The 230,686-nt window shown below is 62.0% G+C and carries 190 protein-coding genes, 6 tRNA genes and 3 rRNA genes (1 of these 199 only partly in view); 110 read left to right on the top strand and 89 right to left on the bottom strand.

Annotated elements, in window-relative coordinates; translation table 11 throughout:
• Window positions 1-102 precede the first annotated feature (102 nt).
• Together OVA24_RS21145 and OVA24_RS21140 are read left to right on the top strand one after the other, a co-directional pair.
• Complete coding sequence (locus OVA24_RS21145) at window positions 103-1,482, top strand: glycosyl hydrolase (protein ID WP_267672200.1); 1,380 nt, start codon at window positions 103-105, stop codon at window positions 1,480-1,482.
• 101 nt (window positions 1,483-1,583) lie between these two features.
• Window positions 1,584-1,658 (top strand) — tRNA-Arg (locus OVA24_RS21140).
• 410 nt (window positions 1,659-2,068) lie between these two features.
• Here the strand turns inward: OVA24_RS21140 and OVA24_RS21135 are convergent.
• The 4 genes from OVA24_RS21135 to OVA24_RS21120 all read right to left on the bottom strand — a co-directional run bounded on the left by OVA24_RS21135 (window position 2,069) and on the right by OVA24_RS21120 (window position 7,153).
• On the bottom strand, window positions 2,069-4,609 hold the full coding sequence (locus tag OVA24_RS21135; RefSeq protein WP_267672198.1) for a phosphocholine-specific phospholipase C: 2,541 nt from the start codon (window positions 4,607-4,609) through the stop codon (window positions 2,069-2,071).
• Window positions 4,610-5,019: 410 nt separating this feature from the next.
• Window positions 5,020-5,172 carry a hypothetical protein gene (locus tag OVA24_RS21130; protein WP_267672196.1) on the bottom strand — a complete coding sequence of 51 codons (153 nt, stop codon included), beginning with the start codon at window positions 5,170-5,172 and terminating at the stop codon, window positions 5,020-5,022.
• A 395-nt stretch (window positions 5,173-5,567) separates the two neighbouring features.
• Window positions 5,568-6,002, bottom strand: a complete 435-nt coding sequence (locus OVA24_RS21125) for a VOC family protein (RefSeq protein WP_267672194.1) — start codon at window positions 6,000-6,002, stop codon at window positions 5,568-5,570.
• A gap of 8 nt (window positions 6,003-6,010) precedes the next feature.
• The gene (locus OVA24_RS21120; protein WP_267672193.1) at window positions 6,011-7,153 is read right to left on the bottom strand and encodes an FG-GAP and VCBS repeat-containing protein; all 1,143 of its coding nucleotides are present in this window, start codon (window positions 7,151-7,153) and stop codon (window positions 6,011-6,013) included.
• A 169-nt stretch (window positions 7,154-7,322) separates the two neighbouring features.
• Here OVA24_RS21120 and OVA24_RS21115 point away from each other — a divergent pair, with 169 nt between their 5' ends.
• The 4 genes from OVA24_RS21115 (at window position 7,323) to OVA24_RS21100 (ending at window position 10,281) form a co-directional block, all read left to right on the top strand.
• Complete coding sequence (locus OVA24_RS21115) at window positions 7,323-8,474, top strand: redoxin family protein (RefSeq protein WP_267672191.1); 1,152 nt, start codon at window positions 7,323-7,325, stop codon at window positions 8,472-8,474.
• The gene (locus tag OVA24_RS21110; protein ID WP_267672189.1) at window positions 8,471-8,857 is read left to right on the top strand and encodes a hypothetical protein; all 387 of its coding nucleotides are present in this window, start codon (window positions 8,471-8,473) and stop codon (window positions 8,855-8,857) included. Before OVA24_RS21115 ends, OVA24_RS21110 begins: the two co-directional genes overlap by 4 nt.
• A 104-nt stretch (window positions 8,858-8,961) precedes the next feature.
• Window positions 8,962-9,267 (top strand): acylphosphatase, encoded by a 306-nt coding sequence (locus tag OVA24_RS21105; RefSeq protein ID WP_267672187.1) that lies wholly within the window; start codon window positions 8,962-8,964, stop codon window positions 9,265-9,267.
• 354 nt (window positions 9,268-9,621) lie between these two features.
• Window positions 9,622-10,281: a hypothetical protein gene (locus OVA24_RS21100; protein WP_267672185.1), complete on the top strand. Its 660-nt coding sequence runs from the start codon at window positions 9,622-9,624 to the stop codon at window positions 10,279-10,281.
• A 45-nt stretch (window positions 10,282-10,326) separates the two neighbouring features.
• Here the strand turns inward: OVA24_RS21100 and OVA24_RS21095 are convergent, their stop codons facing one another.
• The 3 genes from OVA24_RS21095 to OVA24_RS21085 all read right to left on the bottom strand — a co-directional run bounded on the left by OVA24_RS21095 (window position 10,327) and on the right by OVA24_RS21085 (window position 17,161).
• Entirely contained in the window at window positions 10,327-11,487 is a 1,161-nt protein-coding gene (locus OVA24_RS21095) for an alpha/beta hydrolase family protein (protein ID WP_267672183.1), read from the bottom strand.
• Between the two features lie 158 nt (window positions 11,488-11,645).
• On the bottom strand, window positions 11,646-14,696 hold the full coding sequence (locus OVA24_RS21090) for a beta-galactosidase trimerization domain-containing protein (RefSeq protein ID WP_267672181.1): 3,051 nt from the start codon (window positions 14,694-14,696) through the stop codon (window positions 11,646-11,648).
• Between the two features lie 38 nt (window positions 14,697-14,734).
• Window positions 14,735-17,161, bottom strand: a complete 2,427-nt coding sequence (locus OVA24_RS21085) for a M14 family metallopeptidase (protein WP_267672179.1) — start codon at window positions 17,159-17,161, stop codon at window positions 14,735-14,737.
• A 154-nt stretch (window positions 17,162-17,315) separates the two neighbouring features.
• Between OVA24_RS21085 and OVA24_RS21080 the strand changes: the two genes are divergently transcribed.
• On the top strand, window positions 17,316-18,464 hold the full coding sequence (locus tag OVA24_RS21080) for an AraC family transcriptional regulator (protein WP_267672177.1): 1,149 nt from the start codon (window positions 17,316-17,318) through the stop codon (window positions 18,462-18,464).
• Between the two features lie 84 nt (window positions 18,465-18,548).
• On the opposite strand, the gene OVA24_RS21075 is transcribed toward OVA24_RS21080, so the two are convergent.
• Window positions 18,549-18,893: a hypothetical protein gene (locus OVA24_RS21075; protein ID WP_267672175.1), complete on the bottom strand. Its 345-nt coding sequence runs from the start codon at window positions 18,891-18,893 to the stop codon at window positions 18,549-18,551.
• Between the two features lie 130 nt (window positions 18,894-19,023).
• A complete protein-coding gene (locus OVA24_RS21070) occupies window positions 19,024-19,650 on the bottom strand; it encodes a peroxiredoxin (RefSeq protein ID WP_267672174.1) in 627 nt (208 codons plus the stop codon).
• A gap of 218 nt (window positions 19,651-19,868) precedes the next feature.
• Here OVA24_RS21070 and OVA24_RS21065 point away from each other — a divergent pair, with 218 nt between their 5' ends.
• The gene (locus OVA24_RS21065; RefSeq protein ID WP_267672172.1) at window positions 19,869-20,990 is read left to right on the top strand and encodes a TFIIB-type zinc ribbon-containing protein; all 1,122 of its coding nucleotides are present in this window, start codon (window positions 19,869-19,871) and stop codon (window positions 20,988-20,990) included.
• Window positions 20,991-21,002: 12 nt separating this feature from the next.
• On the opposite strand, the gene OVA24_RS21060 is transcribed toward OVA24_RS21065, so the two are convergent.
• Window positions 21,003-22,844 carry a phosphoenolpyruvate carboxykinase (GTP) gene (locus tag OVA24_RS21060; protein ID WP_267672170.1) on the bottom strand — a complete coding sequence of 614 codons (1,842 nt, stop codon included), beginning with the start codon at window positions 22,842-22,844 and terminating at the stop codon, window positions 21,003-21,005.
• A 485-nt stretch (window positions 22,845-23,329) separates the two neighbouring features.
• Between OVA24_RS21060 and OVA24_RS21055 the strand changes: the two genes are divergently transcribed.
• Both OVA24_RS21055 and mazG read left to right on the top strand, forming a co-directional pair.
• Complete coding sequence (locus OVA24_RS21055; RefSeq protein WP_267672168.1) at window positions 23,330-24,181, top strand: rhomboid family intramembrane serine protease; 852 nt, start codon at window positions 23,330-23,332, stop codon at window positions 24,179-24,181.
• A 6-nt stretch (window positions 24,182-24,187) separates the two neighbouring features.
• Complete coding sequence (gene mazG / locus OVA24_RS21050) at window positions 24,188-24,991, top strand: nucleoside triphosphate pyrophosphohydrolase (protein ID WP_267672166.1); 804 nt, start codon at window positions 24,188-24,190, stop codon at window positions 24,989-24,991.
• Between the two features lie 12 nt (window positions 24,992-25,003).
• Here the strand turns inward: mazG and OVA24_RS21045 are convergent, their stop codons facing one another.
• The 3 genes from OVA24_RS21045 to grpE are packed head-to-tail and all read right to left on the bottom strand — an operon-like array spanning window position 25,004 to window position 27,469.
• A complete protein-coding gene (locus OVA24_RS21045) occupies window positions 25,004-25,720 on the bottom strand; it encodes a 16S rRNA (uracil(1498)-N(3))-methyltransferase (RefSeq protein ID WP_267672164.1) in 717 nt (238 codons plus the stop codon).
• A 4-nt stretch (window positions 25,721-25,724) separates the two neighbouring features.
• Window positions 25,725-26,888, bottom strand: coding sequence for a molecular chaperone DnaJ (gene dnaJ, locus OVA24_RS21040; protein WP_267672163.1), 1,164 nt, complete (start codon window positions 26,886-26,888; stop codon window positions 25,725-25,727).
• A 5-nt stretch (window positions 26,889-26,893) separates the two neighbouring features.
• Window positions 26,894-27,469, bottom strand: coding sequence for a nucleotide exchange factor GrpE (gene grpE / locus OVA24_RS21035; RefSeq protein ID WP_267672162.1), 576 nt, complete (start codon window positions 27,467-27,469; stop codon window positions 26,894-26,896).
• A 192-nt stretch (window positions 27,470-27,661) separates the two neighbouring features.
• Between grpE and OVA24_RS21030 the strand changes: the two genes are divergently transcribed.
• The 14 genes from OVA24_RS21030 to OVA24_RS20965 all read left to right on the top strand — a co-directional run bounded on the left by OVA24_RS21030 (window position 27,662) and on the right by OVA24_RS20965 (window position 49,109).
• A complete protein-coding gene (locus tag OVA24_RS21030; RefSeq protein WP_267672160.1) occupies window positions 27,662-28,144 on the top strand; it encodes a PTS sugar transporter subunit IIA in 483 nt (160 codons plus the stop codon).
• A 47-nt stretch (window positions 28,145-28,191) separates the two neighbouring features.
• Window positions 28,192-29,940: an arginine--tRNA ligase gene (gene argS, locus OVA24_RS21025; protein WP_267672159.1), complete on the top strand. Its 1,749-nt coding sequence runs from the start codon at window positions 28,192-28,194 to the stop codon at window positions 29,938-29,940.
• A gap of 323 nt (window positions 29,941-30,263) precedes the next feature.
• Entirely contained in the window at window positions 30,264-30,842 is a 579-nt protein-coding gene (locus tag OVA24_RS21020) for a sigma-70 family RNA polymerase sigma factor (RefSeq protein WP_267672158.1), read from the top strand.
• A 4-nt stretch (window positions 30,843-30,846) separates the two neighbouring features.
• A complete protein-coding gene (locus OVA24_RS21015; protein ID WP_267672156.1) occupies window positions 30,847-32,631 on the top strand; it encodes a FecR domain-containing protein in 1,785 nt (594 codons plus the stop codon).
• Between the two features lie 208 nt (window positions 32,632-32,839).
• Window positions 32,840-36,031, top strand: a complete 3,192-nt coding sequence (locus OVA24_RS21010) for an efflux RND transporter permease subunit (protein ID WP_267672154.1) — start codon at window positions 32,840-32,842, stop codon at window positions 36,029-36,031.
• Window positions 36,012-37,097 carry an efflux RND transporter periplasmic adaptor subunit gene (locus tag OVA24_RS21005; RefSeq protein ID WP_267672153.1) on the top strand — a complete coding sequence of 362 codons (1,086 nt, stop codon included), beginning with the start codon at window positions 36,012-36,014 and terminating at the stop codon, window positions 37,095-37,097. The genes OVA24_RS21010 and OVA24_RS21005 overlap by 20 nt, the downstream gene beginning before the upstream one ends.
• Window positions 37,098-37,226: 129 nt before the next feature.
• Complete coding sequence (locus OVA24_RS21000) at window positions 37,227-38,375, top strand: Gfo/Idh/MocA family protein (RefSeq protein WP_267672152.1); 1,149 nt, start codon at window positions 37,227-37,229, stop codon at window positions 38,373-38,375.
• A gap of 20 nt (window positions 38,376-38,395) precedes the next feature.
• A complete protein-coding gene (locus tag OVA24_RS20995; RefSeq protein ID WP_267672151.1) occupies window positions 38,396-41,149 on the top strand; it encodes a c-type cytochrome in 2,754 nt (917 codons plus the stop codon).
• Window positions 41,146-42,351: a Gfo/Idh/MocA family protein gene (locus OVA24_RS20990; RefSeq protein ID WP_267672149.1), complete on the top strand. Its 1,206-nt coding sequence runs from the start codon at window positions 41,146-41,148 to the stop codon at window positions 42,349-42,351. Before OVA24_RS20995 ends, OVA24_RS20990 begins: the two co-directional genes overlap by 4 nt.
• Before the next feature lie 44 nt (window positions 42,352-42,395).
• Window positions 42,396-43,163 (top strand): hypothetical protein, encoded by a 768-nt coding sequence (locus OVA24_RS20985; protein ID WP_267672147.1) that lies wholly within the window; start codon window positions 42,396-42,398, stop codon window positions 43,161-43,163.
• Between the two features lie 45 nt (window positions 43,164-43,208).
• Entirely contained in the window at window positions 43,209-43,961 is a 753-nt protein-coding gene (locus tag OVA24_RS20980) for a hypothetical protein (RefSeq protein WP_267672146.1), read from the top strand.
• A 58-nt stretch (window positions 43,962-44,019) separates the two neighbouring features.
• The gene (locus tag OVA24_RS20975) at window positions 44,020-47,433 is read left to right on the top strand and encodes a PilW family protein (protein ID WP_267672144.1); all 3,414 of its coding nucleotides are present in this window, start codon (window positions 44,020-44,022) and stop codon (window positions 47,431-47,433) included.
• Between the two features lie 12 nt (window positions 47,434-47,445).
• A complete protein-coding gene (locus tag OVA24_RS20970) occupies window positions 47,446-48,156 on the top strand; it encodes a hypothetical protein (RefSeq protein ID WP_267672142.1) in 711 nt (236 codons plus the stop codon).
• Window positions 48,153-49,109: a PulJ/GspJ family protein gene (locus tag OVA24_RS20965; protein WP_267672140.1), complete on the top strand. Its 957-nt coding sequence runs from the start codon at window positions 48,153-48,155 to the stop codon at window positions 49,107-49,109. Before OVA24_RS20970 ends, OVA24_RS20965 begins: the two co-directional genes overlap by 4 nt.
• Window positions 49,110-49,173: 64 nt before the next feature.
• Here the strand turns inward: OVA24_RS20965 and OVA24_RS20960 are convergent.
• Window positions 49,174-49,250 (bottom strand) — tRNA-Arg (locus OVA24_RS20960).
• A gap of 154 nt (window positions 49,251-49,404) precedes the next feature.
• On the opposite strand from OVA24_RS20960, the gene OVA24_RS20955 reads away from it, so the two are divergent.
• A complete protein-coding gene (locus OVA24_RS20955; protein WP_267672138.1) occupies window positions 49,405-50,055 on the top strand; it encodes a DUF4230 domain-containing protein in 651 nt (216 codons plus the stop codon).
• Between the two features lie 13 nt (window positions 50,056-50,068).
• Here the strand turns inward: OVA24_RS20955 and OVA24_RS20950 are convergent, their stop codons facing one another.
• Window positions 50,069-50,323 carry a hypothetical protein gene (locus tag OVA24_RS20950; protein ID WP_267672136.1) on the bottom strand — a complete coding sequence of 85 codons (255 nt, stop codon included), beginning with the start codon at window positions 50,321-50,323 and terminating at the stop codon, window positions 50,069-50,071.
• Window positions 50,324-50,410: 87 nt separating this feature from the next.
• Here OVA24_RS20950 and OVA24_RS20945 point away from each other — a divergent pair, with 87 nt between their 5' ends.
• Both OVA24_RS20945 and OVA24_RS20940 read left to right on the top strand, forming a co-directional pair.
• Window positions 50,411-51,388 (top strand): CPBP family intramembrane glutamic endopeptidase, encoded by a 978-nt coding sequence (locus OVA24_RS20945; protein ID WP_267672135.1) that lies wholly within the window; start codon window positions 50,411-50,413, stop codon window positions 51,386-51,388.
• Window positions 51,375-52,127, top strand: coding sequence for a ComF family protein (locus OVA24_RS20940; RefSeq protein ID WP_267672134.1), 753 nt, complete (start codon window positions 51,375-51,377; stop codon window positions 52,125-52,127). Before OVA24_RS20945 ends, OVA24_RS20940 begins: the two co-directional genes overlap by 14 nt.
• A 12-nt stretch (window positions 52,128-52,139) precedes the next feature.
• Here OVA24_RS20940 and OVA24_RS20935 read toward each other — a convergent pair whose 3' ends face one another.
• Both OVA24_RS20935 and OVA24_RS20930 read right to left on the bottom strand, forming a co-directional pair.
• Window positions 52,140-52,736 carry a 3-keto-disaccharide hydrolase gene (locus tag OVA24_RS20935; protein ID WP_267672133.1) on the bottom strand — a complete coding sequence of 199 codons (597 nt, stop codon included), beginning with the start codon at window positions 52,734-52,736 and terminating at the stop codon, window positions 52,140-52,142.
• A complete protein-coding gene (locus tag OVA24_RS20930) occupies window positions 52,733-53,725 on the bottom strand; it encodes a CPBP family intramembrane glutamic endopeptidase (RefSeq protein ID WP_267672132.1) in 993 nt (330 codons plus the stop codon). The genes OVA24_RS20935 and OVA24_RS20930 overlap by 4 nt, the downstream gene beginning before the upstream one ends.
• A gap of 102 nt (window positions 53,726-53,827) precedes the next feature.
• Between OVA24_RS20930 and OVA24_RS20925 the strand changes: the two genes are divergently transcribed.
• Window positions 53,828-55,624, top strand: coding sequence for an ABC transporter ATP-binding protein (locus tag OVA24_RS20925; RefSeq protein ID WP_267672131.1), 1,797 nt, complete (start codon window positions 53,828-53,830; stop codon window positions 55,622-55,624).
• Window position 55,625: 1 nt separating this feature from the next.
• On the opposite strand, the gene OVA24_RS20920 is transcribed toward OVA24_RS20925, so the two are convergent.
• Together OVA24_RS20920 and OVA24_RS20915 are read right to left on the bottom strand one after the other, a co-directional pair.
• On the bottom strand, window positions 55,626-56,030 hold the full coding sequence (locus OVA24_RS20920) for a hypothetical protein (protein ID WP_267672130.1): 405 nt from the start codon (window positions 56,028-56,030) through the stop codon (window positions 55,626-55,628).
• Window positions 56,031-56,092: 62 nt separating this feature from the next.
• Window positions 56,093-57,829, bottom strand: a complete 1,737-nt coding sequence (locus OVA24_RS20915) for an ABC transporter ATP-binding protein (RefSeq protein WP_267672129.1) — start codon at window positions 57,827-57,829, stop codon at window positions 56,093-56,095.
• 153 nt (window positions 57,830-57,982) lie between these two features.
• On the opposite strand from OVA24_RS20915, the gene OVA24_RS20910 reads away from it, so the two are divergent.
• The 3 genes from OVA24_RS20910 (at window position 57,983) to OVA24_RS20900 (ending at window position 59,928) form a co-directional block, all read left to right on the top strand.
• On the top strand, window positions 57,983-58,813 hold the full coding sequence (locus OVA24_RS20910; RefSeq protein ID WP_267672128.1) for a hypothetical protein: 831 nt from the start codon (window positions 57,983-57,985) through the stop codon (window positions 58,811-58,813).
• A gap of 47 nt (window positions 58,814-58,860) precedes the next feature.
• The gene (locus tag OVA24_RS20905) at window positions 58,861-59,670 is read left to right on the top strand and encodes a hypothetical protein (protein ID WP_267672127.1); all 810 of its coding nucleotides are present in this window, start codon (window positions 58,861-58,863) and stop codon (window positions 59,668-59,670) included.
• A 69-nt stretch (window positions 59,671-59,739) separates the two neighbouring features.
• The gene (locus OVA24_RS20900) at window positions 59,740-59,928 is read left to right on the top strand and encodes a hypothetical protein (RefSeq protein ID WP_267672126.1); all 189 of its coding nucleotides are present in this window, start codon (window positions 59,740-59,742) and stop codon (window positions 59,926-59,928) included.
• A 17-nt stretch (window positions 59,929-59,945) separates the two neighbouring features.
• On the opposite strand, the gene OVA24_RS20895 is transcribed toward OVA24_RS20900, so the two are convergent.
• On the bottom strand, window positions 59,946-60,389 hold the full coding sequence (locus OVA24_RS20895) for a 23S rRNA (pseudouridine(1915)-N(3))-methyltransferase RlmH (RefSeq protein WP_267672125.1): 444 nt from the start codon (window positions 60,387-60,389) through the stop codon (window positions 59,946-59,948).
• 53 nt (window positions 60,390-60,442) lie between these two features.
• Between OVA24_RS20895 and OVA24_RS20890 the strand changes: the two genes are divergently transcribed.
• Window positions 60,443-60,754 carry an EF-hand domain-containing protein gene (locus tag OVA24_RS20890; protein WP_267672124.1) on the top strand — a complete coding sequence of 104 codons (312 nt, stop codon included), beginning with the start codon at window positions 60,443-60,445 and terminating at the stop codon, window positions 60,752-60,754.
• 72 nt (window positions 60,755-60,826) lie between these two features.
• Here the strand turns inward: OVA24_RS20890 and OVA24_RS20885 are convergent, their stop codons facing one another.
• The 8 genes from OVA24_RS20885 to OVA24_RS20850 form a co-directional block, all read right to left on the bottom strand.
• Complete coding sequence (locus OVA24_RS20885; RefSeq protein WP_267672123.1) at window positions 60,827-61,705, bottom strand: hypothetical protein; 879 nt, start codon at window positions 61,703-61,705, stop codon at window positions 60,827-60,829.
• A 16-nt stretch (window positions 61,706-61,721) separates the two neighbouring features.
• Window positions 61,722-63,680 carry an acetate--CoA ligase gene (gene acs, locus OVA24_RS20880; RefSeq protein ID WP_267672122.1) on the bottom strand — a complete coding sequence of 653 codons (1,959 nt, stop codon included), beginning with the start codon at window positions 63,678-63,680 and terminating at the stop codon, window positions 61,722-61,724.
• 140 nt (window positions 63,681-63,820) lie between these two features.
• Window positions 63,821-64,531 (bottom strand): pseudouridine synthase, encoded by a 711-nt coding sequence (locus tag OVA24_RS20875; RefSeq protein ID WP_267672121.1) that lies wholly within the window; start codon window positions 64,529-64,531, stop codon window positions 63,821-63,823.
• Between the two features lie 82 nt (window positions 64,532-64,613).
• Window positions 64,614-64,769, bottom strand: coding sequence for a small basic protein (locus OVA24_RS20870; RefSeq protein WP_267672119.1), 156 nt, complete (start codon window positions 64,767-64,769; stop codon window positions 64,614-64,616).
• Between the two features lie 100 nt (window positions 64,770-64,869).
• On the bottom strand, window positions 64,870-66,435 hold the full coding sequence (locus OVA24_RS20865; protein WP_267672118.1) for a glycerol-3-phosphate dehydrogenase/oxidase: 1,566 nt from the start codon (window positions 66,433-66,435) through the stop codon (window positions 64,870-64,872).
• Window positions 66,432-67,928 carry a glycerol kinase GlpK gene (glpK, locus tag OVA24_RS20860; RefSeq protein ID WP_267672117.1) on the bottom strand — a complete coding sequence of 499 codons (1,497 nt, stop codon included), beginning with the start codon at window positions 67,926-67,928 and terminating at the stop codon, window positions 66,432-66,434. The genes OVA24_RS20865 and glpK overlap by 4 nt, the downstream gene beginning before the upstream one ends.
• Window positions 67,929-67,969: 41 nt before the next feature.
• A complete protein-coding gene (locus OVA24_RS20855; protein ID WP_267672116.1) occupies window positions 67,970-68,722 on the bottom strand; it encodes an MIP/aquaporin family protein in 753 nt (250 codons plus the stop codon).
• 43 nt (window positions 68,723-68,765) lie between these two features.
• Window positions 68,766-69,500 carry a TorF family putative porin gene (locus OVA24_RS20850; protein ID WP_267672114.1) on the bottom strand — a complete coding sequence of 245 codons (735 nt, stop codon included), beginning with the start codon at window positions 69,498-69,500 and terminating at the stop codon, window positions 68,766-68,768.
• Between the two features lie 274 nt (window positions 69,501-69,774).
• On the opposite strand from OVA24_RS20850, the gene OVA24_RS20845 reads away from it, so the two are divergent.
• The gene (locus tag OVA24_RS20845; protein WP_267672112.1) at window positions 69,775-70,575 is read left to right on the top strand and encodes a DeoR/GlpR family DNA-binding transcription regulator; all 801 of its coding nucleotides are present in this window, start codon (window positions 69,775-69,777) and stop codon (window positions 70,573-70,575) included.
• 25 nt (window positions 70,576-70,600) lie between these two features.
• Here the strand turns inward: OVA24_RS20845 and OVA24_RS20840 are convergent, their stop codons facing one another.
• The 3 genes from OVA24_RS20840 to rnr all read right to left on the bottom strand — a co-directional run bounded on the left by OVA24_RS20840 (window position 70,601) and on the right by rnr (window position 75,108).
• On the bottom strand, window positions 70,601-71,029 hold the full coding sequence (locus OVA24_RS20840; RefSeq protein WP_267672111.1) for a ketosteroid isomerase-related protein: 429 nt from the start codon (window positions 71,027-71,029) through the stop codon (window positions 70,601-70,603).
• Window positions 71,026-72,447 (bottom strand): hypothetical protein, encoded by a 1,422-nt coding sequence (locus tag OVA24_RS20835; RefSeq protein WP_267672109.1) that lies wholly within the window; start codon window positions 72,445-72,447, stop codon window positions 71,026-71,028. The genes OVA24_RS20840 and OVA24_RS20835 overlap by 4 nt, the downstream gene beginning before the upstream one ends.
• Before the next feature lie 249 nt (window positions 72,448-72,696).
• Window positions 72,697-75,108 (bottom strand): ribonuclease R, encoded by a 2,412-nt coding sequence (rnr, locus tag OVA24_RS20830; protein WP_267672108.1) that lies wholly within the window; start codon window positions 75,106-75,108, stop codon window positions 72,697-72,699.
• A 174-nt stretch (window positions 75,109-75,282) separates the two neighbouring features.
• On the opposite strand from rnr, the gene OVA24_RS20825 reads away from it, so the two are divergent.
• The 3 genes from OVA24_RS20825 to OVA24_RS20815 all read left to right on the top strand — a co-directional run bounded on the left by OVA24_RS20825 (window position 75,283) and on the right by OVA24_RS20815 (window position 77,975).
• Window positions 75,283-75,864 carry a prepilin-type N-terminal cleavage/methylation domain-containing protein gene (locus OVA24_RS20825; protein ID WP_267672107.1) on the top strand — a complete coding sequence of 194 codons (582 nt, stop codon included), beginning with the start codon at window positions 75,283-75,285 and terminating at the stop codon, window positions 75,862-75,864.
• 127 nt (window positions 75,865-75,991) lie between these two features.
• Complete coding sequence (locus OVA24_RS20820) at window positions 75,992-76,930, top strand: ThuA domain-containing protein (RefSeq protein WP_267672106.1); 939 nt, start codon at window positions 75,992-75,994, stop codon at window positions 76,928-76,930.
• 91 nt (window positions 76,931-77,021) lie between these two features.
• The gene (locus OVA24_RS20815) at window positions 77,022-77,975 is read left to right on the top strand and encodes an ABC transporter permease (protein WP_267672105.1); all 954 of its coding nucleotides are present in this window, start codon (window positions 77,022-77,024) and stop codon (window positions 77,973-77,975) included.
• A 15-nt stretch (window positions 77,976-77,990) separates the two neighbouring features.
• Here OVA24_RS20815 and OVA24_RS20810 read toward each other — a convergent pair whose 3' ends face one another.
• From OVA24_RS20810 to purN, 3 genes are all read right to left on the bottom strand, one after another.
• The gene (locus tag OVA24_RS20810) at window positions 77,991-78,425 is read right to left on the bottom strand and encodes a Minf_1886 family protein (protein ID WP_267672104.1); all 435 of its coding nucleotides are present in this window, start codon (window positions 78,423-78,425) and stop codon (window positions 77,991-77,993) included.
• Window positions 78,426-78,624: 199 nt separating this feature from the next.
• Window positions 78,625-80,337, bottom strand: coding sequence for a transglycosylase domain-containing protein (locus OVA24_RS20805; RefSeq protein WP_267672103.1), 1,713 nt, complete (start codon window positions 80,335-80,337; stop codon window positions 78,625-78,627).
• A gap of 16 nt (window positions 80,338-80,353) precedes the next feature.
• Window positions 80,354-80,932, bottom strand: a complete 579-nt coding sequence (gene purN / locus OVA24_RS20800) for a phosphoribosylglycinamide formyltransferase (protein WP_267672102.1) — start codon at window positions 80,930-80,932, stop codon at window positions 80,354-80,356.
• A 97-nt stretch (window positions 80,933-81,029) separates the two neighbouring features.
• On the opposite strand from purN, the gene OVA24_RS20795 reads away from it, so the two are divergent.
• Window positions 81,030-82,130 (top strand): aminopeptidase, encoded by a 1,101-nt coding sequence (locus OVA24_RS20795; protein ID WP_267672101.1) that lies wholly within the window; start codon window positions 81,030-81,032, stop codon window positions 82,128-82,130.
• Between the two features lie 44 nt (window positions 82,131-82,174).
• On the opposite strand, the gene OVA24_RS20790 is transcribed toward OVA24_RS20795, so the two are convergent.
• From OVA24_RS20790 to fusA, 4 genes are all read right to left on the bottom strand, one after another.
• Window positions 82,175-84,016, bottom strand: a complete 1,842-nt coding sequence (locus OVA24_RS20790) for a POT family MFS transporter (protein ID WP_267672100.1) — start codon at window positions 84,014-84,016, stop codon at window positions 82,175-82,177.
• Window positions 84,017-84,108: 92 nt separating this feature from the next.
• The gene (locus OVA24_RS20785; RefSeq protein WP_267672099.1) at window positions 84,109-85,605 is read right to left on the bottom strand and encodes a hypothetical protein; all 1,497 of its coding nucleotides are present in this window, start codon (window positions 85,603-85,605) and stop codon (window positions 84,109-84,111) included.
• 92 nt (window positions 85,606-85,697) lie between these two features.
• Window positions 85,698-86,699 (bottom strand): beta-ketoacyl-ACP synthase III, encoded by a 1,002-nt coding sequence (locus OVA24_RS20780; protein ID WP_324287880.1) that lies wholly within the window; start codon window positions 86,697-86,699, stop codon window positions 85,698-85,700.
• A gap of 149 nt (window positions 86,700-86,848) precedes the next feature.
• Entirely contained in the window at window positions 86,849-88,939 is a 2,091-nt protein-coding gene (fusA, locus tag OVA24_RS20775; RefSeq protein ID WP_267672097.1) for an elongation factor G, read from the bottom strand.
• Between the two features lie 169 nt (window positions 88,940-89,108).
• On the opposite strand from fusA, the gene OVA24_RS20770 reads away from it, so the two are divergent.
• The 8 genes from OVA24_RS20770 to OVA24_RS20735 all read left to right on the top strand — a co-directional run bounded on the left by OVA24_RS20770 (window position 89,109) and on the right by OVA24_RS20735 (window position 96,640).
• On the top strand, window positions 89,109-89,996 hold the full coding sequence (locus OVA24_RS20770) for a hypothetical protein (protein ID WP_267672096.1): 888 nt from the start codon (window positions 89,109-89,111) through the stop codon (window positions 89,994-89,996).
• Between the two features lie 84 nt (window positions 89,997-90,080).
• On the top strand, window positions 90,081-91,337 hold the full coding sequence (gene pabB, locus OVA24_RS20765; protein WP_267672094.1) for an aminodeoxychorismate synthase component I: 1,257 nt from the start codon (window positions 90,081-90,083) through the stop codon (window positions 91,335-91,337).
• Between the two features lie 26 nt (window positions 91,338-91,363).
• Window positions 91,364-91,435 (top strand) — tRNA-Arg (locus OVA24_RS20760).
• Window positions 91,436-91,529: 94 nt separating this feature from the next.
• Entirely contained in the window at window positions 91,530-91,652 is a 123-nt protein-coding gene (locus OVA24_RS20755) for a hypothetical protein (protein ID WP_267672093.1), read from the top strand.
• Window positions 91,633-93,663 (top strand): acyltransferase family protein, encoded by a 2,031-nt coding sequence (locus tag OVA24_RS20750; RefSeq protein ID WP_267672091.1) that lies wholly within the window; start codon window positions 91,633-91,635, stop codon window positions 93,661-93,663. The genes OVA24_RS20755 and OVA24_RS20750 overlap by 20 nt, the downstream gene beginning before the upstream one ends.
• Before the next feature lie 112 nt (window positions 93,664-93,775).
• Window positions 93,776-94,555, top strand: a complete 780-nt coding sequence (locus OVA24_RS20745; RefSeq protein WP_267672090.1) for a class I SAM-dependent methyltransferase — start codon at window positions 93,776-93,778, stop codon at window positions 94,553-94,555.
• Window positions 94,552-95,868, top strand: a complete 1,317-nt coding sequence (locus OVA24_RS20740) for a glycosyltransferase (RefSeq protein WP_267672089.1) — start codon at window positions 94,552-94,554, stop codon at window positions 95,866-95,868. The genes OVA24_RS20745 and OVA24_RS20740 overlap by 4 nt, the downstream gene beginning before the upstream one ends.
• 25 nt (window positions 95,869-95,893) lie before the next feature.
• On the top strand, window positions 95,894-96,640 hold the full coding sequence (locus OVA24_RS20735; protein ID WP_267672087.1) for an FkbM family methyltransferase: 747 nt from the start codon (window positions 95,894-95,896) through the stop codon (window positions 96,638-96,640).
• A 92-nt stretch (window positions 96,641-96,732) separates the two neighbouring features.
• On the opposite strand, the gene OVA24_RS20730 is transcribed toward OVA24_RS20735, so the two are convergent.
• Both OVA24_RS20730 and OVA24_RS20725 read right to left on the bottom strand, forming a co-directional pair.
• Window positions 96,733-97,089: a hypothetical protein gene (locus tag OVA24_RS20730; protein ID WP_267672085.1), complete on the bottom strand. Its 357-nt coding sequence runs from the start codon at window positions 97,087-97,089 to the stop codon at window positions 96,733-96,735.
• Window positions 97,065-97,595: a hypothetical protein gene (locus tag OVA24_RS20725; RefSeq protein WP_267672083.1), complete on the bottom strand. Its 531-nt coding sequence runs from the start codon at window positions 97,593-97,595 to the stop codon at window positions 97,065-97,067. Before OVA24_RS20725 ends, OVA24_RS20730 begins: the two co-directional genes overlap by 25 nt.
• A 208-nt stretch (window positions 97,596-97,803) precedes the next feature.
• On the opposite strand from OVA24_RS20725, the gene OVA24_RS20720 reads away from it, so the two are divergent.
• Both OVA24_RS20720 and OVA24_RS20715 read left to right on the top strand, forming a co-directional pair.
• A complete protein-coding gene (locus OVA24_RS20720; RefSeq protein WP_267672082.1) occupies window positions 97,804-99,000 on the top strand; it encodes a M14 family zinc carboxypeptidase in 1,197 nt (398 codons plus the stop codon).
• A 130-nt stretch (window positions 99,001-99,130) separates the two neighbouring features.
• Window positions 99,131-100,504 carry a sensor histidine kinase gene (locus OVA24_RS20715; RefSeq protein WP_267672081.1) on the top strand — a complete coding sequence of 458 codons (1,374 nt, stop codon included), beginning with the start codon at window positions 99,131-99,133 and terminating at the stop codon, window positions 100,502-100,504.
• 39 nt (window positions 100,505-100,543) lie between these two features.
• On the opposite strand, the gene OVA24_RS20710 is transcribed toward OVA24_RS20715, so the two are convergent.
• A complete protein-coding gene (locus tag OVA24_RS20710) occupies window positions 100,544-100,738 on the bottom strand; it encodes a hypothetical protein (RefSeq protein WP_267672080.1) in 195 nt (64 codons plus the stop codon).
• Window positions 100,735-101,679 carry an NAD-dependent epimerase/dehydratase family protein gene (locus OVA24_RS20705; protein ID WP_267672079.1) on the bottom strand — a complete coding sequence of 315 codons (945 nt, stop codon included), beginning with the start codon at window positions 101,677-101,679 and terminating at the stop codon, window positions 100,735-100,737. Before OVA24_RS20705 ends, OVA24_RS20710 begins: the two co-directional genes overlap by 4 nt.
• 231 nt (window positions 101,680-101,910) lie before the next feature.
• Between OVA24_RS20705 and OVA24_RS20700 the strand changes: the two genes are divergently transcribed.
• The 5 genes from OVA24_RS20700 to OVA24_RS20680 all read left to right on the top strand — a co-directional run bounded on the left by OVA24_RS20700 (window position 101,911) and on the right by OVA24_RS20680 (window position 108,025).
• Entirely contained in the window at window positions 101,911-102,510 is a 600-nt protein-coding gene (locus OVA24_RS20700; protein ID WP_267672078.1) for a TVP38/TMEM64 family protein, read from the top strand.
• Between the two features lie 702 nt (window positions 102,511-103,212).
• Window positions 103,213-104,787 carry a hypothetical protein gene (locus tag OVA24_RS20695; protein WP_267672077.1) on the top strand — a complete coding sequence of 525 codons (1,575 nt, stop codon included), beginning with the start codon at window positions 103,213-103,215 and terminating at the stop codon, window positions 104,785-104,787.
• 74 nt (window positions 104,788-104,861) lie between these two features.
• A complete protein-coding gene (locus OVA24_RS20690) occupies window positions 104,862-105,713 on the top strand; it encodes a hypothetical protein (RefSeq protein ID WP_267672076.1) in 852 nt (283 codons plus the stop codon).
• A gap of 69 nt (window positions 105,714-105,782) precedes the next feature.
• A complete protein-coding gene (locus OVA24_RS20685; RefSeq protein ID WP_267672075.1) occupies window positions 105,783-106,463 on the top strand; it encodes a polysaccharide biosynthesis/export family protein in 681 nt (226 codons plus the stop codon).
• A 59-nt stretch (window positions 106,464-106,522) separates the two neighbouring features.
• On the top strand, window positions 106,523-108,025 hold the full coding sequence (locus tag OVA24_RS20680) for a lipopolysaccharide biosynthesis protein (protein WP_324287879.1): 1,503 nt from the start codon (window positions 106,523-106,525) through the stop codon (window positions 108,023-108,025).
• An 86-nt stretch (window positions 108,026-108,111) separates the two neighbouring features.
• On the opposite strand, the gene OVA24_RS20675 is transcribed toward OVA24_RS20680, so the two are convergent.
• Complete coding sequence (locus OVA24_RS20675) at window positions 108,112-109,269, bottom strand: endonuclease/exonuclease/phosphatase family protein (RefSeq protein ID WP_267672071.1); 1,158 nt, start codon at window positions 109,267-109,269, stop codon at window positions 108,112-108,114.
• A gap of 325 nt (window positions 109,270-109,594) precedes the next feature.
• The gene (locus tag OVA24_RS20670) at window positions 109,595-110,923 is read right to left on the bottom strand and encodes a nucleotide sugar dehydrogenase (protein WP_267672070.1); all 1,329 of its coding nucleotides are present in this window, start codon (window positions 110,921-110,923) and stop codon (window positions 109,595-109,597) included.
• Between the two features lie 249 nt (window positions 110,924-111,172).
• Between OVA24_RS20670 and OVA24_RS20665 the strand changes: the two genes are divergently transcribed.
• Window positions 111,173-112,303, top strand: coding sequence for a glycosyltransferase family 2 protein (locus OVA24_RS20665; RefSeq protein ID WP_267672069.1), 1,131 nt, complete (start codon window positions 111,173-111,175; stop codon window positions 112,301-112,303).
• Between the two features lie 91 nt (window positions 112,304-112,394).
• Window positions 112,395-113,429, top strand: coding sequence for a hypothetical protein (locus OVA24_RS20660; RefSeq protein WP_267672068.1), 1,035 nt, complete (start codon window positions 112,395-112,397; stop codon window positions 113,427-113,429).
• Here the strand turns inward: OVA24_RS20660 and OVA24_RS20655 are convergent.
• Window positions 113,369-113,635: a hypothetical protein gene (locus OVA24_RS20655; RefSeq protein WP_267672067.1), complete on the bottom strand. Its 267-nt coding sequence runs from the start codon at window positions 113,633-113,635 to the stop codon at window positions 113,369-113,371. The two genes, OVA24_RS20660 and OVA24_RS20655, sit on opposite strands and share 61 nt — an antisense overlap.
• 183 nt (window positions 113,636-113,818) lie before the next feature.
• On the opposite strand from OVA24_RS20655, the gene OVA24_RS20650 reads away from it, so the two are divergent.
• Window positions 113,819-114,952 carry a glycosyltransferase family 2 protein gene (locus OVA24_RS20650; protein ID WP_267672066.1) on the top strand — a complete coding sequence of 378 codons (1,134 nt, stop codon included), beginning with the start codon at window positions 113,819-113,821 and terminating at the stop codon, window positions 114,950-114,952.
• Here OVA24_RS20650 and OVA24_RS20645 read toward each other — a convergent pair.
• Window positions 114,949-115,617 carry a class I SAM-dependent methyltransferase gene (locus OVA24_RS20645; RefSeq protein ID WP_267672064.1) on the bottom strand — a complete coding sequence of 223 codons (669 nt, stop codon included), beginning with the start codon at window positions 115,615-115,617 and terminating at the stop codon, window positions 114,949-114,951. The two genes, OVA24_RS20650 and OVA24_RS20645, sit on opposite strands and share 4 nt — an antisense overlap.
• Before the next feature lie 281 nt (window positions 115,618-115,898).
• Between OVA24_RS20645 and OVA24_RS20640 the strand changes: the two genes are divergently transcribed.
• A complete protein-coding gene (locus tag OVA24_RS20640) occupies window positions 115,899-117,269 on the top strand; it encodes an ArnT family glycosyltransferase (protein ID WP_267672063.1) in 1,371 nt (456 codons plus the stop codon).
• 3 nt (window positions 117,270-117,272) lie between these two features.
• A complete protein-coding gene (locus OVA24_RS20635; RefSeq protein ID WP_267672061.1) occupies window positions 117,273-118,496 on the top strand; it encodes a glycosyltransferase in 1,224 nt (407 codons plus the stop codon).
• A 143-nt stretch (window positions 118,497-118,639) separates the two neighbouring features.
• Here the strand turns inward: OVA24_RS20635 and OVA24_RS20630 are convergent, their stop codons facing one another.
• The 4 genes from OVA24_RS20630 to OVA24_RS20615 form a co-directional block, all read right to left on the bottom strand.
• Window positions 118,640-120,124 (bottom strand): exopolysaccharide biosynthesis polyprenyl glycosylphosphotransferase, encoded by a 1,485-nt coding sequence (locus tag OVA24_RS20630; RefSeq protein ID WP_267672060.1) that lies wholly within the window; start codon window positions 120,122-120,124, stop codon window positions 118,640-118,642.
• Between the two features lie 17 nt (window positions 120,125-120,141).
• Window positions 120,142-120,276 carry a hypothetical protein gene (locus tag OVA24_RS20625; RefSeq protein WP_267672059.1) on the bottom strand — a complete coding sequence of 45 codons (135 nt, stop codon included), beginning with the start codon at window positions 120,274-120,276 and terminating at the stop codon, window positions 120,142-120,144.
• Window positions 120,277-120,511: 235 nt separating this feature from the next.
• Window positions 120,512-122,779 (bottom strand): polysaccharide biosynthesis tyrosine autokinase, encoded by a 2,268-nt coding sequence (locus OVA24_RS20620; protein WP_267672058.1) that lies wholly within the window; start codon window positions 122,777-122,779, stop codon window positions 120,512-120,514.
• A 14-nt stretch (window positions 122,780-122,793) separates the two neighbouring features.
• Entirely contained in the window at window positions 122,794-123,114 is a 321-nt protein-coding gene (locus OVA24_RS20615; protein ID WP_267672057.1) for a hypothetical protein, read from the bottom strand.
• A 155-nt stretch (window positions 123,115-123,269) separates the two neighbouring features.
• Here OVA24_RS20615 and OVA24_RS20610 point away from each other — a divergent pair, with 155 nt between their 5' ends.
• A complete protein-coding gene (locus tag OVA24_RS20610; protein WP_267672056.1) occupies window positions 123,270-124,457 on the top strand; it encodes a glycosyltransferase in 1,188 nt (395 codons plus the stop codon).
• A gap of 34 nt (window positions 124,458-124,491) precedes the next feature.
• On the opposite strand, the gene OVA24_RS20605 is transcribed toward OVA24_RS20610, so the two are convergent.
• Window positions 124,492-125,934 carry an O-antigen ligase family protein gene (locus OVA24_RS20605; protein WP_267672055.1) on the bottom strand — a complete coding sequence of 481 codons (1,443 nt, stop codon included), beginning with the start codon at window positions 125,932-125,934 and terminating at the stop codon, window positions 124,492-124,494.
• A gap of 52 nt (window positions 125,935-125,986) precedes the next feature.
• The gene (locus OVA24_RS20600; RefSeq protein WP_267672054.1) at window positions 125,987-127,177 is read right to left on the bottom strand and encodes a glycosyltransferase; all 1,191 of its coding nucleotides are present in this window, start codon (window positions 127,175-127,177) and stop codon (window positions 125,987-125,989) included.
• 367 nt (window positions 127,178-127,544) lie between these two features.
• Between OVA24_RS20600 and OVA24_RS20595 the strand changes: the two genes are divergently transcribed.
• Window positions 127,545-128,540 (top strand): glycosyltransferase family 2 protein, encoded by a 996-nt coding sequence (locus tag OVA24_RS20595; protein WP_267672053.1) that lies wholly within the window; start codon window positions 127,545-127,547, stop codon window positions 128,538-128,540.
• Between the two features lie 47 nt (window positions 128,541-128,587).
• On the opposite strand, the gene OVA24_RS20590 is transcribed toward OVA24_RS20595, so the two are convergent.
• The gene (locus tag OVA24_RS20590) at window positions 128,588-129,172 is read right to left on the bottom strand and encodes a serine acetyltransferase (RefSeq protein ID WP_267672052.1); all 585 of its coding nucleotides are present in this window, start codon (window positions 129,170-129,172) and stop codon (window positions 128,588-128,590) included.
• Between the two features lie 253 nt (window positions 129,173-129,425).
• On the opposite strand from OVA24_RS20590, the gene OVA24_RS20585 reads away from it, so the two are divergent.
• From OVA24_RS20585 to OVA24_RS20570, 4 genes are all read left to right on the top strand, one after another.
• The gene (locus OVA24_RS20585) at window positions 129,426-129,635 is read left to right on the top strand and encodes a hypothetical protein (RefSeq protein ID WP_267672051.1); all 210 of its coding nucleotides are present in this window, start codon (window positions 129,426-129,428) and stop codon (window positions 129,633-129,635) included.
• A 227-nt stretch (window positions 129,636-129,862) separates the two neighbouring features.
• Window positions 129,863-130,762: an alpha/beta hydrolase gene (locus OVA24_RS20580; RefSeq protein ID WP_267672050.1), complete on the top strand. Its 900-nt coding sequence runs from the start codon at window positions 129,863-129,865 to the stop codon at window positions 130,760-130,762.
• Between the two features lie 22 nt (window positions 130,763-130,784).
• On the top strand, window positions 130,785-131,540 hold the full coding sequence (locus OVA24_RS20575) for an NHL repeat-containing protein (RefSeq protein ID WP_267672049.1): 756 nt from the start codon (window positions 130,785-130,787) through the stop codon (window positions 131,538-131,540).
• Between the two features lie 14 nt (window positions 131,541-131,554).
• Complete coding sequence (locus tag OVA24_RS20570; RefSeq protein WP_267672048.1) at window positions 131,555-132,463, top strand: aldo/keto reductase; 909 nt, start codon at window positions 131,555-131,557, stop codon at window positions 132,461-132,463.
• Window positions 132,464-132,469: 6 nt separating this feature from the next.
• Here the strand turns inward: OVA24_RS20570 and OVA24_RS20565 are convergent, their stop codons facing one another.
• Window positions 132,470-133,351, bottom strand: coding sequence for a LysR family transcriptional regulator (locus OVA24_RS20565; protein WP_267672047.1), 882 nt, complete (start codon window positions 133,349-133,351; stop codon window positions 132,470-132,472).
• Window positions 133,352-133,483: 132 nt separating this feature from the next.
• Here OVA24_RS20565 and OVA24_RS20560 point away from each other — a divergent pair, with 132 nt between their 5' ends.
• From OVA24_RS20560 to OVA24_RS20545, 4 genes are all read left to right on the top strand, one after another.
• On the top strand, window positions 133,484-134,656 hold the full coding sequence (locus OVA24_RS20560; RefSeq protein ID WP_267672046.1) for an efflux RND transporter periplasmic adaptor subunit: 1,173 nt from the start codon (window positions 133,484-133,486) through the stop codon (window positions 134,654-134,656).
• Window positions 134,657-134,668: 12 nt separating this feature from the next.
• Window positions 134,669-137,830: an efflux RND transporter permease subunit gene (locus OVA24_RS20555; RefSeq protein ID WP_267672045.1), complete on the top strand. Its 3,162-nt coding sequence runs from the start codon at window positions 134,669-134,671 to the stop codon at window positions 137,828-137,830.
• A 65-nt stretch (window positions 137,831-137,895) separates the two neighbouring features.
• The gene (locus OVA24_RS20550; RefSeq protein WP_267672044.1) at window positions 137,896-138,612 is read left to right on the top strand and encodes a PEP-CTERM sorting domain-containing protein; all 717 of its coding nucleotides are present in this window, start codon (window positions 137,896-137,898) and stop codon (window positions 138,610-138,612) included.
• Window positions 138,613-138,729: 117 nt separating this feature from the next.
• Window positions 138,730-139,257, top strand: a complete 528-nt coding sequence (locus OVA24_RS20545) for a SprT family zinc-dependent metalloprotease (RefSeq protein ID WP_267672043.1) — start codon at window positions 138,730-138,732, stop codon at window positions 139,255-139,257.
• Window positions 139,258-139,273: 16 nt separating this feature from the next.
• Here OVA24_RS20545 and OVA24_RS20540 read toward each other — a convergent pair whose 3' ends face one another.
• A complete protein-coding gene (locus OVA24_RS20540) occupies window positions 139,274-140,341 on the bottom strand; it encodes a YrbL family protein (protein ID WP_267672042.1) in 1,068 nt (355 codons plus the stop codon).
• Window positions 140,342-140,499: 158 nt separating this feature from the next.
• On the opposite strand from OVA24_RS20540, the gene OVA24_RS20535 reads away from it, so the two are divergent.
• Both OVA24_RS20535 and OVA24_RS20530 read left to right on the top strand, forming a co-directional pair.
• Window positions 140,500-140,694, top strand: a complete 195-nt coding sequence (locus tag OVA24_RS20535; protein ID WP_267672041.1) for a hypothetical protein — start codon at window positions 140,500-140,502, stop codon at window positions 140,692-140,694.
• Between the two features lie 26 nt (window positions 140,695-140,720).
• The gene (locus OVA24_RS20530; RefSeq protein ID WP_267672040.1) at window positions 140,721-141,860 is read left to right on the top strand and encodes a DUF2868 domain-containing protein; all 1,140 of its coding nucleotides are present in this window, start codon (window positions 140,721-140,723) and stop codon (window positions 141,858-141,860) included.
• Here OVA24_RS20530 and OVA24_RS20525 read toward each other — a convergent pair.
• Together OVA24_RS20525 and OVA24_RS20520 are read right to left on the bottom strand one after the other, a co-directional pair.
• Complete coding sequence (locus OVA24_RS20525) at window positions 141,851-142,903, bottom strand: PIN/TRAM domain-containing protein (protein WP_267672039.1); 1,053 nt, start codon at window positions 142,901-142,903, stop codon at window positions 141,851-141,853. The genes OVA24_RS20530 and OVA24_RS20525 overlap by 10 nt on opposite strands.
• Window positions 142,904-142,958: 55 nt before the next feature.
• On the bottom strand, window positions 142,959-143,168 hold the full coding sequence (locus tag OVA24_RS20520; protein ID WP_267672038.1) for an RNA-binding protein: 210 nt from the start codon (window positions 143,166-143,168) through the stop codon (window positions 142,959-142,961).
• Between the two features lie 92 nt (window positions 143,169-143,260).
• Between OVA24_RS20520 and OVA24_RS20515 the strand changes: the two genes are divergently transcribed.
• A complete protein-coding gene (locus OVA24_RS20515; protein ID WP_267672037.1) occupies window positions 143,261-144,319 on the top strand; it encodes a tRNA dihydrouridine synthase in 1,059 nt (352 codons plus the stop codon).
• Here the strand turns inward: OVA24_RS20515 and OVA24_RS20510 are convergent.
• Complete coding sequence (locus OVA24_RS20510) at window positions 144,294-144,980, bottom strand: hypothetical protein (protein ID WP_267672036.1); 687 nt, start codon at window positions 144,978-144,980, stop codon at window positions 144,294-144,296. The two genes, OVA24_RS20515 and OVA24_RS20510, sit on opposite strands and share 26 nt — an antisense overlap.
• A 78-nt stretch (window positions 144,981-145,058) precedes the next feature.
• Window positions 145,059-146,474, bottom strand: coding sequence for a sulfatase family protein (locus OVA24_RS20505; RefSeq protein WP_267672035.1), 1,416 nt, complete (start codon window positions 146,472-146,474; stop codon window positions 145,059-145,061).
• Between the two features lie 154 nt (window positions 146,475-146,628).
• On the opposite strand from OVA24_RS20505, the gene OVA24_RS20500 reads away from it, so the two are divergent.
• On the top strand, window positions 146,629-148,047 hold the full coding sequence (locus OVA24_RS20500) for a sulfatase family protein (protein ID WP_267672034.1): 1,419 nt from the start codon (window positions 146,629-146,631) through the stop codon (window positions 148,045-148,047).
• Here OVA24_RS20500 and OVA24_RS20495 read toward each other — a convergent pair whose 3' ends face one another.
• Together OVA24_RS20495 and OVA24_RS20490 are read right to left on the bottom strand one after the other, a co-directional pair.
• Window positions 148,048-149,124, bottom strand: coding sequence for an aldo/keto reductase (locus OVA24_RS20495; protein ID WP_267672033.1), 1,077 nt, complete (start codon window positions 149,122-149,124; stop codon window positions 148,048-148,050).
• 70 nt (window positions 149,125-149,194) lie between these two features.
• Window positions 149,195-152,203, bottom strand: a complete 3,009-nt coding sequence (locus tag OVA24_RS20490) for a discoidin domain-containing protein (RefSeq protein WP_267672032.1) — start codon at window positions 152,201-152,203, stop codon at window positions 149,195-149,197.
• 150 nt (window positions 152,204-152,353) lie between these two features.
• Here OVA24_RS20490 and OVA24_RS20485 point away from each other — a divergent pair, with 150 nt between their 5' ends.
• Entirely contained in the window at window positions 152,354-152,797 is a 444-nt protein-coding gene (locus tag OVA24_RS20485; protein ID WP_267672031.1) for a VOC family protein, read from the top strand.
• 8 nt (window positions 152,798-152,805) lie between these two features.
• Here OVA24_RS20485 and OVA24_RS20480 read toward each other — a convergent pair whose 3' ends face one another.
• Window positions 152,806-153,717 carry an MJ1477/TM1410 family putative glycoside hydrolase gene (locus OVA24_RS20480; RefSeq protein ID WP_267672030.1) on the bottom strand — a complete coding sequence of 304 codons (912 nt, stop codon included), beginning with the start codon at window positions 153,715-153,717 and terminating at the stop codon, window positions 152,806-152,808.
• Window positions 153,714-154,457 carry a hypothetical protein gene (locus tag OVA24_RS20475; RefSeq protein WP_267672029.1) on the bottom strand — a complete coding sequence of 248 codons (744 nt, stop codon included), beginning with the start codon at window positions 154,455-154,457 and terminating at the stop codon, window positions 153,714-153,716. The genes OVA24_RS20480 and OVA24_RS20475 overlap by 4 nt, the downstream gene beginning before the upstream one ends.
• Before the next feature lie 42 nt (window positions 154,458-154,499).
• Here OVA24_RS20475 and OVA24_RS20470 point away from each other — a divergent pair, with 42 nt between their 5' ends.
• The 14 genes from OVA24_RS20470 to OVA24_RS20405 all read left to right on the top strand — a co-directional run bounded on the left by OVA24_RS20470 (window position 154,500) and on the right by OVA24_RS20405 (window position 170,761).
• Window positions 154,500-155,078, top strand: coding sequence for a hypothetical protein (locus OVA24_RS20470; RefSeq protein WP_267672027.1), 579 nt, complete (start codon window positions 154,500-154,502; stop codon window positions 155,076-155,078).
• A 59-nt stretch (window positions 155,079-155,137) separates the two neighbouring features.
• Window positions 155,138-156,745: a hypothetical protein gene (locus OVA24_RS20465; protein WP_267672025.1), complete on the top strand. Its 1,608-nt coding sequence runs from the start codon at window positions 155,138-155,140 to the stop codon at window positions 156,743-156,745.
• A gap of 105 nt (window positions 156,746-156,850) precedes the next feature.
• A complete protein-coding gene (locus tag OVA24_RS20460; RefSeq protein ID WP_267672024.1) occupies window positions 156,851-158,017 on the top strand; it encodes a benzoate/H(+) symporter BenE family transporter in 1,167 nt (388 codons plus the stop codon).
• 826 nt (window positions 158,018-158,843) lie between these two features.
• Window positions 158,844-160,383 (top strand): 16S ribosomal RNA (locus tag OVA24_RS20455).
• A 228-nt stretch (window positions 160,384-160,611) separates the two neighbouring features.
• Window positions 160,612-160,687: transfer RNA gene (locus tag OVA24_RS20450), tRNA-Ala, on the top strand.
• A 60-nt stretch (window positions 160,688-160,747) separates the two neighbouring features.
• Window positions 160,748-160,824: transfer RNA gene (locus OVA24_RS20445), tRNA-Ile, on the top strand.
• 289 nt (window positions 160,825-161,113) lie between these two features.
• A 23S ribosomal RNA gene (locus tag OVA24_RS20440) occupies window positions 161,114-163,947 on the top strand.
• A 191-nt stretch (window positions 163,948-164,138) separates the two neighbouring features.
• Window positions 164,139-164,254 (top strand): 5S ribosomal RNA (gene rrf / locus OVA24_RS20435).
• The 16S, 23S and 5S rRNA genes sit together here with 2 tRNA genes alongside, the layout of an rRNA operon.
• A gap of 138 nt (window positions 164,255-164,392) precedes the next feature.
• On the top strand, window positions 164,393-164,659 hold the full coding sequence (locus OVA24_RS20430) for a hypothetical protein (RefSeq protein WP_267672023.1): 267 nt from the start codon (window positions 164,393-164,395) through the stop codon (window positions 164,657-164,659).
• A gap of 208 nt (window positions 164,660-164,867) precedes the next feature.
• Window positions 164,868-165,944, top strand: a complete 1,077-nt coding sequence (locus OVA24_RS20425) for a glycoside hydrolase family protein (protein WP_267672022.1) — start codon at window positions 164,868-164,870, stop codon at window positions 165,942-165,944.
• Window positions 165,945-166,016: 72 nt separating this feature from the next.
• A complete protein-coding gene (locus tag OVA24_RS20420) occupies window positions 166,017-166,478 on the top strand; it encodes an iron-sulfur cluster assembly scaffold protein (protein WP_267672020.1) in 462 nt (153 codons plus the stop codon).
• A gap of 48 nt (window positions 166,479-166,526) precedes the next feature.
• Entirely contained in the window at window positions 166,527-168,257 is a 1,731-nt protein-coding gene (locus OVA24_RS20415) for an ATP-binding cassette domain-containing protein (protein ID WP_267672019.1), read from the top strand.
• A gap of 73 nt (window positions 168,258-168,330) precedes the next feature.
• Window positions 168,331-168,735 (top strand): hypothetical protein, encoded by a 405-nt coding sequence (locus OVA24_RS20410; protein WP_267672018.1) that lies wholly within the window; start codon window positions 168,331-168,333, stop codon window positions 168,733-168,735.
• Window positions 168,736-168,754: 19 nt separating this feature from the next.
• Entirely contained in the window at window positions 168,755-170,761 is a 2,007-nt protein-coding gene (locus tag OVA24_RS20405) for a hypothetical protein (RefSeq protein WP_267672017.1), read from the top strand.
• A 24-nt stretch (window positions 170,762-170,785) separates the two neighbouring features.
• Here OVA24_RS20405 and OVA24_RS20400 read toward each other — a convergent pair whose 3' ends face one another.
• From OVA24_RS20400 to nth, 3 genes are all read right to left on the bottom strand, one after another.
• Complete coding sequence (locus tag OVA24_RS20400) at window positions 170,786-171,592, bottom strand: sterol desaturase family protein (RefSeq protein ID WP_267672016.1); 807 nt, start codon at window positions 171,590-171,592, stop codon at window positions 170,786-170,788.
• Window positions 171,593-172,062: 470 nt separating this feature from the next.
• Window positions 172,063-173,022: an SMP-30/gluconolactonase/LRE family protein gene (locus OVA24_RS20395; RefSeq protein ID WP_267672015.1), complete on the bottom strand. Its 960-nt coding sequence runs from the start codon at window positions 173,020-173,022 to the stop codon at window positions 172,063-172,065.
• A gap of 41 nt (window positions 173,023-173,063) precedes the next feature.
• Complete coding sequence (gene nth, locus OVA24_RS20390) at window positions 173,064-173,690, bottom strand: endonuclease III (protein ID WP_267672014.1); 627 nt, start codon at window positions 173,688-173,690, stop codon at window positions 173,064-173,066.
• Window positions 173,691-173,963: 273 nt separating this feature from the next.
• On the opposite strand from nth, the gene OVA24_RS20385 reads away from it, so the two are divergent.
• The gene (locus OVA24_RS20385; RefSeq protein WP_267672013.1) at window positions 173,964-174,602 is read left to right on the top strand and encodes a hypothetical protein; all 639 of its coding nucleotides are present in this window, start codon (window positions 173,964-173,966) and stop codon (window positions 174,600-174,602) included.
• A gap of 2 nt (window positions 174,603-174,604) precedes the next feature.
• Here the strand turns inward: OVA24_RS20385 and OVA24_RS20380 are convergent, their stop codons facing one another.
• Entirely contained in the window at window positions 174,605-176,719 is a 2,115-nt protein-coding gene (locus OVA24_RS20380) for a hypothetical protein (RefSeq protein ID WP_267672012.1), read from the bottom strand.
• 115 nt (window positions 176,720-176,834) lie between these two features.
• Here OVA24_RS20380 and prfB point away from each other — a divergent pair.
• Window positions 176,835-177,975, top strand: a protein-coding gene (prfB, locus tag OVA24_RS20375) for a peptide chain release factor 2 (protein WP_267672011.1) whose coding sequence is annotated in 2 segments (ribosomal slippage) — window positions 176,835-176,912 and window positions 176,914-177,975 — 1,140 coding nt in all. Because the reading frame shifts where the segments join, the coding sequence is not laid out codon by codon here.
• 73 nt (window positions 177,976-178,048) lie between these two features.
• Entirely contained in the window at window positions 178,049-178,600 is a 552-nt protein-coding gene (locus OVA24_RS20370) for a Uma2 family endonuclease (RefSeq protein ID WP_345783451.1), read from the top strand.
• Window positions 178,601-178,612: 12 nt separating this feature from the next.
• On the opposite strand, the gene OVA24_RS20365 is transcribed toward OVA24_RS20370, so the two are convergent.
• Complete coding sequence (locus OVA24_RS20365) at window positions 178,613-179,449, bottom strand: alpha/beta hydrolase (RefSeq protein ID WP_267672008.1); 837 nt, start codon at window positions 179,447-179,449, stop codon at window positions 178,613-178,615.
• A gap of 129 nt (window positions 179,450-179,578) precedes the next feature.
• On the opposite strand from OVA24_RS20365, the gene proB reads away from it, so the two are divergent.
• From proB to OVA24_RS20350, 3 genes are read left to right on the top strand one after another with little or no spacing between them, the layout of a single operon-like run.
• The gene (gene proB / locus OVA24_RS20360; RefSeq protein WP_267672007.1) at window positions 179,579-180,352 is read left to right on the top strand and encodes a glutamate 5-kinase; all 774 of its coding nucleotides are present in this window, start codon (window positions 179,579-179,581) and stop codon (window positions 180,350-180,352) included.
• Between the two features lie 7 nt (window positions 180,353-180,359).
• A complete protein-coding gene (locus OVA24_RS20355; protein ID WP_267672005.1) occupies window positions 180,360-181,619 on the top strand; it encodes a glutamate-5-semialdehyde dehydrogenase in 1,260 nt (419 codons plus the stop codon).
• 52 nt (window positions 181,620-181,671) lie between these two features.
• On the top strand, window positions 181,672-182,556 hold the full coding sequence (locus tag OVA24_RS20350) for a hypothetical protein (RefSeq protein ID WP_267672003.1): 885 nt from the start codon (window positions 181,672-181,674) through the stop codon (window positions 182,554-182,556).
• Window positions 182,557-182,563: 7 nt separating this feature from the next.
• Here OVA24_RS20350 and OVA24_RS20345 read toward each other — a convergent pair whose 3' ends face one another.
• Both OVA24_RS20345 and OVA24_RS20340 read right to left on the bottom strand, forming a co-directional pair.
• The gene (locus OVA24_RS20345) at window positions 182,564-185,926 is read right to left on the bottom strand and encodes a tetratricopeptide repeat protein (protein ID WP_267672002.1); all 3,363 of its coding nucleotides are present in this window, start codon (window positions 185,924-185,926) and stop codon (window positions 182,564-182,566) included.
• Window positions 185,927-185,977: 51 nt separating this feature from the next.
• The gene (locus OVA24_RS20340; protein WP_267672001.1) at window positions 185,978-187,354 is read right to left on the bottom strand and encodes a DUF3142 domain-containing protein; all 1,377 of its coding nucleotides are present in this window, start codon (window positions 187,352-187,354) and stop codon (window positions 185,978-185,980) included.
• Window positions 187,355-187,451: 97 nt separating this feature from the next.
• Between OVA24_RS20340 and OVA24_RS20335 the strand changes: the two genes are divergently transcribed.
• Both OVA24_RS20335 and OVA24_RS20330 read left to right on the top strand, forming a co-directional pair.
• Window positions 187,452-189,185 carry a potassium channel family protein gene (locus OVA24_RS20335; protein WP_267672000.1) on the top strand — a complete coding sequence of 578 codons (1,734 nt, stop codon included), beginning with the start codon at window positions 187,452-187,454 and terminating at the stop codon, window positions 189,183-189,185.
• 69 nt (window positions 189,186-189,254) lie between these two features.
• Complete coding sequence (locus OVA24_RS20330; RefSeq protein WP_267671999.1) at window positions 189,255-189,914, top strand: hypothetical protein; 660 nt, start codon at window positions 189,255-189,257, stop codon at window positions 189,912-189,914.
• Here the strand turns inward: OVA24_RS20330 and OVA24_RS20325 are convergent, their stop codons facing one another.
• Window positions 189,915-190,943, bottom strand: a complete 1,029-nt coding sequence (locus OVA24_RS20325; protein ID WP_267671998.1) for an L-threonylcarbamoyladenylate synthase — start codon at window positions 190,941-190,943, stop codon at window positions 189,915-189,917.
• Between the two features lie 78 nt (window positions 190,944-191,021).
• Here OVA24_RS20325 and OVA24_RS20320 point away from each other — a divergent pair, with 78 nt between their 5' ends.
• From OVA24_RS20320 to OVA24_RS20305, 4 genes are all read left to right on the top strand, one after another.
• Window positions 191,022-191,573 carry a shikimate kinase gene (locus OVA24_RS20320; RefSeq protein ID WP_267671996.1) on the top strand — a complete coding sequence of 184 codons (552 nt, stop codon included), beginning with the start codon at window positions 191,022-191,024 and terminating at the stop codon, window positions 191,571-191,573.
• Window positions 191,570-192,031 (top strand): SRPBCC family protein, encoded by a 462-nt coding sequence (locus OVA24_RS20315; RefSeq protein WP_267671995.1) that lies wholly within the window; start codon window positions 191,570-191,572, stop codon window positions 192,029-192,031. The genes OVA24_RS20320 and OVA24_RS20315 overlap by 4 nt, the downstream gene beginning before the upstream one ends.
• A gap of 83 nt (window positions 192,032-192,114) precedes the next feature.
• Window positions 192,115-192,603 carry an SMI1/KNR4 family protein gene (locus OVA24_RS20310; RefSeq protein ID WP_267671993.1) on the top strand — a complete coding sequence of 163 codons (489 nt, stop codon included), beginning with the start codon at window positions 192,115-192,117 and terminating at the stop codon, window positions 192,601-192,603.
• Between the two features lie 179 nt (window positions 192,604-192,782).
• Window positions 192,783-193,310 (top strand): GNAT family N-acetyltransferase, encoded by a 528-nt coding sequence (locus tag OVA24_RS20305; protein ID WP_267671992.1) that lies wholly within the window; start codon window positions 192,783-192,785, stop codon window positions 193,308-193,310.
• 133 nt (window positions 193,311-193,443) lie between these two features.
• Here OVA24_RS20305 and OVA24_RS20300 read toward each other — a convergent pair whose 3' ends face one another.
• Complete coding sequence (locus OVA24_RS20300; protein WP_267671991.1) at window positions 193,444-195,624, bottom strand: PQQ-dependent sugar dehydrogenase; 2,181 nt, start codon at window positions 195,622-195,624, stop codon at window positions 193,444-193,446.
• Between the two features lie 50 nt (window positions 195,625-195,674).
• Entirely contained in the window at window positions 195,675-197,036 is a 1,362-nt protein-coding gene (locus OVA24_RS20295) for an MBL fold metallo-hydrolase (protein WP_267671990.1), read from the bottom strand.
• Between the two features lie 138 nt (window positions 197,037-197,174).
• Here OVA24_RS20295 and OVA24_RS20290 point away from each other — a divergent pair, with 138 nt between their 5' ends.
• Together OVA24_RS20290 and OVA24_RS20285 are read left to right on the top strand one after the other, a co-directional pair.
• Window positions 197,175-198,071: an AraC family transcriptional regulator gene (locus OVA24_RS20290; RefSeq protein WP_267671989.1), complete on the top strand. Its 897-nt coding sequence runs from the start codon at window positions 197,175-197,177 to the stop codon at window positions 198,069-198,071.
• A 126-nt stretch (window positions 198,072-198,197) separates the two neighbouring features.
• Entirely contained in the window at window positions 198,198-199,796 is a 1,599-nt protein-coding gene (locus OVA24_RS20285; protein ID WP_267671988.1) for an alpha-L-arabinofuranosidase family protein, read from the top strand.
• A gap of 1 nt (window position 199,797) precedes the next feature.
• Here the strand turns inward: OVA24_RS20285 and OVA24_RS20280 are convergent, their stop codons facing one another.
• From OVA24_RS20280 to OVA24_RS20260, 5 genes are all read right to left on the bottom strand, one after another.
• Entirely contained in the window at window positions 199,798-203,613 is a 3,816-nt protein-coding gene (locus OVA24_RS20280; RefSeq protein WP_267671987.1) for an FtsK/SpoIIIE domain-containing protein, read from the bottom strand.
• Window positions 203,597-203,809: a hypothetical protein gene (locus OVA24_RS20275; RefSeq protein WP_267671986.1), complete on the bottom strand. Its 213-nt coding sequence runs from the start codon at window positions 203,807-203,809 to the stop codon at window positions 203,597-203,599. The genes OVA24_RS20280 and OVA24_RS20275 overlap by 17 nt, the downstream gene beginning before the upstream one ends.
• Window positions 203,806-204,324, bottom strand: coding sequence for a hypothetical protein (locus OVA24_RS20270; protein WP_267671985.1), 519 nt, complete (start codon window positions 204,322-204,324; stop codon window positions 203,806-203,808). Before OVA24_RS20270 ends, OVA24_RS20275 begins: the two co-directional genes overlap by 4 nt.
• Window positions 204,325-204,332: 8 nt before the next feature.
• Window positions 204,333-204,605 (bottom strand): WXG100 family type VII secretion target, encoded by a 273-nt coding sequence (locus tag OVA24_RS20265; protein WP_267671984.1) that lies wholly within the window; start codon window positions 204,603-204,605, stop codon window positions 204,333-204,335.
• Between the two features lie 135 nt (window positions 204,606-204,740).
• Window positions 204,741-206,126 carry a Gfo/Idh/MocA family oxidoreductase gene (locus tag OVA24_RS20260; protein ID WP_267671983.1) on the bottom strand — a complete coding sequence of 462 codons (1,386 nt, stop codon included), beginning with the start codon at window positions 206,124-206,126 and terminating at the stop codon, window positions 204,741-204,743.
• Window positions 206,127-206,300: 174 nt separating this feature from the next.
• On the opposite strand from OVA24_RS20260, the gene OVA24_RS20255 reads away from it, so the two are divergent.
• The 5 genes from OVA24_RS20255 (at window position 206,301) to OVA24_RS20235 (ending at window position 210,070) form a co-directional block, all read left to right on the top strand.
• Window positions 206,301-206,375, top strand: a tRNA-Met gene (locus OVA24_RS20255).
• 87 nt (window positions 206,376-206,462) lie between these two features.
• Entirely contained in the window at window positions 206,463-206,735 is a 273-nt protein-coding gene (locus OVA24_RS20250; RefSeq protein ID WP_267671981.1) for a hypothetical protein, read from the top strand.
• Entirely contained in the window at window positions 206,728-207,468 is a 741-nt protein-coding gene (locus tag OVA24_RS20245; protein WP_267671980.1) for a hypothetical protein, read from the top strand. Before OVA24_RS20250 ends, OVA24_RS20245 begins: the two co-directional genes overlap by 8 nt.
• 143 nt (window positions 207,469-207,611) lie before the next feature.
• Window positions 207,612-209,369 carry a TrkH family potassium uptake protein gene (locus OVA24_RS20240; protein ID WP_267671979.1) on the top strand — a complete coding sequence of 586 codons (1,758 nt, stop codon included), beginning with the start codon at window positions 207,612-207,614 and terminating at the stop codon, window positions 209,367-209,369.
• Between the two features lie 8 nt (window positions 209,370-209,377).
• Entirely contained in the window at window positions 209,378-210,070 is a 693-nt protein-coding gene (locus OVA24_RS20235) for a potassium channel family protein (protein ID WP_267671978.1), read from the top strand.
• 10 nt (window positions 210,071-210,080) lie between these two features.
• Here OVA24_RS20235 and OVA24_RS20230 read toward each other — a convergent pair whose 3' ends face one another.
• The 6 genes from OVA24_RS20230 to kdpF form a co-directional block, all read right to left on the bottom strand.
• Window positions 210,081-210,764 carry a response regulator gene (locus OVA24_RS20230; RefSeq protein WP_267671977.1) on the bottom strand — a complete coding sequence of 228 codons (684 nt, stop codon included), beginning with the start codon at window positions 210,762-210,764 and terminating at the stop codon, window positions 210,081-210,083.
• Window positions 210,761-213,403: a DUF4118 domain-containing protein gene (locus OVA24_RS20225; RefSeq protein ID WP_267671976.1), complete on the bottom strand. Its 2,643-nt coding sequence runs from the start codon at window positions 213,401-213,403 to the stop codon at window positions 210,761-210,763. The genes OVA24_RS20230 and OVA24_RS20225 overlap by 4 nt, the downstream gene beginning before the upstream one ends.
• A gap of 87 nt (window positions 213,404-213,490) precedes the next feature.
• Window positions 213,491-214,081: a K(+)-transporting ATPase subunit C gene (gene kdpC / locus OVA24_RS20220; protein ID WP_267671975.1), complete on the bottom strand. Its 591-nt coding sequence runs from the start codon at window positions 214,079-214,081 to the stop codon at window positions 213,491-213,493.
• Window positions 214,082-214,093: 12 nt separating this feature from the next.
• Window positions 214,094-216,115, bottom strand: a complete 2,022-nt coding sequence (kdpB, locus tag OVA24_RS20215) for a potassium-transporting ATPase subunit KdpB (RefSeq protein WP_267671974.1) — start codon at window positions 216,113-216,115, stop codon at window positions 214,094-214,096.
• 18 nt (window positions 216,116-216,133) lie between these two features.
• Complete coding sequence (gene kdpA / locus OVA24_RS20210; RefSeq protein WP_267671973.1) at window positions 216,134-217,945, bottom strand: potassium-transporting ATPase subunit KdpA; 1,812 nt, start codon at window positions 217,943-217,945, stop codon at window positions 216,134-216,136.
• A 10-nt stretch (window positions 217,946-217,955) separates the two neighbouring features.
• Window positions 217,956-218,039, bottom strand: a complete 84-nt coding sequence (gene kdpF / locus OVA24_RS21385; protein WP_345783450.1) for a K(+)-transporting ATPase subunit F — start codon at window positions 218,037-218,039, stop codon at window positions 217,956-217,958.
• 534 nt (window positions 218,040-218,573) lie between these two features.
• Between kdpF and OVA24_RS20205 the strand changes: the two genes are divergently transcribed.
• Both OVA24_RS20205 and OVA24_RS20200 read left to right on the top strand, forming a co-directional pair.
• A complete protein-coding gene (locus tag OVA24_RS20205; RefSeq protein ID WP_267671972.1) occupies window positions 218,574-219,800 on the top strand; it encodes a PepSY-associated TM helix domain-containing protein in 1,227 nt (408 codons plus the stop codon).
• Window positions 219,763-221,898: a TonB-dependent siderophore receptor gene (locus OVA24_RS20200; RefSeq protein ID WP_267671971.1), complete on the top strand. Its 2,136-nt coding sequence runs from the start codon at window positions 219,763-219,765 to the stop codon at window positions 221,896-221,898. The genes OVA24_RS20205 and OVA24_RS20200 overlap by 38 nt, the downstream gene beginning before the upstream one ends.
• Window positions 221,899-222,040: 142 nt before the next feature.
• On the opposite strand, the gene OVA24_RS20195 is transcribed toward OVA24_RS20200, so the two are convergent.
• Complete coding sequence (locus OVA24_RS20195; RefSeq protein ID WP_267671969.1) at window positions 222,041-223,312, bottom strand: aspartate aminotransferase family protein; 1,272 nt, start codon at window positions 223,310-223,312, stop codon at window positions 222,041-222,043.
• Between the two features lie 210 nt (window positions 223,313-223,522).
• Here OVA24_RS20195 and OVA24_RS20190 point away from each other — a divergent pair, with 210 nt between their 5' ends.
• Complete coding sequence (locus OVA24_RS20190) at window positions 223,523-224,074, top strand: TIGR00645 family protein (protein WP_267671968.1); 552 nt, start codon at window positions 223,523-223,525, stop codon at window positions 224,072-224,074.
• A gap of 2 nt (window positions 224,075-224,076) precedes the next feature.
• On the opposite strand, the gene OVA24_RS20185 is transcribed toward OVA24_RS20190, so the two are convergent.
• Together OVA24_RS20185 and OVA24_RS20180 are read right to left on the bottom strand one after the other, a co-directional pair.
• Window positions 224,077-225,336 carry an MFS transporter gene (locus OVA24_RS20185; RefSeq protein ID WP_267671967.1) on the bottom strand — a complete coding sequence of 420 codons (1,260 nt, stop codon included), beginning with the start codon at window positions 225,334-225,336 and terminating at the stop codon, window positions 224,077-224,079.
• Window positions 225,337-225,389: 53 nt separating this feature from the next.
• Window positions 225,390-226,322 (bottom strand): hypothetical protein, encoded by a 933-nt coding sequence (locus OVA24_RS20180; RefSeq protein WP_267671965.1) that lies wholly within the window; start codon window positions 226,320-226,322, stop codon window positions 225,390-225,392.
• A 137-nt stretch (window positions 226,323-226,459) separates the two neighbouring features.
• On the opposite strand from OVA24_RS20180, the gene OVA24_RS20175 reads away from it, so the two are divergent.
• Window positions 226,460-227,347, top strand: a complete 888-nt coding sequence (locus OVA24_RS20175) for a S1 family peptidase (RefSeq protein ID WP_267671963.1) — start codon at window positions 226,460-226,462, stop codon at window positions 227,345-227,347.
• On the opposite strand, the gene OVA24_RS20170 is transcribed toward OVA24_RS20175, so the two are convergent.
• Window positions 227,298-228,764, bottom strand: coding sequence for an FAD-binding oxidoreductase (locus OVA24_RS20170; protein ID WP_267671962.1), 1,467 nt, complete (start codon window positions 228,762-228,764; stop codon window positions 227,298-227,300). The genes OVA24_RS20175 and OVA24_RS20170 overlap by 50 nt on opposite strands.
• A 43-nt stretch (window positions 228,765-228,807) precedes the next feature.
• Window positions 228,808-229,860 carry an NAD(P)-dependent alcohol dehydrogenase gene (locus OVA24_RS20165; protein ID WP_267671961.1) on the bottom strand — a complete coding sequence of 351 codons (1,053 nt, stop codon included), beginning with the start codon at window positions 229,858-229,860 and terminating at the stop codon, window positions 228,808-228,810.
• A 173-nt stretch (window positions 229,861-230,033) separates the two neighbouring features.
• Here OVA24_RS20165 and OVA24_RS20160 point away from each other — a divergent pair, with 173 nt between their 5' ends.
• Window positions 230,034-230,686, top strand: partial view of a MotA/TolQ/ExbB proton channel family protein gene (locus OVA24_RS20160; RefSeq protein WP_267671960.1) — the 5' portion only. 634 nt of this gene lie beyond the right edge of the window; only the first 653 of its 1,287 coding nucleotides appear in the window; its start codon is at window positions 230,034-230,036; its stop codon lies off the right edge, out of view.

The following is a 230,686-nucleotide window of genomic DNA, read 5'->3' as shown; positions in this document are numbered from 1 at the left end:
ACGCAGATGGACACAGATAAAGCGAACAGCCTGCCTCCCTTTTCTCATCCGTGTTCATCCGCGTCCATCCGTGGTTGATCCAAATCTTCTATCCACAGACCCATGCTCAACATCGACCAAAATCTCACCGCCGCCGACCTGCAACCGGCGATCGACAAGCTCTGGCAGTATTCCGATGCGAAGATCCGCCGGATCGACGCCGAATATGATACAGCCAAAGGTTCGCCCGTATTCACCGCCGCCGGGAAATACACCACGCGCGGCTGGACGGAATGGACGCAGGGGTTCGTCTTCGGCTCCGCGTTGCTCCAGTTCGACGCGACGGGTGACGAATGGCATCTCGACTACGCGCGGAAAAACACCGTCGAGCTGATGGCCCCGCACGTCAGCCACTTCGGCGTGCATGACCATGGATTCAACAACGTCTCCACCTACGGCAACCTGCTGCGCCTCATCAAGGAAGGCCGCATCCCGCAGGACAAGTGGGAGCGGGAGTTCAACATCCTGGCGCTGAAGCTTTCCGGCGCGTCCCAGGCCCGCCGCTTCACCCCGACCTCCGACGGCGGCGGATACCTCTACTCCTTCAACGGCCCGCACTCCCTGTTCGTGGACACCATCCGTTCCTGCCGCGCGCTCGCCTGCTCATGGCTGCTCGGCCACAAGGCCATGGACGAGGGTGACAAGGAAACCGACCTGCTGGAGCGCCTCATCTTCCACTGCAAGGCCACCGCGAAATACTCCGTCTTCTACGGTGAGGGCCGGGACGTCTATGATGTGTGGGGCCGCGCCGCGCACGAGGCCGTCTTCAACACCAACGATGGCAACTTCCGCTGCCCGAACTCCCAGCAGGGCTACACCGGTTTCACCACCTGGACCCGCGGCCTCGCCTGGGCCATGGTCGGCTTCGCGGAACAGCTCGAGTTCCTCGCCCTCGTTCCGGATGACGCGCTGGCACCTTTCGGCGGCCGCACTGCCGTGGTCGCCATCTTCGAGAAGGCCGCCCGCGCAACCTGCGATTTCTTCATCGCGAACACCCCCGTCGATGGCGTGCCCTACTGGGACACCGGCGCTCCCGGGCTCGTCCACCTCGGCGACTACCTCGACCGCGTTTCCCAGCCGGACAACGACCACGAGCCGATCGACTCCTCCGCCGCCGCCATCGGCGCACAAGGTCTGCTCCGCCTCGGCCGCTGGCTCGGCACCGGATCGGAGGACGGCGCGAAGTATTGGCAGGCCGGACTCACCACCGCCCGCTCCCTGTTCGCGGACCCGTACCTTTCCTCGGACGAAAGCCATCACGGCCTGCTGCTCCACAGCGTCTACCACCGCCCGAACGGCTGGGACTATATCCCGGAAGGGAAGAAAGTCCCCTTCGGTGAGTCCTCACAGTGGGGCGACTACCACGCGCGGGAACTGGCGCTGTGCATCAGCCGCTGGGCGAAGGACGGCGACTACCACTTCTACGACGGCTGCGTGAAGTGACGCCCCTGTGATCTGCAGGAGAAGGGAGGCGGGAAATTTCGCCACCCTTCTCCTTGCCAAGAGGGGAGCGGGCCGCTAAATCTCCCCGCCTCCGCGAGAAAGGTCCCGTAGTCCAATGGATAGGACGATGGTCTCCGAAGCCGTAGGTGGTGGTTCGATTCCACCCGGGACCACCACTCGAACACACCGGCCTGAGTGCCTGGTGAAGCTGATTTCCATTCCGGCGTGAGATCGGAGAATTGATGACGGAATCCAGCGCTGCCGGCCCTTTCCTGTCCTGCTGCCCCATTTCCAATCCAGAGCTGATCGGGCAAAAAAAACGGTCCGGATGATCATCCCCGAGGAAAAACCCAATAACCTCGAAGCATCTCAGCCGGACCGTCTTGTCTTGCGACGAGGGAAACATGGCAGAACCAGGGCCGCTTGGCGATTGGAAAGTAGCGGAAGGATTCCAATGAGCCCGCACTCTTCTTCTTCTTCGGGGTGTTGACGAGGATCACCGTGCGGACTCCACCGTCGTAGCGGGTGATGCGGTGGAGTTCATCCGCGGCGAAGGAACGCCTGACCGGCCCCACCGGGGCCGGGGTCAGTTCCGGCGGGTGGAAGGTTCTGTTCCTGGCTCTTCCTGAAGGACGGTCTTCGTCGCGCCGCGGCCGATCAACGGATCGGTGGTGCCGGCCTTGCCCGTCTCCACCCGCCCCGCCCAGCGCCGTGAGAATGGCCCGTGGCCCGCGATGTGGAGCGTGAAATCATACCACCCGGAGCTGTCGGCGAGATCCAGCGGAAGGGTGGCGTGCCCACCCGCAGGGATGGCGAGGGCGACGGCGGGCCTTCCATAGGAAACGTCCTCCACGGAGCAGGCGAGATCCCCGGAGGACTGCCGGTTCGCCACCGCCAGCCGGATGGCGGGACCCTGCGGCACGTAGTCCGGCAGCACCAGTATGGGCGGGTCACCGGCGGTCCCGCGGAATTCGCGGTAAAAGCCGTTCGGCCCATAGACCCGCAGATGATACACCCCGTTTTCGAACGAAGCCACCGGCCACGAGTATCGCACCTCCCGCCCCGCCTCGACGGCGAACGACCACCGCCGTGCCGCTTCATGGATCACGGCGTCTTCCTCCACCCCCGGATCCCGGTCGGTCCGGGAGGAAAGGAAGTTTCCCGGTGCATACACCTGGAATGGCGCACCCGCCGAGCGTTCTCCGGTTCGGAAAATGATGCTGAAGGTGGTGCCGTCCTTTGAGAGCCAGCCGTCGGCATGCAGCTCGTATGGCAATGCGAGTGATGTCCGGGTGCCGGGTTCCTGGCGGGGTAGGAGAGGGGAACCGGCGGGATCCTGCCGGATCTCCGAGATTTCCTCCGGAGTGAGGCTCCTGAACCCCGCCGGGGCATCCTTGAACCGCGCATTGTGGATGGCTCCGACAAAGGTGTCGCGTTCCAGCGGGAGCGGGTTTTTCGCCGGCCCGGCACCCGCTGGTTGGAAGGTGGAGGTGAGATCTCCGCAGATCGTCCTGCGCCACGCGCTGATGTTCGTTTCAACGATGGGCTGCGGGGTCCTGCCCTTCAGGAGCACTTCCAGAAACCGAAGGACCGAAGTGTGGTCGAAGACCTGCGAACAGACATTCCCGCCCCGGCTCCACGGTGAGGCGATGACCATCGGCACGCGGTAACCGAGGCCGATGGGATGGCCCAGTTCATCGAACTCCCCGGTGGTGTCCAGGTCTCCGGAGACAGCGCCGCTCCCCGCATCCGCCGGGTGGGGAGGGACGAAGGGGGGGACGTGGTCGTAGTAACCGTCGTTCTCGTCGTAGGTCAGGATGAGGATGGTTTTCCGCCACACTTCCGGATCGCGGGTGAGGATGTCCAGCACCTCGGAGACATACCACGCCCCGTACCACGGTGCGCTCGGGTGGTCGGAGAAATTCGCCGGCGCCACGAGCCATGAAACGGCAGGGAGCTTCCCTTGGTCCACATCCTGGCGGAACTGGTGGAGCACATCCCCGGCGGGAACCTCCATCCGCCTCTCCATGCCGTCGTCCTGGTAGACCAGTGTTTCCAGCCGGCGGTGGTCCGGATCCCCCGTGTTGGTGGAGAAGGCCTTCCGGTGGAGGCTGCGTTCCCATTCGGGCAGCTTGAGGAAATTTTCCGGCGAGCAACGCCCGATCTCCGTTTCGAGAGCGGTGAGGGCCTCCTTCGCTGAATAGAGGTCCATGTTTTCCTCTGGAATCTGGTCTCCTGCCTCCAGCCTGCGGATCGTCATTTCGAGCGCGGCCCGCCGGTCCTGCAGGTGGGAGAGGTGGGCGGGGTGGAACTCCACATGGTACTGGGTGAAGTATTCCATCGGGTTGTCGCCGAAGTTCTCCAGCCATGCGCTTTCCCCGGGGCCCAGACCAGTGGGCATCGTGATCTCGTTCTGGTAGATCTTCCATGAAACACCGTTTGCCTCCAGCCGCTCGGGGAAGGTCGGCCAGTCCGCCGGGGAATCCAGATCGACCTGCTGGTTGCGCAGGACGACGGGTGCCGACGGATCGCGCGGGTCACGGTTCGTCCCGGTCCAGAGGAAAAGGCGGTTGGGCGTCGTGCAGGTCTGCGCGGAGCAGAAGTGTTGGTCGCAGATGGTGAACGCGTCCGCAAAGGCATGGTAGAAGGGAATGTCACGGCGTTCATAGTGGCCGAGTGTGAGTGGCATCTCCGCGTAGTCCTTGGTCCCGGAGTGCATCACCTTCAGCCACTGGTCATGCCTGCCCTTGTTGCCTGCGGCGATTTCGGAGCCGCGGTCATGGGGCAGGTCGCCCATCCATGTCGCCTTCGTCCCGTGGATGTTCAGTCCGAAGGGGGCGAACGTCCTGCCTGCCGCATCCGTTTGCAGCCATACCGGGTTTCCGCCGGGCGTGGTGATCGCCCGCGGATCATCGAATCCCCGGACGCCGGACAGCGTTCCGAAGGCATGATCGAACGAGCGGTTCTCCTGCATCAGGATCACGACATGCTCCGCATCCATGAAAGTGGAACCGTCCTTCGGCCCGATCTCGAGTGCCCTGAGCAGCGAAGGGGGGATGGCGGCGATGGTACCGAGGCTGCCGGAGAGCAATGCCGCCCTTTGGATGAAGTCGCGCCGTGATTGCATGATGGGTTCAAGGGAAAATGGCGCAAATGATAAGCTCCAGAACGCCGGGATGTTTCAATCTACGGAGAAATGGCCTCATCGTCTTCGCTGTCCGGGATGGACGGCTTCCGGGGGGAGCGTCGCGGGATTTCCGCACGTGCAGCGGCCATCGGAACGTGAATCCGGGTTTATCTGAGGAATTCCCTGTTTTTTTGGTGCTAATGTTAGGGTTTGGACGGATTCTGCCACCACTTTGCCACCCGTCGTCCTCCTGCGCTCGCTTCTTTTCTGGCCGTTCATCATCGTCCTCTTTCACGTTGTGGCATTGGCGGGGTGCCTGATGGCCGCGCATTGAGGAGGTCTCCCCACGAAAACGGGCCGCCGGATGGGCGGCCCGCGTGCACCGGGTCAGTGGATTGCCCGGACGTATTTCAGCGGCGGAGGATCATGTCGTTCTCGATCTTCGCCTCATTGTCGCTGCGGCGGCGTGGATTGCTCTCCTGCGGCGGGGAAGATGACTTGCGGGACGGATGTTCGCTTTCCTGATGCGATTTCTTGGTTTTCGGGTCGTGTTTCTGTTTCATGGTTCCAATGGGTTGGATTGGTGGAACCAGATCCGCAGATCATGTGCCGGGGCAGGAGGCGTTGACGCTCAGTTCGCTGCGGATGGACGCTTCCCGCGGGAGGGGGCGAAATCGCACTCCACCTATGCAAGGTGCGCTGTGAGGGACCCCGCCAAATCCAATCGGCAGATGACACCGCGGGGGGAATCACCTGCCGATTTCTTTTTGGGGGGAGTTGGTTTCTCGGGGGGAGATTTTGTCTTTGTTCCGGTCGGGGGGCGTCCGTCGCGCTGACGTGAAGACACTGTCACAAATCCGGCCAACAGCCTATTACGCGATCATGGAGGAAAGGAGGGAGGAAGGAGAAGGAAAGTGGCCGTGACGCCCCGCCACGGCGCATCCATTTCAACAGGCCGTCAGGGCTCCAGCGTCATGAATCCATCCTCGCCCAGCGGGGACAGGGGATTCCACGCGACCTCCCAGTAGTGGCCGTCCGGGTCCGTGAAGTAGCCGCTGTGCCCGCCCCAGAAGGCATCCTGCGCGGGCTTCACAATGATGGCCCCGGCTCGCTGCGCCTCAGCCAGCACCGCTGCCACCTCTTCCTTCGCGTGGACGTTGTGGGCCAGCGTGATGCCCCTGAATCCTCCACCGCATGGCTTCGTCTCCGGGGAAATGTCGTGGGCCAGCTCGGCGAGCGGAAACACGGAGAACTTCGTCCCCAGCGTGTCGAAGAAGGCGATGGGATCGCCGTCCTTGTAGTTCGTCGGCAGGCCGAGGCCGTCGCGGTAAAAGCGGACGGCGCGGGGCAGATCCGCCACGCCGAGGGTGATGAGGGTGACCCGTGGTTCCATGGCCGTTGTTATTCGTTCCAGTAAATGATGAGGTTCTTCGTCGCCCGTCCGGAGGCGATGAGGTCCGGCTTGCCGTCACCGTTCAGGTCCGCCGCCTTGATGTCCTCGCAGGCCATGGTGTTGTCATCGACCAGCGAGTGCAGCTTCCACTCCGTGCCATCCGCGTTCGGAGCGTAGAGTCTGATGCCGACCTTCTTCGTGTCCTTCGACGGTTCGCGCCAGCCCGCCACCACCTGGTCATGGCCGAGTCCCAGGAAATCCGCCGCCGCCAGTGCGTGGCCCTGGGCCAGCGTGTCATCCAGTACGACGCGTTTCTCCGACCACAGCTTCCCTTCCGCGTTCTCCGGGTTGATGACCACCTCGTTGCCGTGCATCGGCTCGATGGTGGCGATGAAGCGCTTCCCTCCCGGCAGCCTGCCCGTGCGAACCTCGCCGGAGCCTTTTTCGGTCATGCGGGTGGCGTTCCATTTCCCGTCCCTTTGCTGGAGCAGGTGGGTTCCCTCCTTGCAGGCGACCAGCAGGCTCTCTCCCTCCTCGTTGCCGGGCCACTTCACGGGATCGAAGTTGTGGGCCATGTGGAAGCCTTCGTGCAGGAGAAAGGTCGCCCAATCCTTGGTCGGATCCTTTTCCGGACGGTAACCCAGGAATTTGATGCCCGGGCCTTCGCCCTTCACGTTGTCGCAGCCGTGGAGCGGCAACACGGCGAGGAAGTTAACGCCCGGCTTCTCCAGCACCCAGTGCATGCGGTGGGTCGTCGGCTCCCGGTGCAGCGCCTTTTCCTTCCAAGGCTTCGTCCGGTCCTCACTGGGGAAGAGGGCGAAGACCGCGCCGCTGTCCTTCGTATCGTTCGGTGCCCACTCCGCGCCCACCGCCACCTCCGCCTTGCCGTCGCCGTCGATGTCCTTCGCACAGACGCAGACGTGATCCTTCGGCGTCAGCTTTCCGCTCAGCGTGTGCTTCTCCCAGGTCGGGTTCTTGTACCAAACGGTCTGGGCTGCATCCACCAGCAGGATGTCATCCTTGCCGTCGCCATCCACATCCGCCACCGCTAGGCCGTAGCCAATGGTGACCTTGTCATCGATCGGCTGGGCGCGGAATCCCGCGTGGGCGAGCGGGGCGAGGGAAAGGAGGATGAACGGGATGGGTTTCATGGATATGGGAACTGGAAACCAAGGCTACGCGATCAACCCCGGAAGCAATACAAAAAAGACAGTTGCCGGCCATCACCCTCCGCTCCCGGAACAGAGCCGGGATGGATGGCCCCCGGCGAATGGGAGATTCCTTGCAGGATTTCCCTTCCGCCGCTTGTATCCGGGTCTGATGAAAATCCAAACCGTACTGGGAATCGTGGCCGCCGCGCTCATCGCGCCCGCCTTCGGACAGGAAATCCCGAAAGTCCTCGAGATCGGCTCGCCCGCTCCTGAGTTCTCCCTCAAAGGGACCGATGGCAAGACGCGCACCCTGGCGGACTACAAGGACGCGAAGGCCCTCTGCGTTGTTTTCACCTGTAATCACTGTCCTGATGCCGTGGGCGCGGCCACCCGGATGGAGCAGATCTACCAGGACTACAAGGGCAAGGGCGTGGCCATGGTGGCGGTGAACGCCAACAACCCGGGCAGCCTCACTCCGGACGAGCTGGGCTACTCCCCCTACAATGACTCCTTCGAGGAAATGACTCCGTTCGCCATGGAGAACGGCTGGACCTTCCCCTACCTCTACGACGGAGAAAATCAGAAGTTCGCCACCGCCTGCGGCGCGCAGGCCACTCCGCACGTGTTCCTGTTCGATGGTGGGCGGAAGCTCGTCTTCACCGGCCGCATGGATGACATGAAGCGGAAGTCCGGCCCCACGGAAAAGAGCTACCTGCGTGACGCGCTGGACGCCACCCTCGCCGGCAAGGAAGTGGGCGAGAAAACCCCGCGCCCGTTCGGCTGCTCCACGAAATGGCTGTTCAAGGCCAGCAACGTCGAGAAGGACGAAGCGAACTGGAAGGCCAAGCCGGTCACCGTTGAGGACCTGAGCGTGGACCTGGCGAAGAAGCTCCGCGCCAACGGCACGGACAAGATCCGCCTCATCAACTTCTGGTCCACCACCTGCGGCCCGTGCGTCGCGGAGTTTCCGGAACTGGTGGAAACCTACCGCCGCTTCCAGAACCGCCCGTTCGAGTTCATCTCCATCAGCATCGACCCTGCTGAGAAAAAGGCCGTTGTCGGCAAGTTTCTCACCTCCCGCCACGCCGCGCTTTCGGACAAGACCGCCCCTTCCGTGAAAGAGGAAGGCCGCACCACCAACAACTACATCTGGACCGCAGAAAACACCGATCCGCTGGCGGACGCCATCGACAAGGACTGGACCGGCGCGCTGCCGCACACCGTGCTGCTCGGCAAGGATGGCAAGATCCTGTGGAAGCACACCGACAAGCTCGACATCGTTGAGGTGCGCCGCCAGATCATCAAGGCCCTGGCCGAGTGAGATCCCGGCCGCTCGAAATCAAGGAGTATCCCCATGAGGGCTACTTCCTGGACGAAGCCGCGCAGGCCCTGCTGGACGGGCGTGCGCGGTGGAAGCGCCGCCAGTACATCGGCTGTGCGGTGGGTGTTGGCATCGGCACCACCATCGTGATCATCGCCGGATGGATGGGCCGGCCCACATGGGCGAATCCGGGCTGGGCGGTCTTCATCGCCAGCAGCATCTATGCGCTGGTGCTGGGCATCATGCACCCGAAGCGCGCCTGCCTCCACTGCGGCACTGAATTTGAAAAGCGCTGGGAAAAGGGCGAGGGCGAGATGGAGGATCTGTTTTTGGTCTGCGAATCCTGCAAAAAGTACGTCTTCGCCCACGAGGTGAGGTCGTGAGGGAACGGAGCGCGGACTTCAGTCCGCTTGGTTTCGCTGGCTGGATTCTTTGGGGCGGACTGAAGTCCGCGCTCCGCAAGTCTCCGGAATTAAATCCTTCACCCGTGCCGCCGGATCGTGGGAAATGGGCCGTGATGATGGCAAAGCGGGTGATTTTCAGCGGTAGGGTCCAAGGCGTCGGTTTCCGCTACACGGCGAAGGATCTGGCGCGTGGTTTTGACGTCTGTGGCTGGGTGAAAAACCTTCCGGACGGCACGGTGGAGCTCCAGGTCATGGGGGAGCGGGGCGAGGTGGAGGACTTCATCCGGGAAATCGCGGAGGAATCGAACGTGGCGCACCACATCAAGTCCCTGATGGCGGAGGAGATCCCCCCGCTGGAGGGCGTCCGGGGCTTCTCCATCATCGCGTGATGGTGACATTTCTCCGGAAATCCTTGAGCCGCCGGAGGCTTGGTTTAGGATGCGGGTGGGACTGCTCCTGATGCCAGAATCCTCAAGGCATTCCCTCTCACACGTTTGAATGAACTCTTCCCAGCCCAGTTCGCAATCGACTTCCGGACCGACCGGCCCAGTGCCATTGATTTCGGAAGCCCAGCATCCGCTCAGCGAGCAGCTTGCTCTGCCCTTAACCGCCAGCGAGCAGGCGGAATCCTGGACGCAGCTCAACGCACTCCATCCCGGGAATCGCTTCAGGCTGATGTTTGGAATGCAGCTTTTGCCTCAGAATCCTCCCGGCGCGACGTCCCGCTGATTTCGCTGGGGCGGATGGGCATCACCCTGGATGCCGACGGCATGCTCGGGTCGAAGGAACTCCGCCAGCTCAGGAGCGGCGCGGAGGCCTACCCCTTCGCGGATGACGAAGCCCGTGTCGTCTACAAGCTGTTCAACCTCCGCGCCAATGGCTCGCTCGGAAAGCGGGTCACGCTCGAACAGATGGAGGATGAGCGCCATGAGATCGTCCTCCATGACGCCACGCTGCGGGACACCCTGGAAAAACTCATCGTCCTCAATGATGCGGGCGGGCACCCTACGGAGATCGTCGGCCTGTCGGACGACGGGAATTTCCTCATCGCGAAACAGCCGCTGGCCATGCCCTACGCCGACTTCCTGAAGGACCGGCGCGCGGCGACGGACGCCATCCGGGCGATCATCCCGCCATTCACCCGCCTCAACCGGGAGATCGCGGTCTTCTGGCTGCAGGAGCAGGCCTGGATCATCTGTGACCTGCACAATGGCAACATCATGAGGAACCGGGAGAATGTCCCCACCATCATCGACGCGCTGGTCGGTCCGCTCCCATCCGAGGTTTTCGCGAAATTGGTCTGGGCACGGGAGGTCAATGAGGACGCGCGGGCGCTCCGGCTGGGCCTGCCTCCGGTGAAGCGGTTGAAATTCGGCGAGGGCGTGGATGATGATTCGCTCTGAAATCCTCCTGAAAACGCCGGATCTGCTGGCGCACGGTGGCGTGTGTCATTTGAGCCATTGGTCGAACCAGTCGGACGCTTGCTTCTGCATGGCGGGATCGAATTTGTGGTGGCCGTCATGGAAGGCCGACCTGAAGCGGTCGCTGGCTCCGGCTTTCGTATGGATCTCCCGCAGGATGGCGTCCGCCTTCTCCATTTCCTCCAGCGTGAAAAGCTGGTCCTGCCTGTTGTTGAGGACCATCAATGGGGCGGGTACCCGGAGGCCGAAGATCTCGGAAAATTCCAGGTAGTTGGAGAGCAGCGGGGTATAGGCCATCCAGGTATGCGTGTAGGCCTTCCGGGAAAGGAAATCGTCCCAAGTGGACATGAAGCCGACGCAAACCGCACAGTTGATGCGATCATCCAGTCCCGTGAGATAAACCGTCCTCAGCCCGCCACCCGAGAGCCCGCCGCAGCCGATTCTGCCGGCGTCGACATCCTCCCGTGCCGAAAGGATGTCCAAGGCGCTCCGGTCTTCCGCCAGTGTGACGCCCGGCCAGGTCGTTCCCGCGCAGAAAAGGGATTTCGACATGACATTCTCATGGTCGGAGGCCCACGCATTGTAGTTGTCGATGCCATTGATATCCTGCGGATCGGGCTCTTGCCTGCCGGCGACGTTCAGGTTCCCCCACGGGATGCCTTCCACATCCCCGTAGTGGACACGCCGGCTCCCGAATGCGAAGGCATCATGCACCAGGACGACGTAGCCCTTCCGGGCCGCCTCGTTGGCCCACGCGGTCCCACCGTAGTATTTTTCCTGATGCGCGGCGAGGAGGGGATGGATGTCCGCGGCGGTGCGGGTGATCTTCCCCGCGCCGAAGTACTTGTTCCCACCATGGTCGTGGAGGGCAAGGATGGCCGGGAGGCGTCCCCGGGTGCCTGCGGGCTTGAGAAGGACAGCGCTTGTCCGCCGCCCGTAGGGCAGTTGCCAGCTCAGTTCCTCCACGGTCAGTCCGTCGTAGGCGTAGGCACGGTCCACCCGCGCCTGCGGAACGCCGCCCTGGTCCGGCGGAGCGAGCAATTCCCAGGCCTTATGCCGTGCATGCACCCGCCACTCCGCGGGATCCGTCCAACGGGCATTCCGGAATGACAGGGTGGGAGGAGAAGGCCGGAGGTTGGACGCCCAGGAACCATAGTGGCCGATGATGCTTTTGCTTTCACCAGGCATGGCGGAGGGGTGTGCCTGCTCCCCATGGAGCGGAAGGAATGGGGCCACCCCGGGCAGTCCCGCCAGGATGCCCGCGGAGCGTTTCAGGAACTCACGCCTGCCGCACCCTTGGGGCGTTTCCGGATCGGGATGAGTCTCTGTGGAATCGTCCGGTTGGTTCATAATCCTTCGAACGAAATCACGATGGCCTCATCCCGTTTCCACCGCAGGGGGAATTCCCTGCCATCGCCAAGCATCTCACCGGTGCGTTCATCCCGGACCTGTTCCTTGGTCTGGTTGAACTGCAGCCGGACCGGGATGGTGTCTGACTTCAGGCCGACGGAGTTGCCGCCGCCGAGTGAAGTCCCGCGGATCTCGGGATTGGAGCAGACATAGAGGATCGTCCGTGGGTTTCCATCCGTGGACTGCTTCCAGTAGGTGATCTCATATCCATGGACCGGGGCCTGGTCACTGGAGATGCGGACCCACGGTTGCACCCCGGCGGCCATGACGTGTTTCATGAAAACCTCACGTTTTTCCGCCCTTTCCGGCCCCGCCTCGCGGTGGGCGTTGTACCACTGGGGGGAAAGGTTCATCATGACAGCCTTTCCCTTTCCTGCTGAAGCGACGTGACCGACAGGCATCTCCCTCACCGCCTTGTGGAACCCGCTCGCGTCTTTCACCGAAGTGTTTTTGTTGGTCAGGAAGCTTTCGTAATCCTTCCACGAGAAGTTCGTATCCTGGTCCACTTCAGCCCAATATTTTCCGCCGAAGATATCCTTCGCTGACAGGGACGGTGAATGGCTCACTCCGAACATGGAGTCCAGAACTCCGCCTTCCTTGCGCCCCTTGCCGTGCTGGTCCCACAGTCCGGGAAGATAGTCGGCGATGACGGTGCCGCCTTTCTCGCAGAACGTCCTGATCGCCCGCGCCTCCGAATCCGAAAGGCAGAGGACCCCAGGAAGGATGAGGACCTTGTAATCCTGTGGCACCCCCTTCTGGATGACGTCCGCGTAGTTGATGAAATCGTACTGGAGGCCGGAATCCCGGAGCATGTTTTCCCAGGCCTTCCGGACGTGGGCGGCGCTGCTCAGGCGCTCGTCCGAGTTCCGCTGCCGCCAGGTCTTTCCGTGCGACTCCGCATCGAGGATCCAGCCCAGCTGGATGGAGGCGTGGCTGTAGTAGATCGCCACCCCATCGTGCTTCCACTCCGCGCCAGCCATCAGCGGGCCGATTTTCCGCTCCGCCTCCAGATAGGAGGGAGCCACCTCCGCATGCCAGGGCTCCGGAGTCTTCCCATCGAACCATTTCTCCACCCAGCCGATGTGTCCGCGGTTCCCATGGGCGAGGTAATACCAAGCCTGCCAGATGGTGTCGGCAGTGTCGCGGTGGAAGTGGGTCGTCACCGTGGGCAGCGAGTTCCGCGGGTTGAAGGACCGGATGATCGCTTGGGACGAGCCGATGTTGTAGCTCTCGATGAACTGCATCTTCCGCATCAGCTTGGCATAGTCATAGCCGCCGAAGGCATTCGGGGCCTGCCCGCCGACAAGGCCGCAGGGCGTCGCCGGGTCCAGTTCGTTCGAGTATTCGACCAGCCTGCCGAGAAGGTTCGCCCAGTAGGAGTCGTTGAAACTCCACTGGTCCATCAGCGGGCTGGCGTCGAAATCGGCGATGGTCCATTCCGGCAGCTTGGTGCGGATGTCATCATAGCTCAGCCATTTCCCGCGCTCCGGCGCCTTGGGGCCGTAGATGCCGCGCAGCCATTGGGTGTAGGCGGTGGGGTCGTCGGTGATCTGCCACATCGCCGGACGCACGAAGTGTCCCCAGGACGGCTCGTCATCCAGCGCGTAGGCGGCGCGGTGGGGCGAGTCGCGGACCGCTCCAATATGGCGCTTCATGATGTCCCGCAGCCCGGCTTCCGCCGCGGCGTTCAGGGGCACGTTCCGGACTCCCGTACCCTGCAACTGTTCCAGATGCGGCTTCACCTTGTCCCCGTCCCACAGGTGCAGCACCCCCTTTCCCGCCGTGTGGTCCAGGTAAAAGCGGAGGCCGTGTTTGTCGATCCAGTCGAGTCTTCCCTTCCTGGTGGCTTCCTGGAGCAGGTGGCCTTGGTCCATCAGGGTTCCATTGTAGCCATGGGTGCGGCTCCACTCACCGGAGGCATCATCATAGCCGATGTGCCATTGGTAGGTCCACGGCATGTAGGTCCATGATGGCCACGCTTTGAGAGCCCATTCCTTGTCCTGCTTCACCCGCCGGAAGTCTTCCGAATTCCGGACGTAGGCTTCATAGTGGTCTTCTGCGGAAGCGCGCGCCACCAGCGGCATCGAGCAGCAGAGCACGGCTGGCAGGACCTTCATGGTGGTCCTGCGGGCTGTCCGTTTTCGTTTCAGGGCGAATGCCGCGAGGGCGGCTACGGCAAGGACTCCGGTGGCTGGCTCCGGCACTGCGGTGACGCTGAAGTTGTCGAAGGAGCCTGATCCGAGCTGCCCCGTATTGAAGAGCTGGATGTAGGAGATGGCAGGTGTGGGTGTGGCGAACGAGGTCCAGTCTCCGACGCTCAGGGAGGTGAGGGTGGAACCGTTGACGTCATCCACCAGCCAGCGGTACTGCCAGTTTCCGGCATTGGTGGTATCAAGCTCGATCGTCAGCCGCCAGACGCCCTGGTCCAGTGCCAGGGTGGGAATGTGATCCGCCGCCAGGATGTAGGTGGCGCTGGTTTCCCAACGGCGGAGAATGTACTTCGGGTTGGTGGTGTTGCTGGCGTTGGGTGTGCCGTCCGGACTCCTTGCGATCGGTGAAATGGATCTGTGGCCGGAGCTGAAAGGCGCGGCAGTGTCCGGCGTGGCCCCCACGTGGCTGTTCAGGGAGATGCCGACGTAAGCCAGGTGGCTCGCGGGAGTCGTTGCACGGGGCGTTGCCCTCGTATCCACGGAGATGGAGTAGATGTTGCCGTTCTGGGGCGAGAACGCGACAAACGCCGATCCCGCCGAGTCCGTGGTGGCGATGCTCCCGTCCGCCTTGAAGCGGGTGGAGGAAATCCACCTGGCGCCGGAGGTGCCACCCATCCCGGTGGCGGAGGCATCGAGGGAGGTGCCGCCCAGGTTGGCGGTGGAAGATCCGGAGAAGCTATGTTCGTAGATCACACTTGCGGCTTCCACGACCGGTATCGTGAGAATGACAGGGAGGAGCCAGATCCATTTCAGGGAGGGGTTTGGATGCGGTGACATGGGTAGTGTTCGGGTTGCTGGGGTTTGGGAATGGAGATTCAGGGGATGGTAGTCACCCGTACCCGGGCGAAGCGGGCTGGTTTGTCCGCAGGCAGTTGGACGGAGACCCGTTCCCAGGTGCTGTCGATGCTCGTGACATCTTCCGGCCCGGTGGCGGGCCTCCAGCCTTCCTCACCTGACGAGCTGAGGTTCTCGGAAACCTCGGGCGTGTAGCTCACTCCCGGGTCCGACGTGGACTTGCGCCGCAGGTATTCGAGACGGAGGCCAGGGTTGCCGGAGTCGCGCGTGATGCCCACGGATGGGATCCCGGAAACGGCGGCGCCACTCCCCGCCGGAGCTACCGGTCCGGAGGCAGGCAGATTGAATGCATACTCGATGATGTTGGTGATCCCGTCGTGGTCCGGATCCGCCAGCCAACCTCCGACCGCAGGGTTTTCCGCGTCCGCGCCGAAGGCCAGTTCCCGCCAGAGCTGACCGCCGGTGACCTCCACCGGTGGAAGGTGGGCGACGAGCGCGCGGGCGATGTCCCTGCCCAGATTACGCGCCCGGGCGACGGTGAGTTCCACACCCCGGACCTCAGCGTAAGGGATCTCCAGCGTGCTGATGAGCCGTGCATCCGGGAAGGCGGTCTCCGCCCATCCCCTCGACCTGTCACTGTAGTTGCCGCTGTTGTTGGACCCGCCGTAGGCGAGGAAATCGTCGGCCTGCAGCGGAATCTCGCCGGTGCGGGTGTTCATCAGGACGGAGATGAAGGCATGCAGATTCCCGGCGTGCCGCGTGTCCGACGACTCGTAGAAATGCAGCCGCTTGTCCCAGGTGCCATGGACGACCGGGCAGTGCAGGTCCAGGAAAGTGACCACTCTCCTGCCGTGCTCCGTCCCGAACCGTTTGATCCCCGAAACCTCCGGATAGATCGGGGTGGGGCCGTAGTCACGGTTGTGGTCATGGGGGATGCGGTCCTTTCCCTGATCCCCTTCCTCCACCCCGTCCTTGTCCACGAAGGGCACCGCGAGAAGGGTTCTTTTCCGCAACTGTTTCCCGATGTCATCGTCCGCCAGTCCGGCATCGAGGATCCCCTCCATCACGTAGCTCGCGCACGTCTCGCAGCAGTGGTGGCGGCCGGTCAGGAAGATGATTTCCGACGATGCCGCTGAAAGCGGACGTCCCACTCTCACCAGCTCCACGCTGCGGTCCTTCCGGCTGCGGCAGAGTTCGGACACGTCGACATGAGGGTTTCCCGCATGTGCCGATAGCCATGTTTCGAGGTGACTCTGCAGGTAGTGGGCGCTGAACGAGTAACGGACTTCCTTCCCTGCCTCGACCGGAGGGACTTCGAATGTCCAGTGGTCCACCCCACCGATGTTCTGTTGCACCACGCTGGCCCCGCCAAGGTGGGACCAGGTGGCCCCGCCGTCATGGCTGACCGCCGCCCCGCGCGGGCCGAGCTGGTCACGGTCGCTGAAGACCGCGGTGAAGCCGGTGGTGTCCCGGGTACGAAAGCTCCAGTAGAACCAGTCGCGGTCCTCCGGGCGGAGTTCCCGGTCGAGGAACGCTTTCCGCGGGCTGGCGTGTGATTGCTGGGTGAGGGCCGTCACCCGGATGTTCCCCCCGGGAAAATCGCGGTCGATCACCACGGGTTCCGGATGGGTGATGCCTCCTCCCGTGTCGTCCTGCTTCGGCGTCGCGGAAACCAGGAAGTTGTCGAACGCGCCGGAACTGAACGGCCCCACCTTGCACAGGAGGATGCGATTGATGGGGTATGCCGTGAGGGATCCGACCGACGGCCACGTCGCGCCATCGGCGTGGCTCCGGGACAATACCGTGGAGGTCGCCACATCTTCCACCAGCCAGCGGTATTTCCAGTTGCCGGGGGTGGAGGTGTCCAACTGGATGGAGAGCCTCCAGGTTCCGGCGTTGGTCCCCACGGATGCCAGATGGTTTTGGGTGAGGGAGGTGCCGGTGGTGTGGGGCGTGTCCCGGTGCCAGCGGCGGAGGATGTTGAATGGTCCGGCCGCGCTGGAAGCGTTCGGCGTGTTGTCCGGACTCCGGGTGATGGGGGCGATGACGCGTTGGCTGCCGACCGCGAGGCTGTTGCTCGGGGCGGTTTCGCCGTTGTAGAGTGCGACCCCCACGTAGGAAAGGGAGGTGGTCGGATTGGTGGCGACCGCCGCTGCGGTTGTCTCAACGGAGATGGTGTAAAGATAGCCATCAACGGGACGGAACGGTACATTCGCCGATGAGTCCCCTCCACCGAGCGTGAAGCTGCCATCCGCCCTGAACACGGCGGAACCGGTCCATTCGGCTCCGCTGGTGCCTCCCAGTTGTTCTGATGACGTTTCGACGGCCGTTCCGGCAAGGTTCCTGGTGGAGGAACCGCCGAAGTCGTGCCGGTAGATCACGGTTTCCGCATGCAGGGGGGCGGCCCCTGTGAGCAGGGCCATCGATAGGATCCGGAGGGCTTTCATCGCATCTTCATGGTCGATCAACGGATGGGCCGATGATCTCACTTATCGGACGGTGACATAAATGTTGCCGGAGATGCCCAGCCTTAGGCGCAAATAATTTGCCGATCAGCGCAATTTCCTTTCCCCCAACCGTTGGAAAATCATTCTGGCAATAATGAGCCAAATCGCCCGGGTCGTCCGCATTGGGCTGCTCCTCCACCAGGAGACGGGCTATGGTCGGTCGATCCTGAGGGGGATCATCAACTACGGGAAATACCAGCCATCCTGGGAACTGATTGATGGTGGTCCTCCGTCAGCGGCCGGATTGGAGGATCTGCTCCAGGCGCAGGTCGACGCGGTGATCGCTGAAGTCCGGGACCCGGCTCTCATGGAACTCTGCCGCCTGAAGGTGAAGGTCCTTGTCACCGTGGCCAGTGGCACCCGTCCACTGGCCGGTTCCCATTGGGGTGGCGTATCCACGGACAACAACGGAGTGGGGAGGATGGCGTTCTCGTTCTATCACGCCAGGGGGTTCCGTCATCTGGCGTTTCTGGGCAGCCCCGGGCGGCCGTATTCGGATCTCCGGTTGCAGGGCTTCCGGGATGCCGCCACCGCCCACGGACTGCGTGTGACGCTGCCACCCCATGCGCCGGACGGAACGCTGCCAAGAGAGGAATTGGTGAGATGGCTCAGTTTGCTTCCTCCCCGAACCGCGCTCCTGGCGGCGAACGATGCCACCGGCGTGATGGCGTTGCGGGAGATCCGTGCCATCGGGCGGGCGGTTCCCGAGGATCTGGTGGTGCTCGGTGTCGATAACAACGAGCTTGCGTGCGAGCTCACCCATCCCGCGCTTTCCAGCATCGATATCAATACCCAGGAGATGGGCCTCCAGGCCTCCGGTTTGTTGAAGCTCATCCTCCAGGAACCGTTGCCGGAGAACCGGCGGAGATTGCTGATCCATCCGAAGGCGGTGGTTGAGCGCCGTTCCACCGACTCCCTGGCCGTGGAGGATCCACGGTTGCGCCGCGCGCTTCTCATCATCCGTGAGCGTGCCTGCGAATGGCTCACGGTGGCCGAGCTTCTCCAAGAGGTTCATATGTCGCGGCGCGCGTTGGAAACAGGCTTCAAGAGCGCGTTCGGGCTGACACTGCAACAGCAGATCGACCGGGTGCGGGTGGCAAGGGCGTGCGCCCTGCTGGTGGAGACCCGGCAGGCGACACCGGACATTGCGGCGGCGTGTGGCTGGCCTTCGGCCTCGCAGATGTGCAAGACGTTCAGACGCCATACCGGTAAAACACCGACCGAGTTCCGCCGGAAGGCCTGACTCCGGTAGGGCGGGCGAGGGCATGAAAAAAGCGCCTCGCGGCGGACCGGGAGACGCTTTTGGGAAATTGAGGGCGGGAAGGGATTACTTCGCTTCGATCTTGCCGAGGTAGGCCTGCGGGTTCTCCTTGAGTTTGCCGGCGCAGTTGTTGCAGCAGACGCCCACGGTCAGGTTGGAGGTCACTTCCTCATCGGCGGCCTTGCCACTCAGCGGGCATTTCCCTTTCTCCGCGGTCGCCACCACCTTCAGATAGTCGGCGGGAGCCTTGTCGAACTTGCCCTTGCAGTTGTTGCAGCAGAACGAAATGGGCACATCCACGTCCTTCTTGGCGTCTTTGCCTGAGACGGGGCACTTGCTGTTGACCGCACCGGCTTGGGCGGTGACGAGGGAGAACAGGCCGAGGAGCGTGGCGAGGAGGATCGTTTTCATGGGTTGTCAGTAGGCAGACCCTCTATGAAGCGGGTTTTGTTCCAGATTGGAATCCAAATTTTGCCCTTGGCTGAAGAAAAAAAGCCGCCTCTCCGGTCAGGGGAGGCGGCTGTGGGAGTGGGAAGCGGACTTATTTCGAGAGGTAGTCGCTCACGCCCTGGTGGTCGGCGGTCATCGCGTCGTCACCTTTCTGCCAGTCCATCGGGCAGACTTCGCCGTGCTGCTCGAAGTGCTGGAGCGCGTCCACGATGCGGAGGCACTCGCGGATCGAGCGGCCCAGCGGCATGTCGTTGACGATCTGGTGGCGGACGATGCCCTTCTTGTCGATGAGGAACAGGCCGCGGTAGGCGACCAGCTCACCTTCGACGACCAGCTTGCCGTCCTCGTCGGTGGAGTAGTCACCGGCCAGCACGTCATAGTCTTCGGAGATGGTCTTGTTGATGTCCGCGACGAGGGGGTATTTCACGCCCTCGATGCCGCCCTTGCTCTTCGGGGTCTGGAGCCAGGCCCAGTGGGAGAACTCGGAGTCCGTGGAGCAGCCGACGACGGCCACCTCGCGCTTCTCGAACTCATGGAGCTCTTCCTGGAAGCGGTGCAGTTCCGTCGGGCAGACGAAAGTGAAGTCCTTCGGGTAGAAGAAAAAGACGACGTATTTCTTGCCGATGAACTGCTCGAGGGAGAAGTCCTCGATGATGGTTTCGCCTTTGACGGCCTTGGCGCGGAAAGAGGGGGCTGGTTTGCCAACGAGAACTGCCATGATGTGTTTGTGATGAGGTTCGGTCGGCGCGGGAGGTAGGAAAGAATCCCCCCCGCCGCAACCCTAAACCGACCCGCCGCGCCGCCGGTGGACCATTCGGGAAAATGCCTGATGCGGAGGGAAAGAACCTCTTGGATTGCCATTGGGATCCACTATGCTGCGCGGACCACGGCGGGATGGGTGTCCCGCCTTCGAAACCACGGCAGCGATCTATGGAGATGGACCATCTGGGATTCACCTGCCCGCGGTGCGGGGTGGATTTGGTGGTGCCTGCGAGCGCCGCCGGGGTTGAGGGCCCCTGCCCGCGCTGCGGGGGCGTCATCCGCGCGCCCCGCTTCACCCCGAAGCCGGAGGAGATCCCGGTGAGGCTGGAGGTGGTGGAGGAACCCATGGCGCGGGCGAAGCCGCTGGCAGGCTTCCAGCCCGTCGCGCAGCAGACATTCGTCGAGTCCACCGCGATGCGTTCCGACCGGAAATCCAGCCTGCGGCGGACGCTGCTGACGGCGGTGATCGTCGTGGGGTTGGTCTCCATCGTCGCCGGGTTCCTGGTGGCGCAGGACGGAAAAGCGGACTCCCGCGTGCCGAAGCAGGCCACGGTGAAAGCGCAGGCCGCTCCACCAAAGCAGGATGACCCGTCCGGGGAACGGGAGCCTTCTCCGGCACGGGATCTCCAGGTGGCTCCGGAAGGGATGGATGTGCATGAATTCGTGGCCCGGTCCGCAGAAGTTCTCGGCGCGTTTTTGGTCGCCCGCAACCTGGAGGAACGGCAGCCGTTGATGGAATGCAGGACACCCCCGGAGGAACTTGGAAAAAGCGTTCTGGCAGGCCCGCTGGAGAGCACCGGGAATTTCGAGAGCCTGGAAGTGAAGTTCGACAAGGTCATCGGCACGAATGAAGTGCTGTTCAAGTGCGGGTTCCGCAGTGTGGAAGGGAGGCCGGACTCCTCACTCGTCCTGGTGCGTGCCCGTGGCAGCCAGGAGCCGAAGGTGGTCGCGGACCCATTTCTGGACACTTACGGCGGGCGCTTCGGGGCGTTCGCCGCCACCCCTGGCGGAGATGTGGTGAAGTTCCGTGTCGTGGCGACCATTTTCGAGTTCTGCTCGGATGAAACGATCCCCGCGCACGATCTGAAGTACACGATGAAGATCGCCGTCGCCCCCGGATCACCGGATCTGGCGAAGGCGTATTTCGGAAAATCATCTCCCCTGCGTGAGAAGCTGGAGAGGCTGGGAGTGAGATACGGACAGGGCGTGGGAGCCACCGTCAGCCTGCGCTGGAACATGGAGGGGACACCGCACATCGAAGTGATCGATGTGGACTCCCTCGACTGGAGCGAGTGAAACAGGGTCCGTTCAGGAAAGCCGTGCCGCCAGCAGTTCCCGCTGGAACACCAGTTCCTTCGGCAGGTGGTCGTAGAGGTCGATGAACTGCTCCGCCTGGCTGATCAGTTCCGCCTTCCACTCCGCCCGGTCGAAGCACATCACCTTCTCGAAGTCCTCCAGGGTGAAGCCATCCAGGCCATCCACGTTGAAATCCTCGAACGCCGGGGTCCAGCCGATCTGCGTCTCATGCCCGGCGGCGGCGCCCTGGCAGCGGTTGATGATCCACTCCAGCACCCGCATGTTCTCGCCGAAGCCCGGCCAGAGGAAGCTCCCCTCCGCGGATTTGCGGAACCAGTTCACATGGAAGAAGCGCGGCAGGTGTGTCAGGTAACGCCGCATTTCCAGCCAGTGGCCGAAGTATTCGCCCATGTTGTAGCCGGCGAAAGGCAGCATCGCCATCGGGTCGCGGCGGACCTTGCCGATGGTGCCTGCGGCGGCGGCGGTCATTTCCGAGCCCATGGTCGCTCCCAGATACACGCCGTGGGACCAGTTGTAGGCCTGGAAAACCAGCGGCATGGTGGTCGCCCGGCGGCCGCCGAAGATGATGCCGTCGATGGGCACGCCCTCCGGGTTCTGCCATTCCGGGTCGATCGTCGGGCACTGGACCGCAGGTGCGGTGAAGCGTGAGTTCGCATGGGCGGCGGGGCGGCCGCTGTCCGGCGTCCAGTCATTGCCCTGCCAGTCGATGAGGTGGGCGGGTTTTTCTTTCGTCATCCCTTCCCACCAGACGTCCCCATCATCGGTCAGGGCCACGTTGGTGAAGATCACGTTCTCCTTGATCGACTCCATCGCGATGGGGTTCGTGTCATGGGAGGTGCCGGGTGCCACGCCAAAGAAGCCGGTCTCCGGGTTGATGGCATGGAGCTTGCCGTCCTGGTGCGGCCACAGCCAGGCGATGTCATCGCCGATGAGCGATGTCTTCCACCCCTCGTCCTGATATTTCTTCGGCGGCACGATCATCGCCAGGTTCGTCTTGCCGCAGGCGGAGGGGAAGGCGGCGGAGACATAGGTCTTCGTCCCGTCCGGTGCCTGGATGCCGACGATGAGCATGTGCTCCGCCATCCAGCGGTGCTCACGCGCGATGTTCGAGGCGATGCGCAGCGCCAGGCACTTTTTGCCCAGCAGCGCGTTCCCGCCGTAGCCGGACCCGTAGGACATGATCTCCCGCGTCTCCACGAAGTGGACGATGTATTTGTCCTCGTTGCACGGCCATGGGACATCCGCCTGGCCGGGTTCCAGCGGTGCGCCGACAGAATGCAGGCAGGGGATGAAGAATTTGTGGCCGTCCCGTTTCTTCGGCGCGGCTCCGGACCATTCGTCCTCCAGGCGCTTCAGCACGTCGGAGCCTGTCTTGCACATGATATGCATGTTCACCACGGCGTAGGCGCTGTCCGTCACCTGGACCCCCACCTTCGCCAGCGGGGAGTCGATCGGCCCCATGCAGAACGGGATGATGTACATCGTGCGGCCCCTCATACAGCCGTCGAATTTCCGCTGCAGCGTCTCCCGCATCTCCATCGGGTCCGCCCAGTTGTTGGTCGGACCCGCCTCCTCCGGGCGGCGGGTGCAGATGAACGTGCGGTCCTCCACCCGCGCGACGTCGGATGGGGAGGAACGGGCGAGGAAGCTGTTGGGCCGCTTCTCCGGATTCAGCCGGGTGAAGGTTCCGCCCGTCACCAGCAGCTCCGTCAGCCGGTCCCACTCCGCGCGGGAGCCATCGCACCACTGGACGGCGTCCGGTTTGCAGAGCGCTGTCATCTTATCGACCCATTTCTGGAGCGCGGCGTGGGAAGTGCGGAACGTATCGGTCATGCCCTATCACCTAAAGCGTAAGGCGTGCCGCAGTGCAACACGATGCGAAGAAACGGGCTGCATTTGCGAAATTCTCCCCGGCCATCCCCGGAGGGAACGGAGCGCCGGCTTCAGCCGGCTTGGCTTCGCCACGATGGAGCGCGGACTTCAGTCCGCTTCGTTTCGCCAAGCCGGATTCTATGGGGCGGACTGAAGTCCGCGCTCCGTTTGCCGCCGGTCTGAAGACCAGCGGTCCCAGCGAAATGAATCGGGCCGCCATCGCTCCGCGCCTGCTGGGGCACGGAGCGATGGCCGCCCCGAGGGCGCACGCGGCGCACATCAGCAATAACGCCGCCACGGCCGGAAATTTTTCATCGGGCGTGGAAATTCCCACCATCCTTGCGGTTGGCGGCTTGCCGTGCTAACCGGAGGCAGCGATGGGAACGGCTGACAGGGAATATCAAAGGGACGGGCGTGGGATGGGGCAGGCCCCACGGATCACGCCCGTGACGAAATGGCTGCTCATCATCAACATCGTCGTCTTCCTGGCGGATGTGCTGTCTGTGAAATATTTCCCTGTAAGGGTGCTCACTGAAGAGGGGATGGAAATTGTTCCATACTTCACCTTTCACGGAACCTTCAGTGTCGGTTCCGGTTTCTCCGAGGGGCACCTCTGGAAGCTCATCACCTTCCAGTTTCTCCACGGAAGCGTGGGCCATATCCTGTTCAACTCCATCGCCCTTTATTTCTTCGGGCCCATCATGGAGCGCTGGTGGGGAACATGGAAGTTCCTCGCCTTCTATCTGATTTCGGGCATCGGCGGCGCGCTGCTCTATTCGCTGCTGGGGTGGATGGGGATCATCCACTTGGGGCCCGGCATCATCGGAGCCTCCGCCGGCATCTTCGGTATCCTGATCGGCACCGCGGTGATCGCTCCGAACGCGCGCATCGCACTGCTGTTTCCGCCCATCGAGCTTGCCATGAGAACCTTCGCACTGGCCATCCTTGGCATTGCGGTGTTCTCCATCGCGGTCCCCATCTTCGGAAATGAAGGGGGGGACGCGGGCCACCTCGGCGGCGCGATCTTCGGTTTCATCCTGATCAAGTTCCCGCGCCTGCTCGGCTGGATCGGCAGGAGAAACCCGGATGTGGACATCATCCGGCCCAGGGCCTTCCAGCAGCGCGGTGAGCCGAAGCTCCGCCCCCGCAGCCAGGTCAACCTCCGTGGTGACACGGAGATCGACAGGATCCTGGACAAAGTCTCCAGCGAGGGCTTCGCCAGCCTGACCGATGAGGAGCGCGCGAAGCTCCATGCCGAACACGAACGCCTCCAGCGCGGCACGAACACCGACCACTGATAAGACATGACCGATGACGAAATGATCGGCTGCCCGGAAAGCGGGCGGCAGTTGGAGCGGCTGAAAGCCATCATGCACCGCCTGCGCGCGCCGGGTGGCTGCCCGTGGGACGCGGAACAGACCCATGAGTCCCTGGTGCCGCACCTCATCGAGGAAAGCTACGAGACCATCGATGCGATCCAGCGCAACGACCACAACCATCTCAAGGAGGAGCTGGGCGACCTCCTGCTGCAGGTGATTTTCCACAGCGAGATCGCGGAGGAAGCGGGCCGTTTCACCCTGGAGGATGTCGCCCGCGGCGTCAGTGAGAAACTGGTGCGCCGCCATCCCCATGTCTTCGCGTCAGCCCAGGTCGCGGACAGCGACGGGGTTCTGAAACAGTGGGATGAGATCAAGCGTGCGGAGAAGGGCGACGCGGAGCAACCCTACCTCCACGGGGTGGGGAAGGGACTGCCCGGCCTGCTGCGTGCCGCGAAGCTCCAGAAAAAAGCGGCCAAGATCGGCTTCGACTGGCCGGTGGAGACTGGGGTCATCGCCAAGATCCGGGAAGAACTGCTGGAACTCCAGTCCGCGCTGGACGCGCAGGATCTGGAGGCGGTTTCCGAGGAAATGGGTGACCTGCTGTTTTCCGTGGTGAACCTCGCCCGCTTCAGGAAGACCGATCCGGAGGTGCTCATGGCGACCGCCAACGCCAAGTTCGAAACCCGCTTCGGGGAAATGGAGAAGCTGCTGAAAGCGAAGGGCATCTCCCTGGAGGCTGCCACCACGGAGGAAATGGCGGATGCCTGGGAAGCGGCCAAGCGGCGCTGAAGTTCCCGGAGTTCAAGGAAACTCGTATCGCAGCACCGCCAGCCCGCACAGCGTTGCGGTCTCAACCCGGAGGACGATCCGGCCGAGGCTCACCGGGAGATATCCATGATCCATGGCGGTCCGCGTTTCCTGCGGGGTGAAGTCACCTTCGGGTCCCACCAGATAGGTCACGGAGGTGGGCGCCGTGTTTTCGTGGAGGACGTCCTTCAGTGGCCTGCTCCCGTCCGCGAGCGAGGCGATGATTCTCAGATCCCCGTCGTTGGACGGCGGACCCATCCATCGGTCGAACGGCAGCGGCTCCGCGATTTCCGGCAGGGTGTCCTGGCCGCACTGCTTGCAGGCTTCCAGGGCGACGCGCCGCCATTTCTCGGACTTCCCGTCCCCGGGCTGGACGACGGTGTTGCCGGTCACCAGAGGCTGGATGGCGGTGACGCCCAGTTCGACGGCTTTCTGGACGATGAAGTCCATGTTCTTTCCCTTCGGGATCGCCTGCGCGAGGATGATGGCTGGTCCAGTCTGCCGGCGCGTCACCTGCTCCCCCAGTTCCAGCGGGATGCGGTCCTTGGACACGCCCAGGACAGTGGCAGGGGCGCGCCGCCCACGGCCGTCGAAGACGGTGATCCGTTCGCCCGCTTTTCCGCGCAACACCTGGGACAGGTGGCGCGCCTCATCTCCCGTCAGGGCGGGGCTGCCGCCCCACGCATCCGGCGGGAGAAAGAAGCGGGCCATTGGTTCAGCGGTCGAAGAAGCGTTTCGCTTTCTGGAAGAAGGACTCCTGCATCGGGGAGTTCTGTTCGCCGATGGATTCGGAGAACGTCCGCAGCTTTTCCTGCTGGGAGCTGTTGAGCTTCGTCGGGACCTCCACCTGCACGCGGACGTTCAGGTCGCCCTTCCGGCCACCGCCGGAGAGTGCGGCGATGCCTTTGCCGCGCAGCCGGAAGACGGTGCCTCCCTGCGTGCCGACGGGGATCTTGATCGACGACTGGCCGTCCAGGGTGGGGACCTTCAGTTCGCCGCCCAGGGCCGCGATGCTGAATGGCAGAGGCACTTCGCAGAACAGGTCGTCGCCGTCGCGCTCGAAGATGTCATGGTCGCGGACGTGGAGGAAAACATACAGGTCGCCTGCCTCGCCACCGCGGACACCAGCGTCGCCGTTGCCGGAGGACCGGAGGCGCGTGCCCGTATCGACACCGGCGGGAATGCGCAGCTTGATGCGGCTGTCCCGCTGGACGCGGCCCTCGCCCTTGCAGGAGGAGCAGGGGTCGGAAATCGTTTCACCGGCACCACGGCACTCCGGGCAGGTGGACTGCTGGATGAAGATACCCGCCTGGCGGGCGACCACGCCGCGGCCGCCGCAGGTCTGGCAGACCTTCACGCCGCCCGAGCCCTTGGTGCCCTTCGAACTGCAGGTGTCGCACGGAACGTAGCGCTCGATTTCCAGTTCCTTCTCGACGCCGTTCGCGGCTTCCTCGAGCGAGATTTCCAGGTCATACCGCAGGTCGCTGCCGCGTTGCTTGCCGGAGCTTTTCCGCCGGGACGATCCACCGCCACCGCCGAAGAACTCTTCGAAGCCGCCGCCGAACGCACCGCCGAAGACCTGGGAGAAAATGTCCATCGGATCATGGAAGCCACCGCCCCCACCACCGGAACGTCCGCCACCCATGCCGCCGGAAAACGCGGCGTGGCCATAGCGGTCGTAGGCGGCGCGCTTGTCGGCATCGCTCAGGGCCTCGTAGGCCTCACCCAGCTCCTTGAAGCGTTCCTCCGCGGTGGCGTCCCCCGGGTTCTTGTCCGGGTGCAGCTTCACCGCCAGCTTGCGGTAGGCTTTCTTGATTTCATCCTGGGAGGCGTCGCGGGAGACGCCCAGGATTTCGTAGTAGTCGCGTTTGTCCGCCATGGGGATCAGGCTTCGGGGGAGGAGGGGAGTTTGGAAACCACCACGCTGGCAGGGCGCAGCAGGCGGTCGCGGAGTTTGAAGCCGCGGCGGGTCACGCGCAGGATCCTGCCCTCGTCACCGGCGGCGCAGTCTTCCTGGGCGACGGCATCGTGGAGGTTCGGGTCGAATTTCCCGGTCGTCGGGATCTCCTGGGCGCCCTGGTTGGTGAGGAAGTCGTTGAGCTGGCGGCGGACCATGTCCATGCCGATGTAGATCATCGACGACTGGTCCTGGGACGCGGCCTGCATGCCCATCTCGAAATTGTCGATCACCGGCAGCAGGTCCTCCAGCAGGCGCTGGTTGGCGTAGCGGACGGCTTCCTCGCGCTCGCGGGCGGTCCGCTTCCGCAGATTGTCCATTTCCGCGGCAGTGCGGAGGGACACGTCCTTCCACTTCGCGGCTTCCGCTTCCAGTTGCTCCCACGGATCGAGCTCGCCTTCGGCGGAGGTGTTTTCGGTCACCGTGTCTTCCGGGGACAGGGTTTCATCCACGGGGAGGTCGGAGGGGTCCTGGGGATTGTTGCGATCAGCGTCGGCTTGCATGGCGGATAGGTGTAGCCCCGGATCTCTCCCCGTCAACCCCGGTGAGATGCCGGAATCCCCCTCCTGAAAGGGGAAAGAGGGAGAGGGGCGGCCAGGAGGGGGGCCCCTGTTCGGGGGAAATCGTCTTGCCAACCCGGGGTCACAACGGTAACTCCGCCATCCCGTTACGCTGTCATTGCGGGAAATTTCACCATGAAGTTGGCCCAGTTGTTAAGTCCCGATCAAATCCTTCTGGAGGTGAAGGCGGGCGAACATTGGGCTTCCATCGTGGAATTGGTGGACTGCCTCATCGCCTGCGGGAGGCTCCCGGAGGCTCAGTATGAAGGCATCCTCGCCTCCCTGAAAGCACGTGAGGAGCAGGTCAGCACGGGCATCGGCGGCGGGGTGGCCATCCCCCACGCATTCTCGGATGACCTGGAGGAAGTGGTCGCCATTTTCGGCCGGTCACGGGAGGGGATCGACTACCAGGCGCTGGATGGAAAGCCCGTCCAGCTCATCATCCTCTTCATCGTTCCGCGGAAGGACTACCACCTGCACCTGCGGACCCTGGCGGCCATCGCGAAGATGTTCACCAACGCGGAAGTCCGCCGCCAGCTCGTCGAGGCGGAGACGGAGGAGGACATGCTGGCCATCCTTGATTCCCGGCCGTCGCGCACCGGTTCGCCGATTCCTTAACTTCGGCTTCCCCTCCGCGTCGTTTGTGCGGAACATCCCCGCAAGCCATGACGCTCCTCCAGCTTCTCGAATCCCGTCTTGCTCTCGCCCTCGAATCCGTTCTGGGCGAGCCCACGCCCGCCGCGGTGACCCCTGCCGCGGATCTCCGCTTCGGTGACTACCAGTCGAACGCGGCGATGGTGCTGGCGAAGCGGCACGGGAAAAACCCGCGCGCGCTGGCGCAGGAACTCATCGACAAGATCGACCTCGCCGGGATCGCCTCCGCCGAAATCGCCGGGCCGGGTTTCCTGAATTTCCGGATCTTCCCGGAAGCCTACGCCCTTCTCGCCACGGAACTCCTGGCCGACCCACGCCTCGGTGTGCCGCAGGTCGGGGAAGGAAAGACGGTGGTCGTGGACTTCTCCGCGCCGAACGTGGCGAAGCCGATGCATGTCGGCCACATCCGCTCCACCATCATCGGTGACACGCTCTGCCGCGTCGCCCGCTCGCTGGGCTACAACGTTGTCTCCGACAACCACATCGGCGACTGGGGCACCCAGTTCGGGATGATCCTCTTCGGATGGAAGAACCACCTGAATGCGGAGGCGCTCGAGGCGGATCCCATCGCGGAGCTGGTGAGGCTCTACCGTGAGGTGAACAACGCCGGCAAGGAGGACCCGGAGATCCGAGAGCTGTGCAAGGCGGAACTGGTGAAGCTCCAGGCCGGGGATCCGGAGAACCTGGGCATCTGGCAGCGCTGCATCGACCTGTCCAAGGCCGGTCTCCAGAAAATCTACGATCGCCTCGACGTGCAGTTCGACCACTGGCTGGGCGAAAGTTTCTACAATGACCGCTTGGCGGGCCTGGTCGATGAACTGCTCGGCAACGGCATCGCCCGCATGAGCGAGGGCGCGGTCTGTGTGTTTTCCGATGAAACCAAGAAGCCGGAAGCGGATCCGTTCAAAGTGCGCAACGAAAGCGGCTGGGGGGATTTCCCGATGATCGTCCGCAAGAGCGACGGTGGCTTCAACTACGCTACCACCGACCTCGCCACGCTGGAGTACCGCCGCTCCCAGTGGGATGCGGACTCCGTCTGGTACGTGGTGGACCACCGCCAGTCGCTGCATTTCCAACAGCTTTTCGATGTGGCTGCCCGTCTGGATCTCGACGGCATGGACCTGCGCCACATTTCCTTCGGCACGATCCTCGGCAAGGATGGCAAGCCGCTCAAAACCCGCTCCGGGGACCTGCCGCAACTGGCGGACCTCCTCGATGAAGCGGTGGCCGCCGCCGGTGTGGCCGTCGCGGAGCGTTCCCGTGTGGAGACGGATGCGGAGCGGAAGGATCTGGCCGAACTCATCGGCATCAGCGCGGTGAAATTCACCGAGCTGGCCCACCACCGCAGTTCCGACTACGTGTTCGACCTGGAGAAAATGCTGGCCCTCCAGGGGGACACCGCGCCCTACCTCCAGAACGCCTACGTCCGCAGCCGCTCCATCTGGCGGAAGCTGGGCGATGAAGCCCCGGCCGAACTGGCTCCCGTCTCCCTTGCGGAGGAGCAGGAAATCCACCTCGCCCGCCTGTTGGTCCGCTTCGGCGAGGTCGTGCCGACCATTCTGGATGATTTCCGCCCGAACCTGCTGGCGAACTACCTGCTGGAAGTCGCGCGTGCCTTCCATTCCTTCTTCGAGGCCTGCCCGGTCCTGAAGGCGGAGACGGCGGTGCGCGACAGCCGTCTTTCGCTCTGCGAGCTCACGTCCCGCGTGCTGAAGCAGGGCCTCGGCCTGCTGGGCATCCGCGTTCCGGAGAGAATGTGAGCCTCAGTGGCAGCTCCAGGCCGGCGCCGCTTTCCAGCAAGCAGGCCCGGCTTTGATTGCGTGGTGGCGTTTTGGGTTCCGGCCGCTGGTGAAGCTGCCGGGAGGAGGGATATTGCCGGGTTTCGTCAAGCCCGGTCCGGGATGTCCGATTTACCGGGGATGTCCGAAGGAATGACAAAAATGGGAAGGAGGTTTCGTATCTGGATGTTTGCCTTTTAATCATTGATGTACAATTAATTATGGATATCATAGCGGACTCGGACTTGGAGATTGGGATTGGGGGTAACCTGGAGCGGGATCCTGCCATAACGGTACGGACAGACGTGAAGGATTACCTTTCAGACGATCCGGATGACGGATGCATCAGGCGCATCAAGCAAGGTGACGCCGATGCCTTCGAGGCGGTCGTGTACCGCTTCGAGCGTCCTTTGCGTGCGTGGCTGGCCACCCTTTCTCCGCCCGGGGTGGATGCGGATGAGATCGCCCAGAAGAGCTTCATCGCCGCCTACACCCGGATCGATGAATTCGAGGAAGGCACCAACTTCGGGGCGTGGCTTTTCAGTATCGCCCGCTGGCAGTTGAAGACGGAGACGACCCGCCTGCGGAGGATCGCGGATTATCACTCCCGCTACGCGCCGGATCTGCTCCAGAAACTCCACGGCGAGGCCGAAGTGGAGCCGGAGCACCTGATGACCCAGGTGGGGCACCTGAAGAAGTGCATGGCTTCCCTCAGCCAGGATTTGGCGTGCCTCCTGAAATGGCGGTACTATGATGAGATTTCCCTTGAGGAGATGGCGCGCCTGAGCGAGCGCTCCGTGCCCGCGGTCAAAAAACAGCTTTGGAAGTTGCGCCGGAAACTCCAGCAGTGCCTGGAACAGCGCATGGAAGGAACCATCACCTGATATCATGGAAAGCGAGCAACAACGGTTCGAACGCCTGTGGACGGATTATCTCGAAGGGGATCTGGACGAGCAGGGTGTGGCTGAGCTCCGGGAACTGCTCGCGGAGAACGAAGAGCTGGCCGCACAGGTGGCGCCGCTTTACCAGACCCACCGGTTGCTGGGCTACCTCTACAAGGAGAGCGACGAAGGCAGCGAACGGTTCGTAAAAGCCCTGCGGGAACGTCTGCCGAAGGACGGCGTTTCCTTCACCAGCGAGGTGCTGCGGAAGCAGCGGGAACTGGTTTCCCTGGAGCGCGCTCCCCACGCGATGAAGCCGCGCGGGTCCCGCGGCCTGCGTCTCGTCGTCACCGGTTTGGCGGCGGCGTGTGTGACACTCGCCGCGCTCCTGTTCTGGAGGAATCCGGCGCGTGAGGCGCCGGCGGGGACCGCCGGCACCGCGGTGCCTGAAGTCCGCGTCGTCCGTCTGGCCCATGCCAGGTTCTTCGGTGAGCTGTCGCCGAAGCTTCATTCGTCGATTCCCTACGACAAGGAATACACGCTCATCGCCGGCATGATGGAGCTGAAGTTCCCCAATGGCGCTGAAGCGATCCTGGAGTCTCCCGCCGTGTTCCGGGTGAAGGAAAATGACGTGCTGGTGATGGATACCGGCACCTGCTCCGTGCATGCGCCTCCGGGGGCCGAGGGATTCCGCATCGATACCCCCGGCTCGACGGTGGTTGATCGTGGCACCCGGTTCTCTTTGAAAGTCAACGACTCCAATGAGACGGAGATCCACGTCGTCGAAGGCATCGCGGATGTCTATCCGGCGGTCGATGGGAAGCCGGAAACCTCACCCTCCAACGAGATCCGCCTCACGGAAAAGCAGGCGCTGCTTCTCCGGGATTCCCTCCATCCGGTGACCACGGCTGCGACCTTCGATGCCAGCAAGTACCGCAAGCAGCTCCCTGACCGGATCGTTTCCTACCGGGCTTCATCGGCCGATGACGGTTATGCGGAGGATCTGGCGGATGTGACCGTGCAGCGTGGAGGGGAGGTGATCACTTACCCGGTGGACAAGCTGATCCGGGCGGATGTGGTGTGGTTCAAGGCGGCGGACGAACTTTCCTCCGGCTACATGATGACCGGTCCGAAAACCGCGAGTCCGGCCGGGGCGGCGGATCCGAATGATCCGGCGTGCGCGACCCGTTACGACTACCTGCTCACCACGCCGGGCGGCAGTGTTTCGCCCGCGTCCCTCCTGGCGGACCCCTCCCTGCTCACCGGTGTGATCAACCCCGGCGGATCCGCCACCCCTCTCACGGGGGATCCGGTCATGTTCCGGAACCCGGCCACCGGGGACGACGGGACGCCCGGACTGGCGATCCGCTTCCGCCAGCCTGTGACCAATGGCCCCGGTCCGGATGTGGTGTTTTTCGAAGTCCAGCCGGTGATTTATCCGCCGGAGGGGGATCCTTTCCACGTCAGCCCGCTCAAGTTCAGGGAAGGGCTGCGCAGCCGCACGATCCGGAACTACGATCTCAACCTGCACTCCTCCGAGGCGCTGCGGATCACCGCGCCCTACGTCCATTTCTCCGAAAACAAGGTCGCGAATTCGCTCGAGGATCTGGACTCGATGAAGCTGCTCGCCCGTCCGACGAAGCTCGTCTATCGGGCCGTCGCGGTGGGGATCGATCTTTCGGATCTTGGCTACGCACAGGGTGAAAAGGTGGATGGCCTGTTCTTCCAGGACATGATGGATGACCGGTTCCAGATTGATCCGGTGTTCATCGGCGGCCTGCCACCGAACTGAAGCCCGCGTCCGGAGATTCCGGAAATGTCCCCTATTTCCCCGATGGGGGTAACCGCCGTGGGTCTGGTGCCATTCCGTGGGCGTCTCCCGCAATGGTCGCATGATCGGAAGCAGTGGGGGGCACCACCTGCGAGCCGTTGTGACCACCCGCGTCATGGGGATTCCTCCGGCTCGGCCAACGCTGACCCCATATCCCTGACCATCGCCCATGTGGATTGTTCGTTTTGCCCTCCGCTACCGCTACACGATTGGCGTTTTCGCGATCCTGATCATGCTCTTCGGCATCCTGTCGGTGAGGAGGATGTCAACCGACATCCTGCCAACGGTGGAGAGCCCCCAGATCACCCTCGTGTGGACCTACAACGGCCTCAACGCGAAGGAAATGGCGCTGAAGGTCACCTCTTTCTCGGAGATCGTCACCATCAACAACGTCGATGACCTGCTGGAGGTCCGCTCCGAGACCTCGAACGGAATCGGCCTCGTGAAGATGGTTTTCCAGCCCTACGTCAACATCGAGATGGCGATGACACAGGTCACCGCCGTCTCGCAGACCATCCTCCGGCGCATGCCGCAGGGCACTACCCCGCCGCTCATCGTCCAGAGCAGCCCCTCCAGCGTGCCCATCCTCCAGTTGATCGTCTCATCGGACACGCAGACCGACGGGCAGCTCTATGACTACGCGCGCCTGGCGCTGCGGGCGCAGATCCAGGGCATTCCCGGCGTGCGCATGTCGCTGCCCTACGGTGGCGCGGCGCGGCAGGTGATGATCGAACTGATCCCGGAGGCACTGAACGCGTTCGGCCTCTCCCCGGCGGACATCAACCGCGCGCTTGGCACCCAGAATCTCACGCTCCCGTCCGGAATGCTGAGGGAAGGGGAGCGGGAGCTTCCCGTGTCCATCAACGCCAGCCCGGAATCCGTGGAAGCGTTTCTCGATCTGCCCATCCGTGAGATCGACGGGCGTGTCATCCTCCTCCGGGACGTGGCCCACGCGCGGGACGGTGAGGCCATCTCCACCAATGTCGTGCGGCTCAACGGCCAGAACGCGGTGATGGTATCCGTGCTGAAGCTCGGCAAGGCGTCCACCGTGGACATCGTCAACGGCATCCTCGCCCGCATGCCGAACATCCAGGCGGCGGCTCCGCCGGGACTGCGCGTGGAACCGCTCTTCGACCAGTCCGTCTTCGTCAATGCGGCGGTTGGCACCGTGCTGCATGAGATCGTCCTCGTCGGCTCTCTTGTCGCGCTGGTGGTCATCCTGTTCCTCGGCTCATGGCGGTCCACGCTCATCGTCCTCTGCTCCATTCCGCTGGCGTTGCTCTGCTCCATCCTCGGCCTGTATCTCATCGGCGCGACGTTCAACCTCATGACCCTGGGCGGGCTTGCGCTCGCCATCGGGATCCTCGTGGACAACGCGCTGGTGGAGATTGAGAACACCAAGCGCCAGATCGCGCTCGGGAAGCCAGTGCAACAGGCAGTCGTCGACAGCGCGAGGGAGGTCGCTTTCCCCGAGTTCGTCTCCACCACGGGCATCTGCATCGTCTTCATGCCCATCTTCATGCTTTCCGGGACCGCGGCCTATGTCTTCAAGCCGCTGGCCCTCGCCGTGATCTTCGCGATGATCGCCAGCTACGTGCTTTCCCGTACCTTGGTGCCGACGCTGGCCTCGATGATGATGCCATCCGAGGTGGAGGCCGAAAAGAAGCCTCCGGGATTCATCCGCCGGCTGCACCATGGGGTCGAGCATCTGCTCGACAAGGTTGCCCGTGTGCAGGCAGGCATCCTCCATTTCTTCCTCCGCAGGGGCTTCGTGTTGATCTTGCTCGTCCTCGCAGTGCTCGGCGTGGGCGGCGGGTCCGCGAAGTTCCTCGGCAGGGAGTTCTTTCCAGTGACGGATGCCGGGCTGATGAGCCTTTTCCTGCGCATGCCATCCGGCACCCGGCTGGAGGAGACCGGGCGGCGCTTCGCGGATGTGCACCGGGAGATCCGCAGGATCATCCCGGAGGAGGAACTCCTGTTCGTGGCGGAGAACGTCGGCCAGCCATCCTCCATCAACCAGGCGTGGGTGCCCAGCACCGCCGTCGGCACGTTCGATGGTGAGATCCTCGTGCAGCTCGCACCGGGCCACAAGCCGACGGCGGAATACATGGCCAAGGTCCGCACCATGTTGGCGGAGAAGTTCCCGGATGTGAAAGGGTTCTTCCGCCCGGCGGACGCAACGAGCCAGACGCTGTCGTCGGGCGCCGCCACGACGTTCGAGATCCGCTTCATTGGCAGGGATGTCAAAGGGAACCTCGTGCTGGCGAACCAACTGGTGGAGCGCTTTTCGAAAGTCCCCGGAGCGGTGGATGTGACATTCCGTGAGGTCCTGGACCTGCCGGAATTCTACCTGGAGGTGGACCGCATCCGCGCCGCCCAACTGGGGGTCACCCAGCAGGATGCGGTGAGCGGACTCCTTTCCTTTCTCGGTTCCGGGGCAAGTGTCTCCACCAGCTTCTGGGCGGATCCGGCGACGGGTTCGTCCTACGATGTGCAGGTGCTCGCCCCACCGAAAGCAGTCGAGGCAGCTCCCCGGCTCCTCGACATCCCGGTGAAGCCTTCCGGCGGCGGGGAGGCGGTATTGCTCGGTGCCTTCGCCAGGATCGGGGAGCGGAAAAGCTCGGCCAGCATCTCGCGGACGACGTTGCTGCCGACCTTCACCGTCGTCGGAAATGTCCAGGGGCGGGATCTCGGAGCCGTTGCCGATGACCTCGAATCGATCCTGTCCGGCCTCCGTCCCGAATTGAAACCGAACAACCGCATCGAGCTTGTCGGCCAGGCCGCGCTGATGCGCTCCGCCTACAGCGAACTGATCGGCGGCCTCGGTCTGGCGGCGGTGCTGGTGTTTCTGGTCATGGTGGTGAACTTCCAGTCCTGGAGCATGCCGTTCATCGCCATCTCCGGCCTGCCGGTCTCCATCTCCGGTGCGTTGTTCGGCCTTTGGGTGACAGGGACTCCGCTGAGCGTGCCCGCGCTGATGGGTGTCATCATGGTGGTTGGCGTCTCGACGGCCAACAGCGTGCTTGTCACCTCCTTCGCGCGTGACCGGTTGGCGGACGGCGTCGGTGGAGTCTCCGCCGCCCTGGAGGCCGCCACCACCCGCCTGCGTCCGGTGATGATGACCGCCTCGGCGATGATCCTCGGCGTGGTTCCCATGGCCATCGGGGCCGGTGAGGGGGGCGAGCAGAACGCCCCGCTGGGCCGCGCGGTCATCGGTGGCCTCCTGTTCGGCACCGTGGCATCCCTGTTTCTCGTGCCTGTTGTCTTCGCCTGGGCGAAGGGTCGCGCCAAAGCGGCCGCGCCGGCCACCAACGAATCCACCCCCATCCTTCTCGACGACCATGAACCGGAGCTTTCCTGAAGTCATTCTCAGCATCACATTGTTTGCCACCACCCTCCATGCCGGGGAGGTGGTGAAAGTCCGCACGGCGAAACCGGAGGCGGCCCCTGCTGAGCAACCACTCAAGGCGACGGGGCGGACGGCGCCCGGCCAGGAAGCGGTGTTGTACGCCCGTGCGACCGGCACCCTATCAGAGCGGAAAGTGGACATCGGCGACCGAGTGAAGGAAGGGGATGTCCTCGCCGTCATCTCCGCTCCGGAGATCCCCCATGAGATTGAAGCTGCAAAGGCCCGCGTGGAACAGACGGAGGCCCGCAAGGAACTGGCCGGGCTTCTTCTGGAGAGGGGCGAAACCCTCGCCGCGAGCAATGCCTTCTCCAAGGAGGATCTCGACGAGCGGAGGTCCGGCACCCGGACCGCCACCGCGGATCTTCTCTCCGCACGTGCGGAGCTGGGCCGTCTGGAAGAACTGCAGAGGTTTCTTGTCATCCGTGCGCCATTCGATGGAACCATCACCGCCCGCCGTGTCGATGTGGGCGACCAGATCAAGGGTGATGCGAATTCCGGAGACGGGTGGTTGTTCCGGATCGCCCGGTTGGATGATCTGAGGATGATCCTCCACGCTCCTCCTGCGACCGCCCTTCAGCTCAAACCGGGCGGGGAAGCGGAGATCTCCTTCGCGGATCTGCCAGGCAGGACCTTTCCGGGAAAAGTCGTCCGTTCGAGCGGTGTCATCGACGCCGGCTCCGGGACGATGCGTGTGGAACTGCAGGTGCCGAACCCCGATTTCGTACTGCCCGCCGGACTTTCGGGGATGGCTGGATTCATCACGAAGTCGGATTTCCCCATTCTGATGGTGCCGTCCAATGCGGTTCTCATCCGTGGTGGGGTCGCGAACCTCGCGGTCATCGAGGCGGGCAAGGTGAGGTTTCTCCCGGTCAAGCCCGGCCGCACACTGGGAGCGAAGACCGAGATCCTTTCCGGTCTGAGTCCGGAAAAGGAGGTTGTCCTCAGCCCCAACGCCCTGTTGCAGGACGGCGACGCGGTGGAGGTCACCGCGATGGAGCAGGTGAAATCAAGTTCCTGATAGACCCCGGGGCGGCGGATTCCGGGGAAAAACATCAAATTTTCACGTGGAAGGTAACCAATGTGAATTTTCTGCCATCTCCCCTATAGGCCGCACCTTTCCGACGGACGGCGAAAGCTCACAGAACCCATGAACAGACGGGACTTCGTCAAAAATTCGGCATTGAGTGCCGGTGCAATCGCCGCGTCAGGATTCCTGGCGGAGCGCGCGGCCGCCGCATCTGGTGGCAAGCCCGCGAAAATCAAAATCGCCCAGCTCGGCGTCGGCCATGCGCACGCCTCGGAGCGCATGAAGTCCCTGGCAAGCCTCCCGGATGACTTCGAGATCGTCGGTGTGGTGGCTGAGCGGACCGACTCGACGGAGATCAGCCGCGGCGGAAAAGGTTCCAAGACCTACTCCGGGCTGAAGTGGATGACGGAGGAGGAGCTGCTGGCGACCCCCGACCTCCAGGCGGTGATGGTGGAAACCGCCAACCGCGACCTGGTTCCCGCGGCCACCCGCTGCATGGAAAAGGGGCTGGCCATCTGCATGGACAAGCCGGGCGGTGAGAACTTGGAGGACTACCGGAAGCTGCTCGATGGCTGCCGGGACAAAAAGCTGCCCTTCCAGATCGCCTACATGCTGCGGACCAATCCCGGCATCCAGTTCATCCGCAAAGCCGTCAGCGAAGGCTGGCTGGGGGATATCCATGAGATCCAGGCCAGCATGAGCCATGACTACAGCGATGAGGCGTATCTCCGCTATCTGGGCGATTTCTCCGGCGGAACGATGTTCCTCCTTGGTTGCCACCACATCGACTGGATCACCTCCTTGCTGGGCCGTCCCGGGAATGTGACCGCTTTCATGGGATCGACCAAGGAAGCCGCTGGAAAGGGCAGGAACAACTGCCTGGCGGTGCTGGAGTACGCCCACACGATCGCCTCCATCCATGTCAGCGATTCGGAGGTGGAGGGACTGAGCAACCGGCGCATCAAGGTTTCCGGAAACAAAGGGACCATCGAGCTGAGTCCTGTCGAGCGCTTCGGCGCGCCCCACCTCCTGAAGCTCCGGCTGAAGGAAAAGGCCGGCACCTATGCGAAGGGGACCCATACCGTGGACCTCGGTATCCGCAAGGACCGCTACGTGGACCAGTTGAAGGAATTCGGAGCCATCGTGCGTGGGGAGATCGGGAACCCTTTCAGCTACGGCCACGACCTGCTGGTCCAGGAGATCCTCCTTTCCGCCGCAGGATACACCAAGTGGGGCACCCCGGCCCCTGCCCCGCAAGCCCACCAATGACCGGACACCACCGCACCCCGATGTCCCGCACCCTTTCCAGGATTTCCCACACGTTCCAAATGCTCGAAGGCTCCCGCAGATTCTCCCGTTTCGGTTTGTTCCTGATCTCTTCCGGTCTCGGATTACAGGTCGGCGCGGTTTGCGCCCAGACGGGTGAGGACATCACTTCCGGAAACCTGTCCGCTCCGGGTGACTGGGCTCCCTGGCTTGAGAAGGACTTCCCTTTCTTCTCCTCCGTGCTCGACGCGCGTGCCGTCGGTGGTGCGTTTCCGAAGAACAACCTCGTGCCGCGCGCACTGATCCTGAACCTGGGGCAGGACGTGTGGGCCGCTTATGACACGGACCTCCTCAGGATTGCGCTGGTGTGGAAAGGGGAGGCGGGCAAGGCGGCGGTGACCGATGAGTCGATGTCCACCATCTCCTACATCAACGCCACCCAGAAGGTGGACAAAGGGCAGAAGGACGCACCGAAGCCCATCGGCACGCCATTCCTGGCCAACGGGATCTATGAGGGCTGGAAGGTGGTCGCCGGCTCCGGTGAAAAGCTCGTCTTCTCCGATCCCAGGAAACCCGGTCCGACGAAACATGAGGTGGGCAAAGGTCCGTTGCCGGAGGATCAGGCGGGATTGCGTCGTGTCCGCTTCCCGGATCATGGGAGTGCGCGGCTGAGCCATGACATCCATGGCACCGAAGTCACCGAAACCCTGAGCCTGTCGGAAGAAAAGGGTGGCACATTTCTCGTGCGGAAGTTCGAACTCGCACCGCATGCCCGGGACTTCGCGGTGGCGCTGTCCGCCGCGGTGGATGGCTCGGCGGCTCCCGGGAAGATCACCTCCTCCGACGGGAAGGAACTGGCGGTCCGCGAGCATGGAGGGGTGCGGTATCTCGTCATCCCGGCAACAAAGGAAGCCGTCACCATCCAGGTGGCATTCCCCGCTCCTGCGGCCGCCGCTGCCAAGGCGGCTTCCGCGAAGCGCCCCGCCGCCTGGACGGGGAAAGTCACGACTTCCGGCACGCTTTCAGCAAAACCGGATCTCTATGTTTTCGATGACATCCCGCTGCCGCTCGACAACCCGTGGAAGCGCAACCCGCGACTCGCTGACATCGCCTTCCTCAATGACAAAGGAGACGCCGCGGCGGTCACCTTCGATGGTGACGTGTGGCTCATCTCCGGCCTCAAGGGCGACCTGGAGAAAGTGGAGTGGAAACGCTTCACCTCCGGCCTCCATGAGCCGTTGAGCATCGTCCACCGCAACCTGCCGGGGATGGACGCCGGTCTGTTCGTTTTCGACCGCAACGGCATCTGGCGGATCCTGGACCACAACGGCGACGGGGTGGCGGACGAGCACCAGCTTTTCTCCAACCGATTCGGCCAGACGGCGGAAACGCGCGAGTATGCGAACTCCATGGAACTCGCTCCGGATGGTTCCTTCGTCATCAGCAAGGGCGGCCAGCGCGGCCCGACGCTCGCCCAGGACAGTGGCAAGGTGCTGCGGGTCCATGCGGATGGGAAGAAGGTGGAGACGCTGGGCTGGGGTCTGCGGCAGCCGTTCGTCGGCGTGCATCCGGTCACCGGTCTCGTCACCGCCAGCGACCAGGAGGGATTCTACGTCCCCTCCACTCCGGTCCACATCATCCGGGACAATCTCTACTACGGCTATCTGGCGGACATGCTGCCGAAGGAGAAATACCCCGCGCCCATCACGGACCCGGCTGTCTGGATTCCGCATCCGGTCAACCCCAGCGCCGTCACCCAGGTCTGGGCGAACGATCCGCGCTTCGGCCCGCTGGATGGCGAGTGTATCCTCATCGGCTTCAACCGTCCGGAGCTTTTCCAGATCCTCTTCAGCGATCGATTCACCAAACCCCAGGGCGCGGCGATCTCGATCTCCCGCGACCTGGAGTTCGCTCCGCTCAACGGCACGATGAATCCCGCGGACGGCCAACTCTACGTCACCGGCTTCCAGAACTTCGGGACCACCGCCACGCGCGTCAGCGGCTTGGCGAGGCTCCGTCACACGAAGAACGCCGGGGCGGTGCTGAAGGAATGCACGGCGACCCAGGAAGGAGTTCTGCTGGAGTTCGACGTGCCCCTCGACGAAGAGTCACTCTCCTCCCCGGATGTTTTCAGCGTGGAGCGGTGGAACTACCGCAGGACGTCGAAGTACGGCTCCCCGCACCTGAAGCTGGATGGCAAGCCGGGCAGCGAGTGGATGACGGCCAGCAGCGTGTATCTTTCCCAGGACCGCAAGTCGGTGTTCGTCGGCCTGCCGGACATGAAGGACGGCGTCATGCAGATGCGCCTCGGCTGGGGCATCAAGTCGGCGGATCAGGCATCCCTGACCCACAGCGTGTATTTCACCCCGTACGAGCTGGCGGCCTTTGATCCGGTCAAGGAAGGCTTCGGCTCGATCAAGGTCGATCTCACCCCGCGCAAGGCGAAGGTGGCGAAGGAGGAGAAGCCTTCCGCCAGTGAAGGGAAGCGCCTGTACGAGATGACCGGCTGCATGGCCTGCCACAGCATCGACGGCAGCGGGCGTGAAGGGAAGGTCGGGCCCACGTGGAAGGGGCTCTATGGACGCGAGCGCGTCCTGACGGACAACAGCAAGGTCAAGGTCGGGAACGACTACCTGCGCGAATCCATCCTCAACCCGAGCGCGAAGGTTCCCAAGGAGTTCAAGAACATCGAGGCAGGCATGCCCATTTATGAAGGCATCCTGAGCGACCCGCAGATCGAATCACTGATCCTCTTCATCAAGAGCCTGGAGAAATGAAACGCAGATCCTTCCTTTCCACCACAGTGGCCGCGGGGGTTGGCACCGCCCTGGCCAGGGGAGGGGCCGTGCCCGCCCGCCGCCCCACGGTCGGGATCATCGGCCACACGGGCAGGGGGGACTACGGACACGGTATCGACACCGGATGGCTCAACGTGCCTGAGACGGAGATCGTCGCCGTGGCGGATGCGCATGAAAAAGGACTGGAGGCCGCCTTGAAGCGGTTGGGTGTGGAGCGCGGATTCACCGACTACCGGGAGATGCTGCGGACCGTGCGGCCGGAGCTGGTCGCCATCGGCCCCCGCCACATCGACCAGCACCGTGACATGCTTATGGCCGCCATCGGGTCCGGGGCGAAGGGCATCTACATGGAAAAGCCGTTCTGCCGGGACCTGGCGGAGTGTGATGAAGTCATCGCCGCGCTGGAGGAGAGCGGGACCAAGCTCACCATCTCCCACCGCACCGGCTACCACCCTGCGGTTCCGGCGATCAAGCAAGCCATCGAATCCGGCGGGATCGGCAAGGTCCTGGAAATCCGGATGCGCGGGAAAGAGGACAAGCGGGGCGGTGTGCAGGACTTCTGGGTCCTGGGCACCCATCTCCTGAACCTCTCGGTGATCTTCGCCGGAAAGCCCACGGCCTGCCATGCCACCCTCCTCCAGAACGGTCGTCCGGTCACCAAGTCGGACCTCATCGAAGGCCAGGAAGGCATCGGCCCCATCGCCGGTGACGAGATCCACGTCCGGTATGAGACGGAGAGCGGCATCCCGGTATTCTACGACGGCTTGCGGGAAGCGAATGTGAAGGAAGCGAGTTTCGGCATGCAGATCATCGGCAACGACGGCCTGATCGACATCCGCTGTTCCGTGGAGGACTACCCGGAATCCCAGCCGCTCGCCCACCTTGTTCCAGGTTGCCCGCATGCGCCGCCCGCAGGTCCCCGTGAGTGGATTCCCATCACCAGCGCGGGCGTGGGGAAGCCGGAACCCGTCAACGGGATCCTCAAACTCATCCGCGGTCACCGCAAGCCCATCACCGACCTCCTCGCCGCCATCGATGAAGACCGCCAGCCGTTGTGCGGCGCGCCGGATGGCCGTCTGGCCATCGAGATGGTCGTCGCCGCCTTCGAGTCCCATCGCCGCAACGGCGCGCGGGTCACGTTCCCCCTCACCGAGAAAAGAAACCCCCTCTACCTGCTCTGAGCATTCTGCCGCCAGGCAAAATTCACAAACCCCAACCGATGAAAATGAACCGCATTCTGAAACCGATCGTCGCATCGTTCGCGCTCGCTTCCGTGGCCTCCGGAGCGATCACCTGGAACACGCCCCAGGACATCGCCAACGACGTCACCCAGATCTCCACCACCGGCAGCCTGGTGTATGCCTACAGTTTCTCGAATGTGAACACGGGGTCCACGACCATCAACACGGTCGCTTTCTCCAACACGAACACGACCTCCGTGGCCGGGGCCTACAGTGTGGCCTTCCTGTCTCCCAGCACCACGATCACCGTCGGCACCGATGTATCCCTTGCCTCGGGGGCATACAACGGGCTGGATGGTTCCTACAAGAGTCTCATCGGCCGGGAGATCCGGACCGGGGGCGGGACCACCGGAGGGCCCAGCAGCGGGGGTGTCGGCGCGGCGGATGACGCCTACTACAACGGATACCGCGTGACATTGAACGGCCTCACGGATGGCGCGGCCTACCAGGTCCAGATCTGGCTGAACGACAGCCGGAACACGAACACCGCCTACCTCGGCTTCGGCCACCTGGATGGAAGTGTCTTGGTCGACTACAACACGAGCGATGCGGCCGGAGGCATCGGCCAGTATGTGGTAGGCGAGTTCGTGGCCACCGGAACTTCCCAGACGTTCGATTTCACCACCGCGGCTGCCGAAGTGAACAACGTCGCGCTGCTAAACGCATTCCAGGTCCGTCAGGTGCCGGAGCCTTCCGCCGCCATTTTCGGCCTCCTCGGGCTGTCCTGCCTCGCCTTCCGCCGCCGCCATTGAGCGGTCGCTCCCTTTCTCCCCAAACACATAAAAATAAAGCCTCAGATGAAAATCAGAACCGCAGTCCTGTCCGCCTGTCTCCTGTCGCTCGCATCCGTTTCCCAAGGTGCGATCACCTGGCAATCCGCGCAGAACATCACCGGTGATTCCAATGTCTCCACCAACGGAACCTCCCTTTACGCCTACAACTTCACTACGGCGGCCGGCACCACGACGGTGAACGGGGTGGGGTTCACCAACTCCAACACGTTCTCGGTGACGGGGGCGTACACCTTCGACTTTCTGAGCCCCAGCACGGGCCGGGCGACCGCCTCTGACTCCAGTTTCAACGGAGGGCAGTTCAGTGCATTGAGCAGTTCCTACCAGGCTCTGCTCGGTCAATCCATCCGCTCCACGGGCGGGTCGGGCGCGGGCGCCGCCAATGACTCGGCGTTCAATGCCTACGCGCTCACCCTGAGCGGTCTGACGGCTGGGAGCGTCTATGAGGTCCAGGTCTGGATCAGCGACAGCCGGAACCTTGATCCCGCGCTTCTGGGCCTCGGGCACCTCGACCGTGGGGCCGGTGGTCCACTTGTGGACTACAATGTCGGGAACGCGGCGGGAAATCTGGGCCAGTATGTGGTCGGGACGTTCACCGCGACCGGCACCAGCGAGGATTTCGTTTTCGATGCCTTTGCCGCACCCACTGCCAACGTCGCCCTGCTGAATGCCTTCCAGGTCCGTGCCATTCCCGAACCTTCCGCAGCCCTCCTCGCGGCAGCCGGATTGTTCGCTGGGATTTCCCGGCGCCGCAGATAGCCGGTCCCACCCCGCCAAAGGGAGATTTTGGTAAAACCCGATCTGATCGAAATTCCCCATGCAACACGCCGCCAAACCCAAAGGCGCCCCGCATCCCGGCTTCGCACTCGTCACCGTCATCACCCTGATGGCGTTGCTCGCCGTGCTGGTGATGGGGGTGCTTTCGTTGAGCGCGGTCACCATACGGTCGTCCCAGCAAGGCCATGCGATGTCCGTGGCCCAGGCGAACGCACGGCTGGCACTCTCCATCGCCCTCGCGGACCTGCAGAAGCATGCCGGACCGGACCAGAGGGTCACCGGACGGGCGGACGTCACCGACAGCTCCGTCGCGAATCCGATGTGGACCGCGGTGTGGGATTCGGAAGGTGGGGATCCGGTCTATCTGGTCAGCGGGAACAGCTCCGGGAAAGGAGGGGCGTCAGTCCACCTGCCCGGCAAGCAGTTGGCCAAGGAGGATGGCAGCCTGCTCTTTGGAGCGGAGCTTCCCGCGGAGCGGCAGGTGTTCGCTCCCACGGTGCATCTCAACGGGGAGGAAAAAGGAAGCTATGCTTTCTGGGTTGCGGATGAAGGGGTGAAAGCCCGCATCGACCTGAAGAATCCGTACAGGAACGCAAGCGGGGACAGGGAACTGTATCTCGCGGCGGGGGTCGCCCAGAGCAACTCCATCGGTCATGCTTCCTCGGATCTGAAAAGAAACTGGCCGGGGGATGATTCGAAGTTCGGCCATCTTCTTTCCCTGGAGCAGGCGGGGTTGCTGGATCTAGGGATCCCGGACTTCCACCGCCAGTATTTCCATGATCTCACCGCCCACAGCCGCGGTCTGCTGACGGATGCGAAGAAAGGCGGGCTGAAACGGGATCTCACCCTCGCTTTCGAGAACGAGGGTGTGTTCGAGCGTTGGTTCGGGCGCAAGCAGGCCACCCAGACTACACCCGCGGCAAGCGTCACCGGAGTCGTCGTGACCACGGAGGGCGGCTACCAGCATACCGTCGGCGGTCAGGGGCCCTCCTCGGAGAAGTTCTACATCTCTGATGAGTTCAGGAACTACCGGAACAAGGACTCCGGCCCGAACTGGGGCATCCTCTGCCACTACTACAACCTCTACAAGCAGGTGGAGACCCAGGCGGATTCGTTCCCGTTCATCCTGCCCCATCCTCCGGCGAACATCCAGGCGCGCCGCAGCAGTTGGGATCCCTATACCGAATACATCGACACGTCCGGCTCGCTGGATCCCATCTATACTTCCGATCTCCAGCACAACAACAACTACGTTGCCCCCGTCCCGGGCCGGTTCCAGGTGGCTTACCGACTCAAGTCGAGACTCGTCGGGGTCCGTCCGGACGGCCAGCGTTCCTACTCCATCATCCTCGAGTTCAAGCCGGTCATCGGCATCTGGAATCCCTACAACGTCACCTTCCGCCATCACCGCTACCGGGTGGAGTGGGAGATGTCCCCGATCCTGAAGGTCGAGATCGACGACCGGACGACATTCCCCGGCGGACCGTTCAACATGGAGGTGGACATGACCGGCTGGTATGGCCGCTCCGACGACAGCGACCTGCTCACCTTCTTCACGAATGAAGTCGATCTCCGGCCCGGGGAACTGAGGATTTTCTCCCTGAAGGAGGAAGCCACCATCCCATCGCGGAACTTCCGTGGGGGTGCCTCCGCGTCGCTGAACTACACCCTGGAGTCCGCGTGGGGGGAGGATGGATATTTCCAGATGGCGCTGCCCCGGCAGGCGAGCTCGCCGCCCGCCGTGAATGCAAAGTTCCAGAGGCTGGACGTCGCCGGATCCGCGAGGATTCGTGTCATTTCGCTGTCGCTCAGCGACCAGACTTACAACCAACGGGGCTGGACGGACACCTCGGGGAACTGGTTCAGCTTCAAGCCCGGCACCGGCATGGTCGGCACCTCCCGTTCGACCAGCATCTGGCAGCCGGAAGCCCCGCTGATGGCGCCGGAGCCGATCGAGGATATCCCGCCGATGCCCGCGGAGAGCCTCCGGAATGCAAGCCAACCCCTCGGTTCATGGGTGTTCTCCCTTCGCTCCACCGAGGGCGAGCCCGGCCAGAACATCCGCAACCTGATCGACTCCAACGTCAGGGCCGCCAACATGAACAGCCGCTGGGACGGATCCCACGGCGGCATGGGGATGAATGTCGTCAGCCCGTTCAGGGGTGAGGGTCCGAACGGCCGCGGCCTCCTCATGGCGGGCGTTCCACCGGAGCCTCCGTCGGACGTCTTCCGCTATGCCATGTGGCATGGCGACGGACGCCAGCCCTACGTCGCCTGCTTCGACCTGCCCCACTCCAGGCCGTTGTCGCTCGGGCAGTTCCAGCACGCGGTGCTCGCGCGCTACAACCACGAGCCCAGCTTTGTTGTCGGAAATTCCTACGCGGACATCCGTGTTCCGCTGGACCAGAAGGTGAACACCCGCTTCCTCGGTCCTGACGGCGGGAACGGGGATGTCGGATTGCGGACCTTTGACATCTCCTATCTGGTCAACGAGCAGATCTGGGACCGCTATTTCCTTTCAGGCCTGTCCGCGGACGACAGGCTGCTTTCCGCCAGCGATTTCAGGAAAATCGCACGGGATGAGATCTCCGCCCCGAACGCGCGGGTGAAACTCCTCGACGCCCATCTGGAGAAGAAGGACGTCCTCGATCCCGGAAATGAAAAGGCGTCGGATGAAATCGCCGGGCATCTGGCGATCGATGGGGCGTTCAACGTGAACTCCACCTCGGTGCCTGCATGGCGTGCGGTGCTGGCCGGCATGGCGGATCTGAAGCTGCCGGTCTTTGATCCCGCGACGAATACAAGGAACTGGGAGAAGTCCGACGGCGTGGTGTTCAGCCGCTTTTCGAACAACCCGGGTGGACAGGGAGATGTCTGGAAGGGGTTCCAGAAACTCGACGACGACCAGTTGGACGCCCTTTCCCGGGAGATCGTCAACCAGGTGCGGGCACGCGGTCCTTTCCGGAGCATGGGGGACTTCGTCAACCGTTCGCTGAAGGAAGCCGGTGGCACCCCGGCCAGCGATGAATACAAGGGGCCGGACATCCGGTTGAGCGGTGCCTTGCAGACGGCGCTGGATAGCGGGGAAGCCGGGGTGAACTCACGGTTCGCCGGGTTCGCGGGCAAAGCTGCCGATCTCCAGGGCCAGCATTTCGAAAGGATCCTCGGCAGCCAGTCGAAGGGTGCGGGCTATGCCGGATTCATCCTCCAGGGAGACATCCTCCAGGCACTGGCTCCGGTGCTGGCCGTGCGCTCGGACACCTTCACCATCCGCACCACCGGCACCGCGAGGGACCGCCATGGAAAGATCACCGCCCAGGCATGGTGTGAGGCCGTGGTCCAGCGCGTGCCGGAGCCCATGGACCCGTCCGTGGACCTGGCGGACAACGACCGCAGGTTCGGAAGAAAGTTCGTGCTGACGGGGTTCCGTTGGCTCCGCCGTGACGAAATCTAACCCACTGTCCCCATGAAATCATTGATCAGATCATTCATCCACGGAGGGCTCGCGGCGCTGCTGCTGCTCTCCGGAATGGCCGCCGCGCAGGAGGAGGAAGCTCTCAAGGCCCAGATCGTCACGCTGAGCTGGAAAGGGAAAGTGGATGCCCTTTGGTTCGCCACCAAGGACGGGCCGAAGACGCTGGAAGCCTATGAGCGGGGATTCACCGCGGCGGAAAGCTATGTCGGCCCGCGGCGGATCGCCTTCCACAGGGCCCGCGGCGAGCTGGACCTGCCGCCGGACAAGCGGCCGCAGCCGGTTGCCGTCGCCACCTTGCCCGCGGACGGCGGCGAGGTCCTCCTCATCTTCGTGGAGAACCCCGCCAGCCCGGCCTCCTGGAGGGTCGAGGTGATGGACAACTCCATCACGAACCTCCCGGCTGGCGGCTACCGGGTGGTGAACATGACCAAGGAGGTCTATTCCGCCGCGTTCGACCGGGATGTGATTTCCATCAAGGCATCCGGAACCACCATCGTCCGGCCCGCGAAGCGCAATGACGTCCGTGACCTGCCGGTTCAGATCGCGAAAGGAAAGCAGCTCGTCTACAGCTCCATCTGGGGCCACCGGGAGAGCCAGCGCGGCACTGTCTTCCTGATGCCAGGCAAAACGGAGAAGGATTTCCTCACGATCCGCCGCTACTTCCAGCCGGTGCTGCAACCTGAAACCGCCGGGAATCCATGATCCTGCCGGATGCCATGCAGCGTGGTGGTGGCGCGGGAACCCGCAAGGGCTTCACCCTTGTCGAGCTGATGGCCGCCATGTCCGTCACCAGCCTCATCGTCGTCGTGATGGTGTCGGTCTCCGGTGTCGCACTGGACACCTGGAGCCGCAGCCGCTCCGAGGTCCGCGCTTCGCAACAGGCGAAGGCGATGACGGAAGCGATGAGCCGTGACCTGGACGCGCTGGTGATGCGGGATGGGAATGCCTTCCAGTGGCTTTTCGCCGAGGCCAAGGTGCCGGATGAAGGTCCGAATGGCGCGAGCCTGAGCCCGAACGCCGCGCGCCTCATTTTCTTCTCCGCCGCCATGGACCGGTACGATGGGAAGCCGGGCGTCCCCGGTGCGCGCAAGGAAGGAAACATCTCCACCATCGCTTATGAACTCCAGTACAGGGATCCCACCGTCGGCGGCCGCGACGGGGATCTCGCGTCCTTCGTCCTCAACCGGAAGATCGTGAACCCGGACGACACCTTCAAGGATCTGCTCGGCAGGACGGACCTGCCGGAGGCGTTCCAGGGCCATGCCGGCAGGATGGGGGATCTGCAGAACTTCGTCTGCGAGAATGTCTACCAGTTCACCGTCACCTTTCATGTCGATGTGGTGGACCGGGCGAAGAAGAAGCGGACGCTCCAGATCCCCGTCCAGGTCGGTCGTAGCGGCGGACCGGCGTCAGTTCCCGAGTTCGGCGTGTTCGGCAACAGGCTCGAAGCCGGAATCTCTTCCAGGGGGGATGTCAGCGCCGAAGCGTTTGCCGCGGGAACGCTCTCTGGTGTTTCCATCTCCATGACCATCCTCACCGACTTCGGGATCGAGCAGATGAGGCGCCGCGGGTTCCTTTCCGTGGATGAACGGATCAGCTTCGTGCAGAAGAACTCTTATCAGTATTCCAAGTTCATCGCCGTTTCCCGGGGTTGAGTCTTGGCAGGGTGAGGAAAACAAAAAACCCTGCAACTCGTGTCGAATTGCAGGGCGGAAAGAGTGGCGCACTCGTAGGGACTCGAACCCCAAACCTTCTGATCCGTAGTCAGACGCTCTATCCAATTGAGCTACGAGTGCGTTGCGGTAAGCGCGGGCCGGAAAGAAGCCCGGTTTTCGGCCGGGTGTCAAGAATTTCGGAAAGGATTTTTCGGAAATTGCCGATGGTTGCCCGGCGGCGGGGAGAGGGGAAAATAGACAGTTGGCGGATGGCGGGGGCGTTATAGAGTCTGACATGCCCCACCGCGTCGAGATGTGGAAGACGATCCGCCGGTTGGTGACCGTGGTGGCGGTCATCGCGGGGGCGTATTTCCTGGTGGTCATGCCCATCACCCGGGCGGTATCCGGGACGAAGGCGAGCCTCCAGCGGAATCTGGAGACGGTGCTGGGGGCCGTCACCAACCAGGACACGCGGATCGTGGAGGGGCGGGCGGAGATCGTGGAGACCACGGAAATTTCGGAGCTTTCCCTGCTGGAGATGCGGATGAGCGCGACGCGGACGATCGAGCGGAGCGAGAAGTTCGCGGTGCTGCCGCTGGGGACGAAGAAGCTGATCGTCCGCGGCCACTATCAGGTGAAGGGCGGCTATCGCCTGACGCCGGGTGTTTCCCTGCGGATGGACCGTGGCAGGCCGGTGGCGGCCTTCCCGAAGCCGGAGATCCTTTCGGTGGAGTTGGTGGACTTCGACGTGCTGAGCGAGGAGAGCGGCTGGCTGAACAAGGTCCAGCCCGCGGACCGCGCTCAGATCCTGCGGGAACTGCGGGAGCAGATGCGTGAAGAGGCCCGGCACAGCGGCATGCTGGAAACGGTGGAGTCCACCCTGCGGACCCGGTTGCGGGATCTGATGGGGGTGGATGATGTGTCCGTGGAGCAGCAGATTCCCTGAAAAAGCGGACGGGTCAGTTCTCCGGCGGCTCGTCACCCAGGATCCGGTCGATCTCCGCGACGCGTTCCCATGGCACGCGCTTGCGCTGGTATTTCCGCCAGACGATGTCGCGCAGCTCGCGCCAGACTTCCTCCGGAACTTCCTCCAGGGTGTTCCAGAGCGGCTCGTGCTTGAGGGTGGTGATGATGGTCCACTTATCGGCGTGCCAGGTGGCGCGGTAGAAGCGTTTGCCCTCATCCGTGCGCTCGTTCCATTCGTGGGCTTCCATGGCGGGAGAGTCAGGAGCGGGGGCGGGGGATGCAAGATTCAATAGGGAAGGCTTCCATTTTTACGGGAATCCGGCAGTCTCCGCGATGTGAGAGGTGGCGCCGTCCGCGATGTGCTGAAAGTCTGGATCTATGCCGCGGCCGTGGTGGCTGCGGGGGCATGGGTGTCCCCTGTCCTCTATGACGCGGGGAAGGCGCTGGGGGAAATCACCTCCGTGAAGCGGACCAACGGCTTTCTGGAATGGATGGGGCGCATCTGCGAGGGCGCGGACTTCCGGATGTTTTTCCTGGTCTCTGTCATCGGTATGGCGCTGGTGCTTTTCATTCCGTTCGCGGAGTGGTTGTCGATGAAGCGGGAGGCGCGGGGCAGGGAGACCGGCCAGCCGCTGCAGGCGAAGAGGGGAGGGGTGCTGGAGTGGGGGACGGGGCTGCTGCTGGCGGCTGGGCTGTTCCTGCTGATGGGGTATGGTCTGGTGGCGACGGGGTCCTTCGTGTGGGAGGGGCCGCCAAAGGAGCCGCTGAGGCTGCTGCAGGGTGCGCTGCCTTGGTTGGTCGCCGGTGTCGTGCTCCAGGAGTGGTTGTTCCGTGGCGTGGCGCTGGGCATTTTCCTGCGGGCGATGAAACCCATCGCCGCCATTTCCATGGCTGCGGTCCTGTTCACGGTGGTGGCGTTCCTCTCTCCTCCGGCGGATCTGCGGATCGCGGATCCGGATGCCTCCGGTGTGGGGTTCGAGCTGTTGGGGCTGATGGCCCGCAGGTTGGCGGATCCGGCGGTCCTGTTGGGGAATGTCCTGCCACTGCTGGCGGCGGGCTGGGTGCTGGGCTACGCGCGGTGGCGCACCGCCTCCCTGTGGCTGCCGGTGGGGCTGCAGATGGGATGGATCCTGGCGAATGTCCTGTTCCAGGCGGCGACCAGGCCGGTCCCGCGGGTGGATCCGCTGGCCCGCCTGATGGCGGGGGATTCCCTCATGCACGGCTTCATTCCGCTGGCCGGTGTGCTGGTGGTCGGGGCGTTGGTTTATTTCGTCACGGACCCAAAGGAGGAGACGCTGGATGGCGGGGCCTGAGTCGCGGCGGCGGGCGGCGTGGTGGTTCGGGCACGTGCTGGACTGGCTGTATCCCTCCGTCTGCGCCGTCTGCGATGAGGTCCAGCGCGGAGGCCGGGCGCTGTGCGGAGCGTGTGACGCGGAGCTGCCCAGGCTGGTGCCGCCGTTCTGCTCCCGTTGCGGGGAGCATTTCGAAGGCAGCATCGACGGGGAGTTCACCTGTCCGAACTGCAGTAACCTGAAGTTTTCCTTCGAGTTCGCCCGTCCTGCCATGATGTTGGACGAGCGCACCCGTACGATGATCCACCGGCTCAAATACGGCAGGGGCATCCATCTGGCGGCGGAGCTGGGCAGGCTGGCGGCCGAGGGGCTGGAGGATCCCCGGTTCCAGAGGGCGCTGGAGGAAAAATGGCCGCTCGTCCCCGTGCCGCTCCACGCCCGCAGGCAGGCGTGGCGTCACTTCAACCAGGCGGAGGAGATCGCCCGCGCCGTGGGGAAGATCTCCGGTCTGCCGGTACTGCGGGCGCTGAGACGGGTGCGCATGACCGAGGCCCAGACCCACCTCACCCGCGCCCAGCGTCTCAAGAATCTCCGAGGGGCCTTCGACGTCCGGGGGGGCGGTGCGGACTGGCCGCGGAAGGAGGGGGCGATCCTGGTGGATGACGTGTTCACCACGGGCTCCACGGTGGATGCCTGCGCGAAAGCGCTCCGGAAGGCCGGCTTCAGGAGCGTTCTCGTTCTGACCGTGATGCGCGGCTGACCGCGCCGCCGCTCACAGTTCCTCGACGGACAGGTTGCGGAACTCCACCTTCATCAGCGTGCCGCCGTGGACCTGCAGGCCGATGGGGCCCTTCTCGCTGGCACTCTCGGAGGTGTATTCGCTCACCTTTTTGCCATTGATCTCGACGGTGTAGACCTGGCCTTTGGCGGTGATTTTCATCTTGTTCCACTCACCGGCCTTCATTGCTTCTTCGACTCCTTCGGCCTGGATCGGGTAGCCCTTCTTCGCGCCGATGTAGGGGGAGCCGGTGAGGTCGATCTTCTTCGAGCCCGACACGCCGATCTGGATCTGGTCGCTGGAGTTGCGGAGGAAGACTCCGGAGTCCACGCGCTCGTCGGTGACGTTCTTGCTGGTGTAGCGGAACTCAAGCTCGATGGTGAAGTCCTTGTATTCCTTGGTGGTCCAGAGGTTGGATCCCTTCTTCTTGTGCTCGGAGTTGTCGCTTTCGCCCACGAGAACGCCTTCCTTCACCGTCCAATAGGGGCCGCCCTCGACTTTCCAGCCTTCCAGGGACTTGCCGTCGAAGATGGCTTGCGGGGCTGCGTGCAGGGATGCCGCGGCGAGAAGGGAGAAGAGGAGGGTTTTCATATGGTTTGTCGGTTACGTGGGCCATCATCCCCGCCTTTCGTGCGGCGCAAAGTGAAATGACAGATCATGGCGGTAACCAGAAGGGTAGCCAGGGGCAGCAGGCCGGAACGCAGGCTGTCACCGATCCAGAGCGGGCGCAGCGGGGACTCCAGTTCGATATGGACCATGTTGAAGCTCTTGAAGGCGAAGATCCATCCGGCATGCAGGCCGATGGGGAACCACAGGGAACCGGTGCGCAGCCGGGTCGCTCCCAGGATAAGGCCGACGGTGAACAGTGCCAGGAACTCCGCGGCGATGAACCGTGGGTCCAGGAAATGTCCGAAGATGAGACCGAGCATCCGGAAGCCTGCGAGTGGAGCCGCCGGATCCGCGATGTCCGAGCCATCCGGTGGAGCCAGGAAATGGACGAAGGCGAAGATGAATGAAACGGTGAGCAGGGCTCTCCTGGGGCGGAGAATGCGCAGCCAGATGCCCAGCAGCAGCCCGCGGAACAGCCATTCCTCGATCACCGCGGCGAAGAACGCGGGGGCCAGCGCCTTGGAAATGATCCGGGACAGGCTGGCGGGATCCGGGTCCGCGGCGAATGCTCCGGCCATCCGCAGCGCGCCCCCCAGCAGCCACAGCATGCCAGCGGCGAGGACGATGGCGGATGCCAGATGGACCAGCCGGGTTTTCCACGGCATGCGTTGCGGCGCGTCCGGCGGTGCCGCCGCCCGGGATTGGTTCCGGATCCTTCTCATCCGGATGATCAGCCACGGCAGCAGCAACAGAACCGCCGCGTAGAGCGAGCGTGAGAAATACGTTCCCAGATCCGCACGTTCCGCCGACCTGCCGATGGATTCCCAGATCGGGGCGAGTTCCCGGCCGGCGGCGTGGGCGGCGAGGGCTTGCCCCGCGGCGTAAATCCATGGAAAGAGGCCTGCGGCGAGCACGATGGTTCCGATGAGCCACACAACGACGGCACCCGCTTCGGATTTCAGGAAACGCATGGTGCGGGATGATTCGGGGTGCGTGGGCGGATTGTCCAGCACGGGGATGCGGAAACGCGCTTGCCGTGAGGGGGTAAGCCGGAGAGGCTGCGGGGCCGCCCGTTGAAAAAGTTCCTTCCATACTACCGCCACCTGCTGCCCGTGAAGTGGATCTTCGCCGGTGGCGTGATCGCGGGCCTGATCTACGCGCTTGCTTCGGGCGCGGGATTGCCGCTGATGACCAAGGTCGTCTTTCCCATCCTTTTCCGTACCGAAGAGGACAAGGGGACCAGTTGGTGGCAGCTCTGGCTCGAGTCGAAGCTGGTCGGAGTCGAGCAGAACCAGTTGCTCCTGCTGACCTGTCTCTGGATCCCGCTCATTTTCCTCATCCGGGCGTTGGCCGGTTACACCAACTCCGTGTTGATCAACTACGTTGGTCTGCGGGTTTCGGAAGGCATCCGGACCGACCTTTTCGTCAAGCTGCAGTCCCTCCCCCTCTCGTTTTTCAAATCCAACCGCTCCGGGGACCTGCTCGCCCGTCTGATGAGCGACACGGAGCTGCTCCGCCAGGTGCTCGCCCAGACATCGAGCGATCTGATCAAGCAGCCTGCCACACTCATCGCGGCGGTTTCGGTCCTGGCGAGCCAGGCGTTCACGGACAAGCGGTTCGCCCCCGCGATCATCGCCCTCCTCAGCGTGCCACTGTGCGTCACGGTCATCCGTGGGATCGGCAAGAAACTCGCCCGGCGCGCGAGGCAACTCCAATACAAAGGGGGGGATCTGACCGCCACCCTGTCCGAGAGTCTGCAGGCACCGCTGGAGATCCGTGCATACAACCTGCAACAGCGCCAGACATCCATTTTCCGCGACAAGGTGCGCAAGATGCTAGGACTCAGCATGAAGGTGGTGCGCTACCGTCAGGCCATCTCACCTTCGATCGAGGTGGTGGCAGCGGCCGGTTTTGCCTTCGCCCTCTATTTCGGGGTCAAGAGCGGCATGACCCTCAAGGATTTCACCTTTCTGGGAATGACCCTCTATATGGCCTATGAGCCGGTGAAAAAGCTGGGGATGATCCATTCCCTGTTCAAGCAGGGTGAGGCGGCGGTGGAGCGGATCGAGCACATCCTGCACGAGCCGGACCGTCTTCCGGAATCCCCTTCGCCATCCCGGCTCGGACGGCCCAGGCAGAGCATCCGTTTCGAGGATGTCTCATTCGCCTACAAGGAAGAACGGGTGCTCAGCCACATCGATGTCGAGGTGCCCATCGGCCAGGTGGTTGCGCTTGTCGGCCCCAGTGGTGCCGGAAAGTCCACCTTCGCCCACCTGGTCCCGCGGTTCTATGATCCGGTTGAAGGGCGCATCACCCTTGATGGCGTTGATATCCGCGAATATGCGAAAAAAGACCTCCGTTCCCAGATCGCGGTGGTGCCGCAGATGCCCGCTCTCTTCTCCGGAACCATCGCGGAAAACATCCGGGTCGGCAGGCTGGATGCGACGGATGAGGAGGTGATGGAAGCGGCCAAAAAGGCCTTCGCCCACGACTTCATCGTCGCCCAGGAACACGGATATCAGGCGGAAGTGGGGGAGCGTGGCGAACTCGTCTCAGGCGGCCAGCGGCAGCGCATCGCCATCGCCCGCGCGTTCCTGCGCGACGCGCCGATCCTCATTCTCGATGAGGCGACCAGCGCGCTGGATTCCGAAAGCGAGCATAAGGTCCAGCAGGCGCTCGCCGAGCTGGTGAAAGGCCGCGCCACCTTCATCATCGCCCACCGCTTCAGCACCATTACCATTGCGGACAGGATCCTGGTCTTCCAGAAAGGCCGCATCGTTGCGGATGGCAGCCATGAGAATTTGCTGCAGGCGGATGACCCGACCTACCGCTCGATGATCAACAGCCAGTTGATGGTGGACGCCGTCTGAATCAGGGCGGAAGGCGGAAGTGCTTTTTCTCGGAAGCGGGGAAAGTCGGATCCGCCACCAGTGTGCCGGGCGGCAGGTTCCGCACATCCACCACCTTGTCATTGAAGGGGCTGAAGACGAAGCCGGGCTTGCCCTCGACGACCTTCGCAACGGGGATGCCGTCAACGGCAGGCCGGGAAGGGGCAGGGGTGTCGCCGGGATCTGACGCCGTATCCGCTCCGGGGGCGGAGTTCTCCGCCTGGGCCGGTGGTGTTGTCGGTGCTGTCTCCGCCACCGGTTCGATCTTGTTTGGCGCCGGAGTCTTCCGTTCCGCTGTCGGTGCGGCGGGAGGGATGGCCTGCTCCTGTTTCTCGCAGGATGCGAATGCGGCGGCGGCCAAAGGCATGAGGAGCCATTTCTTCTTCATACTCCCATATCAGTCAGGAGTTTGTGGAAGAGTCAACGCGGAACGGGCGGACGCCGCCGGCCTCAGAACATCGGTCCTCCCGGGAGGAAGGACTTCCGGCACAAGGCGGCGTATTTCCCCTCGCGTGCCAGCAGTTCATCGTGAGTCCCTTCCTCGATGACGTTCCCTTTCTCCAGGACATAGATCCGGTCCGCGTTCTGGATGGTGGAAAGACGGTGCGCGATGACGAAGGCGGTGCGGTTCTCCATCAGCCGGTCGAGCGCGTCCTGGATGAGCCGCTCCGTCTCGGAATCCACGGAGGCGGTCGCTTCATCCAACAGCAGGATTGGCGCGTTCTTGAGGAGCGCGCGGGCGATGGAGAGGCGTTGCTTCTCCCCGCCGGAGAGCTTCACCCCCCGCTCCCCGACGTTGGTGTCCAGCAGCTCGGGCAGTCCTTTGACAAAGGGCGCGGCGTGCGCGGCCTCCAGTGCCTCCCACAGCTCCGCTTCCGTGGCGTCCCGCTTTGCCAGCAGCAGGTTTTCCCGGACGGTGCCGTTGAAGAGGAAGGGTTCCTGGGTCACGTAGGACAGCCGGTCCCGCAGGCTGGACTTCGCCAGGGTGGAGATATCGACGCCGTCGATGGTGATCCTGCCGGCGGTGGTCTCGTAGAAACGTGCGAGCAGCGAAAGGACGGTGGTCTTCCCCGCGCCGGTGGCCCCCACCAGGGCGACGGTCTGTCCGGCGGATGCCAGCAGATCCACGCTGTGGAGCGTCGGTTGTTCCTGGTAGGCGAAGGAAACACCCTCGAACCTCACGGTGCCCCGGATGTGTGCGGGCAGCTCATCCCCATCGGTGGAGTTCGGCTCATCCCCGGAGTCGAGGATCTCAAAGACGCGATCGGCGGCGGCGCGGCCGGAGAGCAGCATCTGGGTCAGGTTGTTGAGCTGGCCGATCGGCTCATAGAACAGCGAGAGGTAGAGCAGGAACTGGGTGAACGCTCCGATGGTCATGGTTCCGTCCATCACCTTCGCGCCGCCGAACGCCAGCACCAGGACATAGCCCGTCATCCGTACGAAGGACATGCCCGGCGAGTAGATGGCCCACCATTTCATCATCCGCAGGGAGGCGGTGCGGAGTGCGTCCGAGTAGTGGTTGAACCGGGCATGCTCCTCCCGCTCCGCGGCATACGCCTTGATCTGGCGGACGCCGGAAATGTTGTCGTGCAGCAGGGCGTTGAGGTCGGATGCCGCATCCCGCTGGTTGCGGTAGCGGTCGCGGCCCTGCGTCGAGTAAATCCAGGCTCCCACGGCGAGCAGCGGCACCGGCAGGGTGGCCCACGCCGCGACCCCGGGGTTGAGGATGAAAAGCACCACGCCGATTCCCACCACCTGCAGCAGGGCGATGAGGCCCTGCTCGATGCCGTCGATGAGGACCCGCTCCATGTTCGTCACGTCCTCCACCACGCGGGTCATGATGTCGCCCGTCCGCCGGGTGTCGAACCACTGGAGGGGCAGGCGTTGGATCTTTTCATAAAGGTCCGACCGGATGTCGTAGATGACCTTCTGCTCGAACACATTGTTCAGGAGAATGCGCAATGCATTCAGCCCTTCCCGGGCGAGGAAGCCGGAGAGCGCGACGCAGATCCAAAACAAAAATTCACCATGCCGCGAAGCATCCGGAATGATGTGGTCCACCACATAGCCGGTCGCTTTCGGGAACACGAAAACCGCGGCGGTCATCCCCACCGCACAAAAAAGCTGGGCGGATGCAAGGACCGGATAGTTCCGGAGGTAGAGGAAAACACGGAAAATGGACTGCATGGAAGACGGCGGGGTGGGCTGTCTGATGTGATTACTTTGTGAATCCGCGCTAAATTATTGCCGCGGCACGCGGAAATTTGGATTGCCGTGGGGAAAAGGGAACTCCTAATGTTTTGCCCACACGCGGAATCCAAAGTTTCACAATAAAACCCCATGTCCAAAATCTTCGGAACCCTCACACTCGTTACGTTGGCGATCGCCGCCTTTATCGGTCTGAAAAACAAGAACGCCTACAAAGTTGAAATCGAGAACCGGCAGGCGGCCGAGGCGGCCCTTGCGAAGACGGAGGCACGCAAAAATGCCGCCATCAAGGATCGGGATGAAACCAAGGCTGAGAAAGAAGCCGTTCTTGCTGAAATTCCCAAAGTCGAAGCCCAGCGCGACGAGCAGCAGAAGGCCAACGAGGAACTGACCAAGGCCAAGGAAACCAAGGCCGCGGAAGCTGAAGGCAACAAGGCGAAGCTCGACCAGGCCCGTGAGAAGACCGACTCCCTCGGCAACATCCGTGACCTCGCCAGCAAGCTCGGCACCATGATCAACGAGTCCAAGGAACTCGACGACGCCGTCGCCACCTCCGAAGCGAAGCTGGCCAACCTCACCGCTGAGAACACCCGGGTTGAAGGACAGGTCGCAGAGCAGCGCAAGCAGGTCGAACTCCGTTCCAAGGGTGAGTCCTTCCCGAACCTCCGCACACGCGTCAGCGCGGTTTATCCGAACTGGGGCTTCGTGACCCTTTCCTCCGGCAACACCGCCGGTGTCATCACCAACTCCACCCTCGACGTTGTCCGTGATGACGAGGTCATCGCCAAACTCCTGGTGACCGCTGTCGAGCGCAACACCTCCTCCGCGAGCATCATTCCTGACACCATGAAGGAGGATGTCACCCTTTCTCCCGGTGATCTGGTGGTGCCGGGTGCCAAGGTGACGCCGCCTGCGACGCCTGGCGCCGCTTCCAAGGGAACGGTCCCGGCTCCTTCCAACTGAATCGACGAAAAAACCCTTTTTCCAAAAAAACTCTCCAAAGAACCCCGATGAAAGTTGTCTCTAACGTTCTATTGATTCTGGCCGCTGGCGCCGCCGCGTTTTTCTCCTTCGCCCAGTCCCAGAAATTCGCCGACCAGCAAAGCATCCGCCTCGAAAAGAAAGCGGAAGAGGAGAAGGTCCGCGCCGAAGCCACCGCGACCGAGAAGGAGCGCGACAACGAGCGCACGGCCCTGACCGACGCCAACAAGAAGCGTGAGGACGTCAACAGCGCCCTGGCGGCCCTGAAGGCTTCCGAAAGCTCCATCAAGCGTGACATCGCCGGGATCGACACCACCCTCGCCACCCAGCAGCAGGAACTCGCCGACCTCAACAAGGCGGTGGATGAGCTCAACAAGCTGCTCAAGGACATCGGCACCAACGTCAACATCGACAACATTGGTGATGAAGTCGCCAAGATCGAAGCCAACGTCAAAACGAAGAAGGCCCGCATGGAGGAGCTGACCGCCCTCATCGACGGCGCGCAGAAGAAGATCACCTCCACCCGCGGGGAGTCCAAGCGCCTCAGCGACCGTGCCGTGGAAAGCAGCGTCCGCATCAGCCGCAACGCGATGGAAGCCGTGGTGACCGCCGTCAACCAGGACTGGGGATTCCTCGTCATCGGTGCCGGTTCGAACTCCGGATTCACCCCGCAGACCAGCCTGCTGGTGAAGCGCGACGGCCAGTTCATCGGCCGTGTGAAGCCCACCTCGATCGAAGCCACCCAGACCATCGCCGACATCGAGCTTGAAAGCCTCGCTCCCGGCGTGCGCATCCAGCCGGGTGACCGGGTGATCGTCGCCCAGCCTGCCGCCAACTGAAGCCAGGCCGTCTGAATTTTAAAAGCTCCGCAGGCTTGCCAGCCGCGGAGCTTTTTTTACGCTCTGTCCATGCGTGTCATCATCACACTTGCCGTTGCAGCCTCCTCGCTCGGGTTGGTTTCCTGCCTCAAGGAAGTGGAGAAGAAGCCCACTCCGCCTCCAGGCAGCCAGAGCAGCCAGATTCCATGGAACACCCCGGTCGCCGGACAAGGCCAGGGACAGTTCGGGATGATGGAGCAGAACCGCTACCGCCGTTGAGGCGCGCGGAGTTCCGCTCAATCCCTGTGATAGGGCATGCCCGCCTTCAGTGAGGCGACCCGGTAGAGCTGCTCCAGCAGGATCACCAGGGCCAGCTCGTGCTGCAGGGTGAACGGAGAGACGGAGATCAGCAGATCACAGCTCTTCCGCAGGGTTTCATTGTGTCCGTCCGCCGCGCCGATCAGGAAGGAGACGGATTTCACGTCCCCGCGGAGTTCCAATGTCTCCAGTTGCTGGTGGAAGGCGCGGGTTGCCAGGGCTTTTCCGCGTTCGTCCAGTCCGATCCTGAATGAGCCTTCCGAGCGCTCCAGCAGGCGGGAAGAGACATCATCCTGGGAGCCTGCCTTGATGATCACCAGCTCATGGCTTCCGAAGCGGGAAAGGCGCTTCAGGTACTCTTCAACCCCGGCTTTGGCGAAGGCGAGGGCGGGTTTGCCCGCGGCGATGATCCGGACTTGCATGGAATGCTTCGGAGCTTGCCCGGCGCTGTGGCATACGCCAACTTCATTCCTGCATGAAGTTCGCACCTCTCCTTGTTCTCCCGCTGATTGCCGCATGTTCCGGACCAGGGCCCATCGTTCCTGAAACCAAGGTTGAGAAGCAGATGATCGGTCTGCTGGAGAAGTTCGACCGGTATGACTTGAATGGTGACGGTGAGCTGGATTCCGGCGAACTGGTGGCTGCCCAGAAATCCACCGGCCATCCTCCTTCGGAGATTATTGATTTCTATGACCGGGACAAGAGCCGGACCATCTCCCTGCGTGAGGCGCAGCGTGGCTTCAAGCGCCTTGATGAGGCCGAGCAGCGTGCCGATCACACCCATTGACCGCAATGTCCGCCCTCCTTACCACGGCTTGAAGCGGAACACGGAGCCGATCACGCATCATCCCTCCGCTCCTTACATATCCGCCAGGCGATAGTTGAGGGTGATGGATTTCCTCAATGCCTGCATCACATCAACGAGCCCCCGGTGATCCTTCACCGCTTCCGCACAGGCCGGGTCACCGTATGCATTGCGGCTCACGTGTTTGCCGATCTCCGCGTGGAGCTGGGACATCCTGGTGTCCAGGATGCCATACTCCGCCCGCAGAGAGGAAATGTCCTTGTTCGCGTCACCGATGGACTGGATCGCCTTCGAGGCGTTGTCATGCTGGGATTTCCTGAAGGATTGGATCTTCTCAGCCAGCTCGTTGATTCTCTGGTCTCCCTTGATGATGTCCTCGCTGATCCGTGTCCGCTCCTCTTTCAATGAGGTGAAACGTTCCTTCAGTTGGCTGAGGGAGGTGTTGAGCTTGTCGATCTCGGCGGCGGCCGGTTTGGTGTCGCCGGTCTGGTTGGCCAGCACTTCGGACTTCACCTTCAGGCCTTCGTAGGACTTCCGGATCTCCTTGGCGGCAGCCACGATCTCGTCCCGTCTGGTGGAAAGCGTGCCGAGTTCCGCCACGATCCCTGCCTTCTCCGTGAGGAGCTTTTGCTCGGGTTCGGAGACGGTGTTGAGCAACGCGGCACGGTCTTCATGGGCCTTGTTCAGCTTCTCCTGGCAGGAGGCGATCCCGGTGGAGATCGCTTCCTGCTCCTGGGAAAGCTTCCGCAGGTTCCAGTAGCTGGAGGAAAGGGATTCGATGTCCTCCACCTTCCTCCAGACCATCGCTCCAAGGTAAGCCTCCGCATCACGCAGCAGATGGGTCTCACTCGCGGCATCGCTCATGCGCTGGTTGCGCCGGTGGATGCCCAGCGTGTGGGCGATGCGTGAGAGGAAATAGCGTGTGGGCGTCATGAAGATGGGCTGGAACCTATTTTTTCTTCACCTTCTCCTGGAGTGCGGTGATGACGTTGTAGTCCTCCAGGGTGGTGATGTTGCCGCTGATCTCTCCCTTGGTGACCAGTTCCTTCAGCAGGCGGCGCATGATCTTGCCGGAACGGGTTTTCGGCAAGCCGGGGGTGCAATAGATGTCGTCCGGTTTGGCGATGGCGCCGATGAGTTTGCCGACGTGGTTGCGCAGCTCGATGATGAGGTGCTCCGACTCCTGGAAGCCGCTCTTGAGGGTGACGAACGCGGCGACGGCCTGGCCTTTCATGTCATCCGGGCGGCCGACGACGGCTGCCTCCGCCACCGCAGGGTGGGCGACCAGCGCGCTCTCGATCTCCGCCGTGCCGAGACGGTGGCCGGAGACGTTCAGTACGTCGTCGAGACGGCCGATGATCCAGAAGTTGCCGTCTTTGTCCCTGCGGGCGCCGTCACCCGCGGTGTAGAGGCCGGGGTAGTCGGAGAAGTAGGTCTTCTTGAAGCGCGCCTTGTCGCCGTAGATCGTGCGGGTCATGGACGGCCATGGCTTGCGGATGACCAGGCGGCCGTCCTCGTTCGGTTTGCACTCCTTGCCGGCGTCATCGAGGATGGCGGCGTCGATGCCGAAGAACGGATGGGTGGCGGTGCCTGGCTTGCAGGGCGTCGCACCGGGGATCGGTGAGATGAGGATCGCGCCGGTTTCCGTCTGCCACCAGGTATCGACGATCGGGCAGCGCCCGCCGCCGATGTGCTTGTGGTACCAGTTCCAGGCCTCGGGATTGATCGGTTCCCCGACGGAGCCGAGCAGGCGGAGGGAGGAAAGGTCGTAGCCGGCCGGGAAATGATCGCCCGCCTTGATGAAGGCGCGGATGGCGGTGGGCGCGGTGTAGAAGATGGTCACGCCGTATTCCTCGATCATCTTCCAGAAGCGGCCGAAGTCCGGCTCGTTCGGCGCGCCTTCATACATCACCTGGGTCGCGCCATTGGCGAGCGGTCCGTAGACGATGTAGGAGTGGCCGGTGATCCAGCCAACATCGGCGGTGCACCAGTAGACGTCCTCATCCCGCATGTCGAAGATGTACTTGCAGGTCGCGTAGGTGCCGGTGAGGTAGCCGCCGGAGGTGTGGAGGATGCCTTTCGGTTTTCCGGTGGAACCGGAGGTGTAGAGGACGAAGAGCGGGTGCTCGGAGTCGAAGGGCTTCGCGACATGCTTGTTCGACACCTCGGTGACCTCCTCGTGCCACCAGGAGTCGCGGCCGGAAACCATCTTGATGTCGTTGCCGGTCCGCTTGAGCACGATCACGCGCTTGATCTTCGCGGCGGTGTAGCGGGAGAGGGCCTCATCGACCGCGGGCTTGAGCGGGATGACCTTGCCGCGGCGCCAGCCGCCGTCCGCGGTGATCACCGCGACGGAACCGGAATCCTCCAGACGGTCCAGGATCGCCTCCGAGGCGAAGCCACCGAAGACCACGTTGTGGACCGCGCCGATGCGCGCGCAGGCCAGCATGGCGATGGCCGCCTCCGGCACCATCGGCATGTAGATGAGAACGCGGTCGTTCTTCTTGATGCCGTTTTTCTCGAGGACGTTGGCGAAGCGGCAGACCTCCTTGTGGAGCTGGCCGTAGGTGATCACGCGGCGGTCGCCGGGTTCGCCCTCCCAGATGATGGCGGCCTTGTTCTTGCGCGCGCCGAAAGCATGGCGGTCCACGCAGTTCTCACAGACGTTGAGCTTGCCGCCGTCGAACCACTTGGCGAAAGGGGCCTTCCAGTCCAGGACCTTCGACCATGGTTTCTGCCAGGTGAGTTCCTTCGCCTCCTTGGCCCAGAACTTCTCCGGCTTGTCGATCGACTCCTTGTAGAGCTTCTTGTAGGCCGCCATCGAAGGGATGCGGGCCTTGGCGGAGAATTCCTTCGAGGGCTTGTGGATGACTTCGGGCGTGGGTTTGACCTTCGATGACTTGCTCATGGATTTTGGGATCTCTGGAAAGCGACGCGTATTTTCGCATCTACGTTGCGGAAACTAGAAATCCACATGGCGCGGGGCAAGCCGCCAGTTCAACGAAATCCGGGAAATCTCACGCCCGGATTCCCGGGGGGTGGGGCCGCTCAGGCCTTCGGATTCTTCATCAGCAACTCGACTTCCTTCGAGTTGAGGAAGGCGTAGGTGCCGGGTTCCAGATCGCCCAGCCACAGCGAGCCGATGCGGATGCGGAGCAGTTTGGTCACCTGATAGCCCAGCGCCTCGAACATGACCCGGATCTGGCGTTTCGCGCCGTGGTCGAGGACGATCTTGATCCGGCGCGGGGAGAGCCGCTCGATGGCTTTCGCCTTCAGTTTCCCGCCCTCGGTATAGATGCCTTCCAGGAACTGGTCGAGGTGGTGGTTCTCGAACGCCTGGTTGGACGTCACCAGATACTCCTTCTCGACTGACTTCGACGGGTGCATCAGCCGCTGGGACAGGTCACCGTCGTTGGTGAGGATCAGCAGCCCCTCGGAATCCCGGTCAAGGCGGCCGACGTGGTGCAGGCTGTGCAGGGTCGGAGGGAGGAAATCGTAGATCGTCTCCCGGCCCAGCTCGTCCTCGCGGGTGCAGACGAAGCCGCGCGGCTTGTGGAAGGCGAGGATGGCCACGTCATTCGGCACCACGCGCTTTCCGTCCAGCTTCACATGGTCACCGGGGCCGATACGGGTCCCCATGTTCAGGCACGGCGAGCCGTTCACCTCCACCCGCCCGGTCTGGATGAGTTCATCACAGGCGCGGCGTGAGCCGATGCCGCAGGAGGCGAGGTATTTGTTGAGGCGGGTGCCGTCGTTCATGGGAGTGGGAAATTTTCAGCGAAAAAAGCGCGGAACCCACTCTGGGATTCCACGCGGATCGGGAAAACCGTGCGTGAAGGGATCAACCTTCGTGCTTGGTCTTTGGCAGGCCGACAGGGCTGCGGCCGGCTTTCCATTCGCCACGCTCCTTGAGGAGTTTGACGCGCTCGAAGCGCTTGAGGACGGAGCGTTTGCCGCCGACGGTGGCGCTTGCTTTGAGGCTGTTGTGCTTGGACATCGCGGGATGTGGTTTGAGATTTCGCAGGGAGGGGCGCGGAGGCTACGGGTGGGGGCCGCCGGTGGCAACAGGAAAATGCCACCGGCGGAAATTTGCGGATTCAGCCGCCGATGCTGGCCGGATCCCCGAAAACGTAGCCCTTGGCGAGGGTGGTGTAGGTTTCGAGCTGGTGGGTCACCCAATCCTGGCCTCTGTCCAGCTCCTCCGCCATGATGGCGGCGACCGTGGGAGCGGCTTCGATGCTGGCGCGGGCGTTGAGCAGCAGGCAGCGGGAGCGGCGGGAAAGGACATCCTCCACCGTGCGGGCCATTTCCTCCCGGACATGCCAGCGGACTTCGGCCGCGGTGATCGTCAGGTCCGGATGGATCCTTTCCGACCCGCCGAGCGCCCGGATGGCGGCGGCGTCCGCGCCGTAGGGCCGCAGGTTCGGCTCCGGGATGGGCGTGTGGGTCCAGCCGCGGATCTGGAGGGTCTCCGTCTCGCAGCGCCGCTGGTCCACTCCGGAGACCATCTCCGCCTGGTCGATGACGTCCTCCGCCATCTTCCGGTAGGTGGTCCATTTTCCGCCGGTGACGGTGATCAGGCCGCTGTTGCTGACGAGGATGGTGTGGTCCCGGGAAATGGCGGCGGTGTTCGTATCATCGCCGGATTTCACGAGCGGCCGCAGTCCGGCGAAAATGCTCAGCACATCCTCCGGGCGGGGATCTTTCGTCAGGTACTTCGCGGCGTGTTCCATCACGAACTCCACCTCCGAGGCGAGCGCGCGGGGCTCCATGGACTTTTCCGGCAGCGGGGTGTCCGTGGTGCCGACCACCACGCAGTCATGCCACGGCACGGCGAACAGGACGCGGCCATCCGCCGTTTTCGGGATCATGATCGCCGCATTGCCGGGCAGGAATTCCTTCGGCAGGACGATGTGGATGCCCTGGCTGACGGTGACCATGGGTTTGGCATGGCCTTCATCCTTCGACCGGAGGTCATCCACGAAGATACCCGTGGCATTGATGACACACCGGGCGTGGATCTGGAAAGGCTCGCAGCTTTCCAGGTCCATGGCTTCCACTCCGCTGACCAGCCCGTCCTTTTTCAACAGGCCGGTGCATCTCGTGTAGTTGACGATCTTCGCGCCGAGGCCCGCCGCGGTCTGGGCGAGGTTGACCGCCAGCCTGGAGTCATCGAACTGGCCGTCATGGTACATCACGCCGCCGGTGAGATTCTCCGTTTCCACGGTGGGGATGCGTTCGACGGTCTCCTCCTTGGACAGCCACTTGCTGGGGCCGAGGCCCAGCTTCCCGGCGAGCTGGTCATAGACCTTCATGCCGATGCCGTAGAACGGACCCTCCCACCAACTGTAGTTGGGGATGACAAAGGAAAGGTCGTGCACCAGGTGCGGCGCGTTCCGCGTCATCCGGCCGCGCTCGCGCAGCGCCTCCAGAACCAGGGAAACATTCCCCTGCTGGAGGTAGCGCACGCCGCCGTGGACCAGCTTCGTCGAACGGGAGGACGTGCCTTTCGCGAAGTCCGCCTGCTCGATCAGGACGACGGAGTGGCCGCGGGAGGCGGCGTCAACCGCCGCGCCCAGGCCGGTGGCACCGCCGCCCACGATGCAGAAATCGAAGGGTTCCGTGGCGGTGCGGATGTCGTTGAGATGGATTTCGCGTTTCATGATTCGTTGTCGGGTTGTTCCCAGGCTTTCGCCCGATCGACCGCACGGTTCCATCCGGCGACCAGTTTCTTGATTTCCTCCTGCTCGCGGGACGGCTTGAAGCGGGCGTCTTCCTTCCAGCGGGAGACGATGTCTTCCTTGCTTTCCCAGTAGCCCACGGCCAGTCCGGCCAGATAGGCCGCGCCCATGGCGGTCGTTTCCACGTTGTCCGGGCGGACCACGTTCACGCCCAGCAGGTCGGACTGGAACTGCATCAGCGGCTCGCTGCGGGAGGCCCCGCCATCGACACGCAGCTCCTTGATCTCGATGCCGCTGTCCTTCGTCATGCAGTCGATGAGGTCCGCGCTCTGGAAAGCGATGCCCTCCAGCGCGGCCCGGCAGTAGTGCGCCCGGTTGGTGCCGCGGGTCATGCCGATGCAGAGGCCGCGGGCGTAGGGATCCCAGTGCGGCGCGCCGAGTCCGGCGAAGGCGGGCACCAGATACATGCCGCCCGCGTCAGGCACGCTGGCGGCCAGCTTGCTGCACTCCTCCGCGCTGGAGACGATCTTCAGTTCGTCGCGCAGCCACTGGACCACCGCACCACCGACGAAGATCGAGCCTTCCAGCGCGTACTCCGTCTTGCCGCCGATCTTCCAGGCCACCGTGGTGAGCAGGTTGTTCTTCGACGGGATGGCCTTTTCGCCGGTGTTCATCAGCATGAAGCAACCGGTGCCGTAGGTGTTCTTCGCCATGCCCGGCTCGAAACATGCCTGGCCGAAGAGGGCGGACTGCTGGTCACCCGCCATACCCGCGATGGGCACGTTCTTAGTACTGTTGCCATACACCTCGCTGGAGCCCTTCACCTCCGGCAGCATCTTGCGCGGGATGTCCAGGATCTCCAGGATTTCATTGTCCCAGTCGCCGGTGTGGATGTTGAAAAGCAGCGTGCGGGAGGCGTTGGTGGCGTCCGTCACATGGACGGCTCCGTCCGTGAGCTTCCAGACCAACCAACTGTCGATGGTGCCGAAGATCAGGTTGCCCGCTTCCGCCTCCGCCCGTGCCCCTTCCACGTTCTCCAGGATCCAGCGCAACTTGGTGCCGGAGAAATAGGGGTCCAGGCGGAGGCCGGTCTTTTCGGTGAATTTCGGCTCCAGTCCCTGCTCTTTCAGCTTCGCACAGTAGTCGGCGGTCCGCCGGTCCTGCCAGACGATGGCGTTGTAGACCGGCTTGCCGGTGTTCTTGTTCCAGACCACGGTGGTCTCCCGCTGGTTGGTGATGCCGATGGCGGCGATGTCGCGGTGCCGGAGGTCCGCCTTGCTCAGCGCCTCCGCCTCCGTGGCGGATTGGCTGGACCAGATTTCCATCGGGTCATGCTCCACCCAGCCGGGCTTCGGGTAGTGTTGCTTGAACTCCATCTGGGCGACGGAGATGACCTTGCCCGCGTGGTTGACGATCAGCGTGCGGGAACTGGTGGTGCCCTGGTCCAGGGCCATGATGAATTTTTCGGAGCTCATGGGTTTGAAAGGTGTTCGGTGTTTATCTGGAGTTGGATGGATCACGCGCCGAAGAGCGCACGGTGGAGGAGGGCGCCGGTCACGCCGCCGATGATGGGGGCCACGATGGGCACCCAGGCGTAGGCCCAGTCGGAGCCGCCCTTGCCGGCGATCGGCAGGAGCTGGTGGGCGATGCGCGGTCCCAGGTCACGGGCGGGGTTGATGGCATAGCCGGTGGGGCCACCGAGTGACACGCCGATGGATACGACCAGCAGGCCGACCAGCATCGGTCCCCACCAGTTGGCGACCACCCCGGCCACGGACTGGAGATCGGGATCCACGATGCCCGCCTTCACGCTGCCGATGGCCAGTACGCCGAATACCAGCATCGCGGTGCCGATGACCTCGGTGATGATCGCCGGGCCGATCTTCCTCACGGCCGGAGCCGTGGAAAAGCACGCAAGCTTCGCGCCCTTGTCCGGGGTTTCACCCCAGTGGGCGAGGTAGGCCAGCCAGACGAGGGTCGCCCCGACCGCACCACCAGCCACCTGGGCGGCGATGAAACCGGGCACTTTCTCCCAGGGGAAGCCTCCGATGGAAGCGAGTCCGATGGTTACGGCAGGGTTCAGATGGGCGCCGGAGATACGGCCCACGGCATACACCGCCATGGCGACCGCGAGGCCCCAGCCGACGGTGATGACGATCCAGCCGCCGTTCTGGCCCTTGCTGCGGTTGAGCACCACGTTGGCCACCACGCCGTTGCCCAGCAGGATCAGGATGGCGGTGCCGATGAATTCAGCGAGATAGGGATTCATGGATTTGGATTTTCAGGGTTTGGTAATCTGTGACTGTTTTCTGTCAGAAGCGATAGGAAAGCGTGAGGGCCGCCCAGCCTTCGTCGCCGCTGTCCAAGGCATCCAGCGCGAACGCGTAGCCCAGGGACGGCTTCAGGGTCAGGCTCTCGGTCAGCTTGATCGGGACGCCCACGCCGATGGTCAGGTTGTCCAGGCCGTTGCCACCGGTGCGGTAGCTGGTGGAGTATCCGAGGGCGGCCTGGCTCTCCACGCTCACCGTGTTGTTGATCGGCAGGGAGTGGGAGAGTTTCAGTTCATGGTACCAGCCTTCGCTGCGGGCATTGTAGGAGAACCACGCGGAGGCGGAGAATCCCGCGCCCAGCTCCCGGCTGAGCTGGATGTAGTATTCCTCGCTGTCCACGCCGTCCTCACCGGGGAAGTGGTACCAGATCATCCCGGCGGCGGCGGTGATGGGACCGAGGTCCTTGTAGAAATAGAAGCTCGGGGTCAGCTCGCCGTATTCGCCGTTCAGGGAGTTCCCGTTGTAGAGGTTGAAGTGGAAGAAATTGGCGATATCGACATCCAGGCTCTCCCAGATGTTCGCGTTGCCGGCGGAGGAATCCACGCCGCGATACACGTGGAGAGTCTCATAGCCGACGTTGAGGGAGGCTTTCCACCAGGAGTCGGTGCCGGAGGAATGCAGGGTGGGAGTCACCGCCGGCTCGGTCGTTCCCGCGAAGGCGGCACAGGGGACGAAGAAGCCAAGCAGCAGGTGGCGGAGGGTCAGGTTGGGTTTCATGGATTTCGGATTTGGAGTTATGGGGATTGGTGGGAACGGCGGAATCAACTTCCGGGATCGTTGGGTCAACTAAGCTCCATCATTTTTCCGTCCGCAATCGTAAAATGTTGATAATGAGTTGATTGCGATTTCGTTAATCCAATAAAAACCAACATCCTTGCGACGGAACGGCGGATGAGGCGCGAAAACCAAGCATGCCCAATCTTGGGAACGTTAAATCCAATGTTTTGGCTTGGATATCATTGGGAAAAAAGTTTACGTTTTCGTCACCCAAATGCTCGTCACGGAACGCCAGCACAAGATTCTCCACCGGGTCCAGACGGAAGGCTCTGTCCGGAACATTGATCTGGTGGAGGAATTCGGCGTCTCGGATGAGACCATCCGTAAGGATCTGACGGCGCTGGAGCGGCTGGGCCGTCTGCTGCGGACCCATGGCGGAGCGGTGCGGCCTGAGCCGGACCGGTTCGACCTGCCGCTGCCGGAGCGCACCGCCATCAATGAGACTGAGAAGGATGTCATCGCCACGGCGGCGGCCCAGTTGATCTCAGCCCGCGAAACCATCTTCCTGGACGCTAGTTCCACGGTGCTGCGGTTGGCGGATCACCTGCCGCCGATGCCGTTGACGGTCGTCACCAACGCCCATCACATCGTGGTCACTCTGGCCACCCGCACGGATCTCACGCTGGTCTGCACCGGCGGCACCTATGAGAACCAGTCACGCAGCTACACCGGAGCGATGGCGGAGGATGCCTCGAAACGCTTCGTCATCCGCAGCGCATTCCTAGGTGTGGATGCGCTGGATCCTGAACGTGGCGCGATGGATGTGAACCATGGCCACGGTGTGCTGAAGGAGCGCCTGCTGGAGCGTGTGGACCGCGTGATCGTGCTGGCTGACAGCACGAAGCTGGGTGCGCGCAGCGCCTACCGCTTCGCGGATGTGAAGGACATCGACATCCTGGTCACGGACACCGCCGCCTCTCCGGAACTCGTCTCGAGATTCGAGGCACAGGGCGTGCAGGTGATCATCGCCGGTGGGCGGACGGCTGCACTGAAAAAGGACAAACGGAAGGGATGAATGGAGCGGCGTGCGCTCCTCCTGATCACGCCCCCACCTGCCTCAGCCATTCCTGCAGGTTGTAGTACATCGTCAGCCGGGAGATCTTCCCGTCGCGGAGGGTGAGGAACGCCCCCGCTGGGATCAGGTAGGTCTGGCCGTTCGCTTCCGGGAGTCCCTCGTCCGTGGCCAGGTACTTGCCGCGCACGTTGAACTCGGCGGCGGCCCGGGTGCCGTCCGGGCCTTCGAAGATCACGATGTCCTCCAGGGTTTCCTGATAGCAGCGGTCCATGCGCTCCATGAACGCGCGGAACGCACCGATGCCCGTTTCGCTGCCACCCTGGTTGAGGTCATGGACGACATCGTCCGTGAGCAGGGAGAACATCTTCTCGCGGTCACCCGCATTGAAAGCTTCGTAGTAGGTATCGATCATCGGGAGTAGCCGGAGCGGGTTGGTTTCCCGGATGATCGTCATTTCAGGGCCGCGAGCAAGAGGCGGGTTTCGGTCCGGAGCGCTTCCAGCGTGATTCGCTGCTGGGTGGAGGTTCTCTGGGCGGAGATCAGGGCAAGGCTCCTGGAAACCCCTTCGAGCGTGGCCTTCGCCTCGGGGAGATCCGCGGACCGGTCGATCCTGGCGCGGATGATGCCGGATGAAGTCAGTTCGACGAAATCCCCGTCCTGGTTTCTCACCTTCGCCATTTCAGCGGCCACGACTTCCGCGACCTCACCGCCGACCTTTGCCTTCACTTCCTCGAGGGATCTTTCGGCGCGGACGAGGCAGGCCGTGATGGCCTTGTTGGCAGCGGCGGCGATCCGGGCCGAAATGCTGGCTCTCTCGATTTCATCCATGTGGTCTTCACGGATACCGGCCAAAAGCGTGAGAGCCTGGTCGGGATCACTTTCGGCAAGTGCCTCGATCGAAGCGAGCAGGTCGCTCATCTTCCCCTTCATGGCCACGGAGTCGGAAATGGAGATCCTGGTCCTCAGGGTGCTGAGTTCGGGGTGGTCGGGGTATTCGGCCGCCAGCATGGCGAGCTGCGCTTCCGCTTTCTTCGGATCGACGGCGGCCAGTTCCAGCAGGACCTTGGTTTCGGACTCGGCGCGGCTGATGGCGGCATCGACCCCGGCTTCGTCCAGGGAAACCCTGCGGACCACCATCCGGATGAGGTCTTCATCCCCGGCCTGCTGCCTGACCTTCTCGAGTGATTTCTCCCGCGTGTCCCTTGCCGCCCAGTATTTCTTCCCGGACAAGAGCGGCCGCTGCTGCTCATGGATGGCGGCTGCGATCTTGACTGCCTTCTCATGGACTTCCCTCAGCCGGATCACATCCTGCTGCCGCTTCGCCACGTCGAGATCCTGCCCCGCCTTGCGCAGATAGACATTCGTGATGGCGAATGCGGCCTCCAGCTCATCGGCCTCCAGCAGCATGTCCAGCAGCCTGAGGATGTCGGATTTGGTCTCCGTGGTCAGCTTGGAATTCACTTCCAGGGCGGCCTGCTTGTTCCGCTCGATCTGGGGTTTGAGGATCTCCAGTTCGGCGTTGGCGCGCTCGATGATGCTGGCGTTCCGCACACACTCACGGTAGGCGGCGGTGCCTTCCTGGACGGGCTGGGTCCGGCGGTAGGTGAGGCGGTCGATGACGGCGTCCGCCGCGCGGATAGTCTCAAGCAGCGCCTGGTATTTCGCGGTGATCTGCGCCCGCTCCGCCATGACGATGTCGAGGCTGCCCTTCGAGTCCTTGTTGGATGAGGTCACGTGCGCCTTTTCATCGGCGAGGTTGATCATGATCTTCACCCCCAGGATCTGATAGGGGGTCGCCTTGAAATCCTGCTCCAGGAACTTCTGGCCCAGGCTGGCGGCGGCGGCCATGTCATTGCGGCGGAACGCATCCACGACTTCATTCCATGCCTTCGCGGCATCCCGTCCCTCAGGGATGAGACATCGGTCTTCGGGCTCAGGAGATCATCGAGCGTGTCTGCCCATGAGAGGGCGGGAGAACAGGCGATGAGGGTGGCAAGGACGAGGGGAGGGAACCGGTTTGTCATAATGACTCCGGGAAAACTGAATGGGCTCCCCTGTCATATGTCAATCGGATTTGGCTTTCTCCGTTAGATATGGATTGTGAGATGAGGGATCACCGGCTCATCCGCGCTTTTTCTTTCCAGCCTTCTTCCCTCCGCCGGAGAACCGCTTCTTTTTGTGCTCGCCATCCGTCTTCCGGATCTTGTTGGGCGGGCCTGCCTTGGCGGCGGGTTTCGTTTGCGGCTTCTGGTGCTTGCGGGTGGGCGGATGGGGAGGGGCATTCAGCGGGCGGGTGCCTTCGCTGGTCGGCTTCCCGGCGATCTTGAAATCGACGAAACGCTTTTCCATGTCGATGGCCGCCACCCGCAGCGGGATGCGCATGCCGAGCTGGATGACTTTCCCGTCGAAGGAAACCCATGCCTTGCGGTGGCCCTCGAAGCGCCAGCGGCTGCCGGACGGTAGTTCCTCGCGCTTCACCACGCCGCGCACACCCATGTCCGGGATCTCGACCATCAGGCCCATTGGACGGACATCAGTGATGAGTCCGTCGAAAAGCTGGCCGTCCTCTTCCTTGGCGACGCGGGCGAGGTATTCCAGCAACTTGATCTGTTTCGTCTCACTCTCCGCTTCCGCGGAGGTGCGCTCGGTGTCGGAAATGTGGCGGGCGATCTCGCGCAGGTCCGCTTGGGACGGAGTGCGGTCCACCGGCTTCGGTGGGTTCTCCAGATAGGGCTGCATCGACCGGTGGACGATGAGGTCGGAGTAGCGGCGGATGGGGCTGGTGAAGTGCGTGTAGTCCGTCTTCGCGAGGCCGTAGTGGCCGAGCGGTTCCGCGGAATACGCGGCGCGTTTCAGCGACTTCAGCAGGCCCAGCTTGATGACGTGCTCCTCCGGGCTGCCTTTCGATTCATCGAGCAACTTCTGGATGTGGTCGCGGTTCGTCAGGTCCCCCGGCTTGTAGCCATGGAGCTTCGCGGTCTCCGTGTAGTCCATCAGGCGCGACGGATCGGGATCCTCGTGAATGCGGAAGACGGATGGCTTGCCCTTTTCGCGCAGCAGCTTCGCGACCGCCTCGTTGGCGATGAGCATGCATTCCTCGATGAGCTGGTGGCTTTCCGTGTGGACCACCGGCTCCGCGGAGGCGGCGCGGCCCTTGCTGTCCAGCCGCACCTTGATCTCCGGCATCTCCAGATCGAGCGCGCCGTTGGCAAAGCGGCGGCGGCGCATGGTGGAAGCCAGCGCCCAGCCTTCCTTCACCAGCGGCACCAGATATGGATCGGATCCCTCCGGCGCGGGCAGGCCGTCGAGGATCATCTGTGCCTGTTCGTAGGAAAGTTTCGCGCGGGAGTGGATGACCGCGTCGAAGAACGTCGCCCTTTCGAGACGTCCGTCGTGGGAGATCTCCATCAGCGCGCACTTCGTCAGTCGGTCCACGTTCGGCTTGAGCGAGCAGATGCCGTTGGAAAGCTCCGTCGGCAGCATCGGCAGCACGCGGTCCACCAGGTAGGTCGAGTTGCCACGCTCGGACGCTTCCTTGTCCATCGGCTTGCCCGGCTTGATGTAGTGGGAGACGTCCGCGATGTGGACGGCCAGCGTCCAGCCGCGGGCCGTTTTTTCCAACCAGATGGCGTCGTCATGGTCCTTCGCGTCCGCCGGGTCGATGGTGATGACCAGCTTGTCCCGCCAGTCCTTGCGGCGGGCGATTTCAGATGGCTCCGGGTCCTCCGGAACGGCACGGGCCTCGTTGAGGACGTTTTCCGGGAAGGACGTGCGCAGGCCGAAGCGGTGGATCACGGAAATGATGTCCACCCCGGGGTCTCCGGGCCAGCCGAGCACCTCGATGACGCGGCCGCGCGGCACCTCGTAGCGATCCTTCCATTGGCCGACATCCACCACCACCAGTTGCCCGGTCTCTGCGGTGGAGTCCGCGATGATTTCCACCCGGCCCTCCACGGACTTGTCATCCGTATCCACCCAGGCGAAGCCGCCTTTGCTCTGGAAGACGCCCACGATCCTGCCGGAACGGCGGGACAGGACTTTTTCCACCACGGCGCGCACCTCCGGTTCCTCCTCCATCTCGCTGCGGATGCGGAACTGGCGGCGAGGGCTGGGTTGTTTCAGCGACACGAGCACGCGGTCGCCATCCAGCGCGGTGCCGGTGTCCCGGCGGTTCACGTGCAGGCGGGAGTTCGCCACCAGGTCGATGCCGGTTGCGATGTTCTGTTCATCGGACGCATCCGGGAAAAACAGGCCGTGCCCCTTCGGGTGGAACTTGAGGGTGCCGGTGAGCTGGTTCTTTCCGCCGCTGGAACGGAGGCGGTAGAGGCCTTTCTTTTCCAAGGTGAGGACGCCTTCCTCGACCAAAGCGTCCAGGGTGGCGCGGAAGGCGGAGCGGACGGAGGGCGGCACCTTCAGGCTGCGGGCGATCTCGGATTTCGTCATCGGCCGGTAGTCGGTGGAGCCGAAAAATTCCATCATCGACGAACGCAGCTTGTCAGCGGGCATGTCAGGAGATTGGGGGGTATTTGTCATGGGGGCAACGAAGGAAACGCGGGGTTTCCGGGATGGGGCGTGTTTGTTTCGAGAAAAGGGTTGATGCGGAGGCATGCTGGGGTAGGTGTGTTGGTTGAGATTTGTCCTCCCGGCGGCTTGCCGGAGGACGGATTTTGATGTGGAGTGAAGCTCCGAACCTGAATTTCAGAATTTATGAAAACCCAATCCATTCACCGCCGAAGCGGTTTCACCCTGATCGAACTTCTCGTCGTCATCGCCATCATCGCGGTGCTGGCCAGCGCCGGTTTCGGCGTGGGCATGAAGGTTCAGAACACCGCAAGGAAACAGGTCGCCGAATCGGCCGCCCGCAACGTCGTCCATGCGGTCAACAGCTTCTATGCGGACTACTCAGCGATGCCGGTTCCTACGGGAACAGCCTCCACCCAGGGTGGCACCACGTTTGGAACCGAATCCGGTGACGGACTCAAAATTTTGGACATCCTACTCGGCTTGGAAGACGAAATCAACACCAAGAAGGTGAAATATCTCGATGTCCCCGAAGCGAAGAGCAAGAAAAAGGGCGGTCTCGTTTTCAACAAGAGCGGTAAGGAAGTGTCCGGAATGTTCGACCCATGGGGGAATCCATTTTTCATCGTCCTCGACACGGACTATGCGGAGCGTCTCGAGTTCAAGCCGAGCAAGAAGCAGGAGACCCTCAACGGTCGCCGTTGCGCGGTCTACAGCGCCGGTCAGGACAAGAAGATCGGCACCGCCGATGACGTGAAGACCTGGTGACCTGGCCTTCCGGAGTGAATTTCCACGAACCCGTCCCGCGCATGCCGCAGGGCGGGTTTTTTCGTAGGGTGGCACCGCAAGATTTTCCGGTTCCCATTGGTAATAACTCTGCTCAAAATCGAAATCCATGAACCGACCTTTCCGAGTCTCCAGTTCACTCCTCGTGACCTTCGCCTGCGCCGTGACGGCGCTGATCCTCTTCATGATGACCGGAGGGGAGCGTGCGGTGGCGCAGGACAAGCCCGCGGCCAAGAAAAAGATCGTCTTCGTGGCGGGCAAGCCCAGCCACAAGCCGGGCGAGCATGAGCACCGCGCCGGCTGCATGCTGCTGGCGGACCAGATCAACAAGAGCGGCCTGCCGGTGGAGGCCGTGGTGGTCACGGACGGCTGGCCGGCGGACAAGTCCGTCTTCGACGGCGCCGCGGCGGTGGTGATCTACGCGGACGGTGGCGGCAGGCACCCTGCCATGCAACAGCTCGCCGACCTGCGGAAAATGGCGGAGGCCGGCGTGGGCGTCGGCTGCATCCACTATGCGGTGGAAGTGCCGAAGGGTGACGGTGGCAACACGTTCCTCGATGTTCTCGGTGGCTATTTCGAAACCGATTGGTCGGTGAACCCGCACTGGGATGCGAAGTTCAAGATCGCCACCCATGAGGTCACCAAGGGTGTGAAGGATTTCGGTATCCGTGACGAGTGGTACTACCACATGCGGTTCCGCAAGAACATGGAGGGCGTTACCCCGATCCTCTCCGATCTTCCGTCCGCGGAGACTCTCAGCCGTCCGGACGGCACCCACTCCGGCAATCCGCATGTCCGCGCCTCGGTGCTGGAGCGCAAGGAGCCCCAGCATGTGATGTGGGCCTATGAACGCCCGGCGGCGCTGGGGGGTGGCAGGGCGTTCGGCTTCACCGGCGGCCATTTCCACAAGAACTGGGCGCAGGATGACCAGCGGAAGGTCGTCCTGAACTCCATTGCCTGGATCGCCGGACTGCCCGTGCCGGATGGCGGTGTGCCGAACAAGACACCCACCGATGAGGAGATGACTGCGAATCTCGACAAGAAATGATCCGCCCCCGGGACGGGTCCTGAAAATTTCAACCTGCTCCGGCGGATTGCTCTCGGCGATCCGCCGGATTTGCATCTAGTTTCAATCCGGATTGCAGACGGTTTGGAAAAACGACCTGCCCGAGTTGCTCGGGCCGATGACGACGAAGGAACTGCGGCAGAACATGCGGCGGGGGAGCTTCGTGTTTCCTTTCCTGCTGATCCAGCTCCTCGCCATCCTCGCCACCGTTTTCGAGTTCCAGCGCGGAGAGGTGTACAGGATCGATGACGGGGTCGGTATGCTCAACGTCATGCTGCTGGTGGAGTCCGGGCCGTTCTGGGCCATCGTGGGCGCTGTCTGCGTGGTGGTGATGCCGTTGGGCGGGATCATCCTGATGGGGCAGGAACTGGAGGAGGGGAACCATGAATTGCTCCTGCTGACCAAGCTGGGCCGGTGGAAGATCGTCCTCGGGAAATTCCTCACCCTGTGGGGTCTTTGCACCCTCACCTTTGTCTCTCTCCTGCCATTCGTGGTGGTCCGCTATGCCCTTGGTGAGGTGGAGTGGTGGTATGAACTGGCCTGTTCCACCACGGTGGTCGGCGGTTCCGCGCTGGTCTGCGCGGGGGTCATCGGCGCATCGGCGTTCAAGACGATCGCCGGGCGGGTCGCGATGCTCCTGCTGTTCCTGATTTCGATGCTCGCCGGTTGCGGCATCCCGCTGGCGTTTTCCGCGACCGTGACGAAAGGCTGCGGGATCTTCTACCATCTGACCGCCTTTTCGGCTGTCATCTGCTACGTCTCGACAGGACTGGCGTTGGCCCGCTCCCGCCTGCGGCTGGTGGTCCTGGCCTATGAAGTGAAGCCGAGCGGGATGGTGATCGCGCTGCTGGTTTGCATGCCGTTCGCCATTGGCATGGTGACGACCATCACCTGGAGTTTCGGCGGGTTTGTCGGGTTGCTGGGGATGGCGCTGGTGTCCTTGAGGCTGGACGTCTCACCAAAGGCCCCGAAATGGGTGAAGCCGCCGGTGGCCAACACCCCGACACCACCGGCACTACCGACCTGAGGTGGGGAGTGGTGGTCAGCCCACCGCCCGCTGGGCGTGGGCCTGCCTGCGCGGCGTCTGGCGGCGCTTCTTGGGCAGGAATGGAAGCGTCAGCGCCTCCTGAAAGTCGAAAACTTCCGAAAAGTCCTCCCGGCGGTCGGAATCCTGTTTTCCGAACACCTGCTCCTCGATGAGGTGGAACACCATGTCCCCGACATCCTGGCACTTCCGCAGGCCCCACTCGTTCATCAGGGTGGCGGACATCGGGCCGTATTGCTGGAGCGCATGATCCCGGAAGCCATTCAGCAGCTCCGGTCCCGAAACGTGGCGGCACTGGCCGCCGTTTCCGTCACTGATCCGCTTCAGCGTGAAATCCAGCGCGTCCTTCAGGAAAAAGTAGGCGCCCGGATCGAAACGGCGGTCCCGCTTCAGGATGGCGGCGACGGATTGTTCGAACTGAACGGCCTGCATGGGGTGGGAAACCTGCCCCATCGGCCACCGCGTTTCAAGGAGAAAGGAGGGTAGACATGGCGGCTCTGCTGCAATGTCCGCTTCGCTCCCATTCCTGTCCCCCGGCTGCAATGGGAACACGGAGCCATTGCTGCATTCCATCTTCGGCTTCATCTTTTCTGCCCTGAAAACTGAATACTGAAACTTTCCCCTCCTTACATCATTCACTGTTCCCCAGCCGCCGGACGAATTCATCCAGCAGCGATTTCACCCGTGCGTCCCGGGCGATTGCCGCGGGCTGGTCGAAGCCGATCCAGATGGCGGTGGAACCTTTCGGGCCGAGGCGGAGGGTCCAGGCATCCCTTTCGGAACCAGTGGCACCGGTGAAGGTCCGGGTGCCGGCGTGGTTTGCCAGCACCGTGGTCGCTTCCGAAGCCGCCTGGCTGCTGAGTGCGGGAGTAAGCCGTGGCTGGGCCTTGTAGATGACCTTCTTCGAGGAATCCCGGATCTCCCGGATCACGAACGGATCCGGCCGTTTTCCAGCGTTCCCGAGGGTGGAGAGGCCGATGGACATTTCCAGCGGGGTGGCGGCGACGGAGCCGCGGAAAAGATCTTCCGTGTCCAGGAACGGGCCGGAAAGGCCGCACCGCTTCGCCAGCCGCTCGACCTCCGCCGGGCCGATCTGGCGCCCGGTCAGCACCGGCTTGCCCGGTAGGACCAGCTTGCCGCGTTCCGCGGCGGCTGCGGCGATGAACGGCTCGAACGCCGACCCCAGGTCACGCCGGGAGCGCGTCCGGTCAAAGCGGGAGTGGGCGAAATCCCGTCCCCCGATCAGCGCGAGGATGCCGCCGCTTTTCGTCTCCGTGGTGATGGCGGCGTACTGGATGTATTTCGGCTCCGCCCCCGGGGTGTGGTCGGAGTAGGTGCCATAGCGCCAGCCTTTCTCGTTCTCCAGGTCCGCGACGGCCTTGGAAAGTTCGATCTCCAGCCGCTGCTGCCACCCCAGGTCGAGGGTGGTGTGGACGTAGAGACCGTCGGAGCGGATGTCGTGGGTTTCGAGGATCTTCTCCAGCTCCCGGCGGATCGCCTGGAAGGCGTAGGAACGCTGGGCACGGTCCTCGTTTTCGCTGGCCAGCTTGATCGGGGTTGCTTCCAGCTTGTCCCGCTTCTCATCGGTGATGAAGCCCATGGCCACCATCCGGTTGAGCGTCTGGTCCCGTTGTTCCAGCGCCCCCTTCGGGTTTCTCAGCGGGGAGAAGACATGTGGGCCGCGGATGATGCCCACGACCATCGCGCACTGGTTTTCATCCAGCTCGCGGACCGGCTTGCCGAAGTAAGTCAGCGCGGCCTGCTCGATGCCCTGCGCCCCGGAGCCGAAGTAGATCCGGTTCAGGTAGTGGGTCAGGATCTCGTCCTTCGAATAGCGGGCCTCGATGCGGAGCGTGAGGGCGATTTCCAGGAACTTCCGGTGCATCGACTTCGCGCGGATCTCATACGTGTTCCGGGCGAGCTGCATCGAGAGTGTGGACGCCCCCTGGGTGAAGTCCCCGTCCTTCAGATTGCGGACCGTCGCACGTGCCAGCCCGCGGAAGTCCACGCCCACGTGTTCGAAAAACCGTGCATCCTCCCGCGCCTGCAGCGCCTTCACCAGGAAGTCCGGGATGTCCTCCCGCTTGGCAAGCTTCTGTCCGCCGCTGATCGGTGCGTCGATCTCGATGCCGTTTTTGTCGTAGAAGTGGTTCGCCTCCGGCAACCCGGCGACTTCCTTCAGGTCGAACTTCATCGCGAGGATGAAGTAGAAAAAGACGAAACCGCCGAACGCCACCAGCCCGGCCACCCCTAGCCAGAACAGCCACCGCACGGGTGCGTGCAGCCACTCTGGCAACAGGCGCTGCCACCAGGAGGGTCGGGAGATGGGACGCCAGGTGGACATCTTCAGGGAACAACTCTCACCGCAATGCGGTCTGCGCCAGGCGGCGGATCGCTTCCGGATAAAGCCGGTGCTCTACCAACTGGATACGGGCGTGGAGCGTCTTGTCGGTGTCATCCGGGAGGACGGGGATCTTTTCCTGGAGGATGACCGGGCCGGTATCCATACCATCATCCACATGGTGGACGGTGCAACCCGTTTCGGAAACTCCGGCGTCCACTGCCTGCTTCCACGCAGCGATGCCGGGGAAGGCCGGAAGGAGGGACGGGTGGATGTTGAGGATGCGCTCCGGAAAGGCGTCCAGCAGCGGACGCTTCACCAGCCGCATGAAGCCAGCCAGGCAGACCAGCTCCACCCCGGCATCCTTCAGCCGGGCGGCGGTCTCCGCCTGTGCCTCTTCAGGGAACTTCGTTTTGAACCCCCGGCAGTCGATCACGCCGGACGGAATGCCGTTTTTGGCCGCACGTTCAAGGATGTACGCGTCCGGGTTGTCCGACAGGACCAGAGCGATGCGGGCGTCGAGCGTGCCCGCCGCGATCGCATCGAGGATCGCCTGCATGTTTGAGCCGGAGCCGGAACCGAGGATGCCGAGGACCATGCGCTTGGTGTAGGGGGTGGGGGAGGGATGCCAAGTTTATTGTTTTTCCCCATATTGCCGCGTGGACAACGGCGGCGGGACATCTAACGTCCATGGCATGCACGACGCCCGCATTGACGCCCTCGCAAAGCAGTTGGTCCGCTACTCCACCGCCCTGAAAAAAGGCGAGAAAGTCCTCATCGATCTCTACGACGTGCCGGACTCCATCGGGCTGGCGTTGATCCGCGAGGCCAGGGCAAAGGGCGCGCTGCCATTCATCCGCATCCACCAGTCCCGTCTCAGCCGGGAGATGCTGAAGGGCGCGGAGGACGGCCAGTATTCCGTCATCGCGAAGCACCTGCTGGCGGAGATGAAGGACATGGACGCCTACATCGCCGTGCGTGGCGGCTACAACATCGCGGAAACCTCCGACGTTCCCGCGGACAAGATGCAGCTCGCGATGAAGCACATGCGCCCGGTGCTGGACCACCGCGTGAAAAAGACCCGCTGGTGCGTGCTCCGCTGGCCCAGCCCGTCCATGGCGCAGCAGGCGAACATGAGCACGGAGGCGTTCGAGGACTTCTACTTCAAAGTCTGCCTGCTCGACTACAAGGCGCTCGTCCCGGCGATGAACGCGCTGAAAAAGCTCATGGAGTCAACCGACCAGGTCCACCTCAAGGGGCCGGGCACCGACCTGCGTTTCTCGATCAAGGGCATCCCTGCCGTCATCTGCGGCGGGAACTTCAACATCCCGGACGGCGAGGTGTTCACCGCCCCCGTGCGTGACTCCGTGGAAGGCCACATCACCTACAACGCCCCGACCATCTACCAGGGCATCGGCTTCGACACCATCCGCCTGGAGTTCTCCAAGGGCAAGATCGTCAAGGCCGAGGCCGGTGCGAAGACCAAGGCACTGAACAAGATCCTCGACAGCGACGAAGGTGCCCGCTTCATCGGTGAGTTCGCCCTAGGCTTCCACCCGGTCATCCGCGAGCCGATGAGGGACATCCTCTTTGACGAGAAGATCGCCGGTTCCTTCCACTTCACGCCCGGTCAGGCGTACGAGATCGCCGACAACGGCAACCGCTCCCAGGTCCACTGGGACATGGTGAACATCCAGCGCAAGGACTACGGCGGCGGCGAGGTCTGGTTCGACGGCAAGCTCATCCGCAAGGACGGCGTCTTCCTGCCGAAGCAGCTCGCGAAGCTGAATGGGTAGTGAGGAGGATGGACATTGCGGCAGAGCCGCTATGTCCACCCTCCTTACGACTCATGCAGGTACGTCTTCGGGCGGTAGATCAGTGAGAATGGCAGATAGACGGCCAGCGCGCCCAGGATCAGCCAGGTGAAGAAGCGGAAGTAGGCCGCGCCCTCCAGCTTGCTCTCCCCGCCGGAGAACTCCGTCCGCTCGAATCCACCCGGTGTGGCCTTTTCCCGGATGCCGAGTTCCATCTTCCGGCGGGCCAGCCAGGTGTCCTTCGGAGCCACGGCTTCGCCTTCCGTTTTCCCGATGACCAGGCCAAGGCTCCACTCGGACTTTTCCTTCTCCCCCGGTCCCTTGCTGGAGATGCGGATGTGCGAGGAGTCGATCACCTCGTATCTCATGGCATTCCCCCACGGATCCTTGATCCCCTGCAGAAGGAGGTTGCCTTGCTCCTTGGCGGGGAATTTCTCCGCGGAAGCCTGCTCGATCCTCTCCGCGGCGGAGAAGTAAAGGTCGCGGCCGGGGATCTCAAAGGAGTCCAGCCGGCCCTGGCGGCAGCGGGCGATGAAGTCGTCCGCGGTGCCGGTGATGCCGTCGTATCCCGGCAGCACGATGTTCCGGGGGGACGTCTTCCAGTCCTCCGGGAGGCGGGAGATCGCCTCCGTGAACTGGAGTCGCGCGGCGGATGGCGTGGAGATGAAACGGTTCACCTCTGCGGTGAAATAGTTGCCCAGCCACACTGCGAGCCAGAAAAGCGACATCACCCAGGACTTCATCGCGCGGGGTGCCTGGGTGTAGGCGAACTCCAGCCCGACGATGGCCACCATCACCTCCGCCGCGGTGATGAGGATGAAGGAAAGCATCTGCCAGCCGATGGAGGGCCGCTGGCCTGCGTCGATCCACGACTGCACCACGGTGGTGAGCACATAGGTCGCCACCAGCAGCGACAGGCCGATGCCGATTTTCCGCAGCGGCGTGAGCCGGAAGACCCGGTTGATCGCCGGATAGAGCACCAGCGTGAACAGCGGGATGAAAATGAGGATCAGGATGGGGTTCACCGCCTGGATCTGGGACTCCAGCCAGGTGACGCCGAGGAAGTTCAGGTCCATCTGCTTCGCCTGCAGCACCCATGAGGAGCCGGTCTGGTCATAGAGCGACCAGAAGACGGCGATGAACACGAACAGCGGGATGAGCTTCGCCAACGCGGCGAAACCCTCCCAGGAAAACGCCTCGCGGAAGAAGCCCCAGCCGGACGCAGGGATGTGGACGAAGCGGTGCCGCCCCAGCCAGAACATGAACGTGGCGATGGCCATCAGCACACCAGGCACGCCGAACGCCCAGTGCGGCCCGTAGTGCTCCAGCAGCCACGGGGTGAGCAACGTGGAAAAGATCGCGCCGAAGTTGATGGAAAAGTAGAACCAGTTGTAGATGCGCGTGATCAGGTGCTGGTTCAGCTTGCCGAACTGGTCGCCCACGTGGGCGGAGACGCACGGCTTGATGCCGCCCGCGCCGATGCAGATGAGCGACAGCCCGGTGATGAGCCACCACTTCGACTCCCCCACCAGCCCCATGCACGCCAGCGCGCCGTGGCCCAGGCAGTAGAACAGGGAGAGGAAAAGGATGGTGCGGTATTTCCCGAGGAAGATGTCGGAGAGCAGCGCGCCGATCAACGGGGTGAAATACACCCATCCCGCGAACTGGTGGAAGTAACCGACGGCCTCCGTGCCGGAGATGGAGGTGCCGCCCGTGTTGTCCATGAACTGCAGGTACTGCGTCATGAACACGACCAGGATGGTCCGCATCCCGTAAAAGGAAAACCGTTCGGCCGCCTCGTTGCCGATGATGTAGGGGATGCCCGGCGGCATCTTGTCGGTTTCCAGCGGGGTGCTGCGGTGCGCCATGGCCGTCAGTCTAGGGGAAATCGGAGACGTGGTCCATGACCGTAAATGTGGCTGCTGCGTCCCGCAGCAGCCACGGTTCTTCTAACAGGCCGTCAGAAGAAAAACCCGTGGTAGTCCGGTTCCTTGCCGGACTCCAGCCAGCCGAGCGCGAGCAGCAGGTAGCCCATCCCGTCCACACTGTCGCAGCGGTTCTCGACCGGATGGCTGCGGAACGCCTTACCCGCCCACAGGAAGCGGTCCGCCTCGGCGGCCACCTGCTTTGCCAGATCGAGGCACGCCGGATCCTTCAGGTCACGGTGGCAGCCCAGCAGGAAGTGGATCACGCGGCCGTAGTGCTCCGCATAGCCGCCTTTCCCGTCCCTGGCCGGGAGGGATTCCCGGATCACGGTGATCCACCGCTGGCAGGCGGTGCGGTAGGTTTCCTTTCCGGTGATCTTGTGGAGCCGCAGGCAGGTCTCTGCCATCGCCATCGGGTAGTCGTGGTTCGGGAACTGCGGCTCCCACAGGCTGCTGAAAGCCCCCGGCTGATAAGTGGTGGTCCGCTCGGTGACGGGAGTGCCGTCGGTGATGCGGAGGTTGCCATGGAATTTCCGGTCCTTTTCGCTCCAGGCGTGTTTCAGCCACGCGGAGGTCACGCGGTCGGCGTGTGCCAGCCAGGCATCCCGCGTCCCGGCCGGAACATGGGCGGAGGCGGCGATGAGCGATCCCGCCCACAGTCCGATCTCCGTGGTGCTGATCGAGCGGTCCCACCTCTTCACCGGGGAGTTGGGGCAGTTGCTGACCAGCCCCGTGGCCGGGTTCTCCGCTGCCAAGGTGTAGCGGATGAAAAGGTCCGCCCGCTCCAGCAGGGTAGGGTCCTTCGTCTTGCTGAACAGGAATGCCGCCGCGTGGACGAGCAGTCCGCCGGACTCGATGAACGCATGCTGCTGGCCCTTCGGCGTGGCGTGGCGGTTGAACTCACCGGTGGTGGCGTCGGTGAGATGGCGGTCGAGCATCGCGCGGATGTAGCGCTCCGTCTTTTCCGGACTCCGTTCCCACAGCAGGTCCCACGGGATCGGCACCGGCCGGGCCTCGTGGTATTTGCCTTCGTTCCCGGCCGGGTTTTTCCCGTAGGGGGTGACGTTCTTCTCATCCAGAAAGAACAGGATCTCGTCCTGGTAGGCGTGATAGTAATAGTGGTTCCCCCACAGGATGAGGCCGCTCGGCCCGTCGATCAGGTGGGAGAAAATGAAGTCCAGGCTGTCATCAGCCCCCTTCCGGTAGGATGGATCTCCGGTCCTTTTGGAAAGATCCGCGGCTGCTGCCATCTGCGGCAGATCCCAATAGGGATTCGAGCCCTTCGGCGCGGCGATCAGGCGATAGACCCGGGAGGGATAGTCGGGATGCCGGGTGTCATCCTCCGGGTAGCGTCCTGTCCGGGTGTCGATGCTGGACATCCACAGCGGGGTGGACGTCGCGCCGTAGTGGTCCGTGCCTTCCTTCAGCACCAACTCAAGGTGGGCCTTGGCTTTTGCCTGAAAGGTCGGCGGTGCCTCCTCCGCAGCCACCATGGAGGAAAAGAGCGCCATGGCGGTGAGCCAGGCGCACATTGGTGATGGAAATGCACGGGAGCGGGACATGCGGGCAATCCGCTTCTATCCGCATCCGGCATTCCGGCACAAGTCCGGAGGACTGCTTTCCGTTACCAACGGACGGCGGCGGCGGCCCAGGTCAGGCCCGCGCCGAAGACCACCAGCACGATGTGCTCCCCGCGCTTGAATTTCCCTTCGCGGTTCGCTTCATCGAGTGCGATGGCCACCGCGGCGGCGGAGGTGTTGCCGTATTTGTGGAGGTTCACGAAAACGCGCTCGTTCGGCACCGTAAGCCGGTCCGCGATGGCGTCGATGATACGGAGGTTCGCCTGGTGGGGGATGACGCACGCGATGTCCTCCGATTGGAGGCCGGCGCGCTCGATCACCTTTTCCGCGGCTTCTTTCATGCGGTTGACCGCGTGCTTGAAGACTTCCTTGCCCTGCATCGCCAGAGTGGCGAGGTGGAGCCCCGCATTGGCCGGCGTGATGGGGCAGGCGGAGCCACCGCCGGGGATGTTGAGGAGGTGGGTGAGATTTCCATCCGTGCCCATTTCCGTGGCGATGATGGAACCTTCGCCCGGCTCCGCACGGCGGAGGACGGCGGCGCCCGCCCCGTCACCGAAGAGAACGCAGGTCGTGCGGTCCTCCCAGTTCACGAAGGCGGAGAGCTTTTCCGCGCCGATGATGAGGGCGTTCTTGAACGCGCCGTCCGAGATCAGCCGCTTGGAGAGCTTCATCGCGTAAAGGAAGCCGGAGCAAGCGGCGGAAATGTCAAAGGCGACGGCCCGGTGGGCGCCCAGGTTCTGCTGGACGTAGCACGCGGTCGCAGGGGTGAAGGTGTCCGGGGTGATGGTGGCGACGATGATCAGTTCGATGTCGGCAGCCGCCAGGCCTGCCTGCTCCAGGGCGCGTTCGGCGGCCTTCGTGGCCATGTGGGAGGTGAACTCGCCTTCCGCGGCGACCCGCCGTTCCTTGATGCCGGTGCGGGTAAAGATCCACTCATCCGTGGTATCGACGATTTTCGAAAGCTCATCGTTGGTCAGAACCTTCTCCGGGACGTAACTGCCGGTGCCGGCGATGCAGACTTCGATGGCGGACGACGCTTCACTCATGTGGCGGGAGAGTGGAATCGCCCGGGCGGGCTCACAAGCGCGAAATGGGGGCGACGGAGCCTTTGCGGAGGTAAAATGAAAACCCCGGCGACCTTGCGGCCGCCGGGGCTTTGGGAAGGGGGAGACGGACGGAAGTCCGCGCTCCGTGATTACTTGCGCAGCGCTTCCTCGCGGGCCTTGGCCTTGGCGATGACGTCGTCGGAGACGTTTTTCGGGCAAGGTGCGTAGTGGCTGAACTCCATGGAGAACTGGCCACGGCCGGAGGTCATGGTGCGGAGGTCACCGATGTAGCCGAACATGGCGGACAGCGGGGCCTCTGCCTTGATGCGGACACCACCCGGGGTCGGCTCCTGGCCTTGGATCATGCCGCGGCGGCGGTTGAGGTCGCCGATGACGTCACCGACTTTTTCTTCAGGAGTGAAGACGTCGAGTTTCATCATTGGCTCAAGGATCTGCGGGCCAGCCTTCGGCATGGTCTGGCGGTAGGCCGCCTTGGCAGCGATTTCGAACGCGATGTTGCTGGAGTCAACGGCGTGGAAACCACCTTCGTTGAGGATGACCTTGAAGTCCAAGCAAGGATAACCCGCAAGCGGTCCCTTGTCGACGGAGGTCTTGAAGCCTTTTTCGACGGCCGGGATGAACTCTTTCGGGATGCTGCCGCCAACCACCTTCGATTCGAAGATGAAGCCGGTGCCTGGCTCGCCGGGCTCGATGGTGTAGTCGATCTTCGCGAACTGGCCGGAACCACCGGACTGCTTCTTGTGGGTGTAGCTGTCGTTGACCGGCTTGGTGATGGTTTCGCGGTAGGCGACCTGCGGGGCGCCGACGGCAACCTCGACCTTGTGGGTCCGCTTGAGGATGTCGATCTTGATGTCGAGGTGGAGCTCGCCCATGCCCTTGAGGATCATCTCGTTGGTTTCCTCGTCGGTTTCGACGCGGAAGGACGGGTCCTCGGCGACCATCTTGCCGATGGCGGTCGCCAGCTTCTCGGCGTTCGCCTTGTCCTTCGGAGCAACGGCGATGGAGATGACGGGCTCAGGGAACACCATCGGCTCCAGGGTGGCCGGGTTCTTCTCGTCGCAGAGGGTGTGACCGGTCTGCACGTTCTTGAGGCCGACGATGGCGACGATGTCACCTGCCTGGGCGGATTCGATTTCGTTGCGGTCATCCGCGTGCATTTCCACCATCCGGCTGACGCGCTCGGTCTTGCCGGTGAAGGAGTTGAGGATGGTGTCACCCTTCTTGATGGTGCCGGAGTAGATCCGGGTGAAGGTCAGGGCGCCGAACTTGTCGTCCATGATCTTGAACGCCAGCGCGCGGAGCGGCTTGGAAGGATCGGAAACGGCGAATTCGCCGGTCTCGTTGCCTTCGGCGTCCACTTCCGGGAGAGGTTTCACTTCGATCGGGGAAGGAAGGAAGTCCACGACGGCGTTGAGGACGAGCTGCAGGCCCTTGTTCTTGAAGGAGGAACCGCAATAGGTCGGGAAGAACGCGAGGTCGATGGTGCCCTTGCGGATACAGCGCTTGATGGTGTCGATGTCCGGCTCGGTGCCTTCCAGATAGGCTTCCATCACTTCATCGTCTTGCTCGACGGCGGTTTCGATGAGGGCGGCGCGGTATTCCTCGACCTTGTCCACCATGTCGGCGGGCACGTCTTCGATCTTGAAGTTCTCCGGTTGGCCGGAATCGTCCCAGATGTGGGCCTTGCGGGTGAGCAGGTCCACGACGCCGACGAAGTCGGACTCGGTGCCGATCGGCAGGACCATGACCAGAGGGGTGGCGCCCAGGATGCGCTTCACCTGGCCGATGACGCGGTAGAAATCAGCGCCGATACGGTCGAGCTTGTTGACGTAGATGACACGGGAGACCTTCGAGTCGTTCGCGTAGCGCCAGTTGGTTTCGGACTGGGGCTCAACGCCGCCCGAGCCGCAGAACACGCCGATGCCGCCGTCCAGAACCTTCAGGGAACGATAGACTTCGATGGTGAAGTCAACGTGGCCGGGGGTGTCGATCACGTTGAACTGGTGGCCCTGCCAGAAGCAGGTGGTGGCGGCGGACTGGATGGTGATGCCCCGCTCCGCTTCCTGCTCCATGAAGTCCATCGTGGAAGCACCGTCGTGCACCTCACCGATCTTGTGGATCTTGCCGGTGAGCTTCAGAATCCGTTCAGTGGTGGTGGTTTTGCCCGCGTCCACGTGGGCGAAAATGCCGATGTTGCGGTATTTGGAGAGGTCCTTCATGCGTTTGGTGGCTTCGGTTGGCGGGGCGACGGTTTTCGCGCCGGGGCGGAACTGCTTAGTCGAGGCAGAGAATTTGGCAATCCCCAACTCGCGGATTTTACCCGGATTCCGCCCGTGGATGGCGGAAATCGGATCGAATAAACCCGGCCGCCCGTCCGTCCCACCCCTGATGAAAGTCGGAACCAGAGGATTTTCCGGAGCGAGATGGCTGGCGGGAATCATTTTCGTCACCTTCGGAACCCTCGCGGAAGCCGCGGTTTCCGCCGCTTGGGAGCAATTTCCAACCAAGAAAAATGCGGATGAATGGCTGGTCTACGACTGGGGAAGGGAAGATTACTACCTGCCGTCGTGGGATTCCACGGCGGACCAGGAGCATATCTGGTTCTACCACGACGGGGATGCCGTCTTGGAATTCTCGGCTGACCAGGTCACGGCGGATGGTGCCTATGTCGGGGATTTCGTGGCGGCGAACGTGGATTCCATCACCGTGGACCTCTTCATCGAGGATCTGGATGAATTCGAAAAAGTGGACTGCGGCATCTTCACGAAGGGGCCGGACGGGGTGAAGCGGTGGTATTATAGTGTGCCCTACACGTGGGCGGATTTCTCCGCGGAGGGCTGGCAGGAGTTCGTCCGCTTCGGGATGGAGGAAACCTGGACCCATTTCGACGATGCCGAGCCGGTGACCATCCTGGCGGACGAGCAATTCCTCCGGTCCGTGGAGGGAGTGGCCATCACCTTCTTTCCGGTGGAGGGTTCCACGCTCAACATGCGGGTCGGCATGGACAACTTCGTGTTGGAACCAAAGGTCACGCCGCCCCGGCTCGACGTGAGCCACACCGCGTCGGATTTCCGGATCGCCTTCACCCCCGCACCCGGACTTTCCGCCGATCTGCAGCGGATGACGACGACGGCCCCGTTCACTTGGTCGGACGTGCCCGGACAGACCTTCATCACCGGCCCGGGGCGGCACGTCTTCACCACGCCCCTTTCCAGCTCCGTAGGGATCTTCCGGGTTGCGGTGTTTCCGGACTATTTCCCGGTCATCGCAGAGTAAGAGTGGGAAAAATTCGGAATTGCCACCCATGGGGGCGCCCGTCTTCCTTTGCGCACAGGGATGGAGGAATCATTGATCGGACCTTTGGACCGCCTGCGGCGCCTCGACGGACTTCCGCCGGTGGAGGTCGCCCGGCGGCTGCGCCATCTGCCCGGCATGGTCTTTTTCGACTCCGCGGGCCACATGCCCTTTGGCGGCAGGCGGACGATCTCGGTCATCGCCGCCCGGCCGCTCAGGATCCTCAAGGGCAGCATCCATTCTCCGCAGGACCGGCAGATCCTGGAAAAGGCCCACGCCGCTGGCACCGGCTTCGCGCGGGACTACGGCTTCCCGCTCGGCGGGCTGTGCGGGTGGGTGGACTATGAAGGGCGGTTCGTTTTCGGGGAGTACCGGGAAATGCTGGTCCACTGCCACGATGACGACAGTTGGTGGGAAACCGGCGGCCTGTCGTCCGAGCTCCGCGATGAAGGAAGGGTGGAAGACGCACCCGTGATCGGAAATTTCGCTGCCCTCACCGGCAGGGAGCGTTTCATCGGGGGGGTGCAGCGGGTGAAGGAATGGATCGCGGCGGGGGACATCTATCAGGTGAATCTTTCCCAAGCGTTCAGGGCGGAGATTTCCGGCGGCTCGCTGTTCGATCTCTATGGATCACTGCGGGAGGCCTCCCCCGCGCCCATGGCCGCCTGGCTCTCGCTGGACGGGAGGGAGGTGCTCAGCTCCTCGCCGGAGACCTTCCTGAAGATCTCCGGGCGTGGGATCGAGACCCAGCCCATCAAAGGCACGCGCCCCCGCTTCCCGGATCCGGACGAGGACCGGCGCTCCGCCTACGAACTGCAGACCTCCGCCAAGGAGATCTCGGAGCTGGTCATGATCACCGACCTGCTGCGGAACGATCTGGGGCAGGTCTGCGGATTCGGCAGCGTGTCGGTTTCCGGGATGCTGCGCCTGGAAACCCTGGCCCAGGTCCACCACCTCGTCTCCACCGTGGAGGGCACCCTCCGCCCGGAAATCTCCGCCGTCGGAGCGCTGGCCGCCTGCTTCCCGGGAGGGAGCATCACCGGCGCCCCGAAAAAGCGCGCCATGGAGATCATCCGCGAGCTGGAGGACGCACCCCGTGGCATCTACTGTGGTGCCATCGGCTGGCTGGGCTTCAACGGGGAAAGTTCCTTCAACATCGCCATCCGCACGCTCATCCGCGACGGAAACCAACTGACCTATCAGGTGGGGGCCGGCATCGTGGCGGATTCCGATCCGGAAAAGGAGTACGAGGAAACGCTCCACAAGGCCGCCGGCATCCGATTGGCGGTCCAGCGTTGGCAAAGCTTGCACCCGGACGGCTGACACTCTATCCCAATGCCTTTCCGGACGCCTCCGTAGTTCAATGGATAGAACGAGGGTTTCCTAAACTCTAGATCCGTGTTCGATTCACGGCGGGGGTACTTCCGGGGGTTTGGCCGATCATCCGGTCTCCGGGAACCGGAGTGATTCCCGGACGCGGGAACCCAGGTTGATCTGGCTGCACACGACCAAACCATGAAAAGCAAGGGATCCAGCGAAGATGAGAGCATCAGCCTCTTCCCGGGCGAACAAGCCCGGGTGGTCATCGCGGATTTCCTGTCACTTGAGGAACAAGGCCATGAGTCCCGGGAATTCTGAAGCCCGGAAGCCCGCGCATCTAGCGTACCGGCCCGATATTGACGGGCTGCGGGCGGTGGCGGTGCTTGTCGTCGTGTTTTATCATGCGGGGCTTGGGTGCCCGGGCGGCTTTGTCGGTGTGGATGTCTTTTTCGTCATCTCCGGCTATCTGATCACCGCCTTGTTGATGAGGGATATCAGGGCGGGTACATTCTCGTTCGTCACATTCTGGGAGCGCCGGACGAGGCGGATCTTTCCGGCATGCGCCGCAGTGATTCTCGTCACCTTGGCTGCCGGCTTGTTCCTTCCTCTGACAGCCGATTTCGTCAAACTCGCCAAGTCGGCGCTCGCACAAGCGGCGATGGCGGCCAATTTCTATTTCTGGCCGTCTGACCGGTATTTCGCCGAGGGTTCTTTCAAGCCCTTGCTGCACATGTGGTCGCTGGCGGTGGAGGAGCAGTTCTACATCTTCTTTCCGTTCGGATTGTGGATGCTTTACCGGTTCAGGCAGGCGCAGCGGCAGATCAAACTGGTCTGGTGGTTGTTGGCGGCGACTTTGGCCAGTCTCGTTCTGGCGACGCTGGGGGTGCATCGTGGTCATGAGCGCTCGGACTTCATTCTCTCCGCCACATTCTACCTTCTGCCGACACGGGCCTGGGAACTGCTGATCGGCGCGGTGTTGGCGGCGTTGCCGGCGGCATGCATGGCATCGCCCCGATGGGTGAGGGAGGTGGCCGCTTGGGCAGGCCTGGCGGGCGTGCTGCTGCCCGTACATCGGTATTACGGAGGGATGGCCTTCCCCGGCCTTGCGGCGCTGCTGCCATGTTTGGGTGCGGCAGCCATCATTTGGGCGAATACCCCGAACGGTGCTTCGGCGGATTGGAAGCTGACAATCCCCGGGCGCTTGCTCGCGTTGCGGCCGCTGGTGTTCATCGGATTGATATCCTACTCGCTCTATCTGTGGCATTGGCCGGTGCTGGTGTTCGGGAATTATGGCGCCCGTGACGGCACCGCGGCATCAGCGGGTGAGGCCTGGATCCAGGTGGCTGTGTCCATGGTATTGGCCGTGTTGTCATGGCGCTGGATTGAAACCCCGTTCCGCACAAAGCGGATTGCTGGAACACGGCGGGGAATTTTCCGGCTGGCCGGGGTCGCCACGGCATTGCTTGTCATGATCGCCGGGGCGGTGGTGGTGTCGGACGGGTTCCCCTCCCGTATGGACCAGCATGGACGCCTGAACAACGCCGCCTTGGGCGACAAGGGCTTCAACGAGGATCTCCGGGCTGCGGATGTCCTGGAGGGAAGGATCCCCCGTTTCGGTGTCCCGGATGCTTCCCTTCCTCCCCGCATCCTGCTGTGGGGGGACAGCCATGCCATGCATGCGGTGGGTGCCCTCGATTCGTTTTGCCGTGAACATGGCATCGTCGCGGAAATGATCGCCCAGAACGCGACCCCGCCGGTGATGGGGGCGTCCTTCGGGATCAGCAAGACGTATAATTATGATGGTCTCGCATGGGCGGACACCGCCATCGGGCACATCAAATCTTCAGGGATCAAGGATGTCATTCTGGCTGCCAGGTGGAACATCTATACGGAAACCCCTGCGGAAGAGGACCTGCTGGAGACGTCCTTGCAGGATACCATCCTGCACCTGTCGCGGATGGGTTGCCGTGTCTGGGTTCTGCAGGACGTGCCGGATTTCCGCGCCGTGGTTCCACGCCTCATCGGTGGATCCCAAGGGCGGTTTTCATGGGGTCCCCGTGGAGAGTGGAGACAGACCAGGGAGCGGCACCTCCGGGAAAACAGGGTGCTCGAACGGCTGGCCGCACGTAACTTGCCCGCGACCTTTCTGGATCCCGCCCAGGATCTCCTGGAGCCGGATGGCATCCATTACAGGGCGACCCAGGATGGTGTATCGCTCTATTTCGATGGCAACCATCTGACCACCCGTGGCACGCGTCTGGTCCTCCTGCCGCTGCTGAGGGAGAAAATGGGGCGGGCGTTTTCCGGTGACGCGGCAGGCCCGGATTGATCGTTTGGTCTGGTTGGGGAATTTTCCGGAAACGCTGCGATGCTTCTGTTAGATAGCGGATGGCCGTCTGTATGGCGGCCCCCCCGTGCCTTTGTCGGGGATGGCTTGACGGATGCAATGCGGCCACTATAGGGGTCGAGCCGTCCACGCTTTATTCATGAACAAATCTTTGGGTTCTCTTCTTCTGCCGGATTCGTTTCACGAACGCATGCAGGTTGAGCGCTGGCACGTCCATGAATTCATCCGCAAGGAGGCGATGCCATTGATGAAGCCCGGGATCAAGGTGCTCGATGCCGGATCCGGACGGGAGCAGGAGCAATATCTGCGCAAGGAACTGCTGGCGACCGGAGCCACCCTGCATACATGCGACTTCTGCGAAGGACCCGGAGTGGACTTTGTCGCGGATGTGTCCGATCTGCCTTTCGAGGCCGCCAGTTATGACATCGTACTGTCCACCCAGGTGTTGGAACATGTCATGGATCCGCAGAAGGTGGTCAGCGAGATGGCGCGGGTTCTGAAACCGGGAGGAAAGCTGTTCCTGACCACGCCGCAGTCGTCACCTCTGCACAATCTGCCCTGGAACTTTTTCAACTTCACCAATCTGGGGCTTCGGTTGTTGTTTGACACTGCGGGATTGAAGGTCGTCAAGGAGCAGGCGCAAGGCGGGCATTTCACGCTGTTGGCCTATCAGCTTCATTGGACGTTGAACGTCCTCAGGGGGTTGTCATTGCCCGGGGTGTTGAAGAAGCCGCTGATCCTTTTCTGGCAGGCCTGCTTCGGCTTTCTTTTCAAGGTGATCCTGATCCGGCTGGATCGCTGTGACCCGGACCCTCTGAACACCCAGGGTTGGAATTTCCTCGGAGAGAAACCCGAATCCGGGAATCCGGCATGAGTGGGTGGTTGCGGTCTCTGAAGGACGAAGTGCGCTACGCGGAGTGGTCGCGTGAAGCGCTGGGCCGGTGCATGCAGGTCAGGGCGCATCTGGCACGCGGGCCGAAGCGGATGGCCTTTCTGGCGCGCGCAGTCAGCCTTTGTGACCGCGAGCCTGCATGGCGGGGCATCATGAAGGATCTCCGGTCCGCGTCAACCGGAGCGGATGCCGGCGTCTGGCGGGAAGCATTGCTGGAAAGATCCCGGTTGCCCGGCATCATCAGGAAACAACCCTTGCTGACGCGCAGCGTGATCCTCAAGGAGCCGCGGGCGAATGGGGAGAAGGGGGTGCTCCTGACGTATTTCGAGTACAATCTGGCCCGCCTGTTGACTCTGTCCAAGGAGGATCTGGCATGGCTGTCCGCGCACTATGAAATCCTCTTCGCCGCGAGTTGGTGCCCGACGGACTACGCTCTGCTGGGCCTGGCTGCGGAAAGTTTGCCGGATGGATTGTGGGTGCAACCGGCCAATGACCGTGAAAGGGACCGGATCACGGCGGTGCATCCGAAGATCCGCTGCTTGCCGGGACTGGCCTGTGACTGGGTGGATCCGGTGTTCTACCAACAGGCCAAACCATGGGGTGAACGGCGGGTGGATATCCTGATGGTGGCGAACTGGGGTGCGTTCAAGAGGCACTGGGATTTCTTCGGCGCATTGACGAAGCTTCCCCCTGATTGGCGCATCGTGCTGGTGGGTCAGAACGAGGGAAGGAATACCGCTGCCACCATCCGGAACCTGGCCGGTGAGATGGGGGTGCCCCAGGAGCTGGAGATTCATGAATCGCTCCCGATCGATGAAGTGACGGCCCTTCAGTGTGATTCGAGGATTTCCCTGGTGATCAGCCGGCGCGAAGGTGGCTGTGTGGCGGTGGTTGAGTCATTGTTCGCGGGTTGCGCGACCGCAGTGCGCTCGGATGCCTGCATCGGATCCGCCGCACATATCAACGCGCGCACGGGCATGCTGCTGCGTCCGGGGAGGATTGCGGAAGATCTGTCCGAGCTGATGAGCCGAGGGCCGGGGCTGGATTCGGCCGCTTGGGCGGTGGAGAATGTCTCCAGCCAGGTCACACTGGAGAAGATCCAGGCTGCCATCAGGACATCTGCCGTCGGCCAGGGCCGACCATGGACGGGTGATCTGGCCCAGCCGCACTGGCGGCCGTATCCCGTCCTCGTAAATGCTGAGGACCGGGAGCGTCTGCGGCCGGCCTATCAGGAACTTCATGAAAGATTTCCATCCGTCATTCCAAGGGATCTCTTGGAAAGCAGTTGCCGGTGAGTCATGAAAATTCTAGTCATCGCGCATGGCTAATCCCCTTCGTTCCCTGGCCCGCCAGGCCAGTCACCGGCTGAACCGGCATCCACGGGTGAAGCGGCGGCTGCGTGACGCTTTCCTGAGGCTGCCGCCATGGATGAGGGGGGAACAGATGATCCATGACCATCTTTCCCGTCTTGGCAGGAAGGGGCCGCAGACTTTTCTGCTCATTGGTGCGAATGATGGTGTTACCGACGATCATCTCTATCCATTTGTGATCCGGCATGGCTGGAAAGGCACCGCGGTGGAGCCCGTGCCACAGTATTTCCATGAATTGCAGAAGCACTACAATGGCTGGCCGGTGACTTGCCTCAATGCGGCGGTGCATGCCACCGCGGAAAGCCTCGACTTCTGGTTCCTGGAAGACACCCCTGAGGACCCTCTTCCTCCCTACGCCAAGGGAGTGGGATCATTCGAGCGCTCGCAGGTGGAATCGTTGATGGGTGAGATCCCGCGGTTGAATGAGCGGTTGCGCTGCATGAAGGTGCCCTGTTCCCCGCTGGGCCGGATGCTCGGCGGAGCCGATCCGAAGAAAGTGGATGTCATCATCATCGACACGGAAGGGTATGATGCGGAAGTCGTGCGGCAGATCGACTTCACCGCGTGGAACCCGAACACGGTGATCTTCGAACACAAGCTGCTGCCCAAGGCGGAACTGGCCGCCACCCTGGATCTTTTGCGGGAGAACGGCTACCAGTGTGATGTGGGCCCCACGGATGTGTTGGCTTGGCGTTGACCTGTCAGGTCGCGCTCCGGAAGTCAGGAACCCATCCAATGATGATGGTGGCTGCTGGAGTGGCGGGTTGCCCGAAGGCGGGGTGATGGCGCTCAGCGTTTCCGTCCGGAGCCGCGTTTTCCACGGATGACGAAGTCATCATAGTCGATGTCCGCTTCGTTGGTGGTCAGGCTGACCAGCGTCTTTGTCTCGTGGGCGATGCCTGATGCCTGGAGCGTGCCGATCTTCTTGCCGTCCACCAGCGCGGTGAGGCTGTCACCGGCGGTCCGGACAGTGAGGGTGTGCCATTCTTCGGGGTTCCGCAGCTTCAGGTCGAACCTAGCGGACTTTTCTTTCAGCATCTTCTGGGTTTCCTTGTCGAGTTCCACTCCGGCATCCCTTTTTTCACAGATGTCTTTCCGGAAGAAACCATCCTTGGCATCCATCATCGAGACGTAGCTGCGTCCCACGGATACGAGGCAGATATGGCCGGCGTGGGATCCTTTGTAGCCCAGTCATCCATCCAGATGTCGAATTGCTTGGCCTTTTCCCCTGCGAAACGGAATTTCACGGTCACCTCGATGTCGCTCTGGCCCTCGATCTTCACGTTGTCCACCGCTGCATGGTCGGCCACATTGGGCGAGATGCCCTGGAGGACGCCGTCCTTCACCACGCTGCCGCTCTTGTAGTGGCCCCACCGTTCGCCGAATCCATCTTTGGCGAAGTCGTCTTCGAAGAGAACCTTCGCATATTCCTGTCCTTCCGCGGCGGCCTTCCGGTCCTCCTCCCAGTCCTTCGCCCACTTCTGGTCTTCCTCCACCAGATTCCCGAGCGGGATGTTGAATGCCTTGCCCGCCACCCGGACCTTGAGCACGCCCTCCGGCGTCAGTTCCTCGACGTCAGCCTGGATTTTCCTGCCTTGCGTGTCGGTCAGCTCCTTTTTCTCGCCCGCAGGGCAAAGCGTGGCGAGGAGCAATCAGGAAGCGACGGCGGCGAGGTGCCGCGGATGGGGGTGGGTTTTCATCGGTCCGTCTGGAATGTCATATCCACCGGGGATGTCACCTCCTTATTCAGCAGAGTGCGTGCAGCCCGGGACCGTGGCTTCCGGTTGTCATTCCGGGGTGGGATTCCGGGGCGCGGCGAACTACACTGGGTGGAACATGAACCCGAAATCCCAGCTCCCGATGCCAGTCCTTGCTGTTTGTCTCGCAGCCACCGCGATGTCGGCGGCGGATGATGGCAGCCTGAAGATCGATTCCGGCTTCCCCGGAGGCAACATCGTCGTGGAGGGCGTATCCGGGGATACGGTGAATCTCAGGCCCGACTTGCGGGACACGAAGGGCGGTTGGTTCTACTGGTACTTCCAGGTGAGCGGGGCGGCGGGCAGGACGCTGACCTTCAACTTCACCCGGGACAAACCGGTCGGTGTCCGTGGTCCCGCCCTATCCACGGACCAAGGCGTGACCTGGCGTTGGCTCGGAACGGAAGATGCGGATCAGAAGTCCTTCACCTACACGTTCCCGGAAGGGGCGGATAAGATCCGCTTCTCCTTCGGGATGCCCTATACCCAGGCGCACCTGGATCGGTTTCTGGAGGGATTCGGAACGGATCCGGCACTGTCGAGGGAGGTGCTCTGCAAGAGCCGGAAGGGCCGGGATGTCGAGCGGCTCAGGATTGGCAGGATCGATGGGGAACCCCGCCACAGGGTGCTGGTCACCGCACGCTCGCATGCCTGTGAGATGATGATGTCCTACACGGTGGAAGGCATCATCCAGGCGGTGCTGGCCAAGGATGGGCGGGGCTCCTGGTTCCGGGAGAATGTCGAAATGATGGTGGTTCCATTCGTTGACAAGGACGGAGTGGAGGAAGGTGACCAAGGGAAGAACCGCAGCCCGCATGACCACAACAGGGACTATGATCCCGGCGGGCTTTATCCGGAAACCCAGGCCCTTTTGCGGACCGTTCCGGCTTGGGCGGGAAGCAGGCTGCGGATCGCGCTGGATCTCCACTGCCCCCACATCCGCGGGGAGGTGAATGAGAAAATCTATCTGGTGGGCCATGAAGCACCGGCGATGTTCGCGAAACAAACGGCTTTCTGCGGACTGCTGGAGAAACATCGCAGGGGCTCCCTCCCATACATGGTGTCAGGGAATGTCCCGTTCGGCACGTCCTGGAACACCGCCGCCAACTACAAAGCGGGCACCAGTGGCTCCCGTTGGGCCGCCTCCATTCCCGGAGTGGATGTGGCCGCCACCTTTGAACTTCCTTATGCGAATGCACGGGGGGAGGAGGTCAACGCGGAGAGTTCAAGGGCGTTCGGTGACGATCTGGCCTCGGCGATCATGGAGCAACTGAAAGGTGCCGGGGGAAGTGGACGGTGATTTTTTCCGAGTTCCTGGCCTGCCCCCGGATCCGGCTTCCACATACAACTTTCTGGAAATACAGCGGATCGGCGGATGATCCCCGAATTCGGCCATCGACAGGGGGCGGTGGGACGCTTTTTTTGTGCCCATGACGATGGATGTGCGCACCCTCTTTGTGGCGGTTTCCGTCGCGTGCCTCGTCAACGTGATCGCCATTTCGGTGGTATGGATGGCGAACCGGAAGGTCCCCGGTGTGGGAATCTGGACGCTGGGGGCTATCTTCACCTGTCTGGGACTTCCCCTGTTCCTTTTCCAGGGTCTGCTGGAGAACCGGCTCATCACCCATGTCCTGCCGAATGTCCTCCATGGCTCCGCCATTCTTTGTTACCTCACCGGTGTCATCCAGTTCCGGGAGAAGCAGGTCCGCTGGAGATGGCTCGTCATTTCAGGGGTGATCCCACTTTCCGTGATTTTCTGGTACTTGTTCGTGGAGGACAACCAGGCGATCCGGGTGAAAGTGGCCAGCGCCTGGGCGGCGGCGGTTTATCTGGTGACGGCGGTCCTGATCTGGAGGGACCGGCGGGAAGGGATGCGTTTTTCCACCAGGATGGCCGCGCTGGGTTTCGCCATCGCGGGGGCCGGGATGGGCTACCGGATGTTCACCTGGGTGCGCCAGCCGCTCCAGTCCTGGGTTTCCGGCACATCCTGGGAGAATGCCTCGCTGGCATTGGCCGCCTTGGCGATGACCTTCCTCTGGATCTTCAGCGTCCTGTTCCTGGTGAACCAATACCACATCCGCGAGGTGGCCATGCGGAGCGAAGAGCGCCACGCGATGGAGCAGCAACTCCTGGAGGCCAGGCATGAGATCGATCGGGAAAAGGCACGGCGCGTGCGCGAGATCGTCGCAAGGGAGCTGCACGACGGGATCGGCGGGATCACAGCGACCATGGCGATGTTGGCCAGCCTGGGCCGGGTCGAGGCGGAAGGGGAGATTTCGGAGATTTTCTCGAACTTCGAGGAAATGGCCCTCAAGGGCAGCCGGGAGATCCAAGGTCTGATGACCTCCGTGGAACATGAGGTGTTCCGTTGGCCGGACTGGCTGCGTGATCTGGAAAGTTATTCCCGCAAGATCATGACGATGGCCGGCATCTCCTTCGACTGGAAGGTGGAAGGTCCGGTTCCTGACGGCATCATCCACGACGCGCAGTCCGCGGCCTCCCTGATGAAGGTGGCATTTGAAGCGGCCCACAACATGGTCCGCCACTCAGGCGCGAAGGAAGGGGGGATCCACGTCGTCTTCGGCGAGGATCACCTGTCGATGGTGATCTTTGACAACGGCCGGGGCATTTCCGTCACCAGCGGGCAGGGCCGGGGCATGGGGAACATGCGCCGGAGAATGGAGGAAATGGGCGGCAGCTTTTCCTTGCGGGCCGGGGTAGGTACCAGGGTTTCGCTGGAGGCGGCCCTCACAAAGGATGGGCGGCGGGATCCCGCCGCGTCGCTGGGTGGAGCCGAAAGCTGACCCCGGCGGCCGGCCGCCGGTCTTTTCACCGCGCGCCGGTCATTTGAAAAATCCACCGAAGCCGCCCAGCAGGCTGCCCAAGTCCGGGGACTTCCCCGCCAGAACATCATCGATGGGTTGATGGAGCGCGCGCGGGAGTCTGGACTTTGCGAAGTCCGCGATGGTGGCAAGGGCCTTGTCGGTCATTTCGTCGCTCAGGCCGAGGGCCTTGAGGCGTTCCTTCAGTTCGTTCATGGGGAAGGAGGGTGTTGAGGTGGGTCCTGGTGGTTGCGGAAGTAGGCCATGGTCTCCTCAAGGCCCCGCTCCAGGGAGCTGACATGACGGAAACCCGTGGCGAGCAGCTTGTCGATCGAGGCCCGGGAGTGTTTGACGTCCCCCAGGCGCTCGGGCAGGTGGATGACCTTCGAGGTGGAGTCTGCGAGCCGGACGATCCGGGAAGCCAGATCGTTGATGGTCATGCTGGTGCCGTAGCCCGCATTGAACGTGCCGTGGACTGCAGGATTTTCCGCGGCGTGGACGAGAGCGGCGACGATGTCCTTCACATGGATGAAGTCGCGGGTCTGTTCCCCGTCGCCGAAGATGGTGATGTCCTTTCCGGCCAGGGCATTCCGGATGAAGATGGGGACCGCCGCGGCGTAAGCGCTGTTGGGGTCCTGGCGAGGTCCGAAGACGTTGAAGAACCGGATGGCGGCGGTATTGAGCCTCCCCTCGCGCTGGTACATCTCCAGGTAGTATTCCCCGTCCAGCTTCGTGATGGCGTAAGGGCTTTTGGGAAGTGGCATCATCGACTCGATCTTCGGCACGGTCGGATCGTCGCCGTAGATCGCGGCAGAGCTGGCGAAGACGACTTTCCTCACTCCGTTGGCGGTGGCGGCCTCCAGGACATTGAGCAACCCCATCACGTTGATCTCCGCGCACCGGCACGGGGCGTTCATCGACTCGGGGACCGAAATCATGGCCGCCAGATGGAACACCACGTCCACCCCCTCCATCGCGCTTTCCACCGCGGTCCGGTCCGTCACGCTTGCTTCGATGAAGCGATGGGAAAGGCCATTGAGATTGTGGCGGTACCCGGATCTGAGATCATCAAGCACGATGATATCGGCGGAACCCTGGAAGTGTTCGACAAGATGGCTGCCAATGAAGCCGGAACCACCGGTGACGAGGATGCGCATGCCCCGGAGGGTGGGAGCGGAGGCCAAGGGTTCAAGGATAAATAAACCGCATAAGAGGTGCGGAGTGATCAGACGTTTGGGGTTCCTGCAGAATGAAAGCGGAGTGGGTGGATTTGGGAATTTACGTTTGCCGGGTGGTGTTCAGGGTGCCTGCCTCCGATGGCAGGATTGACCAGAATTTTGGCGAACAGGCGGCTTCAATATCTTGGAGTTGGAGCACTGGTTGCGGGGATGGCCGGAGTGTTTCTGGCCTGGAAGCTGGGCTTGGACGGACCTACGGTGAAGTCGGCTTGGAAGGGTTTTGAGAACTTCCTGGCACCGCGCCCATGGTTGCTCTTCGGGGCATTGGTCGTGCTGCCCGCCCTGCCTATTCCCACGGGCCTCCTGCTTTTGTTGGCGGGAACCGTATGGAGGGAGCAACCTGTTGCTGCCTGTCTGATCTGTCTGGTTGCCCTCGCCCTCAACATGAGCTGGACCTACTGGTTGGCGGCGGGTTTTGGCAGGAGGCTCATCATCCGGCTGCTGGCCTGGATGGGGATGAAGGTGCCGGACCTGCATGAGGACAACCAACTCTGGATCATCCTGCTGGTCCGTCTGACCCCTGGATTTCCATTTTTCGTCCAGAACTATGTGCTGGGCCTGCTGAGGGTGCCCTTCCGCCTGTATCTCGGGGTTTCATTGGCCTGCAACGGGATTCTCTCCGTCGGAGTGGTCCTTGGTGCGGCGGGGTTGGCCGACCGGAACTGGATGCCCTTGGTGGCAGGAGTGGCGTTTTTGGTCGCCGGATCAGTCTTGGTGCAGAAAATCAGGGGCAGGATGAGGCCCAAGTGAACGGTCAATCAGGTCGTCCGACGGAGATCACCCGAATGACGAAAAATGGCGGAAATGCAAGGCGCTCTTGTTATTCATCATGTCATGCAGGTGCGAATTATGCGCCAAACTTGAAATAAATTCCGCATTTTCGAAGAATCCTGCAAAGTCCTCGGCTTTTTCCGCGCTTTTCGCCCAGAGCGGTTGGAAATGAATGCGGAATATTGCTTTTCCGGTGTCTGTTGCGGAATTTTTAGAATTCCTCAAATCGATAATTTTCGGAACTTCAGGAAATCAAATTGCCGGATTTCGCAACCTGTGATGGGCGAATCGCACTTTATCCGGAGGCTCGTTAGATCTTGAGATATTTTTCTATCTCGCTGATAGATAGCTGGAAGTGAGGGATTTTCGGCTCTCTGCAGAGTGTTTCAAATTTTTACTCCTTGCATTTTGCGGCATGTTAGGGTTTAACGCGATCCTGCTCGACGGCTTGGGGGAAACTAGGCCGTGTTAATCTAACGGAGTAACACAACCATAAAATTTTCAATGATACCTAGGCTTCGCTGTGGATATAACTCTCCGTTACATCTGGTCATTTCCGGCGTTGCTGCCGCTTTGGTCTTGGGTGGCGCGGAAGTTCGTGCCGCCCAGCCCGCAGATGCGGACGCGGTGGCTTCCGATGTGGCTGATGATCCCCTTTACGGAACCGGCCCGGTTGAGCCCGTGCCGACGGAGGATGGGGGGTACTATCCGACCATCGAGGAGACCATGCTTCTCGGAGGGGACTATCTCCGGATGGGGACCAGCAACCAGGTGACCGATGGTCGGAACCAGCGTGCGCAAGGTCTTACTCCTCCTCCCTACCCTGGCCAAACCTACCAGGCGCCATGGGCGGAGCCGCTTTCCCCGCTCAATCCTTTTCTTGGTTTCTTCGAGTCCCATCAAGCTTTGGTGGCCGAGGACAACGGCATGTGGCCACGGGGCGCCAGCATCGAATTCGACTCTGCCTTTCCGCTTCTGGTGAGGGAATTCAATCCTGAGCGGGCCATGGTGAAGGCGGGTCCGGCCTATTTCGACCTGTTGTTCGTCGGGATGACCGTATTGCACTCGGACTATCAAGGGGACCAAGTGTTCTCCGGCGACAACGACGATGGCTGGCTGATGGGGATCGAGTTCGGCCTCCGCGGTGTCGTCCAGTTCACCGACCAGTTCTACCTCAGTCTTGCGGCCACGCTGGTCTATCTTCCTCTTGAGAATGATGTGGGCTTCCGTCTCGGCGCTGGTGGCTCCCCGACAGCCGGTCTCACCCTCGACTACCGTTTCGAAAAGGGAGACTGGGACTTCCGTCTCTATGATACCTTCTTCGCGGGCTACGGATACGACGTGTTCGCCGGTCTTGATGATGAAGGCTTCCAGCAGGCCGGGCGCTACAGCTTCGGTTTCCGTGATGCCCACCGGACCGGTGAAATGTATGACGGGGACAACGCCTACTTCACCAATACGGTTGGATTCGATTCGACCACACCGGTCGGGCAAGACTGGCGTTTCTGGCTCTCCGCGAAGCGTGCGGATACCTGGAGAAGCCTGGAGTTCGAGGACCATCTCGCCCATAATTCCCTGTTCTCCCGCATCGGCTACAATGGCCATGAAGTCGGTTTCTCGCCGGCCCTTGAATACTATCTGGATCACTATGAGTATCCGAATGGTGGTGACTCCACGCTCACCAACCGCGTCTATCTCACCCTCAGGGGACGGCTCACGGAAAATCTCCGGCTTGAAGCAAGGGCGGGTTACCTCTGGATGAGCGGAAGTGATGACTATGACGATGGTTATCTCTACTCCGTGGACCTCACCCATGAGTTGTCCAGGTATACGACCCACTCGATTTCCGCCGGCCGGGATTACTTCAGCTACGATATAACGGGTGACTCCACGGTGTCGGACTATGTCCGCTACAGGATCAACCATGCCTTCAGCAAGGAGTTCACCGGATTGGCGTGGGTCCAATACTCGGAAGACGAAGGAAGATCGTTCGACGGTGAGCGGACAAATGTCACCGCCATCCTCCGGTGGGCGTTGTTCAACGGAAATTCCAGTGCGATCCAGTTGCGCGGAGCCTACGAGCACCGCAACGGAGCGCCGGGAGGAAGCGGCGACCGCTGGCTTGGCCGCTTGAGCTACACCCAGAACTTCTTCTCCCGCACTTACGGGGAGATCTTCTACCAGTATGAGGAATCCTCGGGCTTCCGGAGTTTCAACGAACAGGTGTTCGGAACAAGCATCCGGAAATACTTTTGATCATCATCCAGCATTGTTGAATTGAGTCTTTAAAATTTTTCACGAAGCATCCAAAATAGGCGCAAGAGAATATCATGAAAACAAACACAAGCGTTTCAATCTCACCCACCGCAGCTTCCGTGTGCGCGATCCTCGCTGTCGGTGGTCTTGGAAGTGTCCTTTTTGCGGGCGAGTCCGCTAAAGGCGGAATCCCTGCTGCGGAACAGCGGGGTGCGGAGACCGAGATGGATCTCCCGACGACTTTCCATAAGTACTATGGCCAGAACGCCAACCACTACAAGGACGCTGAAAAGAAGATCGCCAAGATCGACGTGGACGGCGACCTCAACTACGATGGCGTGGTTTCCAATACCGATCCCGGTGACAATGGCGCCTTTGAAGGAACGCCTCCCGGCCTGGTTCTCGGTGTGGGTGAAATGTCCAAGCTGGTCCTCCGTCTCGCCCCTTACCGCGCTGACTTCGAAGGTGAAGTGGTGGTGACCCTCGAGGTCGCCGGCATCAACCGCGCATCGAAGACCGGCACCTTCGAAACCTTCGAGGATGAGCAGGCGTCCACTGGACGTATCCGCGTCTGGAAAGATGCTTCCAAGAGCGTGCTCCTGGTTGACTCCGGCAAATCGGACAGGTTGGTCCACGAGTTCATCATGGATGCCTCCCAGTATCCTGCGAACCTTCCTGGAGTGGTTCCCCGCACCTTCTATGTTGAGGGTGTCCGTCCTTCCGGTGAGTTCACCGGTGACGTCCGCCTTCTCACCACCGTTTCCTTCCGGCCGCACGGAAGCACGGCGCAAAGCTATGCCGAGAGCCGCAAGACTTTGCTGAAGCCCTTCCGCACCAGCTTCGACCACATGCTCTTCACGGTCAGGTCGCAGCCGGCGAAAAAGGATTTCATCAATAACAACGCTGAAGGCGTATGGATCCGCTGAGGTGGGTTTCAGGAAACTCTCCTCTTCGGAACTCCATGATGGCCCCAATCCGCCACACTCTGTAACGCAGTGATCAGAAAGCTTTTCCTGTTGTTGCAGCCTGCGGTTCTTGCGGTTGCCCTACTGGCTGGAGTCGGTTGTTCGGGCGGGCCATCCCCTTCCGGGGATGTTCCCGCCGCATCGGCGCCGCCTATTGTCAAGCAGAGCCAGAGCAACACCATTGGTATCGGTGATGAACTGGAGGTCTTCGTAAAAGAAGACGCTGTTTTCAACGGTACTTACCGTGTCCGCGAGCGGGGTGACATCATCATTCCGGATATCGGCCGCATCCCGGTTGCCGGTATGGATGTCGAATCCGCGGAGCGCCGCGTCGAGAGCTACATTGAGAAGGGACAGATCAAGAATGCTACGGTGATTCTTGATCGTACCAGCAGCACGACGAAAAAATCTCCGCTGTCCGGTGCCCGGCAAATGCTTGTTTATATGACAGGTGCTGTCGTGAAGCCCGGGCAGCACATGCTCACGCTCCCGGAGGGCAGATCCCTCGGCGTTTATGAAGCCATCCTGATTTCAGGTGGATTGGGCCGCTTTGCCGATGAGCAGAACGTCTATATCACCCGGGTGGATTCAAAAGGAATCAGGCACCGCATTCCCGTCAATACCCGTCTGATCCGCCAGGGCAGCAGCGCTGATCCTGCGATTGGATACGGTGATGTGGTGGTGGTGCCGGAAAAGGTCTTCGGATTCTGATTCGGGGATTGAGTATCGCCCCCGATCGTTGGTTGATGGAGTGATCAAATAACCGGACTTTGTCACTCGTCAACAAACTGGTCAGGGGTGCGTCGACCAACGTCCTTGAGCATGGTCTGAAAATGGTGGTGATGTTTGTCACCACCCCTCTTATGATTCGTTGCTTGGGGAAGGAGGACTATGGCACATGGCTTCTGGCCATCGCCATCATCACTTACTTCCGGCTGCTCGATCTTGGTGTATCATTCGCCGGGGCCCGGTTTCTCGGGACTGCCCTGGGGGCAAAGGATCGGGAGGAATACCGGTCGCTGGTTTGCCATCTTTTCCGATTTTTCACCCGGTTGGGGGTGGCTTCCATCGTTTTGACGGTTCTCACGGTATGGGGGTTGCCCCTGTTCATCCGGGATGGGGATACATTGTCCACGATGAGGATATTGGTGGCAGGATTGGGTGTTTCCACTGCCATCCGCTTTTTCACCCGGATCTATGAAGTGGTTCTCAAGAGCCATGTCCGGTATGACCTCATCGGCCTATCATCCATCCTGAAAACCATCCTCCAGGCGGCGTTGGTGATCACGCTGCTCCTGATGGGGCACGGTTTGATGGTTTTGCTGGTCGCGCATGTGCTGATCGATGTGTTCGACCAACTCCTGTTGATCCGCTTCGCCAGGAGCGTTGAAAAGGATCTGCGGCTGAAGGGGGCCGAGAAGGAAGGGTCCGGGGCGGGTGAACTGATTCGTTACAGTGCCACTGCCATGATGACGAGTGCCGGCCACAGTTTGAGGCAGGGCATGGATCCGATGATCGTCACCCATGTATCGGGGGTGGCTTCATTGCCACAGTACATGGTGGGGACGCGTTTGCTCGGGGTGTTCGTTGACATCATCAACGCGGTATTCGGGGGAGGGCTGACGGCGGCGTTCAGTCAACTGTACGGGCGGGGAGATCTGGAGATGCTGAACCAGCGGTTCCTGCAAGCGATCCGCTACAGCACCGTTCTGGCCATGCTCGGCGGATGCGGTCTGATGATGTTCGGGCCGGCGTTCATCCTCCGGTGGGTGGGGGACGGGTTCGCGGTTTCCGGGAGCGTCGTTCTGATCCTCGCTCCCGTGACGGTTCTTTTCCTCTGCCAGTATCCGGCATGGAGCCTTTTCTACTGCCAGAACAAGCAGCAGTGGCTTGCGGTTCTGACGCTTGTTGGTGGAGTCCTCAATCTTGGGCTGAGCTTCCTGCTGGCATGGAAGTTGGGTTGGATGGGGGTGGTTTGGGCGACCTGCGTGGAAATGACGCTCGCTTATGGGTTGGTGATGCCGTGGCTGGTCCGTCGCATCGGGGTTCCGATGAAGGGATACTTTCTCGGTATTTTCGTTCCGGGTGCGGGAGTTGTGGCGGCTTCGGCCATGTATTGGTTCTTCCTCCGGAAATGGATCACCCCGGACTATGTTCGACTTCTTGTCGTCGGATTGGGTTACCTCGCCGTCATGGGTGGAGTGATCTGGTTTCTCATCTTCACGGCATCTGAGAGAAACCAGATGTGGCGTTCGGTGAGGTCCGGAAAGTAGATCGTTGCCACTCCATGGGCGGGAGATCTCCCTCCGTGCCTGCCCGGCAGATGATGGGAAGAACGGCGGAATTACTGCAGATGGGGCTACGGCCCGGGAGTATGGGCAAGACTCACCTTCGCGGCGACGGCGCGGTGTTGGCCCGGGCGCTTTTCCTCGGTCACACTCGCGGTGACATCCCAGTGACGGTTGGCGAGGATGTAGTCGATGCGCATCCAGGGGCCGCCTGCGCTTAGTGGATTGCGGGTGGTGCCGGGAAAAGTGTATCCGGAGCCGCTTCCTGCGGATTGGTGGGTGTCCTGTAGTCCCTCGGACAAGATCCTCTGGATATAGCCGCCTGCCGGAGCGTTGAAATCACCCAGGACGATGGTGGGCAGGGTCTCCCGGTCAATGATTTCCTTGAATGCTTCCGCCGTGCGTATGCGGTCCTGCCACATGCTTTCGTAGGATGCCTTTTTCCGATGGAATGACGTGCCGGGGACGATCCCCAGGATTCCATAGAGGAACGATCCTTTGCGGTAGTGGGTGAGCGCGTCCCGGACGGTGAGGAAATGGACGCTGTAGACCACGACTTCCCGGCCCTCGAAGTCGATCACGAACCGTGCGGCTGGCGTGTGGTCGTGGATGTCCCCGCCCAAATCCACGAGCTCTCCGGAAATGATGGGGTAGCGGCTGAGAAACGTATGTTCACCGATGCTCCTCCCGTCCTTGAACTCGGAATAGTTCGGGTCCGCCAGATAGCGTTTCGCCCGGCCGGCGGTTTCCTGAAGTGCCAGGATGTCCGGTTTGATGCGGTTCTTGAACGGCTGCAGGCTTTGGTTCGCATTCTGTCCGTAGTTGCAGGTCAACACCGTCAGTTGGGGTGGTCCATGCGTTCCGTCGAAGTGCTGGTGGGTGCTTCTCCGCCATTCATAGCCCATGCCGTAGGTGAAGAAGAAGCCACCGGCTGCGAGCTGGACCAACGCCAGCCTCCAACTGAAGGGCAGGGTTCCGATGAAGAGGAACGGCAGGGGGACCAGGATGATCGCCCGGGGCAGGTAGAGCAGGAACGCGAGCGTGATGTTCCGCTCCCCGATCCATGTCGCGAGCACCGGCAGGAGGATCAGGCTGCCCGCATAGAGGACGGTCAGTATGCGGAGGAAGTTGCGGATATATCTCCCGATGCGGTGTGACAGGCGCTTCCGGGATTCGGCGCTCTGGAGCGCCGCTCCGGCTTTCTCCAGAAATGAATCAAGCGTCGTCATGGTCGCCGGATCTGGCGTCACTCTTTGGGGGCGCCGCTTCCGGCTGGAGGCGGCGGACTTACAGGGCCACCTCCAGCCTCGGCGGCTGGTGCGGGTGGATTCAGGCTTTTGGGTTCGGCGGCTTTTCCGTGGTGCCTGTACAGCGCGATCCCCACCCAGGAAAGAATTGCAAGGATCCCGAGGAGGATGAGCGATTCAAGAATGGTGTAGGCTTTTGGATGGCGTGGATGCCGGCTTGTTGTGACCATGTTGGAAGGGTGGGCTGGTGGGGCTTTGGATAGCACTGATTGGCTGGTATGGCAATCGGGGCGGTGGGCTGCGGAGGTCACCAGCAGATGCCGGTGTAGGAGGCCGAGAGGCTGGCGAGCTCCGGCCAGGACGCTACGTCGATGATCTTGTGCCGCGGGGCCAGATGTTCCGCCAGATGACTCACGTCGGCGCAGCGGTTGAACACGACGATGGTATCCTTTTCCCGGAGGGCGGCCGCCAGGTCGCTTTTCAGCAGTGAGGTGAGGTTCGGCAGCCGGAGGCTGGCGATGCGACCGACCGCGCCTGTGAAGTTGGCGGGGACGATCAGTGGATCATAGATTCCGACGTCGTAGTTCTTGAGCAGCAGGCGGGTTGCGAGTTCAAACGCCGCACTGCCCCGCAGGTCGTCGGTCTGCTCCTTGAATGAGAGTCCCAGCAGCAGCACCCGGGGGCTGGCGGCCGTTTCCACCATCTCCGTGAGGTGGTCCATGTGGTCCTCGTTGCTGGCCAGCAGGCTGTCGAGCATGGGGGTGGAAAGCGCCCGGGAACGGGAAAGGTGGTTGAGGGCGCTGACATCCTTTGGCAGGCAGGAACCGCCGAATGGCGTGCCAGGCCGGAGATAATAAGGGGAGATGTTCAGCCGGGTGTCTTGGCAGATCACCCGCATGACGTTCACCGCATCCACTCCGATGCCCTTGCTGATCCGGCCGATCTCATTCGCGAAGGAGACCTTGGCGGCGTGGAAAGCGTTGCAGGCATACTTGATCAGTTCCGCGGATTCCAGGTCAGTCTGTTCCGTCGAAGCATCGAAGATCTTCCGGATCGCGGAGATGTCGACTTCCGGGTCATACGAGCCAACGACGGAAAGGCTCGGCTCGATCATGTCCTTCACGGCGGTGCCCTGACGCAGGAACTCCGGATAGAAGAAAACCTGAAGCTTCAGGTCATCCACCAGATCCTTCAGGTGGGTGTCCACCAGTCCGCGTGTGGATCCCGGCAGCATCGTGCTGCGGTAGATGAGATGGTGGCGGGTGGACTTGGCGCGGAGAGCGGCCCCGATATTGCCGGTCACCTCTTCGACGAACGCAAGGTCGAGTGAGCCGGCGGCGGTGGACGGCGTGCCCACGCAGACGAGGGAGATGTCCGTTCCGGCGATCGCCTCGGCGGTGTCAGTGGTGGCGCGCAGGAGCTTGGCGCGGTGGGCTCCGGAGGTGAGTTCAGCCAGCCCCGGCTCATGGAAGGTCGCCTCGCCCGCATTCATCGCATCGACCTTCGACTGGATGACATCCACTCCGATGACCTTGTGTCCGCGGCTGGCAAGAAGCGCCGCAACGACGCTGCCGACATATCCAAGTCCGAAGACGCTGATGGAAAACTGCTCTTTGGGTGAGGCGTCAGATTGCATTAAAGTTTGACGATGGCGGATGCCTCCGGTGCGGTCAACGTCAACCTCCGGCCATCCAACGGACGGGGCGGGATGTCCGCTGCCGGTGACGTATGACTGGCTGTGGGATCGGCTGTCCGGACATGCTTGTGGTAGGGTGCGCGCACCGGGTCATGTGGCGGGGAGAATGCCCCCCGCAGGTCCTTGACAGCCGCCGGACGCGCTTGGCACCCTGCCTGCGTTCGGATGGCAGTGCTTCCGTGCCGGATTATGTTAGAGGTCCTTTTTTGGTTCAGCCTTCTGTTGGTCGCATACGCCAATGTCGGCTACCCGGTGTTGCTCTGGATCGCCTGCCGGCTGCGGGCACCCAAAGTGCCCGCAGAGGCGTATGATCAGGAATGGCCGGTCGTGTCGGTGGTCATGATCGCCCACAACGAGGGAAAGCGGATCACCGGAAAGCTCGAAAACCTCCTGCAGTGCGACTATCCCGGAGAACTCGAGGTGGTCGTTGTATGCGATGGCTGTGATGATGCCACTGCGGAGCTGAGCAGAAGCTCCGCCGGGGATAGGGGCAGGACGATCGAATCGGTGCGATGCGGCAAGGCGGAAGGGCTCAACCAAGGGGTGGCTGCCGCGAGAGGAACCATCCTGGTCTTTGCGGACGTGAGGCAGGAGTTCGATCCTTCAGCCATCCTGCGGCTTGTGATGCCATTTTCGGATGCTGCCATTGTGGGGGTGAGCGGAAGCCTGGAAATCAAGGCGACTGCGGAGGGACCCGGAAAGGGGATCGATCTGTACTGGAAGCTCGAAAAGTTCATCAGGTTGGCGGAATCGGAGATCGACTCCTGCATTGGATGCACCGGGGCGATTTATGCCCTGCGGGCGGATTGCTACCGGGTGCTGCCGGCGGATACCCTGCTGGACGATGTGGTGGTGCCAATGTTGGCCCTGCAGGGCGGAGGACGCGTTCTGTTCGAGCCTGAAGCCCGGGCCTATGACCCCCAGGAACTGACCACGGGCAATGAGCGGAGGCGCAAGACCCGGACGCTGGCGGGGAACTTCCAGATGCTGTTCCGTTATCCGGGGTGGTTGGTTCCATTCCGCAGTCGGCTGTGGCTCCAACTGTTGTCACACAAATACCTGCGGCTTGCCGTGCCATTCCTGCTGATGGCTTGTTTCGCCACCAACGCTCTGCTCGTGCCCTCCGGCGGGATCTATCCCGTTCTCTTCGCGTTGCAGCTCGCTGCCTACGCGTTTGCCATCATGGGCATGGCTCCGGCACTCCGCAAGTTGAGGATTTTCAGTATTCCCGGAGGATTTCTTTATCTGCAGTACCTGTGCATCCTGGGCCTGCTGCGCTACATCAGGATGCGAACTGTTAGAAAACCAACAGGTTGGTGAAAAAGTTATGATACGTGCCGTTGACAAGTGGTTGCTCCCCTGGATTTGCCGTCGTCCTGGACAGGCGGATCCTGATCTGCCGACAGACATCATGCTCAGTGTCTGTGATCACTTCGAGCCGTTCCACCGGACCGACCGGGATGGTGCGCTGCGGCGGATGGACCTGTGGCAGGAGAAGTTCACCAGGTTCACCCGGGAGTTCCGTGATGTGGACGGAGCCCCGCCGAAGCAGACGTTCTTCTATCCGATCGAGCAGTATGATCAGGAGATCCTGGACCGTCTTGCGGCACTGTGCGGTGAAACGGGCAGCGAGGTTGAGCTCCAATTGCACCACCATGATGACAATGCGGAGAACCTGGCCTTCGTCCTGAAGGAGGGGGTTGACCGCTACCGGAGCCATGGCTTTCTGGGAGGCGGCCCGGACGGCACACCCCGGTTCGGGTTTGTCCATGGGAACTGGGCCTTGGACAATTCCGATCCGCGCTGCATCAATTGTGGGGTTCACCGGGAGTTGGAGGTCCTCCGGGCCGCCGGTTGCTTTGCGGATTTCACGATGCCTTCCGCGCCGCATCCCACCCAGGCGAGAATGGTCAATTCCATCTACTACGCCCGGCAAACCGACAAGCCGAGGTCGCATGATCAGGGAACACATGCCCAGGTCGGTAAATCGTCCCGGCTCCGCGACCAGTCAGACCACCTGCTTTGCGTCCAGGGACCGTTGGCTCCTAATTTCCGCAAGCGCAAATGGGGGATTGTCCCCCGGTTGGAAAATGCGGAACTGAGTGGCGCCAACCTCCCAACTCTGGAGAGGTTCGATCTATGGACCCAGCAGGCGATAGGCGTGCTGGAGCGCCCCAACTGGGTGTTCGTGAAGCTGCACACCCACGCCGCTCTGGAGCGCAACATGCCGGCATTTTTTGGTGAGCCGGCGCACCGTTTCCATGAGGCGCTGGCCAGCCAACTGCCAGCGGGGGTCCGGCTGCACTATGTGTCAGCCCGGGAAACGGCGAATCTCATCCATGCTCTTGAGGATGGATGCGCCGGTAGTCCCAACCAACACCGGGATCACTTGATCGAAAGACCAGCGGTGCTTTCCTCGCTGGGTGAATCCGCGCCTGGTGAATGATGATAGGTTTCACCGAGTTTCCTCGCGGCGCGGGGAACAAATTCACTGTTCCTCTTGCCGAAAAAATCCGAACGCTTGAAGCCGTGCTGGGCCTTGAACTCCTTTTCGCTTGGAGTGATGCAGCTGGTGACACCCAGTGCGGCGATTGCGGAGATCGAAATGCCTGCGAACTTGATCGTCTGGCCGAGGAGTGGGAGATTTTTCATGGCGGAAGTAGGGATGATTCTGAATCTTGCGGAATGCCAAGCGGGATTAAAGAGGGTTGGGGATAAAAGTGCAACACGCAATCGTGATAGGAACGGTGGTTACAATTCTCCTTGTCAAAAGCAAGTGACGCCGACGATTCTCCGTTAGATTTCCGTGTTGGAAGCGGTGACGGCTAATATATTATGGATCTGACGTTCTTATTCCCCTGCCTGAATGAGGCGGAAACCCTCGCTTATTGCATCAACGAAGTCAGGAAATCCCTGGAGGTGGATGAGTCCATCAGCTTTGAGATTCTGGTGGCGGATAACGGCAGCACGGACGAATCCCGTGAGATTGCCCGGGCCAATGGCGCCAGGGTGGTGGAGGTGGGTGAAAAGGGTTATGGGGCGGCACTGCGGGGTGGATTCGAGGCGGCGGAAGGCCGTTATGTGATGTTCGCGGATGCGGACGCGACCTACATGCTGGAGCACAGTCTGGAGCTATACAGAGCTGCCATCCGGGAAGGCGCTGACATGGCCATTGCCTCCAGATTGAAGGGAACCGTGCAGCCCGGGGCCATGCCGCCCATACACCATTACCTGGGCACTCCGGTTCTCACCACGTTGATCAACCTGTTTTTCAAAGGGAGACTGAGTGACTGCAACTCCGGCTTCCGCTGCGTGCGGAAGGAAGCTTACAAGACCTGGCGCATCCGCTCGTCAGGGATGGAGTTCGCCTCGGAACTCCTGATCAAGGCGCTGAAGGCAAAGGCGAAGATGGTGGAGATCCCTTCCGGACTCCGTCCCCACCGCGCCGGGCGGGTCGCCCACCTCAAGACGTGGCGGGACGGGATGCGGCATCTGCTGTTCATCCTTTCGGAACGGCCGCAGTTTTTCGAGTCGGTGGGGTTGCTGCTCCTCATTGCCAGCACGTTGCTCCAGGTGGCCGCGCTCATCCTTGGCCCGGTCCAGATCGGGATTTTCAACGTGTTCGACGTACACTCCCAGGCGTTGCTTCTGCTCGGGGGGCTGACCGGGGCGCAGTTGTATGTGTTCAGTTGTGTGCTGTTCCTTGTCGGAAAGGAGCGTTCCACCGCTCTCACTCGGAAGCTTCTCGGCCTGGAGGAGGACAGCCTGTTCTTCCTTCTGCTGGGGCTTCTGCTGCTTGAGACGCTCTGCGTAGGCGGGATCGTCGTCCGGTGGGGGATGGTCCACTTCGGCGGGCTGGATCTTGCGGGAGTGCTGCTCCCGATCATCCACTTCCTCAGTGTCCCGGCCTTGTGGGCGATCGGCCTGCTGGCCATCCACGTCTTCAAGAAAGGGGAGAAGGCGCACTAGCCCGGCTTGCGGCACAGGACGAGATACTGTGCGCCCATCACACACCAGCGGAGGCTCGGTTCCAGGAACCGCAGCGCTGCCAGGGGACGGGGGAAGAAGAATTTATAATCCGTGAACAGCACCTCGAATCCACAACCCTTCAGGAGGCGGCGTGTTTCCCCCGGCCAGAGCATGATCGCATCCGCATCAAAGGGCACCCGCCGCATGGACAACCGGGTGAGCGGATTCCAGGGGTTGTTTTCCCAGAAGGCGAAAAGGCCGCCCGGGCGCAGGCTGCGATACACCAGCGCGGCCGCCCCGGCACGATTCTCCGGGTCGATGTGGTGGAAAACGCCATTGCAGAAGGCGAGGTCGATGCCGCCCTCAGGGACCGCTTCCGGCTGGACATACGTGGCGGCGAGCGAACCCCAGTCAGCGCGCGCGATTTCAAGCGAAGCTTCCGAAGGATCCGCCCCGATCACGGAGGTTGCGTTCAGGAGATCGAAAAAATACGGTGTCGAAGTGCCGGTGCCGCATCCGAAATCAAGGCAGTTCCGGGCCTGGAAGGTCAGGCCGTCCAGCCGTTGGCGGAGCCACTCCATGCGCTGGGAGGCGAAGAACTCCTTGTTCTCTCCACTGATGGAAAGCCCGCGCTGGAGCTGTTCGTCATAAGTGGCGGCACTCATGTCGAAATCCTCATCGTCTGGTGATCGTAATGCTCCGGAAATTTTCATCCAAATATAGTGAATTGATTGCGTCGAAAGAAGGATCACCTGGGGGGGCGGGATCGAAATGGATCCTGATTGGCATATTCTGCCTTCTGCTGGCCCTGACACTGACCCTACAGATCCGCAGCGGAGCCTATCAATCCGATTTTGGCGGACACCCGGATGAAGCGGCGCATGTGGTGACGGGCTTGATGGTGCGGGACTATCTCACCGGGCCTCTTTGGAACGGAGTCCACCCCATGCGGTTTGCCGAGGACTACTACGCACGCTTTCCAAAGGTAGCGATCGGGCACTACCCCCCCGGATACTATCTGATCGAGGGACTATGGCTGATCCCTTCCCGGACGAAGGCCGCGGTGCTGCTGTTGCCGGCGTTCCTGACAGCGTTCGCGGCGTGGATCATCTTCATGGCGGGCCGGCGGTTGATGCGCTTTGCGCCGGCCCTGTCGGCGGCGGTTCTCTTCACGTCCCTGCATCTGGTGAGAAGCTACACCGCGATCGTCATGTCGGACATGTTGCTGGTGGTCCTCTGTCTGTTGGCGGTCCTTGCGTTCGCGCGGTTCCTTTCGACGGGCAGGGCGATATGGTCGCTCGCTTTCGGGGTGCTGGCCGCAGCGGCGATTCTGACAAAGGGGTCGGGTCTGCTCCTGGCCCTGGTACCTCCCGCCGCCATACTGCTGACGGGACGGTGGAGAGCCGTGCTGTCGCCGAAATTGTGGCTGGCACCGCTTCCGGTTGTGCTGCTGGCCGTTCCGTGGTTGGTGGCGACTTCCCATATCACGGCGGAGGGTATGTCGGCCGCTCCGCCCAGTGAGTATGCCTTTCAGGCGATCCCCTACTACGCGCTGAAGAGTCTTTTGGTTCTGGGGCCGGTATTGTTGCTGCTTGCTTGTGTCGCGGCGGTTCTGGCGCTGCGGACGTTGAAGCGGGAGCGGAAGCTTTCGCCGCTGGAGGCAGCGTTGTGGGGATCTGTTGGCGCGGTGTTCGCGTTCTATTGTGTCATACCATCAGGACTGGATGAGCGCTACCTGCTGCCTGCCATCCCGGCGGTTTTGATCGTGGGGTTTGCGGCGCTTGACCGGGCTGCGCTTGCACTGGGTGGGAAATGCCCCCCATTTCTTTCATGGGCCCTGGTCGTGGTGGTTGCCCTGGCAGCCACATGGAAGGCGGCCCGGCCGGTGGCCAAGATATTCAACGGAGTGACACCCGCGTTGGAGGAAATGCTGCGGAGTTCCGGGGACCCGCTGAACCTGGTTGTCTGCTCGGACTCAAAGGGTGAAGGTGCACTGGTGGCGGCGGCGGCGTTGATGGCGCCGGAGCGGGTGGTGGTCCAGCGGGGCACCAAACTGCTTTCCACCAGCGATTGGCTGGGGCGGGGGTACGAGATGAGCTTCTCGACGGATGAGGAGCTTTTCGAACTTCTCGAAAACGCCGGGATCACCCATGTGATTGTGGATGATGGCACGCCGGAAGCTCAGGTCTGGCAGCACCAGAAGGCCGTGAGCGCGGCGATGCGAGGCCATCCCGAACGGTTCACCCAGGTGCGGAAGGCACCGGTGGAACGCCGGGACCAGCTCAGCCATCTCACCATCGCGAATTTCCTCCATTGAAGCATGCCGACAGAACCAATGAACATCCTCTGGGTCAAATCCGGCCCCTTGTTTCCGCTCGACAGCGGCGGGAAGAAGCGCACCCACGCCACTCTTGAGGAGATCAGCAGGCGTCACCATGTCACCTATCTGGCTCTGCTGGCAGAGGGGCAGGTGCTGCATGAGGACGAAACCTCCGCTCCGTATGCGGCGGAAAAGGTGTGGCTGCCATGGCGGGAAACGGCGAAGGGGACGTGGCGGTTCTACCGGGATCTGTTGAGGAACTTCGTACTTTCGTCCTATCCCTACGCGTTGGAGAAATACTGCTCGCAGGGCATGATGGACTGGCTGAAGGCGGAAATTTCCAAGGAGCGTTTCGACCTGATCATTTGTGACTTCCTGACTCCGGCTCCGAATTTCATCCATCTGGAAAGCAAGGCTCCGATGATCCTCTTCCAGCACAACATGGAGGCGGTGATCTGGAAGCGGCTGGCGGAGAGTTCCCCTAGGCTGATAGGACGCTTCTATCTCCGGGACCAGTTCAGGCGGTTTTCAAAGTGGGAGGAGAAGCTGTCGCGGCTGTTTGACGGGGTGATCACGGTTTCGGAGGATGATTCCGTCTATGCCCGCAAGAACTACCATCTGGATAATGTCCGGGGGCACGTTGCGACAGGGGTGGACGTCGATCATTTCGCTCCCCGGAAGGAGATCGGCAGTGCCTCGGACGTCATCGGATTTCTCGGCTCGATGGACTGGATGGCCAATATCCAGGCGGTTGAATTTTTCGTGGCGGAAGCCTATCCGGTGATCAAGCGTGCCATCCCGGGCGTCCGTTTCATGGTGATCGGGCGCAATCCTCCCGAATCCATCCGGAAGCTGGCGCTGAACGATGAATCCATCATGGTCACAGGTTCGGTGGATGATGTCCGGCCCTATCTGAAGATGTGTGATCTGATGGTCGTGCCACTGCTGGCGGGAGGAGGCACGCGGATCAAGATCCTGGAAGCGATGGCGATGGGCGTTCCGGTCGTTTCAACGACGATCGGTGCGGAGGGCCTGGATCTTGAAAGCGGAGTCCATCTGGAGATTGCAGATGGTGCCGGCCCGCTTGCTGCCTGCACGGCGGAGCTGCTGCTGGATGATCGAAGGAGGCAGGCCCTTGCGGATGCCGCTCATGCACGGGTGGTGCGGGAAAATGGCTGGAAGAGCGTGGTCGATGAGTTCCTGCGTCTTTGCGGCGGGGAATGAGTTCCGGCTCAGGATGCCCGGATACGTGACTTGAGGCCAGGGGGCGCTGGATTCGTCACCCGTCCAGACAATCCGGGGCTTCCTCTTTCCGTCCGGGGCCCGTTGCACATTCCAGCATGCCGGGCGGAACCCGGCTTCCTGCTTCAGCCCGCATCCAGGAAAGTGGGCCGGCGCATCGTGCGGACCTTCTCACGGGCGTCCTTCAGCTTGTCCTCGAACTCGGCCAACCGGTCGCCCCGCCGGCGGGACGCTCCTCCCATGATGACGATCTTGATGGTATCCAGCAGGACGAAGAGATCCATCACCAATCCCATGTTCTTCAGGTAGTAGAGGTCGAACTCCAGCTTGCGCCTGGCGTCCTCAACCGTGGAACCGTAGGGATAGCAAACCTGCGCCCAACCGGTGAGTCCCGGGAGGATCAGCAGCCGCTCCGAGAAGTAGGGGATTTCTTCGGAGAGTTTGTCGGCGAACTCCTTGCGCTCGGGTCGAGGCCCGACAAAGGACATGTCCCCTCTGAGGATATTCCAGAGCTGGGGGATTTCATCGATCCGGAACTTCCGCAGAAACCGCCCGATCGGAGTCACGCGTGGATCATTCTTGGTCGACCATCTGGCGCCTGCGGCCTCCGCGTCTGCAACCATGGTCCTCAGCTTGATGACCTCGAAAGGACGTCCGAACCGGCCGAGGCGCTCCTGGCGGTATAGGATTCCCCCGGAGCCTCCGGAGAGCTTCACCAGCAGCGCGCCCACCAGCAGCAGTGGAAGCAGGATGATGCCGAGCGAGATCGAGACCAAGATATCCGCCAATCGCTTGATTTTGGCGATATACATGTGATCCGGCTGGGCACACGCGTGAAGGAGCCACTCGTCATCAATGATATCCAGCGGGATGGCCTGATAGTTCTCTTCGCACACCAGGGCGATCGAAGAGATGGCGGTTCCGGAATACCGGAGTTTTCTCAGCAGCAGGGCGATGTCAGGTTCCTTGAGGCTGTTCGTGGTGCAGAAAATCCGGTCAATGGGGGCGGTCCCAGCCTGTTTCCAAGCATCCTCGGGGCTGCCGAGGCATTTCATGTTCAGCTTGGGAACGTATCCCTTCCTGGCGTAACAACCAATCAAGGTGCAGTTCCTCAGGTCCATCGCTTCGAGCAATTGGGCCTCGATCTCATCGTCTTCACTGGAGATTACGACCGCCGCTCGCTCTTTGAAGCCATTGATCACCTTGTGGATGATCACATGGTGGATCCAGATCAGGACGATGGCGGGAACCACACTGAGCAACAACACGCCGCGGCCAACCTGCCAACTCAGATTGATGGAGCCGAGCACCAGCAACACAAGGGACGCTGCGAAAAGACTGCTGGTGATCAGGATGAGCCTGCGGCTCAACTGCATCTTGGTGCCGTAATTGGAATACAGGCCGCAGATATAGGCTACGGCCACGAGGCCGAGCGAACTGAGAATCAATCCGGGGGCATACTTCAGCAGTGCCTCGTGGAGCCGGTCGGGATTCCCCACGAACCGTATCGCGGCTCCGACGAAGAAGGCCACAATCCAGATCACCATGTCCCCGGCGAGCCGTCGCACGGCCGACAGCCGGTCATGATTCTGATGGGTCGAGAGACGCATGTTCGGAAAGAAGGATTCTACGCTTGGAAGAAGCTGGCTCCGCCGCAGACACCGCAACGATGGAGGAGAGTGGTGGCGGCGGGAGCGGTCAGGGTCTGACGGGCGCCCGGAGCGAGGTAGGAAATTTCCGCTGCTGACGATGAATCTGCCATGACGTGGATAGTGGAGTAGGTGCGTAAGCGCGAACCGTGCCGGATCCGGAACTCCGCTGTGCCATCACCCGCCGGGTCTCCCTGATATGAGGGGTGCCAGGCTGGCGTGGGATGCGGGAATTGCCGGGAGCGGGTGGTTGTAGCCGGTTTGAATCCAGAGTCTCCACCGCTATAACGCCGCGAAATTGTCACCCATTTCAAGATTTTTCCTGTCGTGGGGATATATGTCTATCTGTCAGGAACGTACTCCTGCCAGGGGACGGGGCTGCTCCTCCGATTCCATCTGATCGTAGTAGGGAGCGGAATAGTAATAGTAGTTGTAGTAATTACCCAGTTTCGACAGGTCCACCGCGTTGAGAACGAAGCCGAAGAAATGGGCCTGCGACCGCCGGAGAATATTGATGGAATCCATCACATCCTTGCGTCCGGTCACTTCGGCCCGCACCACCAGCACCGTGCCGTCCACCACCTTCTGCAGGGAGCTGGACTCACTGAGGCCGAGAACCGGTGGAGCATCGATGACGATTCGGTCATATGTCTTCCTGAAGTGCTCCAGCATGTTGAGGAACACGTCCTGACAGAGGAGTTCGGTGGTTCCGGCGATGACGGGACCACGGGGGATGACATCGAATCCATTGGGCCCGGTGCTGTGGATCGCGTCTTCCAGGGAGCATTCTCCCAGCAGCAGGCGGGTCATGCCCGGGGCTTTGTCGATCCCGACGACCCCGTGCACCCGCCCGCGCCGAAGGTCGCAGTCGAGGAGCAATGTTTTTTCCCCCATCGACTGGAATGCCCACGCCAGGTTGGTCGCCTGGGTGGTTTTGCCCTCCTGCGGCCTCGCACTCGTCACCAGGACGATCTGGGAGCGGTTCCGCCGGTTGGGGTGCATGACGATGTTGGCGCGGATCACACGGAAACACTCGAGGAGATAGTTCGGAACAGAGGCGCCCTGGGCGGGGGAGCGGGCGACATCCTCAAGCAGGGATTTTGAGGTCAGCGGCACGATGCCGATGCCTTCGATGCCGGTGAGCTGCTCGAGTTGGGGGACGGTGGAAGCCGTCGTGTTCAGGAGATTCAGGGCGGTCGGGAGTCCGAACGCACCGGCAAGGCCGATGGCGAGACCGATGATCGCCGCCTTGAATTTGTTCGGAGAGATCGGAACTTCGTCACGCAGGCTTACCAGTCCCTTGAACCGGAGTTCGACCCAGTCGAACTCTTCGGCGAAGGTCACCGTCGCCAGCTTCTGGGCCAAACGGGCTCTGGCACCGTCCCACATTTTCTGTTTGGCTTCGATCGTAGAGTAGACATGTGAAGATTTCCCGACTTGCTCGGAAATCGCGTGATACTCAGGAAGGCGTGCCTGCAATTGCTTCTCCTTTTCCTCAAGAGCGGTGAAGTTGAGGTCGAATTTCTGGCGGAGGACCCGGAATTCCGTCTCCAGAGCCCGTTCCGTATCTGTGAGTTTCTGGGTCAAATCCTTCATCACCCGGTGACCGGGTTGGTAGATGCTGGCGTTTTGCTGGATCTCACTGATGAGGATACGACGTTCCTTCTCGAGTTTCCTCCATGGTTCGATCGAGTCCACATCCGCCGGTGCGACGATGTGGTTTGTGCCCTCTGAGTTGACCGCCTTGACCGTGCCTCTCAGCGGACCGGTGGTGGAAACCACATCACCCACGGTGACGTCGGTATCATTTTCAAAATTGGCCAGCAGCGACAGCAACGACATCATATTGCTGAATCTGTTCACCGGGCCGGAAGCTGCGTCCGCATCTTCGCCTTCCGGCTTGGACTCCAGATTGGTGAGGAGGACCTTGATGTCTTTCATCCTGGCCAGCCGCTCCCGTGTCTGGATGAGTTGTTTCGGGATATCGAACAGGCTCTGCTGCTCAAGCATGGCTTCGGTGAGGTTCTGATCCCGTTCGACCGATGAGAGTGAGCTGATCGTCTCGGAGATCTCCGCCTCCAGGCGGTCAACCTGCTCGGTGTAGCGGCGCAGGGCCTCGTCCCGGTATTCCTCGTAGCTTTGGTGCTGGACCTCCCGGTAGGCTTCGACCATCGCCTGGGCGAAGCCGCGGACGGTTTCCGGATTATGGGCGACAACGGTCATTTCAAGGGTCCGGGCGTCCGTAGGAACCAGAAGCAGGCTCGGAATGATGGACCGGAGGTCCTCGCTGGTGGCTGATTCCCCCACAAGTCCCATCCGCTTCGCCGCAGCGAGCTGGATGGGCGCGGAGTTGAAACGTGTCAGGAAGCTGCGTTGGAAAGTGGTGGTCTGATAGGTTTCAGGGACATCACGGTCGACCATCGGAGCGCCGAAGCCATGCATGCTCAGCACTGCCGTCGAACGGTAGGACGGAGTGGTGAACATATAAACGATCATGCCGACCATCAGGCCGGCCGCCAGCATCAGCAGCATCAGTCTCACGTGCTTTACGTAAGACAGCGCCTGCGAGATGAGCTTGAGGGGGTCGAACTTTGGTTTTTCAGAGGAAATGCTCATGAAGATGGACGAAATCAAGCCTTGCGGCGGGGTACGTTGGGCGCTTTGGCCGAGGGTAGATGCTGATTCAGTTTCCGGGAGTGGAACAGTGGCGCCAGGGCCTTCCAGTCAGCCCTGAGAAGGCACCGGAGGGCGTAAAGGGCGAGGCCGGCGATGGGCACGAAGAAGATCAGCAGAAGCCACACCACCTTGAAACCAACCGGGATCTCCAGGCTTCTCACGCTAATGACCGCTGAAACGAGGATCAGCATCCAGATTGCCGCGAACCCTAGGTAAATCATGGGGTGCAGGTTCAGGATATCCTGTTGTAAAAAATGGATGACAATACCTCTCATACTCAACAAAGTCCGGACAGCAGTTGTTGTCCTCCGGGATTTCGCTGTCAAGGGTCATCTTCCCTTCCGCAGGTTGCGTTTTCCCTTGCCCGGTGGGGGGCTTTTCGCCGGTAATCCGCCCGCGATTCACCCTCCAGCAAGATCAAGCAGCAGCGATGAAAACTCCAGACTCCGCCGGGATCTCCCGGGAGATATCCCCCAGGGGTAAGATCCAGGTTCTGCATCTGGTCACCTCATTGGAGCCAGGGGGGATGGAGAATGGTGTGGTGAACATCTCCAATCGGCTGGATCCTTTGAAATTCGCCACGACGATCGCCTGTCTTGAGCGTGTGGGGGATTTTGCCAGGAGGCTCAGGGAGGATGTGAAGGTCATCTGCTTCGACAAGCCTCCGGGTTTCCGTTTTTCCGTGACGCCGCAGCTCGCCCGGGCGATCCGGAGTGTGGGGGCGGATGTTCTGCATACCCACAATCTGGGGCCGCTGATTTATGGTACCCTGGGCAACATCCTCACGGGTGGCCGTTCGGTGCTTCTCCAGGGGGAGCACGGACAGATGCGTCCTGACGAAATGACGCCCAAGCGCAGGTGGTTGCGGAAAGCCGGCTACAGTGCCTGTGGTGCGGTCCACACGGTGTCGGCGGGTCTCCGGACGGATTTGATCGACCACGGCTTTTCAGGGGAGAAGATCAGGGTGATCATCAATGGAGTGGATTGTGAGCGCTTTTCTCCGGCCGCGCCTGAGGAGCGGGCCTCGCTGCGGGAGGGGTGGAAATTGGAGAAAGACTCCGTGGTGCTGGGGATTGTCGGCAGGTTTGCGGCATTCAAGCGCCACACCAGGCTGATCGAAGCTTTCGAGCGGCTTTCCCCTGCCCAGCCCCGGCTGAGGTTGCTCATCGTCGGGGACCATGGAACCGCGAGGGAGGCCATCCTGCGGAAAATCGAGGAGAGTCCGGTGAAGGATAAAATCGTGTGGGCAGGCTATCAATCGGATCCCGTGGATTTCTATAAAATGATGGATCTGCTGGTGGTTCCGTCTGATTGTGAAGGTCTTTCGAACGTCATGCTGGAGGCCATGGCCTGTGCGGTGCCGTGCCTGGCGCACCCGGCCTGCGGGGCGAACGAAGTGGTGGTCGATGGTGTCAACGGCTTCCTGCGTGAAATGGCAACTCCGGAGGCGCTGGCATCGGTACTCGGAGGCATCGCCTCGGATTTACCACTCCTGGCGGAATTGGGGGCGGGGGCCAGGAGCACCGCTGAGCAACGGTTTTCGCTGGCATCGATGGTCAACGGCTACGCGCGGCTCTATGAGGAGCTGGCGGGCCGGAAGCGCGGTTCCGGGAGTTGAAGGCGGATCCTCCGCAGGGAGGGCTCACATCCGCTCAAAGGTTCGTGATGATATAATCCCAGAGCCAGAAAATTGAATAGGTCAGGCCCGTGCAAACCGCCAGATCAACCGCGCCAAACCGGTTCCAGAACGGCTTGGAAGGCGGTGTGCCCAGAGGCTTTCCGGTGCTGAAAGCGGGTACCAGCTCATCTTCTTCCCGTGGTTCGGCCTCCTCGGGTTCTTCATTGCGGACGGGTTCCGCGTCTTCGGGATCCTCTTCGGGCAAATCCTCGTCATCCGCCGCCGCCAGGGCGGGAGATGGCTCTTCCGCCCTGGCCATGCGCAGCCGGTGCAGCGCGGCGGTCGCGGCGATCAGGAGGAAGTACTCCGTGTGATACTGCCGGTTGATCATCCAGCCGGAAACGACAGTGGACAGCAGGATGACTCCCAGAAGCCTCCGGCAGCGGTCCTCCTCGTCATTGGCGGGCCTGAATCTCAGGAGCGTGTGCATGGCGCACCACAGCCCGGCGACATAGATGAAGAGTCCGTATTGGCCGAGGTCGGCTCCCACTTGAACGTAACTCGAGTGGGTGGCTTTGGGGATCTGGAGGGTTTTGTTGCCTTCCTTCCAGTTGATCACCGCATTGAATTGCCCCCAGCCGACACCGGTCGAGTGTGTCTTGGTGGCCACCCGTGCCGCTTCCCAAGCGAGCAGCCGGCCTTGAACACCTTCGTCCGACCTGAGGTCGTTCATCTGGGCCATGCGGGGCAGATAGCTGAGGGCACCCATCCCGACGGTGAGGGAGGCGACCACCACGAAAACCTGGACCATTTTCGGCCTCCCGATGATGAAGATGCTGGCAAGGCCGGCCGCCCCGACCAGGAAGCCCCCCTTCGACTGGGTCTGGAACACGCACCAGTAGGCAAGTCCCGCGGAGAGGGGGAAATACACCCACTTCCCGAGGGAGGTGCCTTTCCAGAAGAAAAGCAGGTAGGCGATCGGCAGGACAACGGCGACGGAGTGGGCGAGGGCGTTCGGGTTTCCGTGGAGCCACGTTCCGATGCAGAGACGACCGTGTTCCTCGAGATAGACCTTGCCCCCTGTGGGATCGATTCCCAGCGGGATCAGGTTGGCAATGATGGCCAGGGCGAGGAGGGCGATCATCCACCATTTCAGGTAGGTGGTCAGTCGCTCCCAGGATGTGATGGACTGGACGGTGAGAAAATAGAAGACCACCAGTGGAAGGAATCCGGAAAACGCACCGGACGGGTCCGGCGACATCCACACTACATAGGCGAAATAGGAAAGAATCACCCAGTCATGGGGGGTCTTGAGCAGCCCTGGCAGCGGGGAAGGTGTCGACCTCCCCATGAAAAATGAGGCGATCCATATGGCGATGATGGGCTTGACGAGATTCATCCCGGCCAGCCCCGGCACCCAGTCCTGCGGACGAAGGTAGTAGAAGAGCAGAAAGAAAACGGCGAAGAAAAATTCCATCAGAGATCGGCGGCGACCCTAGGGCATCCCCGGAGCCTTGTGAAGCGGTATGTCATCTGGTGCCGGTGCCTGCCAGGGCGGATCCGAGAATGGAATGATACTCCCGCGCGGCTGCCTCCCAGCTCCAGTCCGGCTCGCTTGCGGACGTCATTTCCGCCTGTTCTCCGGCCTGGGCGGAGAGGGCTTCCTCCAAGGCGCGGACATAGGCCCCAATATCCCCGGCGGGGGTGAGCAGGCCCCGCTCCGGGCGGTCCACCAGCTCCGCGATGCCTCCGACGTCCGTGCTGACCACCTTCAGGCCGGAAGCCATTGCCTCCAGGATCACATTGGGGAATCCCTCATTGTGGCTGGTGAGGCAGAGCAGGTTCGCGGCGCTCATCCAACGGGCGACAGAGGGAGGAGCCTCGCGTCCCCGGAGGTCCACCATGCCGGCTTGCCCAGCCTCCTTGATGGCGGCTCCCATTTCGTCCCGCAAGGGGCCGTCACCGATCAATATCAGCCGGGCGGGCCGCTCTCCGCTCGCGCCACGCCGACGGTTGAGTTCCGCATGGGCTCGGATGAGCATCAACGGGTTTTTCACGGGCAGATAGTTGCCGACGAAAAGAAGCACTGGATCCTCCGTTGGAAGATTGAGTTCCCGGCGGACGTCGTGCTGGGACCGCGGACAGAATTCCCGGACATCCACGCCATTGTAGACCGTCTTGAGCGGCGAGTCCTCCGCTCCGGCCTCATGCAACCGCCTTGCGAGATCCCCGCTGCGGCAGATGACAGCCGCACTGCGATTGATGGCCGCGACAATTTTCCGGCGACGGACCGGATACTTCAGGTAGCCGTGGGTGTCGGTCCCCTGGGTCACCAGAACCACCGGAAGCTTGTGGCGTCCGGCCAGCTCGGCGACCGCGCATCCGTCCGGATAAAGCCATGAGCATAAGACGACCTCAGGTTTGAAATCCCCGACGATGCGGCCGAACGAAGGTGCCAGAAAGTGCCTCATGAGCGTGTCGTTGCACCAGCTTCCGAACTTCGGCACGTAAGGACAGCGGATGAAACGTGGTGAAAACACCTCATCCTGCTTGCGGGGCAGCAACCTGTCCCGCCGCCATGGGGGCATCACCGCCCGGGGGCTCAGAACGCGGATGTCCCATTCATCGCGCAGGGAGTGCAGCAGCGTAGCATTGTCGAGTCCTCGGATGGGATGGTCCAGATCCGGGAAGAGATTTGATATGAAAAGCAAGCGTCTCATCGTCATTTGTGGACCTCCATTCGTGTCCGCGTCGGCCTGAACAATACCGGGGCGACCACCCGCCTTGCGGACGCCGTCATTGCCGCCGCAGCCGGGATGCGATGATCTCTAGGGAGAAGTTCCGGGATTATCAACGGTTACCTTGCGGGGGGGCGTCCGCTTGTAGGGGAAGGTGCACGGTTTCGCGGCTCCGGACGGCCCTTTCCCGCGGTCCTTCTTCCCCTTCCCCGCATGGGGGAACGATGGTGAGCATGTTCGGTTTGACGGGGGGCTCGCGTGGCCGCTACCGTCGGCCCGGCACCGCATCCAGGAAACGGATTCCAGCGCGCCGAAGCAGGGTTCAGAGAATAAAATCAGGATGGAAGGCATGCTCTCGGTTGTGGTCCCGGTGTATAACGTCGAGAAGTATCTGAGGCGGTGCCTGGATTCGATATTCTCCCAGGGGCCGGATGTCGGGTTTGAGGTGATCGCGGTGAATGACGCCTCCACGGACGGAAGTCGTGCCATTCTGGAGGAATATGCGGAGCGGTACGAGAACCTGCTGATCATCGACCAGGAGGTCAACAGCAGTCTGGCTGTAGCGAGGAAGACGGGAATCGGGAGAGCGAAAGGGTTTTATGTCATCCACGTGGATTCGGATGATTGGGTCAATCCAGGCATGTTCTCAGAACTGCTGCAGCTTGCGGAGAAAGAAGGTCATCCGGATGTCGTTGTGTTCAATGACATCCGCAGCGATGGGGTCAGGATATTGACGGAACTGAAGATCAAGGAATTCTCCAGGGCCGGGGCGGACGGAAAGGATGCCATCCAGCATTTGTTCTTCGGAGCTTGTGTGAACAAGATGGTGAAGAGGGAGTTGCTCGGGGATCTGGTGTATGGCTCCGTCTATCAGAATCTGGCGGAGGATCTGATCTACTCCACGGAAGTCCTGGTGAAGGCATCGAGTTTCGTATTAACGCCATCGACCTACTATAACTACTTTTGGAACGAGGATTCCCTGAGTGTTCTGATGACGCCGGAACGGTACGTCAAAAGCAGGACGGAATTGTTCCGCCTGCTGATTTCCATCAAAGAAAGGTATCCCGGATTCAATCCGGACTGGCTGGTGAACATCAGGGATCGAAAGATGGACGCTGATACCCTGAGGTATCTGACGATCCATCACCTCACCAAGGACAAGGTCAGTGCCTCCGTTTTCGGTGAATTCGATGAGACGTACAATCATCTGTTCGGCTCCCATCGGGATGCCCTGGATGTCAGGCGGTTGTATCGTGACAGGCTGTATTTGATGCGTGTCCTGGCGAAGAACGTCGGCTGGCTGAATGTTCTCAAGAAGATCATCAGGTCGCGGGTCGCCGCGTGACGGGTTCCTGCGATGGCGAGGCGGCATCTCTGGATGGGATCGTCCGGCTAGGAAGCCTGGTGGAGGACATTGTTCACGTAGCCGTCGGAGCCTTTGTCTGAGATGACCTCGCCCGGGATGCCAACGACCACGGAGCGGTCGGGGATGTCTTTCGTCACGACGGAGTTGGCGCCGATGGCGGCCTCGTTGCCGATGCGGATGGCTCCGAAGATCACGGCATTGGGGCCGATGTAGACCCTGTCACCGATCTCCGGCGTCCCAGCCTTTGAGCCCCTGTTGGCGATCCCGAGGGTGATGCCTTGGGAGAGGTTCACGTTCCTGCCAATGCGGCAGCGGCGGTTGACCACGATGTTGAGGGCGTGTGCGAGAAAGAGTCCGCCTCCCACTTCCGTCATCGGGTCGATGAATACCCCGTGGCGGACCGCGGAGCGCTGGTGGAGAAAGCTCACGATGTGATAGAGGCCGTAGCGGGTGAGGCGGCGTGACCTCAGGTGCCGGCAAAGGCGCATCATGAACGTGATGCGGAAGCCGGCTTCGTGATACCACGCCCAGATGAATGCGCCCGCCCCCAGCCTGCCGGTATATCGGAAGAGGTCCTCCCGGACGAGTTTGGCGAATTCGTCTTTCATCATGGTTGCGTCCTGGCGTGGGCGGAATCGGGCAAGGTGATGGTTTTCAGTCTCCATCACCAAGCTCCGGGGGGGAGTCTGCGAAAGTCGGGCAGATGAGTCAATCGGGTTGCTTGCGGAAGGATCAGGCACGGGACCGAAACACGGTGATCCCATCAGAAAAGGTCTTTGTGGCGTGGGTTGAAATTGTAACAATCCGGCGGTTGTTGCCCGGGGAGTGGGTTTGTTACGGTTTCGTTTCATTCACGAGAACCTCATGGAAACCACACCCGACGCCATCACCGAAGCTCCGACCGCAGGAGAAGCCGCTCCTTCCAAACTCCAGGATGCCAAGGCGGCCCTGAAGCAGGCCCGCGAACGTCTGGAGCTGGCAGAACGGGATGTGCGGAAGGCGAAGAAAGTCGTGAAGGCCGCCCGCAAGGAGGGCAAGGCCTCCAAGAAAAAAGGCGGGAAGAAAGAGGGCTGATCTCCCACGGACGGACCTCCGCCATGCGACGTTATCGTCATGCAACGGACATGGCCCGGCGGGATGACCCGTGAAAGGTTCCGTTCCGACCACCCTCGGGTGAGGGAGAGGTCCAATGAAGCATTCAGACAAGGGCCGCGACTGATCCAGATGGATGAGACGCGGCCCTTGATCTTTTCGAGCGGGAAGCATTTGAAAATCGCTCGGTTACCGGGCAATTTCCAAGCATGAGGAGGGCGAAACGTGTCTTGATCAGTGCGTTGCTGCTGTTCGCCGTGGTGACGGTGGCCGTCTATTTCCTGCTGCCTGCCACCGTGCTCCATCCACCCCGTGGGGCCTCACCTGATGTTTTCGCGGAGCCGGTGCCTGCCGGTGTGACACTGGAACCCATGCGGGTGACGCCGGAGGCAGGGGTGACGTTGGAGGGCTTCCGCATGGCTCCGGAGAAAGGGGGGGGATCCCGGCCTACCGTGGTTCTCCTGCATGGAATCTGTTCGTCAAAGGACGTCTATGGAAACTTCGCACGTTATTTGTGCGATGAGGGGTTCCGGGTCGTGGCGTTCGATTCGCGCGGACACGGTCGCAGCCGGGGCGGTTGCTGCACGTATGGGTGGTATGAAAAGAAGGACATCTCCCTGATCATTGATGAAATCCACAAAGGGGACCCGGGATCGAGGATCGGGGTTTTCGGAAACTCGATGGGTGGTGCCATCGCGCTGCAGGCGATGGCGGAAGATCCCCGCATCGAGTGTGGCGTGATCGAGAGCACATTCGCATCCCTTCCGGAAGCGGCCTGCCTGAGGGCGGCTTCATTCACCGGCGTGCGGATTGATGCCATTGTCCATCCCACCCTCCGCCGGGCAGGGGTGCAGGGGAGCTGGAGACCGTTCGATGTTCTTCCGGAAGAGGCGGCGAAATCCATCCACCAACCGGTCATGCTGTCCCACGGGACGGCGGATGAGGTTTTTCCCATCGCCCACGGTCGGCGGATCTATGGGAATTTGTCCTCGCCTGCCAAGGAATGGATCCAAGTGGAGAACGGACGGCATAGTGGCCTGGGCCGTACGTTGGGGCCGGACTACGAACGGCGGCAGATCGCTTTCCTGAAAAAATGGCTGACGGAATGACCCGTTTGGCAAAGATGACCCCATGCGTGGAATCCTCCAGTTGATCATCGGATGGGCCGTATGCATGTCGGCGGGAGCGGAGACCGCCTATGTGGAAACCCGCGTGGTTCCTTCCCGGTTTGCAACACAGGCTGCGGCGGTGGATGGCCGGTTCATCTACGCGGTCGCCAGTAAGGAAATCGCGAAGCTCGACCGTGCGGACGGAAAGGAACTGGCCCTCAGCGAGGGGGAAGCGTCCCATCTCAACAGCGCGGTCGTGATGGACGGGAAGATCTACTGCGCGCACAGCAACTTTCCCCTGAAGCCGGAGAAAGGGAAGATCCTGATGCTGGATCCGGCGACGATGAAGCTGGAGATCTTCCACGAATTCAGTGAGCCGCCGGGCAGTCTGACGTGGGCATTGCGGAAGGACGGGAGCTGGTGGTGCCATTTCGCCCATTACGGGAAGGACAACGGGAACTCCGTGCTGGTCCGGTATGATGCGGACTGGAAGGAGACGGGGAGATGGACCTATCCCCCGGAGTTTGTCGCGGAGTGGGGGAAGATGAGCCTGTCCGGGGCGGTGTGGCAGGGCGGGGAGCTGCTCGCCAACGGTCATGACAAAAAGCGGATCTACCGGCTGAAGGTCCCGGAGGCGGGGAAGGTGGTGGAGTGGGTGGCCACCCATCCGTCACCGTTTCCCGGGCAGGGGATCGCGCTTGATCCAGAGACGGGAGGCCTGGTGGGCATCGACCGGAAGCGGAAGTCGGTGGTGTTTGCGGAAACTGGCAAGCCGTGATAGCGGTTGGGTCCATGAACATGAGCCGGCGTGACAGTCTGAGAATCCTGGCGGCGGGAGCCGCGATGGGTGCGGGTGCCCGTGCGGCGGAGGAAAAGTCCGGGGACCTGATCCGGCGGAAAATCCCTTCTTCAGAGGAGATGCTCCCGGCGATCGGTCTTGGCACTTGGCAGACATTCGACGTGCCACCGGACCAGCGGGGACCGCTGGCGGAGGTGCTGAAGGAGTTCGCAGCCTTGGGAGGGAAGTTGATCGATTCTTCACCCATGTACGGCGCTTCCGAGGACACCGCGGGGGATCTGATGGAGCGGCTTTCCCTGAGGAAGGGCCTGTTCGTGGCGACGAAGGTGTGGACTTCCGGCAAGGAAGTGGGCATCCGGCAGATGGAGGCCTCCATGAAGAAGCTCAAGACACCGGTCATCGACCTGATGCAGGTGCACAACCTTGTGGATGTGAAGGCCCATCTGGATACCCTGAACTCATGGAAGCATGAAGGGATCATCCGTTACCTCGGCGTCACCCACTACCATAAGGGCAGCCATGACGCTGTGATGAAGGTGATGGAGTCAGACTCCCTGGACTTCCTCCAGATCAACTACTCCCTCGCGGAGCGGGAGGCGGAGGAAAAGCTTCTGCCGATGGCAAAGGACCGCGGCGTGGCGGTGATCGTGAATCGTCCGTTCGCCGGGGGAAATCTGTTCGCCCGTCTGCGGGAAAAGCCGCTGCCGGACTTCGCGGTGGAGATCGGCTGCACGAGCTGGGCGCAGCTCATGCTGAAATTCATCATTTCCCATCCGGCGATCACCTGCGCCATTCCGGCGACCTCGAAGGTGAAGCACCTGCGGGACAACATGGGGGCCTGCCGCGGACCGCTGCCCGATGAGGCGATGCGCAAACGCATCGCCGCCGCCGCCGGGGGTTGAGGTCTGTCAGGTTCTCTCCTCCAGCAACTTGATGAAATGGGTGACCATTTCAGAGGGGGTGTCCTTTTTCCAGACCGCCCACATCTTGAACTCAAAGATGTTCTTCGAGGTGAAAGGCAGGATCACGATGCCCTGAGTGGTGAGATCCAGCACCACGGGCAGCATGGAGATGCCCTGGTCCGCGGCGATCATGGTGAGAAAAGAGTCGAAGCCCTCGATCGAGCGGATGCGGGGTGTGGGATGGCCTTCCTCCGTGATGAAACGATTGACCTCCTCACGGTGGGAGCGGGATCCGTTGCCCAGGCAGAGCATGGTTTCCCGCTGGGTCTCTGCCAGATCGACCTGGTCCCGGGATGCCCATGGATGGTGCTTGGAAACCGCGATTCCGAAGTGGGATTTGATGACGCACAGCAGGTCCATCTCCGCCTGCCCTAGGGGATCGGTGCCGTAGGCGAAGCCGACGTCGATGGTTCCGCTTTCCAGGGCATCCAACTGCTCCTCGGGGTGCATCTCGACGAAGGAAACCTCCACGCCGGGATAGCGCTTGTTGAAGATCTTCAGCGTGGCCGGCAGGAAGTCCGTGGCAATAACACCCACGCTGCCGATCCGGAGTTTCCCGATCCTCCCGGCCTGCGCTTCCGTCGCCCGCTCGATCGCCTTCTCCGCCAGGTCCAGCAGGGTCCGGGCATCGCTTTGGAAAACCTCCCCCGCTTTGGTGAGGGACACGCTCACGGTATCACGATCCAGCAATTTGACACCGATCTCATTCTCGAGATCTTTGATCTGCTTGCTGAGCGCCGGGCGGGTGATGCTGAGGTTTTCAGCCGCCTTGCGGAAATTCAGCTCCTCGGCCACAGCCACAAAGTATCTCAAATGCCGGAGCTCCATCCGCCAGACTGGTAACATCGAGTTACCAGCTTGGAAACTTCAAAATAATTCCGGGATGGGAGGACCGATGCTATTTCAACTGCGGCCAAAATAAAACAATCGTTTTGGAATCCGGTCGACCGCCCATTTTGTATGCAAAACTACGTTCTGATCCCCTTGTCGCTGAGCTGGCTGTTCCTTCTTCCGGGGTGCGGAAAAAAGGGACCGGAAGGTCCACCGCAGATGCCACCGGCAGCGGTGACCTTCGTTCCGGCTGCGAGTGAAAACGTGAGCATCGTCCGTGAATATCCCGGCCGCATCGACGCGGTTCGGGTTTCCGAAATCCGCGCACGTGTTCCCGGTATCCTGTTGGAGAAGACCTTCCAGGAAGGTGCCGACGTGAAAACCGGCGACGTCCTGTTCAAGATCGACCCCCTTCCGCTGGAGGCGGCCAAGGCGAGCGCCGAGGCGACCTTGGCCCGGGCGGAGGCGACGGTGAAGCAAACCGAAGCGACTGCGGTCCGTTTCCGGGAGCTCGCGGCTTCCAGATCCGTCAGCCAACAGGACATCGACAATGCGGAGGCCTCCCTGCAGGTGGCCCAGGCGGACGTGCTGGCGGCGAAGGCCGCGCTGAAAACCGCGGACCTCAACCTCGGTTATTCCACCGTGACCGCCCCCATCAACGGCCGCATCGGCCGGGCGGAGGTGACCGAAGGCCAGCTCGTCGGACAGGGAACCGCCACCCGGCTGGCGCTGATCCAGCAGATGGACCCCATCTATTTCGATTTCACCCAGTCCACGGCGGAACTCATCTCCCTGAAGCGGGCGATGGCATCCGGAACGCTCGGTGAGGCATCACCGGAGCAATCCGCCGTCACGCTGATTCTGGACGACGGTTCCGAATACGACAAAAAGGGCAAGATCCTCTTCTCCGAGGTCACCGTGGATGAAACGACCGGGATGGTAACCCTGCGGGCGGAGTTTCCAAACCCGGACCGCCTGCTGCTTCCCGGCATGTTCGCCCGCGCCAACTTCGTGCAAGGCGTGAAGCCGAACGCCGTGACGGTACCGCAACGCGCGGTCACCCGGATGCAGGGCGGCAAGGGCAGCGTACTCATTGTTGACGAGAAGGATCACGCGCAACTCCGGATGATCGATACCGCGGAAGCCATCGGCGACAAGTGGGTGGTGACCAACGGTCTGAAACCCGGAGAGCGGGTGATCATGGAGGGCCATCTCAAGGCCCGCCCGGACACGCCGGTAAAGCCGGAGCCATTCACGGAGAAAAAACCGGCAGCGGCCCCGTCCGACGCAGACAAAAGCTAAGCACCTCCCCACATGGCCCATTTCTTCATCGACCGCCCCGTTTTCGCGTGGGTCGTGTCCATCCTCATCTCGCTGCTCGGGATCATTTCGATCACGCGGCTTCCCGTCGCCCAGTATCCCGCTGTCGCGCCTCCCTCCATCTCCATCACGGCGAACTATGCCGGTGCCTCCGCGGAAACGCTGAGCGACACGGTGACCTCCGTCATCGAGCAGCAGCTCAACGGCATCGACAATCTGATGTACATGACGTCCGCCAGTGACGCGAACGGCGTGGCGACCATCACGTTGTATTTCAAGCCGGGGACGAACCCGGACACCGCGCAGGTGCAGGTGCAGAACAAGGTGCAGCTCGCCACGCCGAGCCTGCCGCAGACCGTGCAGCAGCAAGGTGTGGTGGTGGCCAAGGCGACGCGGAACTTCATGATGTTCATCGCTCTCACCACGGACGACGGCAGCATGGATGCCATCGCCCTGGGCAACTACCTCGCCGCCAGCGTGCTCGACCCGCTCCGGCGGGTGCAGGGTGTGGGTGAGGTCATCCAGTTCGGCACGCAGTATGCGATGCGGATCTGGCTCGATCCGGACAAGCTCAACAGCTACAAGCTGACGCCCGGCGACGTGAATGCCGCCGTGGCCGCCCAGAACACACAGGTGCCGGTCGGCCAGCTCGGCCAGCTTCCCGCAGTGGAGGGCCAGCAGCTCAACGTCATCCTCCAGGGACGGGCGACCCTGCGCGAGGTGGATGAGTTCAAGAACATCGTCCTTCGCGTCAACACGGACGGATCCCGGGTCTATCTGAAGGACGTCGCCCGCGTGGAGATGGGCGGCCAGGACTACACCATCAAGGCGAACATCGATGGCAAGCCGACGGGCGCCGGCGCCATCAAGCTTTCCCCGACCGCCAACGCGCTGGATACCGCGGACGCGGTCCGTGCGGAGATCGAGCGCCTGTCGGAGTTCTTCCCGCCGGGGGTGAAGGTGGTTTTCCCGCTGGATACCTCCACGTTCGTGAAAATTTCCGTGAAGGAGGTCATCAAGACCCTCATCGAGGCGATCATCCTGGTGTTCCTGGTGATGTATCTGTTCCTCCAGAACTTCCGCGCGACGCTCATCCCCACCCTGGTGGTGCCGGTTGCCCTGCTGGGCACCTGTGCGCTGATGGCGGCCTTCGGCTTCTCCATCAACGTGCTCACCATGTTCGGCATGGTGCTGGCCATCGGTATCCTGGTGGACGACGCCATCGTGGTGGTGGAGAACGTGGAACGAATCATGTCCGAGGAGGGCCTGCCTGCGAAGGAGGCCACCCGGAAAGCGATGGGGCAGATCACCGGCGCGCTGATCGGCATCACGCTGGTGCTGACGGCTGTGTTCCTGCCGATGGCGTTCTTCGGCGGTTCCGTGGGTGCGATCTACAAGCAGTTCACCATGTCGATGGTGTCCTGCATGGTGTTCTCCATTTTCCTCGCCCTGACCCTGACCCCCGCACTCTGTGCCACGCTGCTGAAGAAGGTGGAGGCGGGCCACCACCATGAGAAGAAGGGATTTTTCGGTTGGTTCAACCGCACGTTCGACCGTGCGACCAACCGTTACCAGAAGTGGGTGGGCGGCCTGGTGCGGCACACCATCATCGGCCTGCTGGCCTTCGGTCTGGTGATCTTCGGCGTGGTGCATTTCTACCAGAAGATGCCGTCTTCCTTCCTTCCGGAAGAGGACCAGGGCTACTTCCTGACCCTGTTCACGCTACCGGTGGGGGCGACGGACGCCCGCACCCAGGAGGTGCTGCGGCAGGCTGAGGAGTACCTGGCGAAGCAACCGGAGGTGGAACACTACTTCACGGTGGCGGGCTTCAGCTTCGCGGGCCGTGCGCAGAACTCCGGCCTCGCGTTCATCCGGCTGAAGCCATGGGAAGAACGTCCGGGCAAGGACCATCGCGCGCAGGCGGTCATCCAGCGCGCGCTGGCGGGCTTCGGCGGCATCAAGGACGCCATCGTTTTCCCGCTCAATCCACCGGCGATTCCCGAACTGGGAACTTCCTCCGGGTTCGACTTCTGGCTGCAGGATCTCGGCGGAGTGGGGCATGAAAAGCTGATGGAGGCACAGGGCCAGCTTCTCGGCATGGCGGCGGGAAGCGACAAACTGCAGATGGTCCGCCCGCAGGGTCTGGCGGATGTGGCGCAGATGAAGATCGAGCTGGACCAGGACAAGGCCAGTGCTCTGGGAGTCTCCCTTGCGGACATCAATACCACGATGCAGACCGCATTCGGCTCCGCCTACGTGAACAACTTCGTGAACGGTCCGCGCGTGCAGCGGGTGATCGTGATGCTCGACGCGCAGTTCCGGATGACTCCGGAGGACATCGGCAAGGTCTTCGTCCGGAACAAGGACGGCGGAATGGTGCCGCTTTCCTCCGTGACGAAAATCGACTGGTCCTATGGTTCCCCGCAGCTCCAGCGCTACAACGGGGTGCCGGCGGTGAACATCGTGGGAAGCGCGGCGGCGGGCCTCAGTTCCGGCGACGCGATGAACCAGATGGAGGAGATGGCGAAGAAGCTTCCGCCGGGACTGGGCTATGAATGGTCCGGCCAATCCCTGGAGGAAAAGGTTTCCGGAAACCAGGCGCCCATCCTGTATGCGGTGTCCATCCTGGTGGTGTTCCTCTGCCTTGCCGCGCTCTATGAGAGCTGGTCCATCCCTGCGGCGGTCATGATGGTCGTGCCGCTGGGGATCATCGGCGCGCTGGGTGCCGCCACTTTGCGGGGTCTGGAAAACGACGTGTATTTCAAGGTGGGCCTGCTCACGACCGTCGGCCTTTCGACCAAGAACGCGATCCTCATCATCGAGTTCGCCCTCGACCTGATGAAGGAGGGCAAGGGCCTCATCGACGCGACACTGGAGGCGGTGAAACTCCGTCTGCGCCCCATTCTCATGACGTCGATGGCATTCGTGCTGGGTGTGGTGCCGCTGGTCATCAGCTCCGGTGCGGGTTCCGCCAGCCAGAACGCGATCGGCACCGGCGTGGCCGGGGGCATGATCTCCGGAACGGTGCTGGCGGTGTTCCTGGTGCCCGTGTTCTTCGTCGTGGTCATGAAGATCGTGATGAAAGTCACCGGCAATACTCCGGGGATGAGCGTCGCGCACGCCATCCACGGCGAGGATCCGCCCAGCGCGGGCTGAAATCCGGGACTTCCCCAATATTTCCAAAAGCAAAACGAACCGACATCAAACTGATCCGATACTCCATGAAGCATTTTCTCTCCCTGGCCACCCTTCTCTGTTCCACCGGCCTCAGCCACGCGGCGACAGCCTACTGGTCGTTCCAGAATGGCGCGGGGAACGTTTATGTTCCCGACGCCACCTACCACTCCGGTTTCGCCTCCGCGCCGACGTTCAGCGCCTTTGCAGGGACGGGAGGCGCCACCCTCGGCAGCCATGGAGCGGGCCAAGCATACACGGAGCCGACGACCTCAACCAGCTATGTGGGTGGATACGCCACCTATTGGGATAGTGGCGGGACGCAGGAGAAGAATCTCACCGGGGCCGGCTTTACGGTCACGATGGACATGACGTCGTTGTCCGACCTGTCGATGAGGTTCGACATCCGCTCAGCGGCGGGGGATCCGAACAACAAGGTGGGTTTGCCAACGAGCTTCTCCTCGATCAACTACAGGCTGTCGGATACCGGCTCCTGGACCGACAGTGGCATCGCCGCTCCGAACTGGACCATCAGCCCGAACGGGTTTTACGAGTTCAACATGAACCTGGCCGCGTTGGATGCCATCGAGGGCCAAGGCTACGTCGAACTCCAGTTCATCTTCAACGGTGGGGAGAAAACCATGGAGCAGCCACAGAACGTGAGGTTGGACAACCTTCAGTTCACGGCGGTGCCGGAACCTTCCGCCCTCGCCCTGCTGGCACCGCTTGCGGGTGTCGTGTTCCTGCGCCGCAGGAAAGATTGAGCGGTGTCAGTCTCCGGTTGCGCTGGAGGGGATTTCTTGTTAGCGGTTGGACCCATGGGAAGGGCGAAACCGCAACTCGAATTCCGATGGGCATCCCTGTTCGGATTCCGTCCTGCGGTGGCCGAGATAAGGCCGAAAAGCGGGGTCGAGGACAAGGGCCTCACCGCATGGTGCGTCGAGGCTTCCAGATCACTCTCGCTTCCGGAGCTTGCCCGCAGGGTCAGCGTTTCCTGGAACAGCCGCATGCAGACGACAGCCGGGCGCGCCTGGTGGCCGCACCGTTCCATCGAGCTGAATCCGAAGCTGAAGGAATGTGAGCCGGAGGAACTCTGGCGCACGCTGAAGCATGAGCTGGCCCACCTCGTTGCCTACGAAAGGAGCGGCCGCCGGCGGATCGATCCACACGGCAGGGAATGGCAGGAAGCGTGCGCGGATCTGGGGATTCCCAACGAGCAGCCGTTCCACAACCTGCCGTTCAAGCGGCGGAGGATGAAGCGCAACCATTCCTACATCTGCCCGAATTGCTTCGCGACCATCCACCGGGTGAAGCCGATCAGCAGGACAGTGGCGTGTTACGACTGCTGCCGGAAATTCAGCGGCGGCCACTACCACGACCGTTTTCGTCTGATCGAGAAAAAGGCGTGATCCGCGGTGGCGGCGCTCACTGGATCACCGGATCCAGGTCATCGATCGAGCTGATCACGTCAAATTCCCCGTCTTCATCATCCACATAGGGATTGATCAACATCGGATCTCCGGAATCCCAGGTGGGGCGGACCAACTGCAGCCACGGAGCCAGCCGGATCCGGGGTTTCCCGTCGGGGATCATTTTGCCGCTGATCACTGCGGGGGGGCGTCCGGGTGTGGTGGGTTTCCCATTGCCCGATGCGAAGCCTGCCTGCCAGTCCCTGCCCATGGAGATGCCGGACATTTCCAGCCCGGAGCTGAAATGCTCCAATGACGGGGTGGACGAGTCGTTGCCAACCTCCACATCAGGATGGCCCGCCGTTTCCGGCGGGAGGGAAAGGGCGAACATCATGGCGGCGAGTGCCGTTCCTGCGGCCAGCAGAAGCCTCCGTGATCTGGCCCCCCTCCGGGAGTTGCGCTGGCACACCGGATGCCGGCCGCGGGCCGCGGCGATCTGACGGCGCAGCTTGTCGATACGGCGGAGCTTGCCACGACGGTTGACCGTCCGGGAAAATCGTTTGACCGGGATGAGGTTGTGCTGGCCAAGGCCGTCGATCATCACGAACCGGCTGGCGGTCCCCGCGTCCTGTGCGTAGACGACGTTTCCTCCGTTCAGATCCGCGGCGATCACGTCGGACGCCATGAGATTCCGGAAAAACTCCTCGAGGGCGAGTTCGGCCTCCCGGTCGAAAGTGCCGTCCGTGAGCATGGCCCGGAGCGAGGGTGCAAGTCCTCCGTCCGCGCCGCGGACCGCATCCAGAACGAGACCGAGTCCCATGTCCGTATCAACCAAGCCCTTGATCCGCTGGACGAATGGCGGGCTGGAGCCATCCCGGGCGTGGGTGGCGACATATTCGCCGATCTCCCGCATGTAGGAGAGGTATTGGCCGTAGCAACGGCGCATCTTGTACCACCTCCCCCAGGCCCGGTCCACCGCATCCGGACGGATCACCTTGATGATGAGTTCCGGATGGTCCGGATGGATGAAGACAAAGCGTTGCTTGCCTTGGGCAACGGGTTGTCTGTCGCTCAGTCGGATCATCGTAACTCGCTCATGATAAATGGCGCCGATGATGGGGTCAAGACAGTCTGGATCCTTGCAACAGGCTTGGTTCCAATGGTCTGCCTCCAGGGGGGGAGTATGGGGGCGTGTCGGTCCGGTCTTGCGGCGATTCCCGGGCCTCACTATACCCGTGGTGGATGGCGCGCTGGACTTTGGAAGATCTGATGGATTTCGAGCAGGCGCTTGATGCGGACTTCAAGGCATCGCCGACGGTGAAATCAGAGGTGAAGGAGGCCGCGCGCGGGCTGGATGGAGCGGACGCGCGTCGTGTCGGATTGCGCGTCTGGCTCGAAGCGGCGAAGGGGGCAGCCCCGGCGGGCCGGCGGTACTGACGGCGGAGAGAACGTTGCGGGTATTTGTGATTTTCACGGGCTGGGGCATCGGCGCGAACGTGGTGCGTATTCTGGTCGATCAAAAGATCGGCGGGATGAACGTGGTCCATTATCTGGCCGTGGTGCTGGGGAGCCAGTGGCTGGTGCTGGTGGTTGCCCTGGCGGCGTGGCTTTTCCGGCGCAGGTCTGCCAGCGGATTCACTGGCGTCCAAGCGGCGATGGGCGGTTTTCTGCGGAAGCTGACGAAGGATCACGAGGGCCGGCTGTGGGGCCGGATCATGGATGGAGGTCCTTTTCCCAAGGCTGCGCTGTTGTGGCGGCTGGCTTCGTTCGCTCAGTTGTTCGGGGTCTGGTTCAACGTTGGGATCATCAGCGTTCTCGGACTATTCGTGCTGACCAAGAACATCGGCTTCCATTGGGAAACGACGACGGAGGAGGCGATGCGGGCTTCATTGGTGTCTTTCGTGCATTTCCTTTCCCTGCCATGGGTGGCGGTTTTTCCGGCGGCCGTGCCGGATGCCGTGACCATCGACGCGACCCGGCTGCTGCCGGCTGCTGCCGGGAGCCTGCCACCGGGGCCTGCGGCGTGGTGGTTGTTCCTGCTGATGGCGACCGTGGTCTGGGGACTGCTCCCCCGTCTGGTGCTGTGGGCGGCGGCGGCAACTGCATCCCGCCGGGCGCTGGCCTCCATCGACTTCCAGGCGAGGCACCATCGCGCGCTGTGGCGGGACCTTGCCGGAGTGGACCGGGCGGAGAATGATGAGAAGCCTCTGGATGGCGTGCTGGTCCTGGACGTGGGGGGCAGTGGCTTCCAGATGGAGATCATGCGTCCGTTCCTGCTGCAGAAGCTGAGGGTGCACCCGGCATCCTGGCAGACCACGGCGGTGCTGGATCCCGGAGCGGAGAAAGAGGCCGCCGCCGCGCTGGCGCTGGCACCTGCCGGGGTGGTCCTGCTGGCGGAGGGCTGGGCGCTTTCCCCGCCGAGGATGACGGCGCTGCACTCACAGATCCGGACAGCGGCGGGGAGCACAGTACCGGTGAAATTCCTCGTCGCCAATGAAGTGGGCGGATCACCGGAACGGCCAACCGTGGAGGAAATCGCCCAGTGGGAACGGTTCGTCGATTCGCTCCGCGACCCGCGCGCGGAGGTCTATTTCTACGCCTGAGCCAGTTCCGCGAAGACCATCATGCCCGCGCTGGTCTGCAAGGTGCTGACCACTGTGACATCCACCACGGAGCCGATCTTTGCGACGGCGTGGTTCACCACGATCATGGTGCCGTCCGGAAGGTAGCCGACGGCCTGGTGGTCTTCCTTGCCGCTGCGGACAAGGGTGATGCGCACCTTGTCGCCGACGCCGGCGGGGGGTTTGAGCGCTTGGTCGAGCTCGTCGATGTTGAGGACCTGGATCCCCTGGAGGCGGGCAACCTTCCCGAGGTTCTCATCCCCGGTCATCAGTCTGGCTCCCAGCAGCCGGGTGGTTTCGATCAGGAGCTTGGAGAGTTTCTCGTCCTTGCGGGCACTGCTTTCGTGGAGGGTGATCTGGATGTCCGGAGCCTTTTGCATGGCCTCAAGCGCATCCAGTCCACGCTGGCCGCGGAGCCGCGCGCCGTTCTGGCTGGAGGTGGACATCTGCTGGAGTTCCTCCAGCACGAACCGGGGCACCACCAGGCGGCCGGAAAGGAAGCCGGAACGGATGATGCCGGGCAGACGCCCGTCGATCACCACTTCCTGGTCCAGCACGACGGGTTGGCCGGTGGTCGCTTCCTGCCGGAAGCGGACATACGGAATGACGAAGGAAAAGTCGTCGTGGTTGCTCCGCAGTGCCAGCACCGCGCCGAGGAAACCGAAACTGGAGTAGAGGACGGTGTCGATGGCCAGTTTCAGCGCCCCCATGTAGGCATCCCGCTGCTGGGGGAGTTCCGGATCGTCCGGAATCATCGTCTGGATCAGCGTGGTGAAGTCGATGCGGGTGAGCAGCCAGGCGCAGAGCAGGCCGACGCCGAGGCCGAAGGTGGCGGTCGAAAACCCCCGCAGGGTGAAGCCCTTCACCAGAGTTTCCACCCAGATGAAAAACCCTGCGATGAGGAGACCTCCGACCAGGCCGTAGCCCAGCGGGGCGTTCAGGCTCATGGCCACTGCGATGCCACCGGCCTCGCAGATGAGCAGGTAGGTGAGGCGCGCGATGTTGACGGAAGGCGTCGAAGTCATGATGTCGGGAGATGGCTCCGCTGCCCGTGCGCCACCGATGAGGGGGGCGGGGGCTTTACTCGTGGTCGTCGGCCGTCGCCTTGATGTCTGTCAAAGCGGCGATGAAGTCCCCGAGAATCTCGGCAGGCACCATGATGGTATCACGATTCCCGCTCACGTCTTCGGTGATCTTCACGACCATGCCCCGCGAGTTCTGTTTCAGATCGAGAAAGAAGACCTTCCGATCAGCCAGAATTTTTTCCGTATGCAATAAATCGCTTTCCACTGGAACCTCCGTTGTCGTTTGATTTCAACACGACGATTGCGGGGCATTCTGCAAAGTCAATCCAATTCCCGTGCGGCGGGATGTGCCCGGAAATGATCGACTTTCTACCAAACGGCAGGCCGGCCCTGGTGTTGGCCCCGATGCAGGACGTGACCGACCTGCCCTTCATGCGCGTGCTGGCCCGGCGCGGTGCCCCGGACTGGTTCGTGACGGAGTACTTCCGCGTCCACCCGGACTCGAAGCTGAACGGCTACATCCTCCGCTCGATTGACGAGAACGAGACCGGGCGTCCGATCTTCGCCCAGATGATCGGGAGGGACATTCCCGCTTTGGTCAGGACGGCGGGGGAGCTGGCGCGGCATCCCATCGCCGGGATCGACCTCAACCTGGGCTGTCCGGCCCCCATCGTGTGCCGGAAGGATGCGGGGGGAGGGCTGTTGCGGGACCCGGAGATGGTGGACCGCATCATCGGGACGCTGCGTGACACGTTTCCGGGAAGATTCACCGTGAAGACGCGCGTCGGCTACCATGACGCCTCGGAATTTCCGGCGTTGCTCGAAATTTTCCGCCGCCACGCGATTGATGGCCTGACGATCCATGGCCGGACCGTGGGTGAGCGCTATGCCACGCCGGTGCATCCGGACTGCGTGCGGGCGGCGGTGGACACCATGACCTGCCCGGTGATCGCCAACGGCAACGTGGTGGATGTGGAGACGGGGCGGGCCTACCTGCGGAAAACAGAGGCCGCGGGACTGATGGTGGGACGGGGCGCGATCCGGAATCCGTGGATCTTCAGCCAACTGGCCGCCGCGTTCGATGGACTGGCTCCGATGATCCCCACCCGTCGCGACTTACTGGAATACATCCGGGACCTTTACGACGAGATGGCTCGGGAATCGATCCGCTTTGACCCCATGGGCCACGTCCAGCGGATGAAGCGGCCGCTGGTGTACATCAGCCACGGGCTGGATGAAACCTTCGAGCAGCAGATCCGCCGGGCGAAGACGCCGGAGGAGTTTTCCGCGATCTGCACCGCCCATCTGGACAATGATGAGCCGCTTCCGGCGAAGCCGCCGGTGGAGTCGAAGCTTTTCTGTGGATTCGAGGATCTGGCGGTGGACCGGCTCAGTGCTTCCGGCGGCGGATCGTGAGAAGCCCTGCTCCAGTCAGGCAGAGCAGTGCGTGGGACGCCTCCGGGACGGCGTTGAGTGTCACGTTGTCCAGCAGGTGGTAACGGGTGGCTCCCGTGTGGCCATCAGTGAAATAAAAGCGGAACTCGACCGGGGTGGAGATATTCTGGAATGCCGGCAGGCTTGAGAGGGTGATGACCCGGTTGGTGGGGGTCACCGCGTAGTTGCCGGAATTCGAACCGTCGTCATTGGTGAAAGTGTAGAGTGACTGCGAGAGGTCAGTGAAGCCCGTCACGCTGCTGAACACACGCACGGTGTAATTTCCACCCGTGGCAATGTTATTGAAGCCATAATCAAAGGAAAGGCTGTCCAGGCTGACGGGGGAAGACCCGGGGGTGAGGGTGAATGAAGCGAAACCGGTCGAGGTACTCCAGGCCGTGGGTGCGTTCGCGGCCGCGTACGTCAGGCGGTTGGTCACCGCCGTGGTCGGTGCGGGCGTGCCGGTGAAGGCGGATGCCGTGGTATCCGCGTCCAGATCGGAGGAAGTGAGCACCCCTCCGGTGAATTCATAGCTCGCGATGATGGCGGCGTCACACCAAGACGCCGCGCCAAGGAGCAGGCAGGATGCGAACCATCCGGAACCGGATCGGAAAAAAGCGGGGGAGGGTTTTTTCAGGTACATGGCTCCTACATGGGATCGGGAAATCCGTTGGTTCTCAAGCCTATTCTCCGGTGCGGGAGATGCGCTGATGGGGCCGGCTCAGGGCTTCCCGGGAAAGGCGGGCTTTCCGCTTTCGGCGGCCTTGAAGGCTTCCGGAGTGTCCAGCGAGGCACCGGGATCGCGCTGGTCGACCATCGAGAGGTCCAGTGCGGCGGAGAGACGGGCCTTGGTTTCCGCGTGGGCGGGGTCGGCCGCGAGGTTGGCGAGTTCGAAACGGTCCGCGGCGGTGTGGTAGAGTTCCTCGGCGGGACGGTGCAGGTAGCGCTCGACGAGGTGGAGGATGGCGGGACGCTCCGTGCTGTGGGAAAGCCAGGATCCCCAGTAGTTGTTCTCAAGGCCCATGAGGTGTTTCTCGATGTACGTGCGGTCCGGCCGGAGGTTGCGGATGTAACGCCAGTCGCCGTCGGTGATGCTGCGGATGGGGTAGGGTGGACCTTCGGGGTAGTTGTTGTGGAGGCCGTAGGCGCGGTCGCGGTGGCGGTTGGCGGTTCCCTTGAGAACCGGGAGGAAGCTGGTGCCATCGAAGGCGGCGTTGTCCGGCTTCGCTCCGGCGAGGTCGATCAGGGTGGGGACGACGTCGGCATATTGGACGACGGCCGGAGTGCGGCTTCCGGCGGCGATGCTGCCGGGGAGCCGGGCGACGAGGGAGGTGTGGAGACCGCTGTCCCAGTTCGTCCACTTGTGTCCCGGGAACTGGGCGCCCTGCTCGCTGGTGAAGAGGACGAGCGTGTTTTCCTCGAGGCCGGTATCATCCAGCAGGCGCAGCAGTTCGCCGACCTGGCCGTCCATGTAGGTGATCTCCGCCAGGTAGCTGGAAAAGGCCTCACGCGTGCGGGGCGTGTCCGCGAGGTTGGGCGGCAGCTTGATGGAGGCGGGCGGGTAGGCGGAAGCATCTCCCATCACCCACGGGACATGCGGTTCGGTCAGGGCTACGACGAGGCAGAAGGGTTGGTCTGGCTTTCGCGTGGTGAAGCTCCGGACGCCGGCGAGATCGTGCGGCCGGGTGGGGTTGCGGACGCAGTTCCCATCGAAGCCAGGGACGTCTTCAAAGGCGAAGACGGACGCGGGATTCACGTGGCTTTTTCCCGCGAGGCCGACGCGGTAACCCTGCTCTCCGAGGTGGTGGGTGATGCTGCGGGTGCCTTCGCGGGCGGGCGCGTGGTTCCAGGCGCAGCCGTTACGCAGCGGAAACCGTCCGGTGTACAGTTCGGAGCGGCTGGGGGCGCACATGGCCATGCTGAGGTAGGCGCGGTCGAAGACCATGCCTTGGCTTGCCAGGCGGTCCAGATGGGGCGTGCGGGAGTTCTCGCCACCGTGGAAGGAAAGATCGCTGTACGTGCAGTCATCCGCGATGATGACGAGGATGTTGGGGGGCTGTGGTTTCGGCTGCGCGTTGGCGGGCTGGAAGATGCAGAGGAGCGCTGCGACCGCGGTGATGGCGCGTGTGACGAACATGGAACAGGTGGGTTTGATGGGGGCGGATCGGCGGAAAGTGCCGTGAAATCCGCTGCGATTGCCATGGATGCAATCAGCGGGAGACAGGCAAAGGAAGGATATATGAAGGGCTTCCTTGCCTTGGGGCCGGGCATCCGGTCCAATCCGGATAGCCATGAAACCCGGAAAACTCCTGCTGTCGCTGCTTCTGTTCCCGTGGGTTGGTACCCTGCAGGCAGCACCGCCGAATGTCGTCATCATCTTCGCGGACGACATGGGCTACGGGGATCTGGGTTGCTATGGATCCACGAAAAACCGCACGCCGAACCTCAACCGCCTCGCCGCCGAAGGCCTGCGCTCGGAACGCTTTTATGTGGCACAACCGGTCTGCTCCGCATCGCGGGCGGCGCTGATGACGGGATGCTATCCCAGCCGGGTGGGAATCCAGGGAGCCCTGGGGCCGAAAGCGAAGACCGGGCTGAACCCGGAGGAAACCACCATTGCCGAGGTGGTGAAGCAGAAGGGATATGCGACCGCTGCGGTGGGCAAGTGGCATTTGGGGGATGCCGCCCCGATGTTGCCGCTGGACCAAGGCTTCGATCATTATCTGGGGCTGCCCTATTCGAACGACATGTGGCCGCTCCATCCGGAGGCGAACAAGCGGAGGGCGGCATTTCCTCCGCTGCCGTTGTTGGAAGACCGGGGCATGAAGATCCCGGAAGTGACGGCGGAGGAACAGAAACAACTGACCACCTGGTACACGGAGCGCGCGGTGGAGTTCATCCGCGGGAACAAAGCGAAGCCGTTTTTCCTCTATGTCGCCCACAGCATGCCGCACGTGCCCCTGTTCACCAGTGGCCGGAGCAAGTCACCGGAAGGGGCCTATGCCGATGTGATCGAAGAGATCGACTGGTCGGTGGGGGAGGTGATGGGTGCGTTGAAGGAAACGGGAGTGGACGGGAACACGCTGGTCATTTTCACCTCGGACAACGGACCGTGGCTGAATTATGGCGATCATTCCGGAGTGGCGACGCCGCTGAGGGAAGGCAAAGGAACGGTGTGGGAGGGGGGCGTGCGGGTGCCGTTCATCGCCCGATATCCCGGGAAAATTCCGGTGGGGACGGTGGGTCGGGAGCCGATGATGACCATTGACCTGCTGCCCACCATCGCCGGATTGGTCGGGGCGGAACTTCCCCCACGGAAGATTGACGGGATGGATGTTCTTCCTCTGCTCACCGGCAAGGCCGGGGCGAAGAGTCCCCATGACGCCTATTTCTTCTACTACAAGCAGAACGAACTGCACGCCGTGATGAGCGGGGACTGGAAGCTCTACCTGCCCCACCAGTACCGCACGCTCGGCGGAAAGCCGGGCGGCAGGGACGGCAAGCCGGTGCCGTATGAACAGCGGAACATCACCAGCCCTGAGCTCTATAACGTGGCCACGGACATCAGCGAGGAGAAGGATGTGGCAGCCGGGAATCCGGAGTTGGTGGAGCGGTTGCTCGCCCTCGCGGAAAAGGCACGGAAGGACCTGGGCGACTCCCTCACCGGCACGCGCGGGGAAGGTGTCCGTCCGCCGGGCAGGATGGAGTGATCACGCCGGGACGGGCGCGTTGGCGGAGATCAGCTTTTCCTTTTTCAGCGCTTCCCAGAACTCCGGCGGGATCTTCGCTTTCATCGACGCCATGTTTTCCTCCACCTGCTTCGGCGTGCGTGCGCCGGGGATGGTGGCGGAGACCACGGAAGGGGCTGCGGTGAACTGGAGGGCGGCGGTGCGCAGGTCGGTGTCGTAATTCTTCGCGATCTTCATCATTTTCTCCCGCGTTTCCTTGAAGCCCTCGGGAATGGTTCCGCCGTAGTCATAGCGGTCCAGCCCGGCGAGGAATCCGGCGTTGAGGGGTGCGCCGATGACCAGCGAGACGCCGTGCTTGTCACAGGCGGGAAAGAGGTTTTCCAACGCGTCCTCGTGCTTCATCAGCGAATACTGGGTGGCGGCCAAGAAGATGTCCGGATCGGAAATTTCCAGTGCCTTCAGGATCGGTTGCGGGCGGTTCACGCCGAAGCCCCATGCCTTGATGATGCCCTCATCCCGCATCTTGGTCAGTTCCGGCATTGCCCCCTTGGCGGCGATGTCGAAATATTCCGTCCACTTTTCCTTCATGTCCCCATTGTCCGGAGAAAGGTCGTGGATGAAGACGATGTCGATGGAGGAGAGACCCATGCGCTGGAGGCTGTCCTCAATCGAGCGGCGGGTTCCGGCGGCGGTGTAGTCGTATTTGTAGTTGAAACCCAAGTGGCCTTTCCACATCCCGTGCTTGAACTTCTCGTCCGGTGTCATCAGTCGGCCGATTTTCGTGGAAAGCACGAATTCGTCTCTCTTCTGTCCGTCGAGGAAGTGGCCGAATCGGCGCTCGCTGAGGCCCAGACCATACCACGGTGAGGTGTCGAAGAAGCGTACACCCGCCTCCCAGGCGGCGGCCATCGTTTCATCCGCCTGAGCATCCGGCGTGACGGCGAATCCGTTGCCGAGCGCCACGCCGCCCATACCGATCTTCACCGGTGTGCGGTAGTGCTTCCCGTCCGGGGATTTCTTTTCCGCTGCGGTGGAGCCTGCGGTCGCCGCCGCGGAGGCGAGCATGGCTGTGGTGAGGAATTTCCTGCGAGTGGTCATGGTATTCCACCCTAACCGCGTTCGGACCCCGCGCATTCCCGGTTTTTCCCGAAATGGGGTGAAGGCCGACTCAGCGGGTGGCCCTGAGGCGGTAGAAAAGCTTCGGCTCTCCTGCGGGCAGATCCCAGCGGCGGGTGAGCGTGCCGTCATTGTGGGGGATGTCCCCGGCCTCGCTGAAGGTCGCGGGATGCCAGCCGTCGGCGCGCAGGGAGGTCGTCCATTCCACAGTCAGTTCCGCATCATAGGCCTGGAGGTTGTGGAGTACTTCCAGGGTGGGGCCGGTAAGGAGGACCGGATCCTGGAAGGTCCTGTGAAGACCGGTGGAGGCGTGGTGGATCAGATCCGGTATCCGGTCGTTGTCCAGATCCCCGTCGGCGGGGCCGGTGTAGGCAAGGGGGATACGGTGGGTGTCCTGCGTGCCATCCAGGTCCGCGGCCATGTAGGCGAGGGACAGGTTCCACGCGGCGTTGAAGTTGGTCCATGGCTCCGGGTGGCGGAGAGCGGCGTCGGGGTTGTTGGGGAAATGTTCGCTGCCGGGGCCGGAACAGAGGGCACCGCGTGCGCTTTCCAGATAGGCGGCCTGCCCGGTGTAGAGCTGCGGCCAGCCGCGCTCCACGTCCGGAAAGCCTCCCGGTTTGCCATCCGCGAGGGTGACCGGTCTGCCGGGGGATGCGGCCCGGAGTGGATTCCTGCCGAAGAGGCAGTCGATGGCCGCCCAGGAAATCTGACGGAGGCGTTGTTGCTTCGCCGGGGCATGACCGAGCGTGGACGCGGCGGCGAGCGCGCAGGCGGGGAAGCCGGCGAGGTTTCCCGGCTCGTTCCATTTCTGGCTTGCCGCCGGGATCGACCAATCGGTGGTGTCATAGCGGCGGAAGTCATATCCATTCGCGGAACGGGCGATCATGATGTCCGCCCATTGCTCGATCTTCGCGGCGAGGCCGGAGGGGGCTTCAGTAGGATAAGTCCGGAGAAAATAGACGAGCCCCGGCATGGTCTTGTTTTCGGACATGCGGTGGCCCTTGGTCGTGCGCGGATCGTTCCAGTCGAGGTTGTCGATCAGCCATTGGGTCTGGGTTTTCGCGGCCTGCAGATAGATGGGGGCGTCCGGGCGTCCCTCCCTGAGGGCGACCTGATACATGAGGAGATTCGGCCAGATCGAGTGGGCCGGAGCGTGACGGCCCTTGAACGGGCTTTTGTCCACGGTGCCATACGTGGAAGCGTGCCAGAGGGGATCGATTTCCAGCGACGAGGGGTCGTCATCCGCCCGGGTGGTGGTGCCCATGCCGGACGATTTCCCCCACTCGGCGAAGGCGAAGTCGCGGACCTTGTCGTAAAAGGATTGGGGGAGCCACTCACGCAGGACCGGCCAGGCGTAGAGGATCCATGCCGCCCATTCCACGGTTTGGGAATGGATCTGCTCCGGACGCTCGTCGCCGGACCAATCCTTCGTCGCCGGGCGTTCGAGCGTCACGCCCATGCCGAAGTGGAGGATCTTCACCAGGTCCGGGGCATTGCTGCGGGGGGCGTCGTAGTTCTGGTAGTAGCGGCGGATCGCCGGGAGAAATCCGGCGCTGGCCGTCAGTTCCTTGTAGATGCCATCGAATGCAGGCGACAGGATGGTGGCCTTTTCCGCCTCCCAGTCGATCTCACGCGGAAGTGCCACCACCACGTCCCGCCGGGTGAGAAGCAGGTGCACGAGGGAAGGGATCTCAAAGGAATAATAGGTTCCGTCCCGCCACGGCGCACCTCCGAACGCGCTCGGGTGGGTGCCGATGACGCTCCGTGCGTCATTCATGAAGTGGATGGCGGGAGGCAGGTATTTCGTGCCGATGAGGTCGTCCAGGATCAGGAAAGGATCACTGGTCCCGGGGGCATTTCCCGCCGGTTCCACCCGCACCACATAGGGACCCGGTGCGGACGGTTCGAATCCGCTGAGATCCCCCAGATTACCCTGCACGGTGCCGGAAAACAGAGGCTCCACTGCAGTGGAAAGGGTGATATGGAACGGCGTCCCGTCGGGGCAGTTGATCGCGGTGAAACGCTTCGGTGCGCCATTCTGGAAGCCGATCTGGTTCAGTGCGACCGGCGTTGTCGGGTTCAGCACGGTGGGACCACCGACGAACAGGCCGAGATTCAGGGGAACCTGGGTGGATTCCCACAGCGTCAGCTCCCGTAGCCGGGAGAAGCCGCTGGCACCCAGTCCATCCGGGACGTAGCGGATGCGCCGTGTGGTCACCGGAGCGTTGAAGGTGACCCTCACGGCCTGGTTGGTGTTTCCCGTGACGACGCTGCCGGGGATGGTGGTCCAGACGCCATCGTGCTCGGACTCCAGGTGGAAGGCGGCATCCGCTGAACCGGAGGCCGCACCGCTGTGGACATGCGCCTCCGCCACGGTGAGGGGGAACGTGAGATCCACTTCGACATGCAGCGGACCGGCGGGAGAGGAAGGAGGCTGGGCGACGAGCCTCGAGTTGTCGCTTGCTTCGCCATCGACGGCGAAATTGGCGGAACCGGAATTCACGGAAGCGTGGGCGGTCGCCGGTTTTCCCAGCGCGAGATTGGCATAGGTCGGGTGCCAGACGGGCAGGTTATCCCCGGTCATACCGGTGAAAAGTGGCGTGGGATTCTCCCACAGCGCGACTTCGCGCACGCGGATGATGGTGGTATCCGCGACCACCAGGCGGACCTTTGTGGTGAGGACGGGAGCATCAAATTGGAAGACGATCCCCATCGAGCGGTTCGGTTCGATGGCGGCACCAGGAATGGGCTGCCAAGCCGTGCCGTTCCATCGTTGCAGCGAAAATGAGTTGATCGGGCTGCCCGCCTCGTTCTGGTAGCCTGAATAGATGTGGGCCTGCCTTAAGGTGGTGGAGGTCCCCAGATCGATTTCCAGCCAGTGCCCTCCGGCCGCCGCATCCGCGAGCCAGCGGGACGGATCGCCAAGGACGCCGTCCACCGCATTGGCCGCAGGGTAGCCCGCCCGTACGGAGTCCGCGGTCACCGGCTTTCCGAGGGCGTGGTTTGTCTGGGCGGAACACGGCAAGGCGGCCGCGAGAAGGAGGATGGGGATGGGTTTCATTGGAGGACTTCCAACGGTTCATCCTTTTCAGGGATGGACGGGGCGGCGGCGAGAGAAAATTCCATCGGCAGTGGGCGGAAAAAATCCGTCACAGATGTCCTGTGGCGGGATTCCCATTCGTCGCGATATTGAAACGAACCTCCAGAAACCATGACTACGGAATCCAAACATATCATCCAACCCTATTTGATGTTCGGCGGCAGGTGTGAAGAAGCGGTGGAATTTTACCGTGAACAGCTTGGCGCGCAGGTGCAGGCGATGCTGCGCTTCGAGGAAAGCCCGGAGCCTCCGCCGGAAGGAATGCTGCCGGACGGCTATGGGAAAAAGATCATGCATGCGGCTTTCCGCATCGGGGATTCCCTCCTGATGGCGTCCGACGGCTGCGGCGATGTGGAAAAAATCAGCGGCATTTCCCTTTCCCTCACCCTGCCGGATGAAGCGGCGGTGGACCGTGCCTTCGCCGCACTGTCAGAGGGCGGAAAGATCAACATGCCGCTGGGGGAAACCTTCTGGTCACCCCGCTTCGGCATGGTGGAGGACAAATTCGGCGTGAGCTGGATGGTCGGTGTCTGGACCCCGTGCCCGGAGGCCTGAGCGGTCCCTCAGCGACCGGAGGTCCCCAGCGTTTTCAGGTCACGGTCGGTGATGAGCCAGGTGAACCTCGCCCGCTGGTTCGACTCTCGGGCGAAGGTCATCGATTTTTCCCTCTCAGGATACTCGATCACCAGGACCGGTTTGCCGGTTTCCTGGAGCACTTTGAGGAAGCCCAGCACATAGTCGCTGTGGCTCGCCGGTTGCTTGCGGTCGTCCTCCGTGAACAGATCCTCGATGCCGACTCCACTGATCGTCGCGACGAAGTCAGGGTGGGCGAGCAACTGGGAACCGTTCTGCGGGACGACGAGTGCGGCCGGATTCTTTGCCCTAGCCTGCGCCGCCACCCGCTTCACCCAGTCCACCATGTCCCTGCGGTAGGACTGGCGGGTGGCGGGGTTCGGCCTGTCATCGATGAAGCGAGTGCCGTCTTTTTCGAATGCCTCGAAGCCGTCCACGATGTCGAGATAGACGCCGTCGAAGCCGGCGGCCATCGCCCCGTCCACAACTTTGAGCATGATCGCCTGCCACTCCGGATGCCAGTATGCGACGCGGAAGTTGCCTTTCCAATGGGGATTTTCCCCCAGCAACCATGCTGGCTTCGCTCCGTGGTTCCATTTTTCATCCCAATAGGATCGGTAGTCCTCCGCCTCCCCGATGGAAATGTAGGCGATCACTTTCCTTCCTTTTTTCCCCGCGCGGATCTCCCCGAGGTCTGCGGGTTCCCAGGCGGTTTCATTGTCGAAGCGGCTGTCGAGGACGATCCAGTCCCGCCCGGACGTCTCCAGTTGGCGGATGGCGGCTGCCTTGTCCGTGGCGAAGGAATCCGCCTGCAGGACATAGGCGAAGGAATCCGGGGCAGCCCGCAGTGGCAGAGCCGCCAGCAAGCCAGTGGAAATGCAGAGGAGGAGAGGCCTGATCACTTCTTCCTCATTGGTTCGGCGTTCCACACTTTCACGTCGTCGAAGTAGCCGTCCTTGCCAGCCACACCGAACTCGATCTTCGACTTGGTTTCATGCCCGATGCCGGGGGATTCGAAGTACGCCACACCCTTGCCATCGATGGATACCCGCATCGCGCTGCCCACCGTTTCCACGGTGAGATTGTACCATTTTCCCGCTTCCAGCTTGGCCGGGAATTTCACCTGATGGGCGGCGATGATCTTGTTGACCTCGTCCTTCTTCGACGGGTCGTTGCGCATCAGTTTCAACTCCTCGTTCTGGTTGCCGTCCCGCTCGTCCATGATGGTGATGCCATCCAGCCGGACCTGGGCGCGTGCCAGGTGGCCGTAGTGGGAACCCTTGTAGGCCCGGTCATCGAACTCCACATCCACCATGCTGGCTCCATCCAGCTTGATCCTCGCCTCGATGATACTGTCTTTCGTGGGGATCTCCAGCCCGTGGACGGCGGCGTGCGGTTTCACCTCCGGCTTGCCATCCGCGGCGGGGATGAGCTTGTCGCGGGTCTGGGTTCCTTTGAGCGCCCCATCTTCAACCGTGAAGGTTGCGACGACCTTGTGCCAGGGCTTCGCGAGTTCGGCCTTCGAGAAGTCTTCGGAGATCAGGAGATCCTTTTTCTCCGCAATGGGTTTCGAAGGGATCCGAGGAAGATCGGCTGCGATTACGGAGGTGGCCAGCAATGGAAGGGCGGCGAGGATTTTCATGGGTTGTGAGATGAAGGATGAACGACTGTTTGATTCTCGCCAATGAGGAAGTTGTGGCCTTCGGCAAAGGATGAAACCCTTGATGCGTGGAGCCGGGTTGTTGGTAAGTTGCGGATCCGGATGGCTCGCATGACGAAAGTGATGATCTGCACGGTGGTCCTATGCGCCGTGACTTGGGTGGCCCACTCACTGTGGTCATACGATGAGACCTTCAGTGACTCGGAGTTTTTTGATGAACGCCCTCCATCAGATCAGGATTCTGATGAATGGAGGGCGCTGGGCTGCGGGAGAGGCTTGGATCGGGTGGTGGAATCCGCCGTCGAAGGTGCGGTCGATGCAGCGGGAATCAAGGTCACGGTGTATATCGTGGGTGCCGAAGATCGGGTGAGTCTCGTATCTTGCCTGGAAAGCTCGGGTAAGGATCTTATCCCGGGATTCCCGGGTGATCATCGGTGGCAATATATCATCAACCGACTCTGCCCCGATCATTTGAGAATTTCAGATCGATCCAGACGAATCCAGTCGAGATATTGGCACCGGAGCCTGCCCGGATCCAAGAACCTCCTCATCGGGGATTCCCATTCCGGAATCTGCTACAAGGTGATGGATCGCGGTATGTGATCCGGGTTTTGGATCTTTCCTTGGTGTGATGGCTTTGTTAGAGAGCAACCACGCTCCGTATGTCCGCCCCAGCGTCCCTCCCGCAACGCCTTCCCGTCGTGGTTTCCATCGGTTTCGCAGGTTCCAGGATGCTGCTGGAGGCGGATTCCGCCCTTTCCGGAGACGAGAGGGCTGCCTATGTCCGGGAGGTCGGTGAGCGGCTCCGCGCGTTGCTTGCGGAACTACCCGGGCGGCTGAAGTGGCAAGCCCATCATTTCGGGTGTGGTATATCCCAGGTGGCGATCGGGGCGGATCTGTTGTTCACGGAGGCATGCGCCGTGCTGGGCATATCCCAGAGGATCTTCCTACCCCAGGCCCGCGAGGAGTATCTGTCGGCGCGTGGAAGTGATGGCAGCCCTGACTTTCCGGATGATGGAAAGGCGGAGGCGCTGCGCCTGCTTGCCAGTCCGCATATCATCCACGAAAGGGTGGTGAGCCATTCCAAAGACCGGATTTGCCGGTTCGAGGACACGAACCTGGAGATCCTGAAAGCGAGTGACGTGATCGTCTGTCTGATCAGGGCCGGAGCGCAGGGCAAGCGGGGTGGAACGTCCGAGCTTCTGGACTATGGCAAGGCGCTCGGAAAGCCGGTGCTGGAGATCCAGGTCCATGAGGTGGATGGCAGACCGGAGATCATGGAGAAATGGCACGTGCCCGGCCACTGGGCGCCGCCCGAACTGCCGGAGGATCTGCAGGGGGCAACCATTGCCGGGGATATGTCCGCGCCATCACCGGGCGTGCCGGCTTCGTCCGCAAAGTATCTGGATGCGATCCAGACCATGGGGAGTGCGGCGGCGGACTGGCGTCAGAGTGTTTTCAAGCGGGCCGCATTCGTGGTGATCGGCGCCCATCTTCTCGCCACCTTGTTCGCGCTTCTGGCGTTGAAAATGTCAGGTGGAGAGGGCGGACACGGCATGGTCGATCTATTGCTGTCAGTGGAACTGCTGTTGCTGCTGGCGGGGTTCTCCGTTCATTTCGCTCTTCATCATTCACACATCGTGCGGGTATGGGCGGTCTGCAGGCTCTCTGCGGAGATCAGCCGGTCGGTCAGTTCCCTGCGTGGTCTGCACGTGCATCTGGAGCACCTGTTCAAGCTGCCCTTCCCCGCCACGCTGCGGCCCCTCCTGCGGACGGTGAATGTCCTGAATCTGGCATCCACGAAGGGAAGTCCGGAGCCATGGGAGGAGAAACGGCGGCACTACCTGGAATCCCGCATGGATGGGCCGGACGGCCAGATCGCCTACTACCGCCACAAATACAGGGACGCGGTGAACAAGCTCCGCTGGGCGTCCCGGATCTTCAACGCCGCGACGGTGACAGCCTTTCTCGCGACAGCGGGCAAGCTGTTGTTCCACCCGGGGGCGGTGCCCTCCGGGGTTCTGGGCATCTGCGCCGTGCTGCTGCCCGTCCTGGCGGTTGGCGCGCTGTCACTCGCCGCTTCATTCGATCTGGAGGCGAGATCCCACACCTATCAGGAGATGCTGGAGTATCTGCAGAAGATCCGGCCGCTGTTCGCCGCCGCGAAGTCGGAGCGGGCTTTCACCCATCTCATGCTGCAGACGGAAAGCCGTCTGCTCGGTGAAACGGCGAACTGGGCATCCCGCCGCTCCTTCACCGGGGTGACCTGACCCTTGCCTGGTCTGTGAAGGTGGAAACAATCGCCTGCTGAACCGTCCGGCGTCCTTCCCGTGGTTGCCACGCCGGAGGTATTCCCTACCATTCTGATGCCGGGAATGACCAAAGATCTATCCGTCTCGTCTCTCATTGCGGGCTTTGTCGCCGTGCTGATCGGCTTCACTGGCTCTGTTGCCCTCATTTTCGAGGCCACGCACCAGCTTTCCGCATCGCCGGAACAGACGGCATCATGGCTGTGGGCGTTGGGTATCGGCATTGGTGTCGGGAGTATCGGCCTGTCATTGGCGACCCGCCAACCGGTGATGATCGCGTGGTCCACCGCGGGGGCCGGCGTCATCGCCTCCGCAGCGGCGGAGGGCGGCATCACGATGCCGGAAGCGATCGGTGCGTTCATGGTGAGCGCCCTGTTGATCACCCTCAGCGGGGTGACAGGATGGTTTGAGAAAATCATGAACCGCCTGCCTGTCCCATTGGCGGCCGCGTTGCTGGCCGGAGTGCTGGCAAGGTTCGCGCTGGATGCCTTTGCGGCGGTGCCTTCCAACCCGTGGCTCGTGCTGGTGATGTTCGGCGCGTTCCTGGTCGGTCGCATCGGCTGGCCGCGCTTCAATGTGCCGGTGATGCTCCTCTCTGGCATCGTGGTGGCGATGTTCCAGGGTTTGTTCCACCTTGGTAGCGTGGAGTGGGGGATCACCACGCCGGTGTGGGTGACACCGCACTTCAGCATGAAAGCCGTCGTCGGAATCGCCATCCCGTTATTCGTCGTGACGATGGCTTCGCAGAACCTTCCCGGCGTCTCGATCTTCCTGGCTCATGGCTACAAGCCACCGGTTTCCCGCATCATCGGCTGGAGTGGCTTCACCAATCTGTTGGTCGCACCGTTCGGTGGATATGCCCTCAATCTGGCGGCCATCACCGCAGCGTTCTGCCTGGGTCCGGAAGCACACCCGGACCCGCGCAAACGCTACCCCGCGGCGATATTCGCGGGCTTGTTCTACGCGCTGATCGGCGTCTTCGGCGCAACGATCGTCGCCCTTTTCAACGCATTCCCGCGTGAGTTGATCCTTGCTGTCGCTGGCTTCGGGTTGCTCGGAACGATCACGAACGGACTTACCCTCGCGTTGAATGAGGAGCGGTATCGGGTGGCGTCGATCGTGACGTTTTTCGTCACGCTTTCGGGTGTGATGCTGCTGGGCATCAGCTCCGCCTTCTGGGGAATGATCGCAGGAGCCGTGGTGTTGCTCCTGAAACCGCACTCAGGCCGCTGAGGGTCGCCCTCCAAACGCTCGGTGGACCGCTGGAGGACCATCCTCCCCGTATGGCGTGGCTCCCGGCCATGAATGACCGGCAACGCAAGGCCTGACGGTCCTTGATCGGGTCGGAACGGGGCAAACCCGCATCGCAGAACGGCCTGAAAGCGTCAAAATGGACGCTTTCGGGGGAAATCGGGCGGTGAGAGGTGAATCACGAGTCGAAAATGGCCGAAATCGTCGTGAAACATTCGTACGATCTCGTAAAGTGCGCCAAAGCCTAGAGCCATATGGGGAAATCGGCCCTTGGCGGTGCTCGGATTTGTAGAAAACGCCTTGGATGCTTCCAAATCCGTCACAAATCGCGCTAAAAAATAATTTTATAGATTTATCTAATTGTGAGTCACTTATGAATATCTCACGAACAATTTCCAAAAAACTATTCAAAAAGACATTGACCCGCGGGGGTCGTGTCTGGTAGGGTCTCCCCGTCGCCACGACAGCGGGCGACGCGAGAGACTCTCAGTCGATCGGTGCGAGGTTTAACACCTCCCAACACTGATCGGCTTTTTAGTCCCCTCGAAACAAGCTCTTTGACAGTATGGCTCAGCAGGCCGCGTGCCAGTGGCGGGGATTCTCCTCGGGAAACCGAAGAAAAGAAACCGTTCTTCACTGGATAACAAGTGGGTCTGTTGGGAAGAGGAAAAAGATTGAATTGTGCGCCGCGCGGTCGGTTAAGCCCCGACGCGCGGGAGTAAGGTGAGATAGCCTTACAGGTCCGGACGAAAGTCCGAACGTCGCCATGATCTAAGTGGTTTTTTAAAAAACTAACAGTCATGGCATTTTTACGGAGAGTTTGATTCTGGCTCAGAACGAACGCTGGCGGCGTGTTTAAGACATGCAAGTCGCACGGAACCAAATTGGTAGTAATACTCGTTTGGTTCAGTGGCGCACGGGTGAGTAACACGTGAATTACATGCCCTTCAGTGGGGAATAGCCCAGGGAAACTTGGATTAATACCCCATGGTATCGCAAGATTAAAGGTGGCCGCAAGGCTGTCGCTGAAGGATTGGTTCGCGCCCTATCAGCTTGTTGGTGAGGTAACGGCTCACCAAGGCTACGACGGGTACCTGGTCTGAGAGGACGATCAGGCACACTGGAACTGAGACACGGTCCAGACACCTACGGGTGGCAGCAGTCGAGAATAATTCACAATGGACGAAAGTCTGATGGTGCAACGCCGCGTGGAGGATGACGGTCTTCGGATTGTAAACTCCTGTCATCCGGGAGTAAGACCTGGCTGTGAATAGCAGACAGGGTTGATAGTACCGGAAGAGGAAGGGACGGCTAACTTCGTGCCAGCAGCCGCGGTAATACGAAGGTCCCGAGCGTTGTTCGGAATCACTGGGCGTAAAGGGAGCGTAGGCGGCGTGGTAAGTCAGATGTGAAATCCCGGGGCTCAACCCCGGAACTGCATCCGATACTGCCGTGCTAGAGGATTGGAGAGGTAGCTGGAATTCTTGGTGTAGCAGTGAAATGCGTGGAGATCAAGAGGAACACTCGTGGCGAAAGCGAGCTACTGGACAATATCTGACGCTGAGGCTCGAAGGCCAGGGTAGCGAAAGGGATTAGATACCCCTGTAGTCCTGGCAGTAAACGGTGTGCGCTTGGTGTGAGGGGAATCGACCCCCCTTGTGCCGGAGCTAACGCGTTAAGCGCACCGCCTGGGAAGTACGGTCGCAAGACTAAAACTCAAAGAAATTGACGGGGACCCGCACAAGCGGTGGAGTATGTGGCTTAATTCGATGCAACGCGAAGAACCTTACCTAGGCTTGACATGCATCTCTAAGCACGTGAAAGCGTGTGACCCTTCGGGGGATTTGCACAGGTGCTGCATGGCCGTCGTCAGCTCGTGTCGTGAGATGTTGGGTTAAGTCCCGCAACGAGCGCAACCCTTGTGACTAGTTGCCAGCACGTTATGGTGGGAACTCTAGTCAGACTGCCCAGATCAACTGGGAGGAAGGTGGGGACGACGTCAGGTCAGTATGGCCCTTACGCCTAGGGCTGCACACGTACTACAATGCCCAGCACAATGAGAACCGAGACCGCGAGGTGGAGGAAATCTAAAAAACTGGGCCCAGTTCGGATTGGAGGCTGCAACTCGCCTCCATGAAGTTGGAATCGCTAGTAATGGCGCATCATCTACGGCGCCGTGAATACGTTCCCGGGTCTTGTACACACCGCCCGTCACATCATGGAAGCCGGTCGCACCCGAAGTGCCTGCGCCAACCGCAAGGGGGCAGGGTCCTAAGGTGTAGCTGGTAACTGGGATGAAGTCGTAACAAGGTAGCCGTAGGGGAACCTGCGGCTGGATCACCTCCTTTCTACGGAGAAATTCGCAAACCGTTCTCACGGTCCCTGCGAAAGGTCGAAGCCCCGCTAGCCATCGGCAACGATGGAAAGACGTTGGCTTAGGGTAACCAGCAATGGTTCCCAACTTGAACACTTAAATAGAATCCCGTCCGCGTCTTTAATCAGGTCACGCGGCGCTCAATTCAGTCTTTCTTCCTCTTTTGAAGTCAGAAGAAACAAATTTCCGACCTCCGGTAAAAGGGGGTTTAGCTCAGTTGGTAGAGCGTCTGCTTTGCAAGCAGAATGTCAACGGTTCGAATCCGTTAACCTCCACCATCTTTCACGGTTCGTCTCGAGCTCCGGTCAAACGGGGAACACGAGTCATGGAATCCAAAGGGGCCTGTAGCTCAGTTGGTTAGAGCACACGCTTGATAAGCGTGGGGTCACTGGTTCGAGTCCAGTCAGGCCCACCATCCACGGAACGGAAACAAGGATCTTCTGAACGAAGCGATACTGTCGGACGAAGTCCGCTCTTTGACATCCACATGGAGAAATGACATTTTTTAAGAGACTGCAAAGTTAAGATTGTTCAAAAAAGAGCCATTCTTACAACGGTCCTTGGAAATATTCTAATTCCCAAATATACATCAAATTTTTACGGCAAGTCAGTGGAAACACTGACCGTTAAATAGAAGATCAGAACAGAACTGCTTCGCGAGAAGCAAGCTGGAGACTTCATTAACAGCTGATTTCAAAATATGGAATCAAGCTTTAAAGGGCACACAGTGAATGCCTTGGTGCTAACAGGCGATGAAGGACGTGATAAGCTGCGATAAGCTTCGGGGAGCGGCAAATACGCTTTGATCCGGAGATTTCCGAATGGGGTAACCTGATGCTGGTAATTCGGCATCGTCTTTTCCTGAACAAAGATAGGGAAAAGCACGCGATACCCGGTGAAGTGAAACATCTCAGTAACCGGAGGAAAAGAAAGAGAATCGATTCCGTAAGTAGTGGCGAGCGAAAGCGGAAGAGCCCAAACCGGGGACTTGTCCCCGGGGTTGTAGGACCCCGCCGTGGGACCTCGACGAATAGGAGAAGTGCTTGGAAAAGCACGACACAGAGGGTGAGATCCCCGTATCCGAAATTCCGAGAGGCCCTAGGGTGTTCCTGAGTAATGCAGCACACGTGAAACGTTGCATGAATCTGCGGAGACCACTCCGTAAGGCTAAATACTAGTTAGCGACCGATAGTGAACCAGTACCGTGAGGGAAAGGTGAAAAGAACCGCTGCGAGCGGAGTGAAATAGAACCTGAAACCGTGTGCCTACAAGGTGTCAGAGCCCTTCGGGGTGATGGCGTGCCTTTTGCTTAATGAGTCTGCGAGTTAGTATGTGTGGCAAGCTTAAGTCCTTAGGGGACGCAGGCGAAGCGAAAGCGAGTCCGAACAGGGCGACATCAGTTGCACGTGCTAGACCCGAAGCGGAGGTGATCTACCCTTGGCCAGGTTGAAGCGTCGGTGATACGACGTGAAGGACCGAACCGGTGAATGTTGAAAAATTCTCGGATGAGCTGAGGGTAGGAGTGAAAGGCTAATCAAACCCCGTGATAGCTGGTTCTCCTCGAAATGCATTGAGGTGCAGCGTCGTGTGTTTATGAATGGGGGTAGAGCACTGAAAGGGCTAGGGGGCATACCCGTCTACCAACCCCTATCAAACTCCGAATACCATTCAATATAACACGGCAGTGAGACGGCGGGGGATAAGCTTCGTCGTCAAAAGGGAAACAACCCTGATCAGCAGCTAAGGTGCCTAAATTGCGCTAAGTGGAAAGGATGTGGGATTTCTTAGACAGTGAGGATGTTGGCTTAGAAGCAGCCACCATTTAAAAAGTGCGTAATAGCTTACTCATCGAGAGATCCCGCGCCGAAAATGATTGGCGATAAGCGCAATACCGAAGCTCTGGGTGGCAGGTCCTGGGACCTGTCGCGGTAGAGGAGCATTCCCAACACGTTGAAGCGCGATGGCGACTGACCGTGGAGAGTTGGGAAGTGAGGATGCAGACATGAGTAACGATAAGACGGGTGAAATCCCCGTCCGCCGTAAACCCAAGGTTTCCCGGGCTACGTTTTTCGTCCCGGGGTTAGTCGGGACCTAAGCCGAGGCAGATATGCGTAGGCGATGGACAGCTGGTTAATATTCCAGCACTTCCGCCCCTTAAACCGGAGGGACGCATCGATGGAGATGAACAAGTGATTGAATTCTTAGGTGAGGCCACGGCCGATCCGCATCATCAAAGTCGGTGCCAAGAAAAGCTCCGGTGTATGCTAAGGAACCCGTACCGCAAACCGACACAGGTGGGTGGGTAGAATATACCAAGGCGTAAGAGTGAACCCTGGTTAAGGAACTCGGCAAATTGGCCCCGTAACTTCGGGATAAGGGGTGCCTAGTTTACTAGGCCGCAGTGAAACGGCCCAACCGACTGTTTAGCAAAAACACAGCATTCTGCCAAGACGCAAGTCCAAGTATAGGATGTGACACGTGACCAATGCGGAAAGATTAAGATGAGATGTTAGCAGCAATGCGAAGCTTCGAGTCCAAGTCCCCGTGAATGTCGGCCGTAACTATAACGGTCCTAAGGTAGCGAAATTCCTTGTCGGGTAAGTTCCGACCTGCACGAATCGTGTAACGAGTTGGGCGCTGTCTCAACCAGGTGCTCAGTGAAATTGTAATGGCGGTGAAGATGCCGCCTACCCGCAGAAGGACGGAAAGACCCTATAGACCTTAACTGTAAGCTGTCATTGGTTTTTCGACATTCATGCTCAGCATAAGTGGGAGACGTTGATGTGGTCCTTTAGGGGGCCATGGAGTCGCCAGTGAGATACCACCCTTGGGTGTTGGAAGATCTAACCTTGAACCCGTGGATCCGGGCAGGGAACAGTGTCAGCCGGTCAGTTTTACTGGGGCGGTATCCTCCCAAAGAGTAACGGAGGAGCGCGAAGGTGGGTTCAGCACGGTTGGTAACCGTGTGTCGAGTGCATAGGCATAAACCCGCCTAACTGTGAGACCCACAAGTCGAGCAGATACGAAAGTAGGCCTAAGTGATCCGGCGGTAGAATGTGGAATTGCCGTCGCTCAACGGATAAAAGGTACCTTAGGGATAACAGGCTGATTTCATCCAAGAGTTCATATCGACGATGAAGTTTGGCACCTCGATGTCGGCTCGTCGCATCCTGGGGCTGGAGAAGGTCCCAAGGGTCCGGCTGTTCGCCGGTTAAAGCGGCACGCGAGCTGGGTTCAGAACGTCGCGAGACAGTTCGGTCCTCTATCCTCTGTGGGCGCAGGAAAACTGCGGGGTTCGGTTCCTAGTACGAGAGGACCGGAATCGACGCACCTCTGGTGCACCGGTTGTTCTGTCAAGAGCATGGCCGGGTAGCTAAGTGCGGAAGAGATAAGCGCTGAAAGCATCTAAGCGCCAAGCTCCTCCCAAGATGAGTTTTCCCCGAAGGATCGTCGGAGACTACGACGTTGATAGGCTGGAAGTGGAAGTGTGGCAACATATGCAGCTTACCAGTACTAATCATCCGTTCGGCTTGATTCCTATTTTTTGGAATTGGAAGTTACAAGTGACCGTGAATGGCCTGAAACAATCGAGGCCGCAGTTGAATGAAGAATGCACTCTCCGTGTGGATGTCAGCGAGCGGGCTGGCTCCAGAAAGCTTGCAGTTGTCACCCCGAGCTCATGCTCATCAGAGACCCAGTTTTGAAGTCAAAGAGACATCAGGATTGCCCTCTGGTGACCAGAGCGTGGTGGAACCACCCGGTCCCATTCCGAACCCGGAAGTGAAACGCCACAGCGCCGATGGTAGTGGGACGACAGGTCCTGTGAGAGTAGGTCGTCGCCAGGTATATGCCCCGTCCATTCGAGAGAATGGACGGGGCTTTTTTTTGAACGGGACAACCAGGCGACACAGGGTTGCGGCAAACGATGCCAGGTGCCTTCATGGACCAGCGCGAAACCAATCCCGACTCCCGGAGAGATCGAAATGAAATCCACAGCAGAGTTTGAAGCGATCGCCGATCGATTCTCCGGAACCGGGGCCAAGTTGATTACATTTCCTCCCGGCGACATGATGCTGGATCTGGTGATCGACGGGGTGGATTATCGCGCGGAGTTTTTCCCGACGGATCGGATCTACGGTCTGTCCAAAACGGATGGATCTTCGCCGCTTTGGGAGGGTGCTGAAGAATCTTTCGATTCGGCGGATGCACTCGTCAGGAGGATTGATGAGCTGTTGCGTGGCAGCAAATGAGGCTCTCGTTGGTGGTTCAGTCCCCGACTGGCCCGTACCAGGCTACAATGTAGGATCATCCTGTGAAAATGTTGGTCCCCCAAGACACGGTCGGGTTGTCCGCCGTCGTCGCACTGCCACGACGATTTCTGCAAGAACCGCCACCTGTCTGGCCTTATTGATACCTCGGGCCGGAGCGATGGGCGCCTTGTCCCGACCGTAAAAAGCCATGAACACCTTCCTCCGCACGTTCGCCTTCATTTGGATCACTTCTTTCGGGGCGGAAGGGAAACCGGAGATCATCCGCGGAACCTATGCCCATCCCAAGGCATTCTGGGACACCGGGGCCAAGCTGGATGAATACGGTGTCAACGCGGTATTCATCCATGGCAAGGGAATCGACGAAGCGACTTTCAAGCGGGCGAAAGCGGAAGGATGCAAGGTATTCGCCGAGTTTCCCACCCTCAACGGAAAGTACGGAGACTATGTTAAGAATCATCCGGATGCCCATCCCATCGATGATTCGGGAAGTCCAGCGCCCGCAGCCACGTGGTTCATGGGAGTATGCCCGACACACAAAGGATTCCGCGAGTTCAGGATGAAGGAGCTGCGTGAGCTTCTGGGAAAGTATGAACTGGATGGGATCTGGATGGACTACACGCATTGGCACGGGCAGTTCGAGGATCCGTATCCCGTCCTCATCAAGACCTGCTTCAACGATTCATGTCTCTCCGAATTTGAAAAATGGGCGGGAGTTGAGGTGGGCGGGGAAACTCCGCAGGAGAAAGCCAAATGGATTTTCTCCAACGCAGCGCGGAAATGGGAGGACTGGCGGGTGCACGTGATCGTGGACTGGGCGAAGGAGATCCGTGCGATCACCAAAGAGATCCGCCCGGATGCGTTGGTCGGCATCTTCCACACCGCCTGGAAGGATGAGGATTTGAGCGGTGTGCGGCGGCGGTGCCTGGGACTCGACTTCGACGCGCTGGCCGCGCACGTGGACGTCTTTTCCCCGATGATTTACCATGGCCGGTCCGGAAAGCCACCGGAGTATGTGGAGGAATTTGTCACCTATCTTGGGGGAAAGCCTTGGATGAAGGACAAGCCCGGATCGTATCCCCAGATGTGGCCGATCGTTCAGGCCCATGATGATCCGCGGGTATCTCCGGAAGAATTCGGAAAGGTTCTCCAGTATGGACTCGGTGGCAGAAGCACCGGCGTGATGATGTTCACCATCGCGAGTGTTGCGAAAGATCCGGGAAAAATGGAGGTCATGAAGAAGATCTACAAAGGATCCGGCGGGTGAGCGGTGCGAGCGTGCCCACACCTTTCCATGAGGACCCTTGCGGAGCGTGGGGAATCCGTTCAAGTTGATGTCATGAGCGAATTTGAATCAAAGGTCCGCGACGCGCTGGCAAACCCGCAGAATCAGGGAGAGATCTCGGATGCGGATGCGGTCGGCACCGTGGGTTCCCCTGAGTGTGGCGACATGATGCGGATGTGGCTGAAGTTCACGGAAAAGGACGGAAAGCGTGTGATCGACCGCGCATCGTTCCAAGCATTCGGCTGCCAAACAGCAATTGCCGTGGCATCGATGGCGACCCAGCTTCTGAAGGGAAAAACGGCGGAGGAGGCGCGGAGTCTTTCTGCGGCGGAGCTTTCCGGCGACCTCGGGGCGCTCCCTCCCATGAAGATCCACTGCGGTCAGTTGGTGGAAGGAGCGCTGAAGAACGCACTCGACGCCACACCCGCGGCGCCCGTGGAAGCGGCTTCCAATACGCTTTCCGGATCCTTGCAGCGTCCCTCGTCCGGAAAGATCAGGATCGTGCCATTGGATTGATCTCCGGAAACCACGGATCCAACCCTTCCCGCAAACCCAAAATAGCCCGTGCTGGAACTCCAGGAAGTTTGTTTCAAGATCCGGAAAGACGGGGCGGACACCAACCTCGTCGATCAGGTTTCCGTCCGGGTGCCGGAAAGACATTTCATGGCGATCGTCGGTCCATCCGGTTGTGGGAAGACCACGTTGCTGAAAACGATTGCCGGCTTGAATCCGGAGTCTGCCGGGGCGTTGTTGTGGAACGGGCGGAATCTCTCCACGGATGAGGATTTCTCCCCATCCGAGGTGGGGTATGTACCGCAATTTTCGGTCGCATATGATCCACTGACGGTTGACGAATCCATCGAAACCGCCGCCCGGCTGCGTGTCCGTTGCGGATCGGCGGAGGAACTGGACCATCGTATTGACAAGGTGTTGGGGGAAACCGGCCTCTCTTCCATCAATGACCGGCAGGTGCGGGTGCTGTCCGGTGGGCAGAAGCGCAGATTGGGGCTGGCGATGGAATTGGTCTCGGACCCGCAGTTGCTGCTTTGTGATGAGGTGACCTCCGGTCTGGATCCGCGATCGGAGCGGGAGATCGTCCAGTTGCTGCACGAACTCTCCCGGAAGAATGGCAGAATTGTACTTTCCGTGACCCATTCGCTGGCCCATCTGGAACTTTATGATTCCGTGCTGGTTCTCCACGAAGGAAGGGTAGCCTACCACGGTCCTCCAGACCGGCTGAACCACTATTTCTCCGTCAAGGATACGGAGGAAATCTACCCGAGGCTCGCCACCCAATCCTCGGAAAGCTGGCAAAAATCATGGCAGAAACACGGCGCCACTTACGACAAAATGTTGGCAGGCAACCGCCTGTTGGCTGAGGGGAAACTGAGGCCGAGGAAAAATTCCCCTCCGGAGGAGGCCGCGGCCGCACCGGCAGCAGTTCCAGGATTGCTCAGCCAGTTCTCCACCCTCCTTTCCCGGAGATGGAAGATCTTTTTCCGGGACAAGGCGCAGGTGTTCCTGCAACTGGCGATCCTCATCTGTTTCCCGTTGTTGGTCACCCTTTTCAGTGACAAGGCGTCCGGAAACATCCGGAAGTTTTCCGAAAGCCGTCAGAACGACATCGCCGCCGAGATCCAGGAGCAGCAGAGCGTGCGCGCGGACCAGGCCAAGGTCGGATCCGCCATTTCAGGCATCATCATGTTCCAGGTGGTGCTGCTGTCGCTCATGGGATCAAACAACTCCGCGCGGGAAATCGCGGGGGAGAGGCCGATCTATGAAAAGGAGAAATTCGCGGGACTGAGGCCAGCGGCTTACCTAGGATCGAAGGTCGCTTTTCTGGCCTGCCTGGTGGTCGCGCAGTCCGCGTGGATGGCGTTCTTCGTGAACTTCTTCGGTCCGTTCCGCGGGGATTTCATCCAGCACGCCGGATTCCTGCTGGCGGTGAATGCGGCCATGACGGCGGTCTGTCTGGCGATTTCATCGTGGATGCGGACGGCGGAGCAGGCATCGCTGCTGTCGATCTATCTGGTGGGATTCCAGCTCCCGCTTTCGGGCGCGGTGCTTGCGCTGCCGGAGCATATCGAGTCGTTCACTCGCCCGTTCATTTCCGCTTATTGGGCGTGGTCCGGCTCGGTGGAGGCGCTCCAGACGCAGGTTCACCAAGCCGTGAAATCAGTCATCGATACGGCGCTTTCACCTCAGGTTGCCTGTCTCCAGGCGTTGGCCGCACATATTCTCATCGCGCTCGTCGCCGCCTGGATGGGAGCCCGGCGGTCGCAGTGGGATTCGTGAAAACTTCCTCCTCGAAATGCGCCGCGGAAGCGGATAGTTTCGTTATTCCAGAAACCCGAATCCCTGATTTTCCATGGCCCGCCGCGCTAGCTCGAGTGTTCATCCCGGTATCATTCTTGGCATCATCGCCGCTCTTGTCGTCCTGTTCCTTGCTGGCCGGCATTTCATCGGCAAGAAGGACTCAGGGATGGGGGATGTGGAGAAACTCGATGTGAGGGACCTGCTCGAGAACGGCAACAGCCTGCGGGGCAACGAATATGTGGTGGAGGGGAAGATTGACCAACAACTGCGCTGGACCACCTCCCGCGGCCAGGTGGTGAGCTTGCGGGTGAGCACCCCGGGCGGGGAGGAACTGATCGGGGTGGAGATCCCTCCCACCTTCAGCCACCTCAACATCGAGAGACAGCAGAGATACTCCTTCCGGGTGAAGTTCCGCCAAGGCGGCGTCCCGGTGGCCACCGCCATCAACCGTCTTTGAACCCATACCCCAGTGACCGATGAAATTCCGCACCTTCCTTCCGCTCCTCATCACCGGGTATGCATGCGCGCAGGTCTACACACCGCCTGCAGGAGAGACCCCGGTGGCGCCACCCGCTTCTCCTGCGGCGGCACCGGCTGACGGCGGCACCTCCGCCTCGAATCCTCCGGGCGGCACGCTGGGTCAGGATCTGCCAATCCTGGATCCCTCGCTTTCGACCATCACCGTCGGTGGCGTGGCCATTCCGCTGGGGGACAACGCCCTGTTGAAGGCCCGGTTCGAGAAATACCTCAACCAGCCGGAGGAAAGCAGCGAGGCGGCTGAAGACTACCGCAGGACCATCCACGAGATCCTGGCCACGGTTTCGCCATTCCATCCCGGCGGTCCCGATCTTTACGGCGCGTTCCAGAAACTGCCTTCCGCCGCGACCTATCCCGGGGATGCGAACCTCTGCAGCTCGCTGGCGGAGAGCATCTACATGGCGATGCTTGCGAAGCAGGACATCAACGGCCTGACAAAGCTGAACAAGAGCATCGAGGATGAGAAAAAGAAGATCATCTCCGAGGCGGACTACGCGGCCAGGAATGACCGGGACAATTCTCTGGGAAGCGGACGCCAGCTTGGTGGTGGTGGCCGTAACAACAACCAGCGGGGGAACGGCAACAACAATGGAGGAAACAACAACGGGGGTAACAACGACAACGGAGGGAACAATAACGGGAACAACGGAGGAAACAGCGGCAGGAATGACGGTCGTGAGGATCAGCGGAGGAACACTCCGGGCATGGGAATCCACTCGCTGAAACACCAGGACGCCCTGCGCCGGATCGATGAGATCGAAGCCCTCAAAAGGGAGAACGTCGTCCGGACCGAACTGCAGACCGCGAGGACAAAGGCGCAGTATCAGGTGAACATGGTGCAGTGGTTCATGCAGCGCCGCTATGAGCATGTGCTGATGGCCGCGCGGTTCTACAACCAGATCTGGAAGGATGGGGATACCGAGCTGCGCATCGACTCGAAGTCGAACGTATCGAAGCTTTTTTCGGAATCCGTGGGGATCAGTCCGACGGTTTCCTCCCTTGATTCGCTCTCGAACGAGGCGATCCGGGAGGCCCAGAAATACATCGAAACCTTCGACCTTCTGCTCGCCCGGGGGGAACTGCACGCCGCCTCGCAGCGGCTGATGGAGGCCTATGCGCTGGGGGAGTTCCTCACACCCCTGGCGACCCTGCCGCTGGAGAAGAAGCGGAAGGTTTCCGAGTATGTGCGGGATCTCCATGAACTCTACGGGACGCTCGCGGCGAGGGATTATACCAAGACCCAGGTGCTCGCGGCGCGGTTGAAGGAAAACGCGAAGGATTTTCCGTCGTCAAAGGTGGACAGCGCCATCGCCGCCTACACCCTCGCGTCCGACCTTGCGATCGAAGAGGCAAAGGCCCATCTGCTGGCGAAGGACTCCACGAAGGCGGCGGAAAAAATCAAATCCGCGACGGAGATCTGGCCGACCAACCCGAAGCTGAAGGAATTCAGCGCTCTGGTAAACAGTTCCGGTGGGATGACCATGGCCCGGAATGATTTCGACCGTCTGCTGGCCGAGGGCAACTACCGCGAGATCGCCCGGCGGCAGTATGAACTTGCTCCCGCGATCCAGGGGGACGCGACGCGCGAGGATGCCTTCCGCCAGATCGTGACGAATCTGACGAAGATCGAAACCGCGCTCAGCAAGGCCGGGGAGTTCAGCAAGGTGGGGCAGAACTACGCCGCCTGGGAGCAACTGGCGGAACTTCGCGAACAGTTTCCGGATGATCCGAAACTGGGGCGGGAAATGGAACTGCTCGCGCCGAAAGTGGCGGATTTCACCAAGGCTCTCGATGAGGCGCGGAAGCTCGAGAACCGCACCCCGAAGCAGACCGGTTCCGCCATGGCATGGTATCTGAAAGCGGGTGACATCTACCCCAACAGCACCATGGCCCAGGCTGGACTTCAGCGCGTGCTGGATGAAGTGCTGGTGGATGACGGGAAGTAGCTGCATGCGTCCCGACGGACCTGCCTAGCCCATCTCATTCCCATCATCCGCCGACCGGGTCTTTCCGGTGCGCCGGAAGGGGTGGAGCAGTTGGCCCGGATAGCTTCCGGAGATGGGCTCCTCGATCCCAAAGGCCTCAGGCTCGTGATCCGGACACCGGTAGGTTCTGAAAACGATATCCATCAGGGGTGAGATGTTGGCGTAGTTGCCCGCGTCCCGGGAGCGATGGTGATGCCAGTGGTGCAGCTCCGGCGCACCGATGAACCACCGCAGCGGGCCGATCGGGAGGCGCACGTTCGAATGGATGTAGATCGCCCACAAGCCGCGGAACGCGGCCAAGGCCGCCAGCGTCTCGATGGGGAACCCGAGCAACAGCGCCGGAAGGTTGATCAGCCCCATCGTATAGACGGTGTCGAGCGGGTGCTCGCGGTGCGCGGCCAGCCAGTCCAGGTGCTCGGAACTGTGGTGGACCGAATGGAATCTCCACAACCAGGGGACCCGGTGCTGGAGGCGGTGTCCCCAGTAGATCAGCAGATCACTCAGAAGTATGACCTCGAACGCCTGCAGCCACCATGGCTGAGAGGAGACCATCCCGCGGAACTCCCCTGGCATCCATCCGTTGATCCATCCGCCGAGATGGCCCAGAAGCCACAGCACGACTCCGCTCCACAGCAAATATTGGCCGAGAAAGAAGCAGAGATCGGTCCCCCATCCCGGGCGGAAAAAACGCTGCGGCTTCTTCGCGGGGAATGCCATCTCCAGCGGGCGGAAGATCAGCCCCAGGAACAGCAGGCTCCCTGCGGTGGAGAGGATCAGATGGATGACATTCATTTCGGGGGCGCTTCCGGATCTGGCGCCGCTTCCGGAGATTTCCTCGCTTCATGGGTCCCGCGGGGTGTTTCGCGGGTGAGGCGGAAATCCTGTGGTGGGAGCAATGGGCCGACCGGCACATCCTTTGGTTTGAGGAAAGGGCCGGTTTTCGAGCCAGGGAGAAACTCCGGATTTTTCTCCGGATCGGACCTGAACACCACATCTATGTTCTTGGAGCTCGGGAATACCAATGGTGGTTGGGATTCCCGACGCTCCTGGTTCTCTTGCTTCGCCCTTTCGGCAGTCTGGTGATGACGGTACCAGACAAAGTAGCCTCCGAGGCTGAGCGCCGAGACGATGGCGAACACACCCAGGGATCTCCTCAGAATCATGTCATCCATGACATGGGATGACCGTAGTCCGGACAAGATGAAAGTGCTGCAGGTGGTTCGGAGAGGGAGGTGCACGGGAAATTGACCCGTCACCGCACCTTACTTCCTCTTGAAGCGCATGATGCGGTCGTTCGCGGTGAGGAAGACGGTTTTGCCGTCCTTGCCACCGAAAGCGACGTTCGAGGTCGGCTGGTGGGTGAGCACGCGGCCGAGGAGTTTGCCTTCCTTTGAGACGATGAGCAGGCCGCCCGGCCCGGTGGTCCAGATGTTGCCCTCCGCGTCCGTCTTGAGGCCGTCGGTGGAGCCTTTGCCCTCGAGCTTGTTGGCATCGAAGAACAGCGTCATCTCCCCGGCGCTGCCGTCTTCCTTCAGGGGGAAGCTGTAGACGTTGAACTTGCCCTTGTGGGAGTTGGCGACGAAGAGGGTCTTCTCGTCATGGGACAGCGCGATGCCGTTCGGACGTTCGAGATCCTTTGAGATCAGCGTGATCTTTCCGTCGAACGTGGTGCGGAAGACCCCGCAGTAGGGGAGCTCCCGCGCCATGTCGCGTTCGCCTTCCGGGAGTCCGTAGATCGGGTCGGTGAAATAAACCGAACCGCCGGAGTGGATCACCAGGTCGTTCGGGCTGTTCAGCCGCCTGCCTTCAAAGCGGTCCGCGACCGTCATTTTCCCGCCGTTCTTCATCAGGACGGAGATCCGGCGGTCCCCGTGTTCCGCGAGAAAGAGGCGGCCATACTTGTCAAAGGTGAGGCCGTTGGATCCGGCTTCCTTGCCGTAGTCGGAGATGCCGGTGTAGCCGGAAGGCTTCATGAAAACCCGCAGGCCCTTCTCGTCGGACCACGCGTGGATGACGTTGTTCGGGATGTCGGAGAACAGCAGTTCGCTCGTTTCCGCATTCCAGACCGGGCCTTCGGTCCAGCGGAACCCTTCGGTGATGACTTCGACCTTCGTGCCCGGGGCGATGAGCGCGTCGAGGGCGGGGTCCAGTTTTTCGACCGACGGGTCCTGGGCGAATGCGGATGAGATGACGGAGAAGGAAAGGAGAAGATGGGCTTTCATGATGTGGGGAAGATGGGCGAGGGATTGGGCGGGGGAAAGGTTCAAGTTTTCGCGAGAACCTCCCTGCAGAGAGGGCAGGTTTTTCCGTTGCAGCCACGGGCGGTGCAGTACTCCCGGCCGTAGAAGATGATCTGGAGATGGAGCTTGTTCCAGGAATCCCGGGGGAAGAGCTTCTTGAGGTCCCTCTCCGTCTGGACGACGTTCTTTCCGGGAGTGAGCTTCCATCGCGTGGCCAGACGGTGGATGTGCGTGTCCACTGGGAATGCCGGCACGCCGAAGGCCTGGGCCATCACCACGGATGCGGTTTTGTGGCCCACACCCGGAAGCTCCTCCAGATCCTCAAAGCTGGCGGGGACCTCCCCGCCGTGTTTCTCGACGAGAATCCGGGAGAGGTTGGAGATTGCGGCGGACTTCGCCGGAGACAGGCCGCAGGGTCGGATGATGTCGCGGATTTCATCCACCGGCACGTGCATCATGTCCCGCGGGTTGTCCGCGCGCGCGAACAGCGCCGGGGTGATCTGGTTGACGCGGACGTCCGTGCATTGGGCGGAAAGCAGCACCGCCACCAGCAGGGTGAACGGGTCCTTGTGGTCCAGCGGGATCGGTGTTTCCGGATACAGACCTTCCAGGCGCATCCTGACATGATCCGCACGTTGCTGCTTTGTCATGGGTGGAAATTCCCGGAGCGGGCGGCGGATGGCAAGCGGTGAGGTTGCGGAATCCCGGATGAATAAATTTCCCGCAGCCGCGTCTCCGATTGGTTGCTTGCGGTGGGAGGTGAAGCACTTAGGATCGGGACCGTGCGCCGTTGGGCTGTCATTCTGATCGCTGTCTCCTTGATGGGGGCGGCAGGTGGAGCCGGCTGGTTTTTCCGGCAGGAGGTCGGGATGTGGTGGCATCATGCCGTCACACCTGTGGAAATGGGCGGCGCACCCCGCCCGGTGCCGGACCCACGGTCCTACGTGGTTCTCATGGAGGAGCTGCAGCGGTGGCGGGAGGATCTGGCGGACCGTTACTCCAGGTCGAAGACCGCTGCGGAACGGCAGGCCGTGGAGCATGACGCCAGGATCGTGCTGGAGGAGGCCCTGCCCGCCATGATGCGCTGCTGGCTGGGCACGCCGTGGGATTTCGATGGAACGGCGGATGGACCCGGGAAAGGCAAGATCGCCTGCGGCTATTTCATCTCCACCGTCCTGCGGGATGCCGGATTCCAGGTGGACCGGTACAAGCTGGCGCAGCAGCCCTCTGGCAACATCCTGCAGACCTTTCTGAAGAGGGAGGCATGTTCGCTGACGGTGGGTGAGGAGTATGAGACATTTGCCGACGGCCTCTCCCGCATCCCGAAGGGGATCTACGTGGTCGGCCTGGATACCCATGTGGCGTTCCTGCTGGTGGAACACGACGGCTTCCGTTTCATCCACTCATCCGGATCCGCTCCGTGGTGCGTGGTGGACGAGGGGAGGGAGGATGCCCACGTCCTCCGCAAGTCCAACTGGCGGATGCTGGGGAACTTCACCGGAGATGCAGGGGTGATCCGCACCTGGCTCAAGGGAGGAAAGATCTCCGTCAGGGGCGCGTGACATCACTCCACCTCTTTCTGGAGCTTGGTCCGCTCCGCATCGGACAGGGCGGCTGCATCGAGGGCGGCCCGTGCTGCCGCGAGGTCGCTGGCTCTCCAGGATTTCAGGGTTTCCCCCATCTGGGTCGTCCGGTCCTGCGGGTCTGAAATGGAGGCTGCCCACGTGAATGCGGTGGCCGGATCCGTCTGGCGCACTTGTTGCACGAGCGGCTTCACCGCCGCATCCCGGGAGGAGCCGGTGGGGAGGGAGGAGATCCACTGGGAGGCTCCCACCGCATCATATTGGGTCCAGGAGGTGGCCACCGCGCCGATGCCGTCGTCACGCCACTGGCCGGCGGGAAGAGCCGTGGCCCAGGTCGCCGCCGAGCTGGGATCATCCTTGGCCCAGGTGGCGGCGAGCCCGCTGGCGGATGTGGCGAGATTCTTCGCCATGCCATCCGGCGGCGCGGCCAGCAGGCTGGTGAGCTGCCTGCTGGCGGAAAGGGGATCATCCTTCGAGAGTGCGGGGAGGATGGAGGATAGCGCGCGGACCCGCTCCACGCCGGAGAGGCTTTCCGCCCATTGGTGGGCGGACTCCGGATCGCTGCGCGCCCAGGATGTGGCGATGCTGTTGAGGGCGGCCAGGCGACCTTCGCCGGGAGCGAGTTTCTTCAAACCTTCCGCTGCGGACTCGGGATCTTCCCTGCCCCATTTGCCGAACAGCCCGCTGAAGGCGGCGTTCTGCTCCTGGGGGTTGGTCAGGCTGACCGCGAAGTCCAGGGCGGCCTTGCTGTCTTTCGAGGCATATTCGCCCATCATGTTCTGCAGGGATTGCGGGGTGCGCTGTGACTCCGGGAGGGAGAGGAAATATTCCTCCGCAGCCTTGGGGGAGCTTTTCACCAGCCCACGGAGCACCTGGGGGGAGGTTTCCAGCTTGTCCCGTTCACCCATCTTTGCGGTCTGCTCCTTCAGGAGATCCGATGAGGACCAAGCGGCGTAATACATCAGGTTGCCCAACTGCTCCCTGCGGGTGGTGGCGTTGTCCACCTGATCCAGCAATTCGAAAGCCAACCGGGTTTCCGACCAGCCCAGGTTCTGCAGCAGCTCTCCGGTGGCGATCCGCTTTTCCGACGGAACGGACATGGATTTCAGCATGGTCATGGCCTTTTCGGGATCCTCATCCGCCACCACGCCCAGGATCCTGCCGGAAATGGCTCCGCGCAGATGGCCCGCTTCCCCTTTCAGTCTTTCCCAAGCCACGGCGGGATCCTCCCTGCCGATGGCGGCATAGATCTCCTTGAAGGCTTCCGTCCGCCGGTCCCCTTTCAACGTCTTTGCCCAGACGAGAGCGGAATCCGGATCGGACCGCGCCCAAGTGGCCGCGACGCCGGCGGCGGAGTATTCGCCCGCGATTTCTTCCGGCAGGGATCTGAGGCGCTCCGCTGCGGCGGCGGGGTCTTTCTCCGCCCAGTTGCTGAGGATCCCCCGGGTGTAATAGTCCCCCCAGCCGGAGCGGGAAGGCTCGGTCGTCAGGAGGTCGCAGGCCGCCACCGGGTCCTTCTTGCCGATCGCGGCGATGACACCCGGCGCGACGTTCTCACGCATCTCACCCTTCGGCAGGGCACGCATCTCGCTCAGCGCACGGTCCGGATCCACCTGGGCCAGGCTGGAAAAGCACTCCCGTGCCGCGTAGTTGCGGAACGAGCGTTGTTTGCAGGATTGCACGAACTCCAGAGCGGCGGATGGGTCCGCCACCGTCCATTTGCCGAACAGGGCTGACATGAGCGTCCAGCGGCTCTGGTCGGAACTGTTCGGGTTGTTGCGGAAGTCGTCGCGCACCAGTTCCATGATCCGGGGGATCTCCGCCGCCGGAAGTGACTCGATGGCGAGGGTGAGCCGGGCGGAAGCCACCTCGTTCCGTTGGGTTCTGAAGAGGTGGCGGATTTCTTCCAGTGAATCGACCGAGAACGAAGGACCGCCGAAGGGATCGGTCCGCGCCGTGCGGGTGGAGTGGCGCGTCTCCCGGGCGGGACGGGTGTTTTTCTCCGCCTCTGGAGCCGGAGCGGAATCCCTCCTCCCCGCCATGAAGCCGAGTCCGATGGCGGCGGGGACGATCAGGAACAACATGCTGGGTTTCATGGCATCGTGCGTATGACAGATTCCCCGCCGGCAGTCACGGGGTTTCGACCATCGGTGGTGGGCGGGGACGTTCCGGCTTGCGTGGAGGGGAAGGATGGCATTTCTTCCCGGGGCAATGTCCTCACTTCCTACCGCTGACCTCCTGGCGCTCGATGTGGACGGCCTGAAAAGCCGCCTGTCGAAACTCAGGAGGTATCTTTGACGTCCCTGCCCTCGAAATCAAAATCAACACCCTGGAGGAAGCCATGGGCTCCCCGGAGTTCTGGAATGACGCGGACGAGGCGAAATCCATCAGCGCCCAGGCCGCCGGTCTGAAAAAGAAACTGGAGGCCTTCCTCAGGCTGGAGAGCCGCTCGAACGACATCGTTGAAGGCATTTCCCTTGCGAAGGAATTCGACGACGCCGACATGGCGAAGGAAGCCATCGAGAACGCGAAGACGCTCGAGAAGGACATCCGCGAATACGAACTGCTGACGCTGCTCAACCAGCCGAGCGACATTTCGCCATGCTACCTCGTGATTTCCGCCGGTGCGGGTGGCACCGAGGCCTGCGACTGGGCGCAGATGCTGCACCGCATGTACACCCGCTGGGCGGAGCGGAAGGGCTACTCCGTCGAGACGCTCGACTGGCAGGACGGTGACGAGGCCGGCCTGCGCTCCGCGACCATCAAGATCACAGGCGACTACGCCTACGGCTTCCTCAAGAGCGAGCGGGGCGTCCACCGTCTGGTGCGTATCTCCCCGTTCGACTCCGCGGCGAAACGCCACACCTCGTTCGCGTCGATCGACGTGAACCCGGAGGTTTCCAAGGAGATCAAGATCGAGATCCTGGACAAGGACATCGAAATCACCACCACCCGTTCCGGTGGCAAGGGTGGCCAGAACGTCAACAAGGTGGAGACTGCGGTCTTGCTGCGCCACTTGCCGACGGGCATCCTCATCCGCTCGACGGCGGCCCGCTCACAGGGCGCGAACCGGGAGCTGGCGTTCGAGATCCTGAAGTCGAAGCTCTACACCATCGAGGAGGACAAGCAGCGCGCCGAGTCCGACCGTGCCTACGGCGAAAAGGGCGACGTCTCCTGGGGCAACCAGATCCGTTCCTATGTTTTCCAGCCCTACCAGAAGGTGCTGGACCTCCGCACCGGCGAGGAATCCGGAAACATTCAGGACGTGATGGACGGGGACATCGACGCCTTCATCGAAGCCAAGCTCCGCGGCAAGGTCCGTGTGAAGGGCGGCGGCGGTGACGAGGATTGACCTCCGTTTTGCGGATTGCTTGGGGAGTTCACCGGGGTATGCTGGAGCCATGACCGCTCTTGCCATACCCGGGATGATTTCCGTGGAGGACTACCTCTCCGGAGAGGAGACCAGTGGGGTGAAGCACGAGTACGTCGGTGGCGTTGTCCATGCCATGGCAGGTGCCAAGAACCGGCATAACACGATAGCGTTGAACTGTTCGGGATTTTTGCTCGCAATGCTGCGTGGCAAATCCTGCCAGCCGTTCAACAGCGACACGAAGGTGCGGATCGTTTTTCCTGACCACGTCCGGTTCTACTATCCGGACGCGATGGTGGTGTGCCACCCGAACCCGGACGAGGATCATTTCCAGGATCAGCCGGTGGTTGTGGTGGAGGTGTTGAGCGAATCGACGCGCCGGACGGATCTGGGCGAGAAGCGGGATGCCTATCTTTCACTTCCCTCGCTGAAGGTGCTTCTCCTTGTCGAATCGGACAGCCGTGGTGTGGTCGTGTACCGGCGGAAAAAAGAGGGCGGATTTGCGGTTGAGCAATACGTCGAGGGCGTGATTCCTCTGCCCGAAGTCGGAGCGCAACTGGCCTTGGATGAGCTTTACGAGCGCGTGAAATTCGGAGAGGCGCAGTAAGCCCAAGCTCCCTCACTTCAGGAACCCGCTGTCCATCAGCCACTCGGTGAAGCGCTCCGGCCACTTGGCGGCGGCTCCGGTCTTTCCGGGCCGGTAGCCGAAGCCGTGGCCCGCTTCCGAGTAGATGTGCAGCTCCGCCTTCACCCCGGCGGCCTTGTATTTCAGGTAGAGCGACGCCATGCCCTCGGCGATGTCCGGGCGGTCGCCGTAGCCACAGGCGATGAAGACGGGCGGCATCCCCTTTTCCGCGGTCATGGTGCCGGACTTGCCCGGGTAGATGAGGGCTTGGAAATCCGGGCGGCTGGATGCTTTCTCCACGGGATCAGCCGATGATGCATCGCCCGCGTCGGATTTCATGGCGGAGTAGGCGGCGACCTCCCCGCCTGCGGAAAAGCCGAGGATGCCGATGCGGTCCGGCTTGATGTTCCACTCCGCGGCGCGGGAGCGGATGGTGCGGATGGCGCGGCGGGTGTCGTTCATCGCGTCACCTTCCAGTGTGTAGGTGGACCCCTCCTCGCGGGAGAGGCGATACTTCAGGACGAATGCGGCGATCCCCCGCTGCTGGAACCACTCCGCCAGCGCGTAGCCTTCATGGCCGGTGCAGAGCTTCTGGTGCCCGCCGCCGGGGCAAATGATGACCGCCGCGCCGGTGGATTTCGATGCCTCCGGAAGGTAGGGGGTGATCGATGGGTTGTGGATGTTGGTGATGTTGCCTTTGCCATCGTCTTTCTCCGCTTCGTCTTTCCGGGCCTCGGAGCCGGGGGCACCGTTCGGCCAGAGGGGAAGGGCGGCGGGTTCGGCGGCGAGAGTGAAGGCGGCGGAGGCGAGCAGGAGCAGGATGGATTTCATCAGGATGGCGACAGATACGTCGGCGGTTGGTGCGAAGTTGCGCGGAGGTGGGAGTGGATCGTGATTTGCATTGGCTTGGACCGCTTTTCCCGGTTATCTCCGCGCCCCGCACCAATCCGCCCGCCATCCATGATTCCCCACCTCACCGTGATCAAAGCCGGAACCGGCGTGCTGACGAAAAGCAATGATGGCACCCTCGACCGGGCCGCGCTGGTGCACCTGGTGGCGGCCATTTCCGGCCTCATCCATGCCGGGCACCGCTGCCTGTTCGTCTCCTCCGGCGCGGTGGGATCCGGCGTCTCCGCCCTCGGTCTCAGCGAGTATCCGAAGGATACGGCCACCCGCCAGGCGTGCGCCGCCGTCGGGCAGGCGCGGCTGATGCAGACCTACAGCAGCCTGTTTTCAAATTTCGATGTGACCATCGCCCAAGTCCTGCTGACCGCGGCGGATCTGGCGACCCCGGAGCGTGCGGGCTATGTGAAGGACACCCTGCGCCGCCTGCTGGTGGAACCCATGATCCTGCCGATCATCAACGAGAATGACTCCGTCGCGGTGGAGGAACTGAAGTTCGGCGACAATGACATGCTTTCCGTCCGGGTGGCGAAGCTCGCCGGCGCGAAGCGGGTGATCCTGCTCACCAGCGTGGACGGCCTGCTCGATCCGGAGACCAACCAGCGCATCGCCGAGGTGTCGAACATTGATGAGGTGTTCAGGCACGTGCGCGATGACAAGGGCCGCTTCTCGATGGGTGGCATGGCGTCGAAACTTGCCGCCGTGAAATTCGCCGTCGAGGCCGGGATCGAGACCCACATCGCCCACGGCCGCCATCCTGAGCGTCTGGCCGCCATTGTTGACGGCACCGGTATCTCGACGAAGTTCCCCGCCTCGGCCCAGTCCGCCTGACTTTCCCATGTCCACCCTCCAGGAAACCATCCACGAAATGGGCCGCAACGCGCGGCAGGCCTCCTATAGGCTCTCCCAGCTCAGCAGCGACCAGAAGAATGCCATCCTGCGTGCGATGGCGGCGGAACTGCGCGCACGGGTGCCGGCCCTGCTGGAGGCGAACGCGCTGGACATCGCGGCGGGCGAGGCGAAGGGCCTTTCCGGAGCCATGCTGGATCGGCTGCGGCTGGATGAAAAACGCGTCGAAGCCATTGCCGCGGGCATCGACCAGGTGGCCACGCTGCCAGACCCTGTGGGCCAGGTGATGGATGACTGGAGCCGTCCGAACGGCATCCGCATCCAGCAGGTGCGCGTGCCCATCGGCACCATCGGCATCATCTACGAAAGCCGCCCCAACGTGACGGCGGATGCCGCCGTCCTTTGCTTCAAGACCGGCAATGCGACGATCCTGCGGGGAGGCAGCGAGGCCATCCACTCGAACCGCGCCATCGCGGATGCCCTGCAGGCAGGCGGTGCGTCGGCGGGTCTGCCGGACCATGCCATCCAGCTCATCCCTTTCACGGACCGGGAGAGCGTCACCATCCTCGCTCAGATGGATAAGTGGCTGGACCTCATCATTCCCCGTGGCGGCAAGGGCCTCATTGAGACCGTGGTTTCCCAGGCCCGCATGCCGGTCATCAAGCACTACGATGGCATCTGCCACCTCTACGCCGACAAGGACCTTGACGAGGACGTGGCGGTGACGCTGACGGTCAACTCGAAGACCCAGAAGCCCGGCGTGTGCAACGCGCTCGAGGATCTGCTCGTCCACCGGGATGTGGCGGAAACTTTCCTGCCAAAGGCGGCTGCCGCCCTGCGGGAAAAAGGCGTCCAGCTCCGTGGTTGCGAGCGCACGCTGGCCATCCTGCCGGACGTGGTGCCCGCCACGGAGGAAGACTGGACCACGGAATTCCTCGATCTGATCATCGCGGTGAAGGTGGTGGACTCCATCGAGGAAGCCATTGATCGCATCAACACGAACGGCTCCCACCATACGGACGTCATCGCCACCCGTGACAGCGCGACGGCGGAGCAATTCCTGCGGGATGTGCACTCCGCTTGTGTGTTCCACAATGTCTCCAGCCGCTTCGCCGATGGTGGCGAGTTCGGCTTCGGTGCGGAGATCGGGATTTCCACCGACAAGCTGCACGCCCGCGGACCGATGGGCCTCAGGGAGCTGACCAGCTACCAGTACCGGGTCCGTGGCGAAGGTCAGTTGAAAGGCTGAGCTTCTGGTTCCCCATGGAGGAGATCCATGATAGACCGCCGCCGCGTCCATCATGAGATTCCTCCCTTTGCTGCTGTTGTCCTGCGTCACCGTCTCCGCCAAGATCGGTGAGACGAAGGATTTGCTCACCACCCGGTACGGTTCTCCCATCGAAGATGGGGGCGATGCGTTGGTCTTCAGCAAGGGCGGCATCCTCGTCAAAGTGGACCTCCAGGATGGAAAGTGCGCTCGGATCCGCTTCGCGAAGGACATCTCGTCTGGTGTCGAGGGAGAGTTGAACCAGTCCCAGATTTCCTCGCTTTTCGCCGCGAACCAGGATGGTCTGCAGTGGGCACGTGGGGCGGACGGAACCCTCCGTTCTTCGGATGGGCAGCGGCAGGCGGTCGCTGCGGACGGTTCACTGGTCATCCAGACCGCAGCGTTTGTCCTTGCTGCCGCCAAGGCGGAGACCGCCGCTCCCGCCGGACCTTCCGGTGAGCCACCTCCTGTCCGTGTTTCCGGTGCCCCGCCCACACGCGTCGCCATCATGGCAAAGACCGCTTCCGCAGGCTCCGGCCGGGACAAGAAGTGGGAAACGTGGTGGGGATCCTATGACAAGGACATCTTCAGGGACCGTGTGGTTGGCGTTTCGATCCGCGCGTCCACGCCCGGGCAGGCGATCGTCGAGACCCACTGGATCGGTGAGGAGATCGAAAAGAACTCCGGCAACAAGGTGGTGGAGGTGAGCCGCGAGGCCGTGATGGTCCCCGGCCAGGGACAGGTGACCGTGGAGATGGGATGCCTGTTCGTGGAGAATGACACCAAGTATGCCGCCCTCGGCGTGCGTGAGCGGAAGGGCATCCGCTACGCGGGATGGGTGGTGCGCGTGGTGGATGGAGGTGGGAACGTTCTGGCGGTCCAGGGTTCCCGGCCACCGCTCATCGCATTGGTCAGATAGTCTTTTTTCAGAGGTCCATCGGTTGAAGCCGGCTGAGGAAGGTGTCGCCCTTCACGAGCAGCCGCAGCACCGCCAACGCCCGGCCATCCACACGGAATGCCGCCAGCGATTTTTCCCGGGTGGAGGGTTCCAGCAGGCGCTGGGCGATGTCGCAGAAGTTCAGCGCGGCCAGCGTATGCAGGTCGCCCTGCCCGGGATCCGCCAGAATGCCGTTCAGCAGCAGGAGTGCCTCGTCGAACCGATCCAGATCGATGAACGCCCCCGCGCGCAGGAGGTCGAGATCCGCTTGGTAGCGTGCCTCCGGGAACCGCATCTCATGGTTGGAGATCGCGGCGAGAACCTCCCCCGGGTCTCCGGTGGGATCGGGGCGGTGGATGTCGATGCGCTTGTAGCCTCCGGGGATCGGTGCGTCGGGGAAATGGAACGCCCTCACCTGCGTGCGGCCCCGGTAGTTCCTCGCGATCAGGCGGGTGAGCCGGAAGGATGCCGCCTCCGCCTTCGGGCTGTCCGGGTAACGGTCGAGAAATTCCTGCCAACCATGGATTGTGTCATTGGCTGGTTGGGTCTCGTCTTCCTTCACCTCCAGCCGCTTGCGGAATTCCACCAGACTGTCGAATGCCGGGGGCAGCGGCTTGCGGTTGTTCGCATAGGTGAGGAAATCCGCCGTGGTGATCCCGTTCAGTGAGGCGGCTGCCAGCAGGTCGTCGAGCCGGTCCGCGACGGCGATGATCGTCGCCGGATCATCGCCGCCGGTGTTCCGCCGCAGCCTGAAAAGTTCATCACGGGCTGACTTGAGGTCGTTGCGGAGCGCAGGAAGTGACGTCCGCGGATCCACCTCCAGGAAACGCTCCGGCAGTGCGGCGATCTTTTCTCCGGCGATCACGACTTCCTCATTCTGGCCGTCCCAGCGGTTGATCGGGGTTCCCGAGATCGCTTCCATGATGGAATGGGCCGCATTGTAAGAGTTGTAGTCGCCCGGCATCCATGGACCCACCGCAGGGCGGAATGTGAAAGCGATCGACCGTTTCGCCTCCGCGCTCCGCGGATGGCTTTGCGTGAGCCGTTCGTGGAGCTGGCGGGAAAGCGCGGTGGCATCGGCCTCCAACGCCCGCGACCTCTGGTAGAGGGAGTATTCCGCGCGGCGGAAAAGGCAGTGGTTCGCCAGTTCCAGCGCGGGCGCGGCGATGGTGGCGGACTTGCTCTCCGCTGCCTTCAACGCGTGCTCCAGCGCATGGGTGGCCTCGTCGCGGGAGTCGAGCTCGGCATTCACGGCGACGACCTGGTAGCCGTAGTGGAGGGCATTCCTGCGGCGCAGCAGATCGAGCTTCTCCTCCTCGCTGTTGGCATAGTAGAGCGCCCCGTTCAGGGGCAGCGTGAGTGACCCGCGGTGCTGCATCCAGTGGTTGGCGATGGCCAGGTGGATGGCGGGCTTGTCGGCCTCAGCGGCTTGGTCGAGCTGTCGGTAGAGATCGGCCAACGGCGCCACCCTTTCATTCCATGCGGCCTCATCCATCGCCAGCCGCTTGGGATTCCGGTCGGCGGTCGGGTCCCATTCCACGAATGGTTCGGGCGGCGCCGCGGTCAGGTGTTTCGCCGCACGGGCGAAGTCGTGCGCGGCGATGGCCCGGATCCGGACCGCGCTTCTCAGCAACGTGGCGCGCCGGTCATCGGCGGGCAGGGCCGCCAACGGGGCCTCCAATTCATCCAGCGGGGCGAACTGAAGCAAGGTGTCCAGCCACTGGGTGATCTCCAGTGATGAACGCAACACGGGGGCATCATGGCTTTCCTGATCGTACGGTTCAGGGAGCAGGGTGAGGATCGCTTCACCCGCCTTGCCGGAGCGCGCCAGGGACATCGCCAGGCGGAACGGCTGGTCCACCAACAGCGGGCTGCCCGGGTGATCCGTGGCGAGGGCGCGGAAAGCATCCGTCGCCTGTGCATGGTGACCCGCCCGCTGGAGGATGATTGCCTTCGCATAGGCGGCCTCATCCGTGGCGGCGGTTTTTTTTTGCAGCCGTTTGGCCAGCGCCAGTGCCTGTTCGTGCTCTCCCGCCTCGGTGGCGGACCACGCCAGCAGGTGGAGGATCACCGGATCGTCCGCGGACGACTTTTTCAGGATCTCCTCCTCCAGCGCCCGCAAGGCGGCGCGGACGAACTTTTTCGGGCGGAAAATCCGGTCACCGAAGGCGCGGATCAGCCGCCGGTCGCCTTCGGCGTGGTCGCCGGTCAGCCTATGGAAGTCGGCCAGCGAAAGCGTCCCGGCGGGATCCAGTGCATGCTGGAGGAACAGGCGCGTCACCACCGGATGGCTTGCGACCGCAGCGGCGTTGAAGTCCTTGTCCGGGTCCAGCCACGGGTCCTCCAGATCGGGAGACGCATCCGCCATCTGTTTGCTGAAAATCAGGTCGCACTCCCTCAGCACGGTGCGTGTGATCTCACGGGTGGGCTGGAGTTTCAGGCGATCGAGCTGATGACCCATCGCCGCGCCATACTGGCCGCGGTCGTAGGCGGTCGCACCCAGCCAGCCATGGGCGTCCGGAACGAAACGGCCCTTCGGATGATTCTCCAGGTAGGCTTGCAGCATGTCATCCGCCTCACCAAGCAGCACCTCCACTTCTGGTGGTGGCGAGGTCGGGAAAGCTCCGCCTTCCGCCGGGTCGGCGGGGAAGCGCCTGAGGTTACGGGACTGCTCGATCAGGCAACGCGCGCGCAGGAGGGTGGCGGCCTCCGCCCGTGGATGATCGGGATGTTCCGCGATCACCCTGCCGAGAAGCTCCGCACCTTCCTCGTATTTGCCGCGCTGGAACTGGACGGCTCCCCGACGTGTCAGCCAGTAGGGCATCATCAGCGGCGTGCCTTCGCCCGCCAATTTGTCGAGTTCCTCATCCTGCAGGCGGATCGCCTCCGCGTAGTTGCGGTGGAGTTGGGCGAATTCATCATCCCCCATGTCCCACGGCTTGCGGGTGGGAGGGATCGGCGGGATGGAGACAGGGGTGGTGCGCCACCGGAGATAGGGGGCAGCGGCTGCGAACGCTTCCGGGATTTCCACCAGCTCCCGCAGCTCATGCAGGAAATTGGCGCGGGCGGATGAATAGTCGCCGCCACGGTTTTCGGAGAGCAGCCGGTCGATCTTCTCCAATCGCTGCTTCGCCGTCAAAGGCGCGAGAGTTGCCGGCAGTGCCCGGCAGGTGGCGTCCAGCTCCTGCGCGGTGGGGAGCGCGGGGTTGGCGGGTGAGGTTTCGTCGAACAACTGGCTCCACCGTTTTACGGCGAGACGTTGGGGATACTGTCCGATATCAGGGGGCGCCTGATAGAAAAACGGACCACATGAGAGAAGGACCAGAAGACTGGCCGGAGCGACGCGCCGCATGATCATGGAGCTACGGGTTTGTTTCACCAAATCCAGCAGATTGGTGGTTCTTCACGGAAATTTCACACGCCGTCCGGAGACGTGGGGTTTCAGGCTCCAGATTACTTCGCCGGAGGCTTTCACCAGTGGACCGGAGGTGAGCGAGCCGCCGGGTGGCAGCTTGGAGAAATGGAGGTGCAGGCGTGTGGACATCTCAGGTGGAACGTCCCCGGGGACGGAAATCTTGGGGAAATCCCCCGTCGATCCGGAGCGGAATGCACCGACGGAAGGTGACTCGATCACGACATGCCAACCGGGGGACGCCGGGTTCTCCGGATCACAGGGTCTCGGCGGGATGCCATCCGTACCGGCGTTCGTCAGCCGGATGCTTCCGTCGGGAAGGACCGACAACTCCGGAAGCGCCGCTGCGGCTTCCGCGAAGTGAGGTGCGGGATGGGTGGCCTGGATGCCCGGGCCGGGTAATGTGAAGTAGAGCATGCCGGCCGCGCCGTTGGTCCGTGCGGCTTCTCTTAGCGCCGCCACCGAATCCGGATCCGGTGCGCGGTGGCAGAGGATGGAACCGGCGGCGACGGGGTTTCCGGAAATGGTGGTGTTCGCCGTGACGACCAAGCGGGTGACCCCGCCTCCAAGTGATTCCGCCTTCAGCGCCGGATTGAAAAACACCGCGTCATGATCCCACCCGCGCAGGTGACCGACCAGTTTGCCATCCGGCCGGAAAACCGTGACCCGTTCGAAATTCGGCAACCCCGCCTGCCACGGCACCCGACAGTTCCGCCATAGCTTGACCAGTGCGATATCTTCCCGGTCCGCGATCAGGCGGAAGGTTCCTTTCATGACGTCCTCCGGCCTGTCCGGATGCAGGTCATAGAACATCGGCGCCATCCGGTGGACGGACTTCGCCAGCTTGGCGAACTGCGGACTCCGCGGCCAGGAAGCCAGCGCGGTGATGGAAATGCGGGTTCCGGGAAGCCCGCCGGCCACTGATTGGAGAAAGCCGCCATAAGCAGCCAGCAAGCGGTCCGGGCAGTCGAAATCGAGCTGGATCTCCGGGAGTGGAGTGTCTCCCGCCCACAGGCGGACCATGCGGGCGAAGGCGGTCGCCGCCTCGGGATCTCCCAGAAATGCCGCGTCCGGCTTGATGCGGAACACCGGAATGATGGTGATGTCCGGGAGGACCGCCGTGGGGGCTGCGATGCGGGAGGACTGCCAACGGTTGTCCTTCCACCCCGTCTCCACCGCCTGCCAGAACAGCTCCCGCGTGCCGGCGGCTTTCAGCGACGAAAGCTCCGCGGCCGTCAGGGAGGATGAGCGGTGCCAGACCCAGAACGCGGCCGGTCCCTGTGGCAGGACCTCCACCTGAGGGGCAGGCTCACGCTTTCCGCATGCGGCGAGCAGGCAAAGGATGAGGGTGGTAAGGAAAAGCCGCACGGCGGAGCCTAGCACGTGCCCGGTGGAATGGGATGGGAATCGTCACCGGATGCGCTTGGAACCACTTCCGTCCCATTATATCCTGCCCATCAGACTCATGAAATCCTTCGCCGCCGTCATCGCCGCATTCCTGGGCAACCGGAGCAGCCGCTCCAACCTCAAGACACTGGGGCGCTTGCTGGCTCTCCTTTTCATCCTGATCACGATCTACAGCGTGCTTTTCCACATCATCATGGAGAGGGAGGGAAGCCAGTATTCGTGGGTCACGGGCCTCTACTGGACGCTCACGGTCATGTCCACGCTCGGCTTCGGTGACATCACCTTCAAGAGTGATCTGGGCATGGTGTTTTCCATCGTCGTGCTGGTGTCCGGCGTGATGTTCCTGCTGGTGATCCTTCCGTTCACGTTCATCGAGTTCTTCTACGAGCCATGGATGAAGGCACAGGCGGCGGCACGGGCGCCGAAGGAGCTGCCGGAATCCACCCACGGCCATGTCATCTTCACCTGCCATGATCCCATCACTGCCGCGCTGATACCCATGCTGGAGAAATACGGCCACTCCTATGTGGTGCTGACCCCGCATATCACGGAGGCACTGGAATTTTACGAACAGGGAGTGAAGGTGGCGGTGGGGGAGCTGGATGATCCGGAAACCTACCGGCGGATGCGGTTGAAGAAAGCCGCCGTCCTGGTCGCCACCCGCTCCGACGTTCTCAATACGAACATCACCTTCAGCGCGCGGGAGGAGTCGGAGGATGTGCCGATCGTGGCTTCCGCGACCACCGAGGCATCGCGGGACATGCTGGAACTCGCCGGTGCCACGGAAGTGATGCGGCTGGAACAAGTGATGGCGAAGGCCCTCGCCAGGCGGGTGATCGGGAACGATGCCGCCGCGCATGTCATCGGCCAGGCAGGTGGTCTCGTCATTGCGGAGGCCAGCGTTTCAGGAACCAGGTTGATCGGGGGCACGGTGGCCTCAAGCGGGATCCGCGGTGATTCAGGGCTGAGCGTGGTCGGAATATGGGACCACGGAAAGCTGCGGACGGTGGATCCGGAAACCGTGATAGAGGAGGACATGGTGCTCGTCCTTGCGGGGACTGAGGACCAGATCGAAGCCTACAATGCCGTTTTCCGTCTGCCGAATCCCCAGCACTCGCTGGTGCTGATCGTGGGTGGAGGGCGCGTGGGGCGCATCACCAGCAAGGTGTTGCAGGAGGCGGGCGTGAAGTCCGTCATCATCGAGAAGATATCGGAACGGGTGGAGGCATTTCCTGATGCCGTCATCGGAGACGCGACCCAGATGGAAACGCTCAAGGTGGCGCACGCCCGGGAGGCGAAAACCGTGATCATCACCACCCACGACGATGATCTCAATATTTCCCTGACCATCTTTTTCCGCCGGTTGCGGGAAAGTTTCCAGATCATCTCGCGCTGCACGCTGGAGCGCAACGTGCGGACCCTGCACCGCGCGGGGGCGGATCTGGTGCTGTCATCGGCGACGATGGGGGCGAACACCATCTTCAATCTGGTAAGGGAAGACGACAACCTGCTGCTCGCGGAAGGTGTGCTCATTTTCCCTACCCCCGTACCAGCGGTCCTGGCGGGCAGGAGGCTGGCGGACTGCGCCATCCGGACCCAGACGGGCTGCACGGTGATCGCCGTGGAGCATGAAGGGAAGCGGGTGGTCAATCCGGACCCTTTCATCATCCTCCCTCACAATGGCATCCTCCTCCTCATCGGCACCCTGGAGGCGGAGGAAAAATTCCTGCGCGACTACAAGCCGGATCTGGCGCCTGAGAGCATGCGCCGGAAGTGGCGGAGAAAAGGCTGAGTGTCTCCGGGTGGTCATGTGATTCCCGCGGAATTGACAGATATGTCATTCATCTTTACATGGTGAGGCATGAAGAAACTCCCCCTCTGTCTGTTGCTGGCGCTTCCTGTCATCTCATCCGGTGAGGAGATTCCGAGGGGGGCGTTCAAGTCATCCCAGTTCGATGCGGCCCGCGAGGCGGCCAAAGCCCAGGGAAAGGCGCTGATCTACATCGAGACGGACTCCAAATCCAGTTGCCCGAAGACCCAGTGGGGCACCGCCGAGGCTTATTCCGAGTTGAAGCGGGACTACGTGCTGGTGGTGGAGGATGACGCGGATCCGGAGAAGGTGGACGTCTCCGCCCTCAGCCCGGCCATCATCAAGACCAGCAAGATCGGGAATTTCTCGCCCCGCGTGACGGTGGTGGAGCCGGACAAGCTGGAGTTCATCACCGGCACGGACTACTCGAACATGTCGGGCGACAAGCGCTGGGCGAAGAAGCTGGATGAAGCGGTGACCGTCGCCCTGGCGGCGAAAAAGGAATCCACACCGCCTGCCACTCCCGCCGAACCTGTCGCCGCAAAGTCGGAGTTCACCGACTGGTCGAACACGGATGGCAAAGTCATCCGCGCCGCGCTGGTGGAGAAAAAGGCGGACGTGGTGGTGCTCAAGCTGGAGAACGGAAAGACGATCGAATACCCGATCGAGAAGCTTTCCCAGGCCAGCAAGTGGGCGCTCGACGGGAAATGATCATTTCGCCGCGGCCCGGCGGAGGCGGTCCATGATCGCCACGCCCAGCCCGGTTTCGCTGACAGGCTCCGCGATGATGTAGTCCAAGCCCGCCTCGTCCATCAGGCGCATGACGAAGAACAGCCGGATGGCGGCCTCCGCGAGCTTCCCGCTGCCGGGGCTGAGGCTCTCCACCTGTTCCCAGTCGTGGAGGTTCACGTAGTCGCTGTCATCCTCTCCCCGGTAGGCGATGAGACCGTATTTCTTCCCCTCCTCGGGTTGGAATGAGGAAATGTCCTCCAGCAGGATGAGGGGGGTGCGCGGCGCATAGTGGCTGGCCAGTTGTCCGGGAGCCTGCGGCGCGCTTTCGGAGATGCTTTTGACTTTCTCCACCTTGCCGAAGTCCTGGAGCTGTTCCTTGGTGATCGGGCCGGCGCGGTGGAGGCGGAAGACGGGCTTCTTCCCTTCGCGGGGCTCGATGGAGATGATGGTGCTTTCCACCCCTTCGCTGCACGCGCCGCCATCGACGACGAGGGGGATCTTTCCGCCCAGTTCCTTGACCACCGCGGAGGCGGAGGTGGGGGAGATGCTGCCGAAGCGGTTGGCGCTGGGCGCGGCGATGGGGTTGCCCAGTTCCTTGTTCACCGCACGGAAAATGGGGTGCGCGCTCTGGCGGACGGCCACGGTGGGCAGGCCGCTGGTGACCAGATCCGGCACGTCCGCATGCTTCGGCAGGATCAGAGTGAGCGGTCCCGGCCAGAAGGCGGAGGTGAGCTTGTTGACCGTTTCCAGGATGTCATCCGGGACAACGGCCACCCGCTTCAGGTCGCCACGGGAGGCGATGTGGACGATGAGCGGATCAAACGACGGGCGCTCCTTCGCGGAGAAAACCTTCGCCACGGCGTCCGGGTTGAAAGCATCCGCGGCCAGGCCATAGACGGTCTCCGTGGGCAGGCCGACGGTTTCCCCGGCACGCAGCAGGGCGGCCGCCTCGCGCACGGCATCCTTCATTTCCTCGTCGTCGGCGTAAATGACTTTGGTCTCTGGCACGGCGGAAGTGTGAACACGGAAGGCCGGGCGGCCAACATCGAACTTTGAACCGGAGGGGGAACCCGCTACCATCCCGGCATGAACTTGCAGGAACCTCTGCCAAAGAACCTGATTCTGATCGGGTTCATGGGGAGCGGAAAATCAACGGTGGGCCGGGAGCTGCATGCGCGCCTGGGCTACGAACTCGTGGACATGGACACGGTCATCGAGCAACGGGAGGGCCGCCCGATCAGCCGGATTTTCGAGGAAAACGGCGAAGAATACTTCCGCGACCTGGAAACGGCGCTGCTGAAGGAACTGCATGGATGCCAGTCCGGGGTGAGGCGGATCATTTCCACCGGCGGCGGCGTGGTCGGCCGGGAGGAGAACCGCAGATTGCTCCACAACATGGGGTATGTGGTGTGGCTCCACGCGCCCGTCGCCGTGGTCTATGAAAGGACATCCCGGAACCGGGAACGCCCGCTGCTCCAGACGGAGAATCCGGTGGCGAAGATCGAAGCGCTCATGGAGAAGCGCCAGCCGTGGTATGAGCAAACCTCCCACCTGAGGGTGGACACCAACGGCCTGGACGGCGGCGAACTGGCCGTCGGCATCCTGGAGAGCGCACGCTACTTTTTCTCGAATCCATGAAAGTCCACGTCCTCCGGCAGGAACAGCGCCTGCCCATTTCCCGGGCGGAGGCTTGGGGATTTTTCTCCACCCCGCGGAATCTCGACCACATCACGCCGCCGGACGCGGGGTTCGAGGTGACCTACCTTTCGTCGGAGAAAATGTACGACGGCCAGATCATCACCTACAAAGCGAAGGTGGTCCCATTCATCACGATGACCTGGGTGACGGAGATCAAGTGCGTGGAGGAAGGCATCGCCTTCGTGGACGAGCAGCGCTTCGGACCCTACCGCCTGTGGCACCACCGCCACACCTTCGAGGACATCGACGGAGGCGTGCTGATGACGGACCTGGTCCACTACGTCATGCCGCTGGGCATCATCGGGGAAATCGCGCGGTGGCTTTTCGTCGGGAAGAAGTTGGAGAGGGTGTTCGGCTACCGGCAGAAGGTGCTGGAGGAGAAATTCGGGATAATGTGAGGGCCGCTGGGAGAAAGCGTTTGTGGTCGCACAATCAACCCAAACCACTTCAGTATCCTCGATAGATCCAACTATCCCCTCAGATGCCGAATTGGAGAAAGATCGTCGAATCGCACCACGCTTGGGCGCACCCGGATGATGATTGGCGGTTGATTACGGGACCACCTGCCGGAGCGGCTGATTTGGCTTTGTTGGAGGAATTGTTCGGGGCCGCGCTGAAGGACGAGATCCGCGGTTTTTACGAACAGATGGATGGCTTCGGGATCACCTCGGACGAAGGACGGGTCATATGGTTCGTGGTGCCGATCGCGGGGTTGGCGGATACCTTCGAGGCGTGCAGATCATGGTTCCGCGATACCCATCCGGGACTCGCGGAGCGCTTCTTCCCTTTCATCGATTGGGAATGTGGTGACTACTCCGGCATCTTGTTGCACGAATTCGGAATCCCTCTGGAGGGAATCTACGAATTCGAGCATGAGGAGTACGGGTTCGATGAGGATCAGGACGGCAGCGATTTCCTTCGCTCCGTCTATGATTCACTGCGTGAAATGCTCACTCCGGAAGACGGATGACGGAGAGAATCTCCTTCTGGGAAGACGGGGCTGGAAGCCCCGGCAACGGTTTGCGGGGTGGATCAGGAATCAATCAGGCCCGCCATGTCGCTGCGCTCCATTGGGGCAGGATGCCCCAGCCACTTTTCCTCATCCAGAACCTGCTGGAACCCGGAATTAAGTTCTGTTAGATGCGGGTTATGTTCTCCCGCCAGCTCACCGACCGGATCCGCCTCAGCCTTTCCGTGCAGGCCCATGCGGAGGAACTTTTCGCGCTGACGGAACGGAACCGCGACTTTCTCCGCCAGTGGCTGCCATGGCTGGACATGACCACCGGGGTGGATGACACGCGGGCGTTCCTGGAGCGGCAGCTCTATGGCTTCGCGAATGGCGACAGCCTGACAGCGACGATCTTTTATGACGGCAAAGCGGCGGGCGTGGCCGGCTTCAACACGATCGACCGCACGAACCGGATCGGGTCCATCGGCTATTGGCTGGGGGAGGAGTTCAACGGAAAGGGGATCATGACCCGGGTGGTGGAGGATCTGATCAGCATTGGCAGGGAGCATTACTCACTGCAGAAGATTGAGATCCGCTGTGCGCCGGAGAACGCGCGCAGCCGGGCGATTCCGCGACGGCTTGGGTTCCAGTATGAAGGAACACTGCGGAGAGCGGAGCGCATCTACGACGGTTGGCACGACAGCGAGGTGTACTCGTTGCTGCTGTGAGGGAGGCTCGGAGGCTGATGCCGATGCCCTGACAGACGTCCCAAGATCCAACGGGGGATCTTGGGATGAGATGGAATCTTAACGTGGTGGCGGATCTTCACCGCCGGACGGTTTGGAAAACCGTCCCTGCCGGTTACTTCCCTGCGGCGATCCGTTGCTTGAACGGAAGGTAGCCCGGAGCTTCGGCGGTGATTTCCCATGCTCCGCCGGGTGCGGCGTCGGCCGGTGCCGGTGAGAGCTTGAGCTTGGTGTCGATGCCCTTGGCTTCGCTGAAACCTTCGGAAAGTCCGAGGATGGCCTTCACCAGTTGGTCGGCTTCGGCGTCGGTCACGGCAATCTGCGGGGGCATCGGGACTTCACCCCAGACGCCGGTGCTGCCGGTCTTCAGCTTGCCCTTCAGGTAGTCCACCGCGTCCGCCTTGTCCCGGTATTTGAGGGAGACGTTCACGTAGTTCGGGCCGACGGATGGGACGTTGATCTGGTGGCAGGCGAAGCAGAGGCGGGCGGTGAGCAGTTTCTCCACTTCCGAGCTGACGGACGGTCCGCCGGAATCATGGCCGGTTGCCGGGATGTAGCGGGCGCGGATGATGACATCGGCCGGATTCGGGATGTTCTTGTTGTCGATCTTGATGGCGAGTTCCTGACCGAAGGCGAGGGACTTCGGCTGGCCTTCGATCTTGAGGGACAGATGCTCCTCCTTCACCTTTTCGACCAGAGGGATGCGGGCGACAGTGGTGTTGCCCTTGCCGTCGGTGGCCACGGCGCGGACTTCGGTCGCGCCTTCGGCGGTCAGTTTGGCGGTGTTGCCGGTGCCGAGGCTGATTTCCGTCGCTCCGGTGGTGGCATACCAGGTGATGGTCACCGGATCGTTCTCCGGATCGGTGGCGGACTTGATCCTGAACTCCTTGTCGCCGGACTTCTCCGCTTCCACGACGGGCGGCTTGTTGCCGGACTCCGGGGTGAGGTGGATGACCTTGCCGTTGGTGCCGAACCACCATTCGCTGCCATATTCCAGGAGGAAGAGGCTGCCGTCAGCGGCCATCTTCAGGTCCATCGGGTGGACGAACTTGTCGGCCAGCACGGTGAGGCTTTCCAGCTCCTCGTTCTTGCCGAGCTTCGCCTTGTAGATCTTGCCGCGCATCCACTCGTAGGTGAGCAGGGTGGCGTCGCCTTCCTTGCCCAGGATGTTGTGCTTCCGCTTGGCGTCGTAGTAATAGACCGGACCGGCCATGGCATTGCGGCCACCTTTTTCCATGACCGGGAACTCCTTGCTCTCGGAGTAGGGATACCAGATGAAGGCCGGATTCGCGGGCGGAAGGTCGGTGAGGCCGGTGTTGAGGCGGCTGGTGTTCTTCGGCGCGGCGGGGTCGAACTTCTCGCCGATGGTCTTGGTGGCGTAGTCGTATTTCGAGTAGGCCTTCTGGTCCGCGATGATGAGCGGCCAGCCGAAGAAACCGGCTTTCTTTACCTGGTTCACCTCGTCATAGCCCATCGGCCCACGGTCGCTGTCCTTGCCGGAGTCCGGACCGACCTCACCCCAGTAGAGCGTGCCTTTCTTGGAATCGACGGAGAAACGGAACGGGTTGCGCAGACCCATCACGTAGATCTCAGGGCGTGTTTTCGCGGTGCCGGGCTTGAAGAGGTTCCCTTCGGGGATGGAGTAGGTGCCGTCCGGTTTGATCCTGATGCGGAGGATCTTGCCTCGCAGGTCGTTGGTGTTGCCTGCGGAGCGGAGGGCGTTGGCGTATTCGTGGCCATCGCGCTCGTCCACCGGGTTGAAGCCATCGGTTTCGAAGGGGTTCGTGTTGTCGCCGGTGCTGAGGTAAAGGAGGCCGTCCGGCCCCCACTCGAGCGCGCCGCCGTGGTGGCAGACTTTGTTCGCCCGCTCGATCGGCACATCCAGCACGACCACTTCCGTCGCCAGGTCGAGCGCCCCGTCCTTGATGGTGAAGCGGGCGAGCCGGTTCACCATTTTCTCCGGGTGGGAGTAGTAGAGGAAGACGTGGCCGTTCTTGGCGAAGTCCGGGTCCAGCGCGATGCCCTGCAGGCCGTCCTCACGGGCGTAGGGGCTGTTGCGGTCGGTTTTCTTGAGGTGTTCGACCGGAATCTTCGCGACCTCGAAGATGCCACCGGTGGACGGGCGGACGCGCAGCAGGCGGCCCTCACGCTCCGTCAGGAAAATGTCGCCGTCCGGGGCGATGTCGAACGCCATCGCATCCTCCAGATCGGTGGCGATGGTAGTGCGGGTCAGCGATTGGGAAAAAGCCGCCGCGGTGAGCGCGGCGCTGAGGGTCAGGGCGAGGGAGAATTTCATGCGGCGATGGGTTGGACAGCTTCGGCTTCCGGCGGGAGGAGGGGAAGAAGTTAGATTTCGTGGGAATCCCCGGGTTGAGGGATGATGATTTCGGTCTCGGGGAGGCGGCGGGAAATTTCCTGGCGGAACCACTCGACCGCCGGATCGTCGCCGTGGACGAGGAAGGTCTTCTTCGCCTTCACCTTGCAGATGTAGTCGGCCAGCGCTTCGCGGGTGGCGTGACCGGAGAAGTCGAACACGCGGACCTCGCAGTTCAGTTTCACCGCCGGGTAGGCGGGATCGATCACGACTTCATCGCCCTGCTGCGCGGCGCGGATGCGGCCGCCGGGAGACTCCGGATCCGCGTAGCCGACGAAGAAAAGCCCGTGCTTCGGGTTCTCCAGCAGGCCTTGGCGGGCGAACGCGTTCGAGACGGTCTTCTCCGTCATCATGCCGCTGGACAGCGCGTAGATGCAGCCGGGGAGAAATGGGATGGGTCCGACGCGTTTCTTCGTCCCGGCTTCCAGCTCCATGTGCTTCATGAAGCGGAATCCCGGCAGGTTGCGGCGGGAAACGTCCGCGTAGCGGTCGTAGATCATCGTCATCTTGGTGCTCAGGCCGCCGATGTAGACGGGGGTCTTCTTTGGCACCAAGCCCTCCTTCTTGAAGCGGTCGATCATGGCCAGCACCTCCTGGGTCTTGCCCATGGCGAAGACCGGGATGAGGGCGGATCCGTTGCGCTCCAGCACGTTGCGGATGGCGTCGGCCAGCGCGTTCTCCTCGTCCTTCCGATTGTATTCCGGCTTGCGCGCGTGGTCGCCGCGGGTTGTTTCGATGATCAGGGCGTCCACCGTTTCCTCCGGCAGCAGCGCACCTTTCTGGACGGTGGCGTCCTCGAAGTTCACGTCGCCGGTGTAGAGGATGGTCTTGCCCTCCGCCTTGATGGTCACAGCCACCGAGCCAAGGATGTGGCCGGCGTCGTGGAAGGTGGCGCGGATCGTGCCGTCATAGTCCAGATCGAACGGCCGCTCGATGCCCTTGTGCTCGAAGCCTTCGGAAATGCGGTCGATGTCCTTGTGCTCGAACAGCGGGTATTCGGTGATGCCCAGCTCGATCCGCTTCGCCTGCATGACGTTGACGGAATTGTGGAGCAGGGCGCAGGAAAGCTCCGCGGTTTCCGGCGAAAGGAACACCTTCGCGTGCGGCTGTTCCTCGAGCAGCATGGGCAGGGTGCCGACATGATCGAGGTGGGAATGGGTCACCACCACCGCGTCCACCGACGCTGGTTGCAGGAACTCGAAGTGCGGGGTGGCTTCGATGCCTTCGTGCTTCGGGTGCATTCCGGAGTCGAGCACCACGCGGGCGGAGGAAGTTTCCAGAAGGTAGGAATTCGCGCCGATACCAGCGTGGCGGCAGAGACTTTTGAAAATCATGGATAAAATGCGGGAAAGGCGGGACCCGGGGACGATGGGGGAGGGGTCCGGGGCTGTCAATCCACGGAGAAAGGGGGGATTTCACGGTCCGGAACGGGCCGGATGCCCGGAGACGGGAGGGGTCGGCGGAGAAACAGCTTGAAAGAGAACGACACCTCCCGGCGAAAGTATGTGCCAATGCGCCTGGTGGAGACAGAAGGATTCGTGGATGTGATTGACCGCAAGGTGGTGGATGGGGAGGCGTGTCCGCTGCTGCGCAAGCTGGGAATCCGCGACTTGGGGGTGACGAAGGCGGGGGGCGAGTGGGCTTTCATCCGGCCTTCACCGGGTTTCGGACTGGTGCTTGTGACCATCGGCGGCGAGGGCCTGGTCGTGGCGGAGGGCTCCTGGCAGAAGGCGGGGAAAGATGCGGCGTACGTCATGCCGCCGGGAGTGCCGCATGGCTACCGGGTATCGCCGAAGGAAAAGGAATGGCACTACGCCTGGGTGCGGTTCGAGCCGGACGCCTCCTATCCGGAGTTGTTCCGTGAGCCGGGACCATGGCTGACGCGGGCGGCTTCCTACTCCCTTCATGCGGCGAACACCGGCCTGTCGGACGAGGTGTCCCGCGCGAACGATCCCCGGCTGACGGGTATCTGGTGCGACCTGATCCGGGCCACCCTGGTGGGATTGGTGAAGCCGGTGGAGGAGGAACCGAGGTTGGCGAGGATGTGGGCGGCGGTCGGAGCCCGGCTGAACGGGGAGTGGATCATCGACGAAATGGCGGCGGCGGCGAACGTCGGGCGCGAGCATCTCCGCCGCTTGTGCCAGAGATACCACGGCTGCAGCCCGCGCCAGCGGCTCACCCTCCTGCGGCTCCGGAAAGCATGCGAGCTGCTGATGCTGACGAACGCGACCCACCAGGTCATCGCGGAAGAAGTCGGCTATGGTGACGCGTTTTCCTTCAGCAAGGCCTTCACCAAGGAGTTCGGCGAGTCTCCGGCGAAATACCGCGAACGGGAAAAGGTGCTGGCGCGCGACAATGGCTTGGGGTGAGGGGTTTCCGGGACATGGTTGGGTGGCGTGGGGCCATGGCTTTGATGGACCTGGTGTGGCATCCATCAGGTCTGATCGAATGCCCCGCCCTGCGAAGCGTGACATTTTCAACAGCAGCCAAATCCGATGAGATCCATTTTCCCAAAGTCCATCCCGTTTCTGATGTGTTCGTTCCTGATCCAGGGGTGGGCGAAGGAGTCCACCACGGTCACGGTGGAGATTCCGGAAGCACCGGCCCGGGTCGATCCGATGATCTACGGCCAGATGCTGGAGAACGTGAACGATCAGATGATCTACGGCGGCGTGGCCAGCAAGGAAGGTGTCGTAAGACAGAACGTCATCCCGCATCTGCGCGAGCTCCAGATCCCGGTCATGCGTTGGCCCGGCGGGACGGTCGTCTATGAATACCAGTGGCGCAACGGTATCGGCCCGAAGGAGGGGCGGCCCACCGTGCCCAACCTCGCATGGGGCGGGGTGGAGAACCACCAATTCGGGACTGACGAGTTCCTCCGGTGGTGCGGGGAAGTGGGGACCGTTCCCTACATCAACCTCAACATGAGCCTCCATCCCGACCATGAAGGGACGCTGGGTGAGGCTCTGGACTGGATCTCCTACGTGAATGGTGACGAAGGGTCCGACCTCGGGAAACTCCGGGCGAAGAACGGCCGCCGGGAGCCGTATGGCGTCCGGTTCTGGTGCATCGGCAACGAGAACTACCTCAAGAGCAGGAGCGCGAGGGTGCAGGAAACCGATGAACAATACGCGAAGCGGCTGAAGGTGTGGGCGGGGACGATCCGCCACTACCATCCGGACCTGCAGTTGCTGGGCATCGGCCACACCAAGGAGTGGAACGGAACGGTGCTGAAGGAGAACGGCCGCCTGATCGACTTCCTGACCCAGCACTACTACGTGAACTCCAAGGTGAAGGATGGGGAGATCCAGGATCCGCTGAACACCCTGTTCGCGCCGGCGGAGATGGAGGCTCACCTTGTCCAACTGGGTGAGCAACTGAAGGAGGCGAACCGGCACCTGGGGCGGGAGGACCGGCCGATCCGGCTGAGCGTGGACGAGTGGAACAACCGCCACTCCGTCAACGGGGAGAAAGGCTTCGCCTTCAGCCGCCAGTCACCCCGCCGCGCGTTCGATGCGGCGGTGGTCGGTGGGATGCTCAACGCCTTCATCCGGCAGAGTCCCACGGTGGGGATGGCGAACTACATTTTTCCGGTGAATGCCCACGGACTGGTCCGGACGGTTGGGGAGGAGGATGCCTTCCGCACGGCCATCTATCCCGTGTTCAAAGAATACCGGGAGCGGATGGTGGGGCGGAAACTGGAAGTGGACACCAAGGGCGCGTCGCTCGACATGACGACCATCAAGCCCACCATCGACGGAGACACCCGCTACGACCGGATTTCCATGGAAGGGGTTTCCCTGCCATTCGTGGATGCGGCAGCGGTGCTGGCGGACGACGGTCATGTCCATGTTTCCCTGGTGAACCGGTCTCCGGATGCCGCCCAGGCGGCCACGGTCGCCGTACCGGACGGCTACGCGTGTGAGTCGGTGTGGAAGTTGGCCCACCCGAACATCAACGCGATGAACGACAGTGAGAACAGGGGAGTGGTGAAGTCCACGGTTCAGGCTGTTTCCGGAGGCGGCAACCGCCTGGAGGTGGAGGTTCCACCCTGTGGCGTGTTCATCGTCAGATTCGCCCGCGCCGGGCAGTGAGTTATTGTCGTCCGGTGATCTGTGCGGCGGCTTCGTCGGTCCACCCGGAATCCAGCGGCGCATAGGGCCGGAACACTTCCTGGGTGGCGAGCTGTTCGTTGTGGAGCAGCGCCTTGTGCAGTCCCAGGTTTGATGCATCCGGGGAGTCGATCAGGTTCGAAGAATCCGCGGCGCTCATCTGGAACAGCACCCGCATTTCGAAATCGGCGAGCAGCTTGCGCGGAATCCAGCGGCTGACGTTGTTCCAGGTATCGGACGTGGCAAGCACGTGGAACCCTGACGGGCCGCCCTCGCCCACCAGGTCGGCGAGTGTCTGGGAGGGACTTGCGGCCGGTGCGGTGTCGTCGTAGCTGAAGCGGAACTCGTCGTCAGGACGCAACGCTTTGAAGCGGTGGATATCGTGGATGAGCACGAAAATCTCGGGTGCGTTCCTTCCCGAGTCCGGGGACCGTGCAGCCAGCTCACCGGCCAGTCCGCTGAACCAGTCCGCAACATCCGCAGGACCACCGATGCGGGTGGAGTGGGGCAGTTTTTCCGCAAGATCTTTCAAAGCACTTCCGGTTGATTCGTCCGCCGCCCGCGGGTCGAGGATGATGAATTCCGCCTGGTCCTTAGGATACTGTGCGGCCAGGGAAACGAGCGCCCCCGCGAGCAGGGAGGTGGATTGCTCCGAAGATTGGCTGACCACCAGCAGGTTGCTGCCGCTCTGGCGGCGGAAGGTGGCGGCGGTGGGGCCTTTGATGGAGTTCGGCGCACCCAGCCATGCGTGGGCCGCACCGGGACGGGTGGCCGGCGCCATCCGCAGGGCTTCCGCCAGATCCGGGTTGGCCGCGATTTCCGCAGGGGCGTTTCCTTCGAAAATAATCGGCGCCGGTGCATCGCCGGTGTTCTCGGCCATCGCTTTCACGCGGGTGAGGATGGCATCCCGCTCGTTTTCCGGCAGCCAGACGATCTGGAAGGGGCTGTTCGCGGTGGCGGCACCGGATTGATCGTTGTAGATGCCCTCGCCCGGGCGGGTGAGCATGCGGGGGGCGGGGTTGTCCTCATCCATGATCAGATGGGCGTCCGTCTCATTGCACTGGAGGGCGATGCGTACGGCCATCTGGCCGAGCGTCGCCCTGGCCAGCGTGTAGGCCCCGCCCAGCGTCTGGGAGCCAAGGATCACGTGGATGCCGAAGGCGCGACCCTGCCGGACGATACGGTCCAGCAGCAGCGACGCCTGTTGCGCCACCGGATCGTCTTCGGTGAAAAACTCCTGGAACTCGTCGATGAGCAGCAGGGTGCGCGGAAGGCGCGTGCCCCCGTTCCGGTTGTAAGAGGCGAGGTCCTGGGAACTCGCCTTCCGGAACAGTTCGCCCCGCCGCTTGAGTTCGTCATCCACCCGCTGCAGCACGCTCAGGGCGAACTGACGGTCGCTCTCGATGGCGATGACGCGGGCGTGCGGCAGCTTTCGATCCGCGTAGCACTTGAACTCGACGCCCTTCTTGAAGTCCACCAGGTAGAACTCCACCTGCTCCGGTGAGGACCAGAGGGAGAGGTTCGTGATGATGACATGGAACAGGGTGGACTTTCCGGAACCGGTCTTGCCCGCGATGAGGGCGTGCTGCCGGGTGCCTTTCCCCAGCGAGAACATCTGGAGCTTCTTCGCCCCCGTCCGGCCGATGGGGACGCGGAGTTCTTCCGAGGTATCCAGCGACCAGACCTCCTCCTCCGATGGCATGATCTGGGAAAATGGAACCTCCACCCGGTTGGAGTCCACATTGGCCTTCCCGATCCTGTGGATCAGCGTGCTGGCGAACTGTTCTCCGGGAGGTGGATCGAAGGTCACCCGGTTGCCCGCCAGCAGCAGGCCACCTTTTCCGGATGAGAGGGTCAGGCAGGCACCGTGCAGTTCCTCATCCAACGCGGGGTCGAGCCCGGTCTGGCGGACATCCCGCTGGATCAGAAGATGGACTCCGCAACGGGCGCCACTGGAAGCGATCGAGCGCAGCCGCTTCATCGCCGTGTCACTGAACGCGGATGGAAATCCCGCGATCACCAGGAAGCGGTACTTTTCCGCGATGACGCCGGCTTGTGCGTTGTAGTCCGCGATGGTGGCGAACTCATTCCGCAGGTACATCTGGATGACTTTTTCGATGTGCTCGTTGGTTTCAGCCAGGCGTTCCTCGATCTGGGCCTGCTGGGTCCAGATCCGGTGGGTGATGAGGGATTCCTCATAGTCGGCCAGGTGCATCAATCCCGCGAAATCCTTCCCGAGGCCGATGGGGTCGATGAAGACGAATGACGCCCTGCCCGGCGGCAGGGAGGCGAGGATACGGATGGAGATGGCGTTGAGGGCGGTGGTTGCCGCCGGGGAGTCGCCGTCCGATTCGATCAGGATGGAGCCGCGGTCAGGGAAGCCAAGGGCCAGCGGAGCGGATGATTCCGGGAGCGGGAACGCCGGGTGGTTCGGGATGCCGCCGGAAAAACCGGAAGATTCGAGATGGATACTGCCGATCCGGATGGCGGCCGGAGCCACGGTGACGGGCGCCCATGTGGAGGTGGACTGCTCCGTCCATGCCGGAAATGCCGCTGCGGATTCCTCATCCAGCCCGTTGAGCTGGTCCAGGATTCCCACCACTTCATCCTGCCATGGCACGGCCAGTTGGCTGATGGAGTTCTCCATTGCCAGCGCGGCGGTCTGGGCGGCATTGGCCCGGGCCTGCTTACGCCGTCCGGAGGTTTCCTCCGCCTCCTTCCGGATGTTCGCCACTTCCTCCACATAGGCGTTGTGGAGGCGGGCGAGACGCCTGCGGTGGAGGTCCAGCATCCGGTCGGGAAGCAGCGCCAGTTGCTTCTGGAGCTCCTGCTGCCCTTTCCTGAGCAGGGATGTGATTTCGCTCTCCGTGGCCTGGAAGGTATGGGTGATGCCTTCGTTGTGGGCCTTTTCGTGCTCGGCGATTTCTTCCGCCACGGCGGTGACCTCATCCGCGGAGATTTTCTCGGCATGCTTCGATGCGTCGCGTGCCCGCGCGATGGATCCCGCGATCCGCCGGGCGGCGGGCCATGCCTGGAGCAGGCCGGCGCACCAGACCAAAAGGATCAGGCAGACGGTGGCGAACAGCCATGGACCCACTCCCCGGGCGATGGCGACATGGACAGCCCCAGCGACCAGGATGACGATCCAGAGGGGGGCCAGACGGAATGCGTTCGCCAGCGGCTGCCGGCCCGCCTCCTCAAGGTGCGCGCGCCCCGCGGCAATCTGTTCGAGGGATTCCTTCCGGTCTCCGGACTGCGCATCCACGCCGTTCTTTTTCTCGAAGAGGGATTCCATCACGGGACCGTAGGTCCGGAGGACTTTGAAGGTTTCGTCACGGAGCAGGCGGATGGCCTCACGATCCGTCAGGAGGTCCACCATCACCGACTGGTGTCTGGACGTGGCCGCTTCCAGCCGCTCATGGAGGACTTTCCGTTCGGAAAGAATGGTCCCTTGGGCCTTGCCCACTGCTTCGAGTTTCTTTTCCTCCAAGCGCTTCGCCAGCGTCGCACGGCTTGCGTGGTAGGCCCTGGGCAGGTGGTCGCGGCGGATCATATACGCCCGCTCCCGGGCGGAGGTCGCCGTTTGGTAGGTTGCCTCCAGCTCCGCGAGGCGGGCGGCCAGCGCGGCGGCATCGCTTTCCTCCCTGCGGGTGATCTCCTGGGCGAGCTTCAGGCTCCGGCTTTTGCGGGTCTTCTCGAGATCAAGCTCCGCCTCCGCGGTCTGCGCGACACGGCGTTTGATTCCCTCGATCGCGGAGAGGATCCGCGCGGGATCTATCGGATCAGTCGCATTCGGCATGAACTTTGTGCAGGAGTTGGTCGAGATCATCAAGGACCCGGAAAGTATCTTCCACACGATGGAAAAGTTCCGCCAGATAAACCTGTTCGAATTCCATGGCCTTGTGGTCGCGCCACGTTTTGCGTGTCTCCGTCCAGCGGGCGGAGAGTTGTCGTGTCGCGGCCGCGAGTGTGCCTTTGCTGCCTGATGAACTCATGCGGGTGGTTGGGCGTCGGTGGGTGGTGGATTCGGGGCGGGCGTGCGCTTTTCCGCATACGCCTGGAGTGCCTTGATGGACCCGGCGAGGGAGGCGACGCCGTTGGGCAGGTCCTGGGCGAGGAGGGACAGCAAGGGATCCAGTCCGCGCAGGTGCGGGCTGGCCATGCGTTCGAAGCGGTGCCGCCAGCGGGTGATGGTCCGCATTTTGTCTTCCGCCTCCTCCAGTGCACGCTTCGCCCGGTGGACGGCCATTTTCTGGAGCGGGTTCGCCGAGAACGGGTTGGTCAGGTTCGCGCTGTAAAGTTCCTGCTCCGCCTGCCGCAGCAGCTTCGTCCGTTTGCGGATTTCATTGCTCCAGTGGAGGTAACGGTCACGGTCCAGCCAATCCTGGGTGCGGCGGACATCGCTGGATGCTTCCTCCAGCGCGGTTCTGGCCTTCATGATGTACTGGATCAAATCGGCCCGGAAAAGCTCCAGTGCATCGATCGAGGAAACCCTGGCTTGGTCGGACATGGCGAGACTCAGCGTTGGTCGAGATACTGCTGGATGCGGTCCGCCTTCCGCAACAGGTACGGCGTGTGCCGCTCGGAGGCCTCCAGGAAGGATTTCACGGACTTCATCATCTGCAGGAACTCACCGGAAAATTTTTCCTGTTCCTGGTCCTGCCAGGTGTCACCCAGCGCATTGAAGCGGGAGAGGAGGGCGTTCGAACGGTCGCGGAGATCCAGGTTGAACCGCTTCAGTTCGGCGGCGAACCGGCGGACTTCCTCTGGATCGATGATGGCTTGGGACATGACGAGTGCATCCAATAGAGTCCAACTTTCCGTTCAGTGCGAGTGATTTGATGGACGCCGGATGATTTCGGACGGGACGAAAAAGCCCCCGTCCGGAGTTGGACGGGGGCTTTCGGAATCCGTTGGCGGTGGTGATCAGATCTTGTCCACCGAGTAGTCCCAGCCTTTCCGGTATTCGGCGCGCTTGATCAGCTTGTTTGCCTCCGGGTTGCCGACGGCCTCGAATTTCTTCTGGTCCCACTCGATCGGCTTGCCGGTGCGGATCGCCAGATCGCCGAGGAGGCAGAGTTCGGTGAGCGGGACCGCGTAGTCGAAGTGGGACATAAAGGCGAATTCCTTGCCGTTCTTGATGGCGAGGGACCATTCCTTCTGCGGATCTCCGGGAGTCGGGCTGCGGTCCACGGTTTTCGCGGGGAGGGAGGCGAGGAAGTCCTTCGAGCGTTGTTCCGGGAAGATGGTGAGCTTCTTCGCCTGGTCGCCCTGGTTGTAGAGGACGCCTTCGGAGCCGACCATGTAGAAGCCGCTGCCGCTGAGCTTCTGGTCGCCCAGTTCCTTCGGAGGTGCAGGTTGGCAAGGGGTGCCGTCGGCGTTTTTGCCTTCGTACCAGAACAGCTTCACCTCGCCATGGCCGGCGATGTTCTTCCAGAGATACTGGACCTTCGCGCCCTTCGGCCAGGCGATGTCCGTGAGGCCTTCGGAAGTCGCTTCGATCTTGTCCGGGACACCCAGGCCCAGACCCCAGACCAGCGGATCGAGGTTGTGGCAGCCCATGTCACCGAGGGCGCCGCTGCCATATTCGAAGAAGCCGCGCCAGGCGAACGGGGCGATGCCGGTCTGATACGGCCGGCTCGGCACGGAACCCAGCCAGAGATCCCAGTCGAGGTGCTCCGGCACTTCGGCATCTTTCGGGGCGACGGCGGGGCCCTGCGGCCAGATCGGACGGTTGGTCCAGACGTGGATTTCCTTCACCTCGCCGATGACATTCGCCTGGAACCACTCCTTGAGCAGGCGGTTCTCCTCGAAGGTATGGCCCTGGTTGCCCATCTGGGTGATGATGCCCTTTTTCTTCGCCGCCTTGTGGAGTTGGTCGGCCTCCCAGAGGGTGTTGACCAGCGGCTTCTGCACCATGACGTGCTTGCCGAGGGCGATGGCGTGCATTGCCGCCGGGAAGTGGGTGTGGTCCGGGGTGGAGACGGTCACCGCATCGATGGCCTTCTCGTTCTCGTCCAGCATCTTGCGGAAGTCGCGGTATTGCTTCGCCTTAGGGAATTTGGCGGCGGCTTTCGCCAGATTCTTCGCGTCCACGTCGCAGATGGCGACGATCTCGTTCTCGAACGACGCGTTCACCATGTCAGAGAAGCCCTTGCCGCCCACACCGATACAGGCGATGCCGAGTTTCTTCGAAGCAGGGGTATCCTGTGCGCGGAGCAGCATGTTCGGCAGGATGATCCCACCGGCGGTGGTGACGGTCAGCCCCTTGAGGAAGGAGCGGCGGGTGGAGAAAAGTGGATTTGAGGACATGGTGTCAGGTTTCTGTTAAATGGATGGACTGTTACTTCTCTGAAAGGATTGGTTTTTCAAAGGACTTTTGAGCCGTCCGGTGTTGAAATTTCTGAATTTCGGGTGGACAAACCCGGCAGGCGCGGGTAACCGAATGCCCCTCCGCGAGCCCAACGGGTTCCGGAACCGGACGATGGCAGAGTAGCTCAGTGGTAGAGCAGAGGACTCATAAGCCTTTGGTCGGCGGTTCAAATCCGCCCTCTGCTACCATCGTTTCCCAGCTTGAAAGGTTCGAAGATCGGCTTTAGGGTGCCGCCAGTGGAAAGGATTCCAAAACGTGGCGGAACGGTTCCCGGCATGATCGAGGTGGATGCCGGCGGGTGGGCGGCGTTCAAGGCGTTGGAGGCTGTCCAGCGGAAGGCATATTCGGTCAGCGAAGAGGCACGGCTGGATCACGGTAAATGGGTCGTTGCCAAACCGTCGGGGAATGGGTGGCAAAGTGCGCCGGAGTGGAGCATTGCCGAACCCCGCATCGTACCAAATCCGCATGAGTTGAAGTGGGAGGATCTTTACGATTGGTCGTTGGAACCACCGGCGGATGACGCCGACATGAGGGATGGGTATGTCTGAAAAAGGGAAGGACATATCGGTGTCACTCGCGGACTTCTCACTGGCGCTGGCGCGGCTTCAGGAGACGGAGACCCGGTATTGTGTGGTCGGCGGACTGGCAGTGGGGCAGTGGGCCGAGATCCTGCTGCCACCTTCATTGAGGAAGGAATTTCCCCTGCCGGTCCGGAGCAAGGACATCGATCTGCGGGCTGAAAAATCCGATGCGATGATGTTTGTCCGCAACCTGAAGGATGCGGGTGCCAAACCCGGAATTGTCATCAAGAGAATTCCGAAGGATGGCGAACGCTCCTTCCCCTCGATCGCGGTGCCTCTGACGCTTCCCGCAACCTCTTCCATCGGAGGGGATACTCCCACCACCATCGAGGCTCTTTCCGGCCTCCCCTTGCTTGATGAGCCCGGGCCGTTTGGGACGATCCTCCATCACGGAACACCTTTGAGATACGGGGACATCTATCTCCTGGATCCTTGTTCGCTCCTTGTTTGCAAGTTGAATGCCCTGCACACGAGGCCGCCCGGTGAATCGGAGAATGACAAGATCCATGCCAGGATTCTCAGTTTTGTCATCCCTCGCTTCATTTCAAAAGCCCTCCGCCGGTACAAAGACGGGAAGGATTCGTACCACCCGGGCAAGGATGCGTCCCGCCTTGCGTCCTTTCTGCGGAAGGATCCCTGGCAAGGTCTGATTCCCGAAGAGGAGCGGCGCCGTGTCCTGGAAAGTGTCCCGCCGGGCTAGTTCGGGCACACGGCCCGGCGTCCGGAGCCGGCCGCTGGGGATGCCGGAGTGTACTCCGGCGCGATTTCCGGAATGCTGCCGGGAGATGCCGCATTTGAAGTCGTCTTGTGCAACCGGGTGTTCCGTGGATACCGTTTTTCCAGATGGAGGAACTCGATGGACAGGGAGAAACGCCGGCATCAGTGCGGGCATGCAGGAAGTGGCTGCATCCTCTGTTCGCCCTTGTCTCCTCCATCTGTCTCCTCGGCATCATCGGCTGGACCGGTGAAGTCACCCCTTGGCAGCACTGGCTGACGGTTTTCACGGGGATTGCATTCGCCGCGGAGAGGAGCTGGGTCTTCCTCAAAATGCGGGACCACCACGTTGAGAGGCGCCGTCTCGCCTATCATGCCGGTCTGGCGGGAGTCGTGCTGATTGCCATCATCCTATTGTTTTCCTTCAAGGGGAGTTCCTGGATCACCGGAAAGCATCTTTTCATCCAGACGGTGGTCCTCATATCGGGGCTGGCGTCGCTGATCCATCATCAGGGCCGGTTCACCGCACGGGCGTTCCACCCGGGCCTGGTTCTGATGGCCTCATTCCTTCTCATCATCATCGTTGGCACACTGCTGTTGAAGATGCCTCGTTGTACGGTCGCCGGGCAGGGTTGTTCGTGGCTGGATGCGGCATTCACCAGCACCAGCGCCGTCTGTGTGACCGGACTGGCGGTGCAGAATACGGCCACCTATTTTTCGACCACCGGACAGCTCGTGATCCTGTTCCTGATCCAAGTGGGTGGGCTTGGCATCATGACCCTGACCTTTTTTGCGGCGGTCGTTTTGTTCGAGGGGCTTTCAATGCATGACCGGCTCCTTCTCGGACGGATGCTGCAGGAGAACCGGTTGGCGAGGGTGAACCACACCCTCGCGTTCATCGTCATCATGACGTTTGCCTGCGAAGGGGTGGGTGCGGTGGTGCTCTATTCCTCGCTGGGGGCGGTCACGGCTCCCGGAGAAAGAGTGTTCCAGGCGGTCTTCCATTCCGTTTCCGCGTTCTGCAACGCGGGTTTCTCCACGCTGCCCGATGGCTTGGCGGACAAATTGGTGAAGGACAACGTCCTGTGCCAGTTGGGCATCATGGGGCTGATTGTCGTGGGAGGGCTGGGTGCCCTGACGAACGAAGATCTGACCCAGTGGGCTGTGGCGAAGGTCCGGAGATGGAGGGACAAGGAGGGGAGGAGATACCGGTTGCGGGTGCAGACCAGACTGGTGATCACGGTCACCGGTGTGCTGATCGTGGGAGGTGCGCTGATCGTTCTGGTCACCGAGTACGTGTTTTGGAATGGCCCCGGGAATGGCGGTCGCATTTTGAGTGCGTTCTTTCACTCGGTGACCGCGCGGACGGCTGGCTTCAACGCGGTCCCGATGTCGTCGATCGGCGTTCTGACCATGCAGGTGGTGATCGTCCTGATGCTGATCGGAGGTTCTCCCGGGGGAACGGCCGGAGGACTACGCACGACCACCGTCGCCGTGGCGCTGGGGCACCTGTGGCTGCAGCTCCGTGGCAGTTCCCGCGGGATGGTGGTCTTCAACCGGACCATTCCGGCGGAGACCGGATCCCGTGCCTTGGGGTTGGTTTTCCTGGCGATTCTGTGGCTTGCGGTGAACTTCGTGATCCTGCAGTACCTGGAGGCGGGGAGGGGGCATTCGGACACCCGGTTGATTTTCGAGCTGGTCAGCGCGTTCGCCACGGTGGGGCTTTCGATCGATCTCACCCCGCTGCTCACGGACGGCAGCAAATGCCTCCTGATCGTCAACATGTTCGTTGGCAGGATCGGTCTGCTTACGGTGCTGGCGACCCTCATTCCGCCTGACCGGCGGCCTGCTTCCGGCAAACCCGGAGAAAACATCCTCCTCATCTGATCCCGCTCATGAAATTCTGCATCATCGGTCTTGGAAACTTCGGCACCCAACTCGCACGCCAGCTCGGGCGTGACGGGCATGAAATCGTGGCGGTGGACAATGATCCCGCCCACATCCACGCGCTCAAGGATGAGATCGAATACATCGTCCGGGCGGACTGCACGGATCTGGCCGCCTTCCACGAAATACCCGTGGACGCCTGTGATGCGGTGATCCTGGCCATCGGTGAGGACTTCGAGGCTTCGCTCTCCATCGCGGCGAATCTCCAGCAGCTCGGGGCGAAGCGGATCATCAGCCGCATCATCAATCCCCTCCATGGCCGGTTGCTGAAGCTGCTGAAGATCGACGAACTGATGATCCCGGAGGCGATGGCCGCCGCATGGCTGGCCCGCTCCCTCAAGACCCCGGATCTGATCGACAGCCTGGATCTCGGAGGGGGGTATGAGATCGCCCAGATCATCACGCCGCCACCGCTGGTTGGCAAAACCCTGCAGGAGGCGGAACTCCGGTCGAAGTATGACCTCAACCTCGTGACCATCGGAAAATCCCGTGGAGCAGCCGCCCTGAGTTCCGTCCGCCAGCCCATCAGCAAAGTCCTTGGCATCCCCCAGCCGGACCGACCGTTCGAGGAGGATGACGTAATGGTCCTTTTCGGGCTGGGGAAAAACCTGCGGAAAATGATGCGGGACCATCATCCATGATCCGTGACATTCACGGGGACTCCGGAACCAGCAGCCGATAGCCGATGCCGGGTTCATTGCGGATCTCAACGCCGCCGTTCGTGATCTTTTTCCTGAGGTAGGAAACATAGACCCTCAGATAGTCGCCGTGTTCCCGGGCGTTCGGCCCCCAGATCTGGGAGAGGATCTGCTGCCGCGTCAGCACCCGACCGGGATTCTTCGCCAGCATGCGCAGCAGGTCATACTCGATGGGCGTCAGCTTCAGGATCTCCATGCCTGCGGAGACCTCCCGCTTCGCCAGGTCGATGGTGAGTTGTCCCAGTTTCAGTAAGGGATCATCCGAGGTCTTTCCACGCCGTTGGATGACCGCCAGCCGGGCGATCAGTTCCGGGGTGGAGAAGGGCTTCGTCACATAGTCGTCGGCCCCGCTCTCCAGTGCCTCGACTTTCGTCCGTTCCTGGTCACGGACGGACAGGATGAGAACGGGGGTCTCCGTCCACTCGCGGAGTTTCCTGAGGACATCGATGCCGTCCATATCCGGCAGGCCGAGATCGAGCAGGATCACATCCGGCCTGCGGAATGCCGCCTCACCCAGGCCGAGGTTGCCGGTCTCCGCTTCGTAGACCTCATACCCCTTTGACTCGAGCACGATGCGCAGCAGCCGCCGGAGCTGGGGCTCGTCATCGATGATCAATGCTTTGGCGGAGGCATTCATGATGGAAGGGTCTCCACCGGCAGGCGGATGGTGAATTCTGCCCCTCCGCCGGTGGGGTTGCCAGCTTTGACGTCTCCGCCCAAGGCCTTCACCAGGGCCCGGGTGATGGACAGGCCCAGACCTGTTCCCCCGGCGGGGCTTCCTTGAGGGCGGTAGAATTTCCTGAACACCTTTTCCTCGTCACCTTCCGGCAGTCCCGGGCCATCATCAAGGATACGGAACACCAGCACACCCGGACCATCCATGGCACCGCTCACTTGGATGGCAGTCCCCTGCGGGGTGTAGATGGCGGCATTGTGGAGGATGTTCGCCATCGCCTGGGACAGCAGGTTGGGGTCGGTGCGGACGGGGGGAAGATCATCCGGGACATGGATGGCCAGCGGGTGGGCATCGAGCTCGTCTCCCGCCAGCCCGACCGCCTGGTGGATGATGTCCCCCGGCAGGCACCACTCCCCGGCGGATTGCACGGACGAGGACTCGATGCGGGTCATCTGGAGAAGGTGGTTCACCACCCGCTGGAGGCGCTGGCTGGCGGTGTGGATCTCTGCCAGGTATGGATTGTCATTTCCGGGCAATCCTTCGAGAGATGCCTGGATCACCGCGAGCGGGGTCTTCAGCTCATGGGAAACGCTGTCCAGCAGGGTGCGCTGGAGGCGCTCGGACTGAGCCAGCAGCTCCGCCTGGGTGATGGCTTGCACGAAGTGTTCCTTCTCCAATACGAGCGCCAGTTGCAGGGCGAAGGCCTCCACGGATTGGCGGGTGCGGAAATCCAGAAGGTCATCGTTCCCGAGGCGGATGCCCAGCACCCCCATGACAGCGGAGGCGGTCTGGAGGGGAAACCACGTCGCGGCGGATTCCGGGAGCGTGTCGGTGAATCTGCCCGCCGCAGCCTTGTTCTGGTAGGTCCAGTTGATGACCCCCCATTCTTTCGGCGTTGGTGTGAACGTGCTGGCGGGGTGGGGGGAGGCCGGCAGCGAGCGGTCGATGTTGCGGACGAACAGCGCCGTTTCCGCGTGCAGCAGATCGCCGATGGTGCGCAAAGCGTCCTGGAGTCCCTTGTCCAGTTCCGCGGAAAGTGCGGCGCTCTGCGTCACCCGGAGGAGGGCCGCGGTCTGGCGCTGCCGGTCACGTTCGGCCCGCTCCCGCTGGCGCAGGCGGGTGGTGAGGTGCCCCATGCTCACGGCGACGATGAAGAACATCCCGAACATCAGCATGTCCTCCAGCTTGCTGATGTGCAGTGTGAAACGGGGCCGGATGAAGAAGTAGTTCCACGACATCGCGCTGAGCGCCGCCATCGCCAGGACGGGACCCCGGCTGAATTTCAGGCCGGAAAAGATCACCGCCAGCAGGAACATCATGCCGATGAAGGGGTAACCGGTCTCTGGCAGGATCACCCACCCCGCCGCCACAAGGCCGAACGTGATCCCGGCGATCCAGAGGTAGTCACGGATGATGCCGGAGTATCCGGACGGTGTCCGCCTCGGAGGGCTTTTCCTCATCGCGGTAGCGAGCACCGGGCGGACCACGCAGACATCGATCTCACCGCTCGCGTCCACGATCCGCTCTGCAAGCGACCGCCTGAGCCATGACCGTCTGTCCGGTTTGCCGACGACGATCTGCGTGACATTCCGCTCGCGCGCGACTTCTAGCAGAGCGGTTGCCACTTCCTCACCTGTCACGGATACCACCTCCGCCCCCAGCTTGCGCGCCAGACCCAGGCAAAGTGCCAGCCTTTCCTGCTGCTCAGGGGTGGGCCGCTGTGAACCCTCCACCCAGACGGCCAGCCACTGGCATCCCAGACGCGTCGCCGCGCGCCGCGTCCACCGGATCAGGCTTTCCGCATAGGGGCTGGGACCAACCCCCACCAAAAGGCGTGCGTTCGCCTGCCATGGTGAACTGATCCTTTTCGACCGACGGATTTCCTCCAGATCCCTGTCCACATGTTCCGCGGTGAAACGCAGCGCCATTTCACGCAGGGCGGTCAGATTCCCTTCCTTGAAAAAATTCGTGGCAGCCAGTTCCGCCCGTTCGCCGAGGTAGACCTTCCCCGCGCTCATGCGGTCGAGCAGCTTTTCCACGCTCAGGTCGATGACTTCGATCTCGTGGGCGTAGTCGAGGATCGAGTCCGGGACCGTCTCCGTGATGGTCACACCGGTGATCTGCTTCACGGTGTCCACCTGGCTCTCGATGTGCTGGACGTTCACCGTTGTGAAGACATCAATGCCGGCGGCGATCAACTCCAGCACGTCCTGGTGGCGCTTCGCGTGGCGGGAACCGGGTACGTTGGTGTGCGCCAGCTCATCCACCAGCACCAACGCGGGTTTCCGTAGGAGGACGACATCAAGATCGAACTCCTGGAGCACATGCCCCCGGTGTTCGAAGGATTTCCGGGGGAGAACCTCCAGTCCATCCAGCAACTCCGCGGTCTCGCTGCGGCCATGGGTTTCCACCACCCCCACGAGGACATCCACGCCGTCTATTTTCCGCTGCCTCGCGGCCTTCAGCATGGCGTAGGTCTTCCCGACCCCCGGGCACATGCCCAGAAAGATGAAGAGCTTGCCTTGCTTCATCTCCGCTTCCTCGCGCAGCACTTCGGCGAGAAGCGCGTCTGGATCAGGTCGTGGATCGTTGGCGGTCATGGGGGGCGGTTACTGCCCTGGCTCCGTTGAAATTTGATTCTGACTGGCGGTGTCGTCAACGGTGTGCCTCGGGAGCGGGGCGGGATATCATGGTTTCCTGTCATCCAACGCGAGATTGAGCTCAAGCACGTTCACACCGGGCGCTCCGAGGATGCCCAGGATCGCCTTGGTGGTGTGGCTTTCGACGAGGGCACGCACCTGTTCCTCCGTCAGGCCACGGCTCTTCGCCACGCGGGGGATCTGGAGCTCCGCGTTTCCCGGGCTGATGTGCGGGTCCAGGCCGCTGGCGGATGCGGTGACCGCATCCGCGGGGACCTGGGCCGTTTCCGGCAGGCCGTTCACAGTCCGGTAGGCCGCGATCCGATCCGTGACCTGGTCGGCCAGTTTCCGCGAAGTCGGGCCGAGGTTGGTGCCGCTGGAGCTGGCCGCATCGTAGCCGTTGGCTCCCGCGGCGCTGGGCCGCGGGTGGAAGTAGCCTTCGCCGGAGAAGTTCTGGCCGAGCAGGGAGGAACCGATCACGGTTCCATCCTTGTCCACGATCAGGCTTCCGTTCGCCTTGTCGCGGAAGGCTGCCTGGCCGATGGCCCAGACCGCGAGCGGATAGAGACCGCAGGCGACCACGGAGAGCACGGCGGTGGCTGCCAGGGCACCGCGGAAATATGAGATGATTGTTTTCATGGAATCGGTTGGTCAGATGAGGTGGAGCGAGGTGATGACGACGTCGATGGCCTTGATGCCGATGAAGGGCAGGAGCAGGCCGCCGAGGCCGTAGACGAGCAGGTTCCGCTGGAGGACCGCAGCCGCGCCGACCGGGCGGTAGTGGACGCCTTTCAGCGCCAGCGGGATCAGCGCGATGATGATGAGCGCGTTGAAGATGATGGCGCTGAGGATCGCACTCTGCGGTGAGACCAGACCCATCACATTCAGCGGGGAGATGGCGGGGAAGGTCGCCATCAACATCGCCGGGATGATGGCGAAGTATTTCGCCACGTCGTTCGCGATGCTGAAGGTGGTGAGCGATCCGCGGGTCATCAGCAGTTGCTTGCCGATCTCGACGATCTCGATGAGCTTCGTCGGGTTGCTGTCGAGGTCCACCATGTTGCCCGCCTCGCGTGCGGCCTGGGTGCCCGTGTTCATCGCGACCCCCACGTCCGCCTGGGCGAGCGCGGGGGCGTCGTTGGTGCCGTCACCGGTCATCGCCACCAAGTGACCCTGTGCCTGTTCCTCGCGGATGCGGCGCAGCTTGTCCTCCGGCGTTGCCTGGGCCATGAAGTCGTCCACACCGGCCTCCGCGGCGATGGCGGCGGCGGTCATCGGATTATCACCGGTGATCATCACGGTGCGGATGCCCATCTTCCGGAGCTGGGCGAAGCGCTCCTTGATGCCGCCTTTCACGACGTCCTTCAGTTCGACCACGCCCAGCACGCGGTTGCCTTCCGCGACCACCAGCGGGGTGCGGCCGGCGCGGGAGGCAGCTTCCACAGCTTTCTCCACATCGATAGGGTAGTCGCCGCCGCCTGCGATGACATGGGCCTTGATCGAGTCCGCCGCACCCTTGAGGATGCTCCGGCCGTCGAAGCCCACGCCGCTCATGCGGGTCTGCGCGGTGAAGGGGATGAAGGTCGCGTGCGGCTCCGCAAGCTCACGCCCGCGGATGTTGAACCGGTCCTTTGCCAGGACCACGATGCTGCGGCCCTCCGGGGTTTCGTCCGCCAGGGAGGCGAGCTGCGCGGCGTCCGCGAGCTGCTGCTCCGAAACGCCCGGTGCGGGGACGAAATCGGACGCCATGCGGTTGCCGATGGTGATGGTGCCGGTCTTGTCGAGCAGCAGCACGTCGATGTCACCGGCGGCTTCCACCGCGCGGCCGCTCGTCGCCATCACGTTGCGGCGGATCAGACGGTCGATGCCGCTGATGCCGATGGCGCTCAGGAGGCCGCCGATGGTGGTGGGGATGAGGCAGACCAGAAGCGCGATCAGCACCGGCATGGTGAAGTTCACCCCGGCATACGTGCCGAAGGGCTTCAGCGTCACGACCACCAGCAGGAAGATCAGCGTCAGGGCGGACAGCAGGATCGTCAGGGCGATTTCGTTCGGTGTCTTCTGGCGTTTCGCGCCCTCCACCATCGAGATCATGCGGTCGAGGAAGGTGTTGCCTTTCTCCGACGTGATCCGGATGACGATGCGGTCGCTGATGACCATGGTTCCGCCGGTCACGGCGCTGCGGTCGCCGCCGCTTTCACGGATGACGGGGGCAGACTCACCGGTGATGGCGGCCTCGTCCACGCTGGCGATGCCCTCGATGACCTCGCCGTCGGCGGGGATGGTGTCACCTGGCTCGCAGACGACGGTGTCGCCCTTTTCGAGCTGCGGTGCGGGGACCTTCTCCTCGCGGCCGTTCTTCAGGCGGCGGGCCATGGTGTCTTTGCGGGCCTTGCGCAGGCTGTCCGCCTGGGCCTTGCCACGGCCTTCCGCCACCGCTTCCGCGAAGTTCGCGAACAGGACGGTGAACCAGAGCCAGACGGCGAGCTGGATGATGAACGGGTGGTGCGACTCCGCCGTGAAGATGCTGGCGGATGTGAGCACGGCACCCACCAGCGTGACGAACATGACCGGATTCCTGATCATGAGGCGGGGGTCGAGCTTCTTGAAAGACTCACCGATGGCAGGACCGGCGATCTTCCAATCAAACAGTGATGGAGCTTGATGAGACATGTTGGAAAGAAGTGTGGGTTAGAAAAGCTGGCCCTTGAGGTTGAGGAAGTGCTCGACAATGGGGCCCAGCGCCAGGGCGGGGAGGAAGTTCAGCGCGCCGATGAGCAGCACGGATCCGATGAGCAGCACCACGAAGGTGGGGCCGTGCACCGGGAAGGTGCCCATCCCGGGAGGGGAGACCTTTTTGCGCACCAGGGAACCGGCCAGCGCCATGATCGGGATGATCATGAGGAAGCGGCCGATGAGCATCGCGTAGCCGAGCGTGACGTTGTAGTTCGGGTCGCCGTTGGCAGGGTTCGCGGTCAGGCCTGCGAAGGCGCTGCCGTTGTTGCCGGTGGCGGAGCTGTAGGCATACAGCATCTCGGTGAAGCCGTGGGGACCATTGTTGTTCAGGCCCGCCAGACCCCAGCCGCTCACGGATGCCCAGGCGGTGAAGCCCAGGGTGGAGAGGCAGAGCACCAGCAGTGACAGCATTGACATCTTCACATCGAAAGCCCCGATCTTCTTGCCGAGATACTCCGGAGTGCGGCCCACCATCAGGCCGGCGATGAACACCGCCAGGATGACGAAGACCAGCATGCCGTAGATCCCGGCGCCCACGCCGCCGAAGACGACCTCCCCTAGCTGCATCATGAACAGCGGAACGAAGCCGCCGAGAGCGGTGAAGGAATCGTGCATGGAGTTGACCGCGCCGCAGGAGGCCGAGGTGGTGATCACCGCGAACAGAGACGAATTGAAGATGCCGAAGCGGACCTCCTTGCCCTCCATGTTGCCGTCACCGGCCAGCACGCCCAGCGTCTGGTGGATGGGATTTCCAACCGCTTCCGCCTTCCAGCAGAAGATCACCCCGGCGAGGAACAGCACGGTCATCGCGGACCACACGGCCCAGCCGTGGGCCTGGTTCCCAGTCATACGGCCCAGGTAGTAGGTGAACGCGCTGCCGATGGCGAAGATGGACACCATCTGGATGAAGTTGGACAAGGGGGTGGGGTTCTCGAACGGCTGCGCCGCATTGGCATTGGTGTATCCACCGCCGTTGGTGCCCAGCATCTTGATCGCCACCTGGGAGGCCATCGGGCCCTGGACGATCGTCTGGGTGTTCACGATGCTCTCCTCCATCACCGGATTGCCGTCGGCACCGGTCACGGTTTCACCCGCGTCATTGGTCTTTTCGACCATGACCTTCACCGGTTCCGTCAGCTTGGCGGTGTCATACGGCTTGAAGTTCTGGATCATCCCCTGGGACATCAGGAAGACGGCGAACACCAGGCAGATGGGCAGCAGCAGGTAGTAGGTGCTGCGGACCAGATCGACCCAGAAGTTGCCGAGTGTCTCCGAGCTGCGCCGGGCGATGCCGCGGATCAGTGCCGCGGCGATGGCGATGCCTGTCGCGGCCGAGACGAAGTTGTGGAACGTGAGGCCCACCATCTGGGAAAAATAGGACATGGTGGACTCACCGCCGTAGCTCTGCCAGTTGGTGTTGGTGGTGAAGCTGATGGCCGTGTTGAAAGCCAGGTGGTGGCCCAGTCCCGACAGTCCCTGCGGATTGAGGGGGAGCAGGTGCTGGAGCCTCAGGATCGCGTAGGTGAAGATGCAGCCCACCATGCTGAAGACCAGCATTGCCAGGGTGTATTGCTTCCAGTCGTGCTCCTTGTTGCGGTCCACCCCCATCAGGGCGTAGGTGAGCCGCTCGAGCGGCCGGATGACCGGATCGAGGAAGGTTTTTCCGTCCGCATCGAGAACCTTGGTGAGGTGGATGCCCAGTGGCTTGGTGATGAGGGCGACAACGCCGATGAAGAGGGCGAGTTGCAGCCAGTCGGTCGTGTTCATGGCGGTGGTATCAGAATTTTTCAGGCCGGATCATGGCCACGAAGAGGTAGATGAAGAGGAGGGCCGCGATGCCCCCGATGATGATGGTTTCCATGATGGAGGGGGCGTTACAGTTTCTCGCAGAACCGGATGTAGAGGCCGCTGGCGGCGAAAAATCCGATGATCAGGAGGAGGTGGATGAGGTCAGACATGGGGCTGTGGGATGGTTCGATTCACACCTCACAGCATCTCCGGAATCGGTGATCCCCGTTAATTAAAAGGGGGCCTGAATGTCTTAAAATAGTGTTAAAACGGAGCGATCATGAGGCCGCCTCGCGGGTATTGCGGGTTGATCGTCCGGAGATCCGGAAAGAATCGCCGCGCGAGCATCACCCGCATGGTTCCTGGTGACGGCGATTCGGAGAGATCGGCGGTTCAAATCCGCCCTCTGCTACCATCGTTCCCTTCACGAATGATAGGGGGACTTTAGCCTTTGATTTTCAGGCTGTGCCCCTCGCTCGAATCCTGGGTGAGTCGGATCGAGACACTCCCTGATGGGAAAATTCCATCGGGCGGTTGATGCAAAATTCCGGTGAGGAATCGATTGCTATTGCGAATCAGTATCAATTGTGGCTTATGGCGGGCCGTCATGTCGTTGCGCAAAGTCACTTTCTGGATCCACCTCCTCGCAGGATTGGTCGCGGGAGGGGTGGTGGCGGTCATGTCGGTGACGGGGATTGCGATCGCTTTCGAGGAGGAGATCCTCGCTTGGACGGACCGGAAGGTGAGCCATCGTGCCGCGCCGGTGCCGGTGACCCCGGTGATGGGAATCGAGGAGCTGAGGGCGAAGGCTGCGTGGGAGAAAGGGCGGGTGGCATCGGTGGTGACCTTCAGCGACAGGTCACGGAACTGGGAATTCCACACGGACGACGGGGGCAAGCTGTATGTCGATCCGCATTCCGGGGCGATGGATGAGTCACGGGCGGATGCCACGCACGAGGTGATCCACAAGCTGGAAGAATGGCACCGTTGGCTGGGTGCCAGAGATGGGCAGACGTCGGTGGGCAGATTGGTGACGGGCATCTGCAATCTGATGTTCGTGGTCCTGTGCGTGACCGGGCTTTACCTATGGTTTCCCCGCCGGTGGAGCTGGAGGGCGCTGCGTCCGCTGGTGGGGCTGGTGGGGCTGGTGGCGCGGTTCCGTGGGAAGGCGCGCGATTTCAACCTCCACAATGTGTTCGGGTTCTGGTCGTTGCCGGTGTTGCTGGTGCTGGCAGTGACAGCGGTCCCAATTTCGTTCGCGTGGGGCCACCGGCTGGTGTTCACACTCATGGGCGAAGAAGCGCCGGAATCGCGCAACTACGGGATGATGGCGATCAAGCCGCCGGTCGTGGCCATGCCTTCCGGGGGAATCCCGCGCCTGCCGGCCGAGGCGGCGATCGCGCGTGTGGCGGAGGCGTTTCCGGACTGGGAATCCATTTCGCTTGAGTTTCCCGGGACGGAAGAACCGGCGGGGGGGCCTCCCGCTCCGCTGGACTTCGGGGTCACTGTGCCGGATCCGATGCCGAGCCGCGCGTATATCCCGGTGAAGTCCGATCCTTTCACCGGGGAAATCCTGCAGGCGGTGCGCTTCGGCGACCGCAGCGCGGGTCTGCAGGCGCGGGTATGGGTCCGCTTCCTGCACACGGGGGCGGCCTTCGGTGTGCCGGGAAAGGTGGTGGCCTCGCTCGCATGCGCCGCAGCGCTGGTGCTTGTGTGGACCGGATTCTCCCTGTCATGGCGCCGCTTTTCCGGCCTCCGCCGCCGCGCCTCCGTTCCCCTTTCCACGAAACTCCATCATGAAAAACACACGACAACATCTGGTTCCCGCCCGTGAGGCGGTTGCCGCCTGCTGCGCCCTTGCCACCTCCGTCCTCATCGCCCGGGAAGAATCCGGGACGACACTCCCCACCGTTGAGGTGGTCGCGAATGCAACGGACTCGCCGGTCCTCTACCAGGCCCGCTCCTCCTCCGCGGCGCTGTTCACGGACACGCCCCTGATCGAGACTCCGTTCAGTGTCGGAGTTTACAACCAGGAGCTGATCGAGGACCAGCGCGCCTTCGATCTGCGCGACGTGCTTGAGAATGATCCGAGCGTCGCCCTACAGATGCCCGGCACCTACCATCACAGCCAGAATTTCTCCCTGCGCGGTTTCCGGGTGGATAATTTCAACGGCTACCGCGTTGACGGCCTGCCTTTCATCCATACCGTCGCCCCGCTCATCGACGACAAGGAGCGGGTGGAACTGCTCAAGGGGCCGGCCGCGCTGCGCTTCGGCCTGATGTCCCCCGGCGGAGCGATCAACCTGGTGCGCAAGCGCCCCACCGAGGATCTCTCCACCAGCCTCCACTTCGATGTCGATACCTTCGGCCGGTTCTACAACCAGATCGACATCGGCGACACGGTAGCAGGTGGGAAGTTCGGCTACCGTCTGGTTCTTGGCGGCGAGGAGTTTGAGGATTTCTACGACAACGCGGGCGGCGACCGCCTGTTCGGTACGCTTTTCACCGAATGGAAGCCCACGGAATCCCTCACGATCTGGTCATCCATCGGCGCGCAGGATTTCAAACGGAACGGCTACTACGGCCCGCTGGTTACCGCCGACGGCCAGTCTGTTCTCGATCCCGGCGTGAAAACCAACTCCATGCAGGACTGGGCGCGCAGCAAGCATGAGTCGTTCGGCACGGCCATCGGTGCGGATTTCCAGATCAACGAGGACTGGAAGCTCCGCAGCTCCGTCAATTACCAGGATTCCGAGCGCGACACCGTCGCTACATACGCCTCCGGAGTCATGGCCAACGGCGATTTCGAAGACGCAGCCTACATCGACATCGACCCGTCCACCTGGGAAGCCTACGGCGCCCATCTCCACCTGGAAGGAAACTTCGAGACTGGGGGCATCGGGCATGAAATTGTGGTCGGCGGGCAATACAGGAGCTACGACAGCACGTTCAACCGGGACATATACACGCCCGTTGGGCCGAACAACATCCATGACCTGATACCTTACCCGATGCCAGCGCCAGGACCGGATATCGGCCCCGGCCGTGACCTACGCACGCAAGACTACACATCCGATGAAATCGGCTTTTTCCTGACCGACACCATCAAGTTCAACGAGCATTGGTCCACCCTGCTCGGACTGCGCTACAGCAAATTCGACAACAACAACCTTTCGACCGTCGGCCCGGCGGTCACCGAATCTTCCGACAGCCAGAGCAACTGGGCACCGACCGCCGCCCTGATGTATTCACCGGTGAAAAACGTCCATACCTACGTGACCTACACCCAAGGTATGGAGGACCCCGGCGTGGCTATCGGCGTGCAGGAGTCCGAGCAGTTTGAGATCGGCGTGAAGGCGCAGACGGAGGACGGCCGTTTCTCCGGCGAGCTCGCGGTGTTCCATATCGAACAGGATCAGATCATCGACATCGACCCTTCCCCGGGCTACGACCCGGCTTTCGACGGCCTGCAGCGTCACCGCGGCATCGAGGCCTCTTTCCGCGGGCGTTTCACCGATATTTTCCAGGCGGGCATCGGCGCGATGATGCTTGATGCGGAGCAGGTGGACACCCAGGACGGCCTCAACGACGGCAACCGCCCATCGCACGTCCCCGACTTCCAGGTCAACATCTGGGGCGCGTTCGACATCCCCCAGGTGCCGGGTCTCACGCTCACGGCCGGCGCGCGTTTCGTGGACAAACAGTATCTGGATGGGGAAAACACATTCGCCACCGGTTCGTATTCGGTGGTTGATATCGGCGCGCGCTACAAAATCCGGACCGACTCGGCCGATTACACGGTGCGCCTCAACATCGAGAACGTGCTGGATGAGCGCTATTACGAAACCGGCGAGTTCTACGCGGGGGACGGCGGCTACCTCGCCTACGGAGCGCCTGTCCACGCGACACTGTCCCTGCAGATCGACTTCTGAGCCGGACCGGCTGAACTAGGAAGCGGCCCGATTGATCATCTCTGAGGAAAAAGCCCTTACCCTCGGAGCATCTCAATCGGACCGCCTTGTCTTGCGACATCGGAGGATGCTCCGATCCGGAATGCCGTCATTCAGAAATCTCTCAAACTCCGATTTTCCCGAGCACGCGTTCCAGGATTGAAAGCGCTTCGCGCGCTTCGTCCCCGCTGGCGTTCAGCGGTGGCAGCAGGCGGACGACGTCCAGTCCGGCGGGGATCACCAGAAGTCCGGCGTCCAGCAGGAGCTGGCCAACCCAGATGGAGGCCGCCTTGCCCGAGGTTTTGAAATCCTCGTTCGCCTCGATCACGGCAGTGTCGAGCTGGAGGCCGATCATGCAGCCGAAGGCGCGGACACCTTTCAGCGCGGGAACCTGCCACGCGGAAACCGCATTCGAGATGGAGGACCCGAGCGCCTTTGCATTGGCCGCGAGGTTGTCCCGCAGGATCACACCCACGGTTGCCAGCGCGGTGGCGCAGGCGAGCGGAGAGCCTCCATAGGTGCTGCCGTGGCTGCCCGGGCCGAGGATGTCGCAGAGATCCATGCCATCGCCAACGGGACGCTTGCGGGCCCAGAAAGAACCGAGCGCATAGCCACTGCCGATCGACTTCGCCCAACTGATGGCGTCAGGAAGGATCTCGTCTCCGGGGACGATGGAGCGCCAGCCGCCCAGATCGCCGGTCCGGCCAAGACCGCACTGGATCTCGTCGAACAGCAGCAGGAGGTCGTGCTTGTCGCGCAGCTTTGCGGCGGCGCGCAGGAACTCCGGGGTGGCGGGGTGGACTCCGCTTTCCCCCTGGACCGGTTCCAGAAGGATGGCCACCGTGTTCGGGGAGATGGCTGCCTCCAGGGCGGAAATGTCGTTGAACGGCAGGTATTTGAAGCCGGGCAGCAGCGGGCCGAAGCCGCCGTGGATCTTTTCCTGGGCCGTCGCCGTCATGGTGGCGAACGTCCGACCGTGGAAACTGCCGGTGAAGGTCAGGATCTCATGCCGCGGCGTGCCGTCGGCGGCGGGCTTCGCGATGCCGTATTTCCGGGCGATCTTGATCAGCCCCTCGTTCGCTTCCGCACCGGAGTTGCCGAAGAAGCACTTCCCGGGAATGCCGAGGACGTCATCCACGAGGATCTTCGCCAGTTCCCCCTGTTGCGGGATCTGGAACCAGTTCGAGACATGGATCAGCTTCGCGGCCTGATCCTGGATGGCCTTCACCACCTCCGGGTGCGAGTGGCCCAGCGGACAGACCGCGACGCCACCGGCGAAATCGAGATACTTTTTCCCGTCCCGGTCCCAGAGATACGATCCCTCGCCGCGTTCCGGGTAGAACTCGTAGCGGCGGTAGTTGGGCATCGTATATTGATCGAGGAGCGAGGCACTCATGGATGGTAGGTGGGGACGGGGATGTCTTTGCCGCGGCGATGGTCCGGTCTCGTGCGGAGGCACGGATACATATATCCCCCGGTCCGGATGAAAAGAACGATTCTGTCCATTCCCATGCCGGATTTCCGTGGTCGGGGGAGTGGAAGTTGGAGGAAAATTTCCAGTTGGCGGCATGGCTGGCATCGGCTGAGCTTCCGGCTTCCATCCCACATGAGTTCCGAAGAAGCCCCTCCTTCACCCCACCAGCCAGCATTCCACCGGACGCTGGGAAACCTCATTTTCTTCAGCCGCTGGCTCCAGGCCCCCCTGTATTTCGGCCTGATCGTGGCGCAGTGCGTCTATGTCTTCCATTTTCTGGTGGAGCTGTGGCACCTCATTGGGAAGGCATCGAAGATCACCGAAACGGAGATCATGCTCACCGTGCTGGGCCTGATCGACGTGGTGATGATCGCGAACCTGCTGATCATGGTGATCGTCGGCGGCTACGAGACGTTCGTTTCACGGTTGAACCTGCAGCGGCATCCGGATCAGCCGGAGTGGCTGTCCCACGTGAACGCCGGAGTGCTGAAGGTGAAACTGGCGATGGCGCTCATCGGTATTTCCTCCGTCCACCTGCTGAAGACCTTCATCAACGCGGAGAAAATGGCGATGAACGTGATCATCGCCCAGGTGGGCATCCACCTCACCTTCGTGGTTTCCGCGCTGATCCTCGCCTATGTGGACCGGATGACATCCGGAGGCGGCAAGGCCAAGGCCCACTGACTTTATTCCGGCAGCGGCTTGCCCTTGGTCTCCGGGGCGAACCAGATGGCGATCATTCCGACGACGTAGATCAGCGTGATGACCGCGCCCATCTGGGCGTAGCCGCCGTAGTGGGCGACGAGCTGCCCGCCGGTGAGCGCGCCGACAGCGGCGATCAGGCGCCCCGCGTTGTAGCAGAGTCCCTGGCCGGTCGCCCGCACCGCGGTGGGGAACAGTTCCGGCAGGTAGAGCGGGAAGAATCCGTAGAATGCCGCCGTTGTCATGCCTGTCAGGAAAATCGTGAACACGAGGTGCTGGGTGTAGTCCGTCTGTGTCCGGAACAGATAGCTGCAGACCACCAACGAGAGGAGGCACAGGGTGAAGTAACCCCACCGCCTGCTGAAACGGCCCACCAGCATCGGAGCAAACAAGGCTCCTGCCACCGCCCCGATGGAGGATGCCATGTGAGCCGTCGCTTTGTGGGTGGCGTCCCCCGTCCCCATCGAGTCCACCCAGAGCGGGATCCACTGGACGGAGGCCCAGGTACCGATCAGGGCCACCGAGGAAAGGACGATGCCTATCAGCGTCCGCTTCAGAAGGACATGGTGCGTAAGCACTTGCCGCAGGGGGGAAGCGTCCGTTCGCGAAACTTCCTTCGCGTGCTGCCACTTTTCGGATTCCGGAACGAACAGGCGGATCAGGAAGGTGAGGATGGCCGGTGATGCGCCCACCAGGAACATCCACCGCCAGGAGTCTTCCGTCACTTCCACGTAAAGGGCGATCACGCCCACGATGACCATCCCGATATTGGCAGCCGCGCCGATGGCACCGGCCAGCCATGGGCGGTGCTTCTCCGGCCAGACCTCCATCACCAGGGCGACGCCCAGCGCCCATTCGCCGCCCATGCCAAGCGCCGCGATGAACCGGAAGATGGCGAGGTGTTCAGGGCTTTGGGCGAAGTATCCGGCCCCGCTGAACAGGGAGTAGCAGAGGATGCTGAAGGACATCGCGCGCACCCGTCCGATCCTGTCACCCAACCAGCCGAACGCCGCCCCGCCGAGCGCGGCACCGACCAGGAACGCGGCGGTGATGATGCCCATCCATTGGCCGACCTGCCCTTCGAGGTTCGGGACATCCCCGAGCATGTCTCTGAGCGCGGGGCGCGCGACGACGGGGAATAGCCCGATTTCAAAGCCATCGAAAAGCCAGCCGAGGAAGGCTGCGGCGAGCGCCAGATAGGCGGCTCTCTTGTTGGGTACGGAGGAAAGGGTTTGGGTAGCCATTGTTCGTGTTCTAAACAAACTACGTTCCGCTGCCAGCTATTTTTGCATGCAATTCAATGGGTGGGAGCTGCCATGTTGCGAATCAGTTGTCCATTGCGGCGCTCGACCGCCTGCCGGATTTCGGGGCGGAGCGGCTGGGCAAGAAGCCGGTTGTTGATTTCCAGTAAATTCCGTCGGTAAGCCTGGAATTTGTCTTCTCCATTGGAAGAAGTGATTTCCAGGTGGTAAAAAGCCTCGGCCGTACGTCGCCAATCCCAGAAGACGTGATTGAGGGGTAGAAAATCCTCGCGGGGCAGGCGGTTGTCTTCCGGCGAGGTCCAGTAGTGGAGGAGGATCCGGTCCATTTCGGCGACCCCTTTCCGGCGGATGAATTCCTTGGCGAGCGACTCTGGAATCATCCGGACATGCTTCCAGACTTCGTTGAAGTCGACATCGACCATCGCTCCGGCGGCTTTCACATAAACCGGGCTGTTTTCCAGATTGGTGTTTTTTCCCGCGGCATCCGTCACCCAGATGAAGGCGGCGCGGGGTTCCAGGGTCGCCCAGCCTTCCATGGCTTCGGCGGCGGCGAAGTGGAGTTTTCTGTCGAGCAGGACGCGCACTCCTTCCTCTTTCGAAATTTCACCGATGCGGTGGAGGAATTCGAGGTTTTCGATGTTGGGTTCGGTGAGCAGGTTGCGGGAAGCACCCTCATCGGAAAGGGCTCCGTCGAGATAGGCGCGCCAGTTGCTGGCGTCGATCTGATCGAGCCATTGCCGCCGCTCGGGCTGGCTGCTGGCGGAGAGTTTTTCCGTCAGGGTGGCGGGCGAAACGGAACCGGCTGTGGGGTGAACCGAGCGGGTGCGGGCCGGCGTGGGTCGCTGGGTTTTGCGGGAGGGTGAATCGGCGGCGGTGGTGGCGCTTTTGATATCGCCTGGGCCGCGGGCAATCCAGCCGATCGCGAGGCCGCAGATGAGTGCGATAAAGGCCGGGAGGATTTTCACCATTCCGGCGTCTATCGGGAAAGCGGTCGGACCGCAAGGAGACGTCAGTTTGCCAGTGATTTCAGATCGACGACCGAGCGATAGGGATTGAGGGGGAGGGCCGTTCGGTGTTTCATCCGTTCATGGCTGGAAAACCGGAAATGACGGTCCTTTTGGCTGCACTCTGCGGGGTGTCCCTCACCTCCTGCATGCAGGTGGGGCTGGACTCCGTGGGGACAAAGGTGATCCACCAGCGCAAGGAGGAGAGCGTTGTGCTGTGGAAGGACCGGAGAATCGGAAAGCCCGGGGCGGGTGAATACCTTGGTGAGAGGACGGCCATCCTCGTCGGCGGGGACACGCGCATCGACTTCGAGTTCCACGCCACATCGTTCACGATGAGGGCGAATTCCAAGGCCGGGGATTTCAGCATCGGTTCCGCCGCCGCGGTGGCCGCGGATGGTTATTACCTCACCGCCGCCCATTGCCTGAACGACAAGGGTCTGAGGCTCATTTCCTACACTGGAGGTGGGCTGCTCTATACCCAGGAGGTCCGGACCGTCTGGAGCGGTGAGGACATGGGGATGGATCTCGCGTTGATCCACATCCCGGCGAACGGGCTGGCGTCCTTTGCCCTTACAGATGCCCGCGCGCTCCAGCCCGGGGTGGAGGTGCTGGCAGGTGGGGTGGGCGGGCTGAAGTACGGCCAGAGCGCGGGCAGCATCCTGTCCGTGCGTGACAAAGGAGAGGGGAGTGGTTCCAACTGGAAGGTGGTGGTCCACTCCGCGCCGCTCATCCAGGGCGACAGCGGCGGACCGGTGATGAACGGGGCAGGCACACTGGTGGGTGTCACCTCGACGGGAGGCGCGTTCGGCCTCGGCTTGCCGGGGATCCAGTGGGTGCATGCCTACCGTGCCGGGGCCATCTGGGTGGACCCGGTTTGGATCCGTGGAGTGATCTCCGCGGATCGCAGGTCCCAGCGGGCGGAGGGAGGCCCGGTGTTCAGGGTGAAGCCAGTCCCGCCAGGTAGGTTTCCCAGAAGCGGTTCGTGAAGACCTGCTTGGGATCGTATTTCCGTTTCAGTGCGGCGAAGCGGCGAGCCTGGGGATAGCTCCGGAGAAATTGGGCGGGCGTGGCGTGCGGACGGTAGGGCAGGTAGTAGGTGCCGCCACAGACGAGCGCCGCGTCGATGAGTTCTTGGGTGAGTGCCGCCATCGTGGTGTCCGCCTCCGCGTTCCTCCGGTGGTTGAAGAGCATCACCAGGCCGAAGACCTCCTTCCCCGCATAGCGGAGGAAGCTGTCTTCATCCCGTTCCACATTGCGGACAGTGATATTGAGAAGATTCATTTCCGGATACTCCGGAAGGATCTTCCGCGCCCGCGTGAGGAACGCCTCCAGATTTCCCACGGGGACGAAATATTCGTGCAGGATCTCGGCCTGCGAGCGGTCACGGTTCGAGTAAAGCCGGGAAGGTTCATCCAGAATCCTGTTCCGCCGGTGGAGGCCGCCGCCGGTTTCCCCGAAACGCTTTTCCATCGCCCAGCGGAAGTTCTTTCCGAAGCAGCTTCCTCCTCCGCCACGGAAAACCATGCGCGACAGCGCGGCTTTGGTTCGCGGCAGCAGCGGGGGGTTGGGGGCGCTGGCATCGGTATGCTCCAGCACGGTGATGATCGCTTCGGAGAGGAAATGATCCGGCGTGGGGCTGATGCGCCCGTAGGCCATGCCGGCATTCCCTCCCTTGGTGAGTTTCCGGTAGGTGGTGAGGTAGTCGCGGGTCGGGATGATCTCCGCGCGCGCCCGGTAGATGGCGTCCGGCACCACCCTCAGATCCACCTCGGTGATCACGCCGAAAAGACCGTAGCCGCCGAGCACCAGTGAAAACAGTTCCGGGTTCCGCCGACGGCTGCATCGGCGCACGGCCCCGTCCGCGGTGATGATCGTGAAGGACTCCACGGTGCTTGCGATCGGCTGGGAATCGTTCTGCCAGCCATGGCAGTTCACCGAGATGCTGCCACCGACGGTGAAGTCGTTGTTCGACTGCATCACGGAAACGGAACGGCCGTGCTTTTCGAGGAACGCGATGATCTCATGCCACTCCGCCCCCGCCCCGGCGGTCAGGATGTTCCGGCTTTCATCGAGACTGAGGGAATCGACCGTGTGCATGTCGATGACCGTCGCGCCTTCGGAAAACGTGTGGCCGCCCATCGAGTGCCGGGCGCCACTGATGGAGACCTTCGCCCCGCTGCGGACCAGTGCGGAGATTTCCGCCGTGGCGGTGGCCTGATCCCCGGAAGGCCGGAAGATGGGGCCTGGACGGTTGGTGGTCATCCGGCTGGCGTCATTCACCCCGGGCTTGGTTTCCGGGAGCCGCGGTCCGCTCTGGCGCACGATGGCGCTCCCCATGCCGGCCGGCCCGCAGCCCGTGGCGAGGATGGGTGCGAGAAAAAGAAAACCCGGGGCGACTTTCATCAGCCCCGGGCTCTAGCAGAACCATCGTGGGATCGCAAGGACCTCACTTCCGCAGCGACTTCATGTCGATGACGAAGCGGTACTTCACGTCGCTTTTCAGCAGCCGGTCGTAGGCCGTGTTGACATAGTCGATGTCGATCATCTCGATGTCCGAGGTGATGTTGTGTTCGCCACAGAAATCCAGCATTTCCTGTGTTTCCTTGATCCCGCCGATGAGTGATCCGGTGAGGATCTTCCTGCCGAAGATGAGGCTGAAGGAAGAAACCGGGAGCGGCTTCTCTGGGGCACCGACGAGGGTGAGGGTGCCGTCGATCTTGAGGAGGTTCAGGTAGATGTTGATGTCGTGCTCCGCGGAGACGCAGTCGATGATGAAGTCGAAGCTGCCGAGGTGGGCGTTCATCTCGTTCTCGTTCTTCGAGATCACCACCTCATCCGCTCCCAGCCGCTTCGCGTCGTCCGCTTTGCCGGGAGAGGTGGTGAACAGGACGACCTTGGCTCCGAAGGCATGGGCGAACTTGAGCGCCATGTGGCCGAGGCCGCCGAGACCCACGACGCCCACCTTGTCGCCCTTTTTGATGCCCCAGCGCTTGATCGGGGAATAGGTGGTGATGCCCGCGCAGAGGAGGGGGGCGGTGGCAGCCAGGTCGAGATTTTCCGGGACGCTCAGAACGAAGGCTTCATCGACCGTAACGCTGTTGGAGTATCCCCCGAACGTATGGCCGCCGTCCGTATGCTTGTCCGGCGCGTTGTAGGTGAAGATGGCGCCCTTTTCACAGAACTGCTCCATGTGCTGGCTGCAGTTGGGACATTCCTGGCAGGAATCCACCATGCAGCCGACGGCGGCGAGGTCGCCGACCTTGAATTTGCTGACATGGCTTCCGACACGCGTCACGCGGCCGACGATCTCATGGCCGGGGACACAGGGGTACACGGTATTCTGCCATTCGTTGCGTGCCGTATGCAGGTCGGAGTGGCAGACCCCGCAGAAGAGAATTTCGATTTCGACATCCCGCGCGGTGGGATCCCGGCGTTCGAAATTGAACGGTTTGAGCGTGTCAGTCGGGGATTTGGAGGCGTAGGCGATGGCGGATGGCATGGTGATGGGAAGTTTGCGACGGTCGAATTTAACAGCCTTTGGCGATGAGTCGAGGAGCCGGTTGCTTTTTTGGACGAGATTTCTTGCGCATCCCGCCGGGAGGTTCAGGTTGGAGGGCCATTTGCGTAGCTAACCCGCGCGGACGGCCCCAATCCAACCCAAGACATAGAACGATGGAATTCCAATGCCCCCATTGCGGCATCAACATGACTTCGGAAGACGAGAACGCAGGGCAGGTGGTTGCCTGTCCTTCCTGCAGCCAGAACTTCCAGATCCCGAATGTCCCGAAGATGGGAGCCGTCACCGCCTCCGGAAAGGCACGCAAGAAGCTCAGGGGTGGCTGGGATGAGGAAGACCATGCGAACGTCAATTTCCTCCTCAGCCTGGGCATCGGTGTGGCGATCACCGCTGTGTTCCTGGTGCTTCTGATCCCATTCAAGGGAAAGGCGTGGTCGGATATTTTCCTCCAGCGGGGGTGGGTGAACTACGCGGAGGTGTTCCTCTTCTTCTGGGGGATGGTGATCCTCACCCTGAAATGGAGGAAGTCCAAGCACCAGCGGAACGCGATGCTCCTGGATGTGGTTCCTTCGTCCCTGGGGGCGGAGATCAACGCGGAAACCGTTCCGGAATTCGTGGACCACATCTACAAGCTGCCCATGCAGCTCAGGGACAGCCTGATGGTGAACCGCATCCGCAAGGGATTGGAGCTTTTCGAGAAGCGCAATGACAACGGCGAGGTCACGGTCATCCTGAATGCCCAGTCCGACATCGACGCCAACCGCATCACGGGATCCTACACCATGCTGAAGGTGTTCCTGTGGGCGAT

Source organism: Luteolibacter sp. SL250, assembly GCF_026625605.1.
Lineage (GTDB): Bacteria > Verrucomicrobiota > Verrucomicrobiia > Verrucomicrobiales > Akkermansiaceae > Luteolibacter.
This window is presented reverse-complemented; position numbering and strand designations above follow the sequence as displayed.

Bases quoted from the DNA above. Each gene is read 5' to 3' on its own strand.
- OVA24_RS20610 (WP_267672056.1), top strand. From the start codon at position 123,270: ATGAAAACTCCAGACTCCGCCGGGATCTCCCGGGAGATATCCCCCAGG.
- kdpB (WP_267671974.1), bottom strand. From the start codon at position 216,115: ATGTCTCATCAAGCTCCATCACTGTTTGATTGGAAGATCGCCGGTCCT.
- OVA24_RS20180 (WP_267671965.1), bottom strand. From the start codon at position 226,322: ATGGTGAAAATCCTCCCGGCCTTTATCGCACTCATCTGCGGCCTCGCG.
- OVA24_RS21095 (WP_267672183.1), bottom strand. From the start codon at position 11,487: ATGCCTGGTGAAAGCAAAAGCATCATCGGCCACTATGGTTCCTGGGCG.
- OVA24_RS20525 (WP_267672039.1), bottom strand. From the start codon at position 142,903: ATGACTTCGACGCCTTCCGTCAACATCGCGCGCCTCACCTACCTGCTC.
- OVA24_RS20295 (WP_267671990.1), bottom strand. From the start codon at position 197,036: ATGATTTTCAAAAGTCTCTGCCGCCACGCTGGTATCGGCGCGAATTCC.
- OVA24_RS20245 (WP_267671980.1), top strand. From the start codon at position 206,728: ATGTCTGAAAAAGGGAAGGACATATCGGTGTCACTCGCGGACTTCTCA.
- OVA24_RS20335 (WP_267672000.1), top strand. From the start codon at position 187,452: ATGAAATCCTTCGCCGCCGTCATCGCCGCATTCCTGGGCAACCGGAGC.
- OVA24_RS20580 (WP_267672050.1), top strand. From the start codon at position 129,863: ATGAGGAGGGCGAAACGTGTCTTGATCAGTGCGTTGCTGCTGTTCGCC.
- OVA24_RS20225 (WP_267671976.1), bottom strand. From the start codon at position 213,403: ATGACCGCCAACGATCCACGACCTGATCCAGACGCGCTTCTCGCCGAA.
- OVA24_RS20985 (WP_267672147.1), top strand. From the start codon at position 42,396: ATGAACCGCATTCTGAAACCGATCGTCGCATCGTTCGCGCTCGCTTCC.
- OVA24_RS20585 (WP_267672051.1), top strand. From the start codon at position 129,426: ATGGAAACCACACCCGACGCCATCACCGAAGCTCCGACCGCAGGAGAA.
- OVA24_RS20575 (WP_267672049.1), top strand. From the start codon at position 130,785: ATGCGTGGAATCCTCCAGTTGATCATCGGATGGGCCGTATGCATGTCG.
- OVA24_RS20635 (WP_267672061.1), top strand. From the start codon at position 117,273: ATGCCGACAGAACCAATGAACATCCTCTGGGTCAAATCCGGCCCCTTG.
- OVA24_RS20240 (WP_267671979.1), top strand. From the start codon at position 207,612: ATGGAGGAACTCGATGGACAGGGAGAAACGCCGGCATCAGTGCGGGCA.
- argS (WP_267672159.1), top strand. From the start codon at position 28,192: ATGACGCTCCTCCAGCTTCTCGAATCCCGTCTTGCTCTCGCCCTCGAA.
- rnr (WP_267672108.1), bottom strand. From the start codon at position 75,108: ATGACAAATACCCCCCAATCTCCTGACATGCCCGCTGACAAGCTGCGT.
- OVA24_RS20630 (WP_267672060.1), bottom strand. From the start codon at position 120,124: ATGCGTCTCTCGACCCATCAGAATCATGACCGGCTGTCGGCCGTGCGA.
- OVA24_RS20405 (WP_267672017.1), top strand. From the start codon at position 168,755: ATGAAATTCCGCACCTTCCTTCCGCTCCTCATCACCGGGTATGCATGC.
- OVA24_RS20280 (WP_267671987.1), bottom strand. From the start codon at position 203,613: ATGCCGAATGCGACTGATCCGATAGATCCCGCGCGGATCCTCTCCGCG.
- glpK (WP_267672117.1), bottom strand. From the start codon at position 67,928: ATGAGCTCCGAAAAATTCATCATGGCCCTGGACCAGGGCACCACCAGT.
- OVA24_RS20495 (WP_267672033.1), bottom strand. From the start codon at position 149,124: ATGACCACTCGCAGGAAATTCCTCACCACAGCCATGCTCGCCTCCGCG.
- OVA24_RS20175 (WP_267671963.1), top strand. From the start codon at position 226,460: ATGACGGTCCTTTTGGCTGCACTCTGCGGGGTGTCCCTCACCTCCTGC.
- OVA24_RS20640 (WP_267672063.1), top strand. From the start codon at position 115,899: ATGCGGTTTGCCGAGGACTACTACGCACGCTTTCCAAAGGTAGCGATC.
- OVA24_RS20675 (WP_267672071.1), bottom strand. From the start codon at position 109,269: ATGACGACGCTTGATTCATTTCTGGAGAAAGCCGGAGCGGCGCTCCAG.
- OVA24_RS20940 (WP_267672134.1), top strand. From the start codon at position 51,375: ATGGCGGGGCCTGAGTCGCGGCGGCGGGCGGCGTGGTGGTTCGGGCAC.
- OVA24_RS20555 (WP_267672045.1), top strand. From the start codon at position 134,669: ATGGCCCATTTCTTCATCGACCGCCCCGTTTTCGCGTGGGTCGTGTCC.
- OVA24_RS20275 (WP_267671986.1), bottom strand. From the start codon at position 203,809: ATGAGTTCATCAGGCAGCAAAGGCACACTCGCGGCCGCGACACGACAA.
- OVA24_RS20970 (WP_267672142.1), top strand. From the start codon at position 47,446: ATGAAATCATTGATCAGATCATTCATCCACGGAGGGCTCGCGGCGCTG.
- OVA24_RS20505 (WP_267672035.1), bottom strand. From the start codon at position 146,474: ATGTTCGTCACACGCGCCATCACCGCGGTCGCAGCGCTCCTCTGCATC.
- OVA24_RS20700 (WP_267672078.1), top strand. From the start codon at position 101,911: ATGGCCGGAGTGTTTCTGGCCTGGAAGCTGGGCTTGGACGGACCTACG.
- OVA24_RS20840 (WP_267672111.1), bottom strand. From the start codon at position 71,029: ATGACGATCATCCGGGAAACCAACCCGCTCCGGCTACTCCCGATGATC.
- OVA24_RS20265 (WP_267671984.1), bottom strand. From the start codon at position 204,605: ATGTCCCAAGCCATCATCGATCCAGAGGAAGTCCGCCGGTTCGCCGCC.
- OVA24_RS20935 (WP_267672133.1), bottom strand. From the start codon at position 52,736: ATGAAAACCCTCCTCTTCTCCCTTCTCGCCGCGGCATCCCTGCACGCA.
- OVA24_RS20690 (WP_267672076.1), top strand. From the start codon at position 104,862: ATGAAAACAAACACAAGCGTTTCAATCTCACCCACCGCAGCTTCCGTG.
- OVA24_RS20490 (WP_267672032.1), bottom strand. From the start codon at position 152,203: ATGAAACCCATCCCCATCCTCCTTCTCGCGGCCGCCTTGCCGTGTTCC.
- OVA24_RS20515 (WP_267672037.1), top strand. From the start codon at position 143,261: ATGATCGACTTTCTACCAAACGGCAGGCCGGCCCTGGTGTTGGCCCCG.
- OVA24_RS20195 (WP_267671969.1), bottom strand. From the start codon at position 223,312: ATGAGTGCCTCGCTCCTCGATCAATATACGATGCCCAACTACCGCCGC.
- OVA24_RS20590 (WP_267672052.1), bottom strand. From the start codon at position 129,172: ATGATGAAAGACGAATTCGCCAAACTCGTCCGGGAGGACCTCTTCCGA.
- OVA24_RS20250 (WP_267671981.1), top strand. From the start codon at position 206,463: ATGATCGAGGTGGATGCCGGCGGGTGGGCGGCGTTCAAGGCGTTGGAG.
- OVA24_RS20165 (WP_267671961.1), bottom strand. From the start codon at position 229,860: ATGCCATCCGCCATCGCCTACGCCTCCAAATCCCCGACTGACACGCTC.
- OVA24_RS20320 (WP_267671996.1), top strand. From the start codon at position 191,022: ATGAACTTGCAGGAACCTCTGCCAAAGAACCTGATTCTGATCGGGTTC.
- OVA24_RS20660 (WP_267672068.1), top strand. From the start codon at position 112,395: ATGCTCAGTGTCTGTGATCACTTCGAGCCGTTCCACCGGACCGACCGG.
- OVA24_RS20535 (WP_267672041.1), top strand. From the start codon at position 140,500: ATGGCGCGCTGGACTTTGGAAGATCTGATGGATTTCGAGCAGGCGCTT.
- OVA24_RS20315 (WP_267671995.1), top strand. From the start codon at position 191,570: ATGAAAGTCCACGTCCTCCGGCAGGAACAGCGCCTGCCCATTTCCCGG.
- OVA24_RS20905 (WP_267672127.1), top strand. From the start codon at position 58,861: ATGAAAGTTGTCTCTAACGTTCTATTGATTCTGGCCGCTGGCGCCGCC.
- OVA24_RS20300 (WP_267671991.1), bottom strand. From the start codon at position 195,624: ATGAAATTCTCCCTCGCCCTGACCCTCAGCGCCGCGCTCACCGCGGCG.
- OVA24_RS20820 (WP_267672106.1), top strand. From the start codon at position 75,992: ATGAACCGACCTTTCCGAGTCTCCAGTTCACTCCTCGTGACCTTCGCC.
- OVA24_RS20550 (WP_267672044.1), top strand. From the start codon at position 137,896: ATGAAGCATTTTCTCTCCCTGGCCACCCTTCTCTGTTCCACCGGCCTC.
- OVA24_RS20355 (WP_267672005.1), top strand. From the start codon at position 180,360: ATGTCCACCCTCCAGGAAACCATCCACGAAATGGGCCGCAACGCGCGG.
- OVA24_RS21010 (WP_267672154.1), top strand. From the start codon at position 32,840: ATGTGGATTGTTCGTTTTGCCCTCCGCTACCGCTACACGATTGGCGTT.
- OVA24_RS20980 (WP_267672146.1), top strand. From the start codon at position 43,209: ATGAAAATCAGAACCGCAGTCCTGTCCGCCTGTCTCCTGTCGCTCGCA.
- OVA24_RS20825 (WP_267672107.1), top strand. From the start codon at position 75,283: ATGAAAACCCAATCCATTCACCGCCGAAGCGGTTTCACCCTGATCGAA.
- OVA24_RS21075 (WP_267672175.1), bottom strand. From the start codon at position 18,893: ATGAAAACGATCCTCCTCGCCACGCTCCTCGGCCTGTTCTCCCTCGTC.
- OVA24_RS21015 (WP_267672156.1), top strand. From the start codon at position 30,847: ATGGAAAGCGAGCAACAACGGTTCGAACGCCTGTGGACGGATTATCTC.
- nth (WP_267672014.1), bottom strand. From the start codon at position 173,690: ATGACAAAGCAGCAACGTGCGGATCATGTCAGGATGCGCCTGGAAGGT.
- OVA24_RS20790 (WP_267672100.1), bottom strand. From the start codon at position 84,016: ATGGCGCACCGCAGCACCCCGCTGGAAACCGACAAGATGCCGCCGGGC.
- OVA24_RS20650 (WP_267672066.1), top strand. From the start codon at position 113,819: ATGGATCTGACGTTCTTATTCCCCTGCCTGAATGAGGCGGAAACCCTC.
- OVA24_RS20645 (WP_267672064.1), bottom strand. From the start codon at position 115,617: ATGAGTGCCGCCACTTATGACGAACAGCTCCAGCGCGGGCTTTCCATC.
- OVA24_RS20365 (WP_267672008.1), bottom strand. From the start codon at position 179,449: ATGAAATCCATCCTGCTCCTGCTCGCCTCCGCCGCCTTCACTCTCGCC.
- OVA24_RS20470 (WP_267672027.1), top strand. From the start codon at position 154,500: ATGAGGAAGTTGTGGCCTTCGGCAAAGGATGAAACCCTTGATGCGTGG.
- OVA24_RS20950 (WP_267672136.1), bottom strand. From the start codon at position 50,323: ATGGAAGCCCACGAATGGAACGAGCGCACGGATGAGGGCAAACGCTTC.
- OVA24_RS20350 (WP_267672003.1), top strand. From the start codon at position 181,672: ATGAGATTCCTCCCTTTGCTGCTGTTGTCCTGCGTCACCGTCTCCGCC.
- OVA24_RS20475 (WP_267672029.1), bottom strand. From the start codon at position 154,457: ATGAAAATCCTCGCCGCCCTTCCATTGCTGGCCACCTCCGTAATCGCA.
- OVA24_RS20170 (WP_267671962.1), bottom strand. From the start codon at position 228,764: ATGAAAGTCGCCCCGGGTTTTCTTTTTCTCGCACCCATCCTCGCCACG.
- kdpA (WP_267671973.1), bottom strand. From the start codon at position 217,945: ATGAACACGACCGACTGGCTGCAACTCGCCCTCTTCATCGGCGTTGTC.
- OVA24_RS20570 (WP_267672048.1), top strand. From the start codon at position 131,555: ATGAACATGAGCCGGCGTGACAGTCTGAGAATCCTGGCGGCGGGAGCC.
- purN (WP_267672102.1), bottom strand. From the start codon at position 80,932: ATGGTCCTCGGCATCCTCGGTTCCGGCTCCGGCTCAAACATGCAGGCG.
- OVA24_RS20560 (WP_267672046.1), top strand. From the start codon at position 133,484: ATGCAAAACTACGTTCTGATCCCCTTGTCGCTGAGCTGGCTGTTCCTT.
- OVA24_RS20595 (WP_267672053.1), top strand. From the start codon at position 127,545: ATGCTCTCGGTTGTGGTCCCGGTGTATAACGTCGAGAAGTATCTGAGG.
- OVA24_RS20870 (WP_267672119.1), bottom strand. From the start codon at position 64,769: ATGTCCAAGCACAACAGCCTCAAAGCAAGCGCCACCGTCGGCGGCAAA.
- OVA24_RS20955 (WP_267672138.1), top strand. From the start codon at position 49,405: ATGCCCCACCGCGTCGAGATGTGGAAGACGATCCGCCGGTTGGTGACC.
- kdpC (WP_267671975.1), bottom strand. From the start codon at position 214,081: ATGAAAACAATCATCTCATATTTCCGCGGTGCCCTGGCAGCCACCGCC.
- OVA24_RS20720 (WP_267672082.1), top strand. From the start codon at position 97,804: ATGCCAGTCCTTGCTGTTTGTCTCGCAGCCACCGCGATGTCGGCGGCG.
- OVA24_RS20890 (WP_267672124.1), top strand. From the start codon at position 60,443: ATGAAGTTCGCACCTCTCCTTGTTCTCCCGCTGATTGCCGCATGTTCC.
- OVA24_RS20975 (WP_267672144.1), top strand. From the start codon at position 44,020: ATGCAACACGCCGCCAAACCCAAAGGCGCCCCGCATCCCGGCTTCGCA.
- OVA24_RS21090 (WP_267672181.1), bottom strand. From the start codon at position 14,696: ATGTCACCGCATCCAAACCCCTCCCTGAAATGGATCTGGCTCCTCCCT.
- OVA24_RS21120 (WP_267672193.1), bottom strand. From the start codon at position 7,153: ATGAAACCCATCCCGTTCATCCTCCTTTCCCTCGCCCCGCTCGCCCAC.
- OVA24_RS20310 (WP_267671993.1), top strand. From the start codon at position 192,115: ATGCCGAATTGGAGAAAGATCGTCGAATCGCACCACGCTTGGGCGCAC.
- OVA24_RS21045 (WP_267672164.1), bottom strand. From the start codon at position 25,720: ATGGCCCGCTTCTTTCTCCCGCCGGATGCGTGGGGCGGCAGCCCCGCC.
- OVA24_RS20500 (WP_267672034.1), top strand. From the start codon at position 146,629: ATGAAACCCGGAAAACTCCTGCTGTCGCTGCTTCTGTTCCCGTGGGTT.
- OVA24_RS21005 (WP_267672153.1), top strand. From the start codon at position 36,012: ATGAACCGGAGCTTTCCTGAAGTCATTCTCAGCATCACATTGTTTGCC.
- OVA24_RS20190 (WP_267671968.1), top strand. From the start codon at position 223,523: ATGAGTTCCGAAGAAGCCCCTCCTTCACCCCACCAGCCAGCATTCCAC.
- OVA24_RS20625 (WP_267672059.1), bottom strand. From the start codon at position 120,276: ATGGCAGATTCATCGTCAGCAGCGGAAATTTCCTACCTCGCTCCGGGC.
- OVA24_RS20200 (WP_267671971.1), top strand. From the start codon at position 219,763: ATGAAAAACACACGACAACATCTGGTTCCCGCCCGTGAGGCGGTTGCC.
- OVA24_RS20705 (WP_267672079.1), bottom strand. From the start codon at position 101,679: ATGCGCATCCTCGTCACCGGTGGTTCCGGCTTCATTGGCAGCCATCTT.
- OVA24_RS20460 (WP_267672024.1), top strand. From the start codon at position 156,851: ATGACCAAAGATCTATCCGTCTCGTCTCTCATTGCGGGCTTTGTCGCC.
- mazG (WP_267672166.1), top strand. From the start codon at position 24,188: ATGACCGATGACGAAATGATCGGCTGCCCGGAAAGCGGGCGGCAGTTG.
- OVA24_RS20795 (WP_267672101.1), top strand. From the start codon at position 81,030: ATGCACGACGCCCGCATTGACGCCCTCGCAAAGCAGTTGGTCCGCTAC.
- OVA24_RS20485 (WP_267672031.1), top strand. From the start codon at position 152,354: ATGACTACGGAATCCAAACATATCATCCAACCCTATTTGATGTTCGGC.
- OVA24_RS20330 (WP_267671999.1), top strand. From the start codon at position 189,255: ATGAAGAAACTCCCCCTCTGTCTGTTGCTGGCGCTTCCTGTCATCTCA.
- OVA24_RS21080 (WP_267672177.1), top strand. From the start codon at position 17,316: ATGAGCCAAATCGCCCGGGTCGTCCGCATTGGGCTGCTCCTCCACCAG.
- OVA24_RS20655 (WP_267672067.1), bottom strand. From the start codon at position 113,635: ATGAAAAATCTCCCACTCCTCGGCCAGACGATCAAGTTCGCAGGCATT.
- OVA24_RS20370 (WP_345783451.1), top strand. From the start codon at position 178,049: ATGATTTCCGTGGAGGACTACCTCTCCGGAGAGGAGACCAGTGGGGTG.
- OVA24_RS20670 (WP_267672070.1), bottom strand. From the start codon at position 110,923: ATGCAATCTGACGCCTCACCCAAAGAGCAGTTTTCCATCAGCGTCTTC.
- OVA24_RS21135 (WP_267672198.1), bottom strand. From the start codon at position 4,609: ATGCAATCACGGCGCGACTTCATCCAAAGGGCGGCATTGCTCTCCGGC.
- OVA24_RS20865 (WP_267672118.1), bottom strand. From the start codon at position 66,435: ATGAAACGCGAAATCCATCTCAACGACATCCGCACCGCCACGGAACCC.
- OVA24_RS20855 (WP_267672116.1), bottom strand. From the start codon at position 68,722: ATGAATCCCTATCTCGCTGAATTCATCGGCACCGCCATCCTGATCCTG.
- grpE (WP_267672162.1), bottom strand. From the start codon at position 27,469: ATGCAAGCCGACGCTGATCGCAACAATCCCCAGGACCCCTCCGACCTC.
- OVA24_RS20785 (WP_267672099.1), bottom strand. From the start codon at position 85,605: ATGTGCGCCTGGCTCACCGCCATGGCGCTCTTTTCCTCCATGGTGGCT.
- OVA24_RS20600 (WP_267672054.1), bottom strand. From the start codon at position 127,177: ATGAGACGCTTGCTTTTCATATCAAATCTCTTCCCGGATCTGGACCAT.
- OVA24_RS20990 (WP_267672149.1), top strand. From the start codon at position 41,146: ATGAAACGCAGATCCTTCCTTTCCACCACAGTGGCCGCGGGGGTTGGC.
- OVA24_RS20605 (WP_267672055.1), bottom strand. From the start codon at position 125,934: ATGGAATTTTTCTTCGCCGTTTTCTTTCTGCTCTTCTACTACCTTCGT.
- OVA24_RS20270 (WP_267671985.1), bottom strand. From the start codon at position 204,324: ATGTCCGACCAAGCCAGGGTTTCCTCGATCGATGCACTGGAGCTTTTC.
- OVA24_RS20620 (WP_267672058.1), bottom strand. From the start codon at position 122,779: ATGAGCATTTCCTCTGAAAAACCAAAGTTCGACCCCCTCAAGCTCATC.
- OVA24_RS21130 (WP_267672196.1), bottom strand. From the start codon at position 5,172: ATGAAACAGAAACACGACCCGAAAACCAAGAAATCGCATCAGGAAAGC.
- OVA24_RS21065 (WP_267672172.1), top strand. From the start codon at position 19,869: ATGGACCATCTGGGATTCACCTGCCCGCGGTGCGGGGTGGATTTGGTG.
- OVA24_RS20810 (WP_267672104.1), bottom strand. From the start codon at position 78,425: ATGCAGGCCGTTCAGTTCGAACAATCCGTCGCCGCCATCCTGAAGCGG.
- OVA24_RS20910 (WP_267672128.1), top strand. From the start codon at position 57,983: ATGTCCAAAATCTTCGGAACCCTCACACTCGTTACGTTGGCGATCGCC.
- OVA24_RS20565 (WP_267672047.1), bottom strand. From the start codon at position 133,351: ATGGAGCTCCGGCATTTGAGATACTTTGTGGCTGTGGCCGAGGAGCTG.
- OVA24_RS20885 (WP_267672123.1), bottom strand. From the start codon at position 61,705: ATGACGCCCACACGCTATTTCCTCTCACGCATCGCCCACACGCTGGGC.
- OVA24_RS21115 (WP_267672191.1), top strand. From the start codon at position 7,323: ATGAAAATCCAAACCGTACTGGGAATCGTGGCCGCCGCGCTCATCGCG.
- proB (WP_267672007.1), top strand. From the start codon at position 179,579: ATGATTCCCCACCTCACCGTGATCAAAGCCGGAACCGGCGTGCTGACG.
- OVA24_RS20735 (WP_267672087.1), top strand. From the start codon at position 95,894: ATGGCTAATCCCCTTCGTTCCCTGGCCCGCCAGGCCAGTCACCGGCTG.
- OVA24_RS20745 (WP_267672090.1), top strand. From the start codon at position 93,776: ATGCAATGCGGCCACTATAGGGGTCGAGCCGTCCACGCTTTATTCATG.
- OVA24_RS21085 (WP_267672179.1), bottom strand. From the start codon at position 17,161: ATGAAAGCCCTCCGGATCCTATCGATGGCCCTGCTCACAGGGGCCGCC.
- OVA24_RS20895 (WP_267672125.1), bottom strand. From the start codon at position 60,389: ATGCAAGTCCGGATCATCGCCGCGGGCAAACCCGCCCTCGCCTTCGCC.
- OVA24_RS20430 (WP_267672023.1), top strand. From the start codon at position 164,393: ATGAAATCCACAGCAGAGTTTGAAGCGATCGCCGATCGATTCTCCGGA.
- OVA24_RS20755 (WP_267672093.1), top strand. From the start codon at position 91,530: ATGAAAAGCAAGGGATCCAGCGAAGATGAGAGCATCAGCCTCTTCCCG.
- OVA24_RS20400 (WP_267672016.1), bottom strand. From the start codon at position 171,592: ATGAATGTCATCCATCTGATCCTCTCCACCGCAGGGAGCCTGCTGTTC.
- OVA24_RS20875 (WP_267672121.1), bottom strand. From the start codon at position 64,531: ATGAACGACGGCACCCGCCTCAACAAATACCTCGCCTCCTGCGGCATC.
- OVA24_RS20260 (WP_267671983.1), bottom strand. From the start codon at position 206,126: ATGTCCTCAAATCCACTTTTCTCCACCCGCCGCTCCTTCCTCAAGGGG.
- OVA24_RS21125 (WP_267672194.1), bottom strand. From the start codon at position 6,002: ATGGAACCACGGGTCACCCTCATCACCCTCGGCGTGGCGGATCTGCCC.
- OVA24_RS20770 (WP_267672096.1), top strand. From the start codon at position 89,109: ATGAAAGTCGGAACCAGAGGATTTTCCGGAGCGAGATGGCTGGCGGGA.
- OVA24_RS21030 (WP_267672160.1), top strand. From the start codon at position 27,662: ATGAAGTTGGCCCAGTTGTTAAGTCCCGATCAAATCCTTCTGGAGGTG.
- OVA24_RS20900 (WP_267672126.1), top strand. From the start codon at position 59,740: ATGCGTGTCATCATCACACTTGCCGTTGCAGCCTCCTCGCTCGGGTTG.
- OVA24_RS20715 (WP_267672081.1), top strand. From the start codon at position 99,131: ATGACGATGGATGTGCGCACCCTCTTTGTGGCGGTTTCCGTCGCGTGC.
- OVA24_RS20235 (WP_267671978.1), top strand. From the start codon at position 209,378: ATGAAATTCTGCATCATCGGTCTTGGAAACTTCGGCACCCAACTCGCA.
- OVA24_RS20850 (WP_267672114.1), bottom strand. From the start codon at position 69,500: ATGAAACCCAACCTGACCCTCCGCCACCTGCTGCTTGGCTTCTTCGTC.
- OVA24_RS20930 (WP_267672132.1), bottom strand. From the start codon at position 53,725: ATGCGTTTCCTGAAATCCGAAGCGGGTGCCGTCGTTGTGTGGCTCATC.
- dnaJ (WP_267672163.1), bottom strand. From the start codon at position 26,888: ATGGCGGACAAACGCGACTACTACGAAATCCTGGGCGTCTCCCGCGAC.
- OVA24_RS20615 (WP_267672057.1), bottom strand. From the start codon at position 123,114: ATGAGAGGTATTGTCATCCATTTTTTACAACAGGATATCCTGAACCTG.
- OVA24_RS20230 (WP_267671977.1), bottom strand. From the start codon at position 210,764: ATGAATGCCTCCGCCAAAGCATTGATCATCGATGACGAGCCCCAGCTC.
- OVA24_RS20420 (WP_267672020.1), top strand. From the start codon at position 166,017: ATGAGCGAATTTGAATCAAAGGTCCGCGACGCGCTGGCAAACCCGCAG.
- OVA24_RS20510 (WP_267672036.1), bottom strand. From the start codon at position 144,980: ATGTACCTGAAAAAACCCTCCCCCGCTTTTTTCCGATCCGGTTCCGGA.
- OVA24_RS20750 (WP_267672091.1), top strand. From the start codon at position 91,633: ATGAGTCCCGGGAATTCTGAAGCCCGGAAGCCCGCGCATCTAGCGTAC.
- OVA24_RS20915 (WP_267672129.1), bottom strand. From the start codon at position 57,829: ATGCAGTCCATTTTCCGTGTTTTCCTCTACCTCCGGAACTATCCGGTC.
- OVA24_RS21100 (WP_267672185.1), top strand. From the start codon at position 9,622: ATGGGCATCACCCTGGATGCCGACGGCATGCTCGGGTCGAAGGAACTC.
- OVA24_RS20995 (WP_267672151.1), top strand. From the start codon at position 38,396: ATGTCCCGCACCCTTTCCAGGATTTCCCACACGTTCCAAATGCTCGAA.
- OVA24_RS20920 (WP_267672130.1), bottom strand. From the start codon at position 56,030: ATGAAGAAGAAATGGCTCCTCATGCCTTTGGCCGCCGCCGCATTCGCA.
- fusA (WP_267672097.1), bottom strand. From the start codon at position 88,939: ATGAAGGACCTCTCCAAATACCGCAACATCGGCATTTTCGCCCACGTG.
- OVA24_RS20540 (WP_267672042.1), bottom strand. From the start codon at position 140,341: ATGATCCGACTGAGCGACAGACAACCCGTTGCCCAAGGCAAGCAACGC.
- OVA24_RS20805 (WP_267672103.1), bottom strand. From the start codon at position 80,337: ATGTCCACCTGGCGTCCCATCTCCCGACCCTCCTGGTGGCAGCGCCTG.
- OVA24_RS20710 (WP_267672080.1), bottom strand. From the start codon at position 100,738: ATGAACGAACTGAAGGAACGCCTCAAGGCCCTCGGCCTGAGCGACGAA.
- OVA24_RS20380 (WP_267672012.1), bottom strand. From the start codon at position 176,719: ATGAAACCCAGCATGTTGTTCCTGATCGTCCCCGCCGCCATCGGACTC.
- OVA24_RS21145 (WP_267672200.1), top strand. From the start codon at position 103: ATGCTCAACATCGACCAAAATCTCACCGCCGCCGACCTGCAACCGGCG.
- OVA24_RS20185 (WP_267671967.1), bottom strand. From the start codon at position 225,336: ATGGCTACCCAAACCCTTTCCTCCGTACCCAACAAGAGAGCCGCCTAT.
- OVA24_RS20285 (WP_267671988.1), top strand. From the start codon at position 198,198: ATGAGATCCATTTTCCCAAAGTCCATCCCGTTTCTGATGTGTTCGTTC.
- kdpF (WP_345783450.1), bottom strand. From the start codon at position 218,039: ATGGAAACCATCATCATCGGGGGCATCGCGGCCCTCCTCTTCATCTAC.
- OVA24_RS20205 (WP_267671972.1), top strand. From the start codon at position 218,574: ATGTCGTTGCGCAAAGTCACTTTCTGGATCCACCTCCTCGCAGGATTG.
- OVA24_RS20395 (WP_267672015.1), bottom strand. From the start codon at position 173,022: ATGAAAGCCCATCTTCTCCTTTCCTTCTCCGTCATCTCATCCGCATTC.
- acs (WP_267672122.1), bottom strand. From the start codon at position 63,680: ATGAGCAAGTCATCGAAGGTCAAACCCACGCCCGAAGTCATCCACAAG.
- OVA24_RS20345 (WP_267672002.1), bottom strand. From the start codon at position 185,926: ATGCGGCGCGTCGCTCCGGCCAGTCTTCTGGTCCTTCTCTCATGTGGT.
- OVA24_RS20425 (WP_267672022.1), top strand. From the start codon at position 164,868: ATGAACACCTTCCTCCGCACGTTCGCCTTCATTTGGATCACTTCTTTC.
- OVA24_RS20305 (WP_267671992.1), top strand. From the start codon at position 192,783: ATGTTCTCCCGCCAGCTCACCGACCGGATCCGCCTCAGCCTTTCCGTG.
- OVA24_RS21000 (WP_267672152.1), top strand. From the start codon at position 37,227: ATGAACAGACGGGACTTCGTCAAAAATTCGGCATTGAGTGCCGGTGCA.
- OVA24_RS21070 (WP_267672174.1), bottom strand. From the start codon at position 19,650: ATGGCAGTTCTCGTTGGCAAACCAGCCCCCTCTTTCCGCGCCAAGGCC.
- OVA24_RS20845 (WP_267672112.1), top strand. From the start codon at position 69,775: ATGCTCGTCACGGAACGCCAGCACAAGATTCTCCACCGGGTCCAGACG.
- OVA24_RS20410 (WP_267672018.1), top strand. From the start codon at position 168,331: ATGGCCCGCCGCGCTAGCTCGAGTGTTCATCCCGGTATCATTCTTGGC.
- OVA24_RS20740 (WP_267672089.1), top strand. From the start codon at position 94,552: ATGAGTGGGTGGTTGCGGTCTCTGAAGGACGAAGTGCGCTACGCGGAG.
- OVA24_RS21060 (WP_267672170.1), bottom strand. From the start codon at position 22,844: ATGACCGATACGTTCCGCACTTCCCACGCCGCGCTCCAGAAATGGGTC.
- OVA24_RS20965 (WP_267672140.1), top strand. From the start codon at position 48,153: ATGATCCTGCCGGATGCCATGCAGCGTGGTGGTGGCGCGGGAACCCGC.
- OVA24_RS20780 (WP_324287880.1), bottom strand. From the start codon at position 86,699: ATGAGTGAAGCGTCGTCCGCCATCGAAGTCTGCATCGCCGGCACCGGC.
- OVA24_RS20665 (WP_267672069.1), top strand. From the start codon at position 111,173: ATGTTAGAGGTCCTTTTTTGGTTCAGCCTTCTGTTGGTCGCATACGCC.
- OVA24_RS20465 (WP_267672025.1), top strand. From the start codon at position 155,138: ATGTCCGCCCCAGCGTCCCTCCCGCAACGCCTTCCCGTCGTGGTTTCC.